179 protein-coding genes, 4 tRNA genes, 3 pseudogenes and 1 riboswitch are annotated in these 204,285 nt (G+C 71.2%); of the genes and pseudogenes, 84 read left to right on the top strand and 102 right to left on the bottom strand.

The annotated features are described in order from the left end of the window. Positions 1 to 177: 177 nt before the first annotated feature. Together ACFT32_RS25120 and ACFT32_RS25115 are read right to left on the bottom strand one after the other, a co-directional pair. Positions 178 to 486 (bottom strand): hypothetical protein, encoded by a 309-nt coding sequence (locus tag ACFT32_RS25120; protein WP_382493251.1) that lies wholly within the window; start codon positions 484 to 486, stop codon positions 178 to 180. 170 nt (positions 487 to 656) lie between these two features. Continuing rightward, positions 657 to 1,343 (bottom strand): vancomycin high temperature exclusion protein, encoded by a 687-nt coding sequence (locus tag ACFT32_RS25115; protein WP_382493249.1) that lies wholly within the window; start codon positions 1,341 to 1,343, stop codon positions 657 to 659. Between the two features lie 212 nt (positions 1,344 to 1,555). Between ACFT32_RS25115 and ACFT32_RS25110 the strand changes: the two genes are divergently transcribed. From ACFT32_RS25110 to dnaG, 4 genes are all read left to right on the top strand, one after another. Continuing rightward, positions 1,556 to 2,326: a sirohydrochlorin chelatase gene (locus ACFT32_RS25110; protein WP_382493247.1), complete on the top strand. Its 771-nt coding sequence runs from the start codon at positions 1,556 to 1,558 to the stop codon at positions 2,324 to 2,326. Positions 2,327 to 2,442: 116 nt separating this feature from the next. Beyond that, positions 2,443 to 3,720 (top strand): deoxyguanosinetriphosphate triphosphohydrolase, encoded by a 1,278-nt coding sequence (locus tag ACFT32_RS25105; protein WP_382493245.1) that lies wholly within the window; start codon positions 2,443 to 2,445, stop codon positions 3,718 to 3,720. Positions 3,721 to 3,854: 134 nt separating this feature from the next. Continuing rightward, the gene (locus ACFT32_RS25100) at positions 3,855 to 5,120 is read left to right on the top strand and encodes an NAD(P)/FAD-dependent oxidoreductase (RefSeq protein ID WP_382493243.1); all 1,266 of its coding nucleotides are present in this window, start codon (positions 3,855 to 3,857) and stop codon (positions 5,118 to 5,120) included. Positions 5,121 to 5,167: 47 nt separating this feature from the next. Next, on the top strand, positions 5,168 to 7,090 hold the full coding sequence (gene dnaG / locus ACFT32_RS25095) for a DNA primase (protein ID WP_382493240.1): 1,923 nt from the start codon (positions 5,168 to 5,170) through the stop codon (positions 7,088 to 7,090). A 6-nt stretch (positions 7,091 to 7,096) separates the two neighbouring features. Here dnaG and ACFT32_RS25090 read toward each other — a convergent pair whose 3' ends face one another. After that, complete coding sequence (locus tag ACFT32_RS25090; protein WP_382493237.1) at positions 7,097 to 8,092, bottom strand: nucleotidyl transferase AbiEii/AbiGii toxin family protein; 996 nt, start codon at positions 8,090 to 8,092, stop codon at positions 7,097 to 7,099. Beyond that, the gene (locus tag ACFT32_RS25085; RefSeq protein WP_382493234.1) at positions 8,089 to 8,709 is read right to left on the bottom strand and encodes a hypothetical protein; all 621 of its coding nucleotides are present in this window, start codon (positions 8,707 to 8,709) and stop codon (positions 8,089 to 8,091) included. The genes ACFT32_RS25090 and ACFT32_RS25085 overlap by 4 nt, the downstream gene beginning before the upstream one ends. Before the next feature lie 138 nt (positions 8,710 to 8,847). On the opposite strand from ACFT32_RS25085, the gene ACFT32_RS25080 reads away from it, so the two are divergent. Next, entirely contained in the window at positions 8,848 to 10,125 is a 1,278-nt protein-coding gene (locus tag ACFT32_RS25080) for an RNA polymerase sigma factor (RefSeq protein ID WP_382493232.1), read from the top strand. A 70-nt stretch (positions 10,126 to 10,195) separates the two neighbouring features. Here the strand turns inward: ACFT32_RS25080 and ACFT32_RS25075 are convergent, their stop codons facing one another. The 4 genes from ACFT32_RS25075 to ACFT32_RS25060 form a co-directional block, all read right to left on the bottom strand. Beyond that, the gene (locus tag ACFT32_RS25075; RefSeq protein WP_382493229.1) at positions 10,196 to 12,124 is read right to left on the bottom strand and encodes an ABC transporter ATP-binding protein; all 1,929 of its coding nucleotides are present in this window, start codon (positions 12,122 to 12,124) and stop codon (positions 10,196 to 10,198) included. Continuing rightward, complete coding sequence (locus tag ACFT32_RS25070) at positions 12,124 to 13,857, bottom strand: ABC transporter ATP-binding protein (protein WP_382493226.1); 1,734 nt, start codon at positions 13,855 to 13,857, stop codon at positions 12,124 to 12,126. The genes ACFT32_RS25075 and ACFT32_RS25070 overlap by 1 nt, the downstream gene beginning before the upstream one ends. A gap of 105 nt (positions 13,858 to 13,962) precedes the next feature. Next, entirely contained in the window at positions 13,963 to 15,414 is a 1,452-nt protein-coding gene (locus ACFT32_RS25065) for an FGGY-family carbohydrate kinase (RefSeq protein ID WP_382493224.1), read from the bottom strand. 154 nt (positions 15,415 to 15,568) lie between these two features. Continuing rightward, on the bottom strand, positions 15,569 to 15,874 hold the full coding sequence (locus ACFT32_RS25060; protein WP_189725003.1) for a YtxH domain-containing protein: 306 nt from the start codon (positions 15,872 to 15,874) through the stop codon (positions 15,569 to 15,571). 159 nt (positions 15,875 to 16,033) lie between these two features. Here ACFT32_RS25060 and ACFT32_RS25055 point away from each other — a divergent pair. The 3 genes from ACFT32_RS25055 to ACFT32_RS25045 all read left to right on the top strand — a co-directional run bounded on the left by ACFT32_RS25055 (position 16,034) and on the right by ACFT32_RS25045 (position 16,451). Further along, positions 16,034 to 16,106 (top strand) — tRNA-Asn (locus tag ACFT32_RS25055). 5 nt (positions 16,107 to 16,111) lie between these two features. Then, positions 16,112 to 16,184: transfer RNA gene (locus ACFT32_RS25050), tRNA-Asn, on the top strand. Between the two features lie 190 nt (positions 16,185 to 16,374). Continuing rightward, positions 16,375 to 16,451: transfer RNA gene (locus tag ACFT32_RS25045), tRNA-Ile, on the top strand. A 559-nt stretch (positions 16,452 to 17,010) separates the two neighbouring features. On the opposite strand, the gene ACFT32_RS25040 is transcribed toward ACFT32_RS25045, so the two are convergent. Next, positions 17,011 to 18,357 carry an FG-GAP repeat domain-containing protein gene (locus ACFT32_RS25040; protein WP_382493221.1) on the bottom strand — a complete coding sequence of 449 codons (1,347 nt, stop codon included), beginning with the start codon at positions 18,355 to 18,357 and terminating at the stop codon, positions 17,011 to 17,013. Between the two features lie 257 nt (positions 18,358 to 18,614). Here ACFT32_RS25040 and ACFT32_RS25035 point away from each other — a divergent pair, with 257 nt between their 5' ends. From ACFT32_RS25035 to ACFT32_RS25025, 3 genes are all read left to right on the top strand, one after another. After that, on the top strand, positions 18,615 to 19,172 hold the full coding sequence (locus ACFT32_RS25035; RefSeq protein ID WP_382493218.1) for a DinB family protein: 558 nt from the start codon (positions 18,615 to 18,617) through the stop codon (positions 19,170 to 19,172). Between the two features lie 186 nt (positions 19,173 to 19,358). After that, the gene (locus ACFT32_RS25030) at positions 19,359 to 20,201 is read left to right on the top strand and encodes a MerR family transcriptional regulator (protein WP_382493215.1); all 843 of its coding nucleotides are present in this window, start codon (positions 19,359 to 19,361) and stop codon (positions 20,199 to 20,201) included. A gap of 36 nt (positions 20,202 to 20,237) precedes the next feature. After that, positions 20,238 to 20,486: a peptidoglycan-binding protein gene (locus ACFT32_RS25025; protein ID WP_382493212.1), complete on the top strand. Its 249-nt coding sequence runs from the start codon at positions 20,238 to 20,240 to the stop codon at positions 20,484 to 20,486. Positions 20,487 to 20,490: 4 nt separating this feature from the next. Here the strand turns inward: ACFT32_RS25025 and ACFT32_RS25020 are convergent, their stop codons facing one another. Next, positions 20,491 to 20,961, bottom strand: a complete 471-nt coding sequence (locus ACFT32_RS25020) for an MFS transporter (protein ID WP_382493209.1) — start codon at positions 20,959 to 20,961, stop codon at positions 20,491 to 20,493. Positions 20,962 to 21,050: 89 nt separating this feature from the next. Between ACFT32_RS25020 and ACFT32_RS25015 the strand changes: the two genes are divergently transcribed. After that, positions 21,051 to 21,542, top strand: coding sequence for a DUF2975 domain-containing protein (locus ACFT32_RS25015; protein ID WP_382493207.1), 492 nt, complete (start codon positions 21,051 to 21,053; stop codon positions 21,540 to 21,542). 474 nt (positions 21,543 to 22,016) lie between these two features. Here ACFT32_RS25015 and ACFT32_RS25010 read toward each other — a convergent pair whose 3' ends face one another. The 3 genes from ACFT32_RS25010 to ACFT32_RS25000 form a co-directional block, all read right to left on the bottom strand. Then, positions 22,017 to 23,501, bottom strand: coding sequence for an alpha/beta hydrolase (locus tag ACFT32_RS25010; RefSeq protein WP_382493204.1), 1,485 nt, complete (start codon positions 23,499 to 23,501; stop codon positions 22,017 to 22,019). 395 nt (positions 23,502 to 23,896) lie between these two features. After that, positions 23,897 to 25,642: a polyprenyl diphosphate synthase gene (uppS, locus tag ACFT32_RS25005; protein ID WP_382493201.1), complete on the bottom strand. Its 1,746-nt coding sequence runs from the start codon at positions 25,640 to 25,642 to the stop codon at positions 23,897 to 23,899. Positions 25,643 to 26,174: 532 nt separating this feature from the next. Next, positions 26,175 to 26,852 carry an ANTAR domain-containing protein gene (locus tag ACFT32_RS25000; protein ID WP_382493199.1) on the bottom strand — a complete coding sequence of 226 codons (678 nt, stop codon included), beginning with the start codon at positions 26,850 to 26,852 and terminating at the stop codon, positions 26,175 to 26,177. A 190-nt stretch (positions 26,853 to 27,042) separates the two neighbouring features. Here ACFT32_RS25000 and ACFT32_RS24995 point away from each other — a divergent pair, with 190 nt between their 5' ends. Beyond that, positions 27,043 to 27,393, top strand: coding sequence for an STAS domain-containing protein (locus ACFT32_RS24995; protein ID WP_382493196.1), 351 nt, complete (start codon positions 27,043 to 27,045; stop codon positions 27,391 to 27,393). Further along, positions 27,390 to 28,343, top strand: a complete 954-nt coding sequence (locus tag ACFT32_RS24990) for an anti-sigma factor RsbA family regulatory protein (protein WP_382493193.1) — start codon at positions 27,390 to 27,392, stop codon at positions 28,341 to 28,343. The genes ACFT32_RS24995 and ACFT32_RS24990 overlap by 4 nt, the downstream gene beginning before the upstream one ends. A gap of 21 nt (positions 28,344 to 28,364) precedes the next feature. On the opposite strand, the gene ACFT32_RS24985 is transcribed toward ACFT32_RS24990, so the two are convergent. The 8 genes from ACFT32_RS24985 to ACFT32_RS24950 all read right to left on the bottom strand — a co-directional run bounded on the left by ACFT32_RS24985 (position 28,365) and on the right by ACFT32_RS24950 (position 41,392). Beyond that, positions 28,365 to 29,402 (bottom strand): rod shape-determining protein, encoded by a 1,038-nt coding sequence (locus ACFT32_RS24985; RefSeq protein ID WP_382493190.1) that lies wholly within the window; start codon positions 29,400 to 29,402, stop codon positions 28,365 to 28,367. 137 nt (positions 29,403 to 29,539) lie between these two features. Then, complete coding sequence (locus tag ACFT32_RS24980; protein WP_382493187.1) at positions 29,540 to 34,045, bottom strand: SAV_2336 N-terminal domain-related protein; 4,506 nt, start codon at positions 34,043 to 34,045, stop codon at positions 29,540 to 29,542. Further along, complete coding sequence (locus ACFT32_RS24975) at positions 34,035 to 35,078, bottom strand: AAA family ATPase (protein WP_382493184.1); 1,044 nt, start codon at positions 35,076 to 35,078, stop codon at positions 34,035 to 34,037. Before ACFT32_RS24975 ends, ACFT32_RS24980 begins: the two co-directional genes overlap by 11 nt. A gap of 70 nt (positions 35,079 to 35,148) precedes the next feature. Then, complete coding sequence (locus ACFT32_RS24970) at positions 35,149 to 36,837, bottom strand: trypsin-like peptidase domain-containing protein (RefSeq protein WP_382493181.1); 1,689 nt, start codon at positions 36,835 to 36,837, stop codon at positions 35,149 to 35,151. Then, complete coding sequence (locus ACFT32_RS24965; protein WP_382494628.1) at positions 36,834 to 37,187, bottom strand: CU044_2847 family protein; 354 nt, start codon at positions 37,185 to 37,187, stop codon at positions 36,834 to 36,836. The genes ACFT32_RS24970 and ACFT32_RS24965 overlap by 4 nt, the downstream gene beginning before the upstream one ends. A gap of 114 nt (positions 37,188 to 37,301) precedes the next feature. Further along, complete coding sequence (locus ACFT32_RS24960; RefSeq protein ID WP_382493178.1) at positions 37,302 to 38,642, bottom strand: carboxyl transferase domain-containing protein; 1,341 nt, start codon at positions 38,640 to 38,642, stop codon at positions 37,302 to 37,304. Then, entirely contained in the window at positions 38,635 to 40,080 is a 1,446-nt protein-coding gene (locus ACFT32_RS24955; RefSeq protein ID WP_382493175.1) for an acyl-CoA synthetase, read from the bottom strand. The genes ACFT32_RS24960 and ACFT32_RS24955 overlap by 8 nt, the downstream gene beginning before the upstream one ends. A 55-nt stretch (positions 40,081 to 40,135) precedes the next feature. Continuing rightward, positions 40,136 to 41,392 carry an SLC13 family permease gene (locus ACFT32_RS24950; protein WP_382493172.1) on the bottom strand — a complete coding sequence of 419 codons (1,257 nt, stop codon included), beginning with the start codon at positions 41,390 to 41,392 and terminating at the stop codon, positions 40,136 to 40,138. A 208-nt stretch (positions 41,393 to 41,600) separates the two neighbouring features. On the opposite strand from ACFT32_RS24950, the gene ACFT32_RS24945 reads away from it, so the two are divergent. Then, complete coding sequence (locus ACFT32_RS24945; RefSeq protein ID WP_382493169.1) at positions 41,601 to 42,308, top strand: FadR/GntR family transcriptional regulator; 708 nt, start codon at positions 41,601 to 41,603, stop codon at positions 42,306 to 42,308. 14 nt (positions 42,309 to 42,322) lie between these two features. Here ACFT32_RS24945 and ACFT32_RS24940 read toward each other — a convergent pair whose 3' ends face one another. Then, a complete protein-coding gene (locus ACFT32_RS24940) occupies positions 42,323 to 42,622 on the bottom strand; it encodes a hypothetical protein (protein ID WP_382493166.1) in 300 nt (99 codons plus the stop codon). Between the two features lie 82 nt (positions 42,623 to 42,704). Next, on the bottom strand, positions 42,705 to 43,787 hold the full coding sequence (locus tag ACFT32_RS24935; RefSeq protein ID WP_382493163.1) for a MerR family transcriptional regulator: 1,083 nt from the start codon (positions 43,785 to 43,787) through the stop codon (positions 42,705 to 42,707). A gap of 170 nt (positions 43,788 to 43,957) precedes the next feature. Here ACFT32_RS24935 and ACFT32_RS24930 point away from each other — a divergent pair, with 170 nt between their 5' ends. The 4 genes from ACFT32_RS24930 (at position 43,958) to ACFT32_RS24915 (ending at position 48,019) form a co-directional block, all read left to right on the top strand. Then, entirely contained in the window at positions 43,958 to 44,854 is an 897-nt protein-coding gene (locus ACFT32_RS24930; RefSeq protein WP_382493160.1) for a RimK family alpha-L-glutamate ligase, read from the top strand. A gap of 59 nt (positions 44,855 to 44,913) precedes the next feature. Then, a complete protein-coding gene (locus ACFT32_RS24925; RefSeq protein ID WP_382493157.1) occupies positions 44,914 to 46,284 on the top strand; it encodes an MFS transporter in 1,371 nt (456 codons plus the stop codon). Positions 46,285 to 46,415: 131 nt separating this feature from the next. Then, on the top strand, positions 46,416 to 47,252 hold the full coding sequence (locus ACFT32_RS24920; protein ID WP_382493154.1) for a hypothetical protein: 837 nt from the start codon (positions 46,416 to 46,418) through the stop codon (positions 47,250 to 47,252). 20 nt (positions 47,253 to 47,272) lie between these two features. Further along, on the top strand, positions 47,273 to 48,019 hold the full coding sequence (locus ACFT32_RS24915) for a hypothetical protein (protein WP_382493151.1): 747 nt from the start codon (positions 47,273 to 47,275) through the stop codon (positions 48,017 to 48,019). Here the strand turns inward: ACFT32_RS24915 and ACFT32_RS24910 are convergent. The 10 genes from ACFT32_RS24910 to ACFT32_RS24865 form a co-directional block, all read right to left on the bottom strand. Then, the gene (locus tag ACFT32_RS24910; protein WP_382493148.1) at positions 48,010 to 48,618 is read right to left on the bottom strand and encodes a hypothetical protein; all 609 of its coding nucleotides are present in this window, start codon (positions 48,616 to 48,618) and stop codon (positions 48,010 to 48,012) included. The genes ACFT32_RS24915 and ACFT32_RS24910 overlap by 10 nt on opposite strands. Further along, complete coding sequence (locus ACFT32_RS24905) at positions 48,584 to 49,411, bottom strand: FkbM family methyltransferase (protein WP_382493146.1); 828 nt, start codon at positions 49,409 to 49,411, stop codon at positions 48,584 to 48,586. Before ACFT32_RS24905 ends, ACFT32_RS24910 begins: the two co-directional genes overlap by 35 nt. After that, the gene (locus ACFT32_RS24900; protein ID WP_382493143.1) at positions 49,408 to 49,629 is read right to left on the bottom strand and encodes a Trm112 family protein; all 222 of its coding nucleotides are present in this window, start codon (positions 49,627 to 49,629) and stop codon (positions 49,408 to 49,410) included. Before ACFT32_RS24900 ends, ACFT32_RS24905 begins: the two co-directional genes overlap by 4 nt. Further along, complete coding sequence (locus tag ACFT32_RS24895; protein WP_382494625.1) at positions 49,626 to 50,531, bottom strand: hypothetical protein; 906 nt, start codon at positions 50,529 to 50,531, stop codon at positions 49,626 to 49,628. Before ACFT32_RS24895 ends, ACFT32_RS24900 begins: the two co-directional genes overlap by 4 nt. 15 nt (positions 50,532 to 50,546) lie before the next feature. Next, on the bottom strand, positions 50,547 to 51,314 hold the full coding sequence (locus tag ACFT32_RS24890) for a methyltransferase domain-containing protein (protein ID WP_382493140.1): 768 nt from the start codon (positions 51,312 to 51,314) through the stop codon (positions 50,547 to 50,549). Next, a complete protein-coding gene (locus ACFT32_RS24885; protein ID WP_382493138.1) occupies positions 51,311 to 52,555 on the bottom strand; it encodes a condensation protein in 1,245 nt (414 codons plus the stop codon). The genes ACFT32_RS24890 and ACFT32_RS24885 overlap by 4 nt, the downstream gene beginning before the upstream one ends. Continuing rightward, positions 52,552 to 56,679, bottom strand: coding sequence for an alpha-(1->3)-arabinofuranosyltransferase family protein (locus tag ACFT32_RS24880; protein ID WP_382493135.1), 4,128 nt, complete (start codon positions 56,677 to 56,679; stop codon positions 52,552 to 52,554). The genes ACFT32_RS24885 and ACFT32_RS24880 overlap by 4 nt, the downstream gene beginning before the upstream one ends. Continuing rightward, positions 56,676 to 57,449 carry a class I SAM-dependent methyltransferase gene (locus ACFT32_RS24875; protein WP_382493132.1) on the bottom strand — a complete coding sequence of 258 codons (774 nt, stop codon included), beginning with the start codon at positions 57,447 to 57,449 and terminating at the stop codon, positions 56,676 to 56,678. The genes ACFT32_RS24880 and ACFT32_RS24875 overlap by 4 nt, the downstream gene beginning before the upstream one ends. 8 nt (positions 57,450 to 57,457) lie before the next feature. Continuing rightward, complete coding sequence (locus ACFT32_RS24870; protein ID WP_382493129.1) at positions 57,458 to 58,606, bottom strand: glycosyltransferase family 4 protein; 1,149 nt, start codon at positions 58,604 to 58,606, stop codon at positions 57,458 to 57,460. Between the two features lie 240 nt (positions 58,607 to 58,846). Then, positions 58,847 to 59,842: a DUF3068 domain-containing protein gene (locus tag ACFT32_RS24865; RefSeq protein ID WP_382493126.1), complete on the bottom strand. Its 996-nt coding sequence runs from the start codon at positions 59,840 to 59,842 to the stop codon at positions 58,847 to 58,849. A 214-nt stretch (positions 59,843 to 60,056) separates the two neighbouring features. On the opposite strand from ACFT32_RS24865, the gene ACFT32_RS24860 reads away from it, so the two are divergent. The 4 genes from ACFT32_RS24860 to ACFT32_RS24845 all read left to right on the top strand — a co-directional run bounded on the left by ACFT32_RS24860 (position 60,057) and on the right by ACFT32_RS24845 (position 63,266). Beyond that, positions 60,057 to 60,209, top strand: coding sequence for a hypothetical protein (locus tag ACFT32_RS24860; protein ID WP_215121635.1), 153 nt, complete (start codon positions 60,057 to 60,059; stop codon positions 60,207 to 60,209). A gap of 2 nt (positions 60,210 to 60,211) precedes the next feature. Next, complete coding sequence (locus tag ACFT32_RS24855) at positions 60,212 to 61,456, top strand: PucR family transcriptional regulator (RefSeq protein WP_382493123.1); 1,245 nt, start codon at positions 60,212 to 60,214, stop codon at positions 61,454 to 61,456. 179 nt (positions 61,457 to 61,635) lie between these two features. Next, positions 61,636 to 62,409 carry an IclR family transcriptional regulator gene (locus ACFT32_RS24850; RefSeq protein ID WP_382493120.1) on the top strand — a complete coding sequence of 258 codons (774 nt, stop codon included), beginning with the start codon at positions 61,636 to 61,638 and terminating at the stop codon, positions 62,407 to 62,409. Continuing rightward, the gene (locus tag ACFT32_RS24845; RefSeq protein ID WP_382493117.1) at positions 62,406 to 63,266 is read left to right on the top strand and encodes an SMP-30/gluconolactonase/LRE family protein; all 861 of its coding nucleotides are present in this window, start codon (positions 62,406 to 62,408) and stop codon (positions 63,264 to 63,266) included. Before ACFT32_RS24850 ends, ACFT32_RS24845 begins: the two co-directional genes overlap by 4 nt. Here the strand turns inward: ACFT32_RS24845 and ACFT32_RS24840 are convergent. The 3 genes from ACFT32_RS24840 to ACFT32_RS24830 are packed head-to-tail and all read right to left on the bottom strand — an operon-like array spanning position 63,263 to position 66,494. Further along, a complete protein-coding gene (locus ACFT32_RS24840) occupies positions 63,263 to 64,669 on the bottom strand; it encodes an NAD(P)/FAD-dependent oxidoreductase (RefSeq protein ID WP_382493114.1) in 1,407 nt (468 codons plus the stop codon). The genes ACFT32_RS24845 and ACFT32_RS24840 overlap by 4 nt on opposite strands. Beyond that, positions 64,666 to 65,886 (bottom strand): MAB_1171c family putative transporter, encoded by a 1,221-nt coding sequence (locus ACFT32_RS24835; RefSeq protein ID WP_382493111.1) that lies wholly within the window; start codon positions 65,884 to 65,886, stop codon positions 64,666 to 64,668. The genes ACFT32_RS24840 and ACFT32_RS24835 overlap by 4 nt, the downstream gene beginning before the upstream one ends. Continuing rightward, the gene (locus ACFT32_RS24830; protein ID WP_382493108.1) at positions 65,883 to 66,494 is read right to left on the bottom strand and encodes a toxin-antitoxin system, toxin component family protein; all 612 of its coding nucleotides are present in this window, start codon (positions 66,492 to 66,494) and stop codon (positions 65,883 to 65,885) included. The genes ACFT32_RS24835 and ACFT32_RS24830 overlap by 4 nt, the downstream gene beginning before the upstream one ends. Before the next feature lie 264 nt (positions 66,495 to 66,758). On the opposite strand from ACFT32_RS24830, the gene ACFT32_RS24825 reads away from it, so the two are divergent. The 4 genes from ACFT32_RS24825 to ACFT32_RS24810 all read left to right on the top strand — a co-directional run bounded on the left by ACFT32_RS24825 (position 66,759) and on the right by ACFT32_RS24810 (position 71,497). Then, a complete protein-coding gene (locus ACFT32_RS24825) occupies positions 66,759 to 68,114 on the top strand; it encodes an extracellular solute-binding protein (protein ID WP_382493105.1) in 1,356 nt (451 codons plus the stop codon). After that, on the top strand, positions 68,111 to 69,052 hold the full coding sequence (locus tag ACFT32_RS24820; RefSeq protein WP_382493102.1) for a carbohydrate ABC transporter permease: 942 nt from the start codon (positions 68,111 to 68,113) through the stop codon (positions 69,050 to 69,052). Before ACFT32_RS24825 ends, ACFT32_RS24820 begins: the two co-directional genes overlap by 4 nt. Continuing rightward, a complete protein-coding gene (locus ACFT32_RS24815; protein ID WP_382493099.1) occupies positions 69,049 to 69,897 on the top strand; it encodes a carbohydrate ABC transporter permease in 849 nt (282 codons plus the stop codon). Before ACFT32_RS24820 ends, ACFT32_RS24815 begins: the two co-directional genes overlap by 4 nt. An 88-nt stretch (positions 69,898 to 69,985) precedes the next feature. Beyond that, positions 69,986 to 71,497 (top strand): alpha-N-arabinofuranosidase, encoded by a 1,512-nt coding sequence (locus ACFT32_RS24810; protein WP_382493096.1) that lies wholly within the window; start codon positions 69,986 to 69,988, stop codon positions 71,495 to 71,497. Positions 71,498 to 71,513: 16 nt separating this feature from the next. Here the strand turns inward: ACFT32_RS24810 and ACFT32_RS24805 are convergent, their stop codons facing one another. Together ACFT32_RS24805 and ACFT32_RS24800 are read right to left on the bottom strand one after the other, a co-directional pair. After that, a complete protein-coding gene (locus ACFT32_RS24805; RefSeq protein ID WP_382493094.1) occupies positions 71,514 to 72,569 on the bottom strand; it encodes a hypothetical protein in 1,056 nt (351 codons plus the stop codon). Between the two features lie 150 nt (positions 72,570 to 72,719). Further along, positions 72,720 to 75,698, bottom strand: coding sequence for a beta-galactosidase (locus tag ACFT32_RS24800; protein WP_382493091.1), 2,979 nt, complete (start codon positions 75,696 to 75,698; stop codon positions 72,720 to 72,722). 127 nt (positions 75,699 to 75,825) lie between these two features. Between ACFT32_RS24800 and ACFT32_RS24795 the strand changes: the two genes are divergently transcribed. Both ACFT32_RS24795 and ACFT32_RS24790 read left to right on the top strand, forming a co-directional pair. Next, positions 75,826 to 76,284 carry an RrF2 family transcriptional regulator gene (locus tag ACFT32_RS24795; protein ID WP_382493088.1) on the top strand — a complete coding sequence of 153 codons (459 nt, stop codon included), beginning with the start codon at positions 75,826 to 75,828 and terminating at the stop codon, positions 76,282 to 76,284. Between the two features lie 328 nt (positions 76,285 to 76,612). After that, positions 76,613 to 77,257: a DUF4360 domain-containing protein gene (locus ACFT32_RS24790; RefSeq protein WP_382493085.1), complete on the top strand. Its 645-nt coding sequence runs from the start codon at positions 76,613 to 76,615 to the stop codon at positions 77,255 to 77,257. 131 nt (positions 77,258 to 77,388) lie between these two features. Here the strand turns inward: ACFT32_RS24790 and ACFT32_RS24785 are convergent, their stop codons facing one another. Further along, positions 77,389 to 79,500, bottom strand: coding sequence for an acyltransferase family protein (locus ACFT32_RS24785; RefSeq protein WP_382493082.1), 2,112 nt, complete (start codon positions 79,498 to 79,500; stop codon positions 77,389 to 77,391). 220 nt (positions 79,501 to 79,720) lie between these two features. Here ACFT32_RS24785 and ACFT32_RS24780 point away from each other — a divergent pair, with 220 nt between their 5' ends. Further along, positions 79,721 to 80,275: a YciI family protein gene (locus ACFT32_RS24780; protein ID WP_382493080.1), complete on the top strand. Its 555-nt coding sequence runs from the start codon at positions 79,721 to 79,723 to the stop codon at positions 80,273 to 80,275. Between the two features lie 63 nt (positions 80,276 to 80,338). On the opposite strand, the gene ACFT32_RS24775 is transcribed toward ACFT32_RS24780, so the two are convergent. Next, the gene (locus ACFT32_RS24775; protein WP_382493078.1) at positions 80,339 to 81,124 is read right to left on the bottom strand and encodes an intradiol ring-cleavage dioxygenase; all 786 of its coding nucleotides are present in this window, start codon (positions 81,122 to 81,124) and stop codon (positions 80,339 to 80,341) included. A 621-nt stretch (positions 81,125 to 81,745) separates the two neighbouring features. Here ACFT32_RS24775 and ACFT32_RS24770 point away from each other — a divergent pair. After that, positions 81,746 to 81,934: a hypothetical protein gene (locus ACFT32_RS24770; protein WP_382493075.1), complete on the top strand. Its 189-nt coding sequence runs from the start codon at positions 81,746 to 81,748 to the stop codon at positions 81,932 to 81,934. Between the two features lie 68 nt (positions 81,935 to 82,002). Here ACFT32_RS24770 and ACFT32_RS24765 read toward each other — a convergent pair whose 3' ends face one another. Further along, complete coding sequence (locus ACFT32_RS24765; RefSeq protein WP_382494623.1) at positions 82,003 to 82,053, bottom strand: hypothetical protein; 51 nt, start codon at positions 82,051 to 82,053, stop codon at positions 82,003 to 82,005. Positions 82,054 to 82,090: 37 nt separating this feature from the next. Next, a pseudogene (locus tag ACFT32_RS24760) lies at positions 82,091 to 82,762 on the bottom strand (Scr1 family TA system antitoxin-like transcriptional regulator); the annotation flags it as partial. Here ACFT32_RS24760 and ACFT32_RS24755 point away from each other — a divergent pair. The 3 genes from ACFT32_RS24755 (at position 82,683) to ACFT32_RS24745 (ending at position 84,164) form a co-directional block, all read left to right on the top strand. After that, positions 82,683 to 83,042 carry a hypothetical protein gene (locus ACFT32_RS24755; protein WP_382494620.1) on the top strand — a complete coding sequence of 120 codons (360 nt, stop codon included), beginning with the start codon at positions 82,683 to 82,685 and terminating at the stop codon, positions 83,040 to 83,042. The pseudogene ACFT32_RS24760 and the gene ACFT32_RS24755 overlap by 80 nt on opposite strands. Positions 83,043 to 83,147: 105 nt before the next feature. Continuing rightward, positions 83,148 to 83,672 carry an RNA polymerase sigma factor gene (locus ACFT32_RS24750; protein ID WP_382493073.1) on the top strand — a complete coding sequence of 175 codons (525 nt, stop codon included), beginning with the start codon at positions 83,148 to 83,150 and terminating at the stop codon, positions 83,670 to 83,672. A gap of 87 nt (positions 83,673 to 83,759) precedes the next feature. Beyond that, entirely contained in the window at positions 83,760 to 84,164 is a 405-nt protein-coding gene (locus ACFT32_RS24745; RefSeq protein ID WP_382493070.1) for a hypothetical protein, read from the top strand. A 31-nt stretch (positions 84,165 to 84,195) separates the two neighbouring features. Here the strand turns inward: ACFT32_RS24745 and ACFT32_RS24740 are convergent, their stop codons facing one another. Further along, a complete protein-coding gene (locus ACFT32_RS24740) occupies positions 84,196 to 87,468 on the bottom strand; it encodes a BTAD domain-containing putative transcriptional regulator (protein WP_382493067.1) in 3,273 nt (1,090 codons plus the stop codon). A 237-nt stretch (positions 87,469 to 87,705) separates the two neighbouring features. On the opposite strand from ACFT32_RS24740, the gene ACFT32_RS24735 reads away from it, so the two are divergent. After that, positions 87,706 to 88,686, top strand: a complete 981-nt coding sequence (locus tag ACFT32_RS24735) for an arabinan endo-1,5-alpha-L-arabinosidase (protein WP_382493064.1) — start codon at positions 87,706 to 87,708, stop codon at positions 88,684 to 88,686. A 21-nt stretch (positions 88,687 to 88,707) separates the two neighbouring features. On the opposite strand, the gene ACFT32_RS24730 is transcribed toward ACFT32_RS24735, so the two are convergent. The 9 genes from ACFT32_RS24730 to ACFT32_RS24690 all read right to left on the bottom strand — a co-directional run bounded on the left by ACFT32_RS24730 (position 88,708) and on the right by ACFT32_RS24690 (position 100,804). Further along, on the bottom strand, positions 88,708 to 90,480 hold the full coding sequence (locus tag ACFT32_RS24730; RefSeq protein WP_382493062.1) for a pyridoxal phosphate-dependent aminotransferase: 1,773 nt from the start codon (positions 90,478 to 90,480) through the stop codon (positions 88,708 to 88,710). A gap of 162 nt (positions 90,481 to 90,642) precedes the next feature. Continuing rightward, positions 90,643 to 91,791, bottom strand: coding sequence for an aldose epimerase family protein (locus ACFT32_RS24725; protein ID WP_382493059.1), 1,149 nt, complete (start codon positions 91,789 to 91,791; stop codon positions 90,643 to 90,645). A 58-nt stretch (positions 91,792 to 91,849) separates the two neighbouring features. Then, the gene (mmsB, locus tag ACFT32_RS24720; RefSeq protein ID WP_382493056.1) at positions 91,850 to 93,094 is read right to left on the bottom strand and encodes a multiple monosaccharide ABC transporter permease; all 1,245 of its coding nucleotides are present in this window, start codon (positions 93,092 to 93,094) and stop codon (positions 91,850 to 91,852) included. Beyond that, positions 93,091 to 94,641 (bottom strand): multiple monosaccharide ABC transporter ATP-binding protein, encoded by a 1,551-nt coding sequence (gene mmsA / locus ACFT32_RS24715; protein WP_382493053.1) that lies wholly within the window; start codon positions 94,639 to 94,641, stop codon positions 93,091 to 93,093. Before mmsA ends, mmsB begins: the two co-directional genes overlap by 4 nt. 46 nt (positions 94,642 to 94,687) lie before the next feature. Continuing rightward, positions 94,688 to 95,800, bottom strand: a complete 1,113-nt coding sequence (gene chvE, locus ACFT32_RS24710) for a multiple monosaccharide ABC transporter substrate-binding protein (RefSeq protein ID WP_382493051.1) — start codon at positions 95,798 to 95,800, stop codon at positions 94,688 to 94,690. Positions 95,801 to 95,942: 142 nt separating this feature from the next. After that, positions 95,943 to 96,911 (bottom strand): hypothetical protein, encoded by a 969-nt coding sequence (locus ACFT32_RS24705; RefSeq protein ID WP_382493048.1) that lies wholly within the window; start codon positions 96,909 to 96,911, stop codon positions 95,943 to 95,945. Positions 96,912 to 97,023: 112 nt separating this feature from the next. Beyond that, positions 97,024 to 98,028 carry a zinc-binding dehydrogenase gene (locus ACFT32_RS24700; protein WP_382493046.1) on the bottom strand — a complete coding sequence of 335 codons (1,005 nt, stop codon included), beginning with the start codon at positions 98,026 to 98,028 and terminating at the stop codon, positions 97,024 to 97,026. 49 nt (positions 98,029 to 98,077) lie between these two features. Further along, positions 98,078 to 99,241 carry a mandelate racemase/muconate lactonizing enzyme family protein gene (locus ACFT32_RS24695; RefSeq protein ID WP_382493043.1) on the bottom strand — a complete coding sequence of 388 codons (1,164 nt, stop codon included), beginning with the start codon at positions 99,239 to 99,241 and terminating at the stop codon, positions 98,078 to 98,080. A 1,122-nt stretch (positions 99,242 to 100,363) separates the two neighbouring features. After that, positions 100,364 to 100,804, bottom strand: a complete 441-nt coding sequence (locus ACFT32_RS24690) for a MarR family winged helix-turn-helix transcriptional regulator (protein WP_382493040.1) — start codon at positions 100,802 to 100,804, stop codon at positions 100,364 to 100,366. 102 nt (positions 100,805 to 100,906) lie between these two features. Between ACFT32_RS24690 and ACFT32_RS24685 the strand changes: the two genes are divergently transcribed. Both ACFT32_RS24685 and ACFT32_RS24680 read left to right on the top strand, forming a co-directional pair. Next, positions 100,907 to 101,929, top strand: a complete 1,023-nt coding sequence (locus tag ACFT32_RS24685; protein WP_382493037.1) for an NADP-dependent oxidoreductase — start codon at positions 100,907 to 100,909, stop codon at positions 101,927 to 101,929. A 95-nt stretch (positions 101,930 to 102,024) separates the two neighbouring features. Beyond that, positions 102,025 to 102,444, top strand: coding sequence for an organic hydroperoxide resistance protein (locus ACFT32_RS24680; RefSeq protein WP_382493035.1), 420 nt, complete (start codon positions 102,025 to 102,027; stop codon positions 102,442 to 102,444). Positions 102,445 to 102,512: 68 nt separating this feature from the next. Here the strand turns inward: ACFT32_RS24680 and ACFT32_RS24675 are convergent, their stop codons facing one another. Beyond that, entirely contained in the window at positions 102,513 to 103,658 is a 1,146-nt protein-coding gene (locus ACFT32_RS24675; protein WP_382493032.1) for a serine hydrolase domain-containing protein, read from the bottom strand. Then, positions 103,655 to 106,222 carry a M14 family zinc carboxypeptidase gene (locus tag ACFT32_RS24670; RefSeq protein ID WP_382493029.1) on the bottom strand — a complete coding sequence of 856 codons (2,568 nt, stop codon included), beginning with the start codon at positions 106,220 to 106,222 and terminating at the stop codon, positions 103,655 to 103,657. The genes ACFT32_RS24675 and ACFT32_RS24670 overlap by 4 nt, the downstream gene beginning before the upstream one ends. 143 nt (positions 106,223 to 106,365) lie before the next feature. Between ACFT32_RS24670 and ACFT32_RS24665 the strand changes: the two genes are divergently transcribed. Next, positions 106,366 to 107,208 (top strand): EI24 domain-containing protein, encoded by an 843-nt coding sequence (locus ACFT32_RS24665; RefSeq protein ID WP_382493026.1) that lies wholly within the window; start codon positions 106,366 to 106,368, stop codon positions 107,206 to 107,208. On the opposite strand, the gene ACFT32_RS24660 is transcribed toward ACFT32_RS24665, so the two are convergent. Both ACFT32_RS24660 and ACFT32_RS24655 read right to left on the bottom strand, forming a co-directional pair. After that, positions 107,159 to 108,391, bottom strand: coding sequence for a pyroglutamyl peptidase (locus ACFT32_RS24660; protein WP_382493023.1), 1,233 nt, complete (start codon positions 108,389 to 108,391; stop codon positions 107,159 to 107,161). The two genes, ACFT32_RS24665 and ACFT32_RS24660, sit on opposite strands and share 50 nt — an antisense overlap. 94 nt (positions 108,392 to 108,485) lie before the next feature. Continuing rightward, positions 108,486 to 109,067: a TetR/AcrR family transcriptional regulator gene (locus ACFT32_RS24655; RefSeq protein ID WP_382494618.1), complete on the bottom strand. Its 582-nt coding sequence runs from the start codon at positions 109,065 to 109,067 to the stop codon at positions 108,486 to 108,488. 64 nt (positions 109,068 to 109,131) lie between these two features. Here ACFT32_RS24655 and ACFT32_RS24650 point away from each other — a divergent pair, with 64 nt between their 5' ends. Next, complete coding sequence (locus ACFT32_RS24650) at positions 109,132 to 111,612, top strand: glycoside hydrolase family 3 C-terminal domain-containing protein (RefSeq protein WP_382493020.1); 2,481 nt, start codon at positions 109,132 to 109,134, stop codon at positions 111,610 to 111,612. An 81-nt stretch (positions 111,613 to 111,693) separates the two neighbouring features. Here ACFT32_RS24650 and ACFT32_RS24645 read toward each other — a convergent pair whose 3' ends face one another. After that, positions 111,694 to 112,665 carry an aldose epimerase family protein gene (locus ACFT32_RS24645; protein ID WP_382493017.1) on the bottom strand — a complete coding sequence of 324 codons (972 nt, stop codon included), beginning with the start codon at positions 112,663 to 112,665 and terminating at the stop codon, positions 111,694 to 111,696. 27 nt (positions 112,666 to 112,692) lie between these two features. Then, positions 112,693 to 113,580, bottom strand: coding sequence for an SGNH/GDSL hydrolase family protein (locus ACFT32_RS24640; RefSeq protein ID WP_382493014.1), 888 nt, complete (start codon positions 113,578 to 113,580; stop codon positions 112,693 to 112,695). A 258-nt stretch (positions 113,581 to 113,838) separates the two neighbouring features. Here ACFT32_RS24640 and ACFT32_RS24635 point away from each other — a divergent pair, with 258 nt between their 5' ends. Next, positions 113,839 to 114,333: a DUF3145 domain-containing protein gene (locus tag ACFT32_RS24635; RefSeq protein ID WP_382493011.1), complete on the top strand. Its 495-nt coding sequence runs from the start codon at positions 113,839 to 113,841 to the stop codon at positions 114,331 to 114,333. Positions 114,334 to 114,416: 83 nt separating this feature from the next. On the opposite strand, the gene fabF is transcribed toward ACFT32_RS24635, so the two are convergent. From fabF to fasR, 5 genes are all read right to left on the bottom strand, one after another. Continuing rightward, entirely contained in the window at positions 114,417 to 115,688 is a 1,272-nt protein-coding gene (fabF, locus tag ACFT32_RS24630) for a beta-ketoacyl-ACP synthase II (protein ID WP_382493009.1), read from the bottom strand. A gap of 85 nt (positions 115,689 to 115,773) precedes the next feature. Then, positions 115,774 to 116,022 carry an acyl carrier protein gene (locus ACFT32_RS24625; RefSeq protein WP_003989952.1) on the bottom strand — a complete coding sequence of 83 codons (249 nt, stop codon included), beginning with the start codon at positions 116,020 to 116,022 and terminating at the stop codon, positions 115,774 to 115,776. 81 nt (positions 116,023 to 116,103) lie between these two features. Continuing rightward, positions 116,104 to 117,105, bottom strand: coding sequence for a ketoacyl-ACP synthase III (locus ACFT32_RS24620; RefSeq protein WP_382493005.1), 1,002 nt, complete (start codon positions 117,103 to 117,105; stop codon positions 116,104 to 116,106). A 25-nt stretch (positions 117,106 to 117,130) separates the two neighbouring features. Next, positions 117,131 to 118,060 (bottom strand): ACP S-malonyltransferase, encoded by a 930-nt coding sequence (locus tag ACFT32_RS24615; protein ID WP_382493004.1) that lies wholly within the window; start codon positions 118,058 to 118,060, stop codon positions 117,131 to 117,133. An 89-nt stretch (positions 118,061 to 118,149) separates the two neighbouring features. Further along, positions 118,150 to 119,355: a fatty acid biosynthesis transcriptional regulator FasR gene (fasR, locus tag ACFT32_RS24610; protein WP_382493001.1), complete on the bottom strand. Its 1,206-nt coding sequence runs from the start codon at positions 119,353 to 119,355 to the stop codon at positions 118,150 to 118,152. 59 nt (positions 119,356 to 119,414) lie between these two features. On the opposite strand from fasR, the gene ACFT32_RS24605 reads away from it, so the two are divergent. After that, complete coding sequence (locus tag ACFT32_RS24605) at positions 119,415 to 120,068, top strand: pirin family protein (RefSeq protein WP_382492998.1); 654 nt, start codon at positions 119,415 to 119,417, stop codon at positions 120,066 to 120,068. 10 nt (positions 120,069 to 120,078) lie between these two features. Here the strand turns inward: ACFT32_RS24605 and ACFT32_RS24600 are convergent, their stop codons facing one another. Together ACFT32_RS24600 and ACFT32_RS24595 are read right to left on the bottom strand one after the other, a co-directional pair. Then, positions 120,079 to 120,894 carry a serine hydrolase domain-containing protein gene (locus tag ACFT32_RS24600; protein ID WP_382492995.1) on the bottom strand — a complete coding sequence of 272 codons (816 nt, stop codon included), beginning with the start codon at positions 120,892 to 120,894 and terminating at the stop codon, positions 120,079 to 120,081. Between the two features lie 18 nt (positions 120,895 to 120,912). Next, positions 120,913 to 121,383, bottom strand: a complete 471-nt coding sequence (locus tag ACFT32_RS24595) for a GNAT family N-acetyltransferase (protein WP_382492992.1) — start codon at positions 121,381 to 121,383, stop codon at positions 120,913 to 120,915. Between the two features lie 98 nt (positions 121,384 to 121,481). Between ACFT32_RS24595 and ACFT32_RS24590 the strand changes: the two genes are divergently transcribed. Continuing rightward, positions 121,482 to 121,946, top strand: a complete 465-nt coding sequence (locus ACFT32_RS24590) for a MerR family transcriptional regulator (RefSeq protein WP_382492989.1) — start codon at positions 121,482 to 121,484, stop codon at positions 121,944 to 121,946. Further along, a complete protein-coding gene (locus ACFT32_RS24585; protein ID WP_382492986.1) occupies positions 121,943 to 122,956 on the top strand; it encodes an aldo/keto reductase in 1,014 nt (337 codons plus the stop codon). Before ACFT32_RS24590 ends, ACFT32_RS24585 begins: the two co-directional genes overlap by 4 nt. A 110-nt stretch (positions 122,957 to 123,066) precedes the next feature. On the opposite strand, the gene ACFT32_RS24580 is transcribed toward ACFT32_RS24585, so the two are convergent. From ACFT32_RS24580 to ACFT32_RS24570, 3 genes are all read right to left on the bottom strand, one after another. After that, positions 123,067 to 123,924 (bottom strand): DUF4429 domain-containing protein, encoded by an 858-nt coding sequence (locus ACFT32_RS24580; RefSeq protein ID WP_382494616.1) that lies wholly within the window; start codon positions 123,922 to 123,924, stop codon positions 123,067 to 123,069. A gap of 66 nt (positions 123,925 to 123,990) precedes the next feature. Next, entirely contained in the window at positions 123,991 to 125,199 is a 1,209-nt protein-coding gene (locus ACFT32_RS24575) for an alpha/beta hydrolase (RefSeq protein WP_382492983.1), read from the bottom strand. Positions 125,200 to 125,272: 73 nt separating this feature from the next. Further along, positions 125,273 to 125,905 carry a TetR family transcriptional regulator gene (locus ACFT32_RS24570; protein ID WP_382492980.1) on the bottom strand — a complete coding sequence of 211 codons (633 nt, stop codon included), beginning with the start codon at positions 125,903 to 125,905 and terminating at the stop codon, positions 125,273 to 125,275. Positions 125,906 to 126,031: 126 nt separating this feature from the next. Between ACFT32_RS24570 and ACFT32_RS24565 the strand changes: the two genes are divergently transcribed. Together ACFT32_RS24565 and ACFT32_RS24560 are read left to right on the top strand one after the other, a co-directional pair. Beyond that, on the top strand, positions 126,032 to 127,657 hold the full coding sequence (locus tag ACFT32_RS24565) for an MFS transporter (RefSeq protein WP_382492977.1): 1,626 nt from the start codon (positions 126,032 to 126,034) through the stop codon (positions 127,655 to 127,657). A gap of 237 nt (positions 127,658 to 127,894) precedes the next feature. After that, positions 127,895 to 128,200: a small hydrophobic protein gene (locus tag ACFT32_RS24560; protein ID WP_382492974.1), complete on the top strand. Its 306-nt coding sequence runs from the start codon at positions 127,895 to 127,897 to the stop codon at positions 128,198 to 128,200. A gap of 64 nt (positions 128,201 to 128,264) precedes the next feature. Here ACFT32_RS24560 and ACFT32_RS24555 read toward each other — a convergent pair whose 3' ends face one another. Then, a complete protein-coding gene (locus ACFT32_RS24555) occupies positions 128,265 to 128,999 on the bottom strand; it encodes a potassium channel family protein (RefSeq protein WP_382492971.1) in 735 nt (244 codons plus the stop codon). A 93-nt stretch (positions 129,000 to 129,092) separates the two neighbouring features. Beyond that, the gene (gene aceE / locus ACFT32_RS24550; protein ID WP_382492969.1) at positions 129,093 to 131,840 is read right to left on the bottom strand and encodes a pyruvate dehydrogenase (acetyl-transferring), homodimeric type; all 2,748 of its coding nucleotides are present in this window, start codon (positions 131,838 to 131,840) and stop codon (positions 129,093 to 129,095) included. A 415-nt stretch (positions 131,841 to 132,255) separates the two neighbouring features. Here aceE and ACFT32_RS24545 point away from each other — a divergent pair, with 415 nt between their 5' ends. The 6 genes from ACFT32_RS24545 to ACFT32_RS24520 all read left to right on the top strand — a co-directional run bounded on the left by ACFT32_RS24545 (position 132,256) and on the right by ACFT32_RS24520 (position 136,798). Continuing rightward, a complete protein-coding gene (locus tag ACFT32_RS24545; protein WP_039932421.1) occupies positions 132,256 to 132,693 on the top strand; it encodes a DUF3052 domain-containing protein in 438 nt (145 codons plus the stop codon). 108 nt (positions 132,694 to 132,801) lie between these two features. Continuing rightward, on the top strand, positions 132,802 to 133,260 hold the full coding sequence (locus ACFT32_RS24540) for a peroxiredoxin (RefSeq protein ID WP_382492966.1): 459 nt from the start codon (positions 132,802 to 132,804) through the stop codon (positions 133,258 to 133,260). A 147-nt stretch (positions 133,261 to 133,407) separates the two neighbouring features. Continuing rightward, entirely contained in the window at positions 133,408 to 133,983 is a 576-nt protein-coding gene (locus ACFT32_RS24535) for a TerD family protein (protein WP_382492964.1), read from the top strand. Between the two features lie 98 nt (positions 133,984 to 134,081). Then, positions 134,082 to 134,657 carry a TerD family protein gene (locus ACFT32_RS24530; RefSeq protein WP_382492961.1) on the top strand — a complete coding sequence of 192 codons (576 nt, stop codon included), beginning with the start codon at positions 134,082 to 134,084 and terminating at the stop codon, positions 134,655 to 134,657. Positions 134,658 to 134,782: 125 nt separating this feature from the next. After that, the gene (locus ACFT32_RS24525) at positions 134,783 to 135,928 is read left to right on the top strand and encodes a DUF475 domain-containing protein (protein ID WP_382492958.1); all 1,146 of its coding nucleotides are present in this window, start codon (positions 134,783 to 134,785) and stop codon (positions 135,926 to 135,928) included. Between the two features lie 129 nt (positions 135,929 to 136,057). Continuing rightward, positions 136,058 to 136,798, top strand: coding sequence for a Tellurium resistance (locus ACFT32_RS24520; protein WP_382492956.1), 741 nt, complete (start codon positions 136,058 to 136,060; stop codon positions 136,796 to 136,798). A 34-nt stretch (positions 136,799 to 136,832) separates the two neighbouring features. Here the strand turns inward: ACFT32_RS24520 and ACFT32_RS24515 are convergent, their stop codons facing one another. Further along, positions 136,833 to 137,708: a TerD family protein gene (locus ACFT32_RS24515; protein ID WP_382492953.1), complete on the bottom strand. Its 876-nt coding sequence runs from the start codon at positions 137,706 to 137,708 to the stop codon at positions 136,833 to 136,835. A gap of 228 nt (positions 137,709 to 137,936) precedes the next feature. Between ACFT32_RS24515 and ACFT32_RS24510 the strand changes: the two genes are divergently transcribed. From ACFT32_RS24510 to ACFT32_RS24500, 3 genes are read left to right on the top strand one after another with little or no spacing between them, the layout of a single operon-like run. Beyond that, positions 137,937 to 139,103, top strand: coding sequence for an HpcH/HpaI aldolase/citrate lyase family protein (locus tag ACFT32_RS24510; protein ID WP_382492950.1), 1,167 nt, complete (start codon positions 137,937 to 137,939; stop codon positions 139,101 to 139,103). Between the two features lie 31 nt (positions 139,104 to 139,134). Continuing rightward, on the top strand, positions 139,135 to 141,729 hold the full coding sequence (locus tag ACFT32_RS24505; protein WP_382492947.1) for a phosphoribosyltransferase: 2,595 nt from the start codon (positions 139,135 to 139,137) through the stop codon (positions 141,727 to 141,729). Next, the gene (locus ACFT32_RS24500) at positions 141,729 to 142,538 is read left to right on the top strand and encodes an HAD family hydrolase (protein WP_382492944.1); all 810 of its coding nucleotides are present in this window, start codon (positions 141,729 to 141,731) and stop codon (positions 142,536 to 142,538) included. The genes ACFT32_RS24505 and ACFT32_RS24500 overlap by 1 nt, the downstream gene beginning before the upstream one ends. Here ACFT32_RS24500 and ACFT32_RS24495 read toward each other — a convergent pair. Together ACFT32_RS24495 and ACFT32_RS24490 are read right to left on the bottom strand one after the other, a co-directional pair. Then, complete coding sequence (locus tag ACFT32_RS24495) at positions 142,459 to 143,232, bottom strand: DedA family protein (RefSeq protein WP_382492942.1); 774 nt, start codon at positions 143,230 to 143,232, stop codon at positions 142,459 to 142,461. The genes ACFT32_RS24500 and ACFT32_RS24495 overlap by 80 nt on opposite strands. A gap of 47 nt (positions 143,233 to 143,279) precedes the next feature. Continuing rightward, the gene (locus ACFT32_RS24490; RefSeq protein ID WP_382492939.1) at positions 143,280 to 143,498 is read right to left on the bottom strand and encodes a zinc ribbon domain-containing protein; all 219 of its coding nucleotides are present in this window, start codon (positions 143,496 to 143,498) and stop codon (positions 143,280 to 143,282) included. Between the two features lie 252 nt (positions 143,499 to 143,750). On the opposite strand from ACFT32_RS24490, the gene ACFT32_RS24485 reads away from it, so the two are divergent. The 3 genes from ACFT32_RS24485 (at position 143,751) to ACFT32_RS24475 (ending at position 148,518) form a co-directional block, all read left to right on the top strand. Beyond that, positions 143,751 to 145,889, top strand: coding sequence for a transglycosylase domain-containing protein (locus tag ACFT32_RS24485; protein WP_382494613.1), 2,139 nt, complete (start codon positions 143,751 to 143,753; stop codon positions 145,887 to 145,889). Positions 145,890 to 145,955: 66 nt separating this feature from the next. After that, complete coding sequence (locus tag ACFT32_RS24480) at positions 145,956 to 147,233, top strand: hypothetical protein (protein ID WP_382492937.1); 1,278 nt, start codon at positions 145,956 to 145,958, stop codon at positions 147,231 to 147,233. Between the two features lie 130 nt (positions 147,234 to 147,363). Next, complete coding sequence (locus tag ACFT32_RS24475; protein ID WP_382492934.1) at positions 147,364 to 148,518, top strand: amidase domain-containing protein; 1,155 nt, start codon at positions 147,364 to 147,366, stop codon at positions 148,516 to 148,518. A gap of 18 nt (positions 148,519 to 148,536) precedes the next feature. Here ACFT32_RS24475 and ACFT32_RS24470 read toward each other — a convergent pair whose 3' ends face one another. Next, positions 148,537 to 149,967, bottom strand: coding sequence for a hypothetical protein (locus ACFT32_RS24470; protein WP_382492932.1), 1,431 nt, complete (start codon positions 149,965 to 149,967; stop codon positions 148,537 to 148,539). Between the two features lie 74 nt (positions 149,968 to 150,041). Next, positions 150,042 to 150,848, bottom strand: coding sequence for a DUF4097 family beta strand repeat-containing protein (locus ACFT32_RS24465; protein ID WP_382492929.1), 807 nt, complete (start codon positions 150,846 to 150,848; stop codon positions 150,042 to 150,044). Between the two features lie 200 nt (positions 150,849 to 151,048). Between ACFT32_RS24465 and ACFT32_RS24460 the strand changes: the two genes are divergently transcribed. Beyond that, positions 151,049 to 151,120 (top strand) — tRNA-Val (locus ACFT32_RS24460). Positions 151,121 to 151,185: 65 nt separating this feature from the next. Here ACFT32_RS24460 and ACFT32_RS24455 read toward each other — a convergent pair. Next, the gene (locus tag ACFT32_RS24455) at positions 151,186 to 151,551 is read right to left on the bottom strand and encodes a hypothetical protein (RefSeq protein WP_382492926.1); all 366 of its coding nucleotides are present in this window, start codon (positions 151,549 to 151,551) and stop codon (positions 151,186 to 151,188) included. A gap of 63 nt (positions 151,552 to 151,614) precedes the next feature. Here ACFT32_RS24455 and ACFT32_RS24450 point away from each other — a divergent pair, with 63 nt between their 5' ends. Then, positions 151,615 to 152,013 (top strand): DUF6153 family protein, encoded by a 399-nt coding sequence (locus ACFT32_RS24450; RefSeq protein ID WP_382492924.1) that lies wholly within the window; start codon positions 151,615 to 151,617, stop codon positions 152,011 to 152,013. A gap of 102 nt (positions 152,014 to 152,115) precedes the next feature. After that, a complete protein-coding gene (locus ACFT32_RS24445; RefSeq protein ID WP_382492921.1) occupies positions 152,116 to 152,775 on the top strand; it encodes a DUF305 domain-containing protein in 660 nt (219 codons plus the stop codon). Positions 152,776 to 152,786: 11 nt separating this feature from the next. Here ACFT32_RS24445 and ACFT32_RS24440 read toward each other — a convergent pair whose 3' ends face one another. Both ACFT32_RS24440 and ACFT32_RS24435 read right to left on the bottom strand, forming a co-directional pair. Further along, entirely contained in the window at positions 152,787 to 153,140 is a 354-nt protein-coding gene (locus tag ACFT32_RS24440; RefSeq protein ID WP_382492917.1) for a hypothetical protein, read from the bottom strand. 51 nt (positions 153,141 to 153,191) lie between these two features. Continuing rightward, complete coding sequence (locus tag ACFT32_RS24435; RefSeq protein WP_382492914.1) at positions 153,192 to 154,097, bottom strand: ketopantoate reductase family protein; 906 nt, start codon at positions 154,095 to 154,097, stop codon at positions 153,192 to 153,194. Positions 154,098 to 154,200: 103 nt separating this feature from the next. On the opposite strand from ACFT32_RS24435, the gene ACFT32_RS24430 reads away from it, so the two are divergent. Further along, positions 154,201 to 154,431 (top strand): DUF2277 domain-containing protein, encoded by a 231-nt coding sequence (locus ACFT32_RS24430; RefSeq protein WP_189724824.1) that lies wholly within the window; start codon positions 154,201 to 154,203, stop codon positions 154,429 to 154,431. Positions 154,432 to 154,482: 51 nt separating this feature from the next. On the opposite strand, the gene ACFT32_RS24425 is transcribed toward ACFT32_RS24430, so the two are convergent. After that, positions 154,483 to 155,088, bottom strand: a complete 606-nt coding sequence (locus ACFT32_RS24425) for a DedA family protein (RefSeq protein WP_382492911.1) — start codon at positions 155,086 to 155,088, stop codon at positions 154,483 to 154,485. Positions 155,089 to 155,318: 230 nt separating this feature from the next. Here ACFT32_RS24425 and ACFT32_RS24420 point away from each other — a divergent pair, with 230 nt between their 5' ends. Continuing rightward, the gene (locus tag ACFT32_RS24420; protein ID WP_382492908.1) at positions 155,319 to 155,867 is read left to right on the top strand and encodes a superoxide dismutase family protein; all 549 of its coding nucleotides are present in this window, start codon (positions 155,319 to 155,321) and stop codon (positions 155,865 to 155,867) included. A gap of 82 nt (positions 155,868 to 155,949) precedes the next feature. Here ACFT32_RS24420 and ACFT32_RS24415 read toward each other — a convergent pair whose 3' ends face one another. The 4 genes from ACFT32_RS24415 to ACFT32_RS24400 form a co-directional block, all read right to left on the bottom strand. After that, positions 155,950 to 156,402, bottom strand: coding sequence for a DoxX family protein (locus ACFT32_RS24415; protein WP_382492906.1), 453 nt, complete (start codon positions 156,400 to 156,402; stop codon positions 155,950 to 155,952). Positions 156,403 to 156,482: 80 nt separating this feature from the next. After that, complete coding sequence (locus tag ACFT32_RS24410) at positions 156,483 to 158,420, bottom strand: FAD/NAD(P)-binding protein (protein ID WP_382492904.1); 1,938 nt, start codon at positions 158,418 to 158,420, stop codon at positions 156,483 to 156,485. A gap of 185 nt (positions 158,421 to 158,605) precedes the next feature. Next, on the bottom strand, positions 158,606 to 160,243 hold the full coding sequence (locus ACFT32_RS24405; protein WP_382492902.1) for an alkaline phosphatase D family protein: 1,638 nt from the start codon (positions 160,241 to 160,243) through the stop codon (positions 158,606 to 158,608). Between the two features lie 80 nt (positions 160,244 to 160,323). Continuing rightward, positions 160,324 to 160,968 (bottom strand): HNH endonuclease family protein, encoded by a 645-nt coding sequence (locus ACFT32_RS24400; RefSeq protein ID WP_382492899.1) that lies wholly within the window; start codon positions 160,966 to 160,968, stop codon positions 160,324 to 160,326. Between the two features lie 388 nt (positions 160,969 to 161,356). Here ACFT32_RS24400 and ACFT32_RS24395 point away from each other — a divergent pair, with 388 nt between their 5' ends. The 3 genes from ACFT32_RS24395 (at position 161,357) to ACFT32_RS24385 (ending at position 164,166) form a co-directional block, all read left to right on the top strand. Then, a complete protein-coding gene (locus ACFT32_RS24395; RefSeq protein WP_382492897.1) occupies positions 161,357 to 161,938 on the top strand; it encodes a TMEM165/GDT1 family protein in 582 nt (193 codons plus the stop codon). A gap of 218 nt (positions 161,939 to 162,156) precedes the next feature. Next, on the top strand, positions 162,157 to 162,816 hold the full coding sequence (locus ACFT32_RS24390) for an HAD-IA family hydrolase (protein ID WP_382492894.1): 660 nt from the start codon (positions 162,157 to 162,159) through the stop codon (positions 162,814 to 162,816). Between the two features lie 132 nt (positions 162,817 to 162,948). Then, positions 162,949 to 164,166, top strand: coding sequence for a GNAT family N-acetyltransferase (locus ACFT32_RS24385; RefSeq protein WP_382492891.1), 1,218 nt, complete (start codon positions 162,949 to 162,951; stop codon positions 164,164 to 164,166). 7 nt (positions 164,167 to 164,173) lie between these two features. Here ACFT32_RS24385 and ACFT32_RS24380 read toward each other — a convergent pair whose 3' ends face one another. Continuing rightward, positions 164,174 to 165,415, bottom strand: coding sequence for an FAD-dependent oxidoreductase (locus ACFT32_RS24380; RefSeq protein ID WP_382492888.1), 1,242 nt, complete (start codon positions 165,413 to 165,415; stop codon positions 164,174 to 164,176). A 100-nt stretch (positions 165,416 to 165,515) separates the two neighbouring features. Between ACFT32_RS24380 and ACFT32_RS24375 the strand changes: the two genes are divergently transcribed. Continuing rightward, positions 165,516 to 166,520: a helix-turn-helix transcriptional regulator gene (locus tag ACFT32_RS24375; protein ID WP_382492885.1), complete on the top strand. Its 1,005-nt coding sequence runs from the start codon at positions 165,516 to 165,518 to the stop codon at positions 166,518 to 166,520. A 7-nt stretch (positions 166,521 to 166,527) separates the two neighbouring features. Here ACFT32_RS24375 and cpt read toward each other — a convergent pair whose 3' ends face one another. After that, on the bottom strand, positions 166,528 to 167,061 hold the full coding sequence (cpt, locus tag ACFT32_RS24370) for a chloramphenicol phosphotransferase CPT (RefSeq protein ID WP_382492883.1): 534 nt from the start codon (positions 167,059 to 167,061) through the stop codon (positions 166,528 to 166,530). A gap of 27 nt (positions 167,062 to 167,088) precedes the next feature. Beyond that, positions 167,089 to 168,954: a peptidoglycan-binding protein gene (locus ACFT32_RS24365; RefSeq protein WP_382492881.1), complete on the bottom strand. Its 1,866-nt coding sequence runs from the start codon at positions 168,952 to 168,954 to the stop codon at positions 167,089 to 167,091. A 159-nt stretch (positions 168,955 to 169,113) separates the two neighbouring features. Here ACFT32_RS24365 and ACFT32_RS24360 point away from each other — a divergent pair, with 159 nt between their 5' ends. Further along, the gene (locus tag ACFT32_RS24360; RefSeq protein WP_382492879.1) at positions 169,114 to 171,192 is read left to right on the top strand and encodes a DHA2 family efflux MFS transporter permease subunit; all 2,079 of its coding nucleotides are present in this window, start codon (positions 169,114 to 169,116) and stop codon (positions 171,190 to 171,192) included. A gap of 8 nt (positions 171,193 to 171,200) precedes the next feature. Here the strand turns inward: ACFT32_RS24360 and ACFT32_RS24355 are convergent. After that, positions 171,201 to 171,634 (bottom strand): annotated as a pseudogene (locus ACFT32_RS24355) (GNAT family N-acetyltransferase); the annotation flags it as partial. A gap of 147 nt (positions 171,635 to 171,781) precedes the next feature. Here ACFT32_RS24355 and ACFT32_RS24350 point away from each other — a divergent pair. Further along, positions 171,782 to 172,489 (top strand): hypothetical protein, encoded by a 708-nt coding sequence (locus tag ACFT32_RS24350; RefSeq protein ID WP_382492876.1) that lies wholly within the window; start codon positions 171,782 to 171,784, stop codon positions 172,487 to 172,489. A gap of 4 nt (positions 172,490 to 172,493) precedes the next feature. Next, positions 172,494 to 172,973 carry a hypothetical protein gene (locus ACFT32_RS24345; RefSeq protein WP_382492874.1) on the top strand — a complete coding sequence of 160 codons (480 nt, stop codon included), beginning with the start codon at positions 172,494 to 172,496 and terminating at the stop codon, positions 172,971 to 172,973. Between the two features lie 24 nt (positions 172,974 to 172,997). Here the strand turns inward: ACFT32_RS24345 and ACFT32_RS24340 are convergent, their stop codons facing one another. Continuing rightward, entirely contained in the window at positions 172,998 to 173,405 is a 408-nt protein-coding gene (locus tag ACFT32_RS24340) for a DUF1992 domain-containing protein (protein ID WP_382492871.1), read from the bottom strand. Positions 173,406 to 173,518: 113 nt separating this feature from the next. Between ACFT32_RS24340 and ACFT32_RS24335 the strand changes: the two genes are divergently transcribed. Further along, complete coding sequence (locus ACFT32_RS24335) at positions 173,519 to 173,911, top strand: hypothetical protein (protein ID WP_382492868.1); 393 nt, start codon at positions 173,519 to 173,521, stop codon at positions 173,909 to 173,911. A gap of 25 nt (positions 173,912 to 173,936) precedes the next feature. On the opposite strand, the gene ACFT32_RS24330 is transcribed toward ACFT32_RS24335, so the two are convergent. Both ACFT32_RS24330 and proP read right to left on the bottom strand, forming a co-directional pair. After that, positions 173,937 to 174,608, bottom strand: coding sequence for an O-methyltransferase (locus ACFT32_RS24330; RefSeq protein ID WP_382492865.1), 672 nt, complete (start codon positions 174,606 to 174,608; stop codon positions 173,937 to 173,939). Between the two features lie 104 nt (positions 174,609 to 174,712). Next, positions 174,713 to 176,107 (bottom strand): glycine betaine/L-proline transporter ProP, encoded by a 1,395-nt coding sequence (proP, locus tag ACFT32_RS24325; RefSeq protein ID WP_382492862.1) that lies wholly within the window; start codon positions 176,105 to 176,107, stop codon positions 174,713 to 174,715. Between the two features lie 275 nt (positions 176,108 to 176,382). On the opposite strand from proP, the gene ACFT32_RS24320 reads away from it, so the two are divergent. From ACFT32_RS24320 to ACFT32_RS24305, 4 genes are all read left to right on the top strand, one after another. After that, the gene (locus ACFT32_RS24320) at positions 176,383 to 178,434 is read left to right on the top strand and encodes a bifunctional glycosyltransferase 87/phosphatase PAP2 family protein (RefSeq protein WP_382492859.1); all 2,052 of its coding nucleotides are present in this window, start codon (positions 176,383 to 176,385) and stop codon (positions 178,432 to 178,434) included. 162 nt (positions 178,435 to 178,596) lie between these two features. Continuing rightward, positions 178,597 to 179,805 (top strand): argininosuccinate synthase-related protein, encoded by a 1,209-nt coding sequence (locus ACFT32_RS24315; protein WP_382492856.1) that lies wholly within the window; start codon positions 178,597 to 178,599, stop codon positions 179,803 to 179,805. A 90-nt stretch (positions 179,806 to 179,895) separates the two neighbouring features. Further along, complete coding sequence (locus tag ACFT32_RS24310) at positions 179,896 to 180,627, top strand: 2OG-Fe dioxygenase family protein (RefSeq protein WP_382492853.1); 732 nt, start codon at positions 179,896 to 179,898, stop codon at positions 180,625 to 180,627. Between the two features lie 50 nt (positions 180,628 to 180,677). After that, the gene (locus ACFT32_RS24305; RefSeq protein WP_382492850.1) at positions 180,678 to 181,646 is read left to right on the top strand and encodes a DMT family transporter; all 969 of its coding nucleotides are present in this window, start codon (positions 180,678 to 180,680) and stop codon (positions 181,644 to 181,646) included. Here the strand turns inward: ACFT32_RS24305 and ACFT32_RS24300 are convergent. After that, complete coding sequence (locus tag ACFT32_RS24300; protein WP_382492848.1) at positions 181,581 to 182,573, bottom strand: LuxR C-terminal-related transcriptional regulator; 993 nt, start codon at positions 182,571 to 182,573, stop codon at positions 181,581 to 181,583. The two genes, ACFT32_RS24305 and ACFT32_RS24300, sit on opposite strands and share 66 nt — an antisense overlap. 374 nt (positions 182,574 to 182,947) lie before the next feature. Here ACFT32_RS24300 and ACFT32_RS24295 point away from each other — a divergent pair, with 374 nt between their 5' ends. Next, positions 182,948 to 183,760, top strand: a complete 813-nt coding sequence (locus ACFT32_RS24295) for a hypothetical protein (RefSeq protein ID WP_382492846.1) — start codon at positions 182,948 to 182,950, stop codon at positions 183,758 to 183,760. An 8-nt stretch (positions 183,761 to 183,768) separates the two neighbouring features. Here the strand turns inward: ACFT32_RS24295 and ACFT32_RS24290 are convergent. Then, a pseudogene (locus tag ACFT32_RS24290) lies at positions 183,769 to 184,026 on the bottom strand (ATP-binding protein); the annotation flags it as partial. A gap of 221 nt (positions 184,027 to 184,247) precedes the next feature. Between ACFT32_RS24290 and ACFT32_RS24285 the strand changes: the two are divergent. The 4 genes from ACFT32_RS24285 to ACFT32_RS24270 are packed head-to-tail and all read left to right on the top strand — an operon-like array spanning position 184,248 to position 189,979. Further along, positions 184,248 to 185,597 (top strand): hypothetical protein, encoded by a 1,350-nt coding sequence (locus tag ACFT32_RS24285; RefSeq protein WP_382492843.1) that lies wholly within the window; start codon positions 184,248 to 184,250, stop codon positions 185,595 to 185,597. Then, positions 185,581 to 187,500, top strand: a complete 1,920-nt coding sequence (locus tag ACFT32_RS24280) for a hypothetical protein (protein ID WP_382492841.1) — start codon at positions 185,581 to 185,583, stop codon at positions 187,498 to 187,500. The genes ACFT32_RS24285 and ACFT32_RS24280 overlap by 17 nt, the downstream gene beginning before the upstream one ends. Beyond that, complete coding sequence (locus ACFT32_RS24275) at positions 187,497 to 189,569, top strand: integrase (protein WP_382492838.1); 2,073 nt, start codon at positions 187,497 to 187,499, stop codon at positions 189,567 to 189,569. Before ACFT32_RS24280 ends, ACFT32_RS24275 begins: the two co-directional genes overlap by 4 nt. Further along, a complete protein-coding gene (locus tag ACFT32_RS24270; RefSeq protein ID WP_382492837.1) occupies positions 189,566 to 189,979 on the top strand; it encodes a hypothetical protein in 414 nt (137 codons plus the stop codon). The genes ACFT32_RS24275 and ACFT32_RS24270 overlap by 4 nt, the downstream gene beginning before the upstream one ends. A gap of 26 nt (positions 189,980 to 190,005) precedes the next feature. On the opposite strand, the gene ACFT32_RS24265 is transcribed toward ACFT32_RS24270, so the two are convergent. Both ACFT32_RS24265 and ACFT32_RS24260 read right to left on the bottom strand, forming a co-directional pair. Next, positions 190,006 to 191,166: a PIN domain-containing protein gene (locus ACFT32_RS24265; protein WP_382492834.1), complete on the bottom strand. Its 1,161-nt coding sequence runs from the start codon at positions 191,164 to 191,166 to the stop codon at positions 190,006 to 190,008. Between the two features lie 114 nt (positions 191,167 to 191,280). Continuing rightward, the gene (locus ACFT32_RS24260) at positions 191,281 to 191,511 is read right to left on the bottom strand and encodes a hypothetical protein (protein ID WP_382492831.1); all 231 of its coding nucleotides are present in this window, start codon (positions 191,509 to 191,511) and stop codon (positions 191,281 to 191,283) included. A 91-nt stretch (positions 191,512 to 191,602) separates the two neighbouring features. Here ACFT32_RS24260 and ACFT32_RS24255 point away from each other — a divergent pair, with 91 nt between their 5' ends. Both ACFT32_RS24255 and ACFT32_RS24250 read left to right on the top strand, forming a co-directional pair. Then, positions 191,603 to 192,430 (top strand): helix-turn-helix domain-containing protein, encoded by an 828-nt coding sequence (locus ACFT32_RS24255; RefSeq protein ID WP_382492828.1) that lies wholly within the window; start codon positions 191,603 to 191,605, stop codon positions 192,428 to 192,430. After that, positions 192,411 to 192,602, top strand: a complete 192-nt coding sequence (locus ACFT32_RS24250; RefSeq protein WP_382492825.1) for a DUF397 domain-containing protein — start codon at positions 192,411 to 192,413, stop codon at positions 192,600 to 192,602. Before ACFT32_RS24255 ends, ACFT32_RS24250 begins: the two co-directional genes overlap by 20 nt. On the opposite strand, the gene ACFT32_RS24245 is transcribed toward ACFT32_RS24250, so the two are convergent. Then, positions 192,586 to 193,755: a steroid 3-ketoacyl-CoA thiolase gene (locus ACFT32_RS24245; RefSeq protein ID WP_382492823.1), complete on the bottom strand. Its 1,170-nt coding sequence runs from the start codon at positions 193,753 to 193,755 to the stop codon at positions 192,586 to 192,588. The genes ACFT32_RS24250 and ACFT32_RS24245 overlap by 17 nt on opposite strands. Before the next feature lie 217 nt (positions 193,756 to 193,972). Here ACFT32_RS24245 and ACFT32_RS24240 point away from each other — a divergent pair, with 217 nt between their 5' ends. After that, positions 193,973 to 195,208, top strand: a complete 1,236-nt coding sequence (locus ACFT32_RS24240; RefSeq protein WP_382492821.1) for a cytochrome P450 — start codon at positions 193,973 to 193,975, stop codon at positions 195,206 to 195,208. A gap of 187 nt (positions 195,209 to 195,395) precedes the next feature. Here ACFT32_RS24240 and ACFT32_RS24235 read toward each other — a convergent pair whose 3' ends face one another. Genes ACFT32_RS24235 through ACFT32_RS24215 form a run of 5 tightly spaced genes read right to left on the bottom strand, consistent with a single transcriptional unit; the run spans position 195,396 to position 200,886 of the window. Next, entirely contained in the window at positions 195,396 to 196,244 is an 849-nt protein-coding gene (locus tag ACFT32_RS24235) for an ECF transporter S component (RefSeq protein WP_382492818.1), read from the bottom strand. Beyond that, complete coding sequence (locus tag ACFT32_RS24230; RefSeq protein WP_382492816.1) at positions 196,241 to 197,920, bottom strand: ABC transporter ATP-binding protein; 1,680 nt, start codon at positions 197,918 to 197,920, stop codon at positions 196,241 to 196,243. The genes ACFT32_RS24235 and ACFT32_RS24230 overlap by 4 nt, the downstream gene beginning before the upstream one ends. Next, positions 197,917 to 199,035 carry an energy-coupling factor transporter transmembrane component T gene (locus tag ACFT32_RS24225; protein ID WP_382494611.1) on the bottom strand — a complete coding sequence of 373 codons (1,119 nt, stop codon included), beginning with the start codon at positions 199,033 to 199,035 and terminating at the stop codon, positions 197,917 to 197,919. The genes ACFT32_RS24230 and ACFT32_RS24225 overlap by 4 nt, the downstream gene beginning before the upstream one ends. After that, positions 199,031 to 199,669, bottom strand: coding sequence for an SCO2322 family protein (locus tag ACFT32_RS24220; protein WP_382492813.1), 639 nt, complete (start codon positions 199,667 to 199,669; stop codon positions 199,031 to 199,033). The genes ACFT32_RS24225 and ACFT32_RS24220 overlap by 5 nt, the downstream gene beginning before the upstream one ends. Further along, a complete protein-coding gene (locus ACFT32_RS24215; RefSeq protein ID WP_382492810.1) occupies positions 199,666 to 200,886 on the bottom strand; it encodes a prenyltransferase/squalene oxidase repeat-containing protein in 1,221 nt (406 codons plus the stop codon). The genes ACFT32_RS24220 and ACFT32_RS24215 overlap by 4 nt, the downstream gene beginning before the upstream one ends. A gap of 129 nt (positions 200,887 to 201,015) precedes the next feature. Continuing rightward, positions 201,016 to 201,094: riboswitch (cobalamin riboswitch) on the bottom strand. An 85-nt stretch (positions 201,095 to 201,179) separates the two neighbouring features. Between ACFT32_RS24215 and ACFT32_RS24210 the strand changes: the two genes are divergently transcribed. After that, positions 201,180 to 201,857, top strand: coding sequence for a phosphotransferase (locus ACFT32_RS24210; RefSeq protein WP_382492807.1), 678 nt, complete (start codon positions 201,180 to 201,182; stop codon positions 201,855 to 201,857). Positions 201,858 to 201,890: 33 nt separating this feature from the next. Beyond that, complete coding sequence (locus ACFT32_RS24205; protein WP_382492804.1) at positions 201,891 to 202,706, top strand: SAM-dependent methyltransferase; 816 nt, start codon at positions 201,891 to 201,893, stop codon at positions 202,704 to 202,706. Between the two features lie 17 nt (positions 202,707 to 202,723). On the opposite strand, the gene ACFT32_RS24200 is transcribed toward ACFT32_RS24205, so the two are convergent. Both ACFT32_RS24200 and ACFT32_RS24195 read right to left on the bottom strand, forming a co-directional pair. After that, a complete protein-coding gene (locus ACFT32_RS24200; protein WP_382492801.1) occupies positions 202,724 to 203,632 on the bottom strand; it encodes a helix-turn-helix domain-containing protein in 909 nt (302 codons plus the stop codon). 92 nt (positions 203,633 to 203,724) lie between these two features. After that, the gene (locus ACFT32_RS24195; RefSeq protein WP_382492799.1) at positions 203,725 to 204,180 is read right to left on the bottom strand and encodes a nuclear transport factor 2 family protein; all 456 of its coding nucleotides are present in this window, start codon (positions 204,178 to 204,180) and stop codon (positions 203,725 to 203,727) included. Between the last annotated feature and the right edge of the window lie 105 nt (positions 204,181 to 204,285).

The raw sequence follows: 204,285 nt of genomic DNA, 5'->3' as shown, positions 1-204,285 counted from the left end.
GGGGCCGCGGCCGCCCGGGTGCGCGGGGGGGCCGGCCCCCCCCCCCCCCCCGCCGCGCGCGGCCGGCGGGGGGGGGGCGCGGGGGGTTGGGGGGGGGGGGGGGGGGGGGGGGCGCCCCCCCCCCCCCCCCACCCCCGGCCACCTCAGGGGCTGTGCCTGGTCAGGGCACGGCCCCGGTCAGCACTCGTACGCGTAGTACGGCTCGTCGCCCACGTCCAGACCGATCCTCCCGACCCCGCCGGGGCCGATCTGGATACACGAGGGGTCGAAGCCGTCGACTTCCACGCTGGCGGAGATGGTGTGCCCGCACACGTTGTGGATGTCGGCCCACCACTGGCCGGAGGCGCCGAGCTTCGCGCAGCCCGGCTCCGGGGCCTTGACCGCCGCGGCGGCCACGGGCGCCGCCGAGGCGGTCCCCATGGCGGCCGGCACGGCCAGCAGCGCGCCCGCGGCGGCCATCACCAGCGCGGTGCGAAGTCGAGTCATCAGATGTCCTTTCCCCCAGTTCGCGGCGGCGGCCCGATCCGCCGCCGCACGGCGATGACACTAAGCGTGGTCGCGTGAACACGGAGAGCGTCCAAGGTGTATTTCACGCTCCGGGGTGAAATGTGCGCGTCAAACCCACTCCGGCAGAACGTCCTGATTCATCCGACAGGCTATTCGGCCGTGGCCAACGCCCGCTCCACGCCCGGCTCTTGAGGCCCGAGGAACCGCGGATCGGGCCGGAACGCCGCGTCCAGCGCCGCCTTCCCGGCGGCGAAGATCTCCCGGGCACCCCCGTAGTACCAGGTCGCGTCGTGCACCGCGTCCACCCCGACCCCGTACGACTCGACCCCCGCCGCCCCGCACAGCGCCACCGCCCGCCGGATGTGAAAGCCCTGGCTGATCAGCACGGCCTCGTCCACACCGAAGATCTTCTTCGCGCGGACGCAGGAGTCCCACGTGTCGAACCCTGCGTAGTCGCTGACGATCCGCCCGTCGGGCACCCCGTGCCGCGTCAGATACACGCGCATCGCGTCCGGCTCGTCGTAGTCCTCACGGCTGTTGTCCCCGGTGACGAGCACCACCTTCACCCGCCCCTTCCGGTACAGCTCCGCCGCCGCGTCCAGCCGGTGCGCGAGGTACGGCGAGGGCTCCCCGTCCCACAGCCCCGCCCCGAACACCACGGCCACATCGGTACGCGGCACATCCTCCGCCGTGCGCAGCCGGTCACCCGCCACCGTGTACATCCAGGTCGCCGGGAGCAGCCCGAGCACGCACCCGGCCATCACGGCCTGCACCAGCCGCCGCTGCCCCCGGCGGGTACGCGGCAGCCTCGGTCTGCGGAACTCCGGAACACGCATCGGACAGGTCCCTCCCCAGGTCGGTCTGACCTTCGAGGACGCCCGATCGGCCCGTCCGGTTCACCGCACGGCAGGTGACCAGCTTCACGCGAAACCCCGAACCCCCAGGTCAAGGGTGCTCACACCGGCCATGTCCCGCATGGTGAACCGCTGGAAAACACCCGTGACCCCCACGCAACGGGGAGGCAACGTGAAGCCGCGACCATCGGTACATGCCCAGCCAGCTCAGCCTCGTCCCGCCGACCGCGGCCCGCCGCCCGGTCCGGCCCGCCCTCGTCGTCGTGGCCCACGGCAGCCGCGACCCGCGCGCGCTGAGCACGGTCCGCGCCCTCCTCGACCGGGTCCGCGCGCTGCGCCCCGGCCTGCCGGTGCACCTCGGGCACATCGAACTGAACGCCCCCCTGCTCCCCGACACGCTCGCCGCCCTCGGGGACACGGAAGCGGTCCTCGTCCCCCTTCTCCTCAGCCGCGGCTACCACGTCAAGCGGGACATCCCCGAGATGGCCGCGGCGGCCCGGGCCCGCACCCGAGTGGCCGCCCCTCTGGGCCCGCACCCCCTGCTGGTGGACGCCCTCGAGTCCCGCCTGACGGAGGCCGGCTGGGGCCGGACACCCCGCAGCGGCAGCGCGGTCGTCCTCGCGGCGGCAGGCTCCCGCGACCCGGACGCGAAGCGGGACACCGCCCGCACGGCCCACCTCCTGGCGGCCCGCCTGGGCGTCCCCGTCCTCCCCGCCTACGCCTCGGCCGCGACCCCCACGGTCCAGTCGGCCGTCCGCACCCTCCTCGCCAGGGGCCGCCGCCACATAGCCCTCTCCTCCTACTTCACCGCCCCCGGCCGCTTCGCCACGGAGTGCACCCGATCGGCCCCCTGGATCGCGGCGTCCCCCCTGGGCACCCACCCGGCGATGGCCCAGCTCCTCCTCCACCGCTACGACGAGGCGCTGGCAACCTCGCCCGCTGCCAGGGAGCTGGCTTCGGCCTGATGCCCTGAGGGGCGCGGGGAACTGCGCGACAAGCCACAACCAACCCGCACCCGCCACACAACCGAACCCGGCAAACGCTCAGGCACACAGCACACCCATACCCGTACTGTCGACACATGGCAGGCACTGCGACAAACCCCCCGGCCTACGACCCGACGTCAGTCGACCGCTGGGCCCAGGAACCAGACAAACGCCCCGGCCGCACCGCCTTCCAACGCGACCGCGCCCGAGTCCTCCACTCCGCCGCCCTACGCCGCCTCGCCGGCAAGACCCAAGTGGTGACGCCCGGCACCATGGGCCCGGCCTGGGACGCCAGCCCCCGCACCCGCCTCACCCACTCCCTCGAATGCGCCCAGGTCGGCCGGGAGCTGGGCGCGGCCCTCGGCTGCGACCCGGACCTCGTGGAAGCCGCCTGCCTCTCCCACGACCTGGGCCACCCGCCCTTCGGCCACAACGGCGAACAGGCCCTCAACGAGTTCGCGGCCGACTGCGGCGGCTTCGAGGGCAACGCCCAGTCCCTCAGACTCCTCACCCGCATCGAGCCCAAACGGTTCACCCCGGACGGCTCCGTCGGCCTCAACCTCACCCGCGCCACCCTCGACGCCGCCACCAAGTACCCCTGGCCCCGAGGCGCCCACCCCACCGACCCGGACTCCCCGAAGTTCGGCGTCTACGAGGACGACCGCCCCGTCTTCGACTGGCTCCGCAAGGACGCCCCCGGCACCCGCACCTGCTTCGAGGCGCAGGTCATGGACTGGTCCGACGACGTGGCCTACTCGGTGCACGACGTGGAGGACGGTCTGCACGCCGGCCACATCGACCCGAACTGCCTGCACGCCGACCCCGAACGCCAGGACGTCTTCGAGGTCGCCCGCGGCCGCTACGTACCGTCCGACACCGATCCCGCGGAGCTGGCAGAGGCCCTGGACGGGCTCCTCGCCCAGGAGTGGTGGCCGCACGGCTACGACGGCACCGCCGTGGCACAGGCCCGGCTGAAGGACGCCACCAGCCAGCTCATCGGCCGCTTCTGCCTGGCCGCCGAGGCCGCGACCCGCGCGGCGTACGGCGGCGGACGGCTCACCCGGTACGCGGCGGAGCTGGTCGTGCCGCGCCAGGCCCGTATGGAGTGCGCCGTCCTCAAGGCCGTCGCCGACCTCTACGTCATGCAGCGCGCCGAGCAGGAACGCCTGCGGGCCGACCAGCGGATCGTCGTGGCCGAACTGGCCGAGGCGCTCACCGCCCGCGCGCCGGACGGTCTGGACCCGCAGTTCCGCGCCTTGTTCGACCAGGCGCCCGACGACCGTGCCCGCAAGCGGGTGATCGTCGACCAGATCGCCTCCCTCACCGACACGTCGGCCCGTTCGCTTCACGCCCGTCTGACGGGGCAGGCATGAGACTGACGCGACGCTCGGGACCTGAGCACCCCCGAATGTGACCCTCCGTGGCCTGATCGGGTCACTCCCTCTTCCCGCATCACGCTCCGTGCGGGACGCTCGCAAGTGGCGACACCGTAACGAGGAGGCATCAAGTGGTCGACGCGGATCAGACATTCGTCATCGTCGGAGGCGGACTGGCAGGCGCCAAGGCAGCCGAGACGCTCCGCACGGAGGGCTTCACCGGCCGCGTGATACTGATCTGCGACGAACGTGACCACCCCTACGAGCGCCCGCCCCTGTCCAAGGGCTACCTCCTCGGCAAGGAGGAACGCGACAGCGTCTTCGTGCACGAGCCCGCCTGGTACGCGCGCAACGACATCGAGCTGCACCTGGGCCAGACCGTCGACGCGATCGACCGCACCGCGAAGACGGTCCGCTTCGGCGAGGACGGCACCGTCGTCCGCTACGACAAGCTGCTCCTGGCGACCGGCGCCGAGCCCCGCCGCCTCGACATCCCGGGCACGGACCTGGCCGGCGTGCACCACCTGCGCCGCCTCGCCCACGCCGAGCGGCTCAAGCACGTCCTGACCAACCTGGGCCGCGACAACGGTCACCTGGTGATCGCGGGCGCCGGCTGGATCGGCCTGGAGGTCGCGGCGGCGGCCCGCGAGTACGGCGCCGAGGTCACGGTCATCGAGCGCGGGCCGACCCCGCTGCACGGCGTCCTGGGCCCGGAGCTCGGCGGGCTCTTCGCCGAGCTGCACCGCGAGCGCGGCGTCCGCTTCCACTTCGGCGCCCGGCTCACCGAGATCGTCGGCCAGGACGGCATGGTCCTCGCGGCCCGCACCGACGACGGCGAGGAGCACCCGGCGCACGACGTCCTGGCCGCGATCGGCGCGGCCCCCCGCACCCACCTCGCGGAGGCGGCCGGCCTGGAGATCGCCGACCGGGCCCACGGCGGCGGAGTCGTCGTCGACGAGCGGCTGCGCACCTCCGACCCGGACATCTACGCGGCCGGCGACGTGGCCTCCTTCCACCACGCCCTCTTCGAGACCAGGCTTCGGGTGGAGCACTGGGCCAACGCGCTGAACGGCGGACCGGCGGCCGCCCGCTGCATGCTCGACCGCGACGTGACGTACGACCGCGTGCCCTACTTCTTCTCCGACCAGTACGACCTGGGCATGGAGTACTCCGGCTGGGCGCCCGCGGGCAGCTACGACCAGGTGGTGATCCGCGGGGACGCGGGCAAGCGCGAGTTCATCGCCTTCTGGGTGAAGGAGGGCCGCGTCCTGGCCGGGATGAACGTCAACGTGTGGGACGTCACAGACAAGATCCAGCACCTGGTCCGCACCAAGGCCCAGGTGAACCCGGAGTCGCTGGCGGACCCGCACGTGCCGCTGGACGGTCTCGCCCCATAGCCGTCGGGGCTGTCAGGACTGTCGGCGGGCCACCGTAGAATTCACGCGTGGCAGGACGGATCAACGACGAGGACGTGAAGGCGGTACGGGACGCGGTCCCCATCGACGCCGTGGTGTCCGAGTACCTCCAGCTGCGCAACGCGGGCGGCGGCAACCTGAAGGGTCTCTGCCCGTTCCACGATGAGAAGTCACCGTCCTTCCAGGTCAGCCCCGGCAAGGGTCTGTTCCACTGCTTCGGCTGCCAGGAGGGCGGCGACACCATCACGTTCGTGATGAAGATCGACCACCTCTCCTTCTCGGAGGCGGTCGAGCGCCTGGCCGGCCAGGCGGGCGTCACCCTGCGCTACGAGGAGGGCGGGTACAACCCCTCCCACCAGCGCGGCGAACGGATCCGCCTGGTCGAGGCCCACAAGATCGCCGCTGACTGGTACGTGGAGCAGCTCGCGACCAGCCCGGAGGCCGACACCGGCCGTCAGTTCCTCGCCGAGCGGGGCTTCGACCAGGCCGCCGCCCAGCACTTCTCCGTCGGCTACAGCCCCCAGGGCTGGGACCACCTCACGCGCTTCCTGCGAGGCAAGGGCTTCACCGACAAGGAGCTCCTCCTCTCCGGGCTCTCCCAGGAGGGCCGCCGCGGCCCCATCGACCGCTTCCGGGGCCGCCTGATGTGGCCCATCCGCGACATCGGCGGCGATGTCGTCGGCTTCGGCGCCCGCAAGCTCTACGAGGCGGACAACGGCCCCAAGTACCTCAACACGCCCGATACGGCGATCTACAAGAAGTCCCAGGTCCTCTACGGCATCGACCTGGCGAAGAAGGACATCGCGAAGTCCAGCCGCGCGGTCGTGGTCGAGGGCTACACGGACGTCATGGCCTGCCACCTGGCCGGCGTCACCACGGCCATCGCCACCTGCGGCACGGCCTTCGGCGGCGACCACATCAAGATCCTCCGCCGGCTCCTCATGGACAACGGCTCGGCCCGCGTCATCTTCACCTTCGACGGCGACGCCGCCGGCCAGAAGGCGGCACTGCGCGCCTTCGAGGACGACCAGAAGTTCGCCGCCGAGACGTACATCGCCATCGCCCCGGACGGCATGGACCCCTGCGACCTGCGCCTCGCCAAGGGCGACGAGGCCGTCGCCGACCTGGCCGAACCCCGCACCCCGCTCTTCGAGTTCGCCCTCCGCCAGATCGTCGCCCGCTACGACCTCGACACCCCGGCGGGCCGCGCCGCCGCCCTGGACGAGGCGGCCCCCATCGTCGCCCGCATCAAGAACAGCGGCGCCCAGCACGAGGTCGCCGTCCAGCTGGCCGGCATGCTGGGCATCCTCGACACCCAGTTCGTGGTCAAGCGCGTGGCCCAGCTGGCCCGCTGGGCCCGCGACCGCGGCGGCAAGGGCCCGGCCCCGGACCGGCACCAGCAGGCGTCCCGGCAGTACGCCACCGCCCAGCCGTCCGGCGCCCCCCGCGGCCCGGCCCTCAACCTCCGCAACCCCGTCTTCGCCACCGAACGCGAACTCCTCAAGCTGGCCCTCCAGCGCCCGGAACTCGTCTCCCCGGCCTTCGACGCCTACGGAGCCGACGAGTTCACCGCCCCGGCCTACGCCGCCGTCCGCATGGCCATCCTGGACGCGGGCGGCGCCGAACTGGGCGTCGAGGACCCCCAGGACTACCTGGTCAAGGTCCGCGAGGCCGCCCCCGACGACGCGGTCCGCGCGATGGTCACGGAACTGGCCGTCGAGGCGATCATGCTGCACAAGGGCGTGAAGGGAGTCGACGAGCCCTACGCCGGCGCCCAACTGGTCACCGTCCGCCGCCGCGCCGTGGAACGCCGCATCCGAGACATCACCGGCCAGCTCACCCGCCTGGCCACCCAAGGCGACCCGGCCCAGCTGGCCGCCGTACAGAACGAGCTCTGGGTCCTCCAGCAGTACGACCAGACCCTGCGCGAACACGGCGCCGCCGCGCTGTAGGCCGCGTCAGGCCCCGGTCCCCTCGAACGTCGGGGTCACGGCCCGCACCAACCGGTCCGCGAACGCCCGCTCGTCGTTCCTGAACCGCGGATACTCCGTGACGAAGTGGTTCCACTCCACATACCCGACCGCCTCCACCACGTGCTCCAGGACGATCTTCTCGTGGTACGGGTACGGCCACTCGCCCGACAGCCGGAACACCGCGTGCAGCAGCTCGCGGCGCAGCGGATGCCGCTCGGCCAGGAGCACGGCGTCGTACAGGTCCTTGCCCTGCGCGTGCGCGTCGTTGATCAACCACATCAGCTTCCACGCCAGCGACAGCTCCGGCGTTGCCGCCTGCACGATCGCGCCGCCCGGCAGCTCGACCGGCTCGGGCTCCTCGGGCAGCCGCTCGTTGAAGACGAAGTCGAGCTGGATGTGCCCGCCCGGCAGCCCGGGCGAGCCCCACGGCAGCAGCATCCGACGCCCCGGCACCCGCTCGTAGGTCCAGATGTCCTCGACCACCGCGCCCCGGGCCGAGATCCCGACCTCCCGCCCGCGGGCGTCGGCCAGCGTCTGCGCGGCCTCGGCGATCCCCGTCAGCATCCGGTCCGTACGCCCGTCGTCGATCCGCCAGGCCGGCGGTACGACGACGAAGTCCAGGTCCCCGGGCTCGCGGGCGGCGTCCCCGAACCAGACCGACATCAGCACGCTGCCCCGCAGCACCAGCGAGTCCACCCATTCCGAGTCGGCGATCGCGTCCAGCACCAGGTGCAGGGCCCGGCGGCGGGCCGCCCGCCATGCCTCGCCCCGGGCCGGGTCGGCGAAGCGCGGGTCGGTGGCGCGGTAGGCGTTCGGGTAGTGCTTCAGGGCCGGATCGAAGACCGGGCGCTGCACCACGTCGTCCCCCGGCACGGGCCGGAGCGACTTCGGAAGCTGCTCGGCCCTGCGGGTGGCGTCATCCAGGGGCTCACGGGGAATCTCCGTGTTCCTCCAGCCGAAGCCCTGCCACGACTGATTCATTCCGACACCCCCACCGGCTCCCCGAGCCATCCGTCGTCCACCGACACATCACTGTCGTGCAGCACGAACTCACGCTCCACCGTGAGCACTTCGAGCCCGGCGAGGGCCGAAAGCAGCCCCTCCAACGCCAGCCCGGCGCCCTCCGCGTCCACCCCGTGGCACCGCTGGGTCACGAACCGCTCGTGCCGGGCCGCGTCCCGCACCCGCCGGGCGTTCCACGACAGATGGGCGCCGTGCGGCAGCACCCGGGCGGCCAGGCCCGCGAGGTCCGTGTCAGGGGCGAGCAGCAGCTTCACATGGTGCTCGAAGTACCGTCCGTCCGCGCACGGCCCAAGCGGCACCTCCGGCGCCCACGGCGACGACTCGATCTTCACGCGCACAGGCTCGAAGCCGTCCGCCCGCAGACGCGCCGTCACCTCCCGCGCCCGCCGGGACTCCTCGGCGTACGACGCGGAACCGGACAGGGTGAGCATCGGCTGGTCGCGCATCCGTCCCCGGGCCAGCACGATGTGCGTCAGCTTGAGACCGGCCTCGGCCGCCCACCGGCCCAGCCGTTCCGCCGCGCCGGTGCCGGAGCAGCGGACCGTCACATGCGTTTCGTACAAGGAAGCGGACACCCGCGGATCGTGCCAGATCAGTGGTGGCGGGAGCACCCGGGTTTCCCGGGAGGGTCACCGCGCGGTCACGTCCCGAACGCAAAAAGTCATCGCACGCCCCTCGTGGCGACGATGTGTCTTCCCCCACACTGGGTTGCGGTGCCTGAGTCCTCGGAGCGCGGCCGATCCGTCACCGACGGGTCCCAGACCCCCGCGGTTCCGCTCATCGCGTACGGGACGGAAAGCGGCGAGGCCGTCGACTCCGCCCCCGAAGTACCGCTGCCGCCCACCTTGGCAGCGATCATCCTGGAGGTCGCCCCCGTGCAGACCCAGACCCTCACCCAGACCGACGCCGGTGCCGCGCCGGACGCGGAGGACGACGCCCTGCCCGCGGTTCCGGCGCAGAGCCTCGTCGTGCACCACCCCGAGACGGAACCGGAGCCGGAGGAGCCGCCCGCCGAGGCCCTCGAGAGGGCCGAGGCTCCCGAAGCCGTCGTGAGGCCGCCGGCCCGTACCGAGAGCGGCAGTCCCTCATCGGACCTGTTCCGCCAGTACCTGCGGGAGATCGGCCGCATCCCCCTGCTGACCGCGGCCGAGGAGGTCGAACTCGCCCGCCGTGTCGAGGCCGGTCTGTTCGCCGAGGAGAAGCTGAGCAGTACGCCTGACCTGGACAGCCAGTTGGCGCTGGACCTCGACCGGCTCGTGGTCATGGGCAGGATGGCCAAGCGCCGGCTCATCGAGGCGAACCTGCGGCTCGTCGTGTCCGTGGCGAAGAGGTACGTCGGGCGCGGGCTGACCATGCTCGACCTCGTCCAGGAGGGCAACCTCGGCCTCATCCGGGCCGTCGAGAAGTTCGACTACGCCCGCGGCTACAAGTTCTCCACCTACGCCACCTGGTGGATCCGCCAGGCCATGTCCCGCGCCCTGGCCGACCAGGCCCGCACCATCCGGGTCCCCGTCCATGTCGTGGAGCTCATCAACCGGGTCGTGCGGGTGCAGCGGCGGATGCTCCAGGAACGGGGGTACGAGCCCACGCCGGAGGAGGTCGCCGCGCACCTGGACCTGGCGCCGGAGCGGGTCAGCGAGGTGCTGCGCCTCGCCCAGGAGCCCGTGTCGTTGCACGCGCCCGTGGGCGAGGAGGACGACGTCGCCCTCGGCGACCTCATAGAGGACGGCGACGCCACCAGCCCCGTGGAGTCGGCCGCGTTCCTCCTCCTCAGGGAACACCTGGAAGCGGTCCTGTCGACCCTGGGGGAGCGGGAGCGGAAGGTCGTCCAGCTCCGTTACGGGCTGGCGGACGGCCGCCCCCGCACCCTGGAGGAGATCGGCCGCATCTTCGGAGTGACCAGGGAGCGGATAAGGCAGATCGAGTCGAAGACCCTCAACAAGCTCAGGGACCACGCCTTCGCGGACCAGCTGAGGGGCTATCTGGACTGAGAGGCGCAGTTCGCCCGTGCCCTGAAGGGGCGCGGGGAACTGCGCGACCAGCCACAACGGATCCGCAGGTTCAGTCCACTTCCGCCACCGCCTGCGCGAACTGCGCCTTGTACAGCCGCGCGTAGGCCCCGTCAGACGCCAGCAGCTCCCCGTGCGTCCCCTGCTCCACGATCGCCCCGTTCTCCATCACGAGAATCGCGTCCGCGTCCCGGATCGTCGACAGCCGGTGCGCGATGACGAACGACGTACGCCCGTGCGCCAGCTTCGCCATGGCCTTCTGGATCAGGACCTCGGTCCGGGTGTCGACCGACGACGTCGCCTCGTCCAGCACCAGGATCACCGGGTCGGACAGGAACGCCCGGGCGATGGTGATCAGCTGCTTCTCACCCGCGCTGACCCCGGTCCCCTCGTCGTCGATCACCGTGTCGTACCCGTCCGGCAGTGTACGGATGAACCGGTCCGCGTGCGCGGCCCGGGCCGCCTCCTCGATCTCCCCCCGGGTCACCTTCCGGGACGCCCCGTACGCGATGTTCTCCGCGATCGTGCCGCCGAACAGCCAGGTGTCCTGGAGCACCATGCCGATGCCGGCCCGCAGTTCGTCCCGGGACATCCGCGCGATGTCGACCCCGTCGAGGGTGATGCGCCCGCCGGTGACGTCGTAGAACCGCATCAGCAGATTCACCAGCGTCGTCTTGCCGGCCCCCGTCGGGCCGACGATGGCCACCGTCTGCCCCGGCTCGACCTTCAGCGACAGGTCCTCGATCAGCGGCTTCTCGGGGTCGTAGCGGAACGACACGCGCTCCAGCGCCACCAGCCCGCGCAACTCCTCGGGCCGCACACCCGGCACCGGGTCGGCGCCCTGCTCCTCCGCGTCCAGCAGCTCGAAGACCCGCTCCGCCGAGGCGACACCCGACTGCACCAGGTTCGCCATCGACGCGACCTGCGTCAGCGGCATCGAGAACTGCCGCGAGTACTGGATGAAGGCCTGCACATCACCGATGGACAGCGAACCCGAGGCGACCCGCAGCCCGCCGACGACCGCGACCAGCACATAGTTGAGGTTCGACACGAACATCATCAGCGGCTGCATGATCCCGCTGTTGAACTGCGCCCGGAACCCGGCCTCGTACAGCGCGTCGTTCTGCTCGGCGAACTGCTCGGCCGACTCCCGCTGCCGCCCGAACACCTTCACCAGGGTGTGCCCGGTGTACATCTCCTCGATGTGCGCGTTCAGCTTGCCCGTCGTACGCCACTGCTGCACGAAGTGCGGCTGCGACCGCTTGCCCACGCGCGTGGCGATGACGAACGACAGCGGCACGGTCACCAGCGCGACCAGCGCCAGGATCCAGGAGACCCAGAACATCATCGCGAGGACGCCGATGATGGTCAGCACCGAGTTGATGAGCTGTCCCATCGACTGCTGGAGCGTCTGCCCGATGTTGTCGATGTCGTTCGTGGCGCGGGACAGCACCTCGCCGCGCTGACGCTTGTCGAAGTACGACAGCGGCAGCCGCGACAGCTTCGTCTGCACGTCCTCGCGCATCCGGAACATGGTCCGGTTCACGGCCCGGTTCACCAGCCGTGTCGCCACCGCCATCAGCAGCCCCGCCACCATGAACACGCCCAGCGCGAGCAGCAGCACGTTCCCCACGGCCGTGAAGTCGATGCCCTTGCCCGGGGTGAAGTCGGTGCTGCGCAGCATGTCGGCGACGTCACCGTCCCCGCGCTGCCGCATGGAGTCGAGGACCTGCTCCTTGCTCGCCCCTTCCGGCATGCCCCGCCCGACGATGCCCGCGAAGACCAGGTCGGTCGCCTTGCCGAGGATCTTCGGCCCGACGACGCTGAGGCCGACGCTCAGCACCACGCACAGCAGCAGCACATAGATGGTCAGCCGCTCCGGCCGGAACCGCGCGACCAGCCGTTTGCCCGACCCCTTGAAGTCCAGCGAGCGCTGGTCGGGGCCGCCCCCGGCCATCATCCGCCCCATCGGCCCGGCCATCAGGCAGCCTCCGCTTCCGTGAGCTGGGAGAGCACGATCTCCCGGTAGGTCTCGTTGTCCGCCATCAGCTCGTGGTGCCGGCCGGTGCCGACGACCCGGCCCTCGTCGAGGACGACGATCCGGTCGGCGTCCCGGATGGTCGCCACCCGCTGGGCGACGATCACGACGGTCGCCTCGGCGGTCTCCTGCGCCAGCGCGGCCCGCAGGGCGGCGTCCGTGGCGTAGTCGAGCGCGGAGAAGGAGTCGTCGAAGAGATAGATCTCGGGCCGCTGCACCAGGGTCCGGGCGATGGCGAGCCGCTGCCGCTGACCACCGGAGACATTCGTCCCGCCCTGCGCGATCGGCGCGTCGAGCCCGCCCTCCAGCCGCTCGACGAACTCCTTGCCCTGCGCCACCTCCAGCGCGTGCCACAGCTCCTCGTCGGTGGCGTCCGGATTGCCGTAGCGCAGGTTCGTCGCCACCGTGCCCGCGAACAGATACGGCTTCTGCGGCACCAGCCCGACGGTCCGCGCGAGCAGCACCGGATCGATCTCCGCCACCCCGACACCGTCCACGAGCACCTGCCCGTCGGTCGCGTCGAACAGCCGCGGCACCAGTCCGAGCAGCGTGGACTTGCCGCAGCCGGTCGAGCCGATGACGGCGGTCGTCTCGCCCGGCCGGGCGAGCAGGTCCACGGACCGCAGCACCGGCTCCTCGGCACCCGGATAGCGGAAGCCGGCCCCCCGGATCTCCAGATGCCCGTGCCGGCGCAGCTCCCGTACGGGCGCCGACGGCGGCACGACGCTGGAGGAGGTGTCCAGCACCTCCGAGATGCGCTCGGCGCACACCTCCGCGCGCGGCACCATCATGAACATGAAGGTGGCCATCATCACGGACATGACGATCTGCATCAGATAGGCGAGGAACGCCGTCAGGTCGCCGATCTGCATCCCGCCGCTGTCGATGCGGTGCGCGCCGAACCACACCACGGCGATCGACGACAGGTTCACCACCGTCATGACGATCGGGAACATCAGCGCGAGCAGATTGCCGGTGCCCAGCGCGAAGTCCGTGAGATCGGTGTTGGCCTTCCGGAAGCGCTGCTGCTCGTACTCGTCCCGGACGAAGGCGCGGATCACCCGGTTGCCGGTGATCTGCTCGCGCAGCACCCGGTTCACCGTGTCCAGCCGCTCCTGCATCGCCCGGAACAGCGGCCGCAGCCGCCGCACGATCAGCGTCACGCAGATGCCCAGCACCGGCACGACCGCCACCAGCACCCCGGACAGCGGAACGTCCAGGCCGAGCGCCAGCACGATGCCGCCCACGCACATGATCGGCGCCGATACCAGCAGCGTGAACGTCATCAGCGCCAGCATCTGCACCTGCTGGACGTCGTTCGTCGTACGGGTGATCAGCGACGGCGCCCCGAAGTGGCCCAGCTCACGCGAGGAGAACGACTGCACCCGGTCGAACACGGACGCCCGCAGGTCCCGCCCGAGCGCCGAGGCGGTACGGGCGCCGTAGTACACGGCACCGATGTTGCACACGACCTGGACCAGCGAGATGCCGATCATCAGACCGCCGTAGCCCACGATGTAGCCGGTGTCGCCGTTCACGACACCCTGGTCGATGATGTCCGCGTTCAGCGTGGGCAGGTAGAGCGTGGCGCAGGTCTGCAGGAACTGCAGCAGCACCAGCAGGGCTATGGGTCTCTTGTAGGGCCTGAGATAGGTCCGCAGAAGTCGTATGAGCACGCTGCTTCTCTCGGAGTGGACGACGGGGCGGATGGTTGCCCCTGGCCCCTATCGTCGAACACTCCACCCGCGTTACCTCAACCGAATTAACCCAACAGGGGCCCGCTACCGGAGCGCCCCCGGGTGCGTCTGCTCCCGTACCGCCACGAACTGCTGTCGCACCGCCTGGCCCACCGCCAGGTCCTCCCCGGGCTCCAGCACCTGGGCGACCGCGCCTTGCCAGGCCGGTGGAGTGCGCGCGTCGAGGGCGCCCTGCGACACGCCGAGGGCCCAGGCGGCCTGGCGTGCGGCGCCGATCGCGGCGTAGTCGGCGGGCTGCGGCACCACGACCTGTGTCCCGAACAGCGAGGGCGCGGCGGCCTGTACGGCGGGCAGTTCGGCGGCCGACCCGAGCAGGAAGACCCGCCGCACCTCGACACCCCGGCCGCGCAGCACGTCCAGCGCGTCCGCGAGCCCGCACAGCATGCCCTCGAACGCGGCCCGCGCCAGATGCTCCGCCTTCATCGACTCACGCCGGAGCCCCGCCAGGGTCCCGGCGGTGTGCGGCAGATTAGGCGTCCGCTCACCCTCCAGATAGGGCAGCAGCACCAGCCCGTGCGACCCCGGCGTCGACTTCATCGCCAGGTCGGACAGGCTCTCCAGATCGGGCAGCCCGAGCAGCTCGGCGGTCCCGCGCAGCGTCCGTACGGCGTTCAGCGTGGTGACGACCGGCAGGTGCATGCCGGTCGCGTCGGCCAGCGCGGTGATCATCCCGGACCCGTCGACCAGCGCCTCGGGGTGTACGGCCATCACGGACCCGGACGCCCCCAGCGACACGACCGCGTCCCCGAGGCCGATGCCCAGCCCGAACGCCGCCGCCATGGTCTCGCCGGTCCCTACGGAGATCAGCAGCCCCTCCGGCGTTCGGCCCGCCGCGTCCGCCGGGCCGATCACCTCCGGCAGCATCACCTGCTGCCCGAGCGCCAGCTCGACGAGATCGGACCGGTAGCCGCCGGTCGCCGCCGACCAGTACCCGGTGCCGGACGCCCCGCCCCGGTCGGTGGTTCTCCTGACCGGCCTCCCCAGCAACTGCCACACCAGCCAGTCGTGCGCCTGCAGGAGGATCGCGGTGCGCTGCGCGTTGTCGGGCTCGGTCCGGGCCAGCCAGCGCAGCTTCGTCACCGGCTGCGCGGCCTGCGGCACACAGCCCACCGCCTGCGCCCACGCCTCGCGCCCGCCGAGCGCGTCGACCAGATCGGCCGCCGCGACCTGCGTCCGCTTGTCGCTGCCGACCATCGCCGGCCGCACGGTGTTGCCCTGCGCGTCCAGCGGCACGACGGCGTTCTGCTGCGCCGACACGCCGATGGCCTGCACGCCTTCGAGGAGCCCGCCGCCCGCCGCCTCGCCCAGGGACAGCAGCCAGGCCTGTGGGTCGACGTCGGACGGCCGGCCGCCGCCCTCGGGGCTCTCCACCGGATGTTGCGCATATCCCTGCCTGAGCACGGCTCCGGAGTCCGTGTCACAGACGACGATACGAGTGAAATCGGGTGAACTGTCCAACCCGGCGACTATCCCCATGGCCAAAATTCTGCCGCACGCTCCGCTCGGGTGGGCCCGTGGGCGCCGTGGGGGCGCGTCGCCGGGTGCCGGATGCGGGTGCGTCGTGGCTGGTCGCGCGGTTCCCCGCGCCCCTCAGGGGAGCGGGGCGCGCTCGGCGTCTGAGAAGGAACTGTTACGTGTTGCTTGTGCCCCAGTCGTCTTCGCCGCCGTTGTGGGTGGCGCGGTCGCGGAGGTGGCGGACCCGGTCGGCCACCGACTCGGGGACACGGTCCCCGACCTTGTCGCTCACCACGTGGTACGCCTTGCCCGCGAACTCACGGCCCTGGTGGGCCGCCGACTCCGCGGTGTTGCGGACGGCCGGGTTCTGCGCGAACTGCTGGGCCGTCTTCTTCAGCTGCTCGTAGCGCTCGCGTCCGGCCCTCGTGCCCAGCACGTAACCCAGGACGACTCCGGCGACGAACGTGAGCCGGTAACGCATGGCGGCCACCCTTCCCTTGCGTAGGTCTCCGATGCGGAGTCGGCGCCCCGCGGGTACCGATTGGCGGAGCACCCCCCTGCTTGCGCTAATGTATGTGTCGCAGCGAGCGAGCGCCCCCTGGCGGATACCCAGGTAGGTACGTTCGATGCAACGAGGCATTCCTCGGTAGCTCAATTGGCAGAGCAGCCGGCTGTTAACCGGCAGGTTACTGGTTCGAGTCCAGTCCGAGGAGCTCGGTCCTCCGTAGCTCAATTGGCAGAGCAGCCGGCTGTTAACCGGCAGGTTACTGGTTCGAGTCCAGTCGGGGGAGCATGGTGAACGAGGACCCCTCTCAGGGGTCCTTTTTCATGTCTGTTCCGATCTTCTGGGAACCGCCCGGAGCCCGGCGCAGTCCTCATGGTCACGAAGGCCGTGCGAAGCCGACCATCCGAAGCAGGAGATCGTATGAGCGGCTATGCTGCGGCAGACGGCGCGCACACATGTACGCGACACGCCGCTATGGGGCGGTAGCTCAGCCGGTTAGAGCAGCGGACTCATAATCCGTCGGCCGTGGGTTCGAGTCCCACCCGCCCCACCAGGCACCATTGGTGCAGGAACGATCTGACCTGCGAAAAGGTCAGTACCATGAGATTACCGTGGCGGCGTTCGCCACACGGGCGCCACACCGAAGCCCCGTACGATTTCTTTTGCGGCTTCGATCAAGACCAACCCACGCAAGTCTGGAAGCGTGCGCCTGCTGACTTCAAGCCTCTCGGGCACTCCCTTGAACACGTTCTCGATCTTGTTCAGCCGCCGGCCACGAGGTCCGGGTGGCGTGCGGCCTTCTTCACGTCCGCCCCGACCTGGTGCCGTGGCGTGCCCTGCTCCTTCGCGTGATCCGTGGACGTCGTCGGTGAGGTTGTGTCATAGCGAACTGGCCGACGTCGGTGCGTGCGTCATCGGCAACAGCCTGCATCTGCACGGGGTGGACACCAGGGACCTGCGTGGTGTCCTGGGGCAAAGGTTCGGCGCTAACAAGTCACCCAGATCTGAAGCTGGTTGCCCGCAGACACGTGGCCGCGTACGTGCTGCCCATGACGTACTCGGCGCCCTGCGGCAGCGTTTGATCCGTTCGCGTACTGCGAGGAGGCGGGAGGTCATCTCGATCCTGGGTCCTTGCTGGGGGTGACAGGGAAGGACAGCTCGTCGCGGTCCGTGCCGTTGGTGATCCACCAGCTGTCTCCGCCGAGAAGGGCCAGTTCTGCGCGGCTGTCGCCGTCCCAGTCGTGGACGGCGAAGAGCGCGCCGTCGACGGGGCCGTCGTCACCCGGCACGGAGCGCTTGGTGGCGCGCCAGGGCTTCGATCCGAGCCCGTGCTCGGAGCCGCCCCGCAGTACCTCGATCCGTGCGTCCCCCGTCTCCTTCTTCTTGGTGAGCTGTACGGCCAGGTCGTCGCAGCCATCGTCGTTGAAGTCTCCGGCGGCGAGTCTGGTGCCGAAGCCTTCCTTGAAGTCGCCGCCCTCCATGGTGACCCACTTCCCCGGCTCCTTCCCGTAGCGGACGCTGACCCGGCCGCGTTGGTGGGGTGTGTCGATCTCGTCGTAGCTGTCGACGAAGCTCCGGCCGATGGCGACGTCCTGCCGCCCATCGCCGTCGAAGTCGCCGAAGACGACGTTCTCGCCCTCCGGCAGCCGCTCGGGTTCCTTGCTCAGGCCGCCGGCGGTTCGGGCGCCGCCGGTGAACAGCAGGGGCGGATCCCACGGGGAGTCGTAGAGCGCGAGATCGGTGGCGCGGTCGTCGTTCGCGTCGCCGGCGACCAGCACGGGTGAGGCGGCCTCGTGGACGGGGCTGGGGATCTCCACGGTCCGGGTGGGAGCGCCGGAGCGCTTGAACGGTCCCTTGAGGACGACCAGTTCCTGGTCCTCGTTCGAGAACCTGAAGACCACGAGGTCGGTGTGGCCGTCCCCGTCGAAGTCGCCGGCGATCGGCGCGGTGTCGTATCCGCTGCCCGGCAGCGGGACGCGCCCGTGCGGTCCGCCGGCCTGCGGGCCCTCGGGGCCTCCCCACAGGACCTGGGCGGCGCCGCTGACGATGAGGTCGGCGTGGCCGTCCTCATCCAGGTCGGCGACTGTGGGCTGCCACGGGTCGTCGCCGGTCTGGATCTCGTCCGGCAGAGCGAGGTCGTCGTGGGTGAGGACCATCGTGCGGTCGTGGTCCGGGCCGTGCTCGGACCCGGGCACGATGGTCACATCGAATTTCTCCGCCGTGTCGGAGATCTCGTGCACCAGATCGACGAAGCCGTCCCCGTCGAGGTCGGGGGCCGCGGGCGGGTCCTCGCGCGCCGAATCGGCTGGTCGGCAGGGGCTGTTGGGCACCGGGCGTGCGCCGTCGGACGGGAGAAGGACGAGGAACGCCACCACGGCCACCACTACGAGAAGGGCCGGCGCGGAGTGCCACATGCGCAGGTGGCGGAGGAACGGACCGCCTGCTGTCGGAAGGTGCATCAGCCCACTTCACGGGCGTGGACGCGGCCCGCACAAGGAAGCTGATCATTTTGTTACGGGTGTGATGCACGGCGGCCCTGCGGCCGTTCCGGCCCATGGGTACGTACGGCGGTGAGCCAGGGCTTCTTCCGGCCCAGAGGCCTCCCGGACCGTACGGCGGTGCACACCGTACTTGCGAGCCGACGTTCGCGGCCGACGGCCAGCGACGGCGTCCGTGAGGGGCGCAGCGAGATCCCCGCTGTATGTAGTGTGCGGAAATGACAAGAAGCGAGCGGCTCGCGGAGCAGCTGGACTGGCACTGGCGCACCAACCTGCGGCCACGGCTGGACGGTCTTACCGACGGGGAGTACTTCTGGGAGCCGGTGCGCGGCTGCTGGAGCGTCCGCCCGCGTGGCACGTCGGCCGCACCGATGTCGGAAGGTTCGGGGGAGTGGACGATGGACTTCGCGTCCCCTGGCCCGGAGCCGGCGCCGGTGACCACGATTGCCTGGCGGCTGGCACACATCATCGTCTCGTGCCTGGGCTATCGGGTCGGATGGTACTTCGGCGGCCAGGACGTCGACTCCCGGACATTCGCCTACGCGGGGACCGCTGACGAGGCGCTGAAACAGCTCGATGAGATGTACGGGAGATGGAACGAGGGGGTCCGCGCGCTCTCGGACGCCGACCTGGAGAATCCGCCCACGGTGGGTCCCGAGCGGTTTCCCATGGAGAACAGGGTCCTGCACGTCAATAGGGAGCTGATCCATCACGGCGCTGAGATTTCCCTGCTGCGCGACCTCTACCGCTCGCAGGACGGAGCCGTACCGCACTGAATGTAAATTTCGGTAACCGGCGATCGAGCTTCGGAAGCGCACCCATTCCGGGCCGGTCCTGGGACGGGGCACCAATAGGGAGGGACCGCCCGATAGTCCGTCAGGATCGGGGGGTGTGTAGTTGCATATGCCGTAGCGGCATGTGGTGTCGTCGAGGGCACCACAGCACGAAAGGCCCTGTCTGCGATGTACCCCTCCGTCACGCCTCCCCGCGAGGTCAAGATCGGTGATGCCGCCGCCTTCGCCGGGACCACCCCGCGCGCCATTCGCCACTACCACCAGATCGGTCTGCTGCCGGAGCCCGAGCGAGGCGGAGACGGACGCCGCCGCTACGGCTACGACGACATGATCCGCCTGCTGTGGATTCGCAAGATGTCCGAGGCCGGCATCAGCCTGGACGACGTACGGGCCGCCTTCGACGAAGTCAGGGACATCGAGGACGTCCTGGGCCGGCTGGAGGAGACCCTGGCCGCCCAGGAGGCCGACATCAAGCGTCAGCGCGCGGCAGTCCAGCGCCTGCGGGACGTGGGCAGCCCACTGGGCTTGCTCTCCCCATTGGTCACGGACCGGCTCAGCCACCTGCCTTCCGGCGCACTGCGCCCCTCCGACCTGGACGCCCTGCTGGTCACGGAACGGATCTTCGGGCCGCTGGGAGCCGCAATTCAGGCCAGCGTGTTCATCACCCTGGCCACCCACCCCGACCTACGGGCCGAGGCAGACCGCCTCGACGCGGCCGACGCCGCCCTCGATGACACCGTCGATCCCCACGACCCGCGGGTCGACGAACTCGCCGCGCAGCACTGCGCCCACCACAACGCCCTGGTCCAGGCCATGGAAGCGGCCGGACTGGACGCGGCCGAGGAGAAGCTCTTCGAGATCTATGACGCCGAGGTGAGTGGCGAGGAGGAGGTTCAGATGAGTGCCTGCGAAGCGGTCACCAAGATGCCCTACGGCTTCTCCGCGGCCCGGACGCGGTGCATGGAACTCACGGCACAGCTCCTCGGTGGGGACCTCTCCGCAGGCAGCTGATCGTGCGACCCGGCCACACCAGCGGTGCGGTCGGAAGTGGGGGTCCAGTACTACTGCGGCTACTACGACGGCACCGTGACCCAGCGGCGCGGCAGCAAGGGCGACGCGGTGCGTGAGGTCCAGTGCATCCTCAACGAATGGGCAGGCCGTCAGATCCTGGCGGTCGACGGCGACTTCGGCGAGCGGACCGAGGCCTGGGTGAAGGAATTCCAGCGGGGGTGGCAGATCAAGGACGACGGCATCGTTGGCCCAGTCACCTGGGACCGCATGCGATGGGGCGTCTGAGCCACTACCGCTGCCACACGCACCTGGGGTGGGACGCGTCGACGGCCAGGCCCCAGCCCGGGCCGACCGCGGCGACCAGTACGCCGCCCGGCGAGGCGCCCACGATCATCGCGCTGCTGCCCGCGATCCGGGAGAGCGCGAGTGCGGCGCGGCGGGACTCGGCCGGCACGGTCTGGGGCAGCAGGGCCTTGGCGGCCGGCTGGTAGCAGGAACCTGACGCCCCGTTGACCGCAGCGAGCCACATGAGCAGGGGGATGGCGGCGCTGTGGGTGAGGACCAGGGCGGCGATCACCGCCTGGCTCGCGGCGCTGACCACCCTGCTGCCGACCAGCAGCGGGCCGCGCGGCAGCCGGTCCGTCAGCACCCGGCCGAACAGCAGGAAGAGGGTGGTGGCGCAGAGGTGCCAGGGCGGTGGGCATGCGGCTGGTCGTTGGAGCTGGGCGCCATGCCCGTCAACGGATTGTGGGACCGGCACCGGCACCGGCGCTCATCCGCCGCCCCAGCTCTTGCTTGATCTATCGATTTTCGATAGATTCCCATCGCAACTCGATGGGAGGATGGGCCGTGGGAAAGCTGACAGTGAGTGCGCTGCGCACCGTGCTCGCGGTGGTGCTCGCCGGCACCGTGTTCGTGCAGGCATTGATGGTGTGGGCGTTGGTCAGTGGGAACGACCCGGAGGACGGGTCGCTCCCACTGACCCCGCTGCGCGTGATCACGATCCTGGGCATGGTGTCGGTCCAGGTCGCCCTGGTCTGCGTATGGCGGCTGGTGACGATGGTGCGACGTGGAACCGTGTTCTCCCACGACGCCTTCCGGTACGTGGACCTCGTGATCGGCGCGATCGTGGCGGCTGCCCTCGTGTGGTTCGCGGTCACGATCCTCAATGCGCCGGGCCAGCGGGAGGACCCGGGCGTCACCGTCATCATGGGCGGGGTCGGCGTGGCCATCCTCGGGGTCGCGCTCATCGTGCTCGTGCTGCGGATGCTGCTCGCCCAGGCCGTCGCGCGCGACGCCGAAGCTGCGCAGATGCGGGACGAGTTGGACGAGGTGATCTGACGTCGATCGGGTTCCTGTTGGCGGGCAGGCCGCCGTCGCCCGTTGTGACGGCACGACCCTGCGTCCCACGGATGTTCACCTCCCGCACCGACCTGGCCGACGCACCGTGTTCTTGAAGGAAGCGCTGCGCATCGGCAAATGATCCGGTAGTGGTAGAGGGTCGTGTGGTGCCGCAACGCACTGCCTGCCGAGCGGCGGAAGTGTGTCCGACGAGGGGATCCGTGGGCCGGCGGCGGCAGCACTGCGTCCCGGGTGGCCCGGCGGGACTGGCGAACTCGTCCGGCGTCTCCCGCCGCTGCGTGCCGGTCCTGAACCGCCAGATCCCCCTCGAACTCCTCCCGAGGCCGCTCGGCCGTACTCGCCCGCGGTAGGAACGGCTCAGACAACTTTCACTGGCCGTCGGTGAGTTTCCTGCGCGTCACGATTGTCCTCCTGCCGGATCCGCCTTCCAGACGGATCCGGATGGGCAGGCTGTCAGGACGGCACGGCGGGGCAGCTGGTGCCCCGTGGTGGGACTGCCAGGTCGGTGAGGTAGCTGTCCACGGCGTCCTCCATGCACGGGCCGCTGGTGACGCTGCCGTGGCCGTGGCCTTCGTAGGTGAGGAGCACGCCGCTGCGGCCGAGCTGCCGGGCCACCGAGACCGCCCACGGGTAGCCGGTGGCCGGGTCGTGCAGCGCGTTGGACACCAGGATCGGCGGGGCACCGTGTGCGTCCAGGCGGTGCTGCGGGTTGGCGGTCGGCGCGCCCAGACACGCCGCTACCACGTGGAGCTGCAGCAGGTGAGGCAGGTCAGGGGCGGTCCTGTTCATCATGGCGACGAGCGAGGCGTACTCCCGGTAGCCGCGCACGGGCAGGTGCCAGTCCGAACAGAAGACCGGGGTGGCCGGATGCAGCGGCGCTGTCGAGGTGGGCGACGCGGGCAGCGGCTTGCTCGCGTCCATTCCCGCGATCGCGGTGGCCAGGCCGGCGTAGTCGGCCTTGTAGAACTTCCGGTACGCGACCGTGTTGACCAGGTCCGAAGAGGACAGCGAGGTGCCCGGCTTCGCCGGGTCCTCCAGCTCGCCGCGCCCGGCCCGGGCCAGCAGGGACTGCCAGACGGCGCGGACGTCGCGGCCGTGCAGCGCGCAGTCGGCGGCTCCGTCGCACCACTTCACGAACTCCTGGAATGAATCCTCTGCCGTGGCCGCCTCGGCCTGCAGGAAGTCACGGGTGGTCGGGACGCTGTGGTCCATGACGCTCTCCAGCACCATCGCGCGCACACGGCGCGGATAGGTCTCGGCGTACTGCGCGCCCAGCAGCGTGCCGTACGAGCTGCCGTGGAAAGTCAGTTTCCGCTCGCCGAGGGCGGCCCGGAGGGCGTCCACGTCCCGGACCGTCTGGGCGCTGTCGAGGTGGTCGAACACGGGGCCGGTACGGTCCCTGCAATCGGCACGGAGCCGCTTGTTATAGGCCAGCGTGGCGTCGAAATCCGCCTGGCTCTTCAGCTGCGGTGACGGCCGCTCGGCAAGCAGGTCGCCGGAACAGGTCACCGGGTTGCTACCGCCCACGCCGCGCGGGTCGAAGCTGACGATGTCGAACCTGCGGCGTACCTCGGGGCTGAACCGGCTGATACCGCGCACCACCCTCTCCACACCCGAGTCGCCCGGCCCGCCGGGGCCGAACACCATCGAACCGACGCGCGCGCCGGGGTCGGTGGCCTGGCGGCGGGCCACGGCCAGGTCGAGTCTCGGCCCGTCCGGGTCGGCCCAGTCGACCGGCACCGAAAGAGTGGCGCACTCGGCTCCCGGCTTCGCCGAGTCGTCACACGGTGCCCACCGCAGGGTCCCTGCGGCAGACGACGACGCGTGGACCGAAGGAGCGGCGGCGAGGCCGGTGGTGACTGCCATGACGGCTCCCACGGCCATGGTCGTGCCCCGCGCGGCGATGCGCCGCAGTGCGGATCTGCCCGTTAACGGCATGAAGCCTCCTCGTGAAGAGAACGGTTGTGCAAGGGGGGCCCGGCCGGGGCACCGTCGTCACGTTAGGTGCCCTGTCGCCCATGTGGGGCCCCTGCCAGGGGCTTTTCCGGGTCGGGTAGGGGATGGTTCAGGGATGATCGGGGCGCAGGGCTGAAAAGGTCAGGGTCGGGTCAGGGGAAGGGCTCGAACGGCTGATCGCCATGCTCGGATCTATTCAGGCACGGGCGATGCCTTGCGAATGCCGAACTGGGAACGCCATGTCAGTGGGGCCCGGACGCGCTGCACGCGCAGAACCGTTTCTACTCGCGGCAGCGGATTCGTTCGGCCCCGCGGCGGCCCCCGATTGCCCAAGACCTCGGTGAAACAGAGGGACAGGGCGAGTTCTCGGAATGCGCCTATTCCAGTGGGCCCGCGGTGGCCGGAGTCGTGCCGTGGCGGCGTTGGCGGCGGGTGTAGGTGCTGACGGCCTGCCAGAGGTCGCGTCGGTCGGTGTCGGGCCAGAGGCCCGGGGTGAAGTGCAGTTCGGCGTAGGCCGTGTGCCAGGGCAGGAAGTTGGAGACGCGGTGTTCTCCGCCCGTGCGCCAGAGCAGGTCCACGTCGGGCAGGTCCGGGCGGGGCAGGTGCCGTGCGAAGTCGTCCTCGGTGATCAGGTCCGGATCCAGGTGGCCGGCCCGGGCACGGCGGGCCAGGGCGGCGGCCGTTCGGGTGATCTCGTCCCGGCCGCCGTAGTCGATGCACATCGTCAGCGTCAGGCCCGTGCGGGTGCGGGTGGTGCGCTCCCGGAGGTGGAGGAGGTCGGCCAGGTCGGGCGGCAGGCGGCCGGCGCGGCCGTGCCAGCCCAGCCGGACATCGAGGTCGCGGAAGGGGTCGTCGGCCAGTTCACTGTGCAGGAGGTCGAGGATCGCGTCGACCTCCTCGGCGTCGCGGTGCCAGTTCTCGGTGGAGAAGGTGTAGAGGGTCAGATGCCGCAGGCCGATGTCCAGGGCGCCGTGGACCACCTCGCGGACGGCGGTGGCTCCGGCGCGGTGACCCTCGTGCCGGGGGAGGCCCCGCTGCTGGGCCCAGCGGCCGTTGCCGTCCATGATCACGGCGACGTGGGCGGGCAGCCGGGCGGGCGGGATCTCCGGTGGCCGCTCGCCGCTGGGGTGGGGCGGCGGGGGGCGGAAGGACGCGGTGTGGGCCGGGCGGGTGAGGGTGGGGTGTCCGCCGTGGGCCGGCTGGTGTGCGGGCGGCACCGTCAGGGGGGTCAGGCTCCAGGCGAGGGCGGCGCGGGCCCTGGCGGGGGCGAGGATCCGGGCGCGGGTGAGGGGCGCGGGCCGGGGCGGGGCCTTGAGCAGGGCCGGCCCGGCGGTGTCGATGGCGTCGAGCTGGGCGCGCAGCAGGGTCGCCATCGTGTCCAGGACGGTGGCGGGGCCGGGGTGCATGCCGCGGCTGAGGCTCTCCTGGGTCACCCACCGGCGGGCCAGGGCCGTCAGGTGCGTGATCAGGGCGGATACGGCGGGGCTCCAGCGGCGGTGCGCCAAGTCGGCGGCGGACCCGGGGTGGTTGTCGAGGGCCTCACCGGGCAGCAGGAGGTCGCCCTGGGCGAGGTCGGCGGACAGGTCGGTGAGGATGTCCGTGAGCCGGACGCCGTCCAGGAACTCCTCGTAGGCCTCCCGGGTGTCCAGCCGGAGCGCCACGGGTACGCCGGCCCGGTCGAAGACCGTGCGGACCTGGCCGAACCAGGGCAGCAGGTTGTCCCGGCCCCAGGTGCGCCACTCGGTCCAGTCGGTGAAGTGCCTGCCCCGGGTGTCGTCCTGGACCTGGGCCATGGCCGCGTGCAGTTCTGACAGGTCCAGGCGCCAGCGGGACGCGGTGTGCACGAGGGCGTGGCGGACGGGGTCCGGGCTGGTGCCGGTGGGCAGTTCGCGGTGCAGGGCGGTGATCCACTCCCCGACGCGGGCGGCCCGTTCGGCGGCGGGGGCGGTGCGGTCGTCGCCGAGGTCGTCGAGGGCGTTGGCGGCCGCCCACAGGGCGTGCAGCGCCGGGCGCAGCGGGGCGGGCACCAGCTGGATCAGGGCGTACTCCGCGGGGTCCTGCCGCCTGGTCCGGAGCCGGCACAGCCGGTAGGCCGCCCGCAGCGCCGGGTCGTCGCCGATCACCGTCCGCGCGGTGCTCGTGCGTCGGTCTGCCGGGGCTGGGGTCGCGGGAGGCACATCGCTGACAACGAGAGCGGTACGTCCAGGTATTGCGCTGATCAAGTGGGTTGCCGCGAGTGGGGCCGGGTGGCCGGCGACGCGTCGCCGGCGGGGCGTTCGCCCCTGCGGGCGGTACCCCGGCCGGCCGTCGGCAGGGTAGGGGCGCTCTCCGACGGAGGCGACCGGGCCACCCACCGAGGCCGTCCGGACCCGGGGCCCGTCACCCGCCTCGCTGCTCCGAGCCGCAGCCGGGCCTGCTCCGCGGCGTGGGCCGGTCGCCGCCCCGAGGCGGGCCCGGATAACCGCGGGGAGACGGGTCTGGTGACTCCGGGGGGCGTGCTCGGACCGGCGGCTGGGCTGTGGTGGCGGCCTGGGCGGCCCGGGCGGCCCCGAGTGGTCGGTTCCGGTGGCTCCAGGGGCGCCCGGACCGGCCGCTCACGGGCAGCCCCGAGTGGACGCGTCCGGTGACTTCAGGGCGAACACGGGCCCGGTCGGCTCAGCTCTGGTGGCGGCGGGCGAGGGCCTTGTTCAGGGCCGTGCGGAGTTCGGGGGGCGGAGGCGGGCCGTCGGGGTCCGCGCTGGCCGTGACCGCGGCGGCCACGTCGCGGAGCTTGGTGTTGGAGAGCTGGGATGTCTCCCGGAGGATGTGCCATGCCTGGTCCGAGGTGCAGCCGTGGGTGGCCATGAGGATGCCGCGGGCCTGGTCGATGACCGGGCGGGAGGCGATGGCCTGGCGGAGCTGTTCGACCTCCGACTGGAGGAGGTCCAGGCGCTCCGCGCGTTCCAGGGCGACCGCCGAGGAGGCGGCCGGGGCGGGGTCGTGGGGCACGGTGCGCAGCGGATCCGTGGTGTCCAGGCCCGCCAGCTCCAGGATCCGGCGCGGCTGGCCGTTCCAGTTCGTGGTCGTCACCGCCGTCGCACGCGCCCGGCTGTAGTCCGCCAGGGCGTCCAGGAACTGCAGTCCGGCCGTGTCCATGAAACGCACGCCGCCCATGTCCAGGTCGACCCGGGTGATCGTGGCCGGCAGCTCGGCCAGGGTTCTGGCCAGGATGTCCGCACAGCCGTGAACGAGTTCACCACGCGGGGTGAGCTCGGCACGGTCCGCGTCGACGCGGCCACTGATGACCAGGGTGTTCAGCCCTCCTGTGAGGTGTGGTGATGCCGCTGACGTCATGTCACCGCCTTGTCGGTCCTCGTCGGTCGTCATCGGTCCCGGCCGGACTGCGCAACAATCACGTCGCCCCCCGGTGGACGTCGGTGTGAGGTGCGCCTGCCCGCCTTACGGCGTACTACACCCGGTTCGGGGGAATGAGCTTTTCCCGGAGGGGTACGAGCGCTGTGGACCAAAGCGTGGGGAGAGGGGCTTGAACACTCGATATCAGGTGCCGGCCGCCGGGCCCCGCGTGCCGGGCCTGGCGGTGTTTCCGCTGGCCGGGCGGCAGGGAGTCCGGGCGGCGGGAGAAGTCGGCCTGACGACCCGTGCGATCTGGGAAGGCGTACTGGAGCAGGCTGTTCGCGAGGATGAGGACGTGTATTACCTGGAGCTCTCCGACGTGACGTTCGTCGACGTCGCGGGCGCCGATGCGCTCGCGGCCGCGGCCGGGCAGCTCAGGGACGGCCGCAGGTTCGTCGTGCGCCGGCCGCCGCCGGCCCTGCGCCGGACGCTGGATCTGCTCTGGCCCGACCAGGCGGGAATCGAGGTGTCGACGTCATGACCACTGCCGTCACCGAGCCCTTCGGGCCCCTCGCCCCCTTCGTCCACCCCGCGCTCTTCTACCGGGACGAGCAGGAGTACCTCGACGTGACCGTGCCCTTCGTGCGCGACGGCCTGGCGGCCGGCGAGCCCGTGGCGGTCGCGGTGCCCGGAAAGAACCTCGCGCTGATCCGGGACGCCCTGGGCGAGGCCGCGGGCGCCGTGAGGTTCCTGGACATGCGGGAGGCCGGGCGCAATCCGGGCCGGATCATCCCGGGCGTGCTACGCGCGTTCGCCGACGCCCAGCCGTCCGGCCGCCGGGTGCGGATCATCGGCGAGCCCATCTGGGCCGGTCGCTCCGCCACCGAGTACCCCGCCTGCGTCCAGCACGAGGCGCTCATCAACGCGGCCTTCCGGGGCCGTACGGCGACCATCCTGTGTCCGTACGACGTCGAGCAGCTCCCCGAGCACGTCCTCGCCGACGCGTACGCCACCCACCCCACCGTCATCCCCTCCGGGGCCCGGGCGGAGCAGGACAGCGAGGCGTACGCGCCCTGGGCCGTCGTCGACCGCTACAACGAGCCGCTGCCGCCCGTGCCGGACGCGCTGACGTTCCCCTTCGACTCCGACTCGCTCGCCCCGGCCCGGCACATGGCCGTCGGGGAGGCGACGCGGCTCGGTCTCACCGGCGTCAAGCTGGACGACCTGGCTCTCGCCACGGCCGAGCTCACCACGAACAGCGTGGTGCACGGCGGTGGCTCGGGTGTGCTGCGGATGTGGACCGAGGACGGGTACGTGGTGTGCGAGGTGCGCGACGAGGGGCGGCTCGCGGACATCCTGGCCGGGCGCCGGCCCGTCCCCCGCGACCAGCGCGGCGGGCGCGGGATCCTGCTCGTCAACCTGATCGCCGACCTGGTGCGGGTGCACCGGAGCGACAGCGGGACGACGGTGCGCTGCTGGTTCGCCCGCTGAGGGCCTCGCCCCCGGGGCGGATCAGGCCCCCAGCGGATCCAGCGCCAGCGGCTCGATCTTGCCCTCCAGCATGGCGCCGAGGCCCTGTACGGCGCACACGTCCGGGCGCTCGGCGATGCGCACGGGCATGCCGGTCGCCTCGCGCAGCATCTCGTCCAGGCCCGGCAGCAGGGCGCTGCCGCCCACCATCATGATCCCCCGGTCGGCGAGGTCGGCGACCAGGTCGGGCGGGCAGTCCCGGAGCACCTTGCCGATGCCGTCGAGGATGGCGGTGAGCGGCGTCTGGATGGCGTCCCGTACGGCGGCGGTGTCGACCAGGACCGAGCGGGCCAGGCCCGTGGCGACGTCCCGGCCGTGGATCTCCGTCGAGGCCGGGCCGTGCGGGGTGAGGCCGTTGCCGGACAGGGCCAGCTGCAACGGCCGTACCGACTGGCTCGGCAGCATCAGCTCGTGCTCGTGACGCAGGTGCTGCACGATCGCGTGGTCGACGGCCTCGCCGCCCACCGGGATGCGCTCGGCGGTGACGATGGCGCCGAGGGACAGCACGGCCACCTGGGTGGCCGCCGCCCCGCACACCATGATCATCGTGGCCTCGGGCTGCTCCACGGGCAGCCCGCAGCCGACGGCGGCGGCGATCAGCGTGTCGACCAGTTCCACGCGGCGGGCCCCGAGACCGACCAGTGTCTCGATCGCGGCGCGCTGGGCCAGCGGGTCGGCGTCGTGCGGGGTGCAGGCCGCGGCGCGCAGGATCGGCTTGCGGCGCAGGCTGCGGCGCATCTTGTCGCCGAGCAGGTGCCGCAGCATGCGCTGGGCCATCTCGATGTCGATGACCGTGCCGCCGGAGACCGGCCGTACCACCCGGATGTAGTGCGGCGTACGGCCCGTCATCTTCTCGGCGAGCTCGCCGACCGCGATCAGGGCGCCGGTGCGGCTGTTCACGGCGGCCGCGGACGGCTGGTCGACGACGAGCCCGGCGCCCTTGACGTAGACGCGTGTGCGGGCCGCGCCCAGGTCGACGGCGAAGTGGCAGCGGCGCAACTGCTCCAGACTGGCGGTCATGGCAGGTCCTCCCGAGAGCACAGACCGTGGAGGGCCGCCAGACGGCGGGCCTCCCTCGCATCGTGCGCGGGAGGGGCCCGAGCCGCCTTTCCAAGGGGGCCGGGTGGGGCGCCGCCGAACGGGGGGTTCGGCCCCGGCTAGGGCTGGAGCGAGCGCGCGGCCTCCAGCAGGGGGGCCAGGGAGGTGACGGTGGTCTCGCAGCCCGCTTCGTGGAGTTGCCGGCCGGCGGTGGTGTTGCGGGCGAGGCCGATGAAGCGCAGGCCGGCCTGCTGGGCCGCGGTGAGTTCGGCGACCGTGGAGCCGATCAGTACGCCGGTCGCGGCGGCGCCTCCGGAGGAGTGCATCGCGCGCAGCAGGCCGTCGGGGTGCGGGGTCAGCAGGGTGAGGTCCTCGCCGCGGCCGTGGATGCCGTCGAGCGGGAGACCGTAGGGCTCCAGATAGCGGTGGACGGCCGCAGCGCCGACGTCCGACACCACGCTCACCCGGCGGCCGAGGTCGTGCAGGGCGCGGACCAGCGGCACGGAGTTGTGGGTGGTGGGCGCGTCGGGGACCGCCTCCAGTTCGCGGGCGTCGAGGCGTTCGCGCAGGAGCGGGCCGAGCCGGTCCCGTGCGAAGGCCCGCAGCACGTCCAGCGGATGCGTGAACGTGTCCCGCACCGCGCCCGGCAGCGCGTCCCGCGGGTCGCGGTGCTCGTCGACGAGGGCGAGCAGGTCGAGCGCGGTCTGCGCGGCGGTGGTCGCCGAGAACAAGCGGGCCATGGGCCCGTCGAAGCCGAGCAGCACCGTCTCGGCCTCGTCGAGGAGACGGGACAACGGCCGTTCCGGGGGAGCGGCCCCCTGCGGCCCGGGCAGGGCCGCCCCTTCCGGGGCCAGCTGCACCGACGCCGTCACCGAAAGCCCCGGCACGGGCCACCGGCGCAGCCCGGCGTTGACCGCGCGCTGGGCCGCGCCCGCCCGGCGCAGCGGATGCCGGCGGGTGATCCGGGCCGCCTCCTCCAGCAGATGGTCGAGCAGCGGCTCGGACACCCGGGCGACCTCGCCGCGGACGAAGGCGACCGGGTCGTCCACATGCCAGGACAGCTCGACCGCGGCGGCGAAGGCGCCCTTGCCTGAGCTCGGCAGGGAGACCCGGTGGTGGGACTGGTGCGTGGTGAGGTCCACCTCGTAGTACGTCACGTGCCGTGGCGGCCGGGCGCCGTGCGGCCGGGCGGGGTTGAGGAGGGTCAGCGGGCCGTCCGGCTGGGTGTGGACGACGGCCGTGCGGCCCGGGGCCGGTATGCCCAGCCGGCGCAGGTCCTGCGTGATGAAGGGGCCCTCCACGAGGTCGCGGGCCTCGGGCTCGGGGGCCGTGGAGGGGGACAGCGGGCAGTACCAGGCGACGGGCGGGGTGTCGGTGGCGCCGCCTTGGTAGAGGGGCTGGAAGCGCTGGGGTCCCTGGGCCGCCGAGCTGCCGGCGAACTGCTCGTACACCTCCGGGGAGACGATCACCTGGATGTCGGCGGGCACGGGAGGTGTCACCGTCGGCGGGGCGGGCCGGTCCGAGAACGTCACGGTGAGGGGCGGCGGGTCCACGAGCCCGGTCAGGACCTCGGGGAGCCCGCGCAGGACCGCGACCAGTACGGGGAGGACGTAGGTGCCGGGCTCGGTGTGGACGGCGTAGCCGTTGCCGCGGACCCGGACGTCGAACCGGTGGGTGGCGAGGGCGCCGCGGGAGAGCATCTCGTGCACCGCGTACTCGAGGGTGATGCGGGCCTCGGGGTGGCCGGTGAGGTCGTCGGCCTCGAAATGGATCGTGGGGCCGGCGGCCTCTTCGGACGACCTCCGGTCCAGCTCGGCCAGCGAGGTCTCGAGGTCCAGCCTGAGGGCGCGCAGACGGTCCCGGGTGGCCGCGGCGGCGGGGCCGGGGATGCCGTCGAGGGGGTCGCCGTACCAGAGGTCGAGGGCGCGGCGGAGTTCGGCGGGCCCGCGCATCGTGTCGCCGAGGAGTTCCTCGCAATGGAGCGCGTCGACGTACACGTCCGGCAGGTACAGGGCGTACGAGCGCGAAAAGGAGACGAGCCCGCCGGGGGGCAGCACGGGGCGCACCTCCGCCGCCAGGCTCTCGAGGCGGCGGGCGGCCTCGTTCTCCGGCAGCAGCTCCTCCCACAGCCCTCTGGCCAGCTTGGCGTGGGCCACGCGCCGTCCTTGGTCGAGGAGCAGCATGCACAGCAGAGCCTGGGCGTGCGGTGAGGGGGGCTCGATGTCGTCCGTGCCGTCGCTGATGCGCAGCGGACCGAGCAGGGTGACCTGGCGCGGCGGCGACCACCGGGCCATCGCGAGCAGGCGCGCGGCGTGGTCGGCGGCTTCGGACAGCCGGTGCTTGTCGACCAGGTCGAGCAGGCGTCCGTGCTCGACCGGCACCGTCATGTCCGCGGTCAGCTGCCTGAGCAGCCACCGGAACTCGGCGATATCCGACTCGGGGTCCTTGCCTTCGGACTCCTCGCCCAACGCGAACCGGCTCAGCAGCACGGTGCCGTCGGGCCGCAGCATCAGGCCCGCGGGGCCGCGCTCCCCACGCACCAGACCGTGTGCGTGCAGCGCATCGAGGCCGGCCACACCCTGGCACACCAGACGGGCGAACGTCCGGAAGGTGATACCCGACAGGACTTCGGACAGCGACAGGCCGTCCACGAACTCCGTCACCAGGTACGGCGCGCCGTCCTCCACGCCGAAGTCGAGCACCCGCACCACATGCGGATCGTCGATTCCGGCCAGCGCTCGGGCCTGCCTCAGGAACCGCTCGTGCGAAGCGGGCCGGTCGCGGTACCGGCGTACGACCACCTGCTGGTCGGTGCGGACGTCCACGGCGATCGCCATCCGTCCGTTCCACCCGCGCCGCCCGGCCAGCCGGTACCGCCCCGCGAACAGCGGCTCCGGCTGCCCTTCCCCGCCCAGCCGCCGTACCGTCTCCTCGCTCACCGTCGCGAACGCGGGCCCCGAGCCGTTCTGTCCGCCGTCCGTCTCGGCCCGGAACTCCCCGGCCGCGAGCCCCGCCCGTTCGTCGATCAGGCCGCCGACGCGTTCGAGGAACTCCCGGGTCCGGCCCCGGGCCGTGCGGGGCAGGGAGCGCAGCAGCAACTCCCTTACTCCGGGACGGAATTCATAGGAGCCGGGCGGGCCGGGGGCCGCGGCGAGCATGCCGCTGAGGATCACCTCGGCGAGGTGCCGGGGGTGCGGGTCGCGGTCCACGGTGCGCTGGACGAGGCGCATCACCGGCACCGAGGGGACCGCCAGGGCGAGATGCCCGGCGAGGCGGAAGGCCTCGGGGGACGCGGTCGCGCGGAAGCGCAGCACCAGGTCCTCCGGGGACGCCGAGGCGAGGTCGGGGACGGGTTCGGCGGGGGGTGCGGGGGCGGGCGGCAGCCAGGCCGCCGCGCCCGGGGTGCGGGCGCCGCCCGGGTCGGCGACCAGGGCTGCCCAGTGGGCGAGCCAGGGGGCGCCCGGTTCCAGGACCGGCAGGGGCAGGGCCCGGTCGGGGGGCGGCGTGGCCTCGTACGGGGTGAAGGAGAGTGCCGCCGAGGGCGCCGCCGTGGACGGGGCGGTCAGCAGGCCCGGTTCGGCGGGCAGTGCCGTGGTGGGCCAGAGGTGTTCCGGCAGCGGCTGGACCACGGCGAGCGGCATATGGCGGGCCCAGCGGCGCAGGGTGCGGTACCAGCGGTCGCCCGCCTCGCCCGGGCGCCACTGCGGGCCCATGCAGTCGCTGATGACGAGGGTGACCGTACGGCCGTCGTCGAGGACGGGGACCTGGCGGGCCCGGCCGTCGGGGGTGGCCGGATGCAGGGTGACCGTACGGAAGATGCCCGACTGGGCGAGGGCCGTGTGCAGTTCGCTCACCAGGGGGCGCCACACCGGCATGGTGGGGCCCGTGTCGTGCACGAGGTTCAGCCGCAGCCAGCGGTCGGGGGCCGGGCGCAGTACCGGGAGCCACACGTCGGGGTGGGCGCCGAGCCGCGCGATCCGGTCGGCCGTGGCCCGTTCGTCCAGCACCCGCAGGTGCGGGGAGGGCACCTTGCGCTGCAGCGGGCGCAGGGCGCGCTGGAGTGCGAGGGGGTGGGACAGCATCGGCGGTGCCGGGGCGAGGAGGGGGGAACCGCCGCCGGCCGCGCCCCCCTCGGCGTGGCCCGGGGAGCGCGGGGCGGGCAGGCGCAGCGGGACCCGGTCGGGCGTGGGCGCCGGGGCCGTCGGTGGCGGCTCGGAGGGACGTGGTCGTACGGGGGTGGGCAGGGTGTCGCCCTCGGGCGCGAGGGCCTCGGCTGTCTCCTCTGGCGTGGCGGGACCGACGGTCCGGGGCTCCTCCGCGGACGGCTCGTCCGCCTCCAGCCGGCCCGCCAGCCACAGCAGTTCCGCCAGCTCCCGGGGCGTCGGCGACGCACCCGCGGCGGACAGCGCCGCGGCCAGGCGGGCGACGGGGGACTGCCCGGCCTCGCGATCAGTGTGTGCGTGCGGATCCCCGGCCGCGCGGCGGCTGATCGCCGACAGGCCGCCACCGGGGGCGCCCGAGTCGGCGTCGTCGGCCGACGACGCCGCGGCCGGGGGGACGCGGCCCGCGCCGCGAGCGCCTGCCCGGTCTGCCCGAGGGCGCTCCCACTCGTGGTCAGAAGCCATCGCCGTCGGCCGTCGCGCTGAGGTACGGCATCAGTTGCTCGGCGAGGTCGTCGCGGGACTCGGCGTCCAGGCCGGAGACTCCGGTGAGGTAGAGGGCGTTCAGGAGCTGGTCGGTGGCGAGTTCGCCGCCGTTGGCCCGTTCCAGGAAGCGGGTGATCAGACGGTCCGCGGTGGCGTCCGGGGTGTCGAGGTGGGCGCGGACGATGTCGGTGAGCTGGTCCCGGTCGGGGCGGCGCAGCTTCAGCCGGACGCAGCGGCGCAGGAAGGCCGGCGGGAACTCGCGTTCGCCGTTGCTGGTCAGCACGACGAAGGGGAAGGCCCGGCAGCGGACCCGGCCGCGGTGGACGGCGACCGGGGTGTCCGTGCCGTCGGCCAGGACCTCGGCCGCCGTGTCCTCCGAGTGGCGGGCGGCGCGGACCAGTTCGGGGATCTCGTACTGGCCCTCCTCCAGGACGTTCAGCAGGTCGTTGGGCAGGTCGAGGTCGCTCTTGTCGATCTCGTCGACGAGCAGGGCCCGGGGCCGGCCGTAGGGGAGCAGGGCGGTGCCGAGCGGGCCAAGGCGCAGATGGTCCTCGACGTCGCCGGCGGCCGGCCGGTCCCGCCCTTCCCGGTCCTGCCGCTCCCGGTCCTGCCGTTCCCGGGCCGCGTACAGCCGGGACAGCGGGTCGTACTGGTAGAGGCCGTCGGCGAGGGAGCTGCGGCTGGTGATGTTCCAGCGCAGCACCGGGCCGAGGCGCAGCTCGCGCGCCACCGCGTACGCCAGTGAGGACTTGCCGGTGCCGGGCGGGCCGGTGACGAGCAGGGGACGGCGCAGACAGAGCGCGGCGTTGACGAGCCGGACGCTCTCCGGGGTGGCCACGTACGACTTGGCCCGGTGCACACGGTCGGGCGAGACGGCCGTCGCGTCGTCGGTGTCGTCGGGCGGCGCCAGGGCGGGCCCGCCGTCGAAGGCGCGCCAGGGCGGTGGGTCGGGGAGGTGGTCGATGCCGTCGTGCGGCTCGTTCCTGCTGGTGTAGACCGACCAGTGCGGCATGGGGGGTGGTCTCCGCTCTCCGTTTTCGTGCTGGTGTTTCTCAAGGTGCCCCGGACCGCGTCCGGGTGGGTCAGGACACCGGCGACCCCGTGTGCGCGGCGACGACCGCGTGCGGGTCGGTGAAGACGCGCGGGTCGTCCCAGAGCAGCTGGATGCCGTGGGCCCAGTGGTCCTCCTCCGCCTCGGCCTCCTCGCGCAGGGCCAGGACGTGGCGCGGGAGTTCGGCGGGCGGTACGGCCGTCACACAGGCGTCGAGCGCGTCGAGGAAGGCCTTGCCGGTGCAGCCGTCCGCTCCGGCGCACTCCTCCTGCCCGGAGTCGCAGCCGCCGCGCGACCACACGATGACCGGGGCGGGCGCGGTGAGCGAGGTGTCGAAGTGCGGTCGGGTGCGGGAGGCGGCCGGGGCGGTGCCGAACCCGGCGAGGCAGGCGTCGGGCCGCCGCATCCGCATCCGCAGCCGCCCGGGCTCCTCCGGGCCGCCGCACTCCACACGGTGCATCCGCGCGCCCGGCAGGGAGTCCAGGCGCTTCCACGCCCGGGTCAGGACATGCCGGGTGCTGGCCTTGCGCCGGGCGTGGTCGGTGACGACCAGCGGGTAGACGCAGCCGAGCGGGGTCGCGTCGTCGGGGGCGCTCTCCCAGAGGTCGACGGGCCAGTCCAGCCAGTCCCGGGGCAGCGAGAACGCGACCAACTCGTCGGCGCCGGGCGTCAGATACCGGAAGGCCGCCTCGATCCGGTCCCGCACATAGGCGTGCAGCCGGTGCTCCTCGACCGTGCCGGAGTCCACCGGGTGCCGTCGTCCCTCGCTGTAGGCGGACACCTCGACCCGGACCAGACCGTCGCCCGCTCCGCTGTGCCCCAGTTCTACGAGGATGGGCGACCAGTCGGGCGCCGACGGCTCCACCGCCGGGGTGTCCAGCAGGGCTTCGAGCCGGGCGGCGAACCGGGACACGGTCCGCGCGGCGCCCGGGCCGTCGAGTTCGCACAGCACGAACAGGGCCGCCGACCACAGCGAGTCGAACCCCTCCTCGGGCGGCGGCGGGTCGAACGGGTCGGCGGCCGCGGTGTAGAGCCGGACCGGGTCGCAGTCCACGCCCGCGCGGGCCGCCTTCTCGACCAGGGCGCGCAGCCGGGCCCGGTCGGCACCGGCGTGGTCCGAGGTGGGCACGAGGCTCTGCAGGCCGGCCCAGTACTGTGCCATGACCTGGGTGGGCATCATCCGGCCGTTGCGCACGTCCCGGCTGCCGGCCGCCGCCGTGACCATGCCGACGACCTCGCCGGTCTCGGCCAGGGTGACGGCGGCCCCGCTGAAGCCGGGGGCCAGGGGCTGGCCTCCCAGGTGCCAGGCCTCCAGCTGGAGCCATTCCCGTTTGATCAACTGGGGTGCGGTGACGCGGTACTCGGCGAGGGTGCCCTCGTCGAAGCCGGCCGGGAAGCCGTAGACGACGAGTTTGCGGGGGCTCGTGCCGTGCGCGGCGTCGACGGGCGCGAGCGCGGCCGGGGCGAAGGGCATCTCCCGGTCCAGTTCCAGCACGGCGAGGTCACCGAGGTCGGTGCCGGCGCCGGTCCAGCCGCCGTGGGCGACGACCCGGGCGGGCACGGCCGGAGAGCCGGGCCGCTCGGTGAAGGTCACCGTCAGGCCGTCGCCGTCCTGCACGACATGGGCGCAGGTCAGCACCGTGCTGGGGGTGACCAGGAAGCCCGCTCCGGCCACCCGGCCGTGTAATTCGATCCGGGCGTGCCACTCGGCGCTGTTCATGAGGCGGAGCCGGCCTCCCGAACACCGGCCTCCGGAGCGGACGGGGACCAGGACAGCTTGACCACCAGGTGGCCCTCGGCGGTCCCCTTGGCGATGAACGCGCCCGTCTCGGCGGACAGTTTCACCCCGAACTCGATCTCCACGCCGTCGGGCTTCAGCGAGCCGTCCCGGAAGACGCGCAGCGCCGACTCGGCGGCGGCGCGCACCCCGTCCAGGGCGCCCTCGAAGGTGCGGGTCGCCTGGACCGTCCCGTCGCCGCGGGAGACCAGGCGGGAGCCGGACCGCTCCTCCACCCCCTCGACCGCGACCACGGCACCGTCACCGGTCCTGAATTCGACCAACCCGTCCACGACACCCCCGTCGTCCCACTGCACTGAGCATTTCCATTGTTACGGAAGGTACTTGATGTGGCGTGGGGCATCCACCGGACTCACGGACCCACCGGACTCACGGACCCACCGGACTCACGGACCCACCGTCCCGCGGATCACCCCCAGCTCCACCAGATCCTGCGGCCGGATGCGGAGCTGGTCCGCCGTCGGCTCCACCTCGCGCGGCGGCCGCTTGAGGATGGCCGCCGCGAGCTCCGGGGCGATCACCGAGAAGTAACTGTCGGGCGTGGCCCAGGTGTTGCCGGGCGCGGCCAGGGCCAGCGCGCCGCCCGAGCCGCCCTCGCCGATCACCAGCGTCGTCACCGGCGTACGGACGCCCGCCACCGCCACGAACAGGTCGGCGATCGCCGCGCCCGCGCCCTGCCGCTCCGCCTCCGCGTCGTTGGCCGCGCCCGGGGTGTCGACGAGGGTCAGCACCGGAATGCCCAGCCGGTCCGCGAGCCGGATCAGCCGGGCGGCGGTGCGATAGCCGGCGGGGCGGGTCGCGGTCCCGGTCTGCGCCGCGTAGGCGACCGTACGGCCCTGGTGCTCACCGAACCCGCACAGCATCCCGTCCGGGTCGGTGCCGCCGCAGCGGTCGCCGCTGATCGCGACCCGGTGGGTGAAATAGGCGTCCAGATAGGCGGCGGCGCGCGGCCGCCGGGGCGAGCGGGCACGCCGGACGGCGTCCCAGCCGGTGCCGGGCAGACCCGCGCTGTCACCGAGCGGTTCCGGCGGCGGGGCGGGCGTGCCGGACGGGGACGTCAGCAGCGGCAGCCACCGCCCCAGCGCCTCGCGCAGCTCCTCCGGCCGTACGACCGCGTCCACCGCCCCCGCCGCCAGCTGCGCCTCGGCCGTGTACGCCGCCGGGTCCGCGTCCGCCGGGCGCACCCGGGAGCCGGCGAAGCCGACCTGCGCCCCGGGCAGCGCGAGGACCACGTCCGCGCCCGCGCCCAGGGTGGCCCAGCCGCCACCGGTCGTCGGGTCGCGCACCACGGCGACCTGGGCAAGACCGGCCTCCCTGGTGAGTGCCGACTGGCGGGCCACCCGCTGGAGCTGGGTCAGCGCGAGCATGCCCTCCTGCATCCGGCTGCCGCCGGTGGCGACCAGCGGCACGACCGGCAGGCGGTGGTCACGGGCGTACGTGTACGCCGCCTCCAGCCGGTCCCCGGTGCGCTGTCCCAGGGAGCCGCCGAGGAAGCCGAACTCGAACGCGATCAGCACGGCCCGGGCGCCGCCGATCCTGGCGGAGCCGCAGACCACGGACTCCTGCTCGCCGGTGCGCTCGGCGGCACGGGCACGGGAGGCGTCGTAGCCCGGCCACCCGAGCGGGCCGTCAGGCCTGGGGTCCCTTATGGACGCGGGGAGTTCGGCGAAGGTGGAGTCGTCGGCGACGAGGGCGACGATCTCGCGAGCCGAGTGCCGGTCACTCATGGGTCAGCGCCCGCTTCATGATCTTCCCCATGTCGTTGCGGGGCAGCGCGTTCAGATGGTGCACGACCCGTGGGCGCTTGTGCGGCGCGAGGCGCTCGGCCACATGGCCGGCCAGCTCGGCCAGGGCGGGCGGCGATTCGGGATCCGCGGGCACGATCCACGCCACGATCCGCTCGCCCAGGTCGGGGTCCGGCTCCCCGGTGACCGCGGCCTCCCGCACCCCCGGGTGTTCGAGGAGCGCGTTCTCGATCTCACCGGCCCCGATCTTGTAACCGCCGCTCTTGATCAGGTCGGTGGCCTTGCGGCCGACGATCCGGACATAGCCGTCGGGGTCGCGCACCGCCATGTCGCCGGTGCGGAACCAGCCGTCGGCGGTGAAGGCGGCGGCGGTGGCGTCGGGCCGGTTGAGGTACTCGGTGAACAGGTTCGGGCCGCGCACCTGGATCTCGCCGACGGTCTCCCCGTCGTACGCGCCGACCTCCGAGCCGTCCTCCTCGACCAGCCGCAGCTCCACGCCAGGCAGCGGCACGCCGACCGTGCCCGGGCGGGCCTCGCCGTCGGCACGGACGCTGGTGTTCATCAGCGTCTCCGTCATGCCGTAGCGCTCGATCACCCGCCGTCCGGTAGCCGTCGCGATCCGACCGTGGTCGTGCACGGGCAGCGCGGCCGAACCGGAGACCAGCAGCCGCGCCCCGGTCAGTGCCTTCACCAGATCCGGGTCACCGGTCACCGCCTCCGCGATCCGGTGGTACATCGTCGGGACGCCGAACAGCATGGTCGCGCCGCCGGCCAGCTCACGGGTCACGCCCTGGGTGCTGAACCGGCCCAGGTGCCGGACCGACCCGCCGCGCCGCAGCGGGCCGAGCGTGCCCAGGACCAGGCCGTGTACGTGGAACAGCGGCAGTCCGTGGACGAGGACGTCGTCGCCGCTCCACTGCCAGGCGTCGGCCAGCGCGTCCAGGGTCGAGGAGATCGCCCGGCGCGGGATGACGGCGCCCTTGGGCGGGCCGGTGGTGCCGGAGGTGTAGACGATCAGGGCCGGGTCGGACTCGCCGGCGTGTTCCTCGGGGGCGGGTCCGGTGCTGTGCACGTCCACATCGAGTCGGGGCAGGTCCCCCACGGGGGAGGGGAGTTGGTCCTCCGGGGCCGTGAGCACCAGGTCGGGGGCGCTGTCCGACAGGATGTGGCCGAGCTCCTTCCCTCCCGACTTCGGGTTGAGCGGTACGGCGGGGACGCCGGCCAGCAGGGCGGCGACGACGGCGACGGCGGTCTCCATCGTGGGCGTCGCCCAGACGGCGACCCGCCTGGCCTCGCCGATGCGTGCGGCGAGGGCGCCGGCCGCTGCGGCGAGTTCTCCGTACGTCAGCGAGCGCTCGCCGAACCGGAGAGCGGGCCGGTCGGCCGGGGCCTCGGTCAGGGCCGGGAAGAGAGGGGTCACGCGTCCGTCTCCTTAGCTGTTGTGCCTGTCTGTCTTCTGCTGGGGCATCGGCCGGCTATCCCCAGCCGGGGACGACCATCACCAGCCATGCCGCCGCCGGTACGACCGCCACCACGATTCCTCCGTACACCATCAGCTGCCGGAAGAAACGCTCGCGGTCGACGTCCGGCGCGGCGGCCAGGACCAGGGCGCCGTTCGTGGAGAACGGGCTCACGTCCACGACGGTCGCCGATACGGCCAGTGCGGCGACCATGCCGATGGCCCCGATCTCGCCTCGTTCCAGGAAGGGGACGGCCAGGGGGATCAGCGCGCCCATGATTCCCACGGAGGAGGCGAAGGCGGAGACCAGTGCGCCGATGTAGCAGAGCAGGAGGGCGGCGAGGAGGGGGACTCCGATGCCGCCGACTCCCTCGCCGGCCCAGGTGATGGTGCCCATCTCGTCGAGGACGCCTACGTAGGTGAGTACGCCGCAGATGAGGAGGACGGTGGGCCATGCGATCTGGGATGTGGCCGTGCGGCTGTCTTCGGGCCACAGAGTGCTGAGGATCACTGCGAGGGTGATGGCGGTGAGGCCCGCGTCCAGGTCGAAGACGAGGACGGCGACGACCAGGGCGAGGAGGGAGGTGAGGGTGGCTGTGCGGGGTGCGGTGAGGGAGGTTTCGTCCGGGCTCAGGGTGGGCGCAGCCGAGTCCGAGTCCGCTCCTTGCGCCCGCAGCTTGAGACCCCCGCACACCACGAACACCACCCCGGCGATCACCAGGTTCGCCGCCAGCGACGCCAGGAAGAGGACGAGTTCGTTGCCCGGGAGCTTCTCGCGTTCGACGATGCCGTTGACGATCGAGCCGTAGATGCTGATCGGGGAGAAACCGCCGGCCTGGGCGCCGTGTACGACCATCGCGCCCATCAGGAGCGGGCTGATCCCGTAGCGCGTGGCGAAGCTGAGGGCGATCGGGGCGACGATCGCGACCGCGGCCGGGCTGACCGCGCCGATCGCCGTGAGCGCGCCGGTCAGGGCGAACATCACCCAGGGGATGAGCGCCACCCGCCCCCGCACGAGCCGGACGGCGGCGTGCACCAGCCAGTCGGTGGTGCCGTTGGCGCGGGCGATCGCGAAGAGGTACGTGACGCCGACCAGGACGACGAACAGGTCACCGGGGAAGCCGGCGAAGATGCCGTCGGCGTCGAGGTCGGCGACGAGCCCGCCCACCCCGAAGGCCGCGGCGAAGGCGAGTGCGCCCATGTTGACGGAACGGGTGGTGGCGATGACGAACACCACGACGAGGACGAGGATCGAGATGAGTTCGGGGGACATACGGGCTCCCGTCGTTGGGCCCCGGAGCGGCTGGAAGCACCTGGGAGTGGCCGAGTGGCTGAACCACTTGAGGTGCGTTGGCTGAAAGCGTGGGTGCGGCCCGGGCGCCCGTCAAGGGGTCGCGCGACAATTGGTTCAGCCACTCGGCCACTGGGTCGGGCGAATGCGACAGGCCCGGTGTTACGCTCCCCGGCGAGAGGGGGACTCCGTGACCGACGCCCTGCGCCCCATGACGAAACAGCGTCTCTACGAACAGGTGCTGGAGCGGCTGCGCCAGTACGTCGCCGAGGGCGGGCTGCGTGCCGGCGACCGGCTGCCGCCCGAGCGTGATCTCGCGCAGCGGCTCGGGGTCAGCCGGGCCTCGGTGAAGCAGGCGATCGTGGTGCTGGAGGTCCAGGGCCTGGTGGAGGCCCGGCACGGGGGCGGTACGTACCTCGTGCGGGACAGCCTCGACACCGAGCCCGTGGAGCGGATGGTCGAACGCCGCAGGCGCCTCCCGGATGTCCTGGAGGCCCGGGAGGCGCTGGAGACGAAGCTCGCCGAACTGGCCGCAGAGCGGCGCACGGAGGACGATCTGGCGGCGATGCGCTCGGCGCTCGCGCACATGACGGAGGAGATCGAGGCGGGCGGTCACGGCGTGGAGGGCGACCGCCTGTTCCACGCGGCCGTGACGGCCGCGGCCCACAGCAGTCTGCTCGCCGAGTTCATGCGCTCCATCGCCGAGCAGATCGCCGAGAGCCGCACCGAGTCGCTCCGCCAGCCCGGCCGCCCGTCCCGCTCCCTCTCCCAGCACCGGGCCATCCTCGACGCGATCGCCGCGGAACAGCCCCGCCAGGCGGCCACGGCCATGCGCCGCCATGTCCGCACGGTGGCGAAGGTGCGACTGCTGGACTGGGAGCCGGGTGAGGAGGAGTAGAGCGGGTCGGGGTGTCAGGCGGCCCCGGTGATACCGGGCGGCACGAAGCGCCGGTGTGCCGGGGCGAAGTGGACTTCGGGCTGACCGGGGAGCCCGACCTCCTTCACGGCCGGGGCGAGCCGCTCGGCGAAGAAGCGGTGGAAGTCCGCTTCGGCGTTCCATACGTCGGTCACGTGCAGGACGCCCGCCTCGAACCAGGCCACGTGCAGGACGAGCCCGTCCGCGGCCTGCTCCTCCCAGCGCACCGAGTCCCGCATCGCGTCGTACTGCTCGGGCGCCACTCCGGCCCAGCGCAAGGACAGCACAGCAGCCATGGGAATCCCTTCCTCGGTTCGGTGTCCTCGTTCAGTAGACCGGGCGGGCTCGGTCACGGCCCGTGGTTCTGGGCCGTCGGGGTCACGCCGCCCGCTCCACCACGTCCGCCACCACACAGCTGACGTTGTCCGGGCCGCCTTCCTTGTTCGCAGCGCCGACCAGGGCCTCGACCGTCTCCTCCGGGGTGATCTGCGAGGTGAGGAGGCCGAGGATGCGGTCCTCGGGGACGACACTCGACAGGCCGTCGGAGCACAGCAGGTAGCGGTCGCCCGGGTGGGCGTCGTGCAGGCGGAGGTCCGGGATCACCGTCGCCCCGCCGCCCGTCAGGGCCTTCAGGAGGAGGGTGCGCTGCGGGTGGGAGAGGGCCTCCTCGGAGGTCAGGCGCCCCTCGTCGATCATCGACTGGACGACCGTGTGGTCGTGGGTGATGAGGAACAGTTCGCCGTCGCGCAGCAGATAGGCGCGGGAGTCGCCGATGTGCACCAGGGCCAGCCGGGAGCCCGTCCACAGCAGGGCGGTCAGGGTCGTGCCGATGTCGTCGGCGCCGGCGGCCACGTTCTGGACGGCCTGGGCCGCGCCCCGTACCGCGTCCTCCAGGAGGTTGAGGACCCCGCCGGCCGGGATCTCGTCCGTGTCCAGGGAGCGCAGGGCCGCCACGGCGGCGCTGCTCGCGGGCGCGCCCGCCGGTCCGAAACCGTCGGCGACGGCGAGCAGCCGGGTGCCCGCGTACGCGGTGTCCTGGTTGGCGGGACGGACGCGTCCGGTGTCCGAGTGGGCGGAGTAACGCAGTTCCAGCACGGTGGTGTCCTTTCCTGGCTCTTGCGAGTCCGTCGTCAGGTGATCGACCAGGAACGCGGCGAGGTCCCGCCGCACCGCCGTCTCCGCCTCGACCCGCGCCCAGTAGGCGCGGATCTCCCGGGCGGCGGCCGTCGAGTCGAGCGCGCACAGCCGGCCCACCTCGCGGATCTCGGCCAGCGGCATGCCCAGCCGCCGCAGCCACGCCACCAGCCGGGCCTGCTCCAGCTGGGCCACCGCGTAGTACCGGTATCCCGTGTCCGGGTCCACCCGGGCGGGCCGCAGCAGGTCCAGCTCGTCGTACAGGCGCAGTGCCTTCGGCGAGAGCCGGCACGCCTTCGCGAACGCGCCGATCGTCAGCATCTCCATGCGTCCCCCGCCTTCCTCGTGCTCGTCGCGCTCGTCATGCTCGTCGCGCTCGTCGTGTTCCTGGGTTCCGCCACCGATGCTGGGGCTTCACCGAAGGTGAAGGTCAAACAGGGGGTCGAGGTTCCGTCGGCCATTGTTAGCCTGCTCCGGAATCGATCGTTTGCCCGAGAATGGAGCCCGCCGTGACCGGCACCCCGCGCATCGCGCTCGCCACCTACGACCCCGGCGGCGAGGTGACCAAGGACCAGGACCTGCCGGTGCTCGCGGACGCGCTGCGAAAGGCCGGGGCCGAGACCGCCGTCGTGTACTGGGACGACACCGAGGTGGACTGGGCCGGGTTCGACCTCGTCGTCATACGGTCCACCTGGGACTACAGCTGGCGGGCCGAGGAGTTCATGGCGTGGGCGGAGCGGTGCGCGAAGGTGACGCGGCTCGCCAACCCGGTGGACGTCGTGCGGTGGAACGCGGACAAGAGGTACCTGGGCCGGCTCGCGGAGGCCGGAGTACCGGCCGTGCCCACCCGCTACTTCGCGCCCGGCGACCCCGTCGACCTGCCCGACGGCCATGAGTACGTCGTGAAGCCCACCTCCGGCGCCGGCGCCCGCTACGCCGCCCGCTACCCGGCCGGGGAGCGGGACGCGGCCCTGCGCCAGGTCGAGCGGATGCACGCCGAGGGCTTCACCGTCATGCTCCAGCCCTATCTGAGCAGCATCGACACCGACGGCGAGCGGGCCCTGCAGTTCTACGGCGGACGTCTGCTGCACGCCAGCCGCAAGGGCGCCGTCCTCGCGCCGGGCACCCCGTACGACGCCGACAAGATCGCCCACCCGGACCTTCGGCCCTGGGAGCCGACCCCCGCCGAACGGGCCGTCGCCGAACGTGCCCTGGCCGCCGTGCCCCTGCCCGGTGATCAGGAACTGCTGTACGCGCGCGTGGACCTGGTCACCGGGCCGGACGGGGAGCCGTGCGTGATGGAACTGGAGCTGATCGAGCCGAATCTGTTCCTGTGGCTGCACCCGGATTCCCTGCCCAGGGTGGTGGAGGCGGTGCTCGCGGCCGCCGGCTGATCGCGGCGACGCGTGGGGCATACGTCCCACAGTGAGGCTTTTGGTGTACTGGTAGGGCCATGCCCTCCGAGCGACGGTCCTGGGCACCGCTGCTGGCGGTGTGTGCCGGGTACTTCATGGTGATCCTGGACGTGACCGTCATCAACGTCGCCGTGCCGGTGATCGGGCGGGAGCTGTCGGCCTCGCTGACCGGCATCCAGTGGATCACCGACGGGTACACCCTGGTCTTCGCCGGGTTCCTCCTGACGGGCGGTGCGCTGGGGGACCGGCTGGGCAACCGGCGGGTGTTCTGCACGGGCGTCGCGGTGTTCACCCTGTCCTCGGCCGCGTGCGCGCTGGCGCCCGACGCGCCCTTCCTGGTGGCGGCCCGGCTGGCCGAGGGGCTCGGGGCGGCGCTCATCGTGCCCGGTTCCCTGGCGCTGCTCCAGCAGGCCTACCCGGAGAAGGCCGTACGGTCACGGGCCTTCGGGCTGTGGGGTTCCATGGCGGGCATCGCGGCCTCCGCCGGGCCGCTGCTGGGCGGGCTGCTCGTCTCCACGGCGGGCTGGCGCTGGGTGTTCCTCATCAACCTGCCCGTCGGCGCGGCCTGTCTGGCGCTGACCCTGCGGCACGTCGGCCGCTCGCCCCGGCGTGCCGACAGGCCCCTGGACTGGCCCGCGCAGTGCGCGGTCGTGGCGGCGGTGGCCCTGCTGACGGCGTCGCTCAACGAGGCCGGACGGCGGGGCTGGACCGACCCGGCCGTGCTCGCCGGTGCGGGCCTGGCCGTACTGGCCGCCGCGGCGTTCGCGCTGCGCGAGCGGCTGGCCCGCTCCCCGGTGCTGCCCCTCGGCCTGCTGCGGTCGCGTGCCATGAGCGGCGGAGCCGTCATCGGCCTGCTGTTCAACTTCGGTTTCTACGGCATGGTGTTCACCGCCAGCCTGGAGTTCCAGCATCAGCGCGGCTTCAGCGCCCTCGGCACCGGGCTCGCGCTGTTCCCGGCGGTGGCGATGACCATGTTCGCCTCCGTCCTGTCCGGCCGGCTGACCCGCCGCACCGGCGACCGTCCGCTGGTGGTCTCCGGCATGCTCCTGGCCGCTCTCGGGCTGGCCGGCTGGGCCGCGGCGGGCGCCGATCCCGCCTACGCGCTGCTGGTGGCCCCGATGATGGCCGCCGGATTCGGTACGTCCTTCGCCCTCACCGGCTCGACCACCACCGTGATGGGCGCCGCACCCGAGGCGTACTCGGGGGCCGCCTCCGCCCTGTTCAACACCACCCGCCAGATCGGCAGCGCCACCGGCGTGGCCCTCGGCGGCAGCCTCCTCGCCTCGGCCACCGACTACGGCACCGGGATCCGCACCAGCATGCTCATCGGCGCCCTCGCCTATCTGGCCGCCGCGGCCCTCGCCTGGCGCTGCGTGCCCGCGAAGGCCGAACGGTCCGACCGTCCCTAGGGCTTAGGGCTCACGTCTCCGGTTCCGAGCATCACGAATCCGGACGAACTACTGGCCAATATCCCCCACTTGGCCCAATCTCGCGATGTACGGTCGTCGCCGAAGCCGTCGAGCCGCACGCTGGAGTGGGCATGGGGAGCAGCTTTCGCTACTGGGCCGAGCGCGTCGTGCTGGGCCTCACGGCCACCGTCGGCATCGCCGTGACCCTGGCCGATCAGGTGGACCTGCTCGACGGTCTGGCCGGCGACACCGTTCCGAAGCTCACACTGCTCATCCTCAGCACGGTCACGCTGTTCCTGCTGTTCGAGATCGACCGGCTGAAGGCGCTCGACAACATCAGCACCCAGCTGTCCAGACTGGACATCGACGCCCTCGCGCGCGACCTCAAGCACGACCACTACGGCGGTGTGGTGCGGGTACACCGGCGCTTCCCCGAGGAGACCTTCGAGGGGTTCCTGAACGGCGCGGACCGCGAGGTCACCATCCTCCAGACGTGGATCCCCAACGTGCACCGGTTCGAGTCGGCGCTGAAGCAGGCCATCGTCGACCGCAGGGTCCGGGTGCGGGTCCTGCTGCTGCACCCCTCCTCGCCGGTCGCCGACCTGCGCAACGAGGCGCTGCGCGGCCTGCGGGACCCCGCCCTGGAGGAGGACGTCCAGGCGGGTGTCGCCCGCTGTCTGTCGACCCTCGCCTCCCTCTTCCAGAGCGTGCGCGACGACGACCGGGCACGGTTGCAGGTGCGGGTGTACCAGGCACTGCCGTCGATCGCCGTCTACAAGGCCGACGAGCACTACCTGGTCAGCTCCTTCCTGCACGGCCGACTGGCCATCGACTCCACCCAGTTGGAGATCGAGGGCGGCGGCACCGTGATGGGCGCGGAGATCCAGCAGGAGCTGGACACGTTGTGGCGCATCGGCCGTGACGTGGACCTGGACGACTGGCGCAGGTCGGTCGACACCACCCAGTGACCCGTGGAAGGGGTACGCACATGAGAGACCTGGACGAGTTCGAGGACGCCCTGATCGAGCGGTTCCGGCAGCACCCCGTGCTGGCCGGCACCGCGAGCCTCCCGGACGCCGACTTCGCCGCCCTGCTGCTCCAGCGGCGCTTCGTGTCCCTGGCCTTCACGCCCTCGTACGACCTGGCGATCGACCTGCTCCGCGACGAGGCGGGGCTGCGGATCGCCCGGGCCATCCTGCGCGAGGAGTACCCGGACGGCCGCGGCCACACCCGCTCCCACCGCGAGGACATGAAGGAGGACCTGCTCCAACTGGGCATCACCCGCGAGGAGCTGGTCGCCTCGCGGCCCACGGAGGCCACCCGGCGGGCCGTCGAGGAAGCCTTCGCGCTGATCGCCGAGGCGGGCGGGAGCGACGACGCCGATCTGCGGCTGCTCACCTTCCTGCGGTTCTGGGGCGAGGTCCTGGTGTCCGTCGAGTACGAGCACCTGTGGCAGCGCATGGCACCGGTGCTGGCGGGTGACGGCGGGCGCAACCGCTCCCGCTTCTACTACCCGCACTACGTCCACGACGCCAAGGCCCACCCCCTCACCGCCGTCTCCCTGCTGTCGGCCACGCACTCCGACCGCCTGGCCACCCGGATCAGCGAACTCCTCGCACGGGGGCGGAACTCCGACGTCTTCAGGGAGACCGAGGAGCGGGCCCTCCACCTCAAGACCGCCTTCTACGACCAGTTCCTCCCGGCCCTCGACCGGGCCGGGATCCCTCAGCCCTGACGGCCGGTGACGGCCACCCGCTGCAACAGCCCCCACGTGAACTCGGCGACGACCTCCCGCCGCACTCCCGCCGCGTCCGGCGCCGCGAACGCCAGCCCCCACCGGGTCGGCGCCGTGCCCTCCAGGGGACGGGCCGGGGCGAAGGCGCGGGCCGCCTCGTCCACCGTGCAGGACCAGGGGACGAGATCGTCGAGGGTGCGCAGCTCGGGGCCCTCGGCGCCCGGCGCGCGGACCAGCCACTCGTTCCACACGGCGCCGTTCGGGGCGGTCAGCACCTCGAAGCGCAGGGCGGGCCAGAGCGGCACGGGCCACAGCCACGCCTCGCAGTCCAGGTCGCCGATGCGGCGCGGTGTACGGGACTCCGCCTCACCGAGGACCGAGCGGTAGCGGGACAGGGGCGGGCGGGAGCGCGGGGAGCGGAGCATCGCCTGCCAGCGTTTGTTCGCCTCGCGCATGTCCGCGAGGGAGACTCCCAGCCCGTGCCGGGCGTCCTCCACCAGGCCGGGATTGTGGTCGGCCATGCGGCGTAGCAGCACCAGCTGGAAGTCGAGCGGGGTGAAGGGGCTAGCGGGGCGCTTTCCGGAGGGCATGGGAACCATCGTCGCCCACCGGGGCCGTTCCGGGGCGGCGGCCGTCGGGCAGGAACAGCACCGAGTTGACGTAGCGCGGGCCCCTGAGCAGGGGAGAGGGCAGGACGCGGCGGAGCAGGCCGTGGGAGACGACGTAGGAGGCGTCGGCCTGGTGGTCCTCCAAAGGGAACCCGGCCAGCGGCACCCAGGTGTCGCCCGGCAGCACCCAGCCGTCGTAGCCCAGCAGGGACAGATAGGTCACCACCGGGGCGATCGGCTGGATGCGGGACTCCAGCTCCACGAACAGGGCCGGACGGTCGCGGGCCAGCAGACCCGTCGCCCCGCGCAGGACCGCCGGCTCGTTGCCGTCCACGTCGATCTTGATGAAGTCGACGTTCCGCAGCCCCAGTTCGTCCAGCGTGACGCAGGGGACGTCCAGCGCCCGGCCGTGGATGTCACGGCGGACCAGCGAGGACACGCCCCGGTCGCCCGAGTCGTCCGACGGCAGCCACAGACGGGCCAGGCCCGGGCGGTCCGAGGCCGCCGCGCGGACCACCCGTACGTTCGGCGGGACGGCGGCGGCCAGCAGCCGGGCCAGATGGGGCACCGGCTCGATCGTCACGACCTGCTCGGCGCGGCCGGACAGCCGGTGCGTCCAGGGGCCGTACCAGCCGCCGACGTCCACCGCCGTACCGCAGTCCGGCGGGCACAGCTCGGCGAGCCGGGCCAGCTCCGGTTCGAACCGCGGATACAGGGCCCGGGCCGTCGCGGCCACCAGCCGGGTGGGCAGGAGGGGAGCGAGGCGGGCCGCCAGACTGGTCACGGTGCCATCCTCTTGAGGAGTGCCTCGTGCTCGTCGTCCGGCACCTGCTCGCCCGAGGACGGCAGCAACTGCGGAATGCCGTCGAGGATCGGATAGCGGCGGCGCAGCCGCGGGTTGTACAGGGCCTCCTCCTGCTCGGCCTCCTCGGCCAGCAGATGCAGCGGGCCCTTGTCGAGCGGGCACGCGAGGATCTTCAGCAGCGGGTCGTCGGGCTTCATGGCGATGCCAACTCCTTGGCGGGGGAGGGCTCCTGGGGAGCGGAGTCGTGTTTGGGCATGGTCAGCAGTACGGCGACGGCCAGGGTGGTGCCCGCCACCCGCAGCGCGAGCCGCAGTGGCTCGTCCGGCAGCGCCTCGCCGAACGACAGCGTGCCGAGCACCGCCGTGAACAGGCAGGTCACGGTCGTGCACACCGGCACGATCAGCGAGGCCCGGCAGCGCTGCAGCGCCGCCTGCGACATCACCAGGCCGAACACACCGGTGAACAGCAGCAGATACGGATACGGGGAGGCCAGCAGGTCCAGGACCGCGCCGCCGATCCCGCTGGTCGTCAGATGGCTCGACACGCCCTTGATGGCCAGCGAGCTGACGCCGTACAGCAGGCCCACCGCCACGCCGTACTCGACGCCGGTCGTCGGGCGCCGGTGCCGGTTGCGGGCGCGCCGCTCGGCGGAGCCGTACAGCCACACCCCGGCCGCCAGCGACGGCACGCACACCAGCAGGATCAGCGGGTAGGGCGCCTCCTGGCTGACCGAGTCCGAGCCCTCGCGCAGGGACAGCACCACCATCAGCAGCGCGAGCAGGATCGCCCCGAGGGCGTACCGCTCCCGGCCGGTCGTCTCCTCGCCGAGCAGCCGCGCCGACAACAGCACCAGCAGCACCAGACCGGAGACGAAGATGCCCTGTGCGGCGGCGATCGGCAGCGTCCGGTACACGGCGAGCTGGGCGGCGAACCCGGCCGCGAGCGAGAGCGAACCGCCGATCCACAGCGGGCTGCCGAGCACCAGGCGCAGCAGCCGGGCGGGCTGCCGGATCGTTACTTCCGGCAGGGCGGCGAGCGCGCGCTTCTCCAGGACGAATCCGGTGCTGTACAGGACGTTCGCCAGCAGGGCCGCGGCCACTCCCCACCACATGGGCTACGTCCTCCTGGCGTGCAGCAGCAGGATCGACGCCAGCCGTGGCCGGGCGCAGGCGAGCCGGTCGAGCGGCCTGAGGGGGCGCGGTACGCCGTGGAAGGGAGCGCCTTCGAGCCGTACGACCGTGAATCCGGACGCGGCGACGAACTCGGTGAGCGCGCGGGCGGTGTAGAGGCGGAGGTGTCCCACGACCTCTTTGCCCGGGCGGCCGTGGATGCCGCGCAGGCTGACCTCCGAGAAGACCGGCTGGACGCCGGCGAGCAGCAGGGCGCGGTTGTACCAGGCGGCCAGGTTCGGGGTGGACAGCATGAGATGCCCGCCGGGCCGCAGGATCCTGCGGATCTCGTCGAGCGCGGCGTCCGGGTCGACGAGGTGCTCGATCACCTCGCTGAACAGCACCGCGTCGGCCGACTCGGAGGCGAACGGCAGCCCGCCACCGGTGAGTTCGCCGCGGACCGCGTACGGGACGCGGGTGCGGGCGCGTCTGAGGGCGTCCTGGGACCAGTCGACGCCGATGACGCGGTGGCCGGGCAGGAGGGGCGCGGCGGTGGCGGCGGCGGTGCCGTCGCCGCAGCCGATGTCGAGGACGGTGCGGGTGCCTTCGGAGGCCGGGCCGAGGGCCCGGGCCAGCATGCGGGCCTGGCGGAGGCTGCGGGGGGTGCCGGAGGCGACGGGCACGGCGGGGTTCTCGTAGAAGTCGCGCAGGTCGCGGGGTGGGGGTGCGGGGGTGGTGCTCGTCGTGGTCGTAGGCGTAGGCGTAGGCGTCACGGGGTCACCTCCGTGGTGTGCAGATAGTGCTCGAAGAGGTCGCGGAGGTGGGCGCCGTCGCCGTGGCTGAGCAGGGCCCGGGACCAGCGCAGGGCCAGATGGAGACGGCCGGCCGTGGAGGCGGTGGTGACGGTCAGGCCGCGCGGCATCCGGGCCGGGGCCGAGAACCACACCGCGTGCGCGCGGCCCGCCTCCTCGCCGAAGTCCAGCGGGTACGGGATGCGGCCGATGTTGCTGAGCAGGGTCGTCGACGTCCAGGGTGCGGCGGCCCTGCGCAGGCCACGGGTGAGGGCGGCGCGGGCGGCGACCGGGGCCCAGGGGGTGGTGAGGAGCGCGGCCCCGTGGCCCAGTTGGGGGCGGGGCAGGGCCTTCAGCGCACGGGTCCGCTCCGCGGTCCGGCGGAGCAGGGTGGGCATCTCGGCCTTCAACTCGGCTGGTGCGAACGGTACTTCGACCAGACGGGTGCCGTTGCCGATGGGCATCGTGGTGTCGCGGGGGCGGTCGTCCACGGGCATGGTGATGCGCAGGGGGCGGGGCCGGGCGCCGTGTTCCCTGTTCCAGTGGGCGATGGTCAGGGCCGTGGTGACCATGAGCTGGTCGTTGACGGTGTAGGGGGAGCCCTTGGGGCGGTGCGGGAGGGGCAGCTCGGTGACGAGCATGCCGTTGCCGGGGGAGGGGTCGGGTGTGCCTTGCGCCACCCGCGCGGGGGGTGACCAGGTGGTCGGGGTGTCCGGGGGCTCTTTTCCGGGTTCCGCGGGGCGGGTCGGGGGTGCGGCGGGGTTGTTGTCCCTGCCGCCGTAGAGCTCCGCGGCGGTGGCGAGTATGCGGAGGCAGGCCGGGCCGTCGAGGGCGGTGTGGTTGATGGTGAGGAAGAGAACCGATCCCACTGCCTCGAGTCGTATCGGGGGCGACATCGACAGGGGTGGTGCCTCTGCCAGCGCCCTTGTTCTGGCGTCCTGCAACGCCCGTGGCCCCGGCGGGGTGAAGGTCACCACCTCCGTGTCCGGTTCGCCCGTCAGTTCCCACTCGTAGCGGCGGCGGAACCAGGGTCCCCTCGCCTCCCGCATCAGGATGCGGGGGTGCCGGTGCAGGGCCTCCGTGAAGGCCTTGCGCAGGCGGGGCTCGTCGAGGGGGCCGGGGAGGTGGACCTCGATGTGGACCGTTTCCGGTTCCTCCTCCTGGAGGCAGTGCCGGGACACCTCGTCCACCACCGGGAACGGGATGCGTACCGGTGCCGTCATGCGGGCTCGTCCTTCCCTGGTTCTCGCAGGCTCACGAGTCCCGCGAACAGGCCGATCAGTGCCAGGAGTTGAGCCACCCGGCCGAACGCTCCCGCGCCCGACCCCACCGGCTCCCCGGCGCCGGTCGCGGCTGCGATCCCCGCCCCCGCCAGCGCCACGAACGCGATCGGCACCAGCAGGGCGTGCCGCCGCGAGGCCAGCAGCGCCAGCACCGGGACCAGCAGCGCGAACCAGCCCGCGATCACCACTCCGACCAGCGTCAGCGCCACCGTGCCGAGCCACAGCCCGGGCAGCGGCGGGACCGGCTGAGGCGCGTCGGGGTTGGGGGCGCGGCGGCGCCACAGGGCGAGGCCCAGCAGCACCGCGATACCGGCGCCGCTGCCGATCAGCCCGGCGTCGTAGGTGGTGGCCGGTTCGTACGACAGCTTGACCGCGCCGCCCGCCCCGGCCGGGATCCGCCAGCCCTGCTGCCAGCCGTCCAGCCGCACCGGGGTCAGCTCCTTGCCGTCCAGGGTGGCCTTCCAGCCGTCGTTGAAGTTCTCGTACGTGGTGAAGTACGAGGCGGCGCCCGAGCCGACCGTCACCTCGCGCCGGTCGCCCAGCCAGTCCCGTATCTCCATCTCACGCCCGGCCGCTGCGGCCTCGGGGATCGTCCCGCGGGCCAGGGTCACGTCCGTGAGGGCGAGGGGGCCCGCGTCGCCGCCCTCCAGCCGGTGTTCGCCGGCGGGGAGCCGCACCTCCGAGTCGCCCCGGCCCTCCTGGCAGAGCGTCACCTCGACGCCCCGCCGCTCCACCAGATCCCGCACCGTCCCCTTCACGCCCGTCTGGTACAGCTCGCCGTCCAGCGCCACGTCCGGCCCCTTCCCGCACGGCAGGGAGAACTTCCGGGTGCCGTCCGGCTGCGGGGTGCGGTACTGGTCGAGGGCCGGGAGGTACGCCTCCGTCAGGCCCACCGGGAGGCGCAGGTCCTCGTCGGCGACCGGGTTGTGCAGGGTCAGCGGGGCGGTCTCGGTGACCGTGATGTCGAGCCGGTCCGTGGTGATCGGCGGGAAGCGGACCCAGCCGTTCTCGTCGACGCCGGCGATCGTCGCGCCGTCGGGGGAGCTGATGTGCACCTGGGAGGCACGGGTGGACAGGCCGCCCGCGGGGGCCAGTACCAGCTCGCCCACCGCCTGCTTGCCCTCCCAGCTCAGGTGGATCGTCGGCCGGTCGCCCGCGATCCACGCCGTCGTCAGATCGCCGTCGGTGAGGTTGCGTGCCGTCAGGCCCGCGCCGAGGCTCGCCGTGGAGTCGGCGGTGGCGACGATCCGGGTCTGCTGTTCGGGCGCGACCTCGTAGAGCAGCCGGTCGAGTTCCTCGCCCGGCACCGGCACCGCGTTCGCCTTCACCTCGTATGTCCCGGCGGCCGGTGTCGTGAAGCGCCGGTGCAGGCCGGCCTCCGTGCCGACAGCGGACAGGCCGGTCGGGTCGGAGGCGCGGTGCAGGGAGACCAGGGTGGCGGGAGCGGTGGCGTTGTCCGCGTCCGTCGGCAGCTTCAGCAGCCGGGTCACCTGGATGTCCGGCAGGTCGATCTCGGAGAAGCCCGCGCCCGTCAGACCGGCCCGGCGCTCCACCGAGTCCACGATCGTCAGCTTCATCCACCGGCTCGTGCCCTCGGGCGCCTTGATCCGCTGTGTCTTGCCGTTCGGCTGGAGGAAGCTGGTCTTCGAGCCCTTCTCGGTCTCCACCCGTACCTTCGTCGCCGCGGCCCGCACGCTCTCCTGCGGCAACGGCGTGACCTTGAAGGAGGACGGCATGTCGTAGGGGCCGGTGAAGCCGACGCGCAGCCACTGCCCGTCCGGCGTGTCCGGCGCGCCCTCCGCCCACGCGGTGTCCGGGTTGCCGTCGAAGGCGTTCACCGGGTCGTACTGCGGCAGATGGAAGAGCCAGTTGCCGTACGAGGAGGCGGTCACCGAGTCGGCGCCGCGCAGTTCGGCCACGGTCTGGTGGTCGGTTCCCTCGGCGGGCAGGATCTGGCGCGGCTTCTCGCCCGGGTCCTGCTGGGCGTCGGGCGCGTTGCGCTCGTCCCGCGTGTACGTGTACGACGTACCGGCGTTGACCAGGCCGAACCGGGTGTCGGCGCGCCGCATCCCGTCGCCCACCACCTGCACGGCAGGGGTGCCGAGCCCGGGATGGTTGTCGCCGGTCAGGACGGCCGCCCGCCCGCGCAGCCGGGACGCCAGCGGCAGCAGCGCCTCCGGGCCGCCGGACACCACGGCCGTGTCGGAGACCGGGGTGAGCCCGGCCTGCCCGGGCCGGAGCACGTCCGTGTCGGCCGGCCGGTAGATCTCCACCGCCCGTTGCCGCGCGTACAGGCCCTCGACCTGGAGCGGCGCGTCCTGCGCGATCCGCCCGCCGGTCATCACGGGACCGAGCCCCGTCACCCGCTCGTACCCGGACTGCTCCAGCGTCCGCTTGACCGTCGCGGTCGGCACCGCGCCGATCTGATCGGGATCGAGATCGTTCCGTACGACGACGTAGTACAGCCCCGCCCGGCTCAAGTAGTCAACGAGACCCGGGACTTCGCTTCCCGACAGCAGCGCCTGCTCGACGGCGTCCATCGCACGCCGGTTGCCGGGCGTGCCGAACGGAACGTAGTCGCGTTGCGCCCAGCGCGACTCGGCGAGCACGTCGAGCGGCTGGTCGATGGGGGAGCCCCAGGTGTACATGCCGTGCGCGGTCGCCGGGACGACCAGGGCACGGGAGTCGGGGGAGTACTTCTCCAGCCAGTCGGCCGTGGCCTCCCAGTAGGTGGGGAGCTTCTGGAAGGAACCCGGGTTGAGGATCGAGCCGTTGAGGTACGGCAGCAGCAGCCCCGGCAGGACAAGCACCGCCGCGATCAGCGGGGCGAGGCGCCGGCCGCGCACCGGGCGGGCCCCGCGCGGCTCGGCGGCGACACCCACCAGATGGACCATGCCCAGTACGAGCGCCAGCGCCAGCCCCGCCTGGAACTTGTAGATGTTCCGGAACGGCGACAGCCACCCGTCCAGCCAGCCCTGCACCACCCCGTGGAACGGCGCCCCGAACGCCCCGCCGTACCCGGCGAGCAGCACCAGCGCCGCCACCAGCACGGTCAGCACGAGCCACCGTCGCTCGGGCAGGTCCCGCCGGGCGAGTCCGGCGAGCCCCAGCCCGGCCGCCAGGGCCGAGCTCACGATCACGACGACCGACGAGGCCACGGCCCACCCCGCGGGCAGCCACGCCTCACCGAAGTGCAGATAGGCGACCCAGTTCCCGGCGCCGCGCAGCGCCTCGGTCGCCGACATCGTGTCCGTCGTGGTCTGCGCCGTCTCGATGTACGGCAGGAAGTTCTCGCCGTAGACCCCGAGCAGCAGCAGCGGCACCCACCACCAGGCCGTCACGACGATCACGGCCGGGGCCCACCAGACGATCAGCTTGCGCTGCCGGGGCCCGGGCGGCCGGGACAGCAGATAGAGCCCGACCGGCAGCAGCGAGGCCAGGGTCGCCGAGGCGTTCACCCCGCCCATGAACGGCACGAGCAGCGCGGAGCGCAGCGCGGCGACCCGGGCCGCGTACCGCTCGTTCGTCAGCGGCAGCAGCACCCACGGCAGGAACGCGCCGGGCAGCGCGGCGGCCGACGTCGACCCGATGACGGTCGTGAACACCGGCCACAGCGCGTACGCCACGGCCCCCAGCAGCCGGGAGGTGCCACTGCCCACCCGCAGCCGCTCGGCCAGCCGCAACGCACCCCAGAAGGCGACGGACACGACGACCGACAGCCACAGCCGCTCCGCCAGCCACACCGGCAGCTGTACGAGGTCGCACAGCCAGTAGAACGGCAGCATCGGCCAGAGATAGCCGACGTACTGGTCCTGGATCCCGCCGAACCCGGCCCGGTCGTGCCACAACTGGCCCAGGTCGGCGAGGAACTGCCCCGGATCGACGGTGACGCCCAGCTTGGTGTCGAAGGTCTGCCGCCCGGGTTGAACCACCAGGAACAACACGAACACCACGGCCCAGAAACCCAGCAGCCAGCGCCGCGACCGCGGGCCCTCGGGGGGACCCGCCGCGGTCGCGGTGGTGGGAACGGCTGCCGGTGGAGGAGCCTGGACCGTGGTTGTCATGTAGGACACCGCCGCAGAATGAGGAGGAGGTTCCAGGTGGCGAACTCGCGGATCCCGGGCGCCTTGACGACGGTCTCCGCGAGGAAGGGCCAGTAGCGGGAGCGCGCCGAGACGACCGTGACGTCGTCGCGGGCACGCACCTGCCGCAGGGTGGAGCCGATGTGCACGGCGAACAGGTTCTCGCCGAGCGTGTGCTTGGCGGGCTTGCCGGTCCGCCGCAGATAGCGGGCGCGGGCCCGCTCGGCACCGAGGTAGTGCCACGGGGCCCACTCGTGCCCGCCCCACGGCGACAGCCAGTTGGTGAACGACACATAGATCAGCCCGCCCGGGCGCGTCACCCGGGCCAGCTCACTGAGAAAGGTCTCCGGATCGGCCACGTGCTCCAGCACGTTGGAGGAGAAGGTGACGTCCGCGATGCCGTCCCGGAGGGGCAGCAGATACCCGTCGGCGACCACCGCGCCGCCGGGCGGCTTCTCACCCAACTCGGCCATGTCCGGCTCGAACAGATAGGCATGGGCACCGCGACGCCGGAACTCCTCGGTGAAGTAGCCACTGCCGCCGCCTATGTCCAGGACGGTACGCCCGGCGACAGGGCCGTCGTAGGCCTCGACCTGGTCGGCGGCGTCACGGGCGAGCAGCGAGTAGCAGTAGTCGGGATCGTTCTGCTCGTGGAGGAAGGCACGGAACAGGGCAACAGATCTTCGAAACGAGGGGTCTTTCCTATAGGGGCGCGGGGCTGTGACATGTGCGGCTCCGCCGCGTGGGCGCATGGGTGGTATCACGGGGCCCAGCCCCTCACCGCCTCCGCGGCAACCACCCGAAACTGCCGCACGGTCCGATCCCACCGATACGAGGCGGCCCGGTCCCGCGCAGCCTTCCCCATCAACTCCCGCTCCCGCCCGGCGAGGGCAAGCGCACACCACGCCGCGGCGAACGACGACTCACCCCGTGCGAGAACCCCGGTCTCACCATCCACGACGGAGTCCTTGAGCCCGGGCACATCGAAGGCCACACTCGGCGTCTCCCGCGTCGCGGCCTCCGTCACGACCAGCCCCCACCCCTCCACCGCGGAGGGATGCAGCAACAACCAGGCCGCACACAACAGCCGGTGCTTCTCGGCCTCGGAGACATACCCGGTGAACTCCACACCGGGGCCGGCGAGCCGCTCCAGCCTCTCGCGCTCAGGCCCGTCCCCGACGATCACCAACCGCCCGCCGGTCACCGGCCGCACCCGCTCCCACAACCGCAGCAGCAGATCGATCCGCTTGTACTCGACGAGCCGCCCGACGGCGACGAACAACGGCTCGGCCGAGCGCTCGGCCCTCGGCCCCGGCTCCTCGACCCCGTTGTGCACGACCCGGATACGGTCCCGCTCGACCCCGATCGCCCGCAGCGCGTGGGCCGTCGAGGAGGACACGGCGACCATCAGGCTGCCCTGCCGCGCGCCGGTCAGCGCCCAGTGTTCGAGTCTTCGGCCGATCCGCGCCGCCGGGGCCAGCGGCCCGCCGAAGCGCATCTTCCACAGATCCGTATGGACGTGGTTGACCAGACACAGCGTGGGACCGCGATGCCACAACGGCGCCAGATACGGCATGCCGTTGCACACCTCGACCAGCAGATCGCAGTCGCCGATCTGGCGGGCGAAGGCGGAACGGGCGCGCAGATAGTGCCCGTACGGGCCGCCCGCCGACACGACCCGATAGTCACGGAAGGCCGCGGGGCCTCCGCACAGCAGGGTCACCTGGTGGCCCAGCCGGGTCAGCCCGTCGGCGAGCTTGTCCACCAGCAGCTCGGAGCCGCCGGCGGAGGGGTTGTCCAGATCACGATGGGCGAGGAAGACGATCCGGCGCGGATGTGGGGGGAGCGCCGGAAGGGGTCGCTGCGCGCTGAGGGACGCGCGCAGCGGGGACGGTACGTGCTGGGGCATGGGTGCTCCAACTCGTCTTGGGGTGCGGAACTCAACGTGGGAAAACGTGGGGGGTTCGTTCCGAACGGGAGTCTGGAAGGGGAGTCTTGAAGATGCCGGCCTGTGGGGGGCCTGAGATCTTCCTGGGAGGGGAGTGTGGACGGGATGTGCTCGGGTGGGGTTGGACAGTTTTCGCCCGGACGATCGCCACGGCTACTCACCGGCGTGACAATTTCGGGCTTTGTTAGAGCTGACGTCACATCACATCGTGAGGGTGGGCTGGGGCGTATCGGGCGTTTCGGACGGAACAGGCTGCTCCGGCTCCTTCCGCCCACGCGCCACGAGAACACCACCCATCACCGCGAGCACAAAACCGGTCAGGGCCGCACCGATCGGCAACGTCTCGCCCACCAGCCGCAGTTGGCCGCTGTCCCGCTTCGCCTGCCGCACCGCTTCCTTCTGTGTCGCGGTCGTGAACGAGACCTTCCGACTGTCCAGCAGCACCGCCGCGTCCTTCTTCCCGCCCGGCGCCCGCAGGGTCCGCTTCGGCCCGGTCTGCGCGTAGATCACGCGGCCGGTGGCCTGGTCGACGACCAGCTCGAACCCGTGGTTGGAGTACCACTCCTCGGCGAGCACCTGCGGCCGGCCCGGCTGGTCGACGATGCTGCCGGGCACCATGCGCGTGCCGGTCCTGGTCGGGGGGACCGAGCCGGTGAACTTGTAGCCCGTGTAGCCCTGGACCTTCTCGGTGCCCCGGTAGCGCAGGACGACCGTGTCGCCGAGGGTGTTGTCCCACCACTGGTACGAGCGTTTCTGCACGTCGAAGGGGAACTTCAGATAGGCCTCGCCCTCGATGTACGGCTTCTCCCCGCAGCAGTGCACCGGCCGGGTGGTCTCGCGGTCCATCACCCAGCGGTGCGGCGTGAAGTCCAGCGCGTCGTGCGGATCGGCGGCCGGCAGCGACTTGTCGGTGTCGACCGTGGTGATCACGTCCCAGACGGCCTTGCCACTGCGTTCGCTGTCCTCGACATTGCCCCGGACCCGCTGGGTCACGGTGATCTTCCGGTCGGGAACCGTCTCGATCCGGTCAGTGTCGAAGACGCTGCCCCGGCCGGTGTAGACGGCGGTCGTGTCGATGTCGATCGGATTCACCGCGGCACGCGGCTGCACATACCAGGCGAGCAGGGGCGCCAGCACCAGCAGGAACGTGCCGAGACCCAGCAGGACCAGGGAAAACGGAGAGGTTGTACGGCGCATCCGGGCACTCCAGTGGCTTGGGACGGCTCGACGTACGAGGAGACCGGCACGGCGGCGAAGCGCGCGCATGCGGTTGGGCCGGGAACCGTAGGCTGCTCTTGACGGGGTGTCAATGCTTGTTGAGACTGGGCGCGACAGGCAGGGACGGGACGCCGGGGTGGGGAAACCTCCGGACGATCTCCGGACGTATCCGGACAGAGAGGCTGACCCTGCGATGTCCAGACTGCTCGCTGCCGCGCTGACCGTCGCGCTCGCCGCCGCCCTCGCCGTGGGCGCCGCGCTGGGCGTCGTCGCGCTGCTCCAGGCCACACCCGACCAGCCGAACACGCCCCTGATCACGTACGAGCAAGCGGGCCAGGGGAGTTGACGGTGACGGCCGCCCGCACCGGAACCGTCACCACACGCTCGGCCTGGCACGACGTACCGCGCTTCCAGGTGCGCCGGTTCGCGGCGATCGCCATGGCCGAGGCGCCCGCGCTCGCCGAGGAGATCCTCGGCGAGATACAGCGCGAGTACCCGCATCTTCCGTTCGTCGTGGACGACTCCGGCGAGCCGATGGCCCTGGTGGGCATCCGCCGTGCCATCGAGGTCTTCGTGCAGCACCTGGAGCACTCGGAGGGCCGGCCCACCGTCCCGCCCGGCGTCTTCCAGGACTTCGGCCGCGGCGAGGGCCTCAACGGCCGCTCGCTCGACTCCCTCCAGGCCATCTACCGCATGGGCGTACGCCTGGCCTGGCGCCGCTTCGCCGACATCGGCCAGCGGGTGGAGATCCCGCCCCCGGCGATGTACGAACTCGTCGACGCGGGCTACGAGTACCTGGACGGCCTCGTCGACCAGTCCGTACGCGGCTACGCCGAGGCGGCGGCCCGCCAGGCCGGTGAACGCCTGCGCCTGCAACGCCGCTTGATGGAGCTGCTCCTCGCCGAGCACCACCGCGGCGACCCCGCCGAGGCCCTCACCGAACGCGCCGCCCGCATCGGCTGGCCCTTACCGGCGAAGGTCGCGGTCGGCGTCCTGCTGCGCCCGGCCCGGGAGGCCATGGCGCCGGCGGTCGGCCAGGGCGTGCTGCTCGACATGGAGTACGAGCAGCCCCGCATGGTCGTGCCCGACCCGGGCGCGGCGGGCCGCCCCGAGCTGCTGCACCGGGCCCTGGCCGGCTGGTCCGGCGCGATCGGCCCACCGGTCCCGCTCACCGACGCGGCGAAGTCCCTGCGCTGGGCCGAGGCAGCGGTCCGCCTGATGGAACGGAACCTCCTCCCCTCCGGCGAGGTCCTCCACTGCACCGAGCACACCGAGGCGCTGGTCCTCCTCCAGCCGGAGGAACTCATCGACGACCTGGCCCTCCGCTGCCTGGCCCCCCTGACCCACTGCGGCCCCACCCACGGCCGCCGCCTCGCGGAAACACTCCTGGCCTGGCTGGAGACCAGAGGCGGAGCCCCGGAGGTCGCGACCCGCCTCGGCGTCCACCCCCAGACGGTCCGCTACCGCCTGCGCCAGATCCGAGAACTCTGGGGCGACGAGATAGACAACCCCGACCGCCGCTTCGAACTGGAACTGGTCCTGCGCGCACAGCGACTACGGGGGGAACTGGGGGCGGCACGGGGGCGCCGGTGAGCCTCCGGCGGCCTGCCCGGTGATCACCGACGTGCCCGTGGGCGGGCTCGTCGGTTTCCGCCCGCTCTGCCTCTGCCCATTGCCCGGCCAAACCTCTATGGCTAGCCTGTGTTCGTCATGCCGATCGCCTGTTGGTATCTCGAACACAGGCGCCTGAGACACATAGGGAGGGGCCGGTCGTGGGACGACTCGTACCAGCCGTGACCCGGGCTCTCGACATTCTCGAGCTCTTCCTCGACGGGGACGGGACGCTGTCCGCCCCCGACATCGTGCGCAAGCTGCAGCTGCCGCGCACCACCGTGCACGAGCTGGTGACCACGCTCGCCGCCCGGAAGTACATCGTGCAGGTGCCCGGCCAGCCGGGACGCTACCGGCTCGGTGTGCGCCCGTACCAGCTCGGCGCCCGATACGCCGAGCAGCTCGACCTCGCCGCCGAGGGGCAGCTGGTCGCCCGGTCCGTCGCCGAGACCTGCGACGAGACGGTGCATGTGGCGATCCTCGAGGACACGGACGTCATCTACATCGCCAAGGTCGACTCCACGCACGCCGTGCGGATGGTGTCGGCGGCCGGCCGCCGGCTGCCCGCCCACTGCACCTCCGTCGGCAAGATGCTGCTGGCCTCCCTTCCCGAGCAGGAACTCGCCACCCGGATCCCCGACAACGCCGGGCTGGTCGCGATGACCCCCAACAGCATCACCGACCCGGCCGTCCTGCGCGAGGCCCTGACCGAGATCCGTGAGCGGGGCATCGCCGTGGAGAGCCGTGAGTCCAACCCGGACGTGAGCTGCGTGGCCGCGCCGGTCCGCGACCGCACCGGCCAGGTCGTCGCCGCCCTGTCGATCTCCGTGCCCATGATCCGCTGGAGCGAGGAGCGCCGCGCCGAGCTGGAGCAGCTCGCCGCGAAGGGCGCCGCCGACCTGTCGGAGCACCTCGGCCACCGGAGCGTGGCATGACGACGAAGCCGTACGAGGTCGCCGTACGGGCCGAGGCCGAGCTCGGCGAGGGGCCGACCTGGGACGCGGCGGCCGGCCGTCTGCTCTGGATCGACATCCTCGGTTCCCGGGTGCACACCTACGACCCGGCCACCGGACGCCGCACGGTCCGCCGCACCGAGCAGCACGTGGGCGCGGTCAAGCCGCGCGTCGGGGGTGGACTGGTCCTGAACCTGCGTGACGGGATCGGCCTCCTGGACGGTGACGCCGACGGCGGCCGGTTCCGCTGGCTGCATCACGAGCCCGTGCCCGGCCGTCGCGCCAACGACGCCGCCGTGGCACCCGACGGCACGCTCTGGGCCGGCACGATGCGCTACGACGAGGCACCGGGCGGCGGCTCGCTGTCCCGCGTCGGCGGGGACGGCACGGTCGAGGTCGTCCTGGACGACGTGTCCGTCAGCAACGGCACGGGGTGGAGCCCCGACGGACGGCTCCTGTACTACATCGACTCCCCGACCCGGCGGGTCGATGTCTTCGACCACACGGACGGGCGGGTGTCCGGCCGCCGGACCCTCGCCGAGATCGAGGACGGCGCGGGTTTCCCCGACGGGCTGACCGTCGACGCCGACGGCTGTGTGTGGGTGGCGCTCTGGGAGGGCTCGGCGGTACGGCGCTACACACCCGACGGCGAGCTGGACCGGGTGATCGAGCTGCCGGTGCCGTTGGTGACGGCCTGCGCGTTCGGCGGGGCCGGGCTGAGCGACCTGTACATCACGACGGCCCGGGTGGGCCTGACGGAGCCGCCCGCACTGGCGGGGTCGGTGTTCGTGGTGCCGGAGGCGGGCAAGGGCGTGGCACAGCCCGCGTTCGAGGGCTAGGGCTCCAGCCCGGCCGCTTTCCGCTCCACTGCCGTCAACGGCGGTCCGTTCAAGAACGACTTGAGCGGGCCCACCGCCGCCGCCAGCAGCACCGACGGGGTCAGCAACACCCCCGCCCCCCGCTCCAGTGACGTCACATCGGTCACCCGCCGGGCGATACGGCCGTTGCCCGTCGCCGTGTACATCAGCCGGTCCACGTACGCGGTCACCAGCCGGTCCCGGAGCGTGGGCCCCTGCTCCGTCGCGCCCGGATAGAAGACGTCCTGGCCGATGGCGAGGTCCCAGGCCGCGCCGACCGGGCGGGAGGCGGCCTTCTGGATCCGCCGGGCCAGACCGGGCGCGGCCCAGCCGTGCCGCCGTACCGTGTCCCGCAGCAGCAGGGCGCTCTGCGCGGCGACCGCCAGGCCGTGGCCGTAGACCGGGTTGAACGCGGCGAGCGCGTCGCCGAGGACGGCGAAGTTCTCGGGCCACGCCGGCATCCGCTCGTAGAAGTGCCGACGGTTGACGGTGGTGCGGGTGAAGGACACGTCGGTCAGTGGCTCGGCCTGTTCGAGCAGGTCGCCGATCAGCGGGTGCCGCAGGTCCTCACGGGCGAAGCGGACGAAGTCGCCGTTGTCCCGGGACGGCCGGCCGCCGCGCGTGCCGCACAGGGTGACGATCCACCGGCCCTCCTCGACGGGCAGCAGGAACCCCGCCCGGCCGGGGCCGCCGTCCCGCCGGTCGGGCTGGACGTTGACGACCGGGAAGGCGTCACGGGCCGCGGCGGGGGCGAGATACAGGCGGCTGGCGTAGGCCAGGCCCGCGTCGACCTCGCGCCGCTCCGCCAGGGGCAGACCGAGGTCGGCCAGCCAGTGGGCGGCCTGGGAGCCGCGGCCCGAGGCGTCGACGACCAGGTCCGCCCCGAGGGTCCGCTCGGGGCCGTCGTCGGGCCGGATCCGTACGCCGGTGACCGCGGCGTCCGTGCCGGTGAGGCCCACCGCCTCCGCGCGCTCGACGACCTCGATCCGCTCGTCGGCCAGGACCCGCGCGCGGACCGTCGCGTCCAGCAGGTCCCGGCCGGCCAGGATCACGTGGTGGGACTCGGGCCAGCGCCGGAACCAGCCCCGGGTGCCCAGGGCGACGATGTCCGTCGTGACCGGCAGTCGGTTCGCCCCGGCCTCCCTGAGCGCCCCGGTGATCCCGGGCAGCAGTTCCTCCATGGCCCGCACCCCGCCCGACCAGAGCATGTGGGCGTGCCGTGCCTGCGGCAGTCCCTTGCGGGGTCCGGGAGCGGCGGGCAGCGCGTCGCGCTCCACGACGACGACCCGGTCGGCGACATCGGCCAGCGCGCGTGCCGCGAGCATGCCGGAGTGTGATCCCCCCAGGACGACGGCGGTTCTGGCGGGGGTGGAGCTGTCAGTCATGCGCGGGCGTTCTCTCTCCCGGGGGCGGCCGCGCGCGAGCGTACCGCCTCGATGTGGTCGCGGTGCCGCAGGGCCAGGGACACGGCCTGGATCTCTTGGAGCAGATAGGTGGTGTCGGGGCCGGACGGGGAGGCGGCGCTGTCGCTCCGCGGGGCCCGTTCCCGGGCGGCGACGGCGTCCAGGATCATGACGGCGGCGGCCAGCGCCTTCGCCCGGCCGGGGTCGAAGCCGAGCCCCAGGGCCGCGTCGTACGACCGTTCCCGCAGCTCCTCGTCGAGGTGCCGGGAGAGCTGGAGGAGCACGTCGCGGATGTACGTCTCGCGGCGGATCAGGCGCAGTTCGCCGGTGGCGCGCGGGGCGAAGGGGGCGCCGCCGCCGTTGACGGTGCGCAGCAGCAGGTAGAGGGGGCGCAGCCGCCAGTGGGCGAGCCGGATGCGCCAGCGTTCGTGCAGGTACTGGCCGCCGTGCGGAATGATGAAGCCGATCGCGACCATGGTGGCCGACAGACAGGCGGCCGAGGGAGCCAGGTAGGTGCTCAGCCAGTCCAGATCGTTGCCGGTCAACCGGGCGATGACGGCGGTGAGTTTGGCGGCGTCGAAGAGCAGGTTCGTCGCGTAGCCGACGCCGAGGAACCTCAGGCCCCAGCGCAGCCAGGCGTCGAGGCCGTCGGTGCGGACCCAGTTCCAGATCAGCCGGGCCGTGACCGAGCAGGCCACGGTGTGTGCGAGGAGGTAGAGAAGGATCTCCTCGCGCATGAAGGGCGTGTTGGCGTAGTACGTGTCCAGGTCCTGGCGGCGCTCCACGGGGACGTCCGCGAGCCAGAAGAGCACCCACAGCGCGACGACCACACCCGCGTAGGCGAAGACGACCCACCGGGCGGCGCGGCGCGTCGAGGCCGAGCGGTCGGACAGGCCGTTGCGCCAGGCGACGATCAGCAGCAGCCAGGACGCGCACAACGCGGTGAGCAGCGAGTACACCAGCGGCGCCGCGATGTTCGGCACGCCGGTGACACGGTTGGTCCAGCCGATGACGGCCGGGGACGCGAAGACGAACACGGCGCAGGCGAACAGCAGCAGCCCGCCGACCGCGCGCAGCATCGGGTCCCGCCACATCTTCACCAGGCTGGGCAGCTTGATGACCAGGGCGACGGTCAGCGCCCCGATCGGCAGCCAGAAGGAGACGGAGAAGCCGTCGAGGACGTCCCGGGCGTTCGTCATCGCGCGCCGCCTCCGCGTCCCCGGTAGCCCATCGACCGCCGCACCGGATCGAGAGCGGCGTTCGCATCGCGCGGGGGACCGTCCGCGAAGGAGCGGAAAGCCGCCGCCAGCCGGTGCCCGAAAGCGTCGGCCTCGGCCTCGTCCCGCTCACGCGAGCCGTCGCGGGCGGCCACCGTCAGCGCCAGGGACTTCCAGCCGGGCTCGCGGTCCAAGGCCCGCACCGCCGCCGTGCCGGCGACATGGTGGTGGTCGTGCCCCGCGTGCAGATGCCACAACTCATGCCCGAGGATGACCAGTTGCTGCAGGGCCTCGGCCCGCTCCTCGATGATGACGAGGTCGAAGTCCTGGAACTCGACCCACAGCCCGGTCACTTCGATCTCGTCGGGAAAGCGCTCGAAACGCAGCTCGACGGGACGCCCGCCGCGCCGCGCGCTCATCTCCTCGCACAGCGCCCGGCACAACGACCGTACGTCGGTGGGGGACTGCTCTCTCGCCCTGACCCCGGCGGCGAGCCCGGCGGCCAGGCCGCGCATGGCGGAGCCACGTCGCGAGCGCCTGAACGCGGCAGTGACTCGGGCGGCCCTCATCCGCGCGCCCGCGATGTCCATCGCTCCCCCTTCTCACCGCCGGCCGACGGCTTGGCAGCGGGTCCGAGACTACGCGCCCGAAAGTGTTCACGTCATGCGATCCGACGCCCGTAGTTCAACGGAGAACGACCGTTCTTGTACGGAACGTCGTGTCCACAGTCCGGCCGGGCCATTGACGCGCAAGCGCTTCGAATTTACGGTCCCGTTCGAAGTGACGAGCGATTTACGAAATACCGAACGAACAGCACACCGACAGTTAGGGCAAATCGACAGTAAGGGCAGGGAATGGGACGACCTGACCTGAACCGCAGACAGCTTCTGGGCGGACTCGGAGGACTCCTGGTCGCGGGCAGCTTCGGCTTCGCCGCGGCCGGCACCGGAGCCGACGCGCTCGCCTCCGGTGCGAACACCCGCGTCCGGTACTGGAATCTCTTCAGCGGCGGCGACGGCTCCAACATGATCGCCATGCTGGACGCCTTCCGTAAGGACAACCCGGACATCGCGGTGAAGGACTCCACGCTCCAGTGGGGCAGCCCCTTCTACACCAAGCTCGCCATGGCCGCCGCGGGCAACCGCGCACCCGACCTCGGCGTCATGCACCTCGGCCGGGTCACCGGCTTCTCGCCCGGCCGCTTCCTCGACCCCTGGGACGTCGGACTGCTCGCCGAGTACGGCGTACGGGAGGAGGACTTCAACCCCGCGCTGTGGAAGCGCGCCGTCATCGACGGCAAGCTCTACGCCCTCCCGCTCGACATCCACGTACAGCTCTGCTTCTACCGCAAGGACGTGCTGAAGAAGGCGGGGCTGCTCGGCGGCGACGGCCGGATCGTGCCGGTCACCTCCCCCGACGAGTGGTTCGACGTCCTCAAGGAGGCCAGGAAGGCCACCAAGAAGGGCCTCCAGACCATCGGCCTGTGGGCCAACGACCAGAACTTCCAGTGGTGGTTCTTCGTCGCCTTCTACACCCAGCTCGGCGGCACCTGGTTCGACGCCGCCCACACGGAGGTCACCTTCGACACCGGCAAGGCCACCCAGGTCCTGGAATTCCTGCGCCGCCACACCGCCGACGGCTACGCCGATCCGGGCATGGGATCCGTCGGCGCCGAACAGTTCGTCAACGGCGCGCCCTTCGCCTGGGAGGGCAACTGGTCGGTCCCGGTCTACTCCGGAGCGAAGCTCGACTACGGCGCGACCCCGCTGCCGCCCGTCTTCGGCAAGCAGGCCACCCACGCCGAGTCGCACGCCTTCGTCCTGCCGCACCAGTCCGACCGCGGCGGCCCCAGCAACGAGGCCGCCCACCGACTCGCCGCCTACGTCGTCCGGCACGCCCGGCAGTGGGCGGCCGGCGGCCACATCCCTGCCTACACCCCGACCCTGTCCACGGCCGCGTACAAGGAGCTGAACCCGCAGAGCGAGTACGTCTCGGCCATGAACCACCAGGCCACCGAACCGAAGGTCTGGTTCGCGGGCTCCACCGGCATCCTCGCCCAGCGCGTCGGCCCGATCGTCGTCTCCGCCACGGTGGGCTCCGCCGAGCCCGAGACCGCCGCCCGCCGGATGAACAGCGCGCTCACCCAACTGCTCGCCATGAAGAACCCCATGGACGGCCGCACCGCCGCAGAGGGAGGTGCGGCCGCATGACGGCGACCAGCGCCCAGAGCATCGCCGCACCCGCACGCGTGAAGACCGCCGCCGACAGCGCCCGCCTCCGCCGGGGCCAGGGCTTCCAGCACGGCGGCTGGTTCGTCGCCCCGTTCCTCGCGCTCTTCGCCCTGTTCGTGATCTGGCCCCTGCTGCGCGGCGTCTGGCTCAGCTTCACCGACGCCAACATCTCCGGCGAAGGCGCGAGCTTCATCGGCCTCGACAACTACCGAGAGGCCATCGAGGACCCATTGATGTGGGACTCCCTCGGCCACAGCGCGTACTTCACGCTCCTGGTCGTCCCCTGCATCACGGTCCTCGCCTTCCTCCTCGCGATGCTCGCCCACCACATCGAACGCGGCAAGTGGCTGTGGCGGCTGTGCTTCTTCGCCCCGTTCCTGCTGCCGTCCACCGTCGCGGCCAATCTGTGGCAGTGGCTGTTCAACCCCGGCACCGGAATGATCAACCACGTCTTCGGCATCGAGACGCCCTGGCTGACCGACAAGTCCTACGCGATGCTCGCCATCGTCATCCAGACCCTGTGGTGGACGGTCGGCTTCAGCTTCCTGCTCTACCTCGCCGCGCTCCAGGGCATCCCCGGCCACCTCTACGAGGCCGCCAGACTGGACGGCGCGAACGCCTGGCACCGCATGGTCCACATCACCCTGCCGATGCTGCGCAACATCACCGGGCTCGTCATCGCCCTGCAGATCCTGGCCTCGCTCCAGGTCTTCGACCAGGCCGTCGTGATGATGGACTTCCTCCCAGGGCCCGAGGGATCGACGCGCACCTTCGTCCAGTACACCCTCGAAGAGGGCTTCACCAGCTACCGCGTGGGCTACGCCTCCGCCATCTCCGTCATCTTCTTCGTGATCATCGCGGCCGTCGCCCTCGCCCGGATGTGGCTGCTGCGAGGCCGTGAGGAGGCCGCCCGATGAGCACAGCCGCCCACCCCCGCAAGCCGTGGACGCCCAGCCAGATCGTGCTCACCCTCCTCGGCGCCGCCGTCTCCGCCGTCTTCCTTGCCCCCTTCGCCTGGGGCCTGTTCACCTCGCTCAAGTCCGAGACCGAGGCCGTGGAGGTCCCCCCGCACTGGCTCCCCGAGGACTGGACGGGCCAGGCCTGGAAGGCCCTCTTCGAGACCGGCAACATCACCAACTGGTTCGTGAACTCCCTGGTCGTCTCGGTCTGCGTGACGTCCGTCGTCCTGCTGGTGAGCGCCCTCGCCGGATACGGCTTCGCGCGCACCGAGTTCCGCGGCAAGAACGCCCTGATGGGGCTGGTCATGGCGGGCCTGATGATCTCCCCGGCGGTGCTCGGCGTGCCGCTGTTCACCACCGTCCAGCAGATGGGCATGGTGGACACCTACTGGGGCATGATCCTGCCGCAGTGCGCCCCCGCCGCGATGGTCTACATCCTCTACAAGTTCTTCCAGGGCATTCCGCGCGAACTGGAGGAGGCCGCGTTCATCGACGGCGCGGGCCGCTGGCGGGTCTTCTTCACCATCGTCCTCCCGCTCTCCCGCCCGTCCCTCGCGGCGGTCGGCATCTTCACCTTCATCGCCTCGTGGAACAACTTCCTCTGGCCCTACATGGTGACCAACAACCCCGACCTGATGACCATGCCGAACGGCATCGCGACCGTCATGAACTCCTACGGCATCCAATGGGCCCAACTCATGGCCGGCGGCCTGATGGCGGGCCTGCCCCTGATCATCGTCTTCGTCTTCTTCCAGAGGCAGATAGTGGCGGGCGTAGCGCACACAGGCTTGGCAGGCCAATAACGCCCCTTCTTTTGCTTTTAGGGGCGCGGGGAACTGCGCGATCAACCCCCACGCACCCGCAGCCGAAACTGAACCTCGAAAGGCAAGCATGAACACCGCCCGCTTCACCCTCGACCCCGCATTCACAGTCGGCGAAGTGAACCCCCGCCTCTTCGGAAGCTTCGTGGAACACCTCGGCCGCTGCGTCTACACAGGGATCTTCGAACCCGACCACCCCACAGCCGACGAGGCCGGCCTCCGCCAGGACGTCCTGGACCTCGTGAAGGAACTCGGCGTCACCGCCGTCCGCTACCCCGGCGGCAACTTCGTCTCCGGCTACAAGTGGGAGGACTCGGTCGGCCCCGCAGAGGACCGCCCCCGCCGCCTCGACCTCGCCTGGCGCTCCACCGAGACCAACCGCTTCGGCCTCTCCGAGTACATCGCCTTCCTGAAGAAGATCGGCCCCCGGGCGGAGCCCATGATGGCCCTCAACCTCGGCACCCGGGGCGTCGCCGAGGCCCTCGAACTCCAGGAGTACGCCAACCACCCGGCCGGCACGGCCCTGTCCGACCTCCGTGCCGCGCACGGCGACAAGGACCCCTTCGGCATCAAGCTGTGGTGCCTGGGCAACGAGATGGACGGCCCCTGGCAGACCGGCCACAAGACCGCCCAGGAGTACGGCCGGATCGCCGCCGAGACCGCCCGCGCGATGCGCCAGATCGACCCGGGCGTCGAACTCGTCGCCTGCGGCTCCTCCAGCCAGTCCATGCCCACCTTCGCCGCGTGGGAGGCGACGGTCCTGGAGGAGACGTACGACCTCGTCGACCACATCTCCCTGCACGCCTACTACCAGCCCGAGAACGGCGACGTCGACTCCTTCCTGGCCTCCGCCGTCGACATGGAGTCCTTCATCGAGAACGTGGTCGCCACCGCCGACCACATCGGCGCGAAGCTGAAGTCGAAGAAGAAGATCAACCTCTCCTTCGACGAGTGGAACGTCTGGTACATCTCGGAGTGGCACGAGATCGAGAACTCCGGTGCGCGGGACTGGGCGGAGGCCCCCCGCCTCCTGGAGGACAACTACAGCGTCATGGACGCGGTCGTCTTCGGCTCGCTCCTCATCGCCCTGCTCCGGCACGCCGACCGCGTCACCGTCGCCTGCCTCGCCCAGCTCGTCAACGTCATCGCGCCGATCATGACCGAGCCGGGCGGCCCGGCCTGGCGGCAGACCACGTTCTTCCCGTTCGCGCAGGCGTCGAAGTACGGCCGCGGCGAGGTCCTGGACGTCCGCGTGGACTCTCCCACGTACGAGACGAAGAAGTACGGCGAGGCGGACCTCCTGCACGCCACGGCGGTCCGCGCCGAGGACGGCACGGTCACCGTGTTCGCCGTCAACCGCAGCCGCACCGAGGCGCTGCCGCTCGAGGTCGCCCTGAGCGGGCTCGGCCTGTCGTCGGTCGTCGAGCACAGCGCCCTCGCGGACGCCGACCCCGACGCCCGCAACACCCTCGACGACCCCGAGCGGGTCACCACGCACCCGGTCGAGGGCACGGCTCTCCAGGACGGCACGCTGAGCACCGTCCTGGAACCGCTGTCCTGGAACGTGATCCGGCTGGCGTGACAACCGGACGGGCGGATCAGCGTTCGATCCGGAGCTGGGCGGCCGAGGACGCCGAGGTCGATGTCGTGCCGACCGCCCAGTAGTTGCCTGCTGAACCCGGCACGGAGGCAAGGGCGTTCATGACGACGGGGGTCGTGGCCACCGGCCCCCGCTCGCTCACCCAGGCCGTGCCGTCCCAGCGCAGGTAGTGGGCCCTGGTCTGGTCCCAGAAGTCCCAGCCGGCGATGCGGTCCGGCTGTCCCTGCGCGTCGGCGACGATCCCGTTGAGCATGCCGACGCCGAACGGCTTGGTGACGCTCTCCCAGGTGCTGCCGTCCCCGTGCAGCAGAAGCACACCCGGGGGTTTGCCGACCGGGCCGCCGACGCCGTAGTCGTACCCGACGAGCCACAGGTCGTCGTCCGCCACCGGCAGCAGCCCGGTGATGCTCGCCCGGATGCCCTGGTAGGCGGGCAGCTCGCTCCAGGCGGAGCCGTCCCAGCGGGCGACGACCCCGACGCCGTACAACCAGACGTCACCGGTCGGGGTCAGCTGGACACCCGAGGGCGTGGCGGCGGTCGCGCTCGGGGGCGTGGGCAGCCAGGTCCAGGTGCCGCCGTCCCGGTGCAGGAGCAGCTGGCCGTCGGAGGTGCGACCGGAGAACCAGGCCCCACCGCGGGGGTCGACCGCGACGCCGGTGAGCGACGTGCCGGACTGCCCCCGCCCGGGGAAGTCGGTCTCCCGCCAGGTCTGCCCGTCCCACGCGAGCAGATGTGTGAGGCCCGCCGTGTCGGTGCCGATGGCCCACGCCGAGCCGGCGCACGTCCCGGCCACGGAGTGCAGGTAGCCGCGGAAGCCCAGGTGGCCGAGGCCGGTCCGCGCCCATGCCGTGCCATCCCACACGAGGGCCAGCGGTGAGCCGAGCGTGCTGCCGCTGCGGCCCTCCTCGCCCACCGCCCACGCGAGGGAGGCCCCGGCGGCGGCCACGTCCCGCAACTGGGCGGCCGGTGTGCCCGCCGGTGTCGGCACGGCCTGCCACGCATGAGGTGCGCCGGTGTCCCGGGCGACCGCGGCCGGGGCGAGTCCGAGACCCACCCCGGCACCGACTAATCCGCTGATGAAACGCCGTCTTCGCACGAGTTCCCCTCCCGGTCAAAAGCCCTTGAAAGGCCAACACGGTGAACCAGCGTGCCGCAGAAGGCAATGCACGAGGACGGCTCGATCCGGTCACGCCGGCCGGTCCGGTCACACGGGCTTGACCGGCACTCCTCCCGCCGCCACGCCCAGCAGGGTCAGCCGTACGTCCTTCGGCCCGGCAGGTGTGGTGCCGTCCGACAGCACCGCCAGCGCCAGTGTGTTGGCCCCACGTGTGCGGAGGATCCCGTTCGGCAGCACGAAGGTGTGCTGCGGCCCTACGTCGTTGATGTACTGGCCCATGTTCCAGCCGTTGAGGAAGATCTGAACGCGGTAGGCCCGGTCCGGTTCGTCGTCGAGGACGAGCCCGATCGAGGCGTCGACGTCCGGATCGACGTCCAGCCGGAAGTCCGTCCGGTACCAGGTGACGCCCTGCCGCCGGTCGGCCCGGGGGAGCTCGGCGTCCTTCCAGTCCGCGTCGTCGTGCTCGGGCAGATGCCAGCCCTCGCGCTCCCCGTGCAGCCCGCCGTTGTTCATCGGCCCGCGCACGGGATCGGGCGTGGACGCGCCCTGGATACGCCACTTCACCTCGGGGGAGGCGCCCTCGAAGGTGACGGCGGTCAGTCCGCGCGCCGCCTTGTGCGTGTCGAGGGCCTTGCCGTCCATGTCGTGCTGCATCGGCCGGACGAGCACGGACAGCACATGCCGGTCGCGCTTTCCGTCCCGCGCCTCACGGAACCTGTCCCGCAGTTCCTCCGGCAGGGCGAAGGTGGCCTTGGCGGTCCACGTCCCCTGCCGGGCCCGGCTCTTGTCCGGTACGGGCATCCGGTGCGTGCCCAGCGGCTCGCCGTCCAGCCAGGCCATCAGCAGACCCTGTGTGCCCGTGCTGTAGGCGAGGGACACGGACTCGACGCCGTTCTCGTCGTCCCACTCGCCCCGGTACCAGACGTCGCCGTAGTGGAAGCCGTAGTCGTCGGCGAACAGGACGGGCTGCCCGTCGGGGACGGGCGTCGTGCTGAAGGACGTCGTCCTGTCGGCCGCTGTCCAGCCCGAGTCGTCGAAACCGGGCTCGGCCTCCGGGTTCTCGGTCCGCCGCCGCCAGCCGTCGAGCGCGGGCAGGGCCGGCCGGGTCACCCCGGGGAGCGGCTTCAGGGCCAGCAGGCTGCCGGAAGCGCTGATCCGGACGGGCACCGGGCGCCCGTTCCAGGTGACGTGCGTGATCCCGCGCGGCCCCCACACCTCGAGGCCGGTCGCGCCGGTGGTGTCGCCGGTGAGGTGCGCCGTGGAGCCGCGCAGGGTCGCCGACCGCAGCAGGGCGGGGCCGTAGACAAGGAGCGGGCCGGACGGTGTCTCGTACGGCCACAGCCGCAGGGCGGTCGCGTCGTCGGCGAACAGCACCAGCATCGGCGTGTCCACGCCGTCGCCCTCGACCCGCACCCGGCTCAGCCCGCCGGCGCCGAGCGGAGCGGTGATGTTCAGCTTGTTGAGGTTCCAGGACCACGCGGGCTCCGCGTCCAGCCGCATGGGTGTCGGCTCGTCGACGCACTCCAGCACGACCTGCGCGAGATCGCCCCGCCGGCCAGCGAACACCGCGATGTCCTGCCGTCCGGCGGTCAGGCTCAGCATCGGCTGCACGGTGGCGTGCACCAGCGTCCGCTTCCCGAGCTTCAGATCGGCGGCGATCAGCTTGGCGTCCCGCGCCGGGACCATGACCGGCACGTCGATCCCGGCGTCCGGCAGCGTCACCGAGACCGCCTCGGCGGAGTCGTTGCGCAGGACGTAGAAGTGGGCGCCGGTGTCGGGGTTGGTCAGGTGGTAGACCTTGATCCGCTTGTCGGTGGCGCGCACGGCCTTCGCCCGGTTCAGCTTGGCGAGGTCGGGCAAGTGGCGCACCGACTGCCCGATCTGGTGCATCGAGGCGAGCTTGGGGGTGGCGTTGCGGGCCTCGTCGAAGGCCGCGCCGTAGTCGTACGACGTGTAGACGGCCGGCGCGGGCAGCCAGCCCCAGGAGGTGCCGCCGAACGTCATGTAGACGTTGTGCAGCGTGATTCCGTTGGCGAGGTTGGTCAGGTAGAAGCGCCGCTCGTACGCCGCGTCCCGGGTCCGGCGCGACTCGGCGTACCCCTTCCCGCCGAACCAGGACCCGCCCCACGGGTCGAACCAGCCCCCGCCGAACTCGGGCACGAACCCGGGCGTGCGCGGACTGGCCGTGGCCCCGCCCTTCGCCCCGCCGGACCCGAAGTGCCCCCAGTCGGGCGGGACTTCGTCCGGCTCCGGATACCCGTCGAACCCGTAGAGCCAGCGCCCCTTCTCACCGCCGGTGCCGAACGACCCCGGGGCCCAGTACCCGTTCCTCCCCTTGTCGTTGTGGAACAGCGGTACATCGATGCCGTCGGCGCGGACCTTCTCGTACAGGTACGCCATGTAGGCGCGCCCGGCCGGGTCGTCGACGTGCGCGTCGTACTCGTTCTCGATCTGGTACAGCAGGACCGTGCCCGTACCCCGGGTGAACAGGCGCTTCGCCACGACGGCGTTGACGGCGGTCAGCCACTCGTCGACGTACTTCAGATACGTCGGGTCGGAGGTCCGGGCTCTGCCCTCGGTGGCGGTCAGCCAGCCGGGGAAGCCGCCGGCGTCGACCTCCGCGTTGATGTACGGGCCGGGCCGCAGGATCACGTACAGGCCGGTCTCGGCGGCCGTGCGCAGGAACAGGTCCAGATCGCGCACCCCGGTGAAGTCGTACCGGCCGGGAGCGGCGGAATGGTAATTCCAGGCGACGTACACGCTGACGGCGTTGTAGCCGTGGGCGCGCATCTTCTCCAGCACGTCCCGCCACAGGGACGGGCTCGGCAGCCGGAAGGGGTGCATCTCGCCGGACCAGAGCACCAGGCGGCGGCCGTCGACCAGCAGCGAGTACCGGTCGAAGCCGATCCGGTGCCGCTTGCCGTCCGCGCTCGGCACCGGTGGCGGCGGGCCCGTGGGCGCGGTCCGTGCCGTTTGGGCGGAGGTCGGCGACCCGCTGCCGGTCAGCGCGAAGCCGAGCGCCGCCGTGCCGGCGAGAGCGTGGAAGGTACGCCTGCTGAGCTCCAAGGGAGCGCCTCCTGTTGTGCTGCCGTGCCGTGCGTGGTGCCTACGTGGTGGCTGGGTCGTGCCGAGTGTGTGGTGCCTGGGTGGTGCTGTGCGTCATTGTCCACAGGCCGACCGCGACAATGGTCCTATGAGGATCTCGGCACGTGCGGACTACGCGGTACGAGCGGTCGTGGAGCTGGCTGCCCGGCAGGAGGAAGGGCCGGTCAAGGCGGAGGCCGTCGCCACCGCGCAGGACATCCCCCACAAGTTCCTGGAGGGGATCCTCGGCGATCTGCGGCGCGGGGGTGTGGTCGACAGCAGGCGGGGCGGGGGCGGCGGCTACCGGCTGGCCCGGGAGGCCTCGGAGATCACCGTCGCGGACGTGATCCGGGCGGTGGACGGGCCGATCGTCTCGGTGCGCGGCGAGCGCCCGACCGGCCTCGCCTACAGCGGAACCGCCGAGCCGCTGCTGCCGCTGTGGGTCGCCCTGCGGGCCAATGTGCGCAGGATCCTGGAGGGCGTGACGGTCGCCGACCTCGCGGCGGGCGCGCTGCCCGAGCAGGTGGAGCGGCTGGCGGCGGAACCGGCGGCCTGGGAGAACCCCTGACGGGCCGCGTCCGCGGGTGCTCCGGTGGGCGAATCCCTGGGTGATCCTCATCGCGTCCTCGGGGAGTCTCCTGGGGCTGAGGCACTGGACACTGGCTAAGGCACCCTATGCGCCCTCCCGCGCCCGGTGCGAAATCCCGCCACTGTGAATGGCCGGAGTGCGCCCTGGCCGACCCCTCCCGCCCTGCGTACGATGCGACCGCTCCCGACCTTCACAGCTCCTTCATGGAATGGTCACAGGCCGGGGGTGCATGCGCGGTCACCTGCTGTGATCTTGACATGCGCATGCCCACTTCATGATCCACCCCCCACGAACCGATGGGAGAACCATGGCCGGTGGCCTGCTCCTGAGCGGCGCGGTAGCCGCGCTCCTCACCAGCGCACTCCCCGCGACATCCCCGTCCTCCGGGTTCGACGACCCGCCCCCGGACAAGATCATCATCCAGGTCGCCACGGTGAACGGCTCCGGCTGTCCCCAGGGCACGGCAGCGGTCGCCGTCTCCGAGGACAACACCGCCTTCACGGTGACCTACAGCGACTACCTCGCCCAGGCAGGCGGGAACTCCGACCCGACCGCGTTCCGCAGGAACTGCCAGCTCAACCTGAAGGTCCACGTCCCCGGCGGCTTCACCTACGCCATCGCGAGCGCGGACTACCGAGGCTTCGCCGCCCTACAGCGCGGCGCGAGCGCGTCCCAGCGGGCCTCGTACTACTTCCAGGGCTCGCCCAGCACCGTGTACAAGAACCACCCCTTCAGCGGCCCCCTCAACGACAACTGGCAGGCCACCGACGAGACGGACTGGGCCCAACTGGTCTACGCACCCTGCGGAGTCCAGCGCAACTTCAACATCAACACCGAGATCCGGGTCAACGCCGGCACCCAGTCGGCCGACAAGGTCAGCTTCATGACGATGGACTCGACGGACGGGGACATCAGCACGGTGTACCACCTGGCGTGGAAGGAGTGCCCGTAGTCCTGACGGGCTGACGGGCTGACGGGCTGAACGGGAGCGGCCCACCCGCGGGGGTGGGCCGCGCTCGGTTGAGGGGCTTCTGTCGGACCAGCCGGGAGAAGCAGTCCCGTCGCTTTGATCACCCGGTGTGATCAGGGCGCGCCCACGAGGCGATCCAGCGATGGCGCCAGAACCGGGGCCAGTGCATCGGCGTACGCCTCCGAGAGGTGGCTGTCGTCGCGGTAGACGGCGGTGTCGGCGACGACGACGGGGCAGATGCCGGTGCGGGGGGCGCAGAGCCAGGGCGTGGGGTCGATGACGGTGGTGGCCGTCGTGGACGCGGCGGCACGGAGGGCGGTACCGCGGCTCGCGTCGCGGGTCGCGTCCGGCAAGTGGTTCGCGCAGGCACGTAGTTGCAGGGAGTTCCTGGCGGCGCAGTCGATCGGGTCGCCCTTGGGCCACGGAGTGTCGAGCAGCGCGGCGACCTGGGCGCCGGAGGTACCCAGGGTGCGAAAGGTCTCCTCGAAGCCGGTGGTCCACTGATGGACGGGGTCGGCGGCGGGGCGCGCAGGGTCTCCGGCGTCCGAGGAGGACACGACGACCAGGTCGGGACGCAAGGTCTTGATCCTTGCCATGGCGTGGGAGCGCCAGGTGTCGCAGGCGGTGTACGCCTTGTGGCCGCTGATGATGGTCACCTCGGCGACCTTGCAGGAGGCCTTCGTCAGCGAGACCAGCTTCCAGCCGCGTGTGGTCGAGAGCCGTTGCAGGGCCGGGAACCACTGGGCCGCGTGGGAGTCGCCGAAAAGGACGACCGTACGGGAGGAAGTCCGGTCGCCGTAGACGCAGGGCCGGGTGCCGGTAGCGGCGTAGTCGACGTGGCAGCCGTCCCCGTAGACCGCGGAGCGGGAGGACTTCACCTTCGGCAGGGGCGGGGCGAGGTTGCTCGGCAGGGCGGTGGGGGACGACGCGAGGAGTTCGGTGAGACGTGCCTGCGGGGCCGGTGCGCCGGCGAGGGCCTGCGCCAGCACGGGCGCGGGGTCGCCCACCTCGATCGTCGGCGGGACCGCGGTCGCCGTCAGGGACAGTGCCGAGGCGGCGGCCGACAGCGCGGCCCCGAGAGCCAGGGCGCGGCGGGGGCGCCCGCGGAAGGCCCGGTGGAAACGGACCGGGTTCTCGACGAGGCGCAGGGTCAGCCACGCCAGGCCCAGCGCCACCGCGCACAGCCCGAGCGCCAGCGGCACGTCGGCGGTGCCGTCGGCGCGGCCCAGCGCCGCCGGGGCTATGACCAGCAGCGGCCAGTGCCACAGGTACCAGCCGTACGAGAGTCCGCCGAGCCACACCAGCGGTCGCCGCCCCAGCAGCCACCCGGCGCCGTGCGGGGTGCGCGCGCAGCCGCCGGCCAGGACGAGCGCGGTACCGGCGACCGGCAGGAGGGCGTGGTAGCCGGGGAAGGGGGTCTCGACGTCGTACCAGACCGCCGACAGCGTGACGCAGGCCAGGCCGAGCCAGGTCAGCGGGCCCGCGAGGGCGGCGGGCAGCCGCTCGAGCCGGCCGGCGCCCAGCGCCAGGAGCGCGCCGACACCCAGTTCCCAGGCCCGGGTGAGGGAGCCGAAATACGCCCAGGGCGCCGAGGAGTGCGTCACGAGGACGCCCGCCGCGAACGACCCCAGGCACAGCATCCCGAGCGGCACCGCCACCCGTCGGCGTCGGCCGCGGGCGAGGCGCCAGGTGAGCAGCAGGAGCAGCGGCCACACCAGGTAGAACTGCTCCTCCACGGCGAGCGACCAGAAGTGCTGGAACGGCGACGGCGGGCTGTTCTGGGCGAGATAGTCCGTACCGGTCGCGGCCAGTCGCAAGTTGACCGCGTACAGCGCGCTGGCGAGGGCGTCGCCCGCGTACTCGGCGAGCCGCGCCTTCGACAGGAACAGCCACGCCCCGCCCAGTGTGACGGCGATGACCAGGGACGACGCGGGGAGCAGCCGCAGTGCCCGGCGGGCGTAGAAGGAACGGATCGACACCCGCCCGGTGGTGGCGAGTTCGCGCAGCAGCAGCGATGTGATGAGGAAGCCGGAGATGACGAAGAAGACGTCGACGCCGATGTAACCGCCGCTGACCTGGGACACGCCGGCATGGGAGAGCACCACCAGCCCGACGGCCACCGCGCGCAGCCCCTGGATGTCGAGCCGCAGGGCGTGGCCATGGGGCGGTGCGGATCTGGCGCGCGCCGGGACGGTACGTATCTCGGCGGTCGCGACGCTCGACATCAGGTGACTCCTCGGGGGACCGACATGCTTCGGATAGAAAGATCGGTCCGGCCGCCACCCGCGGTTCCGCTGTTGTCGCCCGACTTCGCCTCAGCCGCGAAGGTTCAACCGTGCGAAACCATGGGTTCACCCTCGTTCACCCTGGTTCACCCCGGTGGCAAGAGACATCGCGCCCCCTCGGCGTTGAGATCGGTTCCGTGGTGCGGAAAGGTTCGTGGCCATGGAGTTCTTCTGCTACCACCGTGATCGGGTCGGCTCCGTTCCGCTGCGCGACGAGCTGCTGGAGGAGCACTGGTCCTATATGGACCGGTACGCGGCTGAGCTGATCGCCCGTGGCCCGACCTTCGCCGACGACGGGTCGACTCCCACCGGCAGTGTCCACATCGTCGACCTCCCCGATCCCACCGCCGCCCGCGCGTTCGCCTTCGACGAGCCCAACCACCAGGCCGGCGTGTACCGGGACGTGCTGCTGCGCCGCTGGCGCAACATGCTGGGGCGCACCATGTGGGACTTCCCCGGCGGCCGGACGGCCGGCAACAGGTACCTGGTGATCGGCCTCGGCCCGGACCCGGCCACCGACCTTGATTTGCCGTCTTCGGTGGCCCGCGACGACCTGATCGCGTTTGGGTCGCTGCTGTCGGACGACGGTGAGGTGTGGGTGGGTACGGCGGTGCTGGTGAGGGCCTCGGATGCGGAGGCTGCGCGTGGGGTCCTGGCGGAGGGGCGGTATGCGGATGTCGAGGTGTGGGCTTGGGAGTTCGGGGGGCGGCGGTGACGAGTGGCCCCGGGCCGGCGGAGGGACTGCCGGCCTCTTCGGCCCGGGGCCGTACGTCGGGCGTCAGCCCTGTTCCACGCCCAGGGTCAGCGTGCCGGCGTAACCGGCGGAGGTCGTGCTGCCGAGGGGCGTGAGGGTGAGGAGGCCTGAGGCTGCGCCTCCCTCGTCGTAGATGGAGTCCTGGGCCAGGGTGGTGCGGGGGACCGTGTTGATCGCGTACTGGGCGAGGGCCGCGACCCTGGTCGTGATGGTTTCGCTGAAGAAGAGCTGGCCGGTGTGGAGTTCCTCGCCCCCGGTGAAGGAGCCGTCGGGGGTCAGGGTGACGTCCGTGTGGACCTTGATGTGGATGTGCACGCAGCGGCCTCGGTACCAGCCCGGGTAGACCGAGGTGATCTTCGCGACGCCGTTCGAGTCGGTGAGGACGCCGCCGCGCAGGAACGTGCCGTTGTCGGGCTCGTCATGGCCGTTGTTGCCCACGAAGCCGGAGTACTCGCCGAGCGCGTCCGAGTGCCAGATCTCGACCAGGGCGTTCTTGAGCGGGACGCAGGTGTCGTCGTCCACGACCGTGAGCGTCAGGTTCAGGGGGATGCCCGTCTTGTCCTCGCTGATGTCCGAGCGGACGTACTGTCCGTCGAGGTAGTACGGGCCTTCGGTCATCTCCTTGGTGAGTGTGCAGACGGCTGCGGCGGCCACGGGGGCGGTGGTCGTCGCGTCGGGGGCGGAGCTGTCGGTCGCTGCGGCCGCGCCGACTGCGAGGGTGGCGGCAGTGGCGCCGGTGGCGAGCAGTACGGTACGGCGGCCGATGGGGGTGCGTGCCGATGAGTTGGTGCCCGAGTTTTTGTCTGTCATGAGCACGGCAGGTTAGGAGGGGAGGCTGTCGGTGAGCTGTGAGTTCGGCAAAGTGATGGGGCGTCAAGTGTGTTGTCGGACAGGGGGTTTGCGAGGTGCTGGTGGGGCCGCCCGCTTCTTGGCCAGTGTCGTGCTTCCGCGAACCGAGTAAAGGGCGCTGCGCGTCGCCTTCGGCGATCGTCCTTCGGCCGACCCTTGACTCGGCTCGCTCCAGCACGGGAGAGAAGCGAGCGGGCGGCCGGGGAGGAACGGGTGGCCAGGGGCGTCGGGCCCTTCGGCGGGTGGAGTGGCTGCTCGGGGTTGCGGGGCGCGCGAGGGGGGTGGCGGCACGCCGGGTGGTCTTGGCGGCCGTCGACCGGTGGGTGTGCGGGCGTGCCGGGTGGGCTTGGCGGCAAGTGGGGCGCGTGTGCGGGGCATCGGCTGGCGGAGGGGGCGGGGCGAGCAGCAGTTGGAGCAATTGGGCTGCCTGTGAGGGGCAATGGCCAGGTCAGGTGTCTTGGGGTGGAGGCGGTGCAGGCCCAAGCGCTCCTATGGCAGTGGGGTTCCTGGTGCAGGGGTGCCGGCGCCGGGCAAGGCGACTGAGAGGATGGCGCTGACCATCACAAGAAATAGGGGTCGAGCATGCTCGTGCTCATACTGTCGGTCGTCGTTCTGCTCGTCATCGGCGGCTGCGTCTGCGTCTTCTGGGCGGCCCGGGGTGACGCCCCACGCTGGGCACGGGGTGTGGCCAAGGCGACGCTGCTCGGTAGCGAACTGACTCGCAGCGCGAGCCGGAGTTCCCGTTCGCAGCAGAGTGGCGGGGGCGAGTAGTCCCGCATCGCCGAGTGGCCATGGAGTCGGCCGAAGGGTCCGACGGCCCTGGCCACCGGCCCCGGCAGTTACTTGGTGGCGTGCGTGAGGAAAGCAGACCAAGTGGTGGGGGAGAGGATGAGCTGGGGCCCCTGTTTGTTCTTGGAGTCGCGGATGTCCTCGCATGCGCTGCAGCAGGCTCACGGAGTCTTCGAGGGAGAGAGCCTGTGCACGCATCCCGGCATACCTCCTCTGGAGCACGCTGACCACTTTGATCTCGACGTTGCGCAGCTTGGCGATCTCCAGCACGTGATCGATGAGTTCACGCGTCACCTCGACGCCGCCGGTGTGCCGTAGGAAAGCGTGCTCTTCGACGATGAAACTGAACGCGGTGTTCGGCTGCTCCGAGAGGAGCTTCTGTCGCTCGGCCCGTGCTGCCCACCGTTCCTCGATCTGCTGGTCGGCCGGCGGCGGCAGGTTGTCGGCGGCCAGTGCTCGTACGTACGCCTGCGTCTGCAAAAGGCCCGGGACCATCCGGCACTCGTAGGTGCACAAGGTGATCGCCGTCTTCTCCAACTGCGCCCACCGCCGAAACCAAGCCGCCAACCCCGGCTGCCTCTCCAGACACCCCGCCGCCTTCCGTAACGCCCCCGTCCTGCCGAACACCTCCTCCGCCCGGGTCACGAACTCCGGATCCGGCATCCGTCTCCCCAACTCCACGGACGCCACCGTGTGTTTGGAGAACCGCACCAGCTCGCCGAACTCCTCCCTGCTCAGCCCCGCGTGCTCGCGCAAGCCCTGGACCACCGCCCCGAACGTCCGCAGACTGTCCGACGACTCCGGCTCCATCGCGCCGTCGACCACTGTCGGTCACCTCCGGAGGCATGGTTACGGGACGTCACCAGTACTGTCCAGTCCGTCACCGCGTACGCTGCACGGCTGGGGGATCCCCCACGGCTCCGACGCCTCCGAGACCGTCGTCCTGATCGTCGCCGAGCTGGCCACGAACGCCGTGACGCACGGGCGTGTGCTCCTCGTCGACGCGCTCGCCGATCGGTGGGAGGTACTGCGGCGGGAGCCCGGCAAGACCGTTCGCGCCGAGGTCGATCTGCCGGGCACCGTCCCGTAGCGGCCCCAGTCGCCGCTCAACATTTCCTCAATCCTCCTTCCACGCACGCGGAGAAGAGTCCCCCTGCACAACGCTCTGCACGTACTCACGGGGATTGCAGGATCAATGAGCCAGACATCTGCCGAAGCCCGCAGCACGTCGTTCGACGAGGTGTTCTGTGGGATGTTGCCCAAGCTGTACGCCCGTGCGGCCGCCCTCAGCGGGGCCGCGCAGGGGGGTGAGGACGCCGTCCACGAGGTGTATCTGAAACTGGCCTCGCGGCCGCGGAGGTTTCTGGAGCATCCGGAGCCGGCCGCGTACGCCTTCTCCGCGCTGGCGAGTGCGACCCGGGACGCCTGGCGGCGTGAGCGCAGGCAGGTGCCGACCGCGGGGGAGGGGAGCGACGACCCGCACCGGGGAACCCTCGGCGCCTGGGACGGCGGTGTCGAGCAGCGTACCGCCGAGATCGAGGCCGTCCGGCTGCTGGATCAACTGCCGCGTCAGCAGGCCCGCGTGGTGATCCTCGTCGACCTGGACGGCTACACGACCGAGCAGGCGGCGCGGATCCTGGGGATAGGGCGGGGGACCGCGGCCCGGTACCGGACCCGGGCCGTGCGGCGCCTCCGTCGGCTGCTCGGACCTCGCGAGTGACGGGCGTCACAGCAATGCCTGACATGTGGGGCGACGGCCCCGTTCGTGTACCCGGTGAAAGCCCGACACGACTACGGGGAGCTGAACATGATCAAGCGTCGGATTCTGACCGGAACCCTTGCCGCCGTCGCGGTGGCGGGTCTGGCGACCCCGATGGCCGCGGCCGCGCCGTCCTCCGCGGCGTCCTCGGCACCGCAGACGAAGGTGAAGGCCTGCGAGCTGTACGCCGACAATGTGGTGCAGACCGGAAACGATCTCTCCGGCGCGGGAGGCCGCCGGGGCTGTGCCGGTGACGACTCCCAGACCGTCACGGTGACGACGTACAAGTGGGTCAACAACGGCTCCGACGTGAAGGTCGGATCCGCCACCCAGTCCGCCGCCAACGTCGACCTGACCGCGCGCGGCACCTGCAAGGGCAAGGGCTTCTACTACACCTACACGCAGGACAGCGCGGGCGGTGAGAGGTACAGCCCTCGCGTCGAGATGTGCTGACCTGCCGCAGCCACTGCCGTACCTCCCGGCGTCACACGAGGTCGCCGGGAGGGCGGGCGCCGGTGTCGTCGTAGAGGGCCCGTGCCCGTTGCCGGACCGCGCCGGCAGTGGGGTCGCCCAGGGCGTGCAGGGCCTGGCCGAGGACGACCAGGGACCTGGCCTCGCCCAGGCGGTGGCCCGTGCGGCGGTGGAGGGCGATCGCCGAGTGTGCGCGGGTGCGTCCGGCGACGGGCCGGTTCCGCGCGACGTGGATCGCCGCGAGCTCCGTCAGGGCCCGGGCCTTGACGACGTCGAAGCCGCCCCGGTGGGCGAGGGCCAGTGCCTGGCGGGCGTGGGCCAGTGCCTCGCGGTGGTGCCGGCGTACGCGGTGGGCCTCGGCGAGGCCGAGCAGGGTTTCCGCCTCGGTGCGCTGGTTGCCCACCTCGCGGGCGATGGACAGGGCGCGCTCGTGGGTGCGGGCGGCTTCCTCCGGGTGGCCCGTGCGCAGGCGGGCGTCGGCGAGTGTGGTCAGGGCGATCGCCAGCAGCCGGTTCCGGCCGGTGTTCTCGGCGAGGCGGAGGGAGCGTTCGGCGTACGTCAGCGCCTGCTCGTGGCGGCCGAGGTCCAACGCGATCCTGGCCGTGATGTCGAGGGTCGTGGGGTTGGCGTTCCGCGGTTCGGAGGGCACCGCCCCGGCGCCTGCCCCGGTGTCGTCGTCCGCCGCGCCCAGTGCCCTGGCCGCCTCCCGCAGCCTGCCCTGTTCCCAGTACACCGCGCTGAGCGCGGGCAGGCGATGGGCCTCGTCACCGGCTCCGGCACGGCGGAGCGTGCGCAGCGCCTGTTCCAGGTGTCCGGCGGACAGCTCCAGCCGGCCGCGGTCCCGGTAGGCCAGGCCGAGGCCGGTCAGTGCCTGTGCCTCGGCGTCGAGGCGTCCGGCCTCGCGGGACAGCCGGAGCGCCTCGGTGAAGTGCCGCAGGGCGTCGTCCAGGCGGGCCGCCTCCGCGTCGACCAGGCCGAGTCCGCCCAGGGCCAGGGCCTGGCCCAGCAGGTCGCCGGTCTCTCGGTGCAGGCGCAGGACACGGGTGTGATGGTCGATGGCCTGGGGGTGGTGGCCCATGTCCCAGTGGGCGATGCCCAGGCTGCGGTGCATGGCGGCCTGGCCGGGCTTGTCCTCGTCGGCCTCCGCCGCCCGCAGCGCGGCCTGGGCGGCGGACTGCCAGACGCCGCGCGGCAGGTCGAGCCAGCAGTAGCGCAGGAGGGCGGTCATCAGGTGCCAGGCGATGTGCCGTGGGCCGGAGTCGGCGGTGTGTTCCACGGCGGCCAGCAGATTGGCTCGTTCCGAGTCGAGCCGGTTCCGGGCTGCGGTGATCTCGTCCGGGGCGGCGGCGGGGGAGCCCTCCGGGCCGGCCGGGTCCCGGGGGAGTTGGGGGTACTGCCAGGGGAGGGCGCCGCCGGCCGTCTCGGCGGTGCGGAGGTAGGAGGCGAACAGGCGCTCCTCCGCCGCCGCCCGCTCCGGCCGGGGCTCCTCGGCAGTGGCGCGCTCGCGCGCGTAGTCGCGCAGCAGGTCGTGGAAGAGGTACCGGTCGGGTGCGGGGGACTCGATCAGGTGGGCCGTCGCCAGGGTGGTGAGGAGGGTTCCCGCCCGGGACTCGGAGGTGTCGAGGAGCGCCGCGGCGGCCGGGCGGGTGAGGTCGGGGCCGGGGATCAGGCCGAGGCGGCGGAAGAGCCGTCGGGCATCCGGGGCCAGGGCGCGGTAGGAGAGGCCGAAGGCGGCGCTCACGGCGGAGGAGCGGTCGTCGTCCAGCTCCAGCGTGGCCAGCCGGTCGCCGTCCGCCAGCTCGGCGGCCAGGTCGGCGAGGGGCCGGTCCCGGTCGCCGAGCAGATGCGCTGCGGCCACCCGCAGGGCCAGGGGCAGCAGCCCGCACCGGCGGGCCAGTTCCTCGGCCGCCTCCGGTTCGGCGGACACGCGCCGCTCGCCCAGTACGGCGGCCAGCAGCGCCCGGGCCTCGCGCGGGGCGAGGACGTCGAGGCGCAGCGGTTCGGCGCCGTTCTGGGCGACCAGGCCGGTCAGCCGGTGGCGGCTGGTGACCAGGACGCGGCAGGTGGGGCTGCCGGGCAGGAGCGGGCGGACCTGCCGGACGGAGGCGGCGTTGTCCAGCAGGATGAGCATCCGCCGCCCGTCCAGCAGGGAGCGGTAGCGGCGGGCCTGCTCGTCCGGGTCGGAGGGGATCTGCTGCGGCGTCAGACCCAGGCTGCGCAACAGCTGGCCGAGGGCCTGCTGCGGGTCCATGGGGGCGCTCTCGTGGTCGTAGCCGCGCAGGTTGACGTAGAGCTGGCCGTCGGGGAAGCGGTCCCGCACCTGGTGGGCGACGTGTACGGCCAGCGCGGTCTTGCCGACGCCCGCCGCGCCGCTGATCACCGAGATCACGACCGGCACCCCGGCCTGCCCGTCCTTTGCCGGAAGTGCGCCCAGCCGGGCCGTGGCTTCCGTGCGGCCGCTGAACCCGGCCACGTCGTGCGGCAGTTCGGCCGGTACGACGCGGGCAGCGGCGGGTTCCGGCGCCACGCGGGCACCGGCGGGCTCCGGCGGTTCGGCCGGGCCCCGCAGGATCCGGCGGTGCAGGGCCCGCAGTTCGGTGCCGGGGTCGACGCCGAGTTCCTCGGCGAGGCGGTGCCGGGTGTCCTCGTAGGCCTCCAGCGCCTCGGCCTGGCGGTCGCCGCGGCACAGTGCGGTCATCAGGTGCCGTACGACCCGTTCGTCCAGCGGATGCGCCGCGGCGAGCTGCCGTAGGCGCTCCAGCGCCTGGGCGTGGCGGTCCAGCCGTAATCCGAGTTCGTGGTACCGGAGTTCCGCCGTGAGGTGCTCGTCGCCCAGTCCGGCGCGGGTCTCCTCCGCCCAGGCGCCGAGCAGGCCCGACAGGGCTTCCCCGTGCCACAGGCCGAGGGCGTCGCGCAGCAGTTCGGCGGCCTGGCCGGTGTCGGCGGTGTGACGGGCCTCCGCCACCAGCCGGCGGAAGCGGTGGACGTCGACCGACTCGGGGGCGACATCGAGCAGATAGCCGCCGGAACTGCGCGTCAGGCGCACCCCGGAGGCGCCCGCGGAACGCAGTGCGGCACGCAACCGGCCCACGTACCCCGACAGGATGTTGCGGACCGAGCCCGGCGGGTTCTCGCCCCACACCCGGTCGATCAGCCGCTCCGCCGAGACCACCCGGCCCGCGTCGCACAACAGCACGGCCAGCACACACCGTTGCTTGGCATGGCCGAGATCGGCCGGGCCCGCACTTAGGTGGGCCTCCACGGTCCCGAGCAACCGGAACTCCACAGGGCCTCCCCCCTTCGTGCCGTGCCCTGGTCTCTTCCCCCTGTCCAGCCTCGATCGTCCGGCACCGGCCTAAACGGCCTCTCAACGGATCTTCAACGGATCTCCCAGGCCGGTCACACCGGTTGCTGCGCGGACCATTGACGCGCAAGGGGTTCGATTCTACGGTCCCGTTCGAACTTGCGATCGCCGTTCGAGATGTCGACCAGCACTGTCACCCCCACCGCAAGGAGGATCCGCATGAGCCGCTCCGTCCTGCGCAAGAGAACCGCCCTGCTCGCCCTCCCCGTCGCGTTCCTGCTCGCCCTCGTCCCGGGCACGGCGTCCGCGTACCCCAACCCGGGCCGCGTCACCGGTGACATCGTCACCCACGACCCGTCGATGATCCGCACCTCGTCCGGCCAGTACCTGCTCTACGCCACCGGCGGGGGCATCGCCAACAAGACGTCCGGCGACCGTACGGCCTTCAGGAACGGCGCCGACGCGTTCTCCAGCAGGCCGAGCTGGTGGCGGAACTACTCCTCCGTGCCGGAGGCCTGGGCGCCGGACATCTCGTACCACGGCGGCAAGTACCTGATGTACTACTCCGTCTCGAAGTTCGGCTCGAACACGTCCGCCATCGGACTCGCGACCTCCAGCACCGGCCAGCCGGGCAGCTGGACCGACCAGGGCACCGTCTACACCTCGAACTCCGCGAGCGACTTCAACGCCATCGACCCGAACCTCTTCGTGAACGACGACGGCAAGTGGTGGCTGTCCTTGGGCAGTTGGTGGACCGGGCTCAAGATGATCCAGATCAACCCGTCCACCGGGAAGCAGCTCTCCTCCAACACCACCCGCTACTCGCTCGCCTCCCGCCCCACCGGGACCAAGGCCGTCGAGGCGCCCTTCATCGTCAAACGGGGTGGCTACTACTACCTCTTCGCCTCGTACGACACCTGCTGTGCCGGCACCGGCTCGACGTACAAGGTCAAGGTCGGCCGCGCCTCCAGCATCACGGGACCGTACGTCGACCGGAACGGCGTTTCGATGATGAACAACGGCGGCACGCCCGTCCTGGAGTCGCACGGCAATGTCATCGGCCCCGGCGGACAGTCGATCATGAAGGACGTCGACGGCGACCTGATCGTCTACCACTACTACGACGGCAACGACAACGGCACACCCAAGCTGGGCATCAACCTCCTGAACTGGAGCAGTGGCTGGCCCGTCGCCTACTGACGTCGCTACGGCGAGACGCTTCTAGCCCGCGGCCCCCATGCCCGCCGCGTTGGGCCAGGCCTGGGTCCCGGGCCAGCCCGTGGCCGGGGCGGGTGACAAGCCGTTCGTTCCCCTGACCTGAGCGGCCGTCAGGCCGCCCCGGGCGGGAACACCCGGCGGGGTGGGCCCGGCGGCGGCGGGTATGGGAGCCGGCGCCGGAGCAGGGACCGGCGCCGGGGCTGGGGTGGGGACCGGAGCCGGAGCCGGAGCCGGGGCTTGGGCGACGGGTGCCAGCGGCTGCTGGACCGGTGCGGCCATGGGCTGCGGAGCGGGCTGCGGCACCGGCTGGGGCACGGGCTGCGGCACCGCCTGCGGCATCTGCTGCTGCCCCATCTGGCCCATCTGGCCCATCTGCCCCATCTGCCCCATCGCCGGCATCTGGCCCATCTGCGCCGCCGCCGGCATCGGCATCCCTCCGCCCGGGCCCGCCGGTGCGGCGGACGCGGTGGCGGGGAGCGGCATGCCGGTGCCGGCGGCAGCCGGGGCGGCGGCGGGCCCCGGACCACCGAAACCGGTGGCCTGAGCGGCGAGCCCCCGCATGCCCGACCCGTTGGTCTCGCTCACCAGACGGTCCACGGCCGCCGTACCGGAGCTGTAGCTGGTCCCGTTGCCCAGCTCCGATACGGCGGCTCCCCTCCTGGACGTCCCGTAGAGCACCTGTTCCAGGCCGGACACCAGGCGACGCACGTCCACCTGGGGGCGCACGACGAGACGCAGGAAGCGACTGGACGAACCGATCTTGTTGCCGCACTCGCGGACCAGGATCCGGTGCTCGGTGAGCATCCTGTCCCGGACCACGGTGCCCTCGGCGCCCACGGGCAGGCGCACGAAGAGGAAGTTGCCCTGCGACGGGTAGACCGTCAGCCCGGGCAGGGAAGAGAGCTGGCTGGCCATGTCGAGCCGGTCGCGGCGCACCTGCTGGAGGCTCTGCGCGTACTCGGCGCCGTGCTCCTTGAGCATGAACACCACGTGCTCGGCGAAGGAGTTGAGGTTCCACTTCGGCAGCATCGACCGGACGCGGCCCGCGAGCGCCGGGTTGGCGACGAGGTAGCCGAAGCGGATGCCGTGCAGGCCGAAGTTTTTGCCGAGGCTGCGCAGCACGATGACGTTGGGCCGCAGCATGGCCTCCTGGACGACGGACGGCTCCGCCTCGGCGTCCGCGAACTCCAGGAACGACTCGTCGATGACGACCAGGTCGAGGTCGGCCATGGCGTCCATGAACTGCACGATGGCGTGCTTGTGGAGGAAGCCGCCGTCGGGGTTGTTGGGGTTGCAGATGACGGCGACACGCGTGCCCCTCGCGCGGATGAACTCGGCGTACTGCGCCAGGTCGAGGGCGAAGCCGCTGGACTCCTGGAGCGGGAACATGTCGACCCGCTTGCCGGTCTCCATGGGCTGGTCGGTCCAGCGGCCGAAGGTGGGGACGGGGACGGCGAGGGACTCGCGGACCAGCAGATGGTCGATCCAGGTGATGAGCTCGGTGGAACCGTTGCCCATGGCCACGCACTGCGGCGGCAGCTGGAGCAGGCTGCACAGTTCGGCCGTGATGGTGTCGGCGCCGCTCGGGTAGTACGTGATGATGTCGCGGAGTCTGGCCGACATGTCGTCGAACATGGCCGGAGTGGGGAAGTAGGGGTTGCAGGGGATACAGAAGTCCACCGGCCCCGCGCCTTCGCCGCCCTCACGTGTCAACGCCGCCATCGACGGGCTGTGCGCCGCGGTGCTGCGGAACAGCGACGTGACGTTGTCGGCCATGGAACCTCCGTATGAGGCGGGTCCGTTGGGGACGGCCGGACCCGACGTTTAAGGGCGGCCCGCGCGGGGGAGCGCGGGCCGCCCTTACATACGGGGACTGTGGTGACACTGTTCAACCGTTGGGAATCCGGTCAGAACTTGTGTCCAACCTGTGAAGGCTTGTCAGCAGTCGAACGTGTGGATCGTAGTCGTCCGGTAGGTCTGCCCGGGCCGCAGCACCGTGGACGGGAACTTCGGCTTGTTCGGCGAGTCCGGGAAGTGCTGCGTCTCCAGGCAGAGCGCGTCGCCCTGCCGGTAGGTGCGGCCGGACGGGCCGGTCAGCGTGCCGTCGAGGAAGTTGCCGGAGTAGAACTGCAGGCCCGGCTCGTTCGTGGCGATCTTCAGGGTGCGGCCGGAGGCGGGGTCGCGCAGGGTGGCGACATGCTCGGGCCGGGCGGTGAGGCCCTTGTCGAGCACCCAGTTGTGGTCGAAGCCCTTGGCGGTCACCAGCTGGGGGTGCGAGACGCGGATGTCCCGGCCGATCGGCTTGGCCCGGCCGAAGTCGAAGGGCGTGCCCGCGACCTTGGCCAGCTCGCCCGTGGGGATCAGGCCCGCGTCGGTGGGCGTGTAGCGGGAGGCGGCGATCTGGAGCTCGTGGTCCTCGATCGTGCCGCTGCCCTCGCCGGCGAGGTTCCAGTAGACGTGGCTGGTGAGGTTGACGACGGTGGCCTTGTCGGTGGTGGCCTCGTAGTCGATGCGCCAGTCGCCCTGCCGGGTGAGCGTGTACGTCACCTTCGCCTTGAGCGTGCCCGGGTAGCCCATCTCCCCGTCGACGCTCGTGTAGTACAGGTGCAGACCGACGTCCGAGCCCTTGGTGAACGGCTCGATGTCCCACACGCGCTTGTCGAAGCCCTGGGTGCCGCCGTGCAGGCTCTGCTCACCGTCGTTGACGGACAGCTGGTAGTTCTTGCCGTCGAGGGCGAACTTGCCCTTGCCGATGCGGTTGCCGTAGCGGCCGATCAGGGCGCCGAAGTACGGGCTCTTGGCGACGTAGTCCTCGACGTTGTCGAAGCCCGCGGAGACGTTGGCGTAGCGGTCGCGGCGGTCGGGGATCTCCAGGGACTGGACGATGCCGCCGTAGGAGAGGACCTTCAGGCGGGTGCCGCCGTTCTCGAGGGCCCAGCTGTAGATCTTGGTGCCGTCGGCGAGCTTGCCGAAGAGCGTCTTCACCGGCTTCCTGCCTCCCGTGGCGTGCGCCGTGCCGCCGAGGGTGGTGGCGGCTATGCCCGCCGCCGCTGCTCCGGCGATGACCGTGCGTCTGTTCAGTTCCATGCGTGCGGCTCCCGTATAAGGAGAGGGCCCCGCCTTCCCGGCGGGGCCCCGATCTGACTTACGAACCGACCTTGCGCTTGTTCCACACGTCGAACCCGACCGCCGCCAGCAGGACCAGGCCCTTGATGACCTGCTGCCAGTCGGTGCCGATGCCGACGAGGTTCATACCGTTGTTCAGCACGCCCAGGACCAGGCCACCGATGATCGCGCCGAGCACGGTGCCGACACCGCCGCTCATCGACGCACCGCCGATGAACGAGGCCGCGATCGCCTCCAGCTCGAAGTTGAGGCCGGCCTTGGGAGAGGCCGCGTTGAAGCGGGCGGCGAAGACCAGACCCGCCAGGGCCGCGAGCATGCCCATGTTCAGGAAGACCAGGAAGGTGACCTTCTTGTCCTTCACACCCGACAGCTTGGCCGCGGGCAGGTTGCCGCCGATCGCGTAGATGTGGCGGCCGATGATCGCGTTGCGCATCACATAGCCGAAGCCGACGAGCAGCACGCCCAGGATGAGCAGCACGATCGGGGCGCCCTTGTAGCTGGCCAGCAGCATCGTCAGCGTGAGGATGGCGGCGCCGAGCGCGACCAGCTTCAGCAGGAACAGCTTGAAGGGCGGGACGTCGAGGGAGAACTCCTGCTGCCGCCTGCGATCACGGACCTCCTGGAAGACCACGAACGCGATCATCGCGAAGCCCAGCAGCAGCGTCAGGTTGTGGTAGTTGGTCTTCGGGCCGACCTCGGGCAGGAAGCCGTTGGCGACCTTCTGCAGACCCTCCGGGAACGGGCCGAGCGTCTGCCCCTCCAGGAAGATCTCGGTCAGACCGCGGAAGATCAGCATGCCCGCCAGGGTCACGATGAACGACGGTATGCCGCCGTACGCGATGAAGAACCCCTGGATGGCACCCGCGACCGCGCCGACGGCGAGGCACAGCACTACGGCGAGCAGCCACGGTATGTCGTGTTTGACCATGAACACGGCGGCCATCGAGCCGACGAACGCCGTCAGCGAGCCGACCGACAGGTCGATGTGGCCCGCGATGATGACCAGCATCATGCCGATCGCGAGGATCAGGATGTAGCTGTTCTGCAGCACCAGGTTGGAGACGTTGCGCGGCAGCAGCAGGTCGCCGTCGGTCCACACGGCGAACAGGACCACGATCAGGCCGAGGGCGAACAGCATGCCGTACTGCCGCATGTTGCGGCGCATACCGTCCAGCATCAGCTGCAGCAGTCCGTTGCCGGCGCCCTCCCCTCCCTTGCCGGTCGGCGCCGGGGCCGGCGTCTTGGCGGTCACGTCCGTGCTCATCGGGTTACCTCTTTGTCCTTCGTCATCTGACGCATCAGCGATTCCTGGGAGGCCTCGGCCCTCGAGAACTCACCGGTCAGCCGCCCCGCGGCCATCGTGTAGATGCGGTCGCACATACCGAGCAGTTCGGGCAGCTCGGAGGAGATGAAGACGACCGCCTTGCCCTGGGCGGCCAGCTGGTCGATGACCGTGTAGATCTCGTACTTGGCACCGACGTCGATACCGCGGGTCGGCTCGTCCAGGATCAGCACGTCCGGACCCGAGAAGATCCACTTGCTGAGGACGACCTTCTGCTGGTTGCCGCCGGACAGCTTGCCCACCGGCTCGAAGACGGTCGGTGCCTTGATGTTCATGGACTTGCGGAAGCTCTCGGCGACCTGCCGCTCCTCGTGCTCGTCGACCACACCGCGCTTGGCGACCTTGCCCAGGGCGCTCAGCGAGATGTTGCGGTTGATGGTGTCGATGAGGTTGAGGCCGTAGTGCTTGCGGTCCTCGGTGACGTACGCGATCCCGTGCTTGACCGCCTCGGGAACGGTCTTGGTACGGATCTCGGTGCCGTCCTTGAGGACCGTGCCGCCCGCGTACCGGCCGTACGTCCGCCCGAAGACGCTCATCGCGAGTTCGGTGCGGCCGGCGCCCATCAGGCCCGCGATGCCGACGATCTCGCCGCGCCGCACCTGGAGCGACACATCGTCGACGACCTTGCGCTGCTGGTCGATCGGGTGGTGCACGGTCCAGCCGCGGATCTCCAGGGCGGGCGCCACGCCCTCCTCGGGCTCGTGCGGCGACCGCTCCGGGAAGCGGTGCTCCAGGTCGCGGCCGACCATGCCGCTGATGATCCGGTCCTCGGTGGTCTCCGCGGCCTTCACATCGAGGGTCTCGATGCTCTGGCCGTCGCGGATGATCGTCACCGAGTCGGCGACCTTGCGGATCTCGTTGAGCTTGTGGGAGATGATGATCGAGGTGATGCCCTGGTTCTTCAACTCCAGGATGAGATCGAGGAGTTTGCCGCTGTCCTCGTCGTTCAGCGCGGCGGTCGGCTCATCCAGGATGAGCAGCTTCACCTTCTTCGACAGGGCCTTCGCGATCTCCACGAGCTGCTGCTTGCCCACGCCGATGTCGGCGACGCGGGTGTCCGGGTGGTCGGAGAGACCGACCCGGCGCAGCAGTTCGGTGGCGTGCCGCAGGGTCTCGGTCCAGCTGATGATCCCGCGGGTGGCGTGCTCGTTGCCGAGGAAGATGTTCTCCGCGAGGGAGAGGTAGGGCACCAGGGCCAGTTCCTGGTGGATGATCACGATGCCGTGCTCTTCGCTGGCCCGGATGTCCTTGAACTGGCAGACCTCACCCTCGAAGAGGATGTCGCCCTCGTAGGTGCCGTGCGGGTGGACGCCGGAGAGGACCTTCATCAGGGTCGACTTGCCGGCGCCGTTCTCCCCGCAGATGGCGTGGACCTCGCCCTGCCGGACGGTCAGTGTGACGTCCGACAGCGCCTTGACGCCGGGAAAGGTCTTGACGATCGAGCGCATTTCCAGGACGGGTCCCGCCATGGTCGTGCCTTCCAATCAGTGGTGAATCGTCGGTCGGTGGCGGGGACTACTTGACGTCGCTCTCCTTGAGGTAGCCGGAGTCGATGAGCTCCTTCTGGTAGTTGCTCTTGTCGACGGCGACCGGCTCCAGCAGGTAGGCCGGGACGACCTTCGCGCCGTTGTCGTAGGTCTTGGTGTCGTTGACCTCGGGCTTCTTGTCGTTCAGCAGCGCGTCGACCATGTTCGAGGACACCTTGGCGAGCCTTCGGAGGTCCTTGAAGACGCTCATCGACTGCTGGCCGGCGATGATCGACTTCACCGAGGCGACCTCGGCGTCCTGGCCCGTGACGACCGGCAGCGGCTTGCTCTTGGAGCCGTAGTCGTCCGACTTCAGCGCCGACAGGATGCCGATGGAGATGCCGTCGTAGGGGGAGAGGACCGCGTCGACGCGCTCGCTCTTGTAGGCCGAGGTCAGGATGTCGTCCATGCGCTTCTGGGCGGTGCCGCCGTCCCAGCGCAGGGTGGTGACCTGGTTGAGCTTGGTCTGCTTGGAGCGGACGACGAGCTGCTTCTTGTCGATGTAGGGCTGCAGGACCTTCATCGCGCCGCCGAAGAAGTAGCGGGTGTTGTTGTCGTCGTTGGAGCCGGCGAACAGCTCGATGTTGAAGGGGCCCTTCTTGGAGCCGTCCTTCAGGCCGAGCTTCTCGACGATGTAGGTGCCCTGGAGCTCGCCGACCTTCTCGTTGTCGAACGAGGCGTAGTAGTCGACGTTCTGCGTGCCGAGGATCAGGCGGTCGTAGGAGATGACCGGGATGTTCGCGTCCTTGGCCTGCTGGAGCACGTTGTTCATCGACTTGTTGTCGATCGCGGCGACGATCAGCGCCTTGACGCCCTGCGTGATCAGGTTCTCGACCTGGGAGACCTGCTGGTCCGGGTCGTCCTCGCCGTAGACCAGCTTGGTCTTGTAGCCCTTGGACTCCAGCTCCTTGACGACGTTGTTGCCGTCGGCGATCCAGCGCTCGGAGGACTTGGTCGGCATCGCGATGCCGATGGTGCCTCCCTTGGCGTCCCCTTCGCTCTCCTTGCTGCCGCCCTCGCTGCTCTGGCCGCAGGCGGACAGGGTCAGGGCGAGGGACGCGGCTCCGGCTATGGCGGCGAGAGCGGCTCTGCGGTTACGCATATTGATCATCCTTGATCTGTGTGCAGGGCTCGGTCCGGTGGGCGCGAAGTCGCTCCGGGTGGTCGTGCCGGAAAGACCGAGAAGAGTTGTGTCGGATTGTGGTCGGCTGTGTCTTCTTTTGTGAAGCCGAGTTTCCGGAACGTTATGCCGAGATTTCGAACCGTTGTAGATCGCCCGGCAGTCGCGAGCCGAGCGGCGCCATGTCGCCGTCCGCCCCGTGGCGCGCCAGCAGGTCCAGGGCGAGCCGGCCGCGTCGCACGCGTTCCTTGGCGGTGGCCAGGGTCAGCTCCCGCATGTGGTGCCCGTAGGGGTAGATCCCGGGCGCCTTCGACAGGCCGAACTTCAGGTACAACGGGGCGCCGCGCCGGATGAGTTCGGCGACCTCGTACATCCGGACGTAGCCGCCGAGGTCGTCGGGGGCCTCGATGTACATGTCCATGGGAGCGCCGGACACCCGGCGGATCTCGGTGAGGTGATCGAGCGTCAGGTCGCTGGGCACATTGACCGAGTCGGCGCCCAGGTTCTCGTACACCGCGTACGCCGCCGGGTTGACCGGCCCGATGAGCGCGCTCACCTTGAGGGTCGTGTCGGCCGGGATGATGCCGGCCGTGCGCGCCCGGTGCAGGGTCCACAGCACGCCCTCGTCGGCGACGAGCAGGCACTTGACGCCCAACTCCGTGGCTCTGACGGCGTCTTCGACGCAACCGGCGACGGCGTCGTGGCCACGGGCTCTGAGGCCCGCGCCGCGCGAGTCGGTCCGGGTCGAGCCGCCGATGTCCCAGGTGCCGCGCGGGCCGGTGAACAGGCAGAGCTCGATGTCGCGTTCGGCCGTCGACTCGACCATCTCGGTGATCTCGGCGTCGGTCAGCATCCAGACACCGCTGCCCTGGCTGATCCGGTGGATCGGCACGTCCAGCCGCGAGGCCTCCTTCAAAACCACCGCCAGCGCCTCGGGACCCTCGCAGGAGGGGATCTCGGTGCGCCAGCGGCCGCCGCCGGGGAAGGAGTGCGGCGAGGCGTCGGCGGGGTCGAGGGCGGGCGCCTTCAGGCCGAGGTCGGCGAGCGCCTGCTCACCGGGCCTGCGGGCTGCCGTGGCGGAAGCGTCGGTCACAGGAATGTCCTTCGGTTCGATATTTCGGACGAGGTTCGCGGCTCTGGGTACGGCAAGGCTTGGGTGTACGCCGGTACGGGAGCCGTCAGGTTGCCCCCGTACCGGCGTACGTCTACGGGCGGAGCAACACCTTGCCCACCTTCGGATCGCCGGCTCCCACCAGCTCGATGGCCTGCGAGAACTCGGCGAGCGGCAGCTCGTGCGTCACCAGCGGCAGCGGATCGAGCAGACCGGCGGCGAACACCCGCACCGTGTGCGCCCAGGCGTCCGGCGGGGCACCGAAGACGGTGTGCACCTCCAGCTGCTTCACGACGAGATCGGTCGGGTCGAGGCCGTCGGCACCCGGCGCCGGGATACCGGTCAGCACCAGCCGGCCGCCCCGCCGGAGCAGCGCGGCGGAGATCCGGCCGGCGTCCGCGGACCCGGCCGTCTCGATCACCACGTCGATGTCGTCCGGGAGTTCCTGGTCCTTCGTCCGGAAGTCCGTCGCGCCGTACTGCCGCGACAGCGCCTCACGGTCCCGGCGGGTGCCGACGACCAGCAGCTCGGCCGGCGAGTTCGCCTTCAGGAACTGCACGGCGAACATGCCGAGCGTCCCGGTGCCGACCACGGCCACCCGCTCGCCGGGCTGGGCGTTCGCCTTCAGCGCGGCGGCCGCGATACAGGCGGCGGGCTCCAGGAGGGCCGCGGCGGTCAGGTCGCAGTCGTCCGGAAGGGCGTGCAGGAGACGGGCGGGGAGCGTCAGCGTGGCCGCCATCGCGCCCGGCTGGGTGAACCCGGTCTCCTCGTAACCGGCCGTGCACAGCGTCGTGTCGCCCGCGTGGCAGCGGTCGCAGACCTGGCAGTTGCGGAAGCCCTCACCGACGACCTTGCGGCCGACGAGGGACTCCGGGACACCCGCGCCCACGGCCTCGACCGTCCCGGACCACTCGTGGCCCGGGGTGAGCGGGTAGCGCACATAGCCCTCGGGGCGGTTGCCCTGGTAGACCTCGCGGTCGCTGCCGCAGATGCCGGACGCGTGGACACGGACCAGAGCCTCTCCGGCCTCGGGCCGCCGGGGCTCGTGCGGGACGAGACGGTGCTCGCCCGGGGCGTCGATGACGACCGCGGTGCTCACGTCGCTCCTTGGGTTTTCGAAGCTTTCGAAGCCTTCGGGGGCCGGGTGGTCACTGCGTGCCCTTCGGCTTGCGCTGCTCCCAGCCCTCCGCCCAGAGGTCGAAACGGGCCTGCTGCTGCGGGAACTCGGCGGCGGCGTCCACGTCCAGCTCGACACCCAGTCCGGGGGCGTCGGAGAGGTGGAAGCAGCCGTCCTCCGGGTTCACCTGCGGGGCGCCCTTGACGACCTTCTTGATCTCCGCGTCTGCGAAGTCGTTGAAGTGCTCCAGGATCTTGAAGTTCGGGGAGGTGAAGCCGACCTGGAGGGAGGCGGCGGTCAGGACCGGGCCGCCGACGTTGTGCGGGGCCACCAGCATGTAGTGCGTCTCGGCCGTCGCCGCGAGCTTCCGGGTCTCCCAGATTCCACCGATATGGCCGACGTCCGGCTGGATGATGTCGACGGCCTGGCTCTCGAACAGCTCCCGGAACTCGATCCGGTCATGGATGCGCTCACCGGTGGCGACCGGCATGTCGACCTTGGCCGCGACCTTCTCCAGGGCCTTGAGGTTCTCCGGCGGGACCGGCTCCTCCAGCCACGCCGGGTTGAACGGCGCCAGGTCCCTGGCCAGGCGTACGGCCGTGGCGGGGGAGAAGCGGCCGTGCATCTCCAGCATCAGCTCCGCCTCGGGGCCGATGGCGTCCCGGACCGCCTCGATGAGGGAGACGGCGTACATGGTCCCCTGGTGGTCCAGCTCGAAGTGACCCGTGCCGAACGGGTCGATCTTGAGCGCCCGGTAGCCGCGCTCCATCACGCCCTGGGCGGCCTTGTGGTACGCCTCGGGTGTCCGCTCCGTGGTGTACCAGCCGTTGGCGTACGCCTTGACCTTGTCGGTGACCTTGCCGCCCAGCAGCTGCCAGACGGGGACGCCGAGGGCCTTGCCCTTGATGTCCCAGCAGGCCATCTCGATCACGGCGATACCGGACATCACGATCTCGCCCGCGCGGCCGTAGTCGCCGTACTTCATGCGCTTGACGAGGTCCTCGACAGCGAAGGGGTCGGAGCCGAGAATGTGGTTGGCCTCGGCCTCCCTCAGGTATCCGAGAAGGGCGTCGGTGTGTCCCAGCATCCGGGTCTCGCCGACTCCGGTGATCCCCTCGTCGGTGTGCACCTGGACGTAGGTCAGGTTGCGCCACGGCGTCCCGACCACGTGTGTGCTGATTCCGGTGATGCGCACGGCGGTTGTCCCTCGCAGCTTCGTCGGCTCAGTTCCGTCAGTCATTCAGTTCATTCAGCCAGTTCGACGTGTTCGAGATTTCGGCACACGTTCGAAATGCTGGCGTGACAGTAAGGACGCGGTGGTCGGGGTGTCAATGGGTCGCGCGCATAACGGTTTCGACAGTTTCGAAACCATGGGTGAGGCGTGTCCGTACAGAACCTTCACAGCTGGATCTAGGAACGTTACCGGCGCGGAACTTAACCTTCCCGCGTCATGGACTACTGCGACCCGTGCCGACGGCACCTCAACGGCGCGCTGGCCTGCCCGGGGTGCGGCACCTCGGCGGATGCGCTGCGCTGGCGTGAGCCTGAGCCTGAGCGTGAGTACGGCGATCGCGATGACCCGGGCGAGTCTGCCGGGGCGGGCAGGTCCGAGGCTGAGCGCGACGACTACGACGACTCCGAAGACGACGATGAGCCCGTGGGGCGTGCTGCTCGGCGGCGTGGACGCGGGCCGGTCGCCGATGGGCCCGGTGGTGGGGCGAGCCGACGGGACCGGAAGGCGGCAGCGCACCGCCGGCGGCGGCGCCGGACCCTGTTCGTCGCGGCCGGTTTCGTGCTGGCGGCGGGTGGCCTGAGCCTCGCCGAACTGGGCATGGACGCGCCGAAGTCGACGTCGAAGCCGGCGGAGGCCGAGGGTGAGTCGGCGGAGTCGGTCGAGACGGTCCGCCCCGCGGGCGACAAAGCCGGGGTTGAGGGAACGTCGAGGTCCCCTTCCCCAGAGGCGTCTGACTCCCCGTCGGCTTCGAAGTCCCCGAAGGACGAGAAGTCAAAGGACGACGAGCCGACCCGGACTCCCACGGCCGAACCGACCCAGAGCCGCCCGCCCGCGGCCCCCACGGCGGCCCCTCAGCCCCCGGCCCCGACCCGAACCACAGCCCCGACGACCCCGGCCCCGACCCCGGAACCGTCCCCGACGAAGACCTGCAACCGCTTCCTGTGGTGGTGCGCTTAGCTGCGGGCAATCGTGCCGCTAGGGGCGGCACGGGTGGGCGCAGCGGCACCTCGTCGCGCCGAGCTGCGCAACGCCCGGCCTCGCTTCGACCCCGAGCACCCCGCAACCCCCAGCACCATCCCGACCTCACCCCAGCATCCCCCGAAGCGCATCCCGCAACGCCACCCTCTCCCCCTCGGAGAGCCCCGCCAACGGCTCCCGGGCGAACCGCAGGGACTCCCGCAGACTCCGGGCCACCCGCCGCCCCTCACCCGTCGCCGCCGCCACCTTCACCCTCCGGTCCGCGGGATCCGGCTGTCGTTCCACCAGCCCCCGCGCCTCCAGCCGGTCCACGATCCCCGTGACGTTGGACGGCTCGCACTTCAACCGCTGGGCGAGCCTCCGCATGGGCAGCGGCTCGAGGCACAGCAGGTTCAGCAGCCGCGCCTGCGCCCCGGTGAGGGAGTGTTCCGCCGCCGCCTCCTCGTAGTCCTCGTGGAACCGGGCCACGACCTCCCCGATGAGCTCGACGACCTCGAGGGTCAGCGCGTCGGGGCGGGAGTCCGGGGTCGGTGTGGTGGAAACCATGGCATCGAGGGTACCCGTTTATTTGACAACATGAAATTTCCAGGCGCATGGTTGTTTCAGTTACTGAAACATCCGCACCGAGCCAGTGAGGACAGGCGCATCATGACCGACACCCCCACCCTCCCCGCCGTCAGCCGCGAGTGGCACCTGGCGAGCCGTCCCGTCGGCTGGCCGAAGCCCGAGGACTTCGCCTTCGTCGAGGCGGAGGTCCCGCAGCCGGGCGAGGGGCAGGTCCTCGTGCGGAACAAGTACCTCTCCGTGGACCCGTACATGCGTGGCCGCATGAGTGACGCGAAGTCCTACGTCGCCCCGTTCGAGCTGGGCAAGGTCATGCAGGGCGGTGCCGTCGGCGAGGTCGTGGCCTCCAACGTCGACGGGCTGGCCGTCGGGGATCACGTACTGCACTTCCTCGGGTGGCGTGAGTACGCCGTCGTGGCCGCGAAGAACGCCGTCAAGGTGGACCCGGACGCCGCGCCGCTGTCGACGTACCTCGGTGTGCTGGGCATGACCGGCCTCACCGCATACGCGGGGCTGCTGCGCACCGCCGCCTTCAAGGAGGGCGACACCGTGTTCGTGTCCGGTGCCGCCGGTGCCGTGGGCGGCCAGGTCGGCCAGATCGCCAAGCTGAAGGGCGCCTCCCGGGTCATCGGGTCCGCCGGTTCCGACGAGAAGGTGAAGCTCCTCATCGAGGAGTACGGCTTCGACGCGGCCTTCAACTACAAGGACGGGCCGGTGAGCGAGCAGTTGCGTGCCGCCGCCCCGGACGGGATCGACGTGTACTTCGACAACGTGGGCGGTGACCACCTGGAGGCCGCCCTGGGGTCCCTCAACGAGGGCGGCCGGATCGCCGTCTGCGGCATGATCTCCGTCTACAACAACACCGAGCCCGCCCCGGGCCCGAGGAACCTCGCCCGCCTGATCGCGACCCGCGGCCGCATGGAGGGCCTCCTCGTGAGCGACCACTACGACCTTCAGCCGGAGTTCGTGCGCGAGGTCGCCCCCTGGGTCGCCTCCGGTGAGCTGAAGTACCGCGAGACCGTCGTCGAGGGCATCGAGAACAACCTCGAGGCGTTCCTGGGCGTGCTGCGCGGTGAGAACACCGGGAAGATGATCGTCAAGCTCTGACGCCTTCTGTTGGTTTTCGGCATGCGGTAAGTTTTTTCCGAATCCGCTCGGCCCGGGCGCGAGCCGCGGCGGACGAAGAGAAGGAACACAACCGCATGCCGATCCAGCAGTCCGACGTCCTCTACACCGCCGTCGCCACCGCCGAGGGCGGCCGCGACGGGCGCGTGGCCACCGATGACGGCCGGCTCGACGTCGTCGTCAATCCGCCGCAGGCCATGGGAGGCAGCGGCGCCGGCACCAATCCCGAGCAGCTCTTCGCCGCCGGGTACAGCGCCTGCTTCCAGGGCGCCCTCGGCGTCGTCGCCCGGGAGACGGGCGCCGACCTCACCGGGTCGACCGTCACCGCCAAGGTCGGCCTCGGGAAGAACGGGGACGGTTTCGGGATCATCGTCGAGATCTCGGCCGATCTGCCGAAGATGGAGCGGGGCGCCGCGCGGGCGCTCGTGGAGAAGGCGCACGAGGTGTGCCCCTACTCGAAGGCGACCCGCGGCAACATCACCGTGACCCTGCTCTGACCACAGTCGTTGCGTACACGGAGGCCGCACCCTTGGACGTGGGGTGCGGCCTCCGCCCGTGCCCGGGATCAGTGGGCGAGCGCCGCCCGGTGGATCGCCCGCGCCAGGCGGTCGTTCTCCGGGGCCGCCCCGCCGGGGAACGCGAAGCGGCGGCGGGTGTAGCCGTAGGCGAGGCCGCTCCACGGGTCGGCGAAGGACTGCGAGCCGCTCGCGCCGCTGTGCCCGATCGTCCCGGCGCCGAGGAACGGGTGCCACGTGTCAGCCGTCGTCTGGAAGCCGAGGCCGAACGACTTGTGGGCACGTGCCACCAGGTCGTAGCCGACCGAGTGGAACTGGCCGAACTCCGCCACCGTGTCCGGCTTCAGCAGCGGCGCCTGCTCGCCCAACCCGCTGATCGCCGCCGCGTACATCCCGGCCAGGCCCCGCGCGGATGCCACCCCGCCCACCGACGCCGGGCCCTTGGCGCGGATCAGCGGCATGTTGGGCAGCGATGCCAGGTCGGTCGGTTCGCTCGCGTGGCCGTTGAAGGCGATCGAGGCGAGGGTGTGCGGGCCCGTGGGCGTGGCGTCGAGGAGTGCCTGCTGCTCCGGGGTCGGGGCCATCGGCTGGGTGGTGCGGAAGCGGGGTTCCTGCGGGGCGGGCAGGCCGAGGTGGAAGTCCAGGCCGTACGGGGCCCGGACGCGCTCCTGGTAGATCTCCTGGAGCGTGCGGCCCGTGGCGCGGCGTACCACCTCGCCGGTCAGGGCGCCGCTGACCAGCGCGTGATAGCCGAACGCCGTTCCGGGGCGCCAGAACGGCCGCTGGTCGGCGAGGCGTTCGGCGAGCTGACGGTCGTCGGCCAGCTCCGCCAGGCTGAAACCGGTGTCCGTGCCGACCACGCCCGCCCGGTGCGCGAGCAGATCCCGCAGGGTCAGCTCGCCCTTGCCCTCGGCCGCGAACTCCGGCCAGTAGTACGTCACTTTGCGGTCCGGTTCGAGCGTGCCGTCCTGGACGAGGAGAGCCACGACCAGGTAGGCGGCGCCCTTGGTGGACGAGAACACGCCGTAGAGGGCGTCCGCCTCGGTCCCCGCCCACAGGTCCACGACCTTCCGGCCCCGCACGTAGGCGCACAGCTGGCCCTCGTAGTCGGGCCGTTCCCCGGCCACGAACGCGGCGAACTCCTCGCGCACCCCCTCGAAGCCGTCGGCTACGGTGCCGTGGATCTCTTGCGTCATCCGTTCTCCTCATCTGAACCGCTGTGTGCCACTGTGAACAATGCCCTCGCCACCTGCGGGAATTCCCCCTTCGGGTGGTCCCGGAAGAGGGGTTCGGTGCCGAACAGGACCGTCCTGCCGCCGCTGACCACCGAGGCCTGTCCCGCTGCCGCCGCGGGGCCGCCGGTGCCGTCCCGGAGCGGGCGCCAGTGCCCGGAGACGAGCGGGTTCCCGGTCGCGTACGACTGCTCCTCGCGCACACCCGGGCCGAGGTCGGTGAACCACAGCGGCGCGTAGACGAAGGTGTGCGCGGGCGCGTCGTGCGTCAGACGGCCCGAATTCACCGCGCGTACGACGCCGTTGGCGTCCGGGTTGCCCTCGACCGGCTTGACGGCCAGCAGGTCCGCCGCCGCGTTCAGGGCCGCCCCGGTCGCGCCCCGGCCGACCAGGCCGTGACCGTCGAGGAAGGCGTCCAGGGCCTTGCGGGCGGGGACGGTGAGGGAGGCGTGGTCCAGGCCGGCGGAGACGAACAGCACGTCCGTGCCGGACCAGTCGAAGCCCGCGTTCAGGACCTTTGTCGAGACCGGTGTGACGTCGAAGCCCATCTCCCGCAGGGCGAACAGCTCACCCGGGGTGACGGCGGCGGCGACGCGCAGACGGTGCAGGGGCGTCTCGCCCTTGAGCCGCGTGGCGGTGAAGGAGACGTCGTGCGCGCGGGCCGCGATGAGCGCCTCGCGGCGTGCCGACGCCGGGACGATCGCGCTGCCGTCCGCCGCCTGCCGGACCCGGACTCCCTGCCCGAGGAGGGAGTTGAGGGCCGCGATCTCGCGCGGGTCGGTCAGGCGCAGGCGGAGGGCGCCGTGCGCGGGCACATGGGCGACGGGCGCGGCCTCGGTGACCGGGCGCAGGGGCGCGCCCCGCAGGCTGCCCGAGGTCACCCGCTCGACCGTCGCTCCCCACAGCCGGCCCAGGCTCCAGCCGGAGATGTCGTACATCACCGACACCTTGTCGCTGATGTCCCGGCCGTCGGCCAGCAGGACGTTCGCCATGCCGCGCTTGGGCTGGCGCAGATCGACGACGTACGAGCCCTCGGGGTAGACCCGGCCCGCGAGGCGGAACGGGCGGGTGGCTCGGGTGACGCGGACGTCGTTGGCGAGGAGGTGGTCGACCAGACGGGCGGCGGCCGGGGCCGAGCGCTGGGTGCGCGAGCCGCCGGGCGGGATGACGTAGGCGCGCGGGAAGTCGGTCGTGTAGACGTCCTCCGGGCCGATGCCGGGGACGCCGGGGACCGTCTTCGCTGAGACCGGCACCTGCGGGGCGCCGGCCGAGCCGCGGCGGAAGGTCTCGATCTGGTCGGCCACGAGAGTGGTGCGGTGCTCGCGGACGTGGTTCAGGGTCGCGTGGACGGCCGCGCCCGCCACGGCCGTGTTGACCGCCGAGCGGCGGCGCAGCTCCGGGACGGGGAGGGTGTCGTACTCCTCGTTGTTCACCGCCAGCGGGATCTCCACCGTGTGCGCGGCCACCGTGCCGTGGAAGGCCGCGTACTGCGGGGTGAAGATCGGCGGCCAGTCGTCCCAGCCCTCCTCCTGGTCGCGGAACGGGATCTGCGCCGGCTCCACGCCGTCCTTCGCGGGCGTGTAGCCGAGGGCGTTCACGGCGGACTCCATGCCGAGGGCGTTGGCGTAGGAGTTCTTCAGGAAGAGGTCGTACTCGTAGTTCTCGCCGTGCGGGGGAGTGGTGGGCTCGATGAGCGTGCCGTTGACGTAGCCGTGCAGATCGAGCAGGACGGCCGGCTGCTTGTCCAGCTCGATCTGGCGCATCACGCGGCTCTCGGGCTGGGAGGCCGTCACGAAGTCGCGGTTCAGGTCGAAGCCGTTCGCGTTGGCGCGGGTGCCGGCGATACGGCCGTCCGGGTTGGCCGTGATGTTGAAGTACAGGCGGCTGTGCGCGAGGAGGTCGCGGGTCTTCGCGTCCTTGGCTGTCGCGAGCTGCTCGATGACCTTCAGGGAGGCGTCCGTGCCCTCCCACTCGTTGCCGTGGATGTTGTTGTTGACGAAGACCGGGGCCTTGTACGTGCGCTTGATCTCGCGGGACTTCGCGGCGGACGCGGGCGCGTTCTCGATCAGTTCGCGCATCCGCTCCTGGGCGCGGGCCTGGCGGGTGGTCTCCGGGGCGGTGACGGTGACCAGGTAGAGGCGGTGGCCGCCGGCCGAGCGGCCGGTCACCTCCACACTGACCCGGTCGCCCAGGCGTTGCAGGGCGTTCAGCTTCGGGGCGATCGCGTGGTACGGGGTGAGCCCCAGCTTCAGGGACTTGTCGCCGGGGTTCTCCGGGTCGGGGGAGAGGACCTGGCGGCGGGGGTAGCCGCGGCCGGTGGTGCCGGTGGAGGTCTCCGCGGTCAGGGCGCGTCTGGCGGCGCTCGCGGGTGCCCGGGCCGCACGCTCGTCGACGGCGGCGCCCTCCCGGGTGACGGGCTTCGGGTCCGCGCCGGCGGTGTGGGGGGTGAGCAGGGGTAAGCCCGCCGTCGCGAGGCTGAGGGCGATGATCAGTACAGGTCTCGCAGGAACGGTTCTCGTGGTGCGCACGCGTACCTCCTCCGGGGCTTCCTGAGATCGGTACGGCGAGGTGTACCGGTTCGACTCAACGGCAACAAGAGCGCGTTGGTGTCACCGATGACCCGGATGGCCCCGTCGGGGCCCGTTCCCGCCTGCACCGATAGGGTTTGCGCATGCGCGATCTCGGGGTGGGCTTCCAGTACCTGCTGAAGGGCCAGCGATGGGTGGCCCGGCACGGCAAGCAGTACGGCTTCGGGCTGCTCCCGGGCCTGATCACCCTGGTCCTGTACGCGGCGGCGCTGGTCGCGCTGGCGCTGTGGGGCGAGGACGCCGTCACCTGGGCGACACCGTTCGCCGACGACTGGTCGAGCCCGTGGCTCGGGCTGTTCCGCGGCTTCCTGACCGCCGTGCTGTTCGCCCTCGCCCTGCTCCTCGCCGTCGTGACGTTCACCGCGGTGACGCTGCTGATCGGGCAGCCCTTCTACGAGAACCTCTCCGAGAAGGTCGACCGGGACGTGTCCCCGGACGGCCACGCCCCCGAGTCGGGCCTGCCGCTCTGGCGCGAACTGTGGATCTCCGGCCGCGACAGCCTCCGCATCGTGGTGCGGGCCGCCCTGTGGGGTGTGCTGCTGTTCGCCTGCGGCTTCATCCCCGTCGTCGGCCAGACGGCCGTGCCGGTGCTCGGGTTCTTCGTCACCGGGTTCTTCCTGACCGAGGAGCTGACCGCCGTCGCCCTCCAGCGCCGCGGCGTCGACCTGCGCACCCGCCTCACGCTGCTCCGCTCCCGCAAGACCCTGGTCTGGGGCTTCGGCACGCCGCTGGCGATGGCCTTCCTGGTGCCGGTCGTAGCGGTGTTCCTGATGCCGGGCGCGGTCGCGGGCGCCACCCTCATGGCGCGGGAACTCCTGGGCGAGGAGATCGATGAGGGCCGCGCGGGTGGCTCCGCCGAGGAGGGCGACGGGGACGTCAGCGCTCTTCAGCAGCCGCCTTCAGGATGGCCCTCACCTGGGCGATGATGTCCAGCCGGTTCCGCACGAACTCCGGGTCGGTGACCTCGCTGGTGTTCCCGGAGCCGAACTGGAGCACGGGCGTGTGCACATGCCCGCCCGGCAGCCGGTCGTGCAGCCCCAGCCGGTCCCGCAGCAGCGTCGCCCGGTAGGCGATCTCGTTCGAGAGGTAGTCACCGCCGCCGCCCGCGCGAGCGGTGGAACCGGGGGTCGGTCCGTCCGGGCGTACGACGGACTCGGTGCCGCCCGCCGGGATCTCGGTGACGCTGGTGTTGTCGTAGACGGGGAAGCGGCCGGTCTCCGCGGCGACGATCTCCCGGTACGGCAGCGTGGTCGTCGTCCACTGCGGCTGCGAGCCCGGGTCGGTGACGGGGACGGTCTCCGTGCGGCCGATGTTGTCGTTGTCCCCGAAGCCGCCCCGCCAGGCCCCGTTGGTCCGCTCGATGTCGAACTTCCCGACCCGGCCCTGGCTCACGGTCGTGAACAGGTCGACCTTCGGCAGATACGGCCGCAGCGTCCGCTCCACGGTGCCGTCGGTGAAGTCCTGCCAGCGCACCGGGAACACGGCCGTCTCGATCCGGGCCGGGCCGTCCGCCGTCTCGATCACCGTGCCGTCGAGGGCGAGCGCGGTGGCCCCGGACGGGTTGGAGATCCGGATGTCCCGGTCCAGGGTGAACGGGTCGAAGCCGGTGAGCAGGATCCGCTTCAGGCCCTTGCCGTGCGGGTAGCGGATGGCGGTCTGGCCGCGCGAGGTGCGCTCCAGTTCGTCGAGCAGCGTGGCCCGCTGCCGGTCCGTCAGACCGAACTCCGGCTCCCAGGTGCGCACTTCACGCGTCATGCCCAGCCGCGCCCAGTACAGCGGCCGGTCATCGTCCCGGCTCAGATCACCGACCGCCGGTCCACGCCCCTGCGCCCGGTCCACCGCACGCCGCCACAACCGCGCCCCCTCGGCCGCCACGGCCCGGCGGGCCTCCCCGTAGGAACGGGCCGAGTCCAGCGCCCTGGCCAGCCGCGGGGCCACCGCGTCGAACCCGGAGCGGCGCAGGATCTCCTGCGGGACCGCCTTGGTGAGCCGCTGTTCCTCGACGGTGGGAGCGGGGGCCGTCTCTGCGGCGCTCGCGCTCGTGGGGGTGGTGAGGCCGGTCAGCAGGGCGAGACCGAGGACGCCGAGGCGAACACGTATGGAGTTCAAGGAGGTTCAGGCCTTCCGTCACGGTGGGGCTGCGGTGGCGTGGTGCCGGACGGCCGCAGTATCGCGCGACAGGAGTGATCTACGCCATGGGTGCTCAGTCGGTGCTCTCGCCCAGCAGCGTCAGGAAGTCCCGGAACGCCGACGGCATGTCCACCGACTCCGGGTCCAGCAGCCATTGGTACTGCAGGCCGTCCAGGATCGCCACGAGCAGCGGCGCGGCCCGCTCGGGTGTGAGGCCGCTCGGCAGGCGGTCGCCGTACTCGGCGCGCAGCACCTCGGCCATGCCGGCGCGGACCCCGACATAGCGCTCCGTGAAGTACGCGCGGGCCGGATGGTCCTCCGTGACGCTCTCGCCGAGCAGCGCCGAGAAGGTCTGGATGATGGCGGGCCGCATCGCGTTGTACTCGACCAGCGAGGCCAGCAGGTCCAGCCGCAGCCGCCCGGCGGGCATCGCGTCCCAGCGGTCCCGCTCCTGGAGCACCGCGACCAGCAGCGCCTCCTTCGTCGGGAAGTGGTGCAGCAGCCCCTGCTGGGTGAGCCCAACCCGCTCGGCGACCGACGTCAGGCTCGCTCCCCGGTAGCCGCGCTCGGCGATCACCTCCAGAGCGGCCCGCACGATCTCCGCGCGCCGTTCCCCGCTTCTCGCCCTGGCCGTCATGGCGTCACCGTACGACACCACGAACGATCGATTGTTTCGAGAAGATAACGAAACCTACCGCATTACAGGTAACGCGGGCACGATGTCGGCATCCAGCGGCTTTCGACGTGGAGGTGCCGGCGTGACGGAGACAGCGGAAGTACGGCGTGAGGCGGCGGTCGAGGCGGCCCTCGGCAAGCTCGATCTGGACGCCAAGGCACGGCTGCTGGCCGGACAGGACATGTGGAGCCTGCCCGCGCTGCCACAGGCCGGCCTGGCCTCGCTGGTGATGTCCGACGGCCCGATCGGCGTCCGCGGGGTGCAGTGGAGCGCCGACGACCCCTCCGTCGCGCTGCCCTCACCGACCGCCCTCGCCGCCACCTGGGACCCCGGACTCGCGCACCGGGCGGGCGTGCTGCTGGCCCAGGAGGCCCGCCGCAAGGGCGTCCACGTCCTGCTCGCCCCCACCGTCAACCTGCACCGCTCCCCGCTGGGCGGCCGCCACTTCGAGGCCTACAGCGAGGACCCGTACCTCACCGGCCGGATCGGCGCCGAGTACGTCCGGGGCGTCCAGTCCGGCGGCGTCGGCACCACCGTCAAGCACTTCGTCGCCAACGACGCCGAGACCGACCGCCTCACGGTGAACAACCTGGTGAGCGAACGCGCGCTGCGCGAGCTGTATCTGGCCCCCTTCGAGGCGATCGTCGCCAGCGCCCACCCCTGGGGCATCATGACCGCCTACAACACCGTCAACGGCACGACGATGACCGAGCACCACCACCTGGTCAACGAAGTGCTGCGTGGCGAGTGGGGCTTCGACGGGATCAACGTCTCCGACTGGACGGCCGCCCGCTCCACCACCGGCGCCCTCACCGGCGGCCTGGACATCGCGATGCCCGGCCCGCGGACCGTCTACGGCGAGGCCCTCGCGCAGGCCGTGCGGGACGGCGAGGCCGACGAGGCCCGGGTCGACGAGGCCGTCCGCCGCGTCCTGCGCCTCGCCGCCCGGGTCGGCATCCTGGACGGCGCCGAACCGGTCGTCACCGAACCGCCGGCACCGGTCGACGGCGAGGGTCTCGCCCGCGAGATCGCCCGCCGCTCCTTCGTCCTCGTCCGCAACGAGAGGGGCGCGCTGCCGCTGAAGCCCGGCCGGGTCGCGCTGATCGGAGCCGCCGCCCGCGACGCCCGCGTCCTCGGCGGCGGCTCCGCCACGGTCTTCCCCGCCCGGACCGTCTCCCCGCTCGACGGCCTCACCGCCGCCCTCCCCGACGGCAGCCTCACCTACGCCCTCGGCGCCGACCCCAACACCGAACTCCCCGTCGCCGACCCGGGCTTCGAGCTGCGCACGGTCTGCCGCGACAGCGACGGCACCGTCATCGGCACCCGCTCGGCCCCCAGCGGCCACATCCAGTGGATGGGCGACGACCTGCCCGACGGCGTCACCCACGCCACCCTGCACAGCGTCGAACTGACCGGCACCTTCACCCCGCGCGAGACCGGCACGCACACCTTCGGCTTCAAGGGCCTCGGCCCCTTCAGGCTGACTGTCGCGGGTACCACCCACTTCGACGACGTCCAGCGCCCCGCCGAGGACGGCGACCCCTTCGCCGCCTTCTTCGGCGCCCCGGTGCCCCACGCCCGCGTCGAACTCACCGCGGGCGAACCTGTCGAGGTCTCCCTCACCTACACCGTCCCGCCGCCCGACGGCCACCCCATGCGGGTCATCGGCTTCACCCTCGCCCACCAGGACCCGCAGCGCGACCCCGACTCGCTGATCGCCGAGGCCGCCGCTGCCGCCCGCGCCGCCGACACGGCCGTCGTCGTGGTCGCCACCACCGACCGCGTCGAGTCCGAGGGCTTCGACCGCAGGGACCTGAGCCTGCCCGGCCGCCAGGACGACCTGGTCCGCGCCGTCGCCGCCGCCAACCCGAACACCGTCGTGGTCGTCAACTCCGGCTCCCCGGTGGAACTGCCGTGGCGCGACGACGTCGCCGCCGTGCTGCTGAGCTGGTTCCCCGGCCAGGAGGGCGGCGCGGCCCTCGCGGACGTCCTCACCGGCGACCGGGAGCCCGGCGGCCGCCTGCCCACCACCTGGGGCTCCCTGACCGACGCCCCCGTCACCCAGGTCGTCCCGGCCGACGGCGAACTCCCCTACGACGAGGGCGTCTTCATCGGCTACCGCGCCTGGGAGCAGCAGGGCCGCACCCCCGCCTACCCCTTCGGCCACGGCCTCGGCTACACCGAATGGACCTACGAGTCGGTCGAGGTCGCCGGGAGCGCCGAAGGGACCACCGCGAAGGTCCGCCTCCGCAACACCGGCGACCGCCCGGGCCGCGAGGTGGTCCAGCTCTACCTCGCCCCGAGCGAGCCCGACCCCACCCGTCCGGCGCGCTGGCTGGCCGGCTTCGCGAGCGTCGAGGCCGCACCCGGCGAGACCGTCGAGGCGACGGTCGAACTGCCGCGCCGAGCCTTCGAGATCTGGGACGAGACGACGGTCTCGTGGTCGTTTGTGAAGGGTTCGTACGAGATCCAGGTGGCGCGCTCGATCACCGACCGAAGGATCACCGCGACGATTAACGTCTGAGCGGGACAAGTTCCCCACTGAGCAGCCCCGGTCCGGGACCTGACCCCTGGACCGGGGCTCGTGGGTCTCCGGGCCCGCGACTCAGCGGGTGCCGAACCCGTACACCGTCTCCGAGCGGAACACCTCGCCCGGCCGCAGCACCGTGGTCGGGAAGTCCGGCCGGTTCGGGGAGTCGGGGAAGTGCTGGGTCTCCAGCGCGATGCCGTCTCCGGGCGCGAAGGGCTCGCCCAGGTGGTCGGCGGTGTACAGCTGGAGTCCGGGTTCGGTCGTCGCCACCGTCAGCACCCGCCCGGACGCCGGGTCGTGCAGCTCGGCGACCTCCACCGGGACGTCCGCGACGCCCTTGTCGAGCACGAAGTTGTGGTCGTAGCCGGAGCCGACCTTGCGGGCCTCGCGGAAGTCGAAGCGCGTGCCGGTCACATCGTCCGGGCCGCCGGCCGGGATCAGATCCTCGTCCACCGGCGTGTACCGGGAGGCGGCCAGCCGCAGTTCATGGCCGCCCGCGTCGCCGGAGCCGCCCAGGTTGAAGTAGCTGTGGTTCGTCAGGTTCACCACGGTCGGCGCGTCCGTCACGGCCTCGTAGGCGATCCGCAGCGCGCCGCTCTCCCGCAGCGTGTACGTCGCCGAGACCTCCAGCCGCCCCGGGAACCCCTCTTCGCCGTGCGGACTGATCCGGCTGAGCCGCACACCGTGCTCGACCGGGGCCGCGTCCCACACCCGCTGGTCGAAGCCGTGCGCTCCACCGTGCAGCGAGTTCGGCCCGTTGTTCGGTTCCAGGGCGTACGTCCGCCCGTCCAGCGGGAATCGGCCGCCGGCGATCCGGTTGGCATACCGCCCGATCAGAGCCCCGAGGTAGGGCCCGGGGTGGGCGAGATAGCCCCCGAGATCCGGGAACCCCAGCACCACGTTTCCGGCGCGGCCCTCCCGGTCCGGCACCTCGACGGACTGCACGATCCCGCCGTACGACAGCACCCGCACCCGTACGCCCGCCCGCTCCAGGGTCCAGCGGTGCACCGGTGTCCCGTCGGAAAGTGTGCCGAAGAGTTCGTTCATGTGCGGAACTCTAGGGCAGGGCCTCGGTCAGCGGTTCTTCGCCGTGACGGTCCGGTACGCGATCTCCGCCAACCGGGCCTGTCCGTTCACGCTGGGGTGGAAGTAGTCCCAGCGGCTCAACTGAGCCGTGCCGAAGCGGTAGTCGTACACCGCGTTCCCGTCGTACCGGCACCGCTTGTCCTCGGCGCAGACCTCCTTCAGGACCTTGTTGTAGTCCTCCACCCGCTTCTGCACCGTGTCCCGCCGCAGGGTCGCCGCCGAGTCCAGGGCGTCCGCGTCGCCCAGCATCGACGGGCAGATGCCCAGTTGCCACACCTGCTTGCCCAACGGGCTGTTACGGCCCTGCGACCACAGCCGCTTCAGGTTCGGCACGCTCGCCACGAACACCTGTGCCTTGGGCAGGGCTTCGCGCAGGGTGCGCAGCGCGTCCTCGAAGTCGCTGCGGAAGGCGGAGACCGGGGTCATCGCCGCCGGGGAGGACCGGCAGGCGTCGTTCGCCCCGGCCATCACCGTCACCAGCTGCGGTTTCCGCCGCACCGCCTGGGTCATCTGCCCGGGCAGATCGGCCATCCGGGCCCCCGTCACGGCGTAGTTCCAGCTTCGCTCGGCGGCCCTGGCCCGCCCCAGCAGCCGGACGGCGAGTGAGTCCACCTGAGGGCTGGCGCCGGTCGCCCAGGACGCCTCCGGACAGTCCTGCAGCACGTCACAGGCGTCGAAACCACGCGTGATGGAGTCACCGACGGCCGCGACGGAGCTCGGGCTGCTGTCCCACAGGGGCGTGGGCCTGGGCGAGGGCTCGGCGCTGGCGGACGGGGCGGGGGAGTCGCCCCCCACGGCATCACACCCGGTGACACCCAGGGCAGTCGCCACGGCCACGGCGGCAACGATCCGTGAGCGGTGGCTTCGCTTCCGCATTCCTGTTCCATCCCCTCGCCGCGCCGTGGCTGTCTCCCCAACCATTTACAACGCACGAGGGTTCCCGACCGATCAGGTGCAACGGCTCACACCCGTACAAGCGTCCCCCTGGGTGAATGGCGGGCGTTTCCCGGCACCGGGACCGACCGTACGTCACACTCCTTGCGTCACCGCACGGTAGCCTCGCCATCAACGTGACCCGCCCGGTCACAGCCGTTCCGCCCGTTCAAAGATGGTCCGCTCTGCCCGGAGGTTCCGGTGACGACACGTGGGGTTCTGTACATGCACTCCGCGCCGCGCGCGCTGTGCCCGCACGTCGAGTGGGCCATCGCCGGGGTGCTCGGCACACGCGTCAGCCTGGACTGGATCCGCCAGCCCGCCGCGCCGGGCACCTGGCGCTCGGAGTTCTCCTGGCAGGGCCAGCCGGGCACGGCGTCGAAGCTGGCGTCCGCCCTGCGGGGCTGGCAGCTGCTGCGCTTCGAGGTGACGGCCGAACCCTGCCCCACCGCCGAGGGCGAACGCTACAGCTGCACCCCCGACCTGGGCATCTTCCACGCCGTCACCGGCATCCACGGCGACATCCTCATCCCCGAGGACCGCCTCAGAGCGGCCCTGCAACGCTCCCAGCGTGGCGAGACCGACCTGGAAGCCGAACTCAACAAACTCCTGGGCAAGCCCTGGGACGACGAGCTAGAACCGTTCCGCTACGCAGGAGAAGGCGCCCCGGTCCGCTGGCTCCACCAGGTGGTGTAGACGCGTTTCTTCAACGCGACACAAAACGGCGAATGGCCCGAACCCCCCACCCAGGGAGTTCGGGCCATTCAAACGCTCAGCGATCAAACCGTCCGGAACGCCAGCACCACATTGTGCCCACCGAACCCGAACGAGTCGTTCAACGCGGCGATACGCCCATCCACCGGCAGCTTCCGAGCCTCACCGCGAACCACGTCCGCGTTCGCCTCGGCCTCCGGATCCAGGTTCTCGACATTGATGGTCGGCGGAGCCACCCGGTGGTACAGCGCGAGCACCGTCGCCACCGTCTCGACACCACCCGCACCACCGAGCAGATGCCCGGTCATCGACTTCGTCGCGGACACCGCGAAGTGGTCGGCGTCGTCACCGAACACCTTCCGCAGCGCCTTCAACTCGGCGATGTCACCGGCCGGCGTCGACGTGGCGTGCGCGTTGACGTGCACGATCTCCGCCGGGTTCAGTTCGTTGCGCTCCAGCAGGTTCTGCAGGGCCTGCGAGATGCCCCGCCCCTCCGGCTCCGGCTGCACGATGTCGTGGGCGTCGGCCGAGATGCCCTGGCCGACCGCCTCGGCGTACACCCGGGCACCGCGCTTCGCGGCGTGCTCGGCGGACTCCAGGACGACGACACCGGCGCCCTCACCGAGGACGAAGCCGTCGCGGGCGACGTCGTAGGGACGCGACGCGCCCTGCGGGTCGTCGTTGTTCTTGGACATCGCCATCATGTTGCCGAACGCGGCGATCGGCAGCGGGTGGATCGCCGCCTCCGTGCCACCCGCGACGACGACGTCGGCGCGGCCCGTGCGGATCATCTCGATGGCGTAGCCGATGGCCTCGGCGCCCGAGGCGCAGGCGGAGACCGGCGTGTGCACGCCCGCCCGGGCACCCACGGCCAACCCCACGTTGGCCGACGGGCTGTTGGGCATCAGCATGGGCACGGTGTGCGGGGAGACGCGGCGAACGCCCTTCTCCTTCAGCACGTCGTACTGGTCGAGCAGAGTCGTCACGCCGCCGATGCCGGAGGCGATGACCGCGCCGAGCCGGTCCGGGTCGACGTTCGGGTCCTCGTCGGCGCTCGCTTCGAAACCGGCGTCGGCCCAGGCCTCCTTGGCCGCGATCAGCGCGAACTGCGCCGAGCGGTCCAGGCGGCGGGCCTGCGGCCGGGGGATGACCTCGGTCGGCTCCACGGCGACCGGGGCCGCGATACGGACCGCCTGTTCGGCGGCCCACTCCTGCTCCAGGGGCTTGACGCCGGAACGTCCGGCGATCAGGCCCTCCCAGGTAGAGGCTGCGTCGCCACCCAGCGGTGTGGTTGCGCCGATACCGGTGACGACCACGGTGCGATTGGTCGGGCTCACGGGAATTCTTTCTCCAACGGATACGAGGATTAAGCGGCGCCACCGCCGGGTGGCGGGGCAGTAGGCCCAGGGCCTGGTCGGACGATCAGCCCTGGTGCTTGAGGATGTAGTCGGTCGCGTCGCCGACGGTCTTGAGGTTCTTGACGTCCTCGTCCGGGATCTTGACGTCGAAGCGCTCTTCGGCGGCGACGACGACCTCGACCATGGACAGCGAGTCGACGTCCAGGTCGTCGGTGAAGGACTTGTCCAGCTGGACGTCCTCAACCGGGATGCCGGCGATCTCGTTCACGATCTCGGCGAGACCGGCGACGATCTCTTCCTGAGTGGCGGCCATGTTGGCGCTCCTTCGTAGATATCCAGAGGGTGTGGCAGGTGTTTCCTCCCGTGCCGGACCGCGTGATCCGGCACGGAGTGCCTAGGGGAGGGTAACGACAGTCGCGGCGTAGACGAGACCCGCCCCGAAGCCGATGACGAGCGCGGTGTCGCCGCTCTTCGCCTCACCGGTCGCCAGGAGCCGCTCCATCGCGAGCGGGATCGAGGCGGCCGAGGTGTTGCCGGTGGTGCGTACGTCACGCGCGACCGTGACGGACTCCGGCAGCTTGAGTGTCTTCACCATCGAGTCGATGATCCGCTCGTTGGCCTGGTGCGGAATGAAGACGTCCAGGTCGTCCGCGGAGATGCCGGCGGCGTCCAGCGCCTCCTTGGCGACCTTCGCCATCTCGAACACGGCCCAGCGGAACACCGCCTGGCCCTCCTGCGTGATGGCGGGGAACTTGGCGACCTCGCCGGAACGGTAGTCCGTCCACGGCACGGTCTGCTTGATCGTCTCGGACTTGTCGCCCTCGGAGCCCCAGACCGTGGGGCCGATGGCCGGCTCCTGGGCCGGGCCCACGACGACCGCGCCGGCACCGTCGCCGAACAGGAAGGCCGTCGCGCGGTCCTCCAGGTCGGTGAGGTCGCTCAGGCGCTCCACGCCGATGACGAGGACGTACTCGGCGGAGCCCTCGACGATCATGCCCTTGGCGAGGGTGAGGCCGTAGCCGAAGCCCGCGCAGCCGGCCGAGATGTCGAAGGCGGCGGCCTTCGCGGTGCCGAGCTTGTCGGCGATCTCGGTGGCGACGGCCGGGGTCTGCTTGAAGTGCGAGACGGTCGAGACGATCACGCCGCCGATCTGCTCGGCGGAGATCCCGGCGTCGGCGATCGCCTTGCCGGACGCCTCGACCGACATCGCGGCGACGGTCTCCTCGTCGTTCGCCCAGTGCCGGGTCTCGATGCCGGAGCGCGAGCGGATCCACTCGTCGGACGAGTCGATCGTCTCGAGGATCACCTCGTTCGGCACGACCCGGGTCGGGCGGTACCCGCCGACGCCGAGGATGCGCGCGTACGGGGCGCCCTTGCTGGGCTTGATCTTCGCCATGCGGACGGCTCCTTGGGGGCGGCGGTCAGGCGTGCTCGGCGATGAGCTCGCGAGCCGCGTCGAGGTCGGCGGGGGACTTCAGGGCCAGCGTCTTCACACCGGGCAGAGCACGCTTGGCGAGGCCCGTGAGGGTACCGCCGGGGCACACCTCGATCAGGGCCGTGACGCCGAGTTCCTTGAAGGTCTCCATGCACAGGTCCCAGCGGACCGGGTTGGCGACCTGACCGACCAGACGGTCCAGCACCTCGGTGCCGGCGGCGACGGACCGCCCGTCCTTGTTCGAGACGTAGGTGACCTGCGGGTCGACGGGCGTCAGGGCCTCGGCGGCCTTCGCCAGCGTGTCGACCGCGGGGGCCATGTGGTGCGTGTGGAAGGCGCCGGCGACCTTCAGCGCGACGACCTTGCGCACGCCCTCGGGCTTGTCCGCCTCCAGTGCGGCGAGCTGCTCCTTCGTACCGGCCGCGACGATCTGGCCCGCGCCGTTGATGTTCGCCGGGGTCAGGCCCAGCTTCTCCAGGTGCGGAACCGTCACTTCCGGGTCGCCGCCGAGAAGGGCCGCCATGCCGGTCTCGGTGACGGCGGCGGCCTCGGCCATGGCGAGTCCACGGGTGCGGACGAGGCGGACGGCCTCCTCGTGCGGGAGCACACCGGCGAGCGAGGCGGCGGTGAACTCGCCGACGCTGTGCCCGGCGATGGCGCCGACCTTGCGCGGCAGCTCGGCCGGGTCGTCGAACAGCGTGTACGCGGACGCCAGTCCGGCCGCGACCAGCAGCGGCTGCGCCACCGCGGTGTCGCGGATCTCGTCCGCGTCGGCCTCGGTGCCGTAGCGGATCAGGTCGAGGCCCACGGCGTCGGACCATGCCTCGAGGGCACCGCGGACACCGGGGAAGTCGAGCCATGCGGACAGGAAGCCGGGCGTCTGGGCGCCCTGGCCGGGAGCGACGAGTACGAGCACTCTCACACTCTCTCTTGGGGACGGGCACGGCCGCCCGTGGGGACAGGGACGAAGAACACGAGGGGGTTTTGTCGGGCTCCGACAAAACCTTAGGGCTGGAGATCTCCATCGACCAGACGCCCCAGGATCAGAGCGATCCGCAGCGTGAACGCAGAGCGTACATCGGAGGGTGACCAGCCGGTGACGTCAGTCACACGTCGAAGCCGGTAGCGGACGGTGTTGGGATGGACGAACAGCATGCGGGCGGCGCCTTCGAGACTGCTCGCCTGTTCGAGATAGACACTGAGGGTCTCCAGGAGCGCGGCCCCGGCCTCCTCCAGTGGTCTGTAGATCTCCTCCACCAGTTGCTCACGGGCCGAGGGGTCACCGGCGATCGCGCGCTCCGGGAGCAGGTCGTCCGCGAGGACCGGGCGCGGGGCGTCCTGCCAGGCAGAACCCGCTTTCAGCCCCGCCGCCGCGGCCTGCGCGGACCGGGTCGCGGCCAGCAGGTCCGGCACCACCGGGCCCGCCACGACCGGGCCGGCCGCGTACGGGCCGATGAGCGACTTGGCGACGGCCAGCGGGTTATCGCTGCCGCCCGCGATGACGACGAGCCGGTCCCCGAGCACACCGGTCAGCACCTGGAGCTTGGCGTGCCGGGCGGCGCGCCGGATGGCCTCGACCGTCAGTTCGGAGTCGCCGTCGGGTGCGGTGCCGAGTACCACGCACACGTGTTCGGGCGAGTTCCAGCCGAGGGCGGCGGCGCGGGACACGGCTCCCTCGTCGGCCTCGCCGCTGAGCACGGCGTTCACGACCAGGGACTCCAGCCGGGCGTCCCAGGCACCGCGTGCCTCGGCGGCCTGCGCGTACACCTGGGCGGTGGCGAAGGCGATCTCCCGGGCGTAGACGAGCAGCGCCTCGCGCAGCACGCTCTCGTCGCCGGGGGCCGCGACCTCGTCGATCGCGCTCTCCATGACCTCGATGGTGGTACGCACCATCTCCACGGTCTGCCGCAGCGTGATCGCCCGGGTCAGCTCGCGCGGCGCGGTTCCGAACACGTCGGTGGAGATGGCCTGCGGGGCGTCCGGCTGCCGGAACCACTCGGTGAAGGCGGCGATACCCGCCTGCGCGACCAGACCGATCCAGGAACGGTTCTCCGGGGGCATGGCCCGGTACCAGGGCAGCGTCTCGTCCATCCGCGCGATGGCCTGCGCGGCGAGCGATCCGGACGACTCCACCAGACGCTTCAGCGTCGCGGCATGCGCGTGGACGTCGTGTGCTGGGGCTGCGTTCTTGCTGGTTTCGGGTTCGGGCACGGGGACAAGACTGCCTTATCCGGACGGGAAGGTGCGTCGGCGGGTCTACGGTGGTCTCCGTGATGGACGTACGGCGCGCTCACGAGCGCTACCCCGGCGGGGAACCCGCCGCGGGGATCGAGACCTGGCACGCCTTCTCCTTCGGGGCCCACTACGACCCGGACAACCTCCGCTTCGGCGCGGTGATCGCCTGCAACGAGGAGCGGTTGGCGCCGGGGGCCGGGTTCGACGAGCACCCGCACAGCCACACCGAGATCGTGACGTGGGTCGTGGAGGGCGAGCTGACGCACCGGGACTCCACCGGGCACGAGTCGGTGGTGCGCCACGGGGATGTGCAGCGGCTCAGCTCGGCGGGTGGGGTACGTCACGTGGAGCGCAACGACGGCCCCGGCCCGCTGACCTTCGTGCAGATGTGGCTGGCCCCGCTCCGGCCCGGCGGCGACCCGTACTACGAGGTCGTCCACGGCATCGCCGACTCGACGCCCTACGCCGTCCCGGAGGCCGGCGCGATGCTGCACGTGAGGCGCCTGGCGGCGGGGGAGCGGACGGCGGTGCCGGACGGGGCGCACGCGTATGTGCATGTCGTACGGGGTGACGTACGCCTCGACGGCGAGGAACTGGGCGCGGGCGACGCGGCCCGCATCACGGACGCCAAGTCCCTGGAGGCCGAGGGCGCGACCGACGCCGAGCTGCTGATCTGGGAAATGTCCTAGGCGCTACGGCCTAGAGCTCCGCGAGCACCGCGTCCGTGAACGCCGGCCACGCCTCGACCGCCCAGGGCCCGAACGCACGGTCCGTCAGCGCGACGCACGCGGCACGCGCGTCGGGGTCGATCCACAGGAACGTACCGGACTGCCCGAAATGCCCGAACGTGCGCGGTGAGGACGAGGACCCCGTCCAGTGCGGCGACTTGGAGTCGCGGATCTCGAAGCCGAGCCCCCAGTCGTTGGGGTTCTGGTGGCCGTACCCCGGCAGGACGCCCTTGGTGCCCGGGTAGGTCACCGTCATCGCCTCGGCGACCGTACGGTGATCCAGCAGCCGCGGTGCCTGCACCTCGGCCGCGAACCGCAGCAGGTCCTCGACCGTGGACACCCCGTCCTTGGCCGGAGAGCCCTCCAGGGCCGTCGAGGTCATCCCCAGCGGCTCCAGCACGGCCTGCCGCAGATACTCCCCGAAGGGAATGTCGGTCGCCTTCGCGATGTGGTCGCCCAGCTGCTCGAAACCGGCGTTCGAGTACAGCCGCCGCTCCCCGGGCGGGGCCGTGACCTTGTGCTCGTCGAAGGCGAGGCCCGAGGTGTGCGCGAGCAGGTGCCGGACCGTCGACCCGGCCGGACCGGCGGGCTCGTCGAGCTCGACCGCCCCCTCCTCGTACGCCACGAGCGCCGCGTACGCCGCGAGCGGCTTGGTCACCGACGCGAGCGGGAACCGCTGCCCGGCCGGCCCATGGGTGCCGAGGACGGTGCCGTCCGCCCCTACGACACCCGCCGCAGCGGTGGGAACCGGCCAGTTCTCGATCAACGCGAGGCTCTTCAGCGACATGCGTTCGAGCCTATGCGCTCAGAGCGTGAGCTCCAGCAAGGGGTCGGGCTTGGGACGGAAGCCGAGGGAGACGTACAGCGGCTCGGCCTCCGGTGAGGCGGTGAGCTGTACGCGCCGGGCTCCGTGTGTGCGGAACCACTCCAGCAGGGTCTGCATACAGGCGCGGGCGTACCCGCGGCGCCGGGCGTCCGGGTCGGTGGCGACACTGAACACGAAGCCCATCTTGCCCTGCGGATCGCCCGACTTCCCGATGCGGTAGTCGATCGTCCCGGCCACCAGCGCCGCCAGCGCCCCGGGCCGCTCCGGGTGGTCCACGACGAACGCCACGAATTCCCCGCCCGATTCGCCCAGTTTGGTCTTCAGAGTGGGGAGGGACTCCCCGTGCCAGCGGGTGGAGGTGTCGCTTGCGAACAGCGAGTCGATCATGATTTGGCGCAGCCGCAGGACTTCCTCGGCGTCCTCGGGCAGGGCACGGCGTACAGAACTCATGAGTCCGTACGCTAACCAGACGGATCAAGAAACGTCCTGCCCATTTCTTACCGTCCGCGCTTGCTTGGAGTGCGCTCCAAGGTTCTAGCGTTGGGGTCATGACGGTGATGGAGACCACGGGGACCAGTACCGACACCTGCGCAGGCCCGCCGCGGCAGGACCGGCGCCCGGACGGCGAGGACCGCTACACGATCAGCGAGGTCGTCGCCTTCACCGGCCTGACGGCGCACACCCTGCGCTGGTACGAGCGGATCGGTCTGATGCCGCACATCGACCGGTCCCACACCGGCCAGCGCCGCTACACCAACCGCGACCTCGACTGGCTCGACCTCGTAGGCAAGCTGCGCCTGACGGGCATGCCGGTCGCCGACATGGTCAGGTACGCGGAACTGGTGCGCGAGGGCGACCACACCTACGGCGAGCGCTTCGAGCTGCTCAAGACGACCCGCGAGGACGTCCTGGCCAGGATCGACGAACTCCGCGGCACGCTCGCCGTGCTCGACAGGAAGATCAGTTTCTACGCGGACGCCGGGCGTGCCCTGGCGTCGGAGAGGTCCCGATGACGGACGGCAGGATCACGACGGCGAAGCTGGGCGACGACGGCCCCGAGGTGGGCGTCCAGGGCCTCGGCTGCATGGGCATGAACTTCGGCTACGGCCCCTCGGACGCGGACGCCTCCCGGGCGACCCTGGAACGGGCGCTGGAACTGGGCGTCACCCTCTACGACACGGCCGACGCGTACGGCGCCGGCGAGAACGAGCGGTTCCTCTCGCCGTTCTTCAAGGCCCACCGCGACGAACTCGTCATCGCGACCAAGTTCGCCCTGTCCATCCCCCCGGACGACCCGACACGCCGGGTCATCCGCAACGACCCGCCCTACATCCGCCAGGCCGTCGAGGCGAGCCTGAAGCGCCTGGACGTCGACGTCATCGACCTCTACTACATGCACCGGCGCGATGTGAACGTGCCGATCGAGGAGAGCGTCGGCACCATGGCCGAACTGGTCCGCGAGGGCAAGGTCAAGCACCTCGGCCTGAGCGAGGTCACGGCCGGCGAACTCCACGCCGCCCACGCCGTCCACCCCATCGCCGCCGTGCAGTCGGAGTGGTCGCTGTTCAGCCGGGACATCGAGACGAACGTCGTCCCGGCGGCGCGTGAGCTGGGTGTGACCCTCGTCGCGTACTCGCCCCTGGGCCGGGGCTTCCTGACGGGCTCCTTCGCCAGCGCCGAGGACCTGTCGTCCGGCGACTTCCGCCGCCAGCAGCCCCGCTTCACCGGGGACAACGCCGCGGCCAACGGGGCCCTGCTGGAGCCCATCCGCGCGATCGCCGAGGCCCACGACGCATCGGTCGGCCAGATCGCCCTGGCCTGGGCCCACCAGCAGTCGTCCGTCCACGGCCTCCCGGTCATCCCGATCCCGGGCACCCGCAAGCCGACCAGGGTGGAGGAGAACACGGCGGCGACCAGGATCGTCCTCACCGACGACGAACTGGCCCTCTTGGACCCCATCGCGGCCAAGGTGGCAGGCAACAGGTACGCCGACATGGCGTTCACGTCGGCGGGCAGGGAGTAGAGGGACCTGCCTTCAAGGGGCGCGGGGCTGTGTCGATATGCGGCTCCGCCGCGTGGGCGCGAACCACCACGCACAACCCGCGCCCGCCAACACACCGAACCCGGCACACGCTAAAGCTCCGCCAACAACTCGGCCTTCTTCACAGAGAACTCCTCATCTGTCACCAGCCCGGCCTGATGCAACTCCCCGAGATGCCGAATCCGCTCGGCGATATCCGCAGGATCACGACGCGGCCCGGCCGCGGACACCGCAGCCACCGGCTGGGACGTCCGCACCGCCGCCAACACCGCCGCAGCGAACGGCAGTGACTCATGCACCGGCCCGTACCCCAGCCCGAACACCACCGCGGCCGGATCCTGGTCGGCCTGAGCGGCAGCCGACCCCGCGTCCCGGTGCAGCAACCGCAGATGCCCCTCGAACACCTCGGGCGAGCGCCACTCGACCCCGTTCAGTTCCCCGACGGGGAAGTTCTGGTCGCCGGCCTTCCACTTCGCCGACGACGCGCCCGTCCAGAACCACCGGAAGTTGACGGTCCGCCCGTCGAACGAGGCCTTCCCGTCGTACGCCTTGAACGACAACGGCCCCTTCGGCGGCTCCACGAGGAACCGCTCGGCCGGCCCGGACTCCGTCAGCAACGACCGCAGTTCGTCGGCGTAGTACTCCGCGAGGACCTCGCGCTCCGCGGGCATCACCAGCCGGTAGGGATCGCCGCTCTCCTTCAGCTGCCCGGCGGCCGCCTCCATCAAGGGGTCCGCACCGGGCCGCGGCTCGACGCGCAGCACGACCGTGCCGCGCTTCCCGCGGGTCAGCGTCACCCCGGCGATCGCGTCCAGCGGGACACGGCGTTCCCCGAGCGCCTGAAAGAGCTTAGGTGTTCGAATCCCCCGTTCGTAGCGGATGAGCACGGAGTCGGACTCGAACTCCCAGGCGGCATGAAATCCGGCCAGTACGTCACCCATGCGGCTCATCGTATGCGGCACACGCTCCTCCGTCCCCCTCCCGAGCAGACCGCAATTTCTTCGTCTCTACGCGCGTCAGGCCGCCGCCGTACCGGACAAACCGGTCCGGCAGACGTCGTCTTCGTGCGCGCAGTGCACCGAGCGGTATGCGCCAACGCCGATCTCTGCGAAATTCATCAGACTTGCCGTACCCGGCTCGAAGTAGCCGGCGTGACCCTTCGCGCCCTGGGCCGACAGCACCCGTGCGCCGAACCCGGAGGACACCGGGTCGGCCCCGTGGCCGAGACCGCCGACCTCCAGGTAGGGCACGTCCTGGATCCAGTCGTCGGCGTCCCGCATGGCCCACACCCGGGCGGTGGTGTGCAGTTGGGCGGCCTTCTCGACGCGCATGCCGGGGCTGCCGGCCACCGCGATGTCGGCCACCCGGTCCGGCAGCGAACGCGCCGCGACCCCGCACACCACGGAGCCGTAGCTGTGACAGAACAGCGAGACCGGCTTGGCGCCGGGCAGGGCCCGCACCAGCGCGTTCAGTCGTACGGCACCGTCCGCGGCGCGCATCGCAGTGGCCGAGTCGATGCCGAGTCCGCTGGGCGCCGTGTAGTCGGCCCACGCGATCACGGCCGTACGGGTCGAGGGGCTCGCCGCCTGCTCCGCCGCGTGCAGCGACTCGGCCATGCCGACGGGCGCCGAGTACTTGCGGTTGGTGCGCTGGAAGGTGAGCAGGTCGGTGTCCACGCCGGGCACGACGACCGAGACCCGCTCCGCCTCGCGCAGATCACCGAAGACCTCTGCCACCCGGCCCGAGCCCTCCGGGTCGAAGGCGAGGATGTGGCGGCCCTGCCCCAGGAGGTCTTCGAAGCGGTGCATCCTCCGGCCGGCCTCATGCTTCCCGACCGCCGTGAGGCGGCTGTCGTGCATGCGTTCCCGCTCGACCTTGCGCGCCTGCTCGAGCGCGACGCGATTGGCGCGATAGCGCAGCTCGACCGGGGCGCCGTTCATGTTGCCGACGGCGAGCGGATACTTGCGGACCAGGCTCGCGCGGTCGTGCTCGGTGAGCGAGGCGAAGAAGCGGGCCAGCTTCTTCGGCTGCGCCTGCGGATCCGGCAGTCCGTGGCCGCCGACCCGGCCGTGCTCCCAAGCGGAGAGCGAGGCCTGGAGCGGCGTGTCGCCCCGCTGGTTGCGCAGGGCCGTCCAGCCGGTGGTCGCCAGCATCACGAACACGACGGCCAGAGCGAGCAGTGCGCGCCAGACGTTCAATTGCGGGGAGGTGTCGAAGGAAGTCACTGAAAGGACACACTAGGAGAACGAGAGGGTCTCGCGTTAACCAAGTGACCGGGATCACGTTTCGGTGTATGCCCTAAGGGGACTGCCCTGTACGCCAGTTCCCGGCCAGCGCCGGACCCACCTGATCCAGGTATGTCGTGGTGAGTTGGCGCATTCCCGCGAGGCTGAGTTCGTCCCCCGCGGACCACAGCCGCTCGGTGACGCGAATCACCCCGCCGAACAGGGCCACGACGATCCTCGGCCGCGGATCCGCGTCCACGTCCAGCCCTTCGCGCTCGGCGATGATGCGCGCGAGCTGTTCCTCCAGTTCCGCCGACCGCCGCAGATGGGCGGCGAACAGCGCGGGCGTCGACTCGATCACGCGGTAGACGCGCAGATGGAGGTCGATCGGCACGATCTCCTCGACGGCCTCGTTGATCGTGTCCCAGCTCTCCAGCACGGCCCGGCGCAGCGCCTCCAGCGGGGCCTCGTCCGGCGGGCGCATCTGCAGCGCCTGGACGACGAGCCCCTCCGCCAGCCGCGGCACGAAGAACGCCGTCTCCTCCTTGCCGGCGAAGTAGCGGAAGAAGGTGCGCTGCGAGACGTCGACGGCGGCGGCGATGTCGTCGACGGTGGTCTCGTCGTAGCCGCGCGTGGCGAACAGTTCGAGGGCGGCGCGCAGCAGCGCGTCCCGGGTGCGCTGCTTCTTGCGTTCACGCAGGTTCAAGCGGCTCTCTCTCCTCGGCTCTCCTCCGAACTGTTTTCGCAGTTCAGGCTATCTGAGGGTGTCCTGTCAGTTACCGACTTGTGAATTGGTTTGTCAATTGTCAGTGGCTGTCATTAGCCTCGACGTATGACTAGTCAGACCACCATCGACACGACGGGGTCGGGGGGCAAGGCACCGGCGGCACCGTCGGACGCGACGCCGGGCAAGGGGCTGCGGGGGCACCCCTGGCTCACCCTCATCACCGTCGCTGTGGGGGTCATGATGGTGGCCCTCGACGGCACCATCGTGGCCATAGCCAACCCGGCCATACAGAAGGACCTCGGCGCCACCTTCGCCGAGGTCCAGTGGATCACCAACGGATACTTCCTCGCCCTCGCGGTCTCCCTGATCACCGCGGGCAAGCTCGGCGACCGCTTCGGCCACCGGCAGACCTTCCTCATCGGCGTCGTCGGCTTCGCCGCCGCCTCGGGGGCCATCGGCCTGTCCGACAGCATCGCGTTCGTCGTCGTCTTCCGCGTCCTTCAGGGCCTGTTCGGCGCGCTGCTGATGCCGGCCGCGCTCGGCCTGCTGCGGGCCTCCTTCCCGGCCGAGAAGCTGAACATGGCGATCGGCATCTGGGGCATGGTCATCGGCGCGTCCACCGCGGGCGGCCCGATCCTCGGCGGCGTGCTCGTCGAGCACGTCAACTGGCAGTCGGTGTTCTTCATCAACGTGCCGGTCGGTGTCCTCGCGGTCGTCCTCGGTGTGCTGATCCTGCTCGACCACCGCGCCGAGAACGCCCCGCGCTCCTTCGACATCCTGGGCATCGCCCTGCTGTCGACGGCCGTGTTCTGCCTGGTGTGGGCGCTCATCAAGGCCCCGCCGTCCGAGTGGGGCTGGGGCGACGTCAAGACGCTGTCGTTCCTCGGCGCTTCCGTGCTGTGCTTCGTGGTGTTCGCCTTCTGGGAGACGAAGGTGCGGGAGCCGCTGATCCCGCTCGCGCTGTTCCGTTCCGTGGCGCTGTCCGCGGGTGTCGTGCTGATGATCCTGATGGCCATCGCCTTCATGGGCGGCCTGTTCTTCGTGACGTTCTACCTCCAGAACGTGCACGGCATGAGCCCGATCGACGCGGGTCTGCATCTGCTGCCGCTCACCGGCATGATGATCGTCGGCTCGCCGCTCGCCGGCGCGATGATCACCAAGTTCGGTCCCCGTGTCCCGCTCGCCGGCGGCATGGCGTTCACCGCGATCGCCATGTACGGGATGTCGACCCTGGAGACGGACACCGGCAGCGGTGTCATGTCGCTCTGGTTCGCCATGCTGGGCTTCGGCCTCGCGCCGGTCATGGTCGGTGCCACGGAGGTCATCGTCGGCAACGCCCCGATGGAGCTCTCGGGCGTGGCGGGCGGTCTTCAGCAGGCCGCCATGCAGATCGGCGGCAGCCTCGGTACGGCCGTGCTGGGTGCGGTGATGGCCTCCAAGGTCAACAGCGACCTCGCGGACAACTGGACGAAGGCGGGGCTCCCTCCGCTGACTCCGGAGCAGGAGCACCAGGCGTCCGAGGCGGTCCAGGTCGGTGTCCCGCCGCTGGCGCCGGGCACGCCGGACGCGATCGCCGCGAAGATCACGGGCGTCGCGCACGACACGTTCATCTCCGGCATGAGCGCGGCGTCCCTCGTGGCCGCCGGGGTCGCCGTGGTCGCGGTGCTGGTGGCGTTCCTCACCAAGCGCGGTGAGAACGCGGAGGCCGGCGCGGGAGCGGCGCACATCTGACGGCCCCTGACGGGGCGTTCGCCTATCAGGGTGAACCAGACCGCCGACCCCTCCCCTCCGGCGGGCATCGCAGGTCACAGTGGGTCAAGTCCTCCGCAGGGCATGGAGGACGGCCGCTGCGGCGCGCTGCCGGAGGGGGGCAGCGCGCAGGCAGCGGGATTGAGCCTCGCATCGTGGGTACTCGCCATGTCGTACCCCTACGGAACCCCAATCGACCGAGGGTTCACGGGAGTTGAGATGGCGAGCTTCGGACACGGTACGCGCAGGCACCCCCGCTCACGTGGCCGGACGTGGTCACGGACCGGGCCGGATCGCGCGACGCTCGGAATCATCGGAGTCATCTGCGCGGTCGCCGGATTCTTCGTGCTGGGGATCATCCTCGGCCCCGCGGCGATCGTCTGCGGCTGGCTCGCCATGGGCCGCACATGGGCGGGTTCCCGCCCCGTAACGGCCGTGGTCGCACTGGTTCTGGGTGCCATCGACACGCTCCTGGCCATCATCTGGCTGTCAGGAGCGGCCACACCGGGCTTGGGCATGTTCTGACCCGGGTGGAGTGAGGGAAGGGCCTTGGGCGGTCAAGCCCGAGGCCCTCCTTTACGTACCGGCACTACTCCACCGGCGTCCCCTTCAGCGCCGCCAACTCCCCCCGCAGCGCCCGCACCTCCTCCGTCAGCTCCCGTATCGCCTCCGTCTGCCGGCGTTCCTCCACGTCGTCCTTCTCGAACCGCGCTATGAACCACGCCGCGATGTTCGCCGTCACCACACCCAGCAGCGCGATCCCGGAGAGCATCAACCCGACCGCCAGCATCCGCCCCAGGCCGGTGGTCGGCGCGTGATCGCCGTAGCCGACGGTCGTCATCGTCGTGAAGGACCACCACACCGCGTCACCCAGCGTCCTGATGTTCCCGTCCGGCGAGTCCCGCTCCACCGACAGCACCGCCAGTGACCCGAACATCAGCAGCCCGACCACCGCGCCGGCGACATACGTCGTGAGCCTTATCTGCGAGGCCATCCGCGCCCGCTGCCCGACCAGCAGCAGCGTCGACACCAGCCGCAGCAGCCGCATCGGCTGAAGCATCGGCAGCAGCACCGCGCCCAGGTCGAGCCAGTGCGTCCGTACGAACACAAGCCGCTGCTCCGCGAGCGCCAGCCGGATCACGTAGTCGAGCGCGAACGCGCCCCACACCACCCACTCCACTGCGGTGCACACGTCCACCACGTCCCGGCTCGCGTCCGGCCGGACGATCGGCACGGCGTAGGCGACGGCGAAGGCCAGGGCCAGGCCGAAGAGCGGCCGTTGTGTGTGCTGTTCCCAACGGAGTCGGGCCGACTGCTGTTGCATGGCCGCATCGTAGGAAACGTGAAGGGGTGGTGTGCCCACGGTGTACCCGTGATGCGCACCACCCCTTGACAGGGTGCGACAGGCTTCCGGGCGCTATGCGTCGCCGCCCGCGGCCCCCGGGTCGGCCGCCGCCACGTCGAGCAGCTGGTACCGGTCGATGGCCTGCTTGAGCACCGACCGGTCGACCTTGCCCGTACGGGCCAGCTCGGTCAGCACCCCCACCACGATCGACTGCGCGTCGATGTGGAAGAAGCGGCGGGCCGCGCCACGCGTGTCGGCGAAGCCGAAGCCGTCCGCGCCGAGCGACTGGTACGTCTGCGGCACCCAGCGCGCGATCTGGTCCGGAACCGCTCGCATCCAGTCGGACACGGCCACGACCGGCCCCTGCGCGTCCGCCAGCTTCCGGGTCACATACGGCACCCGCTGCTCCTCCTCGGGGTGCAGCAGATTGTGCCGCTCGCAGTCCACGGCCTCGCGCCGCAGCTCGTTCCAGGAGGTCGCCGACCAGACGTCGGCCTTGACGTTCCAGTCCTCGGCCAGGATCTTCTGCGCCTCGACCGCCCACGGCACCGCGACACCGGACGCCATGATCTGCGCCGGGATGGAGCCGCTCGTGCCCTCGCTGAAGCGGTAGACGCCCTTGAGGATGCCCTCGACGTCCACGTTCGCCGGCTCGGCCGGGTGCTGGATCGGCTCGTTGTAGACGGTCAGGTAGTAGAAGACGTCCTCGCCGTGCGGGTGCTCCTCGGAGCCGCCGTACATCCGGCGCAGGCCGTCCTGCACGATGTGGGCGATCTCGAAGCCGAACGCCGGGTCGTACGCCACACAGCCGGGGTTCGTGGAGGCCAGCAGCTGGGAGTGGCCGTCGGCGTGCTGGAGGCCCTCACCGGTCAGGGTCGTACGGCCGGCGGTCGCGCCCAGGACGAAACCGCGCGCCAGCTGGTCGGACATCTGCCAGAACTGGTCGCCGGTGCGCTGGAAACCGAACATCGAGTAGAAGACGTAGACCGGGATCAGCGGCTCGCCGTGCGTGGCGTAGGCCGAGCCGGCCGCGATCAGCGAGGCCGTGCAGCCCGCCTCCGAGATGCCGTCGTGCAGCATCTGGCCGTTCGGCGACTCCTTGTAGGCGAGCAGCAGATCGCGGTCGACCGACTCGTACTGCTGGCCGAGCGGGTTGTAGATCTTCGCACTCGGGAAGAACGAGTCCATGCCGAACGTGCGGTACTCGTCCGGCGCGATCAGCACGAACCGCTTGCCGAGCTCCTTGTCCCGCATGAGGTCCTTGAGGAGCCGGACAAACGCCATCGTCGTCGCGATGGACTGCTGACCCGAGCCCTTCTTCACGGTCGCGTACGTCTTGTCCTCGGGGAGAGGCAGCGGCTTGGACCGCACGACACGCGTCGGGACGTAACCGCCGAGTCCCTTGCGGCGGTCGTGCATGTACTGGATCTCCTCCGAGTCCCGGCCCGGGTGGTAGTACGGCGGGGCGCCGGACTCCAGCTCCTTGTCCGGGATCGGCAGGTGGAGGCGGTCGCGGAAGCGCTTGAGGTCGTCGACCGTGAGCTTCTTCATCTGGTGCGTGGCGTTGCGGCCCTCGAAGTTCGGGCCCAGCGTCCAGCCCTTGATCGTCTTGGCGAGGATCACCGTCGGCTGGCCCTTGTGCTCGGCCGCCGCCTTGTACGCCGCGAAGATCTTCTTGTGGTCGTGACCGCCGCGCCCCAGGTGCAGGACCTGGTCGTCGGTCATGCCCTCGACCATCGCCCGCAGCCGGTGGTCGTCACCGAAGAAGTGGTCGCGGATGTACGCGCCGGTCTCCGTGGCGTACGTCTGGAACTGTCCGTCGGGCGTGGTGTTCATCTTGTTGACCAGCACACCGTCGCGGTCCTGGGCGAGCAGCGGGTCCCAGCTGCGGTCCCACACCAGCTTGATCACGTTCCAGCCGGCGCCGCGGAAGACCGACTCCAGCTCCTGGATGACCTTGCCGTTGCCGCGCACCGGGCCGTCTAGCCGCTGGAGGTTGCAGTTGACGACGAAGGTCAGGTTGTCCAGGCCCTCTCGGGCGGCGAGCGTGAGCTGCCCCAGCGACTCCGGCTCGTCCATCTCGCCGTCGCCGAGGAACGCCCACACCTGCGACTTGGTGGTGTCGGCGATCCCGCGCGCGTGCATGTAGCGGTTCATCCGCGCCTGGTAGATCGCGCCGATCGGGCCGAGGCCCATCGACACCGTCGGGAACTCCCAGAAGTCCGGCATCAGGCGCGGGTGCGGGTACGACGACAGGCCGTAGGGCGCCTTCGACTTCTCCTGGCGGAAGCCGTCCAGGTGCTCCTCGCTGAGCCGGTCCAGCATGAAGGCGCGGGCGTAGATGCCCGGCGAGGCGTGGCCCTGGAAGAAGACCTGGTCGCCGCCGTCGCCCTCGTCCTTGCCGCGGAAGAAGTGGTTGAAGCCGACGTCGTAGAGGGAGGCGGAGGACGCGAACGTGGCGATGTGGCCGCCGACGCCGATCCCGGGGCGCTGGGCCCTGGACACCATCACGGCCGCGTTCCAGCGGGTCGCGTTGAGGATCTTCCGCTCGATCTCCTCGTTGCCCGGGAAGAACGGCTCGCTCTTGGTCGGGATGGTGTTGACGTAGTCCGTGCTGCGCATCTCCGGCACGGCCACGCGCTTCTCGCGGGCCCGCTCGATCAGCCGCAGCATCAGGTAGCGGGCGCGCTCACGGCCGCGCTCGTCGACGGCGGCGTCGAGGGAGTCGAGCCACTCCTGCGTCTCTTCGGGGTCGAAGTCAGGAACCTGACTCGGAAGGCCGCCAATGATGATCGGGTTGCGATCGGATGCGGAAGCCACGCTGTTCCTTACCTGTCGGAGGGCCGTGCCGGGGCCGCTGCTTCGCTGGAGTCGCTGGGCGATGTCGCTGGGCTGCGCCGCCATCCATGGTCTACCTCGGGGCCGTAAACGTCATCTCTACCGATCGGTAACCCGGGCGGGAGCTCGGCTCTGTGACGTATGGGGTGAATACATTCGAGTCTCGTACCCACAGACGATTCCCAAACGCCCAAACAGGGCAGAAAGGTGTGGTGTACGTCACCTCGGACCATGATGGTGTGCCTGGAGTTGCGGTGACACGGCCAGGATCGTCACCGTTTCGGCCGTCTGAACGGCCGGGTACTTGCGCGATCCGCCCCGCCCGTGTGGACTACGGCCAATGCTTCGCGCACGCGCGTGGCTGAGACATTCCCAAAACATGATCAGGAGGCAACCCGTGAGCGCGACCGCGGACCACGCGGAGGAGCGGACGAACCCTGCCGCCAGGCTGGGGTTCCAGCCCGGGCAGGTGGTCCAGGAGATCGGCTACGACGACGACGTGGACCAGGAACTCCGCGAGGCCATCGAAGGCATTGTGGAGAGCGACCTGGTGGACGAGGACTATGACGACGTGGCCGACGCCGTTGTGCTGTGGTTCCGTGACGACGACGGCGACCTGACGGACTCGCTGGTCGATGCCACCACGTACATCGAAGAGGGCGGCGCGATCCTGCTCCTCACGCCGAAGACCGGCCGTTCGGGCTATGTGGAGCCGAGCGACATCTCGGAGGCCGCCACTACGGCGGGTCTGACGGCGTCCAAGAGCGTCAGCGTCGGAAAGGACTGGAGCGGCAGCCGGCTGGCCACGCCGAAGGCCGCCAAGTCCAAGCGTTAGTCGTTGGACGGGGCGGGCCGACAGCCGTCGGCCCGCCCATCGGCCTGTCCCGGTGCCTGCGTAGGGTGGTCCCCACCCGAGAAGCCGCACGAAGGGACACCCACCACGATGGCGATCCAGGCCGGCGAGAAGGCCCCCGACTTCGAGCTCAAGGACAACCACGGCGCGAGCGTGAGGCTGTCCGACTTCCGCGGCGAGAAGAACGTCGTGCTGCTCTTCTACCCCTTCGCCTTCACCGGTGTGTGCACCGGCGAGCTGTGCGAGCTGCGTGACAATCTGCCGCAGTTCTCCGACCGCGACACCCAGCTGCTCGCCGTCTCCAACGACTCCATCCACACGCTGCGCGTCTTCGCCGAGCAGGAGGGTCTTGAGTACCCGCTGCTGTCGGACTTCTGGCCGCACGGCAACGTCTCGCGGGCCTACGGCGTCTTCGACGAGGACAAGGGCTGCGCCGTGCGCGGCACCTTCGTCATCGACAAGGAGGGCGTCGTGCGGTGGACCGTCGTCAACGGCCTGCCGGACGCGCGCGACCTGAACGACTACGTGAAGGCGCTCGACTCCCTGTGACGCCGGTCGGGCGGCATGCGCCCGACACCCGCTGAATTCCCGGCTTCAGGGCCTGGGTGGTGCGGGAACCCGTCACTAGGATCGACTCGTTGATCCGACATCCGAGCACAACGGGGCATCCCGCCCCAGAACACCAATGGAGGACTCGTGGGAGTCAGCCTCAGCAAGGGCGGCAACGTATCGCTTAGCAAGGAGGCGCCGGGCCTGACCGCGGTCATCATCGGTCTGGGGTGGGACATCCGCACCACGACCGGCACGGACTTCGACCTGGACGCCAGCGCGCTGCTGCTGAACAACTCCGGCAAGGTCGGCAACGACCAGCACTTCATCTTCTTCAACAACCTCAAGACGCCGGACGGCTCCGTCGAGCACACCGGCGACAACCTCACCGGTGAGGGCGAGGGCGACGACGAGCAGATCAAGGTCGACCTCGCCGGCGTCCCGGCCGACGTGGAGAAGATCGTCTTCCCGGTCTCGATCTACGACGCCGAGACCCGCCAGCAGTCCTTCGGCCAGGTGCGCAACGCGTTCATCCGCGTCGTGAACCAGGCCGGCGGCACCGAGATCGCCCGGTACGACCTGAGCGAGGACGCCTCCACCGAGACCGCCATGGTCTTCGGTGAGCTCTACCGGCACGGCGCGGAGTGGAAGTTCCGCGCCATCGGCCAGGGCTACGCCTCGGGCCTGCGCGGCATCGCGCAGGACTTTGGCGTGAACGTCTGAGCGGACGACCTCAAGGTCTCACCATCCGGCGCCGCACGGTTTACGTGCGGCGCCGGACGTGCAGGACCACCTCAGAAAGAACACCCGGGGAGGGAATCATGGGCGTCACGCTCGCCAAGGGAGGCAATGTCTCCCTGTCCAAAGCCGCACCGAATCTCACGCAGGTGATGATCGGGCTCGGCTGGGACGCGCGCTCCACCACCGGAGCACCCTTCGACCTCGACGCCAGCGCCCTGATGTGCAGTGGCGGGCGCGTGCTCGGGGACGAGTGGTTCGTGTTCTACAACCAGCTCAAGAGCCCGGACGGTTCGGTGGAGCACACCGGTGACAACCTCACCGGTGAGGGCGACGGCGACGACGAGTCGCTCCTGATCGACCTCTCCAAGGTGCCGCCGGGGTGCGACAAGATCGTGTTCCCCGTCTCCATCCACATGGCCGACGAGCGCGGCCAGACCTTCGGCCAGGTCAGCAACGCCTTCATCCGCGTGGTGAACCAGGCGGACGGCCAGGAACTCGCCCGCTACGACCTCAGCGAGGACGCCTCCACGGAGACCGCGATGATCTTCGGTGAGGTCTATCGCTACCAGGGCGAATGGAAGTTCAGGGCCGTGGGACAGGGGTACGCGTCGGGGCTGCGGGGGATCGCGCTGGACTTCGGAGTCAGCGTCTCATAACGCGATATGAGCAAAATCCGGGGCCCGGTGGGGTATGGAGGGGGCCGGACTAGACTTCGGCTTCAAAAGTTCGTAAAGCCGGGTACGGCGCGGGGGAGCCCCGTACACACACGATTGGGTAGCCAGTGGTTCTGAAAACCTTCGGGTGGTCGTTCGCGGTCACCGCGCTCGGCCTGGTCGCAGCGGTTCTCTACGGAGGGTGGACCGCGTTCGGCGTCGTAGCGATCCTGTCCATCCTCGAGATCTCGCTGTCCTTCGACAACGCGGTGGTCAACGCCGGGATCCTGAAGAAGATGAATGCCTTCTGGCAGAAGATCTTCCTCACGATCGGCATCCTGATCGCCGTCTTCGGTATGCGACTGGTCTTCCCCGTCGTGATCGTCGCGATCAGTGCGCAGCTCGGGCCGATCGAGGCCGTCGACCTCGCGCTCACCGACAAGGACCAGTACCAGCAGTACGTCACCGACGCCCACCCGTCGATCGCCGCCTTCGGTGGCATGTTCCTGCTGATGATCTTCCTCGACTTCGTCTTCGAGGACCGTGACATCAAGTGGCTCGGCTGGCTGGAGCGCCCGCTGGCCAAGCTGGGCAAGGTCGACATGCTGTCGGTCTGCATCGCCCTGATCGTCCTGCTGATCTCCTCGATCACCTTCGGCGCCAACGCCCACCAGCACGGCGGCACCCACGCCGACAAGGCGGAGACCGTCCTGCTCGCCGGTATCGGCGGCCTGATCACGTACATGATCGTCGGCGGCCTCTCCGGCTACTTCGAGGACAAGCTCGAAGAGGAGGAGGAACGCGAGCACGAGGCCGAGGAGAAGGCCGTCCGCGAGGGCAAGCCCAAATCGGCCGTCAAGCTGGCCGGCAAGGCGGCGTTCTTCATGTTCCTCTACCTCGAGGTCCTGGACGCCTCCTTCTCCTTCGACGGCGTGATCGGCGCCTTCGCCATCACCAACGACATCGTGCTGATGGCCCTCGGCCTCGGCATCGGCGCCATGTACGTCCGGTCGCTCACGGTCTACCTGGTCCGCCAGGGCACCCTCGACGACTACGTCTACCTGGAGCACGGCGCGCACTACGCCATCGGCGCGCTCGCCGCGATCCTGCTCGTCACCATCCAGTACGAGATCAACGAGATCATCACCGGTCTCATCGGTGTCGTCCTGATCGGCGCCTCCTTCTGGTCCTCCGTGCGCCGCAACCGCGCCATCGCGGCGGCCGAGGGCGAAGCCGGCTCGGACGAGAAGACTGAGGTCTCGTCCGGGGTGTGACACCCCTCCGGGGGAGGAACGCTCTGTGCGGGGCGGCTGCCGAGGCGAGTCCTCGGCGCCGCCCCGCCGGTCGTCAAGGCCGTGGGCAATGCGATGACCTGCGGTCTCCAAGTGAACGTGGGGGGCGGAATGGGCCTGTTCGACGGACTTCGGCGCGGGCGCGATATGCAGTTCGACTCGGGCCACGCGGCGACGAACGCGATCGAACTGACCAAGCGGCACGCACAGATATCACTCACCAAGCAGGACGCGGCCACCGGCCATCTGCGCGTCAACCTGAGCTGGCGGATGCGCACGTCCGACATCGGCGGCCCGCAGCGCGAGAGCCTGCTGCGGCACCCCTTCCGGGCCCTCAAGCCACCCGAGGTCGTCGGCCACAGCCAGAGCATGGTCAACGTCGACCTCGACCTGGGCTGCCTCTACGAGCTCCAGGACGGCACCAAGGGCGTCGTCCAGCCCCTCGGCGGCTACTTCGGCGACGTCAATGCCCCGCCGTACGTCAAGCTCAGCGGCGACGACCGCTTCGGCTCCGGGTCCGGCGAGACGATGTACATCAACCTCGACCACCGCGAGAACATCAAGCGGCTCCTGGTCTTCGTCTACATCTACGACCAGACACCCGCCTTCGACCGCACCCACGCCAGCGTCACCCTCTACCCGAGCAGCGGCCCGCGCATCGAGATCCACCTCGACGAACGCCAGCCGCAGGCGCGCTCCTGCGCCGTCGTCATGATCGAGAAGATCAAGAACGACGAGATCATCGTGCGCCGCGAGGCGAAGTTCGTCTACGGGTTCCAGGCCGAGCTGGACCGCCTGTACGGGTGGGGTCTGCAGTGGGGCCGGGGCTACAAGACGAAGGTCGAGCGCTGAGGGCCCGCCCTCGCGGGTGCGGGCCCGGGGCTTCTCAGCGTCCGATGAACTGCGGGCCCTGCGGGGGCAGGCGGAAGTCCGGGTCGGGGGCCGCGGTGACCGGCGGCGGGTAGCCGTAGCCGGTCTGCGCGCCCGTGACGCCCGCCGCGGCCGGCGCCTGGGGGTAGCCGTACGCGGGCTGGCTCGCGGGCTGCGGATAGCCGTACGCCGGCTGGGTCGTCGCGGGCTGCTGCGGCGGATAGCCGTACGCGGGCTGCGCGGGGACGGCGGTCGGCTGCTCCGGAGGCAGCGGCCGGGACACCTCGGGGGCGGGCTGCTGCGTGGTCGCCGCAGTGGTGGGCAGGGCCGACGTCTCCTGCGCGGCCTCCGACTCGTCCACCGAGATGCCGTAGTCGGTCGCGAGCCCCTGCAGCCCGTTCGAATAGCCCTCGCCCAGTGCCCGGAACTTCCAGCCCTCGCCGCGCCGGTACAGCTCGCCGCAGATCAGCGCGGTCTCCTCGCCCGTCTCCGGCTTGACGTCGAAGTACGCCAGCGCTTCCGCCTCGGTGCCCGCCGCGTCGTACAGCAGAATGCGCAGCGCCTGTACGCGGTCGAAAGAGACGCCGTCCGCCGATGCGACCAGCAGAATCCGGCTGACTCCGGACTCGACACCGGTGAGCTCTGTCTGGATCGTGTCGGTCAGGCCCTCGGCGGCCCGCTTCTTGCCGAGCCGCCACACCTTCCCCGAGGGGTGCCGGGGCTGGTTGTAGAACACGAAGTCCTCGTCGGAGCGCACACGACCGTCGGGGCCGAGGAGCAGCGCGGAGGCATCGACGTCCGGAACCCCCTGTCCGGGTGTCCAGCGCAGCACGGCGCGCACCGTGGTGGCTTCCAGCGGGACGTTCGACCCCTTCAGCATCGCGTGCGTCATGCGGTCATCCTGCCTTCTCGGTCCTGCTCACGACAACGCGGGGGCCGGGCGCCACGAGCGGCGCCGACGGCCGTCGCGGACTACCGTCGTCATGGCCGGGCCTGGCTGTGCTTGCCCGCGTTACCTGAAATTCATGCCTGACGGGAACCTCTGACATGGACTTCTACGTACTATTACCGGCCACCTTTCGACGATTCGCAGGCCGCACGACAACCACGGGGGAGTTCCATGCGTCATTTCGGGCACATCGCGCCTGAGGTGCGGAAGCGTCTCTTCCACCGCGAGCCGTGTGTGTTCACGCCGGACTCCCCGGCCCGGCTGCTCGCGGCGGCCCTGGGCGCCACGCTCTACAGTCCGGCCACCCGGCCGCGTCTCGCCGACGACGTCCTGAAGCAGGCCGGGCGCGGTGTCGTCTCGATGGTGGTGTGCCTCGAGGACTCGATCGACGACGCGGACGTCGGCCCGGGCGAGGAGAACCTCGTCCGCCAGTTCAGGGCGCTCGCCGGCCTCCCGGACGCGGATCTGCCCCTGCTGTTCATCCGGGTCCGCGCCCCCGGGCAGATCCCCGACCTCGTGCGACGGCTCGGCCCGTCCGCCCGGCTGCTGTCCGGATTCGTACTGCCGAAGTTCACCGAGGAGCGGGGCATCCCCTTCCTGGAGGCGATGGCGACCGCCGAGGCCGAAAGCGGCCGTCGCCTTTTCGCCATGCCGGTGCTGGAGTCCCCGGAGCTGCTCTACCGCGAGTCCCGAGTGGAGACCCTGGAGGGCATCTCCCGGGCCGTCGACAAGTACCGCGACCGCGTGCTCGCCCTGCGCCTCGGCGTGACGGACTTCTGCTCCTCCTACGGGCTGCGCAGAGGCCCCGACATGACGGCGTACGACGTGCAGATCGTCGCCTCCGTGATCGCCGACGTGGTGAACATGCTGGGCCGCGCCGACGGGACCGGCTTCACCGTGACCGGGCCGGTGTGGGAGTACTTCCGGGTCCAGGAGCGCATGTTCAAGCCGCTGCTGCGACAGAGCCCCTTCCTTGAGGTGCAGGCCGCTGAACTGCGCGAGAAGCTGATTGAGCACGCCATGGACGGCCTGCTGAGGGAGATCTCCCTGGACCACGCCAACGGCCTGCTGGGCAAGACCTGCATCCACCCCTCCCACGTGCTTCCGGTGCACGCCCTGTCGGTCGTCAGCCACGAGGAGTTCTCGGACGCCCAGGACATCCTGCGCCCCGAGCGCGGCGGCGGGGGTGTGCTTCGATCGGCGTACACGAACAAGATGAACGAGGTGAAGCCGCATCGGGCGTGGGCCGAGCGGACCCTGCTGCGTGCCGAGGTTTTCGGCGTGGCCAACGAGGACATCGGCTTCGTGGAACTGCTCGCCGCCGGCCTGCCCGGCTGAACGCACGGCATCCGAAGAATTCGAACGGTTGGTGGAGAAAGCAGTGAACGAGGGGGTGCACGGCGAGGTGCGCGACGAAGCCGGCGGTGTCTGGTCCGGTAGCTGGGTCGCGGAGCGGCTCGGCGTCGAGCTCGTCGGCGAGGACCGGCTGACCGACCTGCTGGGGCTGGCGCTGCGGCGCAACCCCAAGCGGGCCCATCTGCTGGTGTCGAACGTGCTGGGCAAGCATGTGCCGCAGTCGCCGTCCGTCGTCTACGGCCAGGGCGTGGAGCTCGGCCGCCGGGTGCGGGAGCTGCTGGGCGACGAGGAGGCGGGACGCGCCGTCGTGCTCGGCTACGCGGAGACCGCGACCGGCCTCGGCCACTCCGTCGCCGACGGGCTCGGCCTCGCCCCCTACCTGCACTCCACGCGCCGCCCCGTCGCCGGTATCGCGGCGGCCGGCGGCTTCGAGGAGGCCCACTCGCACGCGACCTCGCATCTGCTCCTGCCGGAGGATCCCGCGCTGCTGACCGGGGACGGCCCGCTGGTCCTGGTCGACGACGAGTTCTCCACGGGGAACACGGTGCTGAACACCGTGCGGGATCTTCATGAGCGGTATCCGCGGCGGAGGTATGTCGTGGTGGCGCTGGTGGATATGCGGTCGGCGGATGACGCGGGGCGGCTGGAGGGGTTCGCGCGGGAGATCGGGGCGCGGGTGGATCTTGTGGCGGCGGCTTCGGGGACCGTGCGGCTGCCCGAGGGGGTGCTGGAGAAGGGGCAGGAGCTGGTGGCGCGGTACGAGGCCGAGAGTGCGGCGGAAGGCCGTACCTCGGCGGCGGCGCCGTCGTGGCCGGTCGCGCAGTTCCCCGCGCCCCCAAACAGCGGCGTTGCCATCGCAGCCGACCAGGAGGCCGACCCCCTAGGGGCGCGGGGAACTGCGCGAACAGCCCCCACGGACCCGCACCCGGACGACAGCCGGATAGACCTGCAGTGGCCCGCCGGCCTCCCCGACGGGGGGCGGCACGGGTTCACGCCCGCGCATCGGGAGCTCCTGGAGTACGCCCTGCCCGCGATGGCCCGCCGCCTGGCGGACGCACTGCCCGAGGGGGCCCGGCGCGTGCACATCCTCGGCTTCGAAGAGCTGATGTACGCCCCCCTCAGGCTCGCCCACGCGCTGGAGCGGACCACGGACGTCGAGGTCCGTTACTCGACCACCACCCGCTCACCCGTCCTGGCCGTCGACGACCCCGGCTACGCGATACGCACCCGCCTAGCCTTCCCCGCCCACGACGACCCCGCGGACGGCCCGGGCGAGCGGTACGCCTACAACGTCGCCGGTGCCGGATTCGACGCCGTCGTCGTGGTGGTCGACTCGGCCGGCGACACCCCCGCGCTGCACGCGCCCGACGGACTGCTGGCCCGGCTCGCCGCGCACACGCCGCGGGTCCTGCTCGCCGTCATACCGTCGTACGTCCCCGAAAGGCCCTCCATGCTGCCCGAGCCCCTGCGCGGCCCCGCGTTCTCCTCGTACGCGCCCGAGGAGGTCGGCTGGCTGCTCCGGGACCTCTCGGACGTGACACTGGAGGCGCCGACCGAGGAGCGCGAGGAGGCCATCCAGAGCGGCGGCGCGCACTACGCGGAGTCGCTGCCCGTGGAGTACCAGCCGAGCGAGCGGTACCAGGAGCTGTTCCACGCCGCGCTGGACGACTCGGCGGCCCGTATCGCCCAGGCGACCGGCGTGGTCACGGAGACGGTCCTCGCCGAATGCGGTCCGCGCCCGGTCCTGGTCTCCCTGGCCCGCGCGGGAACACCCGTCGGCATCCTCATGCGCCGCTGGGCTCGGCACCGGCACGGTCTCGACCTGCCGCACTACGCCGTCTCGATCGTCCGAGGGCGCGGCATCGACGCCAACGCGCTGCGCTGGCTCGCGACGCACCACGACCCGCGCGATGTCGTCTTCGTCGACGGCTGGACCGGCAAGGGCGCCATCACCCGCGAACTCGCCCAGGCCCTGGAGGAGTTCGAGAAGTCCGACGGCATCACCGGCTTCAGCCCCGAGATCGCGGTCCTGGCCGACCCGGGCTCCTGCGTACGGACCTACGGCACCCGTGAGGACTTCCTCATCCCCTCCGCCTGTCTCAACTCGACCGTGTCCGGCCTGATCTCGCGGACCGTGCTGCGGGCGGACCTGGTCGGTCCGCACGACTTCCACGGCGCGAAGTTCTACCGCGAACTCGCCGGCACCGACGTCTCGGTGACCTTCCTGGACGCCGTGTCCGCCCGCTTCCCCGAGGTCGAGGACGCCGCCTGCGCCCAGGCCAAGGAACTGCTCGCCGCCGACCGCTCGCCCACCTGGGAGGGCTGGGCCGCCGTCGAGCGCATCTGTGAGGAGTACGGCATCCACGACGTGAACCTCGTCAAGCCCGGGGTCGGCGAGACCACCCGGGTGCTGCTGCGCCGTGTGCCCTGGAAGATCCTGGCCCGTGCCGGGGCGGGCAGCGACCTCGACCATGTACGCCTGCTGGCCGAGCAACGCGGCGTGCCCGTCGAGGAGACCGCCGAACTGCCCTACACCTGCGTCGGGTTGATCCACCCCAAGTACACCCGGGGAGCGACCGGCGCCGACGGCAAGGCGGTGTCCCTCTGATGCGCGTACTCGTCGCCAGCGACCTCGATCGCACCCTGATCTACTCCGCCGCCGCCCTGGCGCTGACCATGCCGGACGCCCGGGCGCCCCGGCTGCTGTGCGTGGAGGTGCACGAGAGCAAGCCGCTGTCGTACATGACGGAGACGGCGGCCCAGCTCCTCACCGACCTGGGCGACGCGGCCGTGTTCGTGCCGACGACGACCCGGACGCGCAAGCAGTACCAGCGCATCAACCTGCCGGGCCCCGAGCCCACGTACGCGATCTGCGCCAACGGCGGCCACCTCCTGGTGGACGGGGTCTCCGACCCCGACTGGCACGCGCAGGTGACCGCACGGCTGGCCGACCAGTGCGCGCCCCTGGCCGAGGTGCAGGAACACCTGCTGAGGGCCGCCGACCCGGTCTGGGTGCGCAAGCACCGCGTCGCCGACGACCTCTTCGCCTACCTCGTCGTCGAGCGGGAACTGCTCGACGAGGACTGGGTGAAGGAACTCGCGGTGTGGGCCGAGAACCGCGGCTGGACCGTGTCCCTCCAGGGCCGCAAGATCTACGCGGTGCCCAAGCCGCTCACCAAGAGCGCGGCGCTGCGTGAGGTCGCCCGGCGGACCGGTGCCGAACTCACCCTCGCGGCGGGCGACTCACTGCTCGACGCGGACCTGCTCCTCGCGGCCGACCGGGGATGGCGCCCCGGCCACGGGGAGCTGGCCGACACCGGCTTCACAGCGCCCTCGATCAGGGTGCTTCCCGAACGGGGCGTTCTCGCGGGAGAGCGGATCCTGCGGGAGTTTCTTGGGGCAGTGCGGGGCGCCTGAGAACCCGGGTGTCCTGGTCGTCGTGCGGGTGCGGCGCCGCGGTGGCTTGTCGCGCAGTTCCCCGCGCCCCTTCAGGGCGTCGTAGGAGCCGTACGCCGATGAACGCCGTCACCGCCACGGCAGCCACGGCGAGGACCACCTTGGAGTAGGTGGAGACCATGTCCGTGACCTGGTGCCAGTTCGCGCCCAGCAGGTAGCCCGCGAGCACGAACACCGTGTTCCAGATGGCGCTGCCGAGGGTGGTCAGGCCCAGGAACACCGGCAGGCGCATGCGCTCGACGCCCGCCGGAACGGAGATCAGGCTGCGGAAGATCGGGATCATCCGGCCGAAGAACACGGCCTTGGTGCCGTGCTTGAGGAACCAGGCCTCCGTCTTCTCGATGTCCGCGACCTTCACAAGCGGCAGCCGGCCAGCTATCGCCACCGTCCGGTCACGGCCGAGCAGCGCACCGATTCCGTACAGCGCGAGCGCGCCGATCACCGAGCCGGCCGTCGTCCACAGCAGGACGGCGAGCAGGCTCATCCGCCCGCTGCTCGCGGCGAACCCGGCGAGGGGCAGGATGACCTCGCTGGGCAGCGGCGGGAACAGGTTCTCCAGGGCGATGGCGAGACCGGCGCCCGGGGCGCCCAGCGCGTCCATCAGGTCGTTGACCCACTGCGGTCCGGCGTCCGCGGCGGCTGCGATGGCTGTCATGCCGCCACGCTAGGAAACCGAAGCTGAAGGACACCTGAGGAAACGGGTCAGCCGCAGCAGCCCCCACCGCAGCAACCGCCGCCACCGCCCGCGCGGGGTGCCGGTGCCGGGGCGGAGGCCGAGCCGGCCACCGCGACCGTGGAAAGGAGCTTCACCGTGTCGTCATGGCCCGACGGGCAGGCCGCGGGGTCGGATGACTCCGCCATGGGACGGCTCAGTTCGAAGGTGTCGCCGCAGGTCCGGCAGCGGTACTCGTAGCGAGGCATGGGGACAGATTAATCCCAGGCCATGGAAATACCGCCCTTTGGGATTCCTTTCGATCGTTCTTGCCGTACCAGTGTGGAGAACTTGTAAAGGCCGCTGGTAACTTTCGATCGTCGCGAGGAGCCGTGAGGCCGGGGGAATGTGGGGCGCGCTGCCGTTGACCGCGGCAGCCATGCCCTTCCGCGCGAGCACCACATTGAGCGGGGAGGGGAGACGCAGCCGTGACCAAGGCTGGGTGGGAGCCGGACGAGACCATGCAGTTGAAGGCTCCCGCTTCTTTATATGCAGAGAATTCGGAACATTCAGAGTATGCGGAACATGCGGGATATTCGGATGAGGCCGTGTCCTCGCGTACGCCCTCGGGCAGGAGCGGACGGAGCGCGTCGCGCCGACGGCGCAGGGCCCCCCGGCCTTCCCTCCTGGCCCGTCTCCGGGGCGCCGCGGGCCCCCGGCTGATCCCACTCGTCGCCCGCGTCGCGCCCCGGTACCCGCACACCGACCGCACCGGCTGGCGTCGCTGGGCGCCCTCCGGGCGGCAGTGGCTCGGCGCCGCGCTGACCTGCACCGGCGTGACCGTCGGTTTCCTGGGTGTCGCCTACGCCGCCACCGACATCCCGGAGAACCTCAACTCGTACGCCACCCAGCAGGACAACGTCTACTTCTGGTCCGACGGGACGCCCATGGCACGCACCGGCTGGGTGCGGCGGCAGGCGATGCCGCTGAAGGACATCCCCGAGGACGTCCGCGACGCGGTGCTGGCGGCGGAGAACGCGAGCTTCTACAGCGACCCCGGCATCTCCTTCAGCGGCCTCACCCGCGCGCTGTGGCGCACCGTCGGCCGGGGAGACACCCAGGGCGGCTCCACCATCACCCAGCAGTACGTCAAGAACGTCTACCTCAACCAGGACCGCTCGGTCGGCCGCAAGTTCACCGAGGCCATGCTCGCCCTCAAGCTCGACAACGGGATGAGCAAGGACGACATTCTCGAGGGCTACCTCAACACGAGCTGGTTCGGCCGCGGCACCTACGGCATCCAGCGGGCCGCCCAGGCCTACTACGGCAAGGACGTCGGCGAACTCGACGCCGGTGAGGCGGCTTTCCTCGCCTCCCTCCTCAAGGGCGCGGCGCTCTACGACCCGGCTCTGAGCAAGACCAACCACGCCCGGGCGGTGGAGCGTTGGTCATGGATTCTCGACCGCATGGTCGAGAACGGCACGCTGTCGAAGTCCGAGCGAACCCGGTACGCGAAGTTCCCCGAACCGCTGAAGCGGGCGCCGGGGTACGACACCGGCAAGCAGAGCGACTACCTCGTGGAACTGGCCGCCCAGTACGCCAGGAAGGCCGCGCACCTCTCGGCCAGGGAGTTCGACCTCGGCGGCTACCAGATCTACACGACCTTCGACCGCAAGCAGGAGACCGCGCTCACCGACGCCGTGGACCGGGCTCGCGCGCGGGCGCGGAAGGCCGACGCGGCCAAGGCGAAGTCCCTGCACTTCGGCGCCGCCTCGGTGGCCACCGACGGGCGGATCCTCGCCGTCCACGGCGGCCCCGACCACCGTACGCAGGGCTACAACGAGTCGAACGCGACCACCGTGCCCGCCGGTTCGGCCTTCCTGCCGTTCGTCTACGCCGCCGCCCTGGAGAAGGGCGTGCACAAGACCCGTGACGGCGCCGTCACCAGGGTCACCCCGCGGACGCTGTACGACGGGGACGACGGCATCCCCGTCAGGACACCCGAGGGGCCCTACTGGGACCGCGGCGGCAAACAGGTCACCGCCCACAACGACGGCAGAAGGTCCTACGGGCGGATCAGCCTGAGCCGGGCGCTCGCCCTGTCGGTGAACACGCCGTTCATGCAGCTCGGCATGGACACCGGCCTGTCCGAGGTGCGCGACACCGCTCTGGCGGCGGGCCTGCTCTCCTCCAGCTTCGGCCCGCAGGTGCCCGCGATGTCTCTGGGCAGCGCCACGCCCAGCGCGATCCGTATGGCGAGCGGATACGCCACGTTCGCCGCCGCCGGCACGCATGCCGAGCCGTACTCGGTGGGCCGGATCACCCGCAACGGCTCCGAGGTCCCGCTGGCGAAGACCGCGTCCCGCCGCGCGGTGAAGGCGAGCGTGGCCGCGGCCGTCCAGTCCGCCCTCACGGACGCCTTCCGCACCGCCCGTCCCGGGGCGGACCCGGCCATCGGGGTGGCCGGGAAGGCCGGCACCGCGCAGAACGACACCGCGTCCTGGTACGTCGGCACGGCCCACTCCGTGTCGACAGCCGTCGTGGCCTACCGCATCGACCTCGGCAAGAGCCTCGAACCACTGCCGTTGAACGGGATCGCGGGCACCTCCGGCGACGGCGTCCCGTACACCATCTGGTCCGGTGCCCGGGGCCTCGGCTGACCCCCGCGCCCCCGCGCCCGGCACCACCGCAACACCCCCCACCCCCCTCGCAGAATGAGCCCGCGCATGAAGTCACCGTCCGGCCGCCGCCGCCGGCCCCGCGCATCCCGCCGCACCACACCCCCGCGAATACTGACCCTGGCGGCCCTGCTCGTCGTCGCATCCCTGGTCGGGGGCTATCTGGTCCTCACCCGCTCCGACACCACCACCCCGACCGCTTCCTCCGGCAGCCGCAAGGAAGCCCCCGCGAGGCCGGACCGGGAACCCCGGTGGGACGGCCGGACGAAGGTCCTCGGGGACGGCTCCACCTCCTACACCGGCCCGCAGAAGGGGCAGTTGAAGCCGGTGCCGCTGGCACCGGGCGAGAAGCCGCCCCAGTTCGTGGTCTTCTCCTGGGACGGCGCGCTGCAGGGCGACGACGGGCTCTTCTCGCACTACCGGGAGCTGGCCGAGGAATACGACGCCCATATGACCTTCTTCCTCACGGGCATCTACCTGCTGCCCAAGAGCAAGAAGGACCTCTACTCCCCGCCTCAGCACGCCAAGGGCTCGGCTGCGATCAGCTACGCCACCGACGAGCACATCCGCACCACGGTGGAGGAGCTCGGCGAGGCGTGGCAGGGCGGGAACGAGATCGGCACCCACTTCAACGGCCACTTCTGCGGCAAGAAGGGCGGCGGCGACTGGAGCGTCGCGGAGTGGAAGAGCGAGATCGACCAGTTCTACGCGTTCGTCGAGAAGTGGAAGACCAACACCGGCTTCCAGGAAGCCGAGCCGCTGCCGTTCGACATCAGGAAGGAGGTCACCGGCGGCCGTGCGCCCTGCCTGGAGGGCCAGAAGAACCTGCTGAAGGCCGCCGAGGGCTATCACTGGCGCTACGACGCCAGCTCCGCGGGCGACTTCCAGATATGGCCCGTCAAGAAGAACGGCATCTGGGACTTCCCGCTGCAGATGCTCCCGTACGAGGGCGGCAAGTACCAGGGCCTGTCGATGGACTTCAACTTCCTCTACAACCAGTCCGAGGGCGAGACCGAGGGCGACCCGGCGAAGTACCCCCAGTGGGAAGAACAGACCGTCGCCTCCTACATGTCCGGCTTCAACCGCGTGTACTACGGCAGCCGGGCCCCGCTGTTCATCGGCAACCACTTCGAGGACTGGAACGGCGGCATCTACATGAGGGCCGTCGACGAGGTCATCAAGAGCGTGTGCACGAAGAAGGACGTCAAGTGCGTGTCCTTCAGGGAGCTGGCCGACTGGCTCGACGTGCAGAAACCCGAGACGCTGCGGCGGCTGCGCGGCCTGGATCCGGCGCAGTCGCCCGACTGGTCGACCGTCGTGAAGTGAGTCGTGAAGTGAGCCGTGAGGCAACAGGAGCAACCCTCTTCACAATAACCACACACTTCATGCGAAGATCTCGTACCCCGGCAACCCTTGGCCGGGGCAAGAGGGGAAAACACCAGTGGAATCAAGGAAGTTGAACGGGACCCGGCGCCGCGTCACGATACTCGGGGCCGCGGCGACCTCGGTCGTCGCCGGAGTCGCCCTGCTGCCCAACTGGAGCGCCGGCGCGGCGGTCCTGGACGACCCGTCGGTGGACGCGCGGACCAAGGCCACCTTCCAGCGGTTGGCGGACGCGGTCTTCACCGATCGCACCAACGCCCTGGTCGACGGCGGGCAGGCTGATCAGGAGAAGCCGCTGACCGACGGCTTCTCCGGTGACGTCAAGCTGTCCTCCGGTACGGCCCGCTCCGAGGACGCCACCCTGTCCGCGCTGGGGCAGCGCAAGGAGAGCCTGGCGAAGGCCGGCGAGAAGTACGACAAGGCCCGCACCACCGTCACCCTGGACGCCACGCGGGTGACGGGCCGTACGGCCAGGGCGGCGGTCACCGAGACCACGACCCTGACCTACGCCCAGGCCCGTGGTGACGCGCCGAAGACCACCGGCTTCCAGGCCCGGCACGAGCTGACCTTCAAGGCCGATCGGCAGGGCGACTGGCAGCTGACCGGCATCCGCGACACCGGCCAGGGCGGTCTCGCGGTGAACACGCTCTCCAAGCCGGCCCCCGTCAAGGCGACCGCCGCCGACGACACCATGCCGAACGCCCCGCGCGCGGCGACCACCCGCAACCCGGCCGCCGCCCCGAAGACCGGCACGACATACGACTACAAGGCCATGGCGGCCTACGCCGAGAAGCACTGGAACGTCTACAACAAGGACTACCCGGACTTCAGCGGCCGCGGCGCCGGCGGCGACTGCACCAACTTCGTCAGCCAGGCCCTGAAGGCGGGCGGCTGGAAGCACGCACCCGGCTTCGTGTACGACTACACCAAGTGGTTCGGCAACGCCGACATCCAGTCGCACTCGTTCATCGGCGTCAACGAGTGGTCCTGGTTCGCCCAGAACTCCAAGCGGACCAAGCCGCTCGCCAACGTCTACCAGCTCGAGGTCGGTGACGTCCTCCAGATGGACTTCGACCGGGACGGGTCCAAGGACCACACGATGATCGTCACGTCCAAGAGCGGCGGCGTGCCCTACGTGACCTACCACTCCACCAACACCCTGCGCAGGTCGGTGGCGAGCCTCGTCGCGTCTGACCCGAACGCGTACTACTACGCCTACCGCACCTGAGACCGGGCGGGGCCGGGCTCAGTGCCCGGTTCCCCGCTCCTCGCGGATCCGGGAGACCACGCGGGCCACGGCCCGGCGTACCGCCTCCGTCTCCGTGAGGAAGTGCCAGTAGTCGGGGTGGCGCCCGTCGAGGGTGGCGACGGCGCGGTCCAGGCGGGCCACGGCGTCGTCCAGGGGACGGGCGTCCTGCGGGTCGGGGGTGTGGCGGCCGGCCATGGCGAGGCGCTGGGCGTCACGGATGGCGAAGCGGGTGCGCTCGATCTCCTGCTGGGGGTCCTTCTGCACCGCGTTCAGCCGGTGCAGGCGGTCGCCGGCGGCCGAGACGGCCTCGTCGGTGCTGTTCAGCAGGGCCCGTACGGTCGACAGCAGGGCCGTCGCGTCGGCCCAGCGCTGCTCGGCACGGGCGGACCGGGCCTCGGCCAGCTTGGTCTCGGCCTGGCGGACGTGCTCGGCGGCGTCGTCGGGGACGCGCTGGAGGTCCTGCCAGCAGGCCGCGGTGAAGCGGCGGCGGAGTTCGCTCAGGATCGGGTCCACCTGCTCGGAGCGGGTGGTGAGGGCCTGGGCGCGGGTGCGCAGGGAGACGAGCCGGTGGTCGATCTCGGCGGCGCGGTCCGGCAGCCGCTCGGCCTCCACACGGATCGCTTCGGCCTCGCGGGTGACCCGCTCGGCCCGCTCCAGGGTCTCCGGCACGCCGTGCCGGCCGGCGCCCTGGTTCAGCTTGGTCAGCTCCGGAGAGAGGGCGGCGAGACGGGCGGCGAGGTCGTCCGCCTTCAGGTTCGAGGCTCGTACCGAGTCGAGGGCGTTGGAGGCGCCGAGCAGGGCCTGGCGGGCGCGTTCCACGGCGGGGGCGAGGCGGGCCAGCTGGGTCTCGGCCTTGCCGAGCAGCGGGCCGAGGCCGTCGGTGAACCGGTCCAGCTCCTGCTTGACCCGGCCCAGTTCCTCCTCGGCGGCGGTCAGCTCGGTGCGGGCACGGGAGGCGGCCGAGGCCTCCAGGTCGTCGCGGTCGAGGTCGTGGGCGTCGACCGCGTTGATGTACCGGTGGCTGACCTCGTCGATGCGTCTGCCGAGGGCGTCGAAATCGGCGACGGCGCGCCGGGCGGCGGGGGAGTCGTCGACAGCTTTGATCGTCTCTATCGAGATGCGCAGGTCGCGCTGGGCGGTGTCCAGCTCGTAGAAGGCGGCCGCTGCGGCGTCCTTCGCGGCCTGGGCCTCGGCCCGCTGGTTCTCGGCGCGGCCGCCGAACCAGCGCCGGGTGCCACCGCCCGCGAAGGCGGCGGGCAGGGCCAGCGCGGCCACCAGCGGCAGCGCCATCAGGGTGAGCGCGTCCCGGAGCGGACGGCCCGGGGGGCGGGGGACGGGGTGGCGGGGGACGGGGTGGCGGATGGCGCGGCGCGGGCTGTGCGCGCGCGGCACCGACGGCGAGTCCGGCTGCCCTGGTGTCGCCGTCACATCCCTCTCCCGTGCTGTGGTCCGCCCTGCCCGGTGTCATTCTCCCACCGGTAGAGGACGAACACACGGGCCGGTCAGTTCGCCGTTCGGACCGTCACTTTGCCGTCGCCGGTCCGGGCGGACACCACATGGCGGCTGCTCTCGTCCCGGGGCACGGACACGTCCACGCCGCCGTCGCCGGTCTCGGTGGTCACGCGGTACCTCGCCTCGGGCAGCGCGATGGTCACGGAACCGTCGCCGCTGCGGGACTCCACACGGTCCGGTACGACGCCGAGTTCGAGGCGGGCCGAGCCGTCGCCGGTGTGGGTGCGGACGTCACGGGAGGAGACCTCCGCGCGGATGGATCCGTCGCCGGTGCGCAGCTTCAGGGGCCCGGTGGTGTCGGTGACGCGGACGGAGCCGTCGCCCGTACGAATGCTCAGCGGGTCCCGGAAGCCCCGGGCGCGCACACTGCCGTCACCGTCCTCGACCTTCACGGTGATGCCGCGGGGCACCTCGATACGGTGCTTGGCCGCGCAGTCCGCGACGACGCCGGAGCACTTCAGCCGCAGCACCAGCCGGTCGTCCCGCATCGACCAGGTGACCTTGGGCTCCTTGCCGACGACGACCGAGCCCTGGAACCACCGGGTGACCTCGATCTTGCCGGCCGGGTTCCGGTCGGCGGCGACGATCTCGAGGGCGGAGTCGTCGCTGTCGACGGTCAGGGTGCGGCCCTGGAGGCCGAAGGACCGGTGGTCGGGGTCCGTGTCGTCCCCGGCGGACGCCCCGCAGGCGCTGAGCCCGGCGACGAGAACGGCCACGGCACCGGCGACGGCGACCGCGCGGGCGGATGCGGTGCCGGTGGTGCCGGTGGTGCCGGTGGTACGGATGGTGCGGGCCATGACGATCTCCCCCTGGGCGGACGACGGGCACTCCTTGAGCGCTCTACGACCGTATGGATCCGGGGCCCGCCAGGGGATCCGGGCCGCTCCCGGATCCGAAGGGGGGATAACCCCCGGCCCGCCCCACGGAAACGGGATTGCCGGTCCGCGCCCCGGGCAATGTAGGCTGTCGACTCGTCCTGGGCGTCTGCCCGGATGCCGGGTGCGTAGCTCAGGGGTAGAGCGCCTGCCTTACAAGCAGGATGTCGGCGGTTCGAAACCGTCCGCGCCCACAGATTGCGAGCAGCAGGTCAGATGCCTTCCGGGGAGATTTCCGGAAGGCATCTTTCGTGCGGGATCAGTAGTTCGCGTTGGCGAGCAGTTCGCCGTCCTTGTCGTAGACGGTGACGAGGCCGTTCTCGGACTCGTAGCAGGACGTGAACGCGGAGGCGATGAGCTTGCCCTCGCCCTGGTGCGGGCCCACGATGCCGCCGGTGTAGTCGGTGAACTGCTCGGCCTGGGACTTCTCGTCGGCCGGCTCGGCCCCGCTGTCCCCGCCGCCCCCGGGCTTGCCGTCGGCGGCGACGGCCCTGTCCTTTTCCGAGCTGTCCTTGCTCTCGCTGCTTCCGCCGCCCGTGGCGACGGCGACGATGACGAAGAGGGCGACGATGCCCGCGCACCCGAGGCCCGCGATCTTGCCGGCGCCGCGCTTCTGGGGCAGCACGGTTGTAGGCGGCTGACCGGGTTAGCCCGATCGGGGTACGAGCAGTCGAACGCCTTCTTTACGATGGGCACCGTGAGCAGCCCCGTCCAGCGCGCCCCGCGAACCGTCGTCCGGCGGTGGCGTGTGCTGTGTGTGCTGGGGCTGTTGGCGGGGTTGCTGGGGATGCACGGGCTGGCGCCCGGGGGTGTTGTCCCGCAGGGGATGCACGTGTCGGACACTCACGCACCTCAGACACACTCCCAGGCCACGCCCTACGCGCACTGCGGTGGCGGGTCCGTCCATCATGCCGACGCGACCTGTGCGTCGGGGGCCCTGAGCGGTGGGCCGGTGTTGCCCCCGCTTGTTCCCGACCCGGCACCCGGGGGCGTAGCGGCGGACGTCCTACGGGCGTTCGCGGGCGGGGAGGCGGAAGGCGCGCGTGCCCCGCCCTCTCTCGCCGAACTCCAGCTTCTGCGGATCTAGACACCGCGTACGCATCACGCCGGGGGCCAACGCCCTTGCCGGTGTGGTGCGTCGACGTGTCCGAATCCCATTCCCCCTCCTTGCAGAAGCAGGAGTTCACGCATGAACAGCACGTACGGCATCCGTAATCTGACGCGCCGGGCCGCCCTCGTGGTGGCCGCCGGTGCCGCGACGTTCGTCCTCGCCGCGTGCGGCGGCGACGGTGGCGACAAGAGTGGCAGCGGGCACGACGCGCACGCCTCCGCCTCCGAGTCCGCCGGCGCCGAGGCCACGAGCGGAGCCCACAACGCCCAGGACGTGTCCTTCGCGCAGGGCATGATCCCGCACCACCGGCAGGCGCTGGAGATGGCGCGGCTGGCCGAGGGCCGGACCACCTCCGGTGCGGTCAAGGACCTCGCGGCGCGGATCGAGAAGGCCCAGGACCCGGAGATCAAGACCATGACCGGCTGGCTGAAGGCCTGGGGCGAGGACGCCCCCGGGTCCGGGAAGGACATGGACCATTCCGCCTCCGGCCACTCCGGCATGCCCGGGATGATGGGCGGTGAGGACATGGCCGGCCTGGAGAAGCTGACGGGCAGGGCCTTCGACACGCAGTTCCTGACCCTGATGGTCGAGCACCACGAGGGTGCCGTGAAGATGGCCGACGTCGAGAAGAGCAAGGGCCGTTACGGCCCCGCCAAGGCCATGGCCGGTGACATCGTCACCGCGCAGAACGCCGAGATCGGCGAGATGAACAAGCTCCTGGGCAAGAGCCGCGGCTGACGACTCCGCGGCTACGAGGCTCCGTCGGTCTCCTCCGGCGGAGCCTCGTGCGCGTGCTTCAGCTCGGAACGGGCCGTCACCCGCTCGGGGCCCGTGAGTTCGGACCAGTAGCGGTGGGTGCTGACGAACACCGCGAGTTCGTGCTCGCGCCGGCGGAGCTTCTCCACCTCGGCCTGTTCGTCGGCGCTCCAGCCGGGGGAGGCGGGGCGCTCGACCTTGCGCCAGCCGTTGTCGTCGCTGAAGCCGTCCACCGGCTCCACCGACCAGGGCAGCCGCTTCAGCAGGACCGACAGCTCGGCGCGGACCTGATGGAGTTCCTCCTGACCGGCGAGGAGGTCACTCGGAAAGTCATAGGTCGTAGCCACACCCCAATGATACGCCTGTTCGAATTTGAGTGGCGAGTCTCTTCCTGGGGTTCACGCGAACGTGTGTTCCCTCTCCAGTTCCCCCACCACCCGGGCCGTCACCGGAGCCGGAACGCCGTGCCGCTCTGCCGCGCGGAGCAACGCACCGCCGATGGCGTCCAGTTCGAGAGGCCGGCCCGCCTCGGCGTCGCGCTGCATCGACGACCTCGTCCGCGGCGGGAAGGCGTCGTAGCGGGCGAGGGCCTGGGCCGGGTCGGCCGGGCCGCCGCACGCGCGGCTGATCGCGGCCGTCTCCTCCACCAGCGCCGTCAGTTCGTCGCGGTGGCGGGTGCGGATCTCACCGAGGGGGAGGGCGTGGACGGTGGTGAGCAGGGCGAACGGGGCCAGGAACGACATCTTCGCCCACAGGGCCGCCGTCTCGTCGTCCTGGACGCGGGTGGCCGGGCCGGCGGCGGTGAGGGCCTCGGCGAGGGTGTCGAGGCGGGCGCGGGGCACCGCCGTACCGGTCAGGTCGATCTCCGCGAACGGGCTGCCGTGTTCGATGACGCCCGGCGCGGTCCGGGTCGACTCGACACGGATGACGCCCGGGGCGACGAGGTCGGGACGGTATCGGGCGCGCAGGGTCGCCGGGTGTTCGACGCCGTTCAGGAACGGTACGACGAGGCCGTCGGCCAGCGTGGGTGCGGGGACGCGCGCCAGGGCGGCGTCGAGGGCGGTGTGCTTGACGGTCACGAAGCACGCGTCGACCGGTTCACGCAGGAGCGTGTCGGCCTCTACCGGCGCGGTGAAGTCGCCGAAGTGCGTGCTGCGGACGTGGATGCCGTCCCCACGCAGGGTCCGGGCCGTCTCCTCGCCGGACAGGCAGATCACCCGGTGGCCGGCGCGGGAGAGCAGCGCGGCGAGCAGACCGCCCACGCCGCCGGGGCCCAGGACGGCCACGGTGAGTTCGTTCCCCATGTCGGGTTCCTCTCCTCGGTCGGCCCCACAGTGGTGGCCGCCTCGCGGAGATCATGACAGGGGGTGCTGTCGTCCAGGGGCCGAAAGGGTGAGACTGGGGGGCATGTGCCGGAGTATCAAGACACTTCGTCCCCCTGCGATGGCCGAGGAGGCCACGGCGGACGACATTCGGGCTGCCGCGTTGCAGTACGTGCGGAAGGTTTCGGGATTCCGGGCCCCCGCCGCTCACAACCAGGAGGTGTTCGACCGCGCCGTGGAGGCCGTCGCGCAGGCCACGGAGGAGTTGCTGGACGGGCTGGAGATCCGGGGAGCCGCCACCCGCCGCGCGAGCTGAGGCTCCAGCGATCACGGCAGGGCTCCTAGGACGCCCGCGGACCCGCGAGGCCTACGACGCCTCCGACGCCCGCGGCTCCCTGCGCATGACGTAAGCCGCCCCGGCCCCCGCCCCGAACAGCGCCCCCACCGACACCGCCGTCGCCAGCCAGCTCGCGCCCAGCCAGTGCGCGCCGAACCAGCCGAGGGCGACGCTGTACGCGGCCCAGGTCAGGCCGGCCAGGGCCGACCAGGGGAGGAAGTCGCGTGCGCGGCGGTGCGCGGCGCCCGCGCCGAGGGAGACGACCGAGCGGCCCGCGGGAGCGAAGCGGGCGAGGACGACGAGCGCGCCGCCGCCCCGCGCCAGCGCCGCGCCGAGACGTTCCTGCGCGGTGGTCAGGCGCCGGGAGCGGGAGATCGCCCGGTCCAGCCGGGCTCCGCCGCGCCAGGCGAGGCGATAGGCGACCAGGTCACCGAGGACCGAGGCGGTGGCCGCGCAGAGGGTCAGCGCCAGGATGTCGGGCACATCGGTCGCCGAGCCCGCGGCCGCCGCCGTGGCCACCGTGATCACCAGGACACCGCTGGGCAGCACCGGCAGAAACACGTCGAGCACGATGGACAGGGCCACCACCGCGTAGATCCATGGGCTGCCGATCAGCGACCCCAAATGCTCCAGCACCGTGACTCCCCGTGAATCCCCCGTGGGCCAGACCGTGCCGCGATGTCGCGCGGGGAGCGGCAGGAATGGCCATGACAGCCATACAGCGTACGCCTGGGGTGTGACGGTCCGTTCACGGGGTTCGCTCCCGGCCGTCACCCGGCTGCCATGTCCCGGAGGGCGGTGATCGCGGGTGTCCCGTAGCAACAGAAGGGGCTGTATCGGAGACAAGGCGAGGAACGGTACACATCATGCTGGCAGGGATATGCGCGAGCGCCGTCGCGGCCACTTTGTTCGCCGGTGGGCCGGGCGGTGTCGAGGCTGTCGAGAGCTACTCGATGCGGTCGGAGGCCCGGTTCACCGTGCCCGGGGCGGCGGACCGGTCGGCGGCGCTGACGTACGACAGGAGTCTCGTTCCGGTGGGCTCATGGATCGAGGTGCGCCAGCACACCGCGCCCGGCGGCGCGACGACCGTACGGCTGAGGGTGGCCGGCATGAAGCCCGGCCACGCCTACGGCGTGCATGTGCATCAGAAGCCCTGCGGCGCCGACCCGGAGGCCGCCGGCGGGCACTACCAGCACCGGCCGTCGAGCGATCCGCACCATGTCGGCCCGGACAACGAGGTCTGGCTGGACTTCACAGCCGACCGGCGCGGCGCGGGCGCGGCGAGTGCCCGGCACGACTGGGGCTTCCGGCCCGGCGAGGCCTCCTCGATCGTGATCCACGACGTGCCCGGCGGCGCGGGGGTGCGGGCGGCCTGCTTCACGGTGCCGTTCGGGCCGGTGGGCGAAGTCGACTAGCCGCGCGCCACGCGTCGGGCAGCGGAACGGCGCCTCCCCGAAGCAGGGAAGGCGCCGTTCTCCGTGGTGGTGTCCGGGCGGCTCAGGCGGCCACCGGCGACTGCTCCGTGGAGCGCTGCCCCTGCGCGGAGGTGCGCCGCGCCAGCAGCCGGTCCACGCCGAACGCGCCGGAGCCGGTGAAGATCAGCAGGAACATGGCCCAGCAGTACATGGCCGCGCCCTCGCCGCTGTTCTCGATCGGCCACAGACCCTGGGGCTGGTGGACCTTGAAGTACGCGTAGGCCATCGCGCCGGAGGATATGAAGGCCGCGGCGCGGGTGCCCAGGCCCAGCAGGACCAGGATGCCGCCGACGAGTTCGATGACGGCCGCGTACCAGTTCGGCCAGGCGCCGGTCGCCGCGGTGCCGCCCTTGCCGTCCGCACCTCCGAGGACGCCGAAGAGCGCGACGGCGCCGTGGCAGGAGAACAGCAGGCCGATGACGATCCGGAACAGCCCGAGAGCGTACGGCTGGGCGCCGTTGAGGCGTGCGGTCATGTGGGGGACTCCTTCGGGCGGCCGGCCAGGGCGAGGCCGGTCGGGGGACAGAACCGATGAGTAGCCCACGTTAGGTGTGCCTAATTGATGCTTGCAAGTTCAACATTTGGCCACTGGTTTACCTCCGCTTGGGTGTCGCTTCCGGTCACAACCGCACGTAGAGCGGCTCTGGCGACCGCGTCCGCGTCCGAAAGCGTGACCGAATCCACACCCGGGCGGGCCCCCGCGGCGGTCACCCAGTGCACACCTTCCGTCGGCACGCCGAAGGCGAACCGCCTTGTGTGTACAACACCTTGACGGTCCATCAGGCGATACGGGCGTGGCGTGACGTCCAATCCGCCTGTCTCGTAACCGTCGGCGGTGTGCGGGCGGCACTGGCCCGTCCGCAGCAGCTCGGCGAGAAGTCCGTCGGCCGTGCTCCGCAAGTCGGCCTCCGGCAGACGGGCCTCTATGAGTGTTGTCACACGGACGGCGGAGCCCGGCACCTCGGGTGAGTGCGCCGCCCAGGCCCCGTCCTCCTCCGTCACCTCCAGGCGCGGCCCGAGCACCCGCACCACGTCCGCCTCCATCAGGGCCGCCAGCTCCTCGATACGGCGCCGGGGCGGGCCGATGGACAGGAAGGCGTTGAGCGGGGTGTACCAGCGGTCCAGATGGTCCCGGCGGGAGGCGCCGGCGAGGCCCCCGTGGTCGACGATCAGCCGGAGTTCGTTACGCAGGTCGCGCAGCACGTCGAGGGCCGCCTTCAGCGGGCCCCGGACATTGCCCAGGGCGGCCTGCGCGGCGTCCTCGCGCAGATACGACAGCAGCCAGTCGCGCCACTCGCCGGGGTGCGCGAAATCCCGCCCCGCGTGCGGGCGGGACACCCGCTGCCAGCACCAGCGGTCGTCGCCGGGCACGCCGAACTCGTCCAGCAGTAAGGCCTCCCGGGAGTCGCCGTGCGGCACCGCCAGGAAGCGGCCGGTGAACTCCGAGCACCGTCGCTCGGCGGTACCGGCCCGCCTCAGCAGCGCGGAGTAGTAGACCGTCTCGACCTCCTTCGCCACCAACGGCCATATCTCCGCGAGGAAGTCGGGCGCCTCCCCGGAGTCGGCGCGCTTGCGGAAGCCCGCGATCGTCTCCGGCGTGAGGACGAGCGGGACGTGCCGGCCGTACGGCCCCTTCGCGTTGTCCCCGCGCGCCTGGTACGGGATCCCGCGCCGCGAACCGGCGTACAGCCGCGGTTCCCGGCCGGAGGGGAGATAGCGCAGGCCGCCGCCCCGGGTGTCCCGGACGAAACGGCCGCCGCGGCCGGTCGTCAACAGGGCGGTGTGGTCGAAGAAGTTGAGGCCGAGACCGCGCAGCAGGACGGGCTCGCCCGCGGGTATGGAGGCCAGGTCGACATCGGCCGGGTTGGCGGGCGGGATGTGGCGCAGGCCGTGACGGGCGGCATGGGCCGCGAGGCGCCGCCCGGCCGGGTCCGCGGCCGCCGGCAGATGCCCCTGGGCCAGGACCACCGCGGACAGGCCGGTCAGGGTGCGGCCGTCGTCGAGGGTGAGGGCCTGCCGGCCGCCCGGGGTGTCGTCGAGCCGCACCGCGCGGGCCCGGTGCGTCTCGACGCGCACGTTCGGCGGCGCGTCGCGTACGGCCCTGGCGAACACCCACTCCAGATAGCGGCCGTAGTCGGCCCGGGTCGGGTACTCGTCCGGGTCCAGCGCGCCGCGTGCCCACTCGTACAGGCTGGGCCCCGGGCGGATCGGGCCCGAGCAGTCCACGCTCTCGTCGGTGAACAGGGTCACCTGGCAGGCCACGGTGTTCATCAGCAGCTCGGACGGCTGGGCGGTGCGCCAGACGCGGCCGGGTCCCGGCGGATCCGGGTCGATCACGTGGACCGTCAGCCGGGCACCGGGAGGGAGGAGCTCCGGGGCGGAGGCGCAGAGGCGTTCCAGGACGCTGGTGCCCCGTGGCCCGGCGCCGACCAGGGCGACGGAGACCGGTGGGGGTGTCTCGGCCGGTACGGGTTCCTCGGTCGACGCAGACAAGGGTGGTACTCCCGGGCGTGTGGGGCGCGTGTCGGCGGTCCGCCGGTCGGGAAGCGGACGGTCCGCCTCATCATGCCGTCGCCGGGAGCGGGAACCGAGGCTCGTGGGGAAGGATTGACGCCGGCTGTGGGATGCGTCACTGACATCGCGGGGCACGCCGGTCGCAAAGCGGTGAAACGGGTGTGTCATGGGGCAAGTTCGGAGTCCCTGAGCGTCGTCAGACGGGGGCCCGCCCCCTGGCGTGCCTTGGCCTGCTCCAACCGCAGCCGGGCCGAACGGCCGCGCAGGGTCAGGGTCATCAGCTGGTTGCCGAACCAGGGGCCGCCCGTCTTGCGCCAGGTGACCGGCGGACGGGGCAGCCGGCCGTGGCGGGCCAGACCGCGCCCCAGGGTGCGCGCCACCGCCGTCCAGCCGATGCGGAAGCCCATCCGGATCGACGGCGGGACGGAGTTGTGGACGGGGGAGCAGACGAGCTGCACCACCCGGGCGTCGGGCCCCGAGCCGGGCCACGAGGGCTCGGCGATGTAGGCGTGGTGCACATCCCCGGACAGCACGCACACCGTCGCCGGCGCGTCCCGCCCCGAGCCGGCCTCGGCGATCAGCTCCGCCAGCCCGGCGAAGGACTCGGGGAACGCCGACCAGTGCTCCAGGTCGGCGGCCCGCCGCACCTTCTCCCCGAACCGTGCCCAGCGCTCGCCCCGTTCGCCCCGGCACAGCGCCGCGTTCCACCCCTCGGCGTCATGCACCAGATGCGGCAGCAGCCAGGGCAGCGAGGTGCCGATGAGGAGGTGGTCGTAGGCCTCGGGGGTGTCCCGTACCTGCTCGCGCAGCCAGGCCTCCTCGCCCGGGTCGAGCATCGCGCGGCTGTCCTCGGCGAGCACGCGGGCCGCCCGGCTGTCCACCATCAGCAGGCGTACGCGTCCGAAGTCGCGCCGGTAGCTCCAGCGGGCCGTGGCCGCGTCCGCGTCGGCCCGGGCGGCGAAGGCGCGCAGCGCGTCGGTGCCGTCGGGCGTCTCGCGGACGGCCTCGTACACCGGGTCGGCCGCCAGCTCCTCCAGGGAGAGGTTGCCCAGGTGCTGGTGGACCCAGTACGACATCAGGCCGCTCAGCAGCCGCTCGTGCCACCAGTCGGTGGCCCGCATGTCGGTGAGCCAGGCGGCGGAGGTGTTCCAGTCATCGATGACGTCGTGATCGTCGAAGATCATGAAACTGGGCACGGTGGACAGCAGCCAGCGGATGCGCGGGTCGAGCCACGACTCGTAGTAGAGGTGCGTGTATTCCTCGTAGTCCGCGACCCCGTCGCCCGGCGGGTCGTTCAGGTCGCGGCGGGCGGCCAGCCAGCGCTGGGTGCCGTCGGAGGTCTCGTCGGCGTACACCTGGTCGCCGAGCAGCAGCAGGACGTCGGGCCGCTCGCCCTCCGGGTCGGCCGCGAGACGGGTGGCGAGGGCGTCCAGGGCGTCCGGGCCGACGGGGTCGTGCCCGCCCGCGGGCGGGGACGCCCAGCGGCAGGAGCCGAAGACGACACGGAGGCCGTCCTCCGGGCCCGGCGCGTGGATCGCCGAGGGCGGGAAGGGGGAGCCGGGCAGCGGCCACACGCGGGTGCCGTCGAGGAGGACCTCGTACGTCGTGGTCGTACCGGCGGTGAGGCCGGTCACCGGGATCAGCGCGTAGTGGTGGCCCGCGATCTGGAAGGTGCGGGCCGAGCCTCCGGCGCCGTCGGCGCAGCGCACCTCGGTGGAGCACGGACGGCTCGTCTCGACCCATACGGTCGCGGACGAGCCGTCCGTGTACCTCAGCAGTGGTCCGAGGCGCAGTCCGGCCATGATGGTCCCCTCTCCGTCGCCCCGTACGGTACGGAACGACTGAGGTCAGCGGGGAGATCCCGGCCGGAAAATACCTGGTGTCAGCAGCTCGAGAGATAGTTCGTCAGCGCGGACTTCTCGGCGGAGTCGACCGAGAGGCCGTAGTAGTACTTCACCTGGACCCAGGCGCGGACGTAGGTGCAGCGGTACGCCGTCCGGGAGGGCATCCAGGTGGCCGGGTCCTGGTCGCCCTTGGCCTGGTTGACGTTGTCGGTGACCGCGATGAGCTGCGGGCGGGTCAGGTCGTTGGCGAAGGACTGGCGGCGGGACGTCGTCCAGGAGTCGGCACCGGAGTCCCAGGCCTCGGCCAGCGGGACCAGGTGGTCGATGTCGACGTCGGAGGCGGCGGACCAGGTCGCGCCGTCGTAGACGGAGTACCAGCTGCCGCTGGTGGCGGCGCAGGAGGAGTCCTGCTGGACGTTGGAGCCGTCGCGCTTGAGGACGACCTCACGGGTGTTGCAGGAGCCGGACTGGGTGATCCAGTGCGGGAAGAGGTCGCGGTCGTAGCCGGTGCGGTCCTCGGTGGCCACGGTGAGCGAGGCGAGGTAGGTGCGGGCGGTGGCCGCGCTGACGGGGGTGGGGAGGGCGGCGGAGGCGGCCGGACCGTTGATCAGTCCGGCCGAGGCTATGAGGCCGGTGAGGCCCGCGAGTATGCTGAGCCGTCGACGCGCGTAGAACTTCGGCATACGAACTCCCTTGTGGGGTGGGGGCGTTGGGCAGCGAGCGCGAGAATGCTCGCCGCACCGTGTTGCGGGGAGGTGTGCGTGCGGTGAGAAGGTAGTGACGAGTTCATGACATGACAAGGTTCAAGGCGGAACTTTTCACTCCAGGGGTGTCGCGTACCATGGACGGCGCAGAAGGGGAGTAGCTCTTCGCCGGACCGTCGACATACTGCTCAGCTCGTCTGAGCCGGCGCCCGGAGGCGGTCCTTCCATGGACCCGCCAGCGAGACCTTCGGCAAGCAGTGCACGCCCGTGCTTTTCGGCACGGGTGCCGTGTGTGCTGCCGTGCCGAGGTGTGTCGCGTGAAGGTTCAGCACTCTCGGTGGGGCAGCCCCGACCGATTGAGGAACCCTTGATCAGCCTGACCGTGACGGCCGTCGTCTTCGGCGTCGTCTTCCTCGCCGAACTGCCGGACAAGACCGCCCTCGCCGGCCTCGTCCTCGGCACCCGCTACCGCGCCTCCTACGTCTTCGCCGGTGTCGCCGCCGCGTTCGCCCTGCATGTCGTGCTCGCCGTCGCGGCGGGCAGTGTGCTGACGCTGCTGCCGCAGCAGATCGTGCAGGCGCTGACGGGTGTGCTCTTCCTGGGCGGGGCGGCGGTGCTGCTGCTGCGGAAGGGCGAGGACGAGGAAGAGGTGCGCAAGCCGGAGAACCAGTCCTTCTGGAAGGTCTCGGGCGCGGGCTTCATGCTCATCCTGGTCGCCGAGTTCGGTGATCTCACCCAGATCATGACGGCGAACCTGGCCGCCCGCTACGACGACCCGCTCTCCGTCGGCCTGGGCGCGGTGCTCGCGCTGTGGGCGGTCGCCGGGATCGGCATCGTCGGCGGAAAGGCGCTGATGAAGAAGGTGCCGCTGCGGCTGATCACGCAGATCGCGGCGCTGGTGATGCTGGCGCTCGGGGTGTGGAGCCTGTGGGAGGCCGTGACCGGGTGAGCGGGGGTTCGGTGACGGGGTGAGCTGAACGGTCGGTGAACGTCTGCCGGGGGTCTGGCGCGAAGCCGGGATTGTTTTGTACCGTGGGGGAACAAAGTGGCCCTCGCCCGTTTTCCCTGACCGGCGGGCGGGGCCGCCTTGTCCCTCCGGGGTGCGAGGTGAACCCGCCGCCCGCCCCTTCCGGCGCTGGAACCGCGCCCTGAGCCTTGGAGCAGCCGATGACGGCCACCGCCGTGCTCACCGCCCGCGCCCTCCTGCTGGACATGGACGGCACCCTCGTCAACTCCGATGCCGCGGTCGAACGCGTCTGGCGGCGCTGGGCCGAGCGGCACGGGCTCGACGGGGACGAGGTCATGAAGGTCGTCCACGGGCGGCAGGGCTACGCCTCGATGGCGCTGCTGCTGCCCGGCCGGCCGATGGAGCAGAACTACGCCGACAACGCCCGGATGCTCGCCGACGAGACGGCGGACACCGACGGTGTCGTCGCGATCCCCGGGGCGCCGGAGTTCCTCGCCTCGCTGCGCGGGCTGCCGCACGCGCTCGTGACCTCCGCCGATGTGCCGCTCTCGACGGCGCGCATGGCCGCGGCCGGCCTCGAGCAGCCCGACGTGCGGGTGACGGCGGAGTCCGTCGGGGCGAGCAAGCCCGACCCCGAGGGCTTCCTGAAGGGCGCCGCCGAACTGGGCGTGGCGCCCGCGGACTGTGTCGTTTTCGAGGACTCCGGAGCCGGGATCGCGGCGGGCCGCGCGGCCGGGATGACCGTGGTGGGCGTCGGCCCCCGGGCCGCGGTCCACGAGCCGGACGTGGTGGTGGACGACCTCACGCGGGTGCGCGTGGAGGCGGCCGGGGACGGGACGATCCGGCTGTACGTCGGGTAGGCGCGCCGTGGCCCCACAGGGTGATGGTCGGCCATGCGGTCGTAATTCGCTTGCTCTTGCCGCGGGGCGACGCTGCACTGTGGCCTGACGCCACGGTCGTGGTGCCGGTATCCCGAGGAGGCGGCGGCAGCGATGGAGATCCGTTCTACGACCGACAAGGATCTCGACGTCTTCGTCGACACCCTTCATGCCGCGTTCGGGCTTTTCCCCGAAACCCCGGTCGAGGGCGGCGGGCTGTGGTGGTCGGCGCTCGAGACGGACCGCTGCCTGCTCGCCCTGACGGCGGACGGGCGGCCCGTCGGCACCGCCGCCACGTACTCCTTCGAGCTCACCCTGCCCGGTGAGGCCCTCGTCCCGGTCCCCGGGGTGACCGCCGTCGGCGTCCTGCCCTCGCACCGGCGCCAGGGCGTGCTCACCGCGATGATGCGGCATCAACTCGCCGGGCTGCGGACCGGCGGGGAGTTCCTTTCCGTGCTGCTGGCCTCCGAGGCCTCGATCTACGGCAGGTTCGGCTACGGACCGGCGACCTGTACGGCGGAGCTGAAGGTGCCTCGCCACCGGGCCGCCCCCGCCCTCCCCCGGGCGGGCGGAACGGCCGGCGCCCCGGCGGCCGGCTCGGTCGAGGTGCTGCGGCGGGCCGAGTGCGGCGAGATCCTGGAAGAGGTCTACGACCGCTACCGCCGCGCCCAGCCCGGCGCGCTGTCCCGGCCGCACCGCTGGTGGGCCCTGCGCGCGGGGCAGCCCCCGATATCGCCGGCGCCGCGCTACGTCGCCGTCCACCGGGACGCCGCCGGCACCCCGGACGGGTACGCCAGCTACTCGATCGAGTCCGGCACCCTGACGGTCGACGAGACCATCACCGCCGACGACGCCGTCTTCACGGCCCTGGCCCGGTTCGTGCTCGGACACGACCTGGTCTCCCAGGTCGTGTTCAAGCACGTCCCGCCCGATCACCCGCTGCGCTGGCAGCTCGCGGACCTCCGTGCCGGCGAGGTGAGCGGCGTCATGGACTGGCTCTGGGTGCGGCTGCTGGACGTCCCGCGTGCCCTGACCGCGCGCGGCTGGTTCACGGACGGCGAACTCGTCCTCGACGTCGACGACCCGTTCCTCGGCGAGCACGACCGCTATCTGCTGACCGTCCGGGACGGCAAGGCCGACTGCGTCCCGACGGACCGGGAGCCCGACCTGTCCCTGGACATCAGAGACCTGGGCTCGCTCTACCTCGGCGGCACCGCCCCGAGCACACTGGTGCGCGCCGGACACATCCGGGCCCACCACCCCGGGGCGGCCACCCTCGCCGACGCCCTCTTCCGCGCCGAGCGCTCCCCGCACTGCCTGCACTGGTTCTGACACACGGTCATCGATGACGCAGCCGGGCGGCGGCGGCCAGGACCGGGGTGGTCGCGGCGGTGGCGGCGGCGCCGAGCGCGGTGTCCGTGGCCAGGATCAGGCGGACCGTTCTCATGGCAAGGCCGAGGACCTCGCTGCCGCGCCGGCGCATGCCCGCCTCGAAGTCGTTCACGGCCTCGGCCGTCGTCGTACCGCCGTCCTTGACGTCGCCCAGGTGCTCAAGCAGGGCGGCGGCGTCGCGGATCGCCGCGCCGGCGCCCATTCCGGCGGTGGGCGGTGTCGCGTGGACGGCGTCGCCGAGCGCGGTGATACGGCCCGCGGGCCAGGGCGCGAGCTCGGCGGCGCGGGTCGAGGCGGCGTTGAAGCGGTACGCGGCCACGCTGTGCGGGTCGGCACGGGCGATGACCTCAAGCGTGTGCCCGGCCCAGCCCTGCTCGCGGAACCGTCTCGACAGCGCGGCCCGCAACTCGCCGTCGCGCAACGCGCGCAGGGAGTCGGTCGCGGGGGACTCGGGGAACATGGCGCCCCAGATGTAGGTGGGACCGGTGGTGACGGACATCCGCAGCTCGGGGGCGTCGAGCGCGGCGTTGCCGACCGGGTCGAGGAAGCCGACGTACAGCGCGGCGCCCCGTGGGCCGATCGCCATCGCTGACCGTGGTCCGAGCCGTTGCCGCTCACCGGGGCTCAGATCGGCGCGGAGGGTACGGCCGGAGAACCCGATGATGCCCGCCGGGCTGTTGGTCCGGCCTCCCGCCAGGTGCTGGGCGACCAGGGAGTGGGTGCCGTCCGCGCCCACCACCAGATCCGCAGGGACAGGCGCGGCGTCGGTGAACAGCACCCGGGGTGCGCCGTCCTCGCTCCGGTCGACGCCGGACACCGTCCGTCCCAGATACAGATCGTCGCCGACCTCCTCGGCCAGCAGCATGCGCAGGGTGATCCGGTCGACGTCGATGCCGGCATCGCCGCTGAGATCCGGTCCTCGGCCGAGCAGCCGGCCGCGACGGTCCCAGAACGCGTCGCGGTCGCGCAGCCGCAGCGCCGAGCCCGACGCCAGCAGCCGCCGCATGGTATCCGGCGCCACCAGCTTCCGCAGCGCCGACTGGGCCCTTTCGTCCAGGGTGATGTGGTAGCCGCCCGTCGCCGCCACGTCGGTGTCGCGGTCGAACACCGCCACCTCGAACCCCCTGCGGCGCAACCCCGCCCCCAGCGCGAGTCCACCGATCCCGCCACCGACCACGACAACACGCATACAGATCCGTCCCTTTCTGCCACTGACCGCCCCCAACGGCACGCAACACTGACATCGGTACTGGACACGGAGTGGCCACTACCCGGGGCATGATGGGCCGATGGCGAGCACCTCGGAACGGGCCTTACGGCTGCTGTCCCTGTTCGGATCGCGCCGGCTGTGGCCACTGCGCGAACTCGCCGCCGGACTCGAGGTCAGCGAGCGCACCGTCCGCCGTGACATCGAGACCCTGCGCCGGCTCGGATACCCGATCACCACCGTCCACGGACCCGATGGCGGTTACCGACTCGGTGCCGGGCACACCCTTCCCCCGCTGGTGTTCGACCACGATCAGGCCCTCGCGGTCGCCGTGGCCTTGCAGGCCGCGCCCAGCACGGTGTTCGGCCTGAGGGACGACGCGGCGCGGGCGCTGGTCACCCTGGAACAGGCCATGCCCGCCGCGCTGCGGGAATCGATGAAGTCCCTGCGCCTGACCAGGTTGCGGAACTACTGGGAGTTCCCCGGAGCCCCCATCGACTCGGCCGCGCTCACCGCCGTCGGGGCCGCGGCGCGCCACCGCCACGTGCTCGTCACCGAAACGCTGCGCGCCGACGGCTCACGCCCCGGAACCGGCGACGAGGACTTCCTGCCCGCCCGCCGCATCGAGCCCCACCATCTGGTCGTCTGGGCCGGCCGGTGGTACCTGGTCGCCTACGACCTCGAAGAGGACCAGTGGCGAGTGCACCGTGTCGACCGGCTTCGCCCCCGCCCCACGACCCACCGCTTCGGTCCGCGCGAACTCCCCTGCGACGATCTCGCTCACTTCGTCATGAGCAGTCACGATCGCGGTGACACCCCCGCCGCCTGGCCGTGCACCGGCAACGCCCGGCTCAACCTGCCGGCCGGCGTCGTCGCCCGCTGGGCACCGGGCGGTTCGGTCGTCGAGCACCTCGACACCGAGCACTGCCGACTCACCCTCGGCGCCTGGTCCTGGGCCGGTGTCGCCGGGATCCTCGCCACCTTCGACACCGAACTCACCGACCTCCACCCGCCCGAACTCGCCCACGCGTGCCGCCGGATCGCCGACCGGCTGGCCGTCGTCGCGGACACCGGAGGAGGACCGTAGGTGAAGGTCAGGCGATGTGGGCGGCGATGGTGCGGGCGCACTCCAGGGACTCGGTGTGTGTCGTGTCGACCTCCAGGTCGTAACTCACGCCCTCGTGGACCAGCCGCGCCTGCGCCGCGGCCATGCCCCGGACCCGGTCTCCCCGGGCGATCTCACGGGCCGCGGCGACCGCGCTGTCACACCTGACGCCGACCCACAGCACGGTGAGTCCGGCCAGGGCCTTCCGCCAGCGCTGCTGGGAGGCCCCGCCGCCGAGGAAGACGTCGTCGATGATGACCTTGGCGCCGGCGCGGGCCATGGCGGCGATGCCTTCGGTCCAGGCGGCGTCCAGGGCCCGGAAGTCCGCGCCCACGTTCACGCCGCCGTCCGACGCGAAGGTGATCCCGCCGTCGGAGCCCTTCATCCTCGCGGGCAGCGCCTCGACGAACGAGTCGACGCCGAAGGCCGGCCAGGGGTCAGGCAGCACCTCCTGCAGGCACCGTACGAGTCCGGACTTGCCGGAGCTCGAACCGCCGTTGAGAACGATCACCTGAGTGGTCACGGCGTCACCGTACGGTGCCTGGGCGGTCTACGGCTCCTGGGTTTCCGACTCCAGCTTCGTCCGGGTGTCCCGGTCGTAGACGCCGAGGTCGTCGGCCTGGATGCCGCGTGAGAACTGGTAGTTGCGGACCGCGTCCTGGAGCCGGTTGTCGAAGGTGCCGTCGGTGTCGTCGTCGTAGAGGAACAACTGGCGAAGGCGCGACTGGAGTTCGGTGACCTCCGGGCCCCGGTCGCCGAGGCGCAGGACGCTGGGGTTGCCGTTCTGGCGGGAGTTGCCCGGCGGCGTCTTCCCGGGGCTGGTCGCCGTCGCGGACGTCTCGGGTGCCGAGGGGGAGGCCGTCTTCGACGGGCTCGCCGAGGGGCTCGGCGCGGACGGTGACGGGGACGCCGACGGACTGCTGGTGCGGGACGGGGCCGGCGGCGGTGCCACGGGGGTCGACGGCGTGGCCGGGGCGCTCTCCTCCGGTGACGAGGACGCCGCGCTGCTCGACGGGGCGTCCGGCACGCTCGCGCGGATGTCGTCCGGCAGCGCGGTGTTCCGGGAGGGCCCCTCGTAGAAGAACAGTCCGCTCGCGTACCCCGCCGCCGTCACGACGGCGACACATGCCCCGGCGGCGGCGAGGAGGGCCGTACGCCGCCGCCGACGGGACCTGCCGCCGGGCTCAGCCTCGGCCGGCTCCGGCCTGCCCGGTCCCACGGCCGCCCTCCCGGCACCGTCGAACATCCGCAGATCGGTGACACTCGGCTCGGTCCCGTCGGGGACCAGGGGCGCAGGCAGCACGGAGGTGGCGTCCGGGGCGGGGCCGGCCGGGACGGCGGGCAGCACGGTGGTCGCGTCCGAGGCCGAGGCCGGGATGCTCGGCAGCACGGTGGTCGCGTCCGGGTCCACCGGGCACAGGGGCATGGTCGTATCGGCGGGGGAGGGCGGCGGCGCGCCGCTCCCGGTGCGCGGGGACGGCTGCGAGGCTCCCACAGGGTCCGTGAGCGGCTGGCCCGGTGCGCTGCCGGGCGCGGGGGCTCCGGCGTGCGGGGGCATGCCCGGGGCGTCGGGCGCGGGTGGTCGCACGGCTCCTGCGGCGCGCGCTGCCTCCGCCGGGTTCGTCCCGGGCCGTCGCGGTGCCCTGTCGGGCGCCGGCGCGGGGGACGACGGTTGTGATGCTCCCGCAGGGTCCGTGAGCTGCTGCCGTGGGGCGTCGTCGGGCGCCTGCGCGGGGCCCTCCGAGTGCGGGGCCTGGGCGAGCGGGAGGACGGTCGGGGTGCTCGGCGGGGGCGGTTGCGCGGCTCCTGCGGTGTGCGATGCGTGCGCCGGGTCCGTCCGGGCGTGTCGCTCGGCTCCGTCGGGGGCCTGCGCGGGGCCTCCCGGGTGTGAGGCCTGGGCGAGCGGGAGGACGGTCGGGGTGCTCGGCGGGGGCGGTTGCGCGGCTCCTGCGGTGTGCGAGGCGTGCGCCTGGTCCGTCCGGGCGTGTCGCTCGGCTCCGTCGGGCGCCTGCGCGGGGTCTCCGGTGCGCGGGCCTTGTGCGGGCGGGGTGTCCGGCGAGGTCGGCTGCGCCGCTCCCGCGGTGCGCGAAGCCCCCGCGCCCGGAACCCTCGCGCCCGGAACCCCCGGGTGCGAAGCCCCCGCCGGGCCCGTCAGAGGCCCGCGCGGGGCGTCTTCAGGCTGCTGATCCTTCGGTCCGGGTGTGTCCTGCTCGGCCCGCGAGGGCCCCGCCCCGTCGTCGAGTTCGACGTACGGGCGTATCCGCAGCGGGTCGAAGTCCTCCGCTGCCGCCGCCTGGGCCGTGCGGGTGTCGCGCAGGGCCTCGGCGGCCCGGTGGGCGCAGGCGCAGGCAGGGGACTTGTCCTGCTGTCTGGGCGCGCCGCACTCCGGGCACGGGTGGCCGTTAGGCGGTTCCACGCGTTCCTCCCTCCCCTCGCGAACTCCAGAGATTATCCAGATCTTCTCCACAGTGCGGTCGAGGAGCCCCCGGAATGAACGCTTCCAAAAGGACTCGGCAGGCCATACCCCGTCACACCGGTCACGATGGAAAATGTCACAGAACCCTCGGGAGGTCGCATGGCCGGGGATGCGCACGACACGACACCGTCACCCGCACCGTCACCTGCGGAAACCCTCGCTCCGGAGCAGGTTCCCGGGAATGTGCTGGTCTCCATCGGCGCCCTGCTCCTCGGCATGCTGCTCGCCGCACTGGACCAGACCATCGTGTCGACCGCGCTGCCCACGATCGTCAGCGACCTCGGCGGCATGGACCATCTGTCCTGGGTCGTCACCGCCTACCTGCTGGCCGCCACCGCCGCCACCCCCCTGTGGGGCAAGCTCGGCGACCAGTACGGCCGCAAGAGGCTGTTCCAGACGGCGATCGTGATCTTTCTCATCGGCTCCGCGCTGTGCGGGGCCGCGCAGGACATGACCCAGCTCATCGCCTTCCGGGCCCTGCAAGGGCTGGGCGGGGGCGGGCTGATCGTGCTGTCGATGGCCGTCGTCGGGGACCTCGTCCCGCCCAGGGAACGCGGGCGCTACCAGGGGTTGTTCGGGGCCGTGTTCGGCGCGACCAGTGTGCTCGGGCCGCTGCTGGGCGGGCTGTTCACACAGCATCTGAGCTGGCGTTGGGTGTTCTACGTCAATCTGCCCGTCGGCGTCGTCGCGCTCGCCGTGATCGCGACCGTCCTGCACCTCCCGCGCCGGTCGCAACGGCACGTCATCGACTACCTCGGCACCTTCCTGATCGCGGCCGTCGCCACCTGCCTGGTGCTGGTCGCCTCCCTCGGCGGGACGACCTGGGGATGGGGGTCCGCGCAGCTCATCGGGCTCGCCGTCCTCGGCGTCGTCCTCGCGGTCGCCTTCGTGGCCGTCGAGCGGCGCGCCGCCGAACCCGTGCTGCCGCTGAAGCTGTTCCGCGTCCGCACCTTCACGCTCGCCGCCGTGATCAGTTTCGTCGTGGGCTTCGCCATGTTCGGCGCGATGACCTACCTGCCGACCTTCCTCCAGGTCGTGCAGGGCGTCAGCCCGACCATGTCCGGAGTGCACATGCTCCCGATGGTGCTGGGCCTGCTGCTGGCCTCGACGGCCTCCGGGCAGATCGTCAGCCGTACCGGGCGCTGGAAGGTGTTCCCGATCGCCGGTACCGGCGTCACCACGCTCGGGCTGCTCCTGCTGCATCAGCTCGACGAGAACAGCTCCACCGTCGAGCTGAGCGGCTTCTTCCTCGTCTTCGGGCTGGGCCTCGGCCTGGTGATGCAGGTCCTCGTGCTCATCGTGCAGAACGCCGTCCCGTACGAGGACCTGGGCGTCGCCACCTCCGGCGCGACCTTCTTCCGCTCGATCGGCGCGTCGTTCGGCGTCGCCGTGTTCGGCACGATCTTCGCGGGCCGGCTCGGCGACCAGCTCACCGACGCCTTCCGGGGCGCACAGCTGCCGCCCGGCGTCTCCGTGGACTCGCTGGAGGCCGACCCGCGCGGCATCGCCGCCCTGCCGTCCGGCCTGCAGCCGCCGGCCCTGCACGCCTACGCCGTCTCCATCACGGACGTCTTCCTCTACGCCGCCCCGGTCGCGCTCCTCGGCTTCGTGCTGGCCTGGTTCCTGAAGGAGGACCGGCTGCGCGGCTCGGTCACCGCGCCCGACGTCACCGAGACCCTGGCCAGCAACCCCGTCCAGCGGACCTCGTACGACGAGGTGTGCCGCGCGCTGTCGGTGCTCGGCACCCGCGCGGGGCGGCGCGAGGTCTACCGGAAGATCACCGACCGGGCGGGCTACGACCTGCTGCCCGCGGCGAGCTGGCTGCTGCTGCGGATCCGGAGATACGGCGAGGTGGAGCCTGCCGTGCTGGCCGACAGCATGCCCGTGCCGCTGACCGTGATCATCGAGGCCGCCCGGCAGATCGAGGAGCGGCGGCTCGCCGTGCGCGAGGGCCTCGGCCTGGTCCTGACCGACCAGGGGCGCGAGGTCGCCGACCGGCTGGCCCAGGCCCGCGAGGAGTCCCTCGCCGAGCTGCTCGGCGACTGGTGGGGCCCCGACCGGCCGGCCGATCTGGTCCAACTCGTGCGGGAGTTGAACGTCGAGCTGTGCGGGTCACGGCGCGAGCGTCCGTACGACGACGGTCCCTCCGAGGAACGTCGGGCTGCGCAGCTGGGCTGAACGCCGGTTCAGGCGAGGGACTTGGCGAACCAGTGCTCGGCGTACGGTCGTCGTTGTACGGCTCGGTCTCCGTGTAGCCGAGCCGGGTGTAGAGGGCGCGGGCCTCGACGAGATCACCGCGGGTGTCGAGGATCAGCCGTACGGCGCCGAGCGCACGGGCGGCGTCCTCGGCGGCCCGGACCAGAAGCGGGGCGCCACCTCTGCCGCGCATCGACGGGTGCAGGAACACCCTCGTGAGTTCGGCGGTCGTGCCGTCGTAGAGCCGTACGCCCGCGGTGCCGGCCGGCTCGCCGGCGTACCGGGCGACCAGCAACCGCCCGCGCGGCGGCGCGAGGTCGGCACCCGGTCGGGCGGCGATCTCCCGCTCCAGCTCCTCCGGGTCGGTCCGGCGCCCCTCGTGCAGCAGGTGCCAGCGGTCGCCGACCTCGGTGTAGTACGCCCTTCAGGAGCGCATTCTCGTGCCGCACCGTGCCCGCAACCGGATATGTGTGACCGGCGTGTGCCGTTTGGGGGCGGGTTTCCGGGCTACCCGGTGCGGCGAACCGGTCCGCGAGGAGGGCCGGTTGGGCCGAGAACCCGGAAGGCATCCATGTCCACTGGCCTGATCATTGCTCTGATCGTGATCGCGGCGGTCGTCGTCATCATCGCGGCCGCCATGACCCTGCGCGCTCGCGGGCCTCGTCGCGGCCCGAGCCTGAAGCGGCGCTTCGGACCCGAGTACGAGCGGGCCGTCGCCCGCCACGACGGCGACGCCAAGGCCGCCGAGCGCGAACTCACCGAGCGGGTGCACCGCCACGGCGACCTGCGCGAGCGGTCGCTGGAGCCGGCGCAGCGCGAGCGGTACGAGGCGCGCTGGACGGCCGCCCAGGAGCGGTTCGTCGACTCGCCGCGGGAGGCGGTCGCCGAGGCGGACCGGCTGCTCGCCGAACTCGCCGGCGCCCGGGGCTTCCCGGACGGCGGCCAGTACGAGGAACAGCTCGCCGCGCTGTCCGTGCACCACGCCCATCACGTCGACGGCTACCGGCGCGTGCACCGTGCGGCACATCTGCGCGCGGAGGACGCCCGCGACGGCGGCACCGGTACGGAAGACATGCGGGAGGCCATGGTGGCGGCCCGCGCCCTGTTCGAGGAACTGGTACGGCCGGCCCGCCACGACGGCGGCACCGGACGGCACGAGGGCGGACGTCGTGAGGACGGACACCGCCGTGCCGGACTGAACGGCGGCCGCAAGTCCGCGAACACCCGCGGCGGGCATATGCCGTGGGCGCTCAACCGACGCCAGGCGAAGGAGAGTTGAGGCAATGTCCGACGTGACCCGACCGCCCGGCGAGAACACCGCCGCCGCCCCCGACGCCCGAGGCGAGAGCGCCCTGGGCACCGGCCACGGCACCAGCGCCACAAACAAGATCACCGTCCCCAAGGACACCAGCACCACCAGCACCCCTCGGGAGAGCACCCCCCGGGAGAGCACTCCCCGAGAGGGCGAGCACGCCCACCTCTTCCCCCACGACGAGTCCGACAAGCTCGGCCTGCGGTTGCAGCACGCCGTCGCCGGGTTCGTCGACGGGCCCCGGGCCTCCGTCGAGGAGGCCGACCATGTGCTGGAGGAGATCGCGGCCCGGTTCACCGAGGCCGTGGCGCAGCGTCGCCGCACCCTGCGTCACTCCTGGCAGTCCGTCGAGAGCGGCGAGGGCAAGCCGGTGTCGAGCGCTGACACCGAGCAGCTCCGGCTGGCCCTGAAGGACTACCGCGAGCTGGCGGAGCGGCTCCTGCACGTGTGAGCCACCCCGTTCACCGACCCCCGTTCACCGATCCGCCCGGCGCTCCCGCCACTGCCGTACGACGTCCTCGACGTCGTACGGCTTCTTGCCCAGCGGGGGGCCGGGCGGCGGCTTGAACATCATCTCGCGGATCTTGTCGTTGATCTCCGTGATGATCTTCCGCGCGATCCGCTCCGAGGGTGCCGCGAGGGCCGCGGACAGCGCGTCCTCGGCCTCCTTGCGCAGCGCCAGCGCCGGCGGCAGGACGGAGAAGCCCTCGCGGGCCATCTTCCGCTTGATCCACCACAGTTCGTCGTAGGGGGAGTCGACATCGGCCGGCAGCGGCTTGCCCGCCCCCGGCAACCGTTCGAACTCGCCGCGGTCCTCCGCGTCGCGGATCTGTTTGTCGACCCAGGACTCGAAGTCGACGCCGGGTGGCTTTCGCTCGGTCATGAGGCCATTGTGCCGGACAGCACGCAGTCGGGCGTTCTATCATGCGGCGGGCTCAGGACCTGTCTGACACACAGGCCTGACAGACCCACCAGGACGTCTCAGGAGGAGCGCACGTGCTCGAACTCACCATGGCCGCCGTGTCCCCGGCGGAGGAGGGTGCCACGGCCGGCATGCTCATGGCCGACGCGCCCAGCGAGCCGGGTGCCGTGCTGCGGGTGGGCCGCGACAAGTCGGTGTGCCGGCTCTCGACGCCGGACGACTGGCTGTTCGTCTCCCGCGTCCATCTGGAGTTCCTGTGCGGCCCCGACGGGACCTGGCAGCTCACCTGGCTGCGCGGCTCCCAGCCCGACCCGTCCTCCGAAGTCCGGCTGACGGTCGGGGAGTACGCCCAGCCCCTCGCCTACGGCGGCACCGTCCCGCTTCCCCGGGGCGGCAGCGGCGAGATCATCATCCAGGACCGCACCGCCCCGCGCAGCGTCAACGTGGGCTTCTACCACGAGGTCTGACGGCGACCGCCGATCTCAGGCCGGCTCAGGCCAGCACCCGCGCCACCGCGAACCCGTCGTAGCCCTTCGTGCCGACCGTCTGGATCGCCGTCCCGCTCAGCCTCGGATGGCTGCCGATCAGCTCGATCGCGGCGCGGGTGCCCACCACGTCCGGGGCGGTGCTGGCGGCGTCGGTGACGCGGCCGCCGCGGACGACGTTGTCGAGGACGATCAGGCTGCCCGTGCTGGTGAGCTTCACGGCCCACTCGACGTAGTGCGGGTTGTTGGCCTTGTCGGCGTCGATGAAGACCAGGTCGAACGGCGGCGGGTTCTCGTCGGCCAGCTTGGGCAGCGACTCCAGGGCCGGGCCGACCCGCACCTCGACCAGTTTGTCCAGACCGGCGCGGGCGATGTTGCGGACGGCGACCTCGGCGTGCGCGGGGTCGTACTCCAGCGATACCAGCCGCCCGTCGGCGGGCAGGGCGCGGCCCAGCCAGATGGTGCTGTAGCCGCCGAGCGTGCCGATCTCCAGGATGTGGCGGGCGCCCTGGATCTGGGCGAGGAGCTGGAGCAGCTTGCCCTGGTTCCCCGCGACGTTGATGTGCGGAAGCCCGGCGGCGTCGCTGTCGCGCAGCGCCGCCGCCAGGTCTTCGTCGTCCGGTGCGAGGTGGGCGGTGAAGTAGGCGTCGACCTCGTCCCAGACGTGCGACTCGCTCATGCACCTCTACCTTTCGTACGCATAGTTAGAGTCCCTAACTACTGGCGTTCTCGAAGATAGTTGGTGCGGCGGTCCGCTGCCAGGGGGATTTCACCCGGCGTGTCTCAGCCCGTCACGGACGGTGCCGAGCCGGGCAGCGGGCGCCCCGCCGACTCCGTCATGCGCCACACCGCGAAACCGCCGATCACGGCCGCGGCCATCATGTAGTACGCGGGCATCATCATGTTCCCGGTCGCGCCGATCAGGGCCGTGACCACCAGCGGGGTCGTGCCGCCGAACAGGGACACGGAGACGTTGAAGCCGATGGAGAGCGAGCCGTAGCGGACCCGGGTCGGGAACAGCGCCGGGAGCGCCGAGGGCATCGCCGCCGTGAAGCACACCAGCAGCATGCCCAGCGCGCCCATGCCGAGCCCGACCGCGAGCAGGCTGCCCTGGCGGATCAGCAGCAGGGCCGGGACGGACAGCAGCAGGAAGCCGGCACAGCCGGTGGCGATCACCGGGCGGCGTCCGACGCGGTCGGTCAGCGCGCCGACGAACGGCTGGGCGATCATCATCAGCGCCATCACACCGAGGACGACGAGCAGACCGTGCGTCTCGTCGTAGTGGAGCTGACCGGTCAGATAGCTCGGCATGTACGACAGCAGCATGTAGTCGGTGACGTTGAAGACCAGCACCAGGCCGACGCAGAGCAGCAGTGCGCGCCACTGGCCGGTGATCATCTCGCGCAGCGGCACCTTGGGCCGGTTGTGCTCGGCCTTCTCGGCCTCGGCGGCGAATGCCGGGGTCTCCTCGAGGCGCATCCGCAGGTAGAGGCCGATGATGCCCATCGGGCCCGCGATCAGGAACGGCAGGCGCCAGCCCCAGGAGGTCAGGTCGTCGGCGGAGAGCAGGGCGGTCATCAGGGTGACCAGGCCGGCGCCGCCGATGTAGCCGGCCAGCGTGCCGAACTCCAGCCAGCTGCCGAGGAAGCCGCGCCGCTTGTCGGGGGCGTACTCGGCGATGAAGGTCGAGGCACCGGCGTACTCGCCGCCGGTGGAGAAGCCCTGCACGAGGCGGGCCACGAGGAGCAGGATCGGCGCGCCGACACCGATCGTCGCGTACGACGGGATCAGACCGATCGCGAAGGTGCCCGCGGCCATCATGATCATGGTGAGCGCGAGGACCTTCTGGCGGCCGACGCGGTCGCCGAGCGGGCCGAAGACCATGCCGCCGAGGGGGCGGACCAGGAAGGCCGCGGCGAAGGCGCCGAAGGTGGAGAGCAGCTGCGCGGTGGGGTTGCCCGACGGGAAGAAGATCTTGCCCAGGGTGACCGCGATGTAGCTGTAGACACCGAAGTCGAACCATTCCATCGCGTTGCCCAGCGCGGCGGCCTTCACGGCGCGCTTGACCAGCGCGGGGTCGGTGACGGTGGTGTCCTGGGCCTTCGCCGTGCGGCTCTTGAGCGCGGACGTGGGAGCAATGACTGAGGCAGTCACAAGACTCGCTCGCCTACCTTTCATCGGGGACAGGGGCGCGGTCCGCGCGGCGGCGCTGTCGAACGGGCCGAAAAAGCGACGATAGGCGGAGAATGCCCGCTCACGGGCGGTATGCCTTTCGTTGCAGGGTGCATCTAAACACCGGCTATGCAGGCACGCATGCCCGGCTGGGAGCGGTTCCCACGCGATCTTGGTGTGATCCTTCTCGCGTTCACGAGAGGCAACCGCGCGCCGCGCGCACTATCGTCAACCGGATGAAGGGGGCGTAAGGGTCATACAGCGCAGAAGGCCGACGAGGCGTGACGAATGCGGAGCGCGGCGGGCGACCGACGGAAGCCCTCGGAGCGACAGCCGTCGGCAGACCTCACGCACGCCTGCGCATGGCCTGCCTCGGGCTGTGGCTGATCGTCGCCGTCCTCGCCGCACGGCAGGTGGCCGTCGTCCTCGGCACCCCGCGCGGGGAGCGGCTGACGGACCTGGAGACCTGGGTCGGGCCGAACGGCGTCCTGCATGTGAACGGCTCGCTCTACGACTCGACCCGCTTCACCGGCACCCCCTTCAACGGGCTCGTCCTCAAGCCCCTCACCCGTTCGGCCGAACAGGCCCTCGGCTGGGGCTGGACCTTCGGCACGCTGCTGCTGGTCGCCGCCCTCGGCCTGATCGCCGCCCGCGCCCTGCCCCCGCCCATCGGCCGCCGCACGGCGCTGCTGGCCGCCCCCGTCGCCATCGGCCTGCTCATGCTGTCCGTGCCGGTCCGCAACACCCTGTGGCTCGGCCAGACCAGCATCATCCCGGTCCTGCTCGTCCTGCTCGGCTGCTTCGTCGCCCACGGCCAGCGCACCAGCGGACTGCTCATCGGGGTCGCGGCGGCGCTCCAGCCCACCCTGCTGCTCTTCGCGCCCCTGCTGTGGTGCACCGGCCGCAGACGCGCCGCGCTCTCCGGCGGCGTCACCTTCGCCGCCTGCACCGCGCTCGCCTGGGCGGCGATGCCGCACGACTCCTCCGTCTACTGGGTCCACCATCTGGCCGGCGTCGGGCTCGGCGGCCGGGCCGACGACCTCGGCAACCAGTCCCTGCACGGTGCCCTGCTGCGGCTCGGCCTGAACGGCCCTCTGGAGATCGCGCTCTTCCTGGCCCTCGGCGCGGCCGTCGCCGTCCTCGCCCTGCGCCGCGCCGTGCGGTACTTCGCCGACGGCCAGCTGCTCCTCGCCGTGGCGATCACCGGCTGCGCCGCCATCGTCGTCTCGCCCACGGCCTGGCAGCACCAGCTGCTGTGGGTGCTGCTCGCGGTCGTCGGCCGGGCCGGCGGACGCGCCCGTGACCGGTACGTATGGCCAGTCGCCGTCGTCCTGGTCATGACCCTGCCGACCAGACTGCTGCTTCCGGACATGGCGGCACTGGACCCGCTGCGCGCCGACCTCGTCCTGCTGGCCGCCCTGGCCGCCGCCGTGGCCGTCCCGTTCCTCTCCCGCGCCTCGCCGTACTACCAGTCGCCCCTGCCGACCGAGTACGCTCCCGCCGCCCCGGCCCGCTTCCGGCACGTACCGCGGCCCTTCCTGCGCCGGGCCCTCACCCGGCCGAACCTCCTCCTGGAGCTTCTCCTCCTCCGGGTCGCCTACGCCGCCTATTCCCAGGTCCGGCTCGCCGCCACCGGCGGCAGCATCTCGGCCGGCCGGGCCGAGGCCGAGGAGCACGCCTGGCAGATCCTCGGCCTGGAACGCGCCCTGCGCATCGACATCGAGCACTGGGCCAACCACGCCGTGGTGCGGGCCGACTGGCTGCGGGACTTCTCCGACTTCTACTACGAGTCGTTCCACTTCGTCGTCCCGCTGGCCGTCCTCGCCGTCCTGTACTGGCGTCGCCCCGCCGACTACCGCTGGGCCCGCTCCGCCATCGGCTTCGCCACCCTGCTCGCCCTGGCCGGCTTCTGGCTCTACCCGCTCGCCCCGCCGCGGCTGATGCCGACGCTCGGCTTCATCGATACCGTCCACGGCGTCCAGGACTTCTCCCGGCCCGACTACGGCACGCTCACGGACATCACCAACCAGTACGCGGCCATGCCGTCGCTGCACTTCGGCTGGGCGTTGTGGTGCGGCGTCGTGATCGCCGTGCTGGCGCGCCGGTGGTGGACGAAGGCGCTGGGTCTGCTGCATCCGCTGCTCACCGGTTCCGCGATCGTCGTGACGGCCAACCACTGGGTGCTGGACGCGGCCGGGGGAGCGGTGGTGGTCGGAGCGGGCTTCGCGCTGACGTACCTGCTGTCCGGGCCCCGGGCGGCCACCGCCGCCGCGCGCCGGGCGTCCCGGGCGGCGGATCCGAGCACCGGCCGGTCGGCCAGTTCCGTCGGCTGACGCACCGCACCGGCGTATGCCAGAGCCCGTTGCGGCAGGCCGGCGCCCGGGCGGCGTTTCCGGGTCCGGTCATGGCCGGGCACGGACGCCGGAATCCGTTGTCGGGTGCTTCCCGGCACGGAAGTCTCCTCCCCTGTGACCAGTGCAGAGGTTGAAGAGGCCATGCGTGCCCCGCTCATACGTTCCTTCTCGCAGCTCGGCTCCCTGGACCCGGACCGCCCCGTCGTGACCCTGTTCAGCGGCGGACTCGACAGTTCGTATCTGCTGCTGCGGCTGCGGCGGATGGGCATCCGCGAGGTGCACGCCGTGAGCGTCGACATCGGCGAGGACGAGTCCAGTACCTACAAACGCCAGGTGGCCGAAGCGCTCGGCGCGACGATCCACATCCTCGACCGGCGTGCCGAGTTCGCCGACCGGTACGTGGCTCCCGCGATCGCCGCTCAGGCCGTCTACCTCGGTATCCACCCCGTCAGCTCCACGCTGAGCCGCCCACTGATCGCCCACAGTGCGGTCGGACTGGCCCGTGCGCTCGGCGCGCAGGCCGTGCTGCACACCGCCAACCGCTCCCAGAACACCCTGCGCCGCCTCAACGGGGCGCTGGCGCTGCTCGGTTACGAAGGCGCGTTCGGCAGCCCGTACGATCTCGATCCCGTCACTCGCGACGACAAGCTCGTCGAACTGCGCGCCGCCGGCATCGATCTGCTCGCCGGGCGGATCGTCAGCGGCGACTCCAACCTGTGGTGCCGCGAGTTCGAGTCGGGCATCCTCGACGACCCCGAACTCCACGAGGTCCCCGAAGAGATGTACACCTGGAGCCGGCCGACCGCCGGCCCCGGCGACACCGACACTCTGACCATCACCTTCGAACACGGGCTGCCCGTCGCTCTCGACGGAGAACCGCTGCCGCTGACCGGGCTGGTCGAGCGGCTCAACCGGCGGGTCGGCGCGTACGGACTCGGCCGCTATTCCGGCCTGGAGCACCTCGATCACGGCGAGAAGGTCCTCGAGATCCGTGAGATGCCCGCCGCCTGGCTTCTGCTCAGCAGCTACCGGCACATCGAGAGCGCCTGCCTGGACGCCGAACTCATCCGCGAGAAGCGGCATCTGGAACAGGTCTGGACGCGGGAGGCCCTCGAGGGCCGCTGGTTCGGCGAACTGCGGCTCGCGGCCCAGGTGTTCATCGACGCCTGCGCCGCCCGCACCACCGGGTCCGTGACCTGGCGGTTGCGCACCGGTGGCGCCGACACGCGCTCCATCGCCGTCGGATCACCGCTGTATCTGCGTGACCGGGAGGAGTGGGAGGAGCGGGCGATCAGCGCGGAGTCGGCGCCGTTCGTCCCTGCGGCGGAGACCGTTCTCGCCGCTGTCTGAGTGTTCCCCTCCCGCCTTTCTCATCGTCTCCCCTTCCCCGCCTAGTCCCCTCGTCCCCTCTCCTCCCTTCTCCTCCCTGTGGAGTACGCCATGACCACTGCCGCCATCCGTCACCCCGCCGCCGTCGATGCCGTCAACGCCCTTGCCGGGCCCGGCGGTCATCTGATGCCCGCCGCACAGCTCTCCGCGCTGGCCGGTGCCGGCGCCGCCGACTGGGCGCGCTTTGCCGCCCACTGGGACGAGCTCACCCTCGACACGTACATGGCCGACGGAGGCACGTACCGGTTCCGTCGCTACGGACAGTTCGAGCTCGATCCGGTCGAGGGCGAACTCACCCTGCTTCCGCACGCGCCGTACCGTCAGGAGTCGGACATCAATCCGCTCAACGGCGGCGTCGAGCGGGTATTCGACCCGCTGACCGAGTCCTTCGCAGGTGACCCGCTGCTGCGTTCCGTCCTCGTCGAACTCGGCCGGATCTTCACCGCGGTCGACGGCACCGCGTCGTGGAACGTGAAACTGCACCCGTACCGCATCAGTGCCTCCACGGACCAGCAGGGCCAGCCCGCGCCCGAGGGCCGGCACCGTGACGACGTCACCTTCATCACCTCGCTGCTGATCGGCCGCAGCAATGTCACCGGTGGTGAGAGCGGCGTCTACACCGACGAGGGCGAACACCTGCTCACGGTTACCCTGTCCGAGCCCGGTGACCTGCTGCTGGGCGACGACCGCCGCACACTGCACTCGGTGACCCCGGTGCAGCCGGTGGACCCCGAACTCGCCGCCCACCGCGACGTGCTGGTGATCGCCTACACCGCGCGCTGAGCCGCCGCTCCAGCCCCATACCTCATCGTCCGCCGCCCTAGGAGTCCCCCATGCCCGTCAACGCGGCCCGCCGTGCCTGGCTGACCGATCTGCCCGTGCTGCTGGTCGCGGTGGTGTGGGGCTCCAGTTATCTCGCCGCCAAGGACATCACCACGACCCAGACCGTCCTGGCCGTGCTCGTCCTGCGGTTCGGGGTGGTGCTGCCGGTCCTGGTCGTCACAGGGTGGCGCAAGCTGCGGGCGCTCGATGGAGCACAGATACGGGGCGCCGGCGTCCTCGGGCTGATCCTGTCCGGGATCTTCCTCCTGGAGACGTACGGCGTCGTGCACACCTCCGCGACCAACGCCGGGCTCATCATCAGCCTCACCATGATCTTCACGCCGCTCGCGGAAAGCCGGCTCACCGGCACCCGGCCCTCCCGGTCGTTCGTCGCGGCCGCGGGACTCTCGGTGCTGGGTGTCCTGCTCCTCACCCAGGGCGCCGGGTTCAGCGCACCGTCGCTCGGTGATCTGCTGATGCTGGGCGCGGCCGTGGCCCGTACCGTGCACGTCCTGGCGATGTCGCGCATGCGGTCGGTGCAGGGTGCGGACGCGCTGTCGATGACCACGGCTCAACTGGGCAGCGCGGTCATGGTGTTCGCGCTGTTGTTCGCGGCGCCCGGTACCGGCAGCACCCCGTGGGCGGCCGCGGCGGACTTCGACGCCGGGGACTGGCTCGGACTGCTCTACCTGTCGGCGTTCTGCACCCTGTTCGCGTTCTTCGTGCAGATGTGGGCCGTGCGCCGGACATCGCCCTCCCGGGTCAGCCTGCTGCTCGGCACCGAGCCGGTGTGGGCCGCCGTCTTCGGAATCGCACTCGCCGGGGACCGGCCGGGATGGCTGGGGCTGCTGGGGGCGCTCTTCGTGCTCGCGGGCACGGCATGGGGCCGTAGCGCGGCCGCCCCGCGGCGGACGTCAGTCGTCGAGCCAGCCGAGCCGGACGGCGCAGACACCGGCCTGGAATCGGCTGGCCGTTCCTAGCCGTTCGGTCAGTTCGGAGACGAGGCGGCGGACCGTGCGCTCGGAGACCCCGAGCTTGCGGGCCATCGCCTCGTCGGTGAGTCCGCCCCCGAGCATCCGCACCAGCTCGCGGTGGCGGCCGGTCGGGTGCCAGTCGCCCTCGGGGCTGTCGGTCGCGGACTCGGTCAGCACCGCGGCACTGGCCCAGCAGTGCTCGAAGATCCCCCGGAACACTCCGATCAGCGTCTCGCCGCGCAGCACGACGGCGGCGATCTCCCCGTCCGATGTCTGGGACGCTGGCACGATCGCCAGCGAGCGGTCCACCACGATCAGCCGCAGCGGCAGGGTGTGCGCGGTGCGGACCTGGGCGCCCGCGCCGTTCAGCCGCCGCAGATACGCCGTCATGTGTGGAGCGGCGGCCGCCGAGCTCAGATGGATCGTACGCATCTGTACGCCGCGGCCCAGCACGATCCGGTCGCGTTCGAGTCCCGCCTCGACCATCCCGGCGGGCAGCGCGCGGCCGGGGTGCAGCGAGAGAACCTCGTCCTCCGCCCGCCGCGAGGCGTCCTCCAGGACCGCCGACACGTTGGCCAGACCATTCACCACCTCCATCTGTGCGGAGGCCAGGTCACGGGCGTGTACCGGCTGGAAGTCCGCCAAGACCTGGGCGAGCGAGGAGCGTGTCTGCCGGACGGTGGTCAGCAGGGCGTTCGTGTGCTGTTCCTCGTCGAGGAGCAGCTTGCGCAGCGCGGTGTCCGGGGCCAGCGCCGTCCAGCCGTTGAGGTTGTCCGAGGACGGTACGAACAGGCCGAGTTCGCCGAGCAGCCGGAGCGCCTCGGCGAGTTCCGTCCCGCTCCAGCCGCGGTTCTCGGTGAGGGTCTCCGGGCGCCAGGCCGCGTTGTCGAGAGCGAGCCGGTAGAGCTCCTGTGCTCGGGCGCGTGCGTCCACGTGGAATCGTCCCCCTGCTGATTTCACGAGCGCCATCCCCCTGACGCTCCGTCGGGGATCTTAGGAACGGTTCTGTCCATCGGGAAAGCCACAGTCCGCTATACGGACGGCCGGCCGATTCCACGCCGTGCCCCGGCCGTCGTCCGCCCCTGGCCATGGCCGGTCCCGGAACTCCCGTCGCCGTAGCCGCGAACGGCTGCCCCACAACATGCTGAGCCCCCGGCGTTCGCCGCCGGCCACACACCCGACAACCGTCGAATGACGACCTTTCGCACGACAACCCAGGGGGACCCTCATGTCTGCTCCTACTCACCTGCTCCGTGGCCTGATCGTGGTGCTCGCGAGCAGCGACTCGCTGATCTGGGGATGAGCCGATGGCCGGACCGAGAGTCGCCGTCGTCGCACCGCTGACCGGTCCGCGTACGGACTGGGGAGCGACCCTTCTCGGTCAGCTGGAACGGGTCAGAGCGTCCCGCCCCGACGCCGCAGAATGGCATGTGCATGACGAGGTGCCGGAGGTCGCCCGTACGGTCGCCGCCGCAGGGTACGCGGCGGTCGTCGGCCACGCCGACGCGGAGGGGGCCCGGCGGGCCCTGCCGGTGTACCGGGCCGCGGGGCTGCCCTGTCTGCTGCCCTTCGTACGGGCCGGGGCGCCCGCACTGAGCTGGGCACCCGACGGGGACGCGCTGGCCCGCAGGATCGTCGAGGGAGCGCTGGCCCTGGGGGTGAACGCGCTCGCCGTCGCCCAGGACGAGGGGCCCGGCTGGGCGGCGCTCGGGCTCGCGGTCGGCGAGGAGGCCGGGCGGGCGGGGCTCGCGCCGGGCCCCGGTGGCGCGCTGGCGGTGCTGGCGCCGCAGGACCGGTTCGCGCGCTTCGCACAGGGCGAGGGTCCCGTCCTCACCCCGACGGACTGCGGGCTGGCCTCCTTCGCTCAGCTGCGCCACGCGGCATCGGACCGCGAAGTGTGGGCCGTCCACCCCCAGATGTGCGCGGCACGCCGGGTCAGAGCCGCCGTCACGGCACTCGCGCAGGCACTGTCCGAGGCTCCCGCACTGCGCGGTCCGGCACTGCTGGACGCCGTACGAGTCCGCTCGGGAACCCTGCTCACCGCCGAGGGAGTCCCCTTGGGCGATGGCTGGCTGATCTCCCGGCTGCCGTGGGCGTGCATGGCGGGGACCCCGCTCTGACCCTCTGTTCCGCATTCGAACCACACGGTCTTCCCCCCGTCACGCCATACCGACACGCCCCACTTGTCGGTCATCGCGTCGAGCAGGAGCAGTCCCCGCCCGTTCTCGGCATCCGGGTCCGGCCGGGGCGGCGAGACGGGCAGCCGGTTGCTGCCGTCCGTGACCTCCACGCGCACGCCGTGCGGCTGCCGCAGCAACAGCAGGGTGCAGCGCCGGCCCGGAACGTGCCGTACGACGTTCGCGAGCAGTTCTTCTCCCGGTAGTTCCAGACACTCTCATTTGTTGGGTGGCCCGGAAGGGGTCGCCCAACACTATTTGCGGGCTGCTTCGTTACCTCTGATGGTTGTGAGTTCTCTCAGCCGGAGGGGTAGTGGATCTGTTCTTCGTCAGCCGGGCCCGCGTACAGGAACGGCCCGAGTTGTACAGCGAAGTTGGGGTGGAGGCCGTACTACGGTTGGACTTCCGGGCCTTGCCGGATCGTCTGCCGGTGATCGTGGACGATCAGATGCGGCCGGTGGAGCCGGCCTGTTCCTGGTTTCGCCACTTGGCCTACCTGGGGCGCGATCCGGAGGACACGCTGCGGCACTACGCCTACATCGTGCTGCGGGTGATGGAGTTCCTCGCAGAGCGGGGCCGGGATCTGGGCACGGTCGTGGAGTCCGATCTGGTGGCGTACCGGCGGTCACGCATGGAGTTGCAGGACGTGCCGGTGGGAGGGACGGTCTGGGACCGCGAGGCGTCGGTGATCAACACGCTGCTGGACTGGATGGTCGGGCAGGGCCTGCGCCGGGCGTCGCCGCTACGGGCGGCAGGGTCCTCGAACCCCCTGTCCACCGGGATGAGCCGGGACATGGACATCCGGCACCTGACGCTGGGGCAGTACCTGTTCTTCCGGGACGTCGGACTGGGCGGGCAGACCCTGGACGGCGGGGTGGATCGGGTCTTCCGCGGCCAGGCACCGAACCGGAGCCGCGCGGCGGCCGATCTGGCAGTGACGTCGGGGATGCGGCCGCAGGAGTGGTCGACGGTGATACTGCCGGAACTCGCGGTCGGGAGGCGGCGGCCCGGCGAAGGAGCGGAGTTCGACCTCCAGGCGTGCGCGAAATACAAGAAGCACCGCACCGCCTACGTTCCGCCAGACGCGCTGACCTCGGTGGACCGGTTCGTGCTGATCGAGCGGCCGGAAATGGCCGAGTCGATGGCCCGCATGCTGGAGCGGCGCCACCAGGATCTGTTTGTGGTCGCTGAGATCGACTACGCACGGCGTCGGCTGCGGGGACGCTGGCAGGGCCGGAACCGGGCGTTCGCCTGGTCGGCGATGCCGCCGAAGCTGCGGCGGGTCACGGTCCATGAGGGACCGGCCGGGCTGGAGCCACTGACGGTGTTCATCGGTCACGGCAGCTTGATGCTCACCTCGTCGTCCTGGGACCGGGTCCGCTACCAGGCATGGGACCGGATGACCGCGGTCCGCGAGGACGAGCGGGCCCCTCAACTGCCCGTGAAACGCTGGCGGTTCCACGACCTGCGACACACGTTCGCCCTGCGGCTGTTGGACTTCCTGATGCGGCGGGCAACCGAGCGCGAGCGGACGGCGGACCGGGCGGGCACGGCGACGCTGGCTGACCACATCGCCTTCAACCCGCTGCTGATCGTCAGCCGGAGGCTCGGTCATTCGAGCCCGGCCGTGACCTACGAGTACCTCCGCTATCTGGAGGATCCGATGTCCTACGTCGATGCAGCGTTCGCCCAGTGGGCGGCCGGCGACGAGGACACCTACGCGGACATCGCCCTGCGGTCCATGCAGGGCGAGGAGGCCGGTCATGCCGCGGCGCGGTGAACGGCGCCGGGACTTCCGGCACGACGACCCTGACCTGGGGCCGGTGAGGATCGGCGTCCGGCAGGTGATCACGTCGGATTCCAGAGGCAAGAAGAGGGTCCTGAGGTTCGACCCGTCGCAGTTCGCCTGCCGGACGCTCGCGGCGGAACTCGCAGACGAGTGGGTCGAATACATCGAGGTGACGGCCCGCAGGACTGGCACGGCCAGCAGGCACCGTCAAGGCCTGCGGCTGTTCTGCGAGCATGCCGACGCACAGCTGGCCGACCGATCAGCGGATGCGTCCCTGGCTAAGGCGGACCCGGACCTGACCGCAGTACTGCTGGCCTGGGAACAGTCGCTGCCGGCCCAGTATCCGCGTGGCTCGACACGCCCCGGAATCTTCGCGGCGAACCTGCGCCTTCTGATCAACCGGCGGCAGCGGCATCCCGAGCGGGCGCTTGCCGCCCGGCTGGCACAGGTGGCCGCTCAGGACCACGGCCTGGCCTGGGGCACCACCCAGGAGCTGGATGAGTTCTCCCGCAAGGACAAGGCCGCGCTGGTAAGGGCAGCCTGGGACGACATCGCCCGGCTCCGCAAGCGACTGAAGGCCGGATGGGAGATGGTCGCCACCGGCGGACATCCTGCCGAACGCGGCTGGTCGAGGATGCCGGATCTGCTCTGGGCCCTGGCCCACCAGGCCGTCTCGCCAAAGGAGATGGCCAGGACGGTCCCGTTCCCCCTGGCGCCGGAGCTGGCGGCGATCATCCCGGACCATGTCCGGACCGAGGGACAAAGCTGCGGGCTGCGTGGCTACTTTCTGGTCCGCGGCCTGCTGAACCAGCTCTATCCCAACGAGCGGGACTTGCACGCGTTCCGGGTCCTCCTGATCGCTGCGACCGGTCATTCCCCGGAAGAGGTGACCAGTCTGACGGAGGACTCGGTGGAGTTCACCGAGGGCGGCATCCGACTGACCATGACCAAGAACCGGGCCCGCAGGATCCACCGCCGCGCCTTCGCCCGCATCGACAAGCTGAACACGGTTGAGCACGTTCAGGAGTACGCGGACCGGCCCCGCCTGGAAGTCTCGGCGATCATCCGACAGCTGATGGAGGCGACCGCACCGTTGCGCGAGCTCTACGGCACGGGTCCGTCCCCGCTGTTCCTGCAAGGAACACTGCCGCCCAACGGGCAGTTCACCGTCGGCCGGGGACGGCTGCGGCATTTCAGGCAGTGGGTGAAGGAGATGGGGCTAGACCTGGAGGGCCTGGCCGACGTCCGGCGGCTGAGGAAGTCGGTGAAGGTGGAGAAGGCCGTCGCCTTCGGTGGCCGGATCACCGACATCGCGGACGACCACCACGAGGAGACGTTCCGCGGCCACTACGCGCAGGGCACCACACTCCGGATGATCTCCGGACGGGTGATCACCGCCGCCCAGCAGTCGTGGTTCGCCAAGGCCATCACCGGGCCCGTCGTCCTGGACGCCGCGGCCGAGACAGCGCTCGGAGAGGAGAACACCACACCAGCACTGCGGGAGCTGGGCCTGAGCGCCGAGCAGGTCGAGGACCTGCGCAGCGGGGCGATGGAGATGGGAGTCACCAGCTGCCGTGATCCATTCGACTCGCCGTTCTCCCGCCCCGGCGATCTCTGCACGGTCGCGCCGTTGCGCTGCCTGGAGTGCCGCAATGCCTGGATTCTGCCCTCGCACCTGCCTCAACTGCTGTTGTTCAGCGACCACTTGGATGGGATGCGCGACCGGTTGAGCCCGGTCCACTTCCAGACCCTCTGGGGGCAGACCGCCGCCAACCTGGCGGCGGTCCTCGCCGAGCGGACCGAGGCGGAGATTGCCGCCGCCCGCCAGCACATCGCCGAGGGCACCACCACCTTGCAGCTTCCCCTCGCCGCACGAGCGGAGTTCGACGCATGAACAACGCAGCCCCCGACCTATTGACCAACACGGCCTTCCGCGCGGACGAGCCAGTCCTGACGTCGCGTTCCCTCCTGCCGGACGCGGTCAGCCCGCTCTTCGGGCAGTGTGATCAGTGGGACTTGAACGGGGTCCTGAAACGTCCGGCGAACCTGCACCCGGCCGAGTGGAAGCTGAGGTTCGACGGCTTCACCGGCCCCTGGCACCTCAGGGCCCGCGAGCTGGCCATGATCTCGCTGAACCCACGGCACCCGAAGGCGCTGGCCGCCGGCATCCCCACCCCGCGCAGGCCGGTCGACCCCCGGACTGCCATCAAGAGGGTCGGGACCTTGCGTGCCTTGGCGGCATGGGCCACTGCGAGAGGCCTTCCCGAGGATCTCGGCGCCTGGCCCGAACACCAGTTGCACGTCCGCATCGCCGGACTGAAGGAGGAGGGACTGGCCGTCAACACCGTGACCAGCCACATCACGGTGATCCGTGAACTGCACCGCTGCGGCCCCCTGCTGACCGGTGGCGGCCTGCCCGGCGATCCCTGGGCGGGCATGTCCTCACGGGCGGCTACCGGTGTTTCAGCGAGCGGTCCCCGGACGGTGTTGACGCCGGTCATACCTCCTGAGGTGTGGTTCCCACTGATCCGGGCCGCCTGGACCTACATCGACACCTTCGCACCGGACATCCTGCGAGCCCAGGAACACTGGCAGCAGCTACAGGCGGAGGCGACACGGTCGTCCGTGGGCGCGGAAACCCGACTGCGGGCTTGGCTGGCCGACCCGAGCAACCGCGTCCCGCTGCACGACGAGCACCTGCCGCCGCGGATCACGGACGCGGGCATGATCCACTGGGGCCTGCTGTCGTTTCAGATCGGCATCGACAAGCGGGCCCAGATCTTCACCCAGGCCCGAGGCCTGAGGGAGATCGCGCTGGAGGCAGTCGAGCGCGGCCAGTGCGCGACCGCCAGCCTCCTACCGGAGTATGCGCAAGTCAGACGCGCGGACGGCACGACGGGCGGCTGGAGCCGCGGGCTCGCACCCCGCAGCATGACGCGGGAGATCGAGATGCTCCGGGTCGCCTGCTACATCTTCGTCACCGCGCTGAGCATGATGCGTGACTCCGAGGTCCAGGAGGTCGTCAAAGGCTCGGTGGTCGAGCACTTCGGAGCGCCGGCCGTGGTCTCGGCGGAGGTCAAAGGCGAGGAGGACTTCCCTCGCAAGCACTGGTGGATCATCGAACCGGTCGCCCGGGCCCTGGCCCTGGCGGAGGAGATCGCCTCTCACCCGGAACGGCTGTTCACCGGCATCGCCGGAGAGGTCAGGAACGCGGAACGGTTCACGGCAGCCGCGGGGATCAAGGCGTTCGTCGAGCACGTGAATGCCCGGGCCGACGTCAACGGACTGGAGCCCATCCCCTCCGAGCGGATCGCCCCGCATATGTTCCGCCGGACCATGGCCATGCTGACCGACCAGTTCCCTGGCTCCGAGATCGCCCTGGGTATCCAGCTCAAGCACGTCGCCTCACGGGCCCTGGCCAACCGCACCACCCAGGGCTATGCCGCCTCCGCGGCATCCTGGGCCCAGCACCTTGACACGGCGATCGAAGCCGCCCAGTTCCGCGGACTGCGGGACCTGTTCGACGCCCACAAGGCGAACGAGCCGATCGGCTTCGGCCCCGGAGCCGACCAGCTGACCCGCACCTTCGACACGATCCGCGACGCCGTCGCCGCCCAAGGAGGCGACGCGACAGTCGAACACGCCCTGCTGAAGCAGGCCCGCATCTCCATCCGCTTCGGAACCCTCAACAACTGCCTGTTCGACGCCGCCAACCCGGCCGGCGCCGTTTGCCTGGAGAACACCGTGATCCCACCCGGCCACACCGGCCCCCTCCCGGACCGCTGCCGCCCGGACCGCTGCGGTAACAGCATGATCGGCCCCCAGCACGTCGAGATCTGGGGCAGCGAGGAGCGATCCCTCACCAATCTTCTGGAGACCCGCCGCCTGGCACCCGGGCATCGCGCGGCACTCGAACAGCAGCGGGACGAAGCACGGGCCGTTCTGCGAAAGGCCGCACGATGAACGACACGGGTGTCTCGGCCAAGACCGAGCAGAAACTCCGCGACGCCATGGACCGGCTCCTGGCGGGCAAACCGCAGCACAGCGACGGCCGACTCACGAAGAACAACCTCGCCCAGGAGGCGGGCGTCAGCCCGGCCACCATGTTCCGCGCGAAGGCAGTGCTTGCCGACTGGGACGCCCACATCGACACCCACGGCAGCCTCACCCCCGGCGAGGCCCGCCGGGACGCCGACCTTGACGACCTCCGCCGACAACTTGCCGCGGCCAAGCGAGAGATCACCGAGCTCAACCGTCGGCTGACCGCGGCTGCCACGGTCATCGCCTCGCTTCACCACGACAACCAGATGCTGCGAACCGAGCACACCACGACTGGCACCGTCATTGCGCTTCCATCGCAACTCGGAGGCTGAGGGAGTCTTCGTGGGATCTGACCTGCTCAGAGAATTTCCTGCCAGTAACCGGGCGCTTGCTGCATCGCCCAGTTGACACTGACGCTGCCGTCGTCGCGCGTGACAATGAGGCCTGGGGCTAGATCGCCTTTTAGGGACGCGTCGACCACTTGAACGTGCGAGCTTGATTCACCAGCGGCGAAGGTCCAGACCAGTGTTGCAGTTGCTTCCAGGCCATGCTGGTTATATTCGGTAATCCCCCGGAAAGCCCATGCCAGGTCTGTGTCACTATCGTGCGGGCGCGGAAACACCCAGATCCCGCTTGCGCAAAGCCAAGTTTCTCCATCTGAGATGCATTTAGCCGGAGCCGCTTGAAATCCCTTGAAGCTGGCGCGGGTGGCTCGAAGAACCTCGCCGATGGTGAAGATCCTGCGATTTCCGTCAGTGGCGCCTGTTTCGTGAACCTCGGGCTTTCCTGGGAATTTGCTATCGAGTATGGCGTTGATGAGGGCGTCGATGATCTCTTCGCTGTTCATCGTGGGTAGCAGGCCTGCCGCATCGGCGGGCTGGCTGATTTCGGCGAAGACCTCGGTGATGCTGCGGCAGAGCCGCGCAGACACGCCTGGGGGCAGGTCATTGGCCAGCGCGGGGTGCAGTTGTCCCTTGTTCCGAGGATCAGCAAATCCGCCGTCGTTCGAGACTAGTAGCAGCGGCAGTTTTTCCCCCTCAGTATCGACGTCAGTATCTGCGGCAGCCGCTGCGGTCAGCCATATCGCCGCGTCCCGACCGCCTTCGCCGTTGTCCTTGCATGGCGGTTGCCGCCATGCCTCTCTTCGCAATGCCTCCGATGCCACACTTTCCGGAGTCTGGAGAATGCGGAAGCGTTGCCGAAGTTGGGCTTCATAGAGACGGATTGCTTCTTCCGGATCGCCAGCGTCTGAGCCAAAACCGATTCGGTTGAGAGCAAAGGGGAGGGTGGGATTCTCAGGAGCATAAGATTCTAGTCTGCCGGCCAGCTTGTTCCAGGCCCGTTCAAATGCTGCGATGTCGTCTTCCAAGCGGCGCCTTGCGCTACTGAGCACTTCCCAGAGAGAGACTTGGCTGAGGGCCAGGGAATGTCCGGTTCGCTCGCCGACCACTCGCAGAAGTGACCATGACGGGCTTCCTGGCGGCATGCTGAGGATCTGGTTGCTGTCGATGACGATCACCTGCACGACAGTAGGCAGATCGGACTCCTGGCGCCCATGCTTTTCGCGCACAAGCCGCTGGACGCCCCCGGAGGGTGAACCTTCTCCCTGACCGCCAGCTCTCAGCGGTGCCACTCATGGACTGCGGAGGGCGGCCCGAACGGGCCCCCAACGCCAAGTTCGGACACTCTCATGAGAGTTGCGGACGGTGGAGAACAGTTCGGTGACGCCGAGTTCGACGGCGTCGGACAGCTCGGGAGTGCCCCACTCTTCGAGGAAGGAGCGGACGATACGGCGGATGTGGCTGGCGGCGTGTTCACCGACGGTGAGGCGGATCGTGTACTGGGCGGGAAAGTATTCGTTCACGAGACGAGGTTGACGTGCGGTGACTACCCTCGGCTACGGAACGGATACAACCCGTCCCGTGGTGGACGGAGTTGCGTGAGAGGGGCTCTGCGTGACCAACATCAACGCCCTTGACCCGGGTGCCTCGCCCTTGGACTACTACGGCTTCGAGCTGCGGCGGCACAGGGAGGCGGCGGGCCTGACGCTGAAGCAGCTCGGGGGAATCCTCAACTACACCGGCTCGCTGGTGGGTCAGATCGAGACAGCGCGGAAGGTGCCGACGCCGGAGTTCAGCGAACGGGCGGATGCGGCGCTGGGCACGGACGGGATGTTCTCCCGGCTGGTGGAACTGGTTCTGCGCAGTAGGCTCCCGGCCTGGTTCCAGCAGGTGGCCGAGCTGGAGATGAGGGCCACCGAGATCTGCTCCTTCCAGACGCACATGGTCCTCGGTCTGTTGCAGACCCAGGGGTACGCGGGGGCCGTGCTCGGGGCGCTGGACCAGACCGACCTCGAAGACCGCACGGCCGTACGCCTGGCGCGTCAGCGCGTCTTTGAGAAGGCGGAGCCGCCCGTCTTCTGGGCCGTCCTCAGTGAGGCCGCGCTGTACTTGGAGATCGGTGGCGCCCAAGTCATGCGGGAGCAACTCGCCCACCTGTTGTCCTTCGAGAGCAACCCTCGGATCAACGTCCAGGTGTTGCCGTTCTCGGCGGGTGCGCACGCGGGGCTGCAAGGCTCGTTCGACGTCTACCGCTTTTCGAGCGACCCCACCATCGTCTACACGGAGGGGTACGGCAGCGGGCATCCGACCGCGAACCCGGACACGGTCAGGGAGTGTTCGCTCCGTTACGATCACCTCCGGGCCGCCGCGCTTTCCCTCACTGACTCGGCGGAGCTCATCCGGCGCGTAATGGAGGAACGCTATGGGGACTCAGTGGCGTAAGTCGACGTACAGCGGCGACCAGGGAGGCCAGTGCCTCGAGATTGCCGAAGCGCCCACCACCATCGCAATACGCGACTCCAAGAACCCGGCGGGACCGATCCTCACCCTCGACCCCGCCACGTTCACCACCTTCATCAACTGGACGACGACGGCGACTACAACCGCTGAATAATCGTGCCGGTGGCCAAACCGCCCCCCGCGCACATGGTGATCAGCGCGAACTCCTTGTCCGTGCGCTCCAGTTCATGAAGCGCCGTCGTGATGAGCCGGGCCCCGGTGGCTCCCACCGGGTGCCCGAGCGCGATCGCGCCGCCGTTCACGTTCACCTTGTCCAGGTCCTGCTCGAAGACCTGAGCCCAGCTCAGCACCACGGACGCGAACGCCTCGTTGATCTCGACCAGGTCGATGTCCTTCAGGGACATCCCGGCCTTGCCCAGCACGGCGTTCGTCGCGTCGATCGGTCCGTCCAGGTGGAAGTGCGGGTCGGCTCCCACCAGCGCCTGGGCGACGATCCGGGCCCGGGGCCGCAACTTCAGCGCCCTGGCCATCCGCTTCGACGCCCACATGATCGCCGCCGCCCCGTCGGAGATCTGCGACGAGTTGCCGGCCGTGTGCACCGCCGTAGGCATGATCGGCTTCAGGGAGGCCAGCGCCTCCGCCGACGTGTCGCGCAGGCCCTCGTCCTTGTCGACCAGGCGCCACATGCCCTGCCCGGCGTGCTGCTCCTCCTCCGTCGTCGGGACCTGGACGGCGAAGGTCTCTCGTTTGAAGCGCTCCTCCGCCCAGGCGTGGGCGGCCCGTTCCTGGGAGGCGAGTCCGAGGGCGTCGACGTTCTCGCGGGTGAGGCCGCGGTGGCGGGCGATCCGCTCGGCCGCCTCGAACTGGTTCGGCAGGTCCACGTTCCACTCGTCGGGGAACGGCTTCCCGGGCCCGTGCTTCGAGCCCGACCCCAGCGGCACCCGGGACATCGACTCCACCCCGCACGAGATGCCGACGTCGATCACGCCGGTGGCGACCATGTTGGCCAGCATGTGCGAGGCCTGCTGCGACGAACCGCACTGCGCGTCGACGGTCGTCGCGGCCGTCTCGTACGGCAGCCCCATCGTGAGCCAGGCCGTGCGCGCGGGGTTCATGGACTGCTCACCGGCGTGGGTGACCGTACCGCCGACGATCTGTTCGACGCAGTCGGCGGGGATGCCGGTGCGGCCCAGGAGTTCGCGGTAGGTCTCGCCCAGCAGGTAGGACGGGTGCAGATGGGCGAGCGCGCCGCCGCGCTTGCCGATCGGGGTGCGTACGGCTTCGACGATCACGGGTTCGGCAGCCATGGGTGCGGGTCCTCTCCGGGAGGCTACGCGGAACTAGTACGCGTTCTAGTTCTGTCAGCAGTGTGCTGACGGCCACTCGGTGACCGCAAGGGTCGTGCGGGCAATTGAGGGGTCCATGCCTCTTGCTAGTTGTAGAACCCGTTACTACCGTCACCGCAACTCCGCACAGCTGATGGGCCGTCAGAACAAGAGTCGGTACGAGTGGTGGGAGCCGCCCATGCCCTGTCCCGCGCTGCCCGACGGGTTCGACTTCACCGACCCGGACCTGCTCCATCAACGCGTCCCCCTGCCGGAGTTCGCCGAGCTGCGCCGGGTCGAGCCGGTCTGCTGGGTGCCGCAGCCGGCCGGACTCGCCGGTTTCCAGGACGAGGGGTACTGGGCCGTCACCCGGCACGCCGACGTCAAGTACGTCTCCACGCACCCGGAGTTGTTCTCGTCGTACCTCAACACGGCGATCATCCGCTTCAACGAGCACATCGACCGGGACTCCATCGACGCCCAGCGGTTCATCCTGCTCAACATGGACCCGCCGGAGCACACCCGCGTCCGGCAGATCGTGCAGCGCGGGTTCACGCCCCGGGCGATCCGCGCCCTGGAGGAACGGCTGCGGGCCCGGGCCCTCGCGATCGTCGCGAACGCCCGCGCGCACACCGGGCCGTTCGACTTCGTCACCCAGGTCGCCTGTGAACTGCCCCTCCAGGCGATCGCGGAGCTGATGGGCGTCCCTCAGGAGGACCGGGACAAGATCTTCGACTGGTCCAACAAGATGATCGCGTACGACGATCCCGAGTACGCCATCACCGAGGAGGTCGGCGCCGAGTCGGCCACGGAGATCATCGCCTACGCGATGAACATGGCCGCCGAGCGCAAGCAGTGCCCCGCCCACGACATCGTCACGCAACTGGTCGCGGCGGAGAACGAGGGCAACCTCAACTCGGACGAGTTCGGCTTCTTCGTGCTGATGCTGGCCGTCGCGGGCAACGAGACCACCCGCAACGCCATCACCCACGGCATGCACGCCTTCCTCACCCACCCCGAGCAGTGGGAGCTGTACAAGAGGGAACGCCCCTCGACGACGGCGGAGGAGATCGTGCGCTGGGCGACCCCGGTCGCCGCCTTCCAGCGCACCGCCACACAGGACACCGAGCTGGGTGGCAAGCGGATCCGCAAGGGCGACCGCCTCGGCCTCTTCTACGCCTCCGCCAACCACGACCCCGAGGTCTTCGACGAGCCGGACGACTTCGACGTCACCCGCGACCCCAACCCGCACCTCGGCTTCGGCGGGGGCGGCCCGCACTACTGCCTGGGCAAGTCCCTCGCGGTGCTGGAGATCGACCTCATCTTCAACGCCATCGCCGACGCCATGCCGGGTCTGCGACTCGTCGACGATCCGCGTCGGCTGCGGTCGGCGTGGATCAACGGTGTGAAGGAACTCCGGGTGAGCACGGGCTGACGTATCGGGCGGGCACGGAGAAGGCGGCGACCCCGGGGATCAGGGGGCCGCCGCCTGGTCGACCAGGGAAACAGGGCTTGGCCCTGCCCGCAACGACCCCCGTTACTAAGGGTGACCGCACAGCCGGGGACGTTCTGCCCTGTGACCGGGCCCTGCTTCTACGACCGCGCTTCGTAGGTGACGGGAGTCATGTGGGGCGCCTCACCTCAGAGGTCTCCCGGGGCGCGTCGAACGTGACCGGGGCCTCGAAGGCCGCCCGGCGGGTCGCTCTGCGCAGCGCCCGGAGCACCGCCGGGCCGAGGGTCAGCGTCAGGACGACCGTGACGACGGCCCGGCCCAGGTCCCAGCCGAGCGACGTGGCCAGGCAGTACGCGAGGAAACGGGCCAGATTGGCAGGGACCGCCGCCTCCGGGTCGAAGGCGACGTTCGAGGCGAGCGCGCTCATGAAGGGCCAGCCCGCCATGTTCATCACCGTGCCGTAGGCGAAGGCGGCGAGGAAGCCGTAGCCGGCGAGCATCACCAGTTCGCTACGGCCGCGCAGCCGGTCCGGGCCCGGCAGCAGGCCCGCGCCCATCGCGAACCAGCCCATCGCCAGCATCTGGAACGGCAGCCACGGGCCCACCCCGCCCGTGAGCAGCGCGGACGCGAACATCGTCACCGAGCCGAGGACGAACCCGAACCCCGGGCCGAGGACCCGGCCGCTCAGCACCATCAGGAAGAACATCGGCTCGATCCCGGCGGTACCGGCGCCGATCGGCCGCAGGGCCGCACCCGTGGCGGCCAGCACGCCGAGCATCGCCACCGCCTTCGGGCCCAGACCGGACTCCGAGATCGCCGCGGCCACCACCGCCACGAGCAGCACCAGCAGGCCCGCGAAGAGCCAGGGCGCGTCCTGCGCGTGTGCGCTGAGCCGCGAGGTGGGCGGGGCGAGGAAGGGCCAGCCGAAAGCGGCCACCCCTACGGCACTGACCAGGAGCAGGGCGGTGATGGAGCGGGGGCCGAGGCGGACTGCCCGGGCCTGGCGCTGGGCGTTCACGCATCCGTCCCGGGCCGGAGCGCCGCGCGGACCTCGGAGACCGTGAGCCAGTGCTGCGGGGCCAGGATCTTGGTGACCTGCGGGGCGAAGGACGGGGAGGAGACCACGATGTCCGCCGTCGGGCCGTCCGCGATCACCTCGCCCTCCGCCAGGAGCACCACCCGGTGGGCGATCTCGGCGGCCAGCTCCACGTCGTGCGTGGCCAGCACGATGGCGTGTCCCTCGGTGGCCAGCTGTCGCAGCACGCCGACCAGGCGGGCCTTCGCCGCGTAGTCCAGGCCGCGGGTGGGCTCGTCCAGCAGGAGCAGTGGGGGCCTTGCCGTCAGTACGACGGACAGGGCGAGGGCGAGGCGCTGGCCCTCCGAGAGGTCCCGGGGGTGGGTGTCGTCGGTGACGCCCGGGAGCAGCTCGGTGACCAGGGCACGGCAGGTGCCGGGGGTTGCTCCCGCGTCCTGGTCGGCCGCCGTGCACTCGGCGGCGACGGTGTCGGCGTAGAGCAGGTCGCGGGGTTCTTGGGGGACCAGGCCGACCTTGCGGACGAGGTCCCTCGGGCTGGTGCGGTGGGGGGTGGATTCGCCGAGTTTGACTGTTCCTGAGGTGGGGGTGATGAGGCCGACGAGTGAGTTGAGGAGGGTGGATTTTCCGGCGCCGTTGCGGCCCATGAGGGCGATGGTTTCGCCTGGGGTGATGGTGAGGTCGATGTGGGTGAGGGCGTGGATTCGGGCGTGGGTTACGGAGAGGGCTTGGATTTCGCCTAGAGGGGTGGGGGGTGTGGAGTGTTCGCGGGTGCGGGTTGCTTGTGGCTGGTCGCGCCCCGCGGCGGAGCCGCATGTCGACACAGCCCCGCGCCCCTTTGGGGCGATGCTCAGCTGTTGGCGGAGATCCGCTGCCTTTCGTCGCGCGTCACGGACCGTCAGCGGCAATGGGGTCCAGCCCGCCAGGCGGCCCAGAGCCACCACCGGGGGGTACACCGGGGACACCGCCATCACCTCGGCCGGGGGGCCGACGATCGGGGACGCACCCGGGGCCGGCAGCAGGGCGACCTGGTCGGCGTACTGGATGACTCGTTCCAGGCGGTGTTCGGCCATGAAGACCGTCGTGCCGAGGTCGTGCACGAGGCGCTGGAGGACCGCCAGGACCTCTTCGGCCGCTGCGGGGTCGAGCGCGGAGGTTGGCTCGTCCAGGACGAGGACGCCGGGGTGCGGGGTGAGGACCGAGCCGATCGCCACGCGCTGCTGCTGGCCGCCGGAGAGCGTCGCGATCGGGCGGTTGCGCAGGTCGGCCAGGCCGAGGAGGTCGAGTGTCTCCTCCACACGGCGGCGCATCACGTCCGGGGCGATGCCCAGCGACTCCATGCCGTAGGCGAGTTCGTCCTCGACGGTGTCGGTGACGAAGTGGGCGAGGGGATCCTGGCCCACCGTGCCGACGACGTCGGCGAGTTCACGCGGCTTGTGCGTGCGGGTGTCGCGTCCGGCCACCGTGACCCGGCCGCGCAGGGTGCCGCCGGTGAAGTGCGGCACGAGCCCGCTGACCGCGCCCAGGACGGTGGACTTGCCGACACCGGACGGGCCGGCCAGGAGGACGAGTTCGCCCTCGGGGACCTCGAAGTCGATGCCCTGGACGGTGGGTTCGGAGGCACCGTCGTAGGTGACGGAGACATCCTCGAAGCGGATCACGACGGTTCCTTGGGCTCGGGGGCGACGAACGCGGGCAGCAGACCGAGCAGGATCGCGGCCGCGGGCCAGACGGGGAGTGTGGGGGCCACGAGCGGCACCACGCCGGGGTGCAGGGCCGCGGGGTCACGGACCGAGGCGAGCACGAGGAGCGCGGCGACCGCCACGCCGGAAGCGACGACCAGCAGCGCGCGCACGTCCCAGCGGTCCGGGCGGTACCGGGTGCGCAGCGACCTCCGGCCGCCGAGCCGGAGACCCGCGAGGGCGGCAGCGACGCCGACGAGGAGGACCGGGAAGCCGTAGGAGGCGCCCTCGGCGGTGAGCAGCCCGTACGTTCCGGCGCACACGCCGAGCAGGCCGCCGAGGGTGAGGGCGGCGGTGGTACGGCGGACCGCGGCCGGGACCCGGGCGGTGCGGCCGTAGCCGCGGGCGTCCATCGCGGCGGCCAAGGACACCGAGCGCTCCAACGCGCCCTCCAGGACCGGCAGACCCACCTGCAGCAGACCCCGGAGGCCCTTGTCCGGGCGGCCGCGCAGCCGGCGGGCGGCGCGCAGGCGCTGGACGTCGGCGATGAGGTTCGGCGCGAAGGTGAGGGCGACGACGACCGCGACACCCATCTCGTACAGGGCGCCCGGGAGGGACTTGAGGAGGCGGGAGGGGTTGGCGAGGGCGTTCGCGGCGCCGACGCAGACGAGCAGGGCGGCCAGTCTCAGACCGTCGTACAACGCGAAGGCGAGGGCCTCGGCCGTGACCTCGCCGCCGAGGCGGATGCCCTGGGCCCAGTCGGGGAGGGGCACCTCGGGGAGGGTGACGAGGGTGTGCGTGCCGGGGATGGGGGAGCCGAGGACGATCGCGAAGAGGAGCCGGACGACCAGGACGGCGAGGGCGAGTTTGACGAAGGCGCCGTAGGAACGGGACCAGGGGGTCGGGGGGCGGCAGGTCGCCACGACGTAGGCGGAGACCGTGATGAGCAGGGTGAGGAGGAGGGGGTTGGTGGTGCGGGTGGCCGCGGTGCCGAGGGAGAGGGCCCAGAGCCACCAGGCGCCGGGGTGCAGAGGGGCTCGGGGCCGGCGCTGGAGGTGTGATGGCCCGGGGCTGAGCCGGTGCACGCTGCTAATCCTGGTCACGCCGCCGTACCTGCCAGACCGCCGCCGCGCCCAGGACCGTCACCACGGCGATGCCCGCCAGCAGGCCCAGGGACGGGCCGTTGTCGTCGGGTGTGTCCCTCTGTGCCGCCGGTGGCGACTTCCGGGAGCTCGCCACCTGCTCTCCGCAGCCCTTCTCCGGGTAGCCCGCGATCGCGCACAACAGGGCGTTCGTGTCGTAGCGGAGGGGCTTGGCGACCGTCGCGAGGGCCTCCGCCGTGGTCGCGTCGGGGGCGACCCGGGCGCAGGCCGTCCGGGCGGGGGGCGGGGTCGCGCCCTGGGGGGCGTCCGCATTCGTGCCGGAGTCGATGACGAGAGCCACCCGCTTCCGGCCGTCCCGCGCGGGCGTCTTCGCGCAGATGGTCTCGAAGTCGGCCGCGCCGCGCGGCCGGGCCGCGTCGGAGGAGTCCTCGCTCACCGCGAAGCGGAAGCCCTGGACGTCGCCGTCCGAGGGGCGGGCCACGGACGGGCCCTGGGTGGCGTAGACCCAGCGGTCGCCGTCGCGGTCCCAGAACGACCAGTACCGGTAGCCGGCGGCCTGGGCCTGGCCCGCGCCCGCGCAGAGCAGGAGCGAGGCCAGGAGGAGGAGAACGGCCCGGCGGATCACGACTGCTGCCGCTTCTTGCGGCCGGTGAAGAGGAAGCCGATGCCGATACCGGCGACGAGGCAGACCCCGACGTACCACCAGACGCCGAAGAAGTCCGACTTCGAGTCGCTCTTGTCCTCCGCCTTGTCCTCCGCCGCCGCGGTCTTCTCGGGCGTCTGCGGGGCCGGGCCCGTCGCGTTGAGCTGCTTCACCAGGTCCGTGCCGCCGAAGTCGCGCGGGTTCGCGCCCGCGGCGTGCGCGGCGAAGATCAGCTGGGCGTAGGCGGCGGGGCCGCCCTGCTCGGCCCAGGTCGCGGAGTTCTTCTCCAGCCACCGTACGGACTTCTCGGCCTGCTCCGTGTCACCCTGCGCGGCGAGTGCCACGACCGCGTCTGCGGTGTTGCCGTGGTCGGGCTGGGGGTCCGCGCCGGCGAGGGCGGAGGTGAGGTGGTCGTCGTCCTTGGCGAGGGTCTGGGTGAGGTAGGCGGCTCCGTTGGCGGAGGCTTGGTCCGGCGTACCGGGCTCCGCGCAGGTGGCGTCGGACTTCTTACCCGCCTCCGCCACCATGCCCTTGCCCAGGGCGCCGAGGACACCGGCCGCCGTGGCGTCCGCGTTGGCGGCCAGATCGCCCTTCTTGTCCGGCTGGAACGCGAAGGCGCCGTCGCCGTCCTTGCCGCAGGGGAGGGCGAGCTTCAGCAGGGCGTCGTAGGGCGACTTCCCGCCCTTCTCGACCTGGTCCGGCTTCTCGCCGACGGCGGTCAGCGCGCCTATGACGACGGACGTGGAGTTGGTGTCGCTGGCGCCGCCGGGCGAGTAGCCCCAGCCGCCGTCCTCGTTCTGGACGGACTTCAGCCAGCCGACGGCCTTGCCGGTGACGGCGTCCTGTCCGCCGAGGGCGGCGAGGGCCTGGACGGCGGCGGCCGTGGCGTTGGTGTCGAGCATGGTCTTGGCGTCGCACGCGGCGGTGGGATCGGGACGGTACGCGGCGAACGCGCCGTCCTCGCACTGCTGACGCTCCAGCCACGTGACGGACTTGGCGGCCGGCTTCACACCCACGGTCTCCTGGGCCAGCAGGGCGAGCGACTGGCGCCAGACGCCGTCGAACTTGGGGTCCTTGTCCCCGTACAGGGCGGAGGGGAACGCCTGGGACGGAGTCGGCGACGGTGCGGCGGCGGCCGGCGTGGCGGCGCCGATCACGGTGACGGCGGCCAGGACCCCTGCGCTGCGGCGGACGTTCATGATCGGCGGGTGCCTCTCCCTGTGAGGGAGCCGGACAGCACGGGACACCCCGGCGGCTCGGCTCCGTATACCTCGACGGTGCCGTGCACCGACGGGCGCCGGGCACGTGAGCCGGTCACGAACCGTACGGGGCGATCCGGCTCACCGCCTGCCTCGGCGGGCGGTTCACGGTTGCGGGTCAGCGCCGGAATTGCACCGGCTTCCCCCTGTACGGGTGTGATGACGACCCGCTCACTGTACCCGCACGTCCAAAACGGGCCGAGGGGCACCGTACGGGCGGGTAGCTTCGGCCCATGCCGACGACACCACCAGGCCGACTCCTCGGCTCGGGCCGCCGCGCCGACGTGTACGAGATCGACGAGACGTGGGTGCTGCGCCGAGAACGGGAGGGCGGGGGAGACGCGGCTGCCGAGGGCGCGGTGATGGAGCACGTGCGCGCCCACGGCTATCCGGTGCCCCGCGTCCGCCCGGCCGGCTCCCGCACCGACCTGGTGATGGAACGGCTCTCCGGCCCGACCATGCTCCAGGCCTGCCTGGCGGGCACGCTGGAGGTGGCGGAGGCCGGTTCGATCCTGGCCGGGCTCCTGCGCGACCTGCACACCGTCCCTGCCCTGCACTCCACCGACCCGGCGGCCCGTGTCCTCCATCTGGACCTCCATCCGGAGAACGTGATGCTCACGCCCGAGGGGCCGCGCGTCATCGACTGGTCCAACACGGAGGAGGGCGACCCGGGGCTGGACTGGGCGGCCTCGGCGGTGATCCTCGCTCAGGCCGCGGTCTTCGACGACCCCCTGGCCACGGCTGCCCGCACCATGCTGGCCGCCCTCCTCGCGGACCCGTCCCCTCTCACACGGCCGAGCCTCACGGAGGCCCTGCACCGCCGCGCCTCCAATCCGACGATGAGCCCGGAGGAGGTCGAACTGCTGGACACGGCCGAGGAGTTGATCCTGTCCGTGAGGCAAAGCGGTTAACGTGAAGCTCCACGACCACACGCAGGAGCGTCCATGACTGAGCAGGTGGAGAACTCCGAGCAGGAGCCGCTCTCCAAGATCGACACCTCGGTTCCGCACTCGGCGCGGATCTGGAACTACTGGCTGGGCGGGAAGGACAACTACGAAGTCGACCGTGTGGCCGGTGACGCGTTCCGCGAGATCTTCCCCGGGATCGAGACCGGGGCGCGCGCCGCGCGTTACTTCCTCGCCCGCGCCGTTCGCCATCTCGCCGCCGAAGAGGGCATCCGCCAGTTCCTGGACATCGGCACCGGACTGCCCAACGTGGACAACACCCACCAGATCGCCCAGCGGGTGGCCCCGGAGAGCCGGATCGTCTACGTCGACAACGACCCGCTGGTGCTGGCCCACGCCCGCGCGCTGCTCACCAGCACACCGGAAGGCGTCACCAACTACGTCGACGCCGACCTGCGCAAGCCCAGCACGATCGTCCGGGAAGCCGGTAAGACGCTGGACTTCGACCAGCCCGTCGCGCTCATGCTGATGGGCATCCTCGGCCATATCGAGGACCACGACGAGGCGCGCGAGATCGTGCGGCAGCTGGTGGACGCGCTGCCCTCCGGCAGCTATTTGGTGCAGTACGACTCCACCGACACCAGCGAGGACTACCTCCGGGCCATCAATCAGTACAACGACGGCGGCTCGATCCCGTACATCCTGCGCAGCCCCGAGCAGATCGCCCGCTACTTCGACGGTCTGGAGCTGCTGGAGCCGGGCGTCACGTCCTGCTCGCGCTGGCGTCCCGACGCCGAGGCCCTGGGCCTGCCGGCGGAGGTGCACCAGTACGGCGGTGTCGCCCTCAAGCGCTGAACCCCCGGGGGCCTCGCTCAGGTCTCCTGGAGTATGCGGTGCAGGATGGTCGGAGTCTCGTCCGGTGACTCGGCTTCGACCACCAGCCGGTTCATGGCGTCCCAGTAGCGCTCGATGTCGGCCGCCTTGTCGGGATAGAGCGCGGTGGTGAGCTGCTCGAGGTAGACCACGTCGGGCAACTGGCCGCCGGGCAGCCGCAGAATGGTGACCGGACCGCCCTCCGCGGCATGCCCGCCGGAGAGGAACGGCAGGATCTGGACGGTGACCTGCGGAAGCCGGCAGACCTCGATGAGATGCCTGAGCTGTGCGCGCATCACCTCCGGCCCGCCCACCGGCCGCCGCAGCGCCGCCTCGTCGATCACGGCCCAGAGCTGGGCCGCGCCCGGCTGCCGGTGCAGGATCCGCTGCCGGGTCATCCGCAATGCCACCCGGCGGTCGATCTCCCGCGCTTCGGCGTCGGCGTGGGCGAGCCGGACGGCGGCACGCGCGTAGTCGGGGGTCTGGAGCAGTTCGGGGACGCGCTGTATCTGGAAGCAGCGGATGACGCTCGCCGCCTGCTCGGCACCGAGGTAGCTCTGCGTCCAGGAGGGCACCACGTCGCTGTAGTACTGCCACCAGGCGTGGGTGTTGGCCTGTTCGGCCAGCGCCAGCAGCGTGGCACGTTCGGCCTCGTCCGTGACGCCGTAGTGCGTGAGCAGGTCGGCGACGTCCCGCAGTTTGAACCCGTGGCGGCCGGCCTCCATACGGCTGATCTTGGAGGGCGAGGCGCGGATGACATCACCCGCCTCCGCCCTGCCGATGCCTCGCGCGTCCCGCAGCCTGCGCAGCCGGGCGCCCAGCGCCAGCCGAGGGACCATGGGCCCGGCGGATCTCCCGTCCAGGACTCCGCTGAAGGGCGACGTTCGAGCGGCCTCTTCGGTGCCCATGGGCATGTCTCCTTGCGGTGGTACGCAACGCCGCACGCGTGGGGGCGCCGCGGCTCGTTCATCCTAGAGGCCCTGCCCTGACCCCATCCCGCTTATGCCAAAGGCGAGTTCGGGCGCGGTGTGGGTCCCCCGAAGGGAAGGTGAAGCGTCCGGGAGGCGAGCAGCCAGGTGCCGTCGACCCGGTGAAAGGCGTCCTCGTAGTGCCCGACCTGGACCGGCGGCCCGGCCGGGACCATGCCGCCGTCGTAGCCGTCGACGCGGTACGTGGTGAAGTACGAGATCGCCCTGGCCGTGTCCGGGGACTCCACCGTGACCAGGACGTTGGACATCATGCGGCGGGAGAGCCGGTCGGCGGGGCGGGAGCCGAAGTAGGCGCGCAGGGCGTCGCAGCCCTTGACCAGCCGCCCGTCCTCCGGCCACTGCCAGACGCCGTCCTCGGTGAACAGCTCGGCGACGGACGAGGGGTCGCCCAGGTCGAGCCGGTGGACGAAGTCGAGGATCAGACGCTCGCAGGCGCGTTCGGCGAGGAGGTGCTCCATGGGGTCCATGGGCTTGGTTCTAGGTCGTGTCCGCAAAGTGGCGGCGTCGTTGGTTGGTTCGTGGTGCGTCGTCATGAGCTGACTGATGAGTCGTGGGCGGTGATCGAGCCGTTC

Source organism: Streptomyces sp. NPDC057002, assembly GCF_042673825.1.
Taxonomy (GTDB): Bacteria; Actinomycetota; Actinomycetes; order Streptomycetales; family Streptomycetaceae; genus Streptomyces.
This window is presented reverse-complemented; position numbering and strand designations above follow the sequence as displayed.

Coding starts and splice junctions, on each gene's coding strand:
- chvE (WP_382493051.1), bottom strand. CDS start 95,800: ATGCGTAACCGCAGAGCCGCTCTCGCCGCCATAGCCGGAGCCGCGTCC.
- ACFT32_RS24590 (WP_382492989.1), top strand. CDS start 121,482: ATGACGGTGATGGAGACCACGGGGACCAGTACCGACACCTGCGCAGGC.
- ACFT32_RS24640 (WP_382493014.1), bottom strand. CDS start 113,580: ATGCGGAAGCGAAGCCACCGCTCACGGATCGTTGCCGCCGTGGCCGTG.
- ACFT32_RS24405 (WP_382492902.1), bottom strand. CDS start 160,243: ATGGCCGGACTGCGCCTCGGACCACTGCTGAGGTACACGGACGGCTCG.
- ACFT32_RS24620 (WP_382493005.1), bottom strand. CDS start 117,105: ATGGCGAAGATCAAGCCCAGCAAGGGCGCCCCGTACGCGCGCATCCTC.
- ACFT32_RS24385 (WP_382492891.1), top strand. CDS start 162,949: ATGGAGATCCGTTCTACGACCGACAAGGATCTCGACGTCTTCGTCGAC.
- ACFT32_RS24485 (WP_382494613.1), top strand. CDS start 143,751: ATGCAGTTGAAGGCTCCCGCTTCTTTATATGCAGAGAATTCGGAACAT.
- ACFT32_RS24495 (WP_382492942.1), bottom strand. CDS start 143,232: ATGACAGCCATCGCAGCCGCCGCGGACGCCGGACCGCAGTGGGTCAAC.
- ACFT32_RS24215 (WP_382492810.1), bottom strand. CDS start 200,886: ATGAACGTCCGCCGCAGCGCAGGGGTCCTGGCCGCCGTCACCGTGATC.
- ACFT32_RS24565 (WP_382492977.1), top strand. CDS start 126,032: ATGACTAGTCAGACCACCATCGACACGACGGGGTCGGGGGGCAAGGCA.
- ACFT32_RS24625 (WP_003989952.1), bottom strand. CDS start 116,022: ATGGCCGCCACTCAGGAAGAGATCGTCGCCGGTCTCGCCGAGATCGTG.
- ACFT32_RS24415 (WP_382492906.1), bottom strand. CDS start 156,402: ATGACCGCACGCCTCAACGGCGCCCAGCCGTACGCTCTCGGGCTGTTC.
- ACFT32_RS24530 (WP_382492961.1), top strand. CDS start 134,082: ATGGGCGTCACGCTCGCCAAGGGAGGCAATGTCTCCCTGTCCAAAGCC.
- ACFT32_RS24345 (WP_382492874.1), top strand. CDS start 172,494: ATGTCCGACGTGACCCGACCGCCCGGCGAGAACACCGCCGCCGCCCCC.
- ACFT32_RS24775 (WP_382493078.1), bottom strand. CDS start 81,124: ATGACAGACAAAAACTCGGGCACCAACTCATCGGCACGCACCCCCATC.
- ACFT32_RS24865 (WP_382493126.1), bottom strand. CDS start 59,842: ATGCGCCGTACAACCTCTCCGTTTTCCCTGGTCCTGCTGGGTCTCGGC.
- ACFT32_RS24910 (WP_382493148.1), bottom strand. CDS start 48,618: ATGGTTCCCATGCCCTCCGGAAAGCGCCCCGCTAGCCCCTTCACCCCG.
- ACFT32_RS24790 (WP_382493085.1), top strand. CDS start 76,613: ATGGCCGGTGGCCTGCTCCTGAGCGGCGCGGTAGCCGCGCTCCTCACC.
- ACFT32_RS25090 (WP_382493237.1), bottom strand. CDS start 8,092: ATGAATCAGTCGTGGCAGGGCTTCGGCTGGAGGAACACGGAGATTCCC.
- ACFT32_RS24825 (WP_382493105.1), top strand. CDS start 66,759: ATGGGACGACCTGACCTGAACCGCAGACAGCTTCTGGGCGGACTCGGA.
- ACFT32_RS25060 (WP_189725003.1), bottom strand. CDS start 15,874: ATGCGTTACCGGCTCACGTTCGTCGCCGGAGTCGTCCTGGGTTACGTG.
- ACFT32_RS24490 (WP_382492939.1), bottom strand. CDS start 143,498: ATGCCTCGCTACGAGTACCGCTGCCGGACCTGCGGCGACACCTTCGAA.
- ACFT32_RS24400 (WP_382492899.1), bottom strand. CDS start 160,968: ATGCCGAAGTTCTACGCGCGTCGACGGCTCAGCATACTCGCGGGCCTC.
- ACFT32_RS24845 (WP_382493117.1), top strand. CDS start 62,406: ATGACGACGAAGCCGTACGAGGTCGCCGTACGGGCCGAGGCCGAGCTC.
- ACFT32_RS25115 (WP_382493249.1), bottom strand. CDS start 1,343: ATGCGTGTTCCGGAGTTCCGCAGACCGAGGCTGCCGCGTACCCGCCGG.
- ACFT32_RS24685 (WP_382493037.1), top strand. CDS start 100,907: ATGACCGACACCCCCACCCTCCCCGCCGTCAGCCGCGAGTGGCACCTG.
- ACFT32_RS25030 (WP_382493215.1), top strand. CDS start 19,359: ATGTACCCCTCCGTCACGCCTCCCCGCGAGGTCAAGATCGGTGATGCC.
- ACFT32_RS24450 (WP_382492924.1), top strand. CDS start 151,615: ATGGGCACCGTGAGCAGCCCCGTCCAGCGCGCCCCGCGAACCGTCGTC.
- ACFT32_RS24305 (WP_382492850.1), top strand. CDS start 180,678: ATGCCCGTCAACGCGGCCCGCCGTGCCTGGCTGACCGATCTGCCCGTG.
- ACFT32_RS25110 (WP_382493247.1), top strand. CDS start 1,556: ATGCCCAGCCAGCTCAGCCTCGTCCCGCCGACCGCGGCCCGCCGCCCG.
- ACFT32_RS24275 (WP_382492838.1), top strand. CDS start 187,497: ATGAACAACGCAGCCCCCGACCTATTGACCAACACGGCCTTCCGCGCG.
- ACFT32_RS24280 (WP_382492841.1), top strand. CDS start 185,581: ATGCCGCGGCGCGGTGAACGGCGCCGGGACTTCCGGCACGACGACCCT.
- ACFT32_RS24990 (WP_382493193.1), top strand. CDS start 27,390: ATGACCACTGCCGTCACCGAGCCCTTCGGGCCCCTCGCCCCCTTCGTC.
- ACFT32_RS24730 (WP_382493062.1), bottom strand. CDS start 90,480: ATGGCCGACAACGTCACGTCGCTGTTCCGCAGCACCGCGGCGCACAGC.
- ACFT32_RS24430 (WP_189724824.1), top strand. CDS start 154,201: ATGTGCCGGAGTATCAAGACACTTCGTCCCCCTGCGATGGCCGAGGAG.
- ACFT32_RS24375 (WP_382492885.1), top strand. CDS start 165,516: ATGGCGAGCACCTCGGAACGGGCCTTACGGCTGCTGTCCCTGTTCGGA.
- ACFT32_RS24885 (WP_382493138.1), bottom strand. CDS start 52,555: ATGACGGCACCGGTACGCATCCCGTTCCCGGTGGTGGACGAGGTGTCC.
- ACFT32_RS24520 (WP_382492956.1), top strand. CDS start 136,058: ATGGGCCTGTTCGACGGACTTCGGCGCGGGCGCGATATGCAGTTCGAC.
- ACFT32_RS24950 (WP_382493172.1), bottom strand. CDS start 41,392: ATGTCCCCCGAACTCATCTCGATCCTCGTCCTCGTCGTGGTGTTCGTC.
- proP (WP_382492862.1), bottom strand. CDS start 176,107: ATGAAAGGTAGGCGAGCGAGTCTTGTGACTGCCTCAGTCATTGCTCCC.
- ACFT32_RS24880 (WP_382493135.1), bottom strand. CDS start 56,679: ATGACAACCACGGTCCAGGCTCCTCCACCGGCAGCCGTTCCCACCACC.
- ACFT32_RS24585 (WP_382492986.1), top strand. CDS start 121,943: ATGACGGACGGCAGGATCACGACGGCGAAGCTGGGCGACGACGGCCCC.
- ACFT32_RS24580 (WP_382494616.1), bottom strand. CDS start 123,924: ATGAGCCGCATGGGTGACGTACTGGCCGGATTTCATGCCGCCTGGGAG.
- ACFT32_RS24645 (WP_382493017.1), bottom strand. CDS start 112,665: ATGAACGAACTCTTCGGCACACTTTCCGACGGGACACCGGTGCACCGC.
- ACFT32_RS24785 (WP_382493082.1), bottom strand. CDS start 79,500: ATGTCGAGCGTCGCGACCGCCGAGATACGTACCGTCCCGGCGCGCGCC.
- ACFT32_RS24465 (WP_382492929.1), bottom strand. CDS start 150,848: ATGGCCCGCACCATCCGTACCACCGGCACCACCGGCACCACCGGCACC.
- ACFT32_RS24555 (WP_382492971.1), bottom strand. CDS start 128,999: ATGCAACAGCAGTCGGCCCGACTCCGTTGGGAACAGCACACACAACGG.
- ACFT32_RS24245 (WP_382492823.1), bottom strand. CDS start 193,755: ATGGCTGCCGAACCCGTGATCGTCGAAGCCGTACGCACCCCGATCGGC.
- ACFT32_RS24960 (WP_382493178.1), bottom strand. CDS start 38,642: ATGAGTGACCGGCACTCGGCTCGCGAGATCGTCGCCCTCGTCGCCGAC.
- ACFT32_RS24295 (WP_382492846.1), top strand. CDS start 182,948: ATGGCCGGACCGAGAGTCGCCGTCGTCGCACCGCTGACCGGTCCGCGT.
- ACFT32_RS24340 (WP_382492871.1), bottom strand. CDS start 173,405: ATGACCGAGCGAAAGCCACCCGGCGTCGACTTCGAGTCCTGGGTCGAC.
- ACFT32_RS24240 (WP_382492821.1), top strand. CDS start 193,973: ATGCCCTGTCCCGCGCTGCCCGACGGGTTCGACTTCACCGACCCGGAC.
- ACFT32_RS24390 (WP_382492894.1), top strand. CDS start 162,157: ATGACGGCCACCGCCGTGCTCACCGCCCGCGCCCTCCTGCTGGACATG.
- ACFT32_RS24875 (WP_382493132.1), bottom strand. CDS start 57,449: ATGCGCCCACGCGGCGGAGCCGCACATGTCACAGCCCCGCGCCCCTAT.
- ACFT32_RS24675 (WP_382493032.1), bottom strand. CDS start 103,658: ATGACGCAAGAGATCCACGGCACCGTAGCCGACGGCTTCGAGGGGGTG.
- ACFT32_RS25000 (WP_382493199.1), bottom strand. CDS start 26,852: ATGACGTCAGCGGCATCACCACACCTCACAGGAGGGCTGAACACCCTG.
- ACFT32_RS24540 (WP_382492966.1), top strand. CDS start 132,802: ATGGCGATCCAGGCCGGCGAGAAGGCCCCCGACTTCGAGCTCAAGGAC.
- ACFT32_RS24665 (WP_382493026.1), top strand. CDS start 106,366: ATGCGCGATCTCGGGGTGGGCTTCCAGTACCTGCTGAAGGGCCAGCGA.
- ACFT32_RS24480 (WP_382492937.1), top strand. CDS start 145,956: ATGAAGTCACCGTCCGGCCGCCGCCGCCGGCCCCGCGCATCCCGCCGC.
- ACFT32_RS24920 (WP_382493154.1), top strand. CDS start 46,416: ATGGGGAGCAGCTTTCGCTACTGGGCCGAGCGCGTCGTGCTGGGCCTC.
- ACFT32_RS24600 (WP_382492995.1), bottom strand. CDS start 120,894: ATGTCGCTGAAGAGCCTCGCGTTGATCGAGAACTGGCCGGTTCCCACC.
- ACFT32_RS24930 (WP_382493160.1), top strand. CDS start 43,958: ATGGAGCCCGCCGTGACCGGCACCCCGCGCATCGCGCTCGCCACCTAC.
- ACFT32_RS24350 (WP_382492876.1), top strand. CDS start 171,782: ATGTCCACTGGCCTGATCATTGCTCTGATCGTGATCGCGGCGGTCGTC.
- ACFT32_RS24445 (WP_382492921.1), top strand. CDS start 152,116: ATGAACAGCACGTACGGCATCCGTAATCTGACGCGCCGGGCCGCCCTC.
- mmsA (WP_382493053.1), bottom strand. CDS start 94,641: ATGGCGGGACCCGTCCTGGAAATGCGCTCGATCGTCAAGACCTTTCCC.
- ACFT32_RS25105 (WP_382493245.1), top strand. CDS start 2,443: ATGGCAGGCACTGCGACAAACCCCCCGGCCTACGACCCGACGTCAGTC.
- ACFT32_RS24820 (WP_382493102.1), top strand. CDS start 68,111: ATGACGGCGACCAGCGCCCAGAGCATCGCCGCACCCGCACGCGTGAAG.
- ACFT32_RS24315 (WP_382492856.1), top strand. CDS start 178,597: ATGCGTGCCCCGCTCATACGTTCCTTCTCGCAGCTCGGCTCCCTGGAC.
- ACFT32_RS24725 (WP_382493059.1), bottom strand. CDS start 91,791: ATGGAACTGAACAGACGCACGGTCATCGCCGGAGCAGCGGCGGCGGGC.
- ACFT32_RS24200 (WP_382492801.1), bottom strand. CDS start 203,632: ATGGGCACCGAAGAGGCCGCTCGAACGTCGCCCTTCAGCGGAGTCCTG.
- ACFT32_RS24860 (WP_215121635.1), top strand. CDS start 60,057: ATGTCCAGACTGCTCGCTGCCGCGCTGACCGTCGCGCTCGCCGCCGCC.
- ACFT32_RS24650 (WP_382493020.1), top strand. CDS start 109,132: ATGTCGGCATCCAGCGGCTTTCGACGTGGAGGTGCCGGCGTGACGGAG.
- ACFT32_RS24970 (WP_382493181.1), bottom strand. CDS start 36,837: ATGAACAGCGCCGAGTGGCACGCCCGGATCGAATTACACGGCCGGGTG.
- ACFT32_RS24195 (WP_382492799.1), bottom strand. CDS start 204,180: ATGGACCCCATGGAGCACCTCCTCGCCGAACGCGCCTGCGAGCGTCTG.
- ACFT32_RS24380 (WP_382492888.1), bottom strand. CDS start 165,415: ATGCGTGTTGTCGTGGTCGGTGGCGGGATCGGTGGACTCGCGCTGGGG.
- ACFT32_RS24270 (WP_382492837.1), top strand. CDS start 189,566: ATGAACGACACGGGTGTCTCGGCCAAGACCGAGCAGAAACTCCGCGAC.
- ACFT32_RS24210 (WP_382492807.1), top strand. CDS start 201,180: ATGCCGACGACACCACCAGGCCGACTCCTCGGCTCGGGCCGCCGCGCC.
- ACFT32_RS24435 (WP_382492914.1), bottom strand. CDS start 154,097: ATGGGGAACGAACTCACCGTGGCCGTCCTGGGCCCCGGCGGCGTGGGC.
- ACFT32_RS24830 (WP_382493108.1), bottom strand. CDS start 66,494: ATGGACATCGCGGGCGCGCGGATGAGGGCCGCCCGAGTCACTGCCGCG.
- ACFT32_RS24975 (WP_382493184.1), bottom strand. CDS start 35,078: ATGCCGCACTGGTCGGTCTACACCAGCAGGAACGAGCCGCACGACGGC.
- ACFT32_RS24500 (WP_382492944.1), top strand. CDS start 141,729: ATGCGCGTACTCGTCGCCAGCGACCTCGATCGCACCCTGATCTACTCC.
- ACFT32_RS24420 (WP_382492908.1), top strand. CDS start 155,319: ATGCTGGCAGGGATATGCGCGAGCGCCGTCGCGGCCACTTTGTTCGCC.
- ACFT32_RS24780 (WP_382493080.1), top strand. CDS start 79,721: ATGGAGTTCTTCTGCTACCACCGTGATCGGGTCGGCTCCGTTCCGCTG.
- ACFT32_RS25120 (WP_382493251.1), bottom strand. CDS start 486: ATGACTCGACTTCGCACCGCGCTGGTGATGGCCGCCGCGGGCGCGCTG.
- ACFT32_RS24680 (WP_382493035.1), top strand. CDS start 102,025: ATGCCGATCCAGCAGTCCGACGTCCTCTACACCGCCGTCGCCACCGCC.
- ACFT32_RS24840 (WP_382493114.1), bottom strand. CDS start 64,669: ATGACTGACAGCTCCACCCCCGCCAGAACCGCCGTCGTCCTGGGGGGA.
- ACFT32_RS24690 (WP_382493040.1), bottom strand. CDS start 100,804: ATGGTTTCCACCACACCGACCCCGGACTCCCGCCCCGACGCGCTGACC.
- ACFT32_RS24835 (WP_382493111.1), bottom strand. CDS start 65,886: ATGACGAACGCCCGGGACGTCCTCGACGGCTTCTCCGTCTCCTTCTGG.
- ACFT32_RS24560 (WP_382492974.1), top strand. CDS start 127,895: ATGGCGAGCTTCGGACACGGTACGCGCAGGCACCCCCGCTCACGTGGC.
- ACFT32_RS24985 (WP_382493190.1), bottom strand. CDS start 29,402: ATGACCGCCAGTCTGGAGCAGTTGCGCCGCTGCCACTTCGCCGTCGAC.
- ACFT32_RS24515 (WP_382492953.1), bottom strand. CDS start 137,708: ATGACGCACGCGATGCTGAAGGGGTCGAACGTCCCGCTGGAAGCCACC.
- ACFT32_RS24360 (WP_382492879.1), top strand. CDS start 169,114: ATGGCCGGGGATGCGCACGACACGACACCGTCACCCGCACCGTCACCT.
- ACFT32_RS24750 (WP_382493073.1), top strand. CDS start 83,148: ATGAGCCAGACATCTGCCGAAGCCCGCAGCACGTCGTTCGACGAGGTG.
- ACFT32_RS24745 (WP_382493070.1), top strand. CDS start 83,760: ATGATCAAGCGTCGGATTCTGACCGGAACCCTTGCCGCCGTCGCGGTG.
- ACFT32_RS25040 (WP_382493221.1), bottom strand. CDS start 18,357: ATGCACCTTCCGACAGCAGGCGGTCCGTTCCTCCGCCACCTGCGCATG.
- ACFT32_RS24795 (WP_382493088.1), top strand. CDS start 75,826: ATGAGGATCTCGGCACGTGCGGACTACGCGGTACGAGCGGTCGTGGAG.
- ACFT32_RS24980 (WP_382493187.1), bottom strand. CDS start 34,045: ATGGCTTCTGACCACGAGTGGGAGCGCCCTCGGGCAGACCGGGCAGGC.
- ACFT32_RS24925 (WP_382493157.1), top strand. CDS start 44,914: ATGCCCTCCGAGCGACGGTCCTGGGCACCGCTGCTGGCGGTGTGTGCC.
- ACFT32_RS24510 (WP_382492950.1), top strand. CDS start 137,937: ATGCGTCATTTCGGGCACATCGCGCCTGAGGTGCGGAAGCGTCTCTTC.
- ACFT32_RS24205 (WP_382492804.1), top strand. CDS start 201,891: ATGACTGAGCAGGTGGAGAACTCCGAGCAGGAGCCGCTCTCCAAGATC.
- ACFT32_RS24815 (WP_382493099.1), top strand. CDS start 69,049: ATGAGCACAGCCGCCCACCCCCGCAAGCCGTGGACGCCCAGCCAGATC.
- ACFT32_RS24810 (WP_382493096.1), top strand. CDS start 69,986: ATGAACACCGCCCGCTTCACCCTCGACCCCGCATTCACAGTCGGCGAA.
- ACFT32_RS24915 (WP_382493151.1), top strand. CDS start 47,273: ATGAGAGACCTGGACGAGTTCGAGGACGCCCTGATCGAGCGGTTCCGG.
- ACFT32_RS24595 (WP_382492992.1), bottom strand. CDS start 121,383: ATGAGTTCTGTACGCCGTGCCCTGCCCGAGGACGCCGAGGAAGTCCTG.
- ACFT32_RS24310 (WP_382492853.1), top strand. CDS start 179,896: ATGACCACTGCCGCCATCCGTCACCCCGCCGCCGTCGATGCCGTCAAC.
- ACFT32_RS24935 (WP_382493163.1), bottom strand. CDS start 43,787: ATGGAGATGCTGACGATCGGCGCGTTCGCGAAGGCGTGCCGGCTCTCG.
- mmsB (WP_382493056.1), bottom strand. CDS start 93,094: ATGAGCACGGACGTGACCGCCAAGACGCCGGCCCCGGCGCCGACCGGC.
- ACFT32_RS25035 (WP_382493218.1), top strand. CDS start 18,615: ATGACAAGAAGCGAGCGGCTCGCGGAGCAGCTGGACTGGCACTGGCGC.
- ACFT32_RS24900 (WP_382493143.1), bottom strand. CDS start 49,629: ATGAAGCCCGACGACCCGCTGCTGAAGATCCTCGCGTGCCCGCTCGAC.
- ACFT32_RS24770 (WP_382493075.1), top strand. CDS start 81,746: ATGCTCGTGCTCATACTGTCGGTCGTCGTTCTGCTCGTCATCGGCGGC.
- ACFT32_RS24330 (WP_382492865.1), bottom strand. CDS start 174,608: ATGAGCGAGTCGCACGTCTGGGACGAGGTCGACGCCTACTTCACCGCC.
- ACFT32_RS25010 (WP_382493204.1), bottom strand. CDS start 23,501: ATGCCGTTAACGGGCAGATCCGCACTGCGGCGCATCGCCGCGCGGGGC.
- ACFT32_RS24940 (WP_382493166.1), bottom strand. CDS start 42,622: ATGGCTGCTGTGCTGTCCTTGCGCTGGGCCGGAGTGGCGCCCGAGCAG.
- ACFT32_RS25075 (WP_382493229.1), bottom strand. CDS start 12,124: ATGGCCGGGCCGATGGGGCGGATGATGGCCGGGGGCGGCCCCGACCAG.
- ACFT32_RS24250 (WP_382492825.1), top strand. CDS start 192,411: ATGGGGACTCAGTGGCGTAAGTCGACGTACAGCGGCGACCAGGGAGGC.
- ACFT32_RS24870 (WP_382493129.1), bottom strand. CDS start 58,606: ATGCCCCAGCACGTACCGTCCCCGCTGCGCGCGTCCCTCAGCGCGCAG.
- ACFT32_RS25065 (WP_382493224.1), bottom strand. CDS start 15,414: ATGGGGATAGTCGCCGGGTTGGACAGTTCACCCGATTTCACTCGTATC.
- ACFT32_RS24735 (WP_382493064.1), top strand. CDS start 87,706: ATGAGCCGCTCCGTCCTGCGCAAGAGAACCGCCCTGCTCGCCCTCCCC.